The 230,686-nt window shown below is 36.4% G+C and carries 200 protein-coding genes, 4 tRNA genes, 3 rRNA genes, 3 pseudogenes and 1 riboswitch (1 of these 211 only partly in view); of the genes and pseudogenes, 87 read left to right on the forward strand and 123 right to left on the reverse strand.

Features of this window, described 5'->3' with window-relative positions:
* From paaZ to SBO79_RS00520, 14 genes are all read right to left on the reverse strand, one after another.
* Positions 1-100: the beginning of a phenylacetic acid degradation bifunctional protein PaaZ gene (gene paaZ / locus SBO79_RS00455; RefSeq protein ID WP_318641083.1), read on the reverse strand. Its footprint begins 2,396 nt before the window's first position; the window shows 100 of its 2,496 coding nt (coding positions 1-100); the start codon lies at positions 98-100; its stop codon lies beyond the left edge, outside the window.
* 51 nt (positions 101-151) lie between these two features.
* Entirely contained in the window at positions 152-1,360 is a 1,209-nt protein-coding gene (pcaF, locus tag SBO79_RS00460) for a 3-oxoadipyl-CoA thiolase (RefSeq protein WP_318641084.1), read from the reverse strand.
* 50 nt (positions 1,361-1,410) lie between these two features.
* Positions 1,411-1,818, reverse strand: a complete 408-nt coding sequence (locus SBO79_RS00465) for a PaaI family thioesterase (protein ID WP_318641085.1) — start codon at positions 1,816-1,818, stop codon at positions 1,411-1,413.
* Position 1,819: 1 nt separating this feature from the next.
* Entirely contained in the window at positions 1,820-2,974 is a 1,155-nt protein-coding gene (locus SBO79_RS00470; protein WP_318641086.1) for a 3-hydroxyacyl-CoA dehydrogenase NAD-binding domain-containing protein, read from the reverse strand.
* A 26-nt stretch (positions 2,975-3,000) separates the two neighbouring features.
* Positions 3,001-3,780 (reverse strand): enoyl-CoA hydratase-related protein, encoded by a 780-nt coding sequence (locus tag SBO79_RS00475; protein ID WP_318641087.1) that lies wholly within the window; start codon positions 3,778-3,780, stop codon positions 3,001-3,003.
* Between the two features lie 63 nt (positions 3,781-3,843).
* Positions 3,844-4,344, reverse strand: a complete 501-nt coding sequence (gene paaD / locus SBO79_RS00480) for a 1,2-phenylacetyl-CoA epoxidase subunit PaaD (protein ID WP_318641088.1) — start codon at positions 4,342-4,344, stop codon at positions 3,844-3,846.
* 4 nt (positions 4,345-4,348) lie between these two features.
* Positions 4,349-5,104 (reverse strand): 1,2-phenylacetyl-CoA epoxidase subunit PaaC, encoded by a 756-nt coding sequence (gene paaC / locus SBO79_RS00485; RefSeq protein WP_318641089.1) that lies wholly within the window; start codon positions 5,102-5,104, stop codon positions 4,349-4,351.
* The gene (gene paaB, locus SBO79_RS00490; protein WP_318641090.1) at positions 5,105-5,386 is read right to left on the reverse strand and encodes a 1,2-phenylacetyl-CoA epoxidase subunit PaaB; all 282 of its coding nucleotides are present in this window, start codon (positions 5,384-5,386) and stop codon (positions 5,105-5,107) included. It lies immediately after the preceding gene.
* Between the two features lie 53 nt (positions 5,387-5,439).
* A complete protein-coding gene (gene paaA / locus SBO79_RS00495) occupies positions 5,440-6,399 on the reverse strand; it encodes a 1,2-phenylacetyl-CoA epoxidase subunit PaaA (RefSeq protein WP_318641091.1) in 960 nt (319 codons plus the stop codon).
* 22 nt (positions 6,400-6,421) lie between these two features.
* Positions 6,422-7,495 (reverse strand): 1,2-phenylacetyl-CoA epoxidase subunit PaaE, encoded by a 1,074-nt coding sequence (gene paaE, locus SBO79_RS00500; RefSeq protein WP_318641092.1) that lies wholly within the window; start codon positions 7,493-7,495, stop codon positions 6,422-6,424.
* Between the two features lie 86 nt (positions 7,496-7,581).
* On the reverse strand, positions 7,582-8,154 hold the full coding sequence (locus SBO79_RS00505; protein WP_318641093.1) for a TetR/AcrR family transcriptional regulator: 573 nt from the start codon (positions 8,152-8,154) through the stop codon (positions 7,582-7,584).
* Between the two features lie 42 nt (positions 8,155-8,196).
* Positions 8,197-8,811 (reverse strand): DUF4230 domain-containing protein, encoded by a 615-nt coding sequence (locus SBO79_RS00510; RefSeq protein WP_318641094.1) that lies wholly within the window; start codon positions 8,809-8,811, stop codon positions 8,197-8,199.
* A gap of 331 nt (positions 8,812-9,142) precedes the next feature.
* On the reverse strand, positions 9,143-9,394 hold the full coding sequence (locus tag SBO79_RS00515) for a hypothetical protein (RefSeq protein ID WP_318641095.1): 252 nt from the start codon (positions 9,392-9,394) through the stop codon (positions 9,143-9,145).
* Positions 9,395-9,455: 61 nt separating this feature from the next.
* Complete coding sequence (locus SBO79_RS00520; RefSeq protein ID WP_318641096.1) at positions 9,456-9,647, reverse strand: hypothetical protein; 192 nt, start codon at positions 9,645-9,647, stop codon at positions 9,456-9,458.
* A gap of 135 nt (positions 9,648-9,782) precedes the next feature.
* Here SBO79_RS00520 and SBO79_RS00525 point away from each other — a divergent pair, with 135 nt between their 5' ends.
* The 4 genes and pseudogenes from SBO79_RS00525 to SBO79_RS00540 form a co-directional block, all read left to right on the forward strand.
* Positions 9,783-10,673, forward strand: coding sequence for a helix-turn-helix transcriptional regulator (locus SBO79_RS00525; protein ID WP_318641097.1), 891 nt, complete (start codon positions 9,783-9,785; stop codon positions 10,671-10,673).
* A 172-nt stretch (positions 10,674-10,845) separates the two neighbouring features.
* A complete protein-coding gene (locus SBO79_RS00530) occupies positions 10,846-11,019 on the forward strand; it encodes a hypothetical protein (protein ID WP_318641098.1) in 174 nt (57 codons plus the stop codon).
* Positions 10,995-11,606, forward strand: coding sequence for a hypothetical protein (locus tag SBO79_RS00535; RefSeq protein ID WP_318641099.1), 612 nt, complete (start codon positions 10,995-10,997; stop codon positions 11,604-11,606). The genes SBO79_RS00530 and SBO79_RS00535 overlap by 25 nt, the downstream gene beginning before the upstream one ends.
* A 447-nt stretch (positions 11,607-12,053) precedes the next feature.
* A pseudogene (locus SBO79_RS00540) lies at positions 12,054-12,434 on the forward strand (putative polyvalent protein kinase domain-containing protein); the annotation flags it as partial.
* Between the two features lie 6 nt (positions 12,435-12,440).
* Here SBO79_RS00540 and SBO79_RS00545 read toward each other — a convergent pair.
* Entirely contained in the window at positions 12,441-13,391 is a 951-nt protein-coding gene (locus tag SBO79_RS00545; RefSeq protein ID WP_318641100.1) for a GSCFA domain-containing protein, read from the reverse strand.
* Positions 13,392-13,418: 27 nt separating this feature from the next.
* Positions 13,419-16,046, reverse strand: a complete 2,628-nt coding sequence (gene alaS, locus SBO79_RS00550) for an alanine--tRNA ligase (protein WP_318641101.1) — start codon at positions 16,044-16,046, stop codon at positions 13,419-13,421.
* A 339-nt stretch (positions 16,047-16,385) separates the two neighbouring features.
* Here alaS and SBO79_RS00555 point away from each other — a divergent pair, with 339 nt between their 5' ends.
* The 5 genes from SBO79_RS00555 to SBO79_RS00575 are packed head-to-tail and all read left to right on the forward strand — an operon-like array spanning position 16,386 to position 19,588.
* Positions 16,386-17,363, forward strand: coding sequence for a M23 family metallopeptidase (locus SBO79_RS00555; protein WP_318641102.1), 978 nt, complete (start codon positions 16,386-16,388; stop codon positions 17,361-17,363).
* A complete protein-coding gene (locus SBO79_RS00560; RefSeq protein WP_318641103.1) occupies positions 17,363-17,695 on the forward strand; it encodes a MerR family transcriptional regulator in 333 nt (110 codons plus the stop codon). Before SBO79_RS00555 ends, SBO79_RS00560 begins: the two co-directional genes overlap by 1 nt.
* Positions 17,696-17,740: 45 nt before the next feature.
* Positions 17,741-18,328 carry a LemA family protein gene (locus tag SBO79_RS00565; RefSeq protein WP_318641104.1) on the forward strand — a complete coding sequence of 196 codons (588 nt, stop codon included), beginning with the start codon at positions 17,741-17,743 and terminating at the stop codon, positions 18,326-18,328.
* Between the two features lie 12 nt (positions 18,329-18,340).
* The gene (locus tag SBO79_RS00570) at positions 18,341-18,790 is read left to right on the forward strand and encodes a TPM domain-containing protein (RefSeq protein ID WP_318641105.1); all 450 of its coding nucleotides are present in this window, start codon (positions 18,341-18,343) and stop codon (positions 18,788-18,790) included.
* 3 nt (positions 18,791-18,793) lie between these two features.
* Positions 18,794-19,588, forward strand: a complete 795-nt coding sequence (locus tag SBO79_RS00575; RefSeq protein ID WP_318641106.1) for a TPM domain-containing protein — start codon at positions 18,794-18,796, stop codon at positions 19,586-19,588.
* A 369-nt stretch (positions 19,589-19,957) separates the two neighbouring features.
* Here SBO79_RS00575 and der read toward each other — a convergent pair whose 3' ends face one another.
* Both der and era read right to left on the reverse strand, forming a co-directional pair.
* The gene (gene der, locus SBO79_RS00580; protein WP_318643373.1) at positions 19,958-21,268 is read right to left on the reverse strand and encodes a ribosome biogenesis GTPase Der; all 1,311 of its coding nucleotides are present in this window, start codon (positions 21,266-21,268) and stop codon (positions 19,958-19,960) included.
* Between the two features lie 231 nt (positions 21,269-21,499).
* Positions 21,500-22,381: a GTPase Era gene (gene era, locus SBO79_RS00585; protein WP_318641107.1), complete on the reverse strand. Its 882-nt coding sequence runs from the start codon at positions 22,379-22,381 to the stop codon at positions 21,500-21,502.
* A 760-nt stretch (positions 22,382-23,141) separates the two neighbouring features.
* On the opposite strand from era, the gene SBO79_RS00590 reads away from it, so the two are divergent.
* Positions 23,142-23,819, forward strand: coding sequence for a M949_0222 family glutamic-type intramembrane endopeptidase (locus SBO79_RS00590; protein WP_318641108.1), 678 nt, complete (start codon positions 23,142-23,144; stop codon positions 23,817-23,819).
* A gap of 271 nt (positions 23,820-24,090) precedes the next feature.
* Positions 24,091-24,327 carry a hypothetical protein gene (locus tag SBO79_RS00595; protein ID WP_318641109.1) on the forward strand — a complete coding sequence of 79 codons (237 nt, stop codon included), beginning with the start codon at positions 24,091-24,093 and terminating at the stop codon, positions 24,325-24,327.
* 400 nt (positions 24,328-24,727) lie between these two features.
* Here SBO79_RS00595 and SBO79_RS00600 read toward each other — a convergent pair whose 3' ends face one another.
* From SBO79_RS00600 to SBO79_RS00615, 4 genes are all read right to left on the reverse strand, one after another.
* Positions 24,728-25,171, reverse strand: a complete 444-nt coding sequence (locus tag SBO79_RS00600; RefSeq protein ID WP_318641110.1) for a hypothetical protein — start codon at positions 25,169-25,171, stop codon at positions 24,728-24,730.
* 3 nt (positions 25,172-25,174) lie between these two features.
* Positions 25,175-25,705, reverse strand: a complete 531-nt coding sequence (locus tag SBO79_RS00605) for a hypothetical protein (protein WP_318641111.1) — start codon at positions 25,703-25,705, stop codon at positions 25,175-25,177.
* A gap of 202 nt (positions 25,706-25,907) precedes the next feature.
* Positions 25,908-26,504, reverse strand: a complete 597-nt coding sequence (locus SBO79_RS00610) for an STM3941 family protein (RefSeq protein ID WP_318641112.1) — start codon at positions 26,502-26,504, stop codon at positions 25,908-25,910.
* Positions 26,505-26,523: 19 nt separating this feature from the next.
* A complete protein-coding gene (locus tag SBO79_RS00615; protein ID WP_318641113.1) occupies positions 26,524-26,763 on the reverse strand; it encodes a hypothetical protein in 240 nt (79 codons plus the stop codon).
* Between the two features lie 800 nt (positions 26,764-27,563).
* On the opposite strand from SBO79_RS00615, the gene SBO79_RS00620 reads away from it, so the two are divergent.
* From SBO79_RS00620 to SBO79_RS00640, 5 genes are all read left to right on the forward strand, one after another.
* On the forward strand, positions 27,564-28,127 hold the full coding sequence (locus SBO79_RS00620; protein WP_318641114.1) for a TetR/AcrR family transcriptional regulator: 564 nt from the start codon (positions 27,564-27,566) through the stop codon (positions 28,125-28,127).
* A gap of 93 nt (positions 28,128-28,220) precedes the next feature.
* A complete protein-coding gene (locus tag SBO79_RS00625) occupies positions 28,221-28,772 on the forward strand; it encodes a carboxymuconolactone decarboxylase family protein (RefSeq protein ID WP_318641115.1) in 552 nt (183 codons plus the stop codon).
* Between the two features lie 100 nt (positions 28,773-28,872).
* Positions 28,873-29,631 carry a haloacid dehalogenase type II gene (locus SBO79_RS00630; protein WP_318641116.1) on the forward strand — a complete coding sequence of 253 codons (759 nt, stop codon included), beginning with the start codon at positions 28,873-28,875 and terminating at the stop codon, positions 29,629-29,631.
* Between the two features lie 43 nt (positions 29,632-29,674).
* Positions 29,675-30,283, forward strand: a complete 609-nt coding sequence (locus SBO79_RS00635) for a peroxiredoxin-like family protein (RefSeq protein ID WP_318641117.1) — start codon at positions 29,675-29,677, stop codon at positions 30,281-30,283.
* 199 nt (positions 30,284-30,482) lie between these two features.
* Entirely contained in the window at positions 30,483-30,854 is a 372-nt protein-coding gene (locus SBO79_RS00640; protein WP_318641118.1) for an ankyrin repeat domain-containing protein, read from the forward strand.
* A 148-nt stretch (positions 30,855-31,002) separates the two neighbouring features.
* Here SBO79_RS00640 and SBO79_RS00645 read toward each other — a convergent pair whose 3' ends face one another.
* Together SBO79_RS00645 and SBO79_RS00650 are read right to left on the reverse strand one after the other, a co-directional pair.
* Entirely contained in the window at positions 31,003-31,476 is a 474-nt protein-coding gene (locus SBO79_RS00645) for a glutathione peroxidase (RefSeq protein WP_318641119.1), read from the reverse strand.
* Positions 31,477-31,488: 12 nt separating this feature from the next.
* Positions 31,489-31,911, reverse strand: a complete 423-nt coding sequence (locus SBO79_RS00650; RefSeq protein ID WP_318641120.1) for a DoxX family protein — start codon at positions 31,909-31,911, stop codon at positions 31,489-31,491.
* A 629-nt stretch (positions 31,912-32,540) separates the two neighbouring features.
* On the opposite strand from SBO79_RS00650, the gene SBO79_RS00655 reads away from it, so the two are divergent.
* Entirely contained in the window at positions 32,541-33,314 is a 774-nt protein-coding gene (locus tag SBO79_RS00655; protein WP_318641121.1) for a M90 family metallopeptidase, read from the forward strand.
* A 170-nt stretch (positions 33,315-33,484) separates the two neighbouring features.
* Positions 33,485-34,135: a hypothetical protein gene (locus SBO79_RS00660; protein WP_318641122.1), complete on the forward strand. Its 651-nt coding sequence runs from the start codon at positions 33,485-33,487 to the stop codon at positions 34,133-34,135.
* A gap of 11 nt (positions 34,136-34,146) precedes the next feature.
* Here SBO79_RS00660 and SBO79_RS00665 read toward each other — a convergent pair whose 3' ends face one another.
* The 3 genes from SBO79_RS00665 to SBO79_RS00675 all read right to left on the reverse strand — a co-directional run bounded on the left by SBO79_RS00665 (position 34,147) and on the right by SBO79_RS00675 (position 37,857).
* A complete protein-coding gene (locus tag SBO79_RS00665) occupies positions 34,147-35,316 on the reverse strand; it encodes a peptidase associated/transthyretin-like domain-containing protein (protein WP_318641123.1) in 1,170 nt (389 codons plus the stop codon).
* 398 nt (positions 35,317-35,714) lie between these two features.
* A complete protein-coding gene (locus SBO79_RS00670; protein ID WP_318641124.1) occupies positions 35,715-37,142 on the reverse strand; it encodes a bifunctional metallophosphatase/5'-nucleotidase in 1,428 nt (475 codons plus the stop codon).
* An 88-nt stretch (positions 37,143-37,230) separates the two neighbouring features.
* A complete protein-coding gene (locus tag SBO79_RS00675; protein ID WP_318641125.1) occupies positions 37,231-37,857 on the reverse strand; it encodes a TlpA family protein disulfide reductase in 627 nt (208 codons plus the stop codon).
* A 393-nt stretch (positions 37,858-38,250) separates the two neighbouring features.
* On the opposite strand from SBO79_RS00675, the gene SBO79_RS00680 reads away from it, so the two are divergent.
* Positions 38,251-40,539, forward strand: coding sequence for a TonB-dependent receptor domain-containing protein (locus SBO79_RS00680; protein ID WP_318641126.1), 2,289 nt, complete (start codon positions 38,251-38,253; stop codon positions 40,537-40,539).
* Positions 40,540-40,732: 193 nt separating this feature from the next.
* On the opposite strand, the gene SBO79_RS00685 is transcribed toward SBO79_RS00680, so the two are convergent.
* Together SBO79_RS00685 and SBO79_RS00690 are read right to left on the reverse strand one after the other, a co-directional pair.
* Positions 40,733-40,805 (reverse strand) — tRNA-Met (locus tag SBO79_RS00685).
* Between the two features lie 323 nt (positions 40,806-41,128).
* Positions 41,129-42,226 (reverse strand): hypothetical protein, encoded by a 1,098-nt coding sequence (locus tag SBO79_RS00690; protein ID WP_318641127.1) that lies wholly within the window; start codon positions 42,224-42,226, stop codon positions 41,129-41,131.
* Between the two features lie 260 nt (positions 42,227-42,486).
* On the opposite strand from SBO79_RS00690, the gene SBO79_RS00695 reads away from it, so the two are divergent.
* From SBO79_RS00695 to ligD, 5 genes are all read left to right on the forward strand, one after another.
* Positions 42,487-47,568, forward strand: a complete 5,082-nt coding sequence (locus tag SBO79_RS00695; protein WP_318641128.1) for a translocation/assembly module TamB domain-containing protein — start codon at positions 42,487-42,489, stop codon at positions 47,566-47,568.
* Positions 47,558-49,852 (forward strand): translocation and assembly module lipoprotein TamL, encoded by a 2,295-nt coding sequence (gene tamL / locus SBO79_RS00700; protein WP_318641129.1) that lies wholly within the window; start codon positions 47,558-47,560, stop codon positions 49,850-49,852. Before SBO79_RS00695 ends, tamL (SBO79_RS00700) begins: the two co-directional genes overlap by 11 nt.
* Before the next feature lie 199 nt (positions 49,853-50,051).
* Positions 50,052-50,843, forward strand: a complete 792-nt coding sequence (ku, locus tag SBO79_RS00705; RefSeq protein ID WP_318641130.1) for a non-homologous end joining protein Ku — start codon at positions 50,052-50,054, stop codon at positions 50,841-50,843.
* 4 nt (positions 50,844-50,847) lie between these two features.
* Positions 50,848-51,483: a DNA polymerase ligase N-terminal domain-containing protein gene (locus SBO79_RS00710; RefSeq protein WP_318641131.1), complete on the forward strand. Its 636-nt coding sequence runs from the start codon at positions 50,848-50,850 to the stop codon at positions 51,481-51,483.
* Between the two features lie 41 nt (positions 51,484-51,524).
* On the forward strand, positions 51,525-53,396 hold the full coding sequence (gene ligD, locus SBO79_RS00715; protein ID WP_318641132.1) for a DNA ligase D: 1,872 nt from the start codon (positions 51,525-51,527) through the stop codon (positions 53,394-53,396).
* 68 nt (positions 53,397-53,464) lie between these two features.
* On the opposite strand, the gene SBO79_RS00720 is transcribed toward ligD, so the two are convergent.
* Together SBO79_RS00720 and SBO79_RS00725 are read right to left on the reverse strand one after the other, a co-directional pair.
* Entirely contained in the window at positions 53,465-53,782 is a 318-nt protein-coding gene (locus SBO79_RS00720) for a hypothetical protein (protein WP_318641133.1), read from the reverse strand.
* A 22-nt stretch (positions 53,783-53,804) separates the two neighbouring features.
* On the reverse strand, positions 53,805-54,011 hold the full coding sequence (locus SBO79_RS00725; protein ID WP_318641134.1) for a hypothetical protein: 207 nt from the start codon (positions 54,009-54,011) through the stop codon (positions 53,805-53,807).
* 324 nt (positions 54,012-54,335) lie between these two features.
* On the opposite strand from SBO79_RS00725, the gene SBO79_RS00730 reads away from it, so the two are divergent.
* On the forward strand, positions 54,336-55,373 hold the full coding sequence (locus SBO79_RS00730) for a GNAT family N-acetyltransferase (protein WP_318641135.1): 1,038 nt from the start codon (positions 54,336-54,338) through the stop codon (positions 55,371-55,373).
* On the opposite strand, the gene SBO79_RS00735 is transcribed toward SBO79_RS00730, so the two are convergent.
* Entirely contained in the window at positions 55,342-56,232 is an 891-nt protein-coding gene (locus tag SBO79_RS00735; protein ID WP_318641136.1) for a diacylglycerol/lipid kinase family protein, read from the reverse strand. The two genes, SBO79_RS00730 and SBO79_RS00735, sit on opposite strands and share 32 nt — an antisense overlap.
* Positions 56,233-56,290: 58 nt before the next feature.
* Between SBO79_RS00735 and SBO79_RS00740 the strand changes: the two genes are divergently transcribed.
* The gene (locus SBO79_RS00740; protein ID WP_318641137.1) at positions 56,291-57,262 is read left to right on the forward strand and encodes an App1 family protein phosphatidate phosphatase; all 972 of its coding nucleotides are present in this window, start codon (positions 56,291-56,293) and stop codon (positions 57,260-57,262) included.
* On the opposite strand, the gene SBO79_RS00745 is transcribed toward SBO79_RS00740, so the two are convergent.
* Complete coding sequence (locus tag SBO79_RS00745) at positions 57,259-59,172, reverse strand: ABC-F family ATP-binding cassette domain-containing protein (RefSeq protein WP_318641138.1); 1,914 nt, start codon at positions 59,170-59,172, stop codon at positions 57,259-57,261. The genes SBO79_RS00740 and SBO79_RS00745 overlap by 4 nt on opposite strands.
* Before the next feature lie 73 nt (positions 59,173-59,245).
* Here SBO79_RS00745 and SBO79_RS00750 point away from each other — a divergent pair, with 73 nt between their 5' ends.
* Complete coding sequence (locus SBO79_RS00750) at positions 59,246-59,629, forward strand: DUF983 domain-containing protein (RefSeq protein ID WP_318641139.1); 384 nt, start codon at positions 59,246-59,248, stop codon at positions 59,627-59,629.
* Here SBO79_RS00750 and SBO79_RS00755 read toward each other — a convergent pair.
* From SBO79_RS00755 to topA, 7 genes are all read right to left on the reverse strand, one after another.
* Complete coding sequence (locus tag SBO79_RS00755; protein WP_318641140.1) at positions 59,626-60,672, reverse strand: NAD(P)/FAD-dependent oxidoreductase; 1,047 nt, start codon at positions 60,670-60,672, stop codon at positions 59,626-59,628. The two genes, SBO79_RS00750 and SBO79_RS00755, sit on opposite strands and share 4 nt — an antisense overlap.
* 66 nt (positions 60,673-60,738) lie before the next feature.
* The gene (gene porN, locus SBO79_RS00760) at positions 60,739-61,629 is read right to left on the reverse strand and encodes a type IX secretion system ring subunit PorN/GldN (RefSeq protein WP_318641141.1); all 891 of its coding nucleotides are present in this window, start codon (positions 61,627-61,629) and stop codon (positions 60,739-60,741) included.
* 51 nt (positions 61,630-61,680) lie between these two features.
* The gene (gene porM / locus SBO79_RS00765; RefSeq protein WP_318641142.1) at positions 61,681-63,231 is read right to left on the reverse strand and encodes a type IX secretion system motor protein PorM/GldM; all 1,551 of its coding nucleotides are present in this window, start codon (positions 63,229-63,231) and stop codon (positions 61,681-61,683) included.
* 49 nt (positions 63,232-63,280) lie between these two features.
* A complete protein-coding gene (porL, locus tag SBO79_RS00770; protein ID WP_318641143.1) occupies positions 63,281-63,925 on the reverse strand; it encodes a type IX secretion system motor protein PorL/GldL in 645 nt (214 codons plus the stop codon).
* 56 nt (positions 63,926-63,981) lie between these two features.
* Positions 63,982-65,373 carry a T9SS ring complex lipoprotein PorK/GldK gene (porK, locus tag SBO79_RS00775; RefSeq protein WP_318641144.1) on the reverse strand — a complete coding sequence of 464 codons (1,392 nt, stop codon included), beginning with the start codon at positions 65,371-65,373 and terminating at the stop codon, positions 63,982-63,984.
* A gap of 217 nt (positions 65,374-65,590) precedes the next feature.
* Positions 65,591-66,742 (reverse strand): formimidoylglutamase, encoded by a 1,152-nt coding sequence (locus SBO79_RS00780; RefSeq protein WP_318641145.1) that lies wholly within the window; start codon positions 66,740-66,742, stop codon positions 65,591-65,593.
* Positions 66,743-66,748: 6 nt separating this feature from the next.
* On the reverse strand, positions 66,749-69,295 hold the full coding sequence (gene topA, locus SBO79_RS00785) for a type I DNA topoisomerase (protein ID WP_318641146.1): 2,547 nt from the start codon (positions 69,293-69,295) through the stop codon (positions 66,749-66,751).
* Between the two features lie 769 nt (positions 69,296-70,064).
* On the opposite strand from topA, the gene miaB reads away from it, so the two are divergent.
* From miaB to groL, 7 genes are all read left to right on the forward strand, one after another.
* Positions 70,065-71,510: a tRNA (N6-isopentenyl adenosine(37)-C2)-methylthiotransferase MiaB gene (gene miaB, locus SBO79_RS00790; protein WP_318641147.1), complete on the forward strand. Its 1,446-nt coding sequence runs from the start codon at positions 70,065-70,067 to the stop codon at positions 71,508-71,510.
* A gap of 54 nt (positions 71,511-71,564) precedes the next feature.
* Entirely contained in the window at positions 71,565-72,815 is a 1,251-nt protein-coding gene (locus tag SBO79_RS00795; RefSeq protein WP_318641148.1) for a sigma-54 interaction domain-containing protein, read from the forward strand.
* 21 nt (positions 72,816-72,836) lie between these two features.
* A complete protein-coding gene (locus tag SBO79_RS00800; protein ID WP_318641149.1) occupies positions 72,837-73,340 on the forward strand; it encodes an LptE family protein in 504 nt (167 codons plus the stop codon).
* 39 nt (positions 73,341-73,379) lie between these two features.
* Entirely contained in the window at positions 73,380-74,390 is a 1,011-nt protein-coding gene (locus SBO79_RS00805; RefSeq protein WP_318641150.1) for a tetratricopeptide repeat protein, read from the forward strand.
* 6 nt (positions 74,391-74,396) lie between these two features.
* A complete protein-coding gene (gene secG, locus SBO79_RS00810; protein WP_318641151.1) occupies positions 74,397-74,747 on the forward strand; it encodes a preprotein translocase subunit SecG in 351 nt (116 codons plus the stop codon).
* Positions 74,748-74,905: 158 nt separating this feature from the next.
* A complete protein-coding gene (locus SBO79_RS00815; protein ID WP_318641152.1) occupies positions 74,906-75,181 on the forward strand; it encodes a co-chaperone GroES in 276 nt (91 codons plus the stop codon).
* 51 nt (positions 75,182-75,232) lie between these two features.
* Complete coding sequence (gene groL, locus SBO79_RS00820) at positions 75,233-76,858, forward strand: chaperonin GroEL (protein ID WP_318641153.1); 1,626 nt, start codon at positions 75,233-75,235, stop codon at positions 76,856-76,858.
* An 831-nt stretch (positions 76,859-77,689) separates the two neighbouring features.
* Here the strand turns inward: groL and SBO79_RS00825 are convergent.
* From SBO79_RS00825 to xrtF, 6 genes are all read right to left on the reverse strand, one after another.
* Positions 77,690-78,385: a DedA family protein gene (locus SBO79_RS00825; protein ID WP_318641154.1), complete on the reverse strand. Its 696-nt coding sequence runs from the start codon at positions 78,383-78,385 to the stop codon at positions 77,690-77,692.
* Positions 78,386-78,580: 195 nt separating this feature from the next.
* Positions 78,581-78,934 carry a heavy-metal-associated domain-containing protein gene (locus SBO79_RS00830; protein WP_318641155.1) on the reverse strand — a complete coding sequence of 118 codons (354 nt, stop codon included), beginning with the start codon at positions 78,932-78,934 and terminating at the stop codon, positions 78,581-78,583.
* A 24-nt stretch (positions 78,935-78,958) separates the two neighbouring features.
* The gene (locus tag SBO79_RS00835) at positions 78,959-80,980 is read right to left on the reverse strand and encodes a TonB-dependent receptor plug domain-containing protein (protein WP_318641156.1); all 2,022 of its coding nucleotides are present in this window, start codon (positions 80,978-80,980) and stop codon (positions 78,959-78,961) included.
* 82 nt (positions 80,981-81,062) lie between these two features.
* On the reverse strand, positions 81,063-81,473 hold the full coding sequence (locus tag SBO79_RS00840; protein WP_318641157.1) for an HYC_CC_PP family protein: 411 nt from the start codon (positions 81,471-81,473) through the stop codon (positions 81,063-81,065).
* 54 nt (positions 81,474-81,527) lie between these two features.
* Positions 81,528-81,992 (reverse strand): exosortase F system-associated membrane protein, encoded by a 465-nt coding sequence (locus SBO79_RS00845; protein WP_318641158.1) that lies wholly within the window; start codon positions 81,990-81,992, stop codon positions 81,528-81,530.
* On the reverse strand, positions 81,976-82,524 hold the full coding sequence (gene xrtF, locus SBO79_RS00850) for an exosortase family protein XrtF (RefSeq protein ID WP_318641159.1): 549 nt from the start codon (positions 82,522-82,524) through the stop codon (positions 81,976-81,978). Before xrtF ends, SBO79_RS00845 begins: the two co-directional genes overlap by 17 nt.
* Before the next feature lie 71 nt (positions 82,525-82,595).
* Here xrtF and SBO79_RS00855 point away from each other — a divergent pair, with 71 nt between their 5' ends.
* From SBO79_RS00855 to SBO79_RS00870, 4 genes are all read left to right on the forward strand, one after another.
* Positions 82,596-83,060: an XrtF-associated fRMsr-like GAF protein gene (locus SBO79_RS00855; protein ID WP_318641160.1), complete on the forward strand. Its 465-nt coding sequence runs from the start codon at positions 82,596-82,598 to the stop codon at positions 83,058-83,060.
* A 103-nt stretch (positions 83,061-83,163) separates the two neighbouring features.
* Positions 83,164-83,430 carry a 30S ribosomal protein S15 gene (gene rpsO, locus SBO79_RS00860; protein ID WP_318641161.1) on the forward strand — a complete coding sequence of 89 codons (267 nt, stop codon included), beginning with the start codon at positions 83,164-83,166 and terminating at the stop codon, positions 83,428-83,430.
* 142 nt (positions 83,431-83,572) lie between these two features.
* On the forward strand, positions 83,573-85,759 hold the full coding sequence (locus SBO79_RS00865; RefSeq protein ID WP_318641162.1) for a polyribonucleotide nucleotidyltransferase: 2,187 nt from the start codon (positions 83,573-83,575) through the stop codon (positions 85,757-85,759).
* A gap of 214 nt (positions 85,760-85,973) precedes the next feature.
* A complete protein-coding gene (locus tag SBO79_RS00870) occupies positions 85,974-86,600 on the forward strand; it encodes a hypothetical protein (protein ID WP_318641163.1) in 627 nt (208 codons plus the stop codon).
* A gap of 86 nt (positions 86,601-86,686) precedes the next feature.
* On the opposite strand, the gene SBO79_RS00875 is transcribed toward SBO79_RS00870, so the two are convergent.
* Genes SBO79_RS00875 through SBO79_RS00890 form a run of 4 tightly spaced genes read right to left on the reverse strand, consistent with a single transcriptional unit; the run spans position 86,687 to position 89,435 of the window.
* Positions 86,687-87,262, reverse strand: a complete 576-nt coding sequence (locus tag SBO79_RS00875) for a TMEM175 family protein (protein ID WP_318641164.1) — start codon at positions 87,260-87,262, stop codon at positions 86,687-86,689.
* Entirely contained in the window at positions 87,259-88,152 is an 894-nt protein-coding gene (locus tag SBO79_RS00880; RefSeq protein ID WP_318641165.1) for a pirin family protein, read from the reverse strand. The genes SBO79_RS00875 and SBO79_RS00880 overlap by 4 nt, the downstream gene beginning before the upstream one ends.
* A gap of 36 nt (positions 88,153-88,188) precedes the next feature.
* Positions 88,189-88,476 carry a GNAT family N-acetyltransferase gene (locus SBO79_RS00885; RefSeq protein ID WP_318641166.1) on the reverse strand — a complete coding sequence of 96 codons (288 nt, stop codon included), beginning with the start codon at positions 88,474-88,476 and terminating at the stop codon, positions 88,189-88,191.
* A 47-nt stretch (positions 88,477-88,523) separates the two neighbouring features.
* Positions 88,524-89,435 (reverse strand): DUF5996 family protein, encoded by a 912-nt coding sequence (locus SBO79_RS00890; protein WP_318641167.1) that lies wholly within the window; start codon positions 89,433-89,435, stop codon positions 88,524-88,526.
* A gap of 321 nt (positions 89,436-89,756) precedes the next feature.
* Between SBO79_RS00890 and SBO79_RS00895 the strand changes: the two genes are divergently transcribed.
* Positions 89,757-90,977 carry a bifunctional alpha/beta hydrolase/OsmC family protein gene (locus SBO79_RS00895; RefSeq protein ID WP_318641168.1) on the forward strand — a complete coding sequence of 407 codons (1,221 nt, stop codon included), beginning with the start codon at positions 89,757-89,759 and terminating at the stop codon, positions 90,975-90,977.
* A gap of 81 nt (positions 90,978-91,058) precedes the next feature.
* Here the strand turns inward: SBO79_RS00895 and cysK are convergent, their stop codons facing one another.
* Positions 91,059-91,967, reverse strand: coding sequence for a cysteine synthase A (gene cysK, locus SBO79_RS00900; protein ID WP_318641169.1), 909 nt, complete (start codon positions 91,965-91,967; stop codon positions 91,059-91,061).
* Between the two features lie 19 nt (positions 91,968-91,986).
* Positions 91,987-92,811, reverse strand: a complete 825-nt coding sequence (epsC, locus tag SBO79_RS00905) for a serine O-acetyltransferase EpsC (protein WP_318641170.1) — start codon at positions 92,809-92,811, stop codon at positions 91,987-91,989.
* Positions 92,812-93,131: 320 nt separating this feature from the next.
* Between epsC and SBO79_RS00910 the strand changes: the two genes are divergently transcribed.
* From SBO79_RS00910 to SBO79_RS00920, 3 genes are read left to right on the forward strand one after another with little or no spacing between them, the layout of a single operon-like run.
* Positions 93,132-94,400, forward strand: coding sequence for an Lcl C-terminal domain-containing protein (locus SBO79_RS00910; RefSeq protein WP_318641171.1), 1,269 nt, complete (start codon positions 93,132-93,134; stop codon positions 94,398-94,400).
* 38 nt (positions 94,401-94,438) lie between these two features.
* Positions 94,439-94,990, forward strand: coding sequence for an RNA polymerase sigma factor (locus tag SBO79_RS00915; RefSeq protein ID WP_318641172.1), 552 nt, complete (start codon positions 94,439-94,441; stop codon positions 94,988-94,990).
* Positions 94,980-96,635, forward strand: coding sequence for a hypothetical protein (locus SBO79_RS00920; protein WP_318641173.1), 1,656 nt, complete (start codon positions 94,980-94,982; stop codon positions 96,633-96,635). The genes SBO79_RS00915 and SBO79_RS00920 overlap by 11 nt, the downstream gene beginning before the upstream one ends.
* Positions 96,636-96,733: 98 nt before the next feature.
* Here the strand turns inward: SBO79_RS00920 and SBO79_RS00925 are convergent, their stop codons facing one another.
* On the reverse strand, positions 96,734-97,399 hold the full coding sequence (locus SBO79_RS00925) for a hypothetical protein (RefSeq protein WP_318641174.1): 666 nt from the start codon (positions 97,397-97,399) through the stop codon (positions 96,734-96,736).
* Between the two features lie 277 nt (positions 97,400-97,676).
* Here SBO79_RS00925 and SBO79_RS00930 point away from each other — a divergent pair, with 277 nt between their 5' ends.
* Positions 97,677-98,540: a sigma-70 family RNA polymerase sigma factor gene (locus SBO79_RS00930; protein WP_318641175.1), complete on the forward strand. Its 864-nt coding sequence runs from the start codon at positions 97,677-97,679 to the stop codon at positions 98,538-98,540.
* A gap of 265 nt (positions 98,541-98,805) precedes the next feature.
* The gene (gene rpe / locus SBO79_RS00935; RefSeq protein ID WP_318641176.1) at positions 98,806-99,468 is read left to right on the forward strand and encodes a ribulose-phosphate 3-epimerase; all 663 of its coding nucleotides are present in this window, start codon (positions 98,806-98,808) and stop codon (positions 99,466-99,468) included.
* 219 nt (positions 99,469-99,687) lie between these two features.
* Here rpe and SBO79_RS00940 read toward each other — a convergent pair whose 3' ends face one another.
* The 4 genes from SBO79_RS00940 to pafA all read right to left on the reverse strand — a co-directional run bounded on the left by SBO79_RS00940 (position 99,688) and on the right by pafA (position 104,939).
* Positions 99,688-100,764: an FUSC family protein gene (locus SBO79_RS00940; protein ID WP_318641177.1), complete on the reverse strand. Its 1,077-nt coding sequence runs from the start codon at positions 100,762-100,764 to the stop codon at positions 99,688-99,690.
* A 161-nt stretch (positions 100,765-100,925) separates the two neighbouring features.
* Positions 100,926-101,975, reverse strand: a complete 1,050-nt coding sequence (locus tag SBO79_RS00945; protein ID WP_318641178.1) for a T9SS type A sorting domain-containing protein — start codon at positions 101,973-101,975, stop codon at positions 100,926-100,928.
* A 416-nt stretch (positions 101,976-102,391) separates the two neighbouring features.
* The gene (locus tag SBO79_RS00950) at positions 102,392-103,192 is read right to left on the reverse strand and encodes a zinc-dependent peptidase (RefSeq protein ID WP_318641179.1); all 801 of its coding nucleotides are present in this window, start codon (positions 103,190-103,192) and stop codon (positions 102,392-102,394) included.
* A 97-nt stretch (positions 103,193-103,289) separates the two neighbouring features.
* A complete protein-coding gene (pafA, locus tag SBO79_RS00955; RefSeq protein ID WP_318641180.1) occupies positions 103,290-104,939 on the reverse strand; it encodes an alkaline phosphatase PafA in 1,650 nt (549 codons plus the stop codon).
* 329 nt (positions 104,940-105,268) lie between these two features.
* Between pafA and SBO79_RS00960 the strand changes: the two genes are divergently transcribed.
* Both SBO79_RS00960 and SBO79_RS00965 read left to right on the forward strand, forming a co-directional pair.
* Positions 105,269-105,895 carry a hypothetical protein gene (locus SBO79_RS00960; protein WP_318641181.1) on the forward strand — a complete coding sequence of 209 codons (627 nt, stop codon included), beginning with the start codon at positions 105,269-105,271 and terminating at the stop codon, positions 105,893-105,895.
* Between the two features lie 222 nt (positions 105,896-106,117).
* A pseudogene (locus SBO79_RS00965) lies at positions 106,118-106,905 on the forward strand (class I SAM-dependent methyltransferase).
* Positions 106,906-107,225: 320 nt separating this feature from the next.
* Here the strand turns inward: SBO79_RS00965 and SBO79_RS00970 are convergent.
* The gene (locus SBO79_RS00970) at positions 107,226-108,509 is read right to left on the reverse strand and encodes a voltage-gated chloride channel family protein (RefSeq protein ID WP_318641182.1); all 1,284 of its coding nucleotides are present in this window, start codon (positions 108,507-108,509) and stop codon (positions 107,226-107,228) included.
* Positions 108,510-108,548: 39 nt separating this feature from the next.
* Positions 108,549-108,620: riboswitch (Fluoride riboswitch) on the reverse strand.
* A gap of 208 nt (positions 108,621-108,828) precedes the next feature.
* On the opposite strand from SBO79_RS00970, the gene SBO79_RS00975 reads away from it, so the two are divergent.
* Positions 108,829-109,554 (forward strand): BamP family beta-assembly machinery protein, encoded by a 726-nt coding sequence (locus SBO79_RS00975; protein ID WP_318641183.1) that lies wholly within the window; start codon positions 108,829-108,831, stop codon positions 109,552-109,554.
* Between the two features lie 338 nt (positions 109,555-109,892).
* Here SBO79_RS00975 and SBO79_RS00980 read toward each other — a convergent pair.
* From SBO79_RS00980 to mraZ, 16 genes and pseudogenes are all read right to left on the reverse strand, one after another.
* A pseudogene (locus tag SBO79_RS00980) lies at positions 109,893-110,078 on the reverse strand (GIY-YIG nuclease family protein); the annotation flags it as partial.
* A 233-nt stretch (positions 110,079-110,311) separates the two neighbouring features.
* A tRNA-Arg gene (locus SBO79_RS00985) sits at positions 110,312-110,385 on the reverse strand.
* A gap of 18 nt (positions 110,386-110,403) precedes the next feature.
* On the reverse strand, positions 110,404-110,853 hold the full coding sequence (locus SBO79_RS00990; RefSeq protein ID WP_318641184.1) for a GatB/YqeY domain-containing protein: 450 nt from the start codon (positions 110,851-110,853) through the stop codon (positions 110,404-110,406).
* A gap of 95 nt (positions 110,854-110,948) precedes the next feature.
* Positions 110,949-112,880, reverse strand: coding sequence for a cell division protein FtsZ (gene ftsZ / locus SBO79_RS00995; RefSeq protein ID WP_318641185.1), 1,932 nt, complete (start codon positions 112,878-112,880; stop codon positions 110,949-110,951).
* Between the two features lie 51 nt (positions 112,881-112,931).
* On the reverse strand, positions 112,932-114,335 hold the full coding sequence (ftsA, locus tag SBO79_RS01000) for a cell division protein FtsA (protein ID WP_318641186.1): 1,404 nt from the start codon (positions 114,333-114,335) through the stop codon (positions 112,932-112,934).
* Between the two features lie 6 nt (positions 114,336-114,341).
* Positions 114,342-115,064 carry a cell division protein FtsQ/DivIB gene (locus tag SBO79_RS01005; protein WP_318641187.1) on the reverse strand — a complete coding sequence of 241 codons (723 nt, stop codon included), beginning with the start codon at positions 115,062-115,064 and terminating at the stop codon, positions 114,342-114,344.
* Positions 115,061-116,401 carry a UDP-N-acetylmuramate--L-alanine ligase gene (gene murC / locus SBO79_RS01010; protein ID WP_318641188.1) on the reverse strand — a complete coding sequence of 447 codons (1,341 nt, stop codon included), beginning with the start codon at positions 116,399-116,401 and terminating at the stop codon, positions 115,061-115,063. Before murC ends, SBO79_RS01005 begins: the two co-directional genes overlap by 4 nt.
* A 14-nt stretch (positions 116,402-116,415) precedes the next feature.
* Complete coding sequence (gene murG, locus SBO79_RS01015) at positions 116,416-117,510, reverse strand: undecaprenyldiphospho-muramoylpentapeptide beta-N-acetylglucosaminyltransferase (protein ID WP_318641189.1); 1,095 nt, start codon at positions 117,508-117,510, stop codon at positions 116,416-116,418.
* Complete coding sequence (locus SBO79_RS01020) at positions 117,511-118,824, reverse strand: FtsW/RodA/SpoVE family cell cycle protein (protein ID WP_318641190.1); 1,314 nt, start codon at positions 118,822-118,824, stop codon at positions 117,511-117,513. It abuts the gene before it with no gap.
* 38 nt (positions 118,825-118,862) lie between these two features.
* On the reverse strand, positions 118,863-120,197 hold the full coding sequence (gene murD / locus SBO79_RS01025) for a UDP-N-acetylmuramoyl-L-alanine--D-glutamate ligase (protein ID WP_318641191.1): 1,335 nt from the start codon (positions 120,195-120,197) through the stop codon (positions 118,863-118,865).
* A gap of 1 nt (position 120,198) precedes the next feature.
* Entirely contained in the window at positions 120,199-121,428 is a 1,230-nt protein-coding gene (gene mraY / locus SBO79_RS01030) for a phospho-N-acetylmuramoyl-pentapeptide-transferase (protein WP_318641192.1), read from the reverse strand.
* Between the two features lie 6 nt (positions 121,429-121,434).
* Positions 121,435-122,898, reverse strand: a complete 1,464-nt coding sequence (locus SBO79_RS01035; protein ID WP_318641193.1) for a UDP-N-acetylmuramoyl-L-alanyl-D-glutamate--2,6-diaminopimelate ligase — start codon at positions 122,896-122,898, stop codon at positions 121,435-121,437.
* The gene (locus tag SBO79_RS01040) at positions 122,895-124,895 is read right to left on the reverse strand and encodes a PASTA domain-containing penicillin-binding protein (RefSeq protein ID WP_318641194.1); all 2,001 of its coding nucleotides are present in this window, start codon (positions 124,893-124,895) and stop codon (positions 122,895-122,897) included. The genes SBO79_RS01035 and SBO79_RS01040 overlap by 4 nt, the downstream gene beginning before the upstream one ends.
* Positions 124,886-125,233, reverse strand: a complete 348-nt coding sequence (locus SBO79_RS01045; protein ID WP_318641195.1) for an FtsL-like putative cell division protein — start codon at positions 125,231-125,233, stop codon at positions 124,886-124,888. Before SBO79_RS01045 ends, SBO79_RS01040 begins: the two co-directional genes overlap by 10 nt.
* A 3-nt stretch (positions 125,234-125,236) precedes the next feature.
* On the reverse strand, positions 125,237-126,145 hold the full coding sequence (gene rsmH, locus SBO79_RS01050; RefSeq protein WP_318641196.1) for a 16S rRNA (cytosine(1402)-N(4))-methyltransferase RsmH: 909 nt from the start codon (positions 126,143-126,145) through the stop codon (positions 125,237-125,239).
* Entirely contained in the window at positions 126,120-126,593 is a 474-nt protein-coding gene (gene mraZ / locus SBO79_RS01055) for a division/cell wall cluster transcriptional repressor MraZ (RefSeq protein ID WP_318641197.1), read from the reverse strand. The genes rsmH and mraZ overlap by 26 nt, the downstream gene beginning before the upstream one ends.
* Before the next feature lie 328 nt (positions 126,594-126,921).
* Between mraZ and SBO79_RS01060 the strand changes: the two genes are divergently transcribed.
* Positions 126,922-127,692 (forward strand): alpha/beta fold hydrolase, encoded by a 771-nt coding sequence (locus SBO79_RS01060; RefSeq protein ID WP_318641198.1) that lies wholly within the window; start codon positions 126,922-126,924, stop codon positions 127,690-127,692.
* A 24-nt stretch (positions 127,693-127,716) separates the two neighbouring features.
* Positions 127,717-128,337 carry a ribosome biogenesis GTP-binding protein YihA/YsxC gene (gene yihA, locus SBO79_RS01065; RefSeq protein ID WP_318641199.1) on the forward strand — a complete coding sequence of 207 codons (621 nt, stop codon included), beginning with the start codon at positions 127,717-127,719 and terminating at the stop codon, positions 128,335-128,337.
* A gap of 66 nt (positions 128,338-128,403) precedes the next feature.
* On the opposite strand, the gene gldC is transcribed toward yihA, so the two are convergent.
* Positions 128,404-128,742: a gliding motility protein GldC gene (gldC, locus tag SBO79_RS01070; protein WP_318641200.1), complete on the reverse strand. Its 339-nt coding sequence runs from the start codon at positions 128,740-128,742 to the stop codon at positions 128,404-128,406.
* On the reverse strand, positions 128,739-129,698 hold the full coding sequence (gene gldB, locus SBO79_RS01075; protein WP_318641201.1) for a gliding motility lipoprotein GldB: 960 nt from the start codon (positions 129,696-129,698) through the stop codon (positions 128,739-128,741). The genes gldC and gldB overlap by 4 nt, the downstream gene beginning before the upstream one ends.
* 143 nt (positions 129,699-129,841) lie before the next feature.
* On the opposite strand from gldB, the gene nadE reads away from it, so the two are divergent.
* Positions 129,842-130,654 carry an NAD(+) synthase gene (gene nadE, locus SBO79_RS01080; RefSeq protein ID WP_318641202.1) on the forward strand — a complete coding sequence of 271 codons (813 nt, stop codon included), beginning with the start codon at positions 129,842-129,844 and terminating at the stop codon, positions 130,652-130,654.
* Between the two features lie 51 nt (positions 130,655-130,705).
* Positions 130,706-131,335 (forward strand): LuxR C-terminal-related transcriptional regulator, encoded by a 630-nt coding sequence (locus SBO79_RS01085; protein WP_318641203.1) that lies wholly within the window; start codon positions 130,706-130,708, stop codon positions 131,333-131,335.
* Here the strand turns inward: SBO79_RS01085 and dnaG are convergent.
* The 6 genes from dnaG to rlmN form a co-directional block, all read right to left on the reverse strand.
* Positions 131,332-133,308: a DNA primase gene (dnaG, locus tag SBO79_RS01090; protein WP_318641204.1), complete on the reverse strand. Its 1,977-nt coding sequence runs from the start codon at positions 133,306-133,308 to the stop codon at positions 131,332-131,334. The two genes, SBO79_RS01085 and dnaG, sit on opposite strands and share 4 nt — an antisense overlap.
* A 222-nt stretch (positions 133,309-133,530) precedes the next feature.
* A complete protein-coding gene (locus SBO79_RS01095; protein WP_318641205.1) occupies positions 133,531-134,583 on the reverse strand; it encodes a hypothetical protein in 1,053 nt (350 codons plus the stop codon).
* 45 nt (positions 134,584-134,628) lie between these two features.
* Positions 134,629-135,303, reverse strand: coding sequence for a hypothetical protein (locus SBO79_RS01100; protein ID WP_318641206.1), 675 nt, complete (start codon positions 135,301-135,303; stop codon positions 134,629-134,631).
* The gene (locus SBO79_RS01105; protein ID WP_318641207.1) at positions 135,294-135,851 is read right to left on the reverse strand and encodes an RNA polymerase sigma factor; all 558 of its coding nucleotides are present in this window, start codon (positions 135,849-135,851) and stop codon (positions 135,294-135,296) included. Before SBO79_RS01105 ends, SBO79_RS01100 begins: the two co-directional genes overlap by 10 nt.
* Positions 135,852-135,970: 119 nt before the next feature.
* The gene (locus tag SBO79_RS01110) at positions 135,971-136,948 is read right to left on the reverse strand and encodes a polyprenyl synthetase family protein (RefSeq protein ID WP_318641208.1); all 978 of its coding nucleotides are present in this window, start codon (positions 136,946-136,948) and stop codon (positions 135,971-135,973) included.
* 59 nt (positions 136,949-137,007) lie between these two features.
* Positions 137,008-138,048 (reverse strand): dual-specificity RNA methyltransferase RlmN, encoded by a 1,041-nt coding sequence (gene rlmN / locus SBO79_RS01115; protein ID WP_318641209.1) that lies wholly within the window; start codon positions 138,046-138,048, stop codon positions 137,008-137,010.
* Between the two features lie 71 nt (positions 138,049-138,119).
* Here rlmN and SBO79_RS01120 point away from each other — a divergent pair, with 71 nt between their 5' ends.
* The gene (locus SBO79_RS01120; protein WP_318641210.1) at positions 138,120-138,761 is read left to right on the forward strand and encodes an O-methyltransferase; all 642 of its coding nucleotides are present in this window, start codon (positions 138,120-138,122) and stop codon (positions 138,759-138,761) included.
* Between the two features lie 154 nt (positions 138,762-138,915).
* On the opposite strand, the gene SBO79_RS01125 is transcribed toward SBO79_RS01120, so the two are convergent.
* The 5 genes from SBO79_RS01125 to SBO79_RS01145 all read right to left on the reverse strand — a co-directional run bounded on the left by SBO79_RS01125 (position 138,916) and on the right by SBO79_RS01145 (position 143,343).
* Positions 138,916-139,515: a phosphatase PAP2 family protein gene (locus SBO79_RS01125; RefSeq protein WP_318641211.1), complete on the reverse strand. Its 600-nt coding sequence runs from the start codon at positions 139,513-139,515 to the stop codon at positions 138,916-138,918.
* On the reverse strand, positions 139,516-139,914 hold the full coding sequence (locus SBO79_RS01130; protein WP_318641212.1) for a twin-arginine translocase TatA/TatE family subunit: 399 nt from the start codon (positions 139,912-139,914) through the stop codon (positions 139,516-139,518).
* A 68-nt stretch (positions 139,915-139,982) separates the two neighbouring features.
* On the reverse strand, positions 139,983-142,202 hold the full coding sequence (locus SBO79_RS01135; RefSeq protein ID WP_318641213.1) for a M1 family metallopeptidase: 2,220 nt from the start codon (positions 142,200-142,202) through the stop codon (positions 139,983-139,985).
* Positions 142,203-142,244: 42 nt separating this feature from the next.
* Positions 142,245-142,748: a DUF6702 family protein gene (locus SBO79_RS01140; protein ID WP_318641214.1), complete on the reverse strand. Its 504-nt coding sequence runs from the start codon at positions 142,746-142,748 to the stop codon at positions 142,245-142,247.
* A gap of 13 nt (positions 142,749-142,761) precedes the next feature.
* Positions 142,762-143,343, reverse strand: a complete 582-nt coding sequence (locus SBO79_RS01145; RefSeq protein ID WP_318641215.1) for a hypothetical protein — start codon at positions 143,341-143,343, stop codon at positions 142,762-142,764.
* A gap of 294 nt (positions 143,344-143,637) precedes the next feature.
* Here SBO79_RS01145 and pepE point away from each other — a divergent pair, with 294 nt between their 5' ends.
* Positions 143,638-144,342 (forward strand): dipeptidase PepE, encoded by a 705-nt coding sequence (pepE, locus tag SBO79_RS01150; protein WP_318641216.1) that lies wholly within the window; start codon positions 143,638-143,640, stop codon positions 144,340-144,342.
* Between the two features lie 800 nt (positions 144,343-145,142).
* Here the strand turns inward: pepE and rrf are convergent.
* The 6 genes from rrf to SBO79_RS01180 form a co-directional block, all read right to left on the reverse strand.
* Positions 145,143-145,252, reverse strand: a 5S ribosomal RNA gene (rrf, locus tag SBO79_RS01155).
* Positions 145,253-145,405: 153 nt separating this feature from the next.
* Positions 145,406-148,295, reverse strand: a 23S ribosomal RNA gene (locus SBO79_RS01160).
* A 186-nt stretch (positions 148,296-148,481) separates the two neighbouring features.
* Positions 148,482-148,555: transfer RNA gene (locus SBO79_RS01165), tRNA-Ala, on the reverse strand.
* Positions 148,556-148,680: 125 nt separating this feature from the next.
* Positions 148,681-148,754: transfer RNA gene (locus SBO79_RS01170), tRNA-Ile, on the reverse strand.
* Between the two features lie 104 nt (positions 148,755-148,858).
* Positions 148,859-150,376, reverse strand: a 16S ribosomal RNA gene (locus SBO79_RS01175).
* The 16S, 23S and 5S rRNA genes sit together here with 2 tRNA genes alongside, the layout of an rRNA operon.
* Positions 150,377-152,360: 1,984 nt before the next feature.
* Positions 152,361-153,596, reverse strand: coding sequence for an ABC transporter permease (locus SBO79_RS01180; RefSeq protein ID WP_318641217.1), 1,236 nt, complete (start codon positions 153,594-153,596; stop codon positions 152,361-152,363).
* Between the two features lie 88 nt (positions 153,597-153,684).
* On the opposite strand from SBO79_RS01180, the gene SBO79_RS01185 reads away from it, so the two are divergent.
* Both SBO79_RS01185 and SBO79_RS01190 read left to right on the forward strand, forming a co-directional pair.
* Positions 153,685-154,935, forward strand: coding sequence for an exo-beta-N-acetylmuramidase NamZ family protein (locus SBO79_RS01185; protein ID WP_318641218.1), 1,251 nt, complete (start codon positions 153,685-153,687; stop codon positions 154,933-154,935).
* Between the two features lie 63 nt (positions 154,936-154,998).
* Entirely contained in the window at positions 154,999-155,226 is a 228-nt protein-coding gene (locus SBO79_RS01190; RefSeq protein WP_318641219.1) for a hypothetical protein, read from the forward strand.
* A gap of 61 nt (positions 155,227-155,287) precedes the next feature.
* Here SBO79_RS01190 and SBO79_RS01195 read toward each other — a convergent pair whose 3' ends face one another.
* Positions 155,288-155,782 carry a YkgJ family cysteine cluster protein gene (locus SBO79_RS01195; protein ID WP_318641220.1) on the reverse strand — a complete coding sequence of 165 codons (495 nt, stop codon included), beginning with the start codon at positions 155,780-155,782 and terminating at the stop codon, positions 155,288-155,290.
* A 108-nt stretch (positions 155,783-155,890) separates the two neighbouring features.
* Here SBO79_RS01195 and SBO79_RS01200 point away from each other — a divergent pair, with 108 nt between their 5' ends.
* Positions 155,891-156,607, forward strand: a complete 717-nt coding sequence (locus SBO79_RS01200) for a class I SAM-dependent methyltransferase (RefSeq protein WP_318641221.1) — start codon at positions 155,891-155,893, stop codon at positions 156,605-156,607.
* A gap of 274 nt (positions 156,608-156,881) precedes the next feature.
* On the opposite strand, the gene SBO79_RS01205 is transcribed toward SBO79_RS01200, so the two are convergent.
* The 7 genes from SBO79_RS01205 to SBO79_RS01235 form a co-directional block, all read right to left on the reverse strand.
* Positions 156,882-157,514, reverse strand: coding sequence for a 7-carboxy-7-deazaguanine synthase QueE (locus SBO79_RS01205; RefSeq protein ID WP_318641222.1), 633 nt, complete (start codon positions 157,512-157,514; stop codon positions 156,882-156,884).
* 399 nt (positions 157,515-157,913) lie between these two features.
* Complete coding sequence (locus SBO79_RS01210; protein ID WP_318641223.1) at positions 157,914-159,581, reverse strand: tetratricopeptide repeat protein; 1,668 nt, start codon at positions 159,579-159,581, stop codon at positions 157,914-157,916.
* Between the two features lie 8 nt (positions 159,582-159,589).
* Positions 159,590-160,501, reverse strand: coding sequence for a PstS family phosphate ABC transporter substrate-binding protein (locus SBO79_RS01215; protein WP_318641224.1), 912 nt, complete (start codon positions 160,499-160,501; stop codon positions 159,590-159,592).
* Positions 160,502-160,738: 237 nt separating this feature from the next.
* Positions 160,739-161,542 (reverse strand): energy transducer TonB, encoded by an 804-nt coding sequence (locus tag SBO79_RS01220; RefSeq protein ID WP_318641225.1) that lies wholly within the window; start codon positions 161,540-161,542, stop codon positions 160,739-160,741.
* A gap of 33 nt (positions 161,543-161,575) precedes the next feature.
* Positions 161,576-162,124: an ExbD/TolR family protein gene (locus SBO79_RS01225; RefSeq protein ID WP_318641226.1), complete on the reverse strand. Its 549-nt coding sequence runs from the start codon at positions 162,122-162,124 to the stop codon at positions 161,576-161,578.
* A gap of 17 nt (positions 162,125-162,141) precedes the next feature.
* Positions 162,142-162,756 (reverse strand): ExbD/TolR family protein, encoded by a 615-nt coding sequence (locus tag SBO79_RS01230; RefSeq protein WP_318641227.1) that lies wholly within the window; start codon positions 162,754-162,756, stop codon positions 162,142-162,144.
* Between the two features lie 71 nt (positions 162,757-162,827).
* The gene (locus SBO79_RS01235) at positions 162,828-163,649 is read right to left on the reverse strand and encodes a MotA/TolQ/ExbB proton channel family protein (RefSeq protein ID WP_318641228.1); all 822 of its coding nucleotides are present in this window, start codon (positions 163,647-163,649) and stop codon (positions 162,828-162,830) included.
* 301 nt (positions 163,650-163,950) lie between these two features.
* On the opposite strand from SBO79_RS01235, the gene SBO79_RS01240 reads away from it, so the two are divergent.
* The 3 genes from SBO79_RS01240 to SBO79_RS01250 all read left to right on the forward strand — a co-directional run bounded on the left by SBO79_RS01240 (position 163,951) and on the right by SBO79_RS01250 (position 167,298).
* On the forward strand, positions 163,951-165,480 hold the full coding sequence (locus SBO79_RS01240) for a helicase HerA-like domain-containing protein (protein ID WP_406600236.1): 1,530 nt from the start codon (positions 163,951-163,953) through the stop codon (positions 165,478-165,480).
* A 144-nt stretch (positions 165,481-165,624) separates the two neighbouring features.
* Entirely contained in the window at positions 165,625-165,990 is a 366-nt protein-coding gene (locus tag SBO79_RS01245) for a cupin domain-containing protein (protein ID WP_318641229.1), read from the forward strand.
* A gap of 42 nt (positions 165,991-166,032) precedes the next feature.
* Positions 166,033-167,298, forward strand: a complete 1,266-nt coding sequence (locus SBO79_RS01250; protein ID WP_318641230.1) for an NAD(P)/FAD-dependent oxidoreductase — start codon at positions 166,033-166,035, stop codon at positions 167,296-167,298.
* A 4-nt stretch (positions 167,299-167,302) separates the two neighbouring features.
* On the opposite strand, the gene SBO79_RS01255 is transcribed toward SBO79_RS01250, so the two are convergent.
* The 3 genes from SBO79_RS01255 to kynU form a co-directional block, all read right to left on the reverse strand.
* The gene (locus tag SBO79_RS01255; RefSeq protein WP_318643379.1) at positions 167,303-168,643 is read right to left on the reverse strand and encodes an FAD-dependent oxidoreductase; all 1,341 of its coding nucleotides are present in this window, start codon (positions 168,641-168,643) and stop codon (positions 167,303-167,305) included.
* A 117-nt stretch (positions 168,644-168,760) separates the two neighbouring features.
* Positions 168,761-169,846 (reverse strand): agmatinase family protein, encoded by a 1,086-nt coding sequence (locus SBO79_RS01260; protein WP_318641231.1) that lies wholly within the window; start codon positions 169,844-169,846, stop codon positions 168,761-168,763.
* A gap of 29 nt (positions 169,847-169,875) precedes the next feature.
* Positions 169,876-171,150 (reverse strand): kynureninase, encoded by a 1,275-nt coding sequence (kynU, locus tag SBO79_RS01265; protein WP_318641232.1) that lies wholly within the window; start codon positions 171,148-171,150, stop codon positions 169,876-169,878.
* 101 nt (positions 171,151-171,251) lie between these two features.
* On the opposite strand from kynU, the gene SBO79_RS01270 reads away from it, so the two are divergent.
* Positions 171,252-171,983, forward strand: coding sequence for an SIMPL domain-containing protein (locus SBO79_RS01270; protein ID WP_318641233.1), 732 nt, complete (start codon positions 171,252-171,254; stop codon positions 171,981-171,983).
* Between the two features lie 80 nt (positions 171,984-172,063).
* Here the strand turns inward: SBO79_RS01270 and queA are convergent, their stop codons facing one another.
* The 8 genes from queA to SBO79_RS01310 all read right to left on the reverse strand — a co-directional run bounded on the left by queA (position 172,064) and on the right by SBO79_RS01310 (position 181,772).
* Positions 172,064-173,113: a tRNA preQ1(34) S-adenosylmethionine ribosyltransferase-isomerase QueA gene (gene queA, locus SBO79_RS01275; protein WP_318641234.1), complete on the reverse strand. Its 1,050-nt coding sequence runs from the start codon at positions 173,111-173,113 to the stop codon at positions 172,064-172,066.
* Between the two features lie 123 nt (positions 173,114-173,236).
* On the reverse strand, positions 173,237-174,469 hold the full coding sequence (locus SBO79_RS01280) for a 3-phosphoshikimate 1-carboxyvinyltransferase (RefSeq protein WP_318641235.1): 1,233 nt from the start codon (positions 174,467-174,469) through the stop codon (positions 173,237-173,239).
* A gap of 7 nt (positions 174,470-174,476) precedes the next feature.
* On the reverse strand, positions 174,477-174,803 hold the full coding sequence (locus tag SBO79_RS01285; RefSeq protein ID WP_318641236.1) for a nucleotide pyrophosphohydrolase: 327 nt from the start codon (positions 174,801-174,803) through the stop codon (positions 174,477-174,479).
* Between the two features lie 2 nt (positions 174,804-174,805).
* Positions 174,806-176,761, reverse strand: a complete 1,956-nt coding sequence (locus SBO79_RS01290) for a DUF3858 domain-containing protein (RefSeq protein ID WP_318641237.1) — start codon at positions 176,759-176,761, stop codon at positions 174,806-174,808.
* 11 nt (positions 176,762-176,772) lie between these two features.
* Entirely contained in the window at positions 176,773-178,677 is a 1,905-nt protein-coding gene (locus SBO79_RS01295; RefSeq protein WP_318641238.1) for a DUF3858 domain-containing protein, read from the reverse strand.
* 473 nt (positions 178,678-179,150) lie between these two features.
* Entirely contained in the window at positions 179,151-179,600 is a 450-nt protein-coding gene (gene dtd, locus SBO79_RS01300) for a D-aminoacyl-tRNA deacylase (protein ID WP_318641239.1), read from the reverse strand.
* Positions 179,601-179,603: 3 nt separating this feature from the next.
* A complete protein-coding gene (rsgA, locus tag SBO79_RS01305; protein ID WP_318641240.1) occupies positions 179,604-180,584 on the reverse strand; it encodes a ribosome small subunit-dependent GTPase A in 981 nt (326 codons plus the stop codon).
* A 108-nt stretch (positions 180,585-180,692) separates the two neighbouring features.
* The gene (locus SBO79_RS01310) at positions 180,693-181,772 is read right to left on the reverse strand and encodes a chorismate mutase (RefSeq protein WP_406600237.1); all 1,080 of its coding nucleotides are present in this window, start codon (positions 181,770-181,772) and stop codon (positions 180,693-180,695) included.
* A 104-nt stretch (positions 181,773-181,876) separates the two neighbouring features.
* Between SBO79_RS01310 and gldA the strand changes: the two genes are divergently transcribed.
* Complete coding sequence (gene gldA, locus SBO79_RS01315) at positions 181,877-182,770, forward strand: gliding motility-associated ABC transporter ATP-binding subunit GldA (protein ID WP_318641241.1); 894 nt, start codon at positions 181,877-181,879, stop codon at positions 182,768-182,770.
* Between the two features lie 340 nt (positions 182,771-183,110).
* Here the strand turns inward: gldA and SBO79_RS01320 are convergent, their stop codons facing one another.
* The 3 genes from SBO79_RS01320 to SBO79_RS01330 all read right to left on the reverse strand — a co-directional run bounded on the left by SBO79_RS01320 (position 183,111) and on the right by SBO79_RS01330 (position 186,258).
* Positions 183,111-183,848 carry a head GIN domain-containing protein gene (locus SBO79_RS01320; protein WP_318641242.1) on the reverse strand — a complete coding sequence of 246 codons (738 nt, stop codon included), beginning with the start codon at positions 183,846-183,848 and terminating at the stop codon, positions 183,111-183,113.
* Between the two features lie 3 nt (positions 183,849-183,851).
* Positions 183,852-184,946, reverse strand: coding sequence for an acyloxyacyl hydrolase (locus SBO79_RS01325; RefSeq protein ID WP_318641243.1), 1,095 nt, complete (start codon positions 184,944-184,946; stop codon positions 183,852-183,854).
* A 484-nt stretch (positions 184,947-185,430) separates the two neighbouring features.
* Positions 185,431-186,258 (reverse strand): T9SS-dependent choice-of-anchor J family protein, encoded by an 828-nt coding sequence (locus SBO79_RS01330; RefSeq protein WP_318641244.1) that lies wholly within the window; start codon positions 186,256-186,258, stop codon positions 185,431-185,433.
* 309 nt (positions 186,259-186,567) lie between these two features.
* Between SBO79_RS01330 and metK the strand changes: the two genes are divergently transcribed.
* On the forward strand, positions 186,568-187,818 hold the full coding sequence (metK, locus tag SBO79_RS01335) for a methionine adenosyltransferase (RefSeq protein ID WP_318641245.1): 1,251 nt from the start codon (positions 186,568-186,570) through the stop codon (positions 187,816-187,818).
* A gap of 1,732 nt (positions 187,819-189,550) precedes the next feature.
* Positions 189,551-190,792, forward strand: a complete 1,242-nt coding sequence (locus tag SBO79_RS01340) for a T9SS type A sorting domain-containing protein (RefSeq protein WP_318641246.1) — start codon at positions 189,551-189,553, stop codon at positions 190,790-190,792.
* A gap of 200 nt (positions 190,793-190,992) precedes the next feature.
* Here the strand turns inward: SBO79_RS01340 and SBO79_RS01345 are convergent, their stop codons facing one another.
* Complete coding sequence (locus tag SBO79_RS01345) at positions 190,993-191,400, reverse strand: GxxExxY protein (protein WP_318641247.1); 408 nt, start codon at positions 191,398-191,400, stop codon at positions 190,993-190,995.
* Between the two features lie 1,115 nt (positions 191,401-192,515).
* Between SBO79_RS01345 and SBO79_RS01350 the strand changes: the two genes are divergently transcribed.
* The 3 genes from SBO79_RS01350 to SBO79_RS01360 all read left to right on the forward strand — a co-directional run bounded on the left by SBO79_RS01350 (position 192,516) and on the right by SBO79_RS01360 (position 195,130).
* Positions 192,516-193,307, forward strand: a complete 792-nt coding sequence (locus tag SBO79_RS01350) for a hypothetical protein (RefSeq protein WP_318641248.1) — start codon at positions 192,516-192,518, stop codon at positions 193,305-193,307.
* Positions 193,307-193,921 carry a deoxynucleoside kinase gene (locus tag SBO79_RS01355; protein WP_318641249.1) on the forward strand — a complete coding sequence of 205 codons (615 nt, stop codon included), beginning with the start codon at positions 193,307-193,309 and terminating at the stop codon, positions 193,919-193,921. Before SBO79_RS01350 ends, SBO79_RS01355 begins: the two co-directional genes overlap by 1 nt.
* Positions 193,922-194,221: 300 nt before the next feature.
* Positions 194,222-195,130: a T9SS type A sorting domain-containing protein gene (locus SBO79_RS01360; RefSeq protein ID WP_318641250.1), complete on the forward strand. Its 909-nt coding sequence runs from the start codon at positions 194,222-194,224 to the stop codon at positions 195,128-195,130.
* An 81-nt stretch (positions 195,131-195,211) separates the two neighbouring features.
* Here SBO79_RS01360 and SBO79_RS01365 read toward each other — a convergent pair whose 3' ends face one another.
* The 4 genes from SBO79_RS01365 to SBO79_RS01380 form a co-directional block, all read right to left on the reverse strand.
* Complete coding sequence (locus tag SBO79_RS01365) at positions 195,212-197,623, reverse strand: sodium-translocating pyrophosphatase (RefSeq protein WP_318641251.1); 2,412 nt, start codon at positions 197,621-197,623, stop codon at positions 195,212-195,214.
* A 108-nt stretch (positions 197,624-197,731) separates the two neighbouring features.
* On the reverse strand, positions 197,732-198,262 hold the full coding sequence (locus SBO79_RS01370) for an inorganic diphosphatase (RefSeq protein ID WP_318641252.1): 531 nt from the start codon (positions 198,260-198,262) through the stop codon (positions 197,732-197,734).
* 208 nt (positions 198,263-198,470) lie between these two features.
* Complete coding sequence (locus SBO79_RS01375; protein ID WP_318641253.1) at positions 198,471-200,969, reverse strand: DUF5686 and carboxypeptidase-like regulatory domain-containing protein; 2,499 nt, start codon at positions 200,967-200,969, stop codon at positions 198,471-198,473.
* Positions 200,970-201,173: 204 nt separating this feature from the next.
* The gene (locus SBO79_RS01380; protein WP_318641254.1) at positions 201,174-202,154 is read right to left on the reverse strand and encodes a pyruvate dehydrogenase complex E1 component subunit beta; all 981 of its coding nucleotides are present in this window, start codon (positions 202,152-202,154) and stop codon (positions 201,174-201,176) included.
* 290 nt (positions 202,155-202,444) lie between these two features.
* Between SBO79_RS01380 and SBO79_RS01385 the strand changes: the two genes are divergently transcribed.
* The 9 genes from SBO79_RS01385 to porT all read left to right on the forward strand — a co-directional run bounded on the left by SBO79_RS01385 (position 202,445) and on the right by porT (position 210,376).
* The gene (locus SBO79_RS01385) at positions 202,445-203,002 is read left to right on the forward strand and encodes a DUF1697 domain-containing protein (protein ID WP_318641255.1); all 558 of its coding nucleotides are present in this window, start codon (positions 202,445-202,447) and stop codon (positions 203,000-203,002) included.
* Positions 203,003-203,190: 188 nt separating this feature from the next.
* Positions 203,191-204,576: a mercuric reductase gene (locus SBO79_RS01390; protein WP_318641256.1), complete on the forward strand. Its 1,386-nt coding sequence runs from the start codon at positions 203,191-203,193 to the stop codon at positions 204,574-204,576.
* A 331-nt stretch (positions 204,577-204,907) separates the two neighbouring features.
* Positions 204,908-205,654, forward strand: coding sequence for an electron transfer flavoprotein subunit beta/FixA family protein (locus SBO79_RS01395; RefSeq protein ID WP_318641257.1), 747 nt, complete (start codon positions 204,908-204,910; stop codon positions 205,652-205,654).
* Between the two features lie 60 nt (positions 205,655-205,714).
* Entirely contained in the window at positions 205,715-206,683 is a 969-nt protein-coding gene (locus tag SBO79_RS01400; RefSeq protein WP_318641258.1) for an electron transfer flavoprotein subunit alpha/FixB family protein, read from the forward strand.
* A gap of 166 nt (positions 206,684-206,849) precedes the next feature.
* Positions 206,850-207,470: a bifunctional nuclease family protein gene (locus SBO79_RS01405; protein WP_318641259.1), complete on the forward strand. Its 621-nt coding sequence runs from the start codon at positions 206,850-206,852 to the stop codon at positions 207,468-207,470.
* A gap of 35 nt (positions 207,471-207,505) precedes the next feature.
* Positions 207,506-208,330, forward strand: a complete 825-nt coding sequence (locus SBO79_RS01410; protein WP_318641260.1) for a thymidylate synthase — start codon at positions 207,506-207,508, stop codon at positions 208,328-208,330.
* 82 nt (positions 208,331-208,412) lie between these two features.
* Positions 208,413-208,895, forward strand: a complete 483-nt coding sequence (locus tag SBO79_RS01415; RefSeq protein ID WP_318641261.1) for a dihydrofolate reductase — start codon at positions 208,413-208,415, stop codon at positions 208,893-208,895.
* Positions 208,896-208,950: 55 nt separating this feature from the next.
* Positions 208,951-209,682 (forward strand): bifunctional demethylmenaquinone methyltransferase/2-methoxy-6-polyprenyl-1,4-benzoquinol methylase UbiE, encoded by a 732-nt coding sequence (ubiE, locus tag SBO79_RS01420; protein ID WP_318641262.1) that lies wholly within the window; start codon positions 208,951-208,953, stop codon positions 209,680-209,682.
* 1 nt (position 209,683) lies between these two features.
* On the forward strand, positions 209,684-210,376 hold the full coding sequence (porT, locus tag SBO79_RS01425) for a type IX secretion/gliding motility protein PorT/SprT (protein WP_318641263.1): 693 nt from the start codon (positions 209,684-209,686) through the stop codon (positions 210,374-210,376).
* A 1,749-nt stretch (positions 210,377-212,125) separates the two neighbouring features.
* Here porT and SBO79_RS01430 read toward each other — a convergent pair.
* Positions 212,126-212,857, reverse strand: coding sequence for a TrmH family RNA methyltransferase (locus SBO79_RS01430; protein ID WP_318641264.1), 732 nt, complete (start codon positions 212,855-212,857; stop codon positions 212,126-212,128).
* Between the two features lie 38 nt (positions 212,858-212,895).
* Between SBO79_RS01430 and tamL (SBO79_RS01435) the strand changes: the two genes are divergently transcribed.
* The 6 genes from tamL (SBO79_RS01435) (at position 212,896) to SBO79_RS01460 (ending at position 219,541) form a co-directional block, all read left to right on the forward strand.
* Positions 212,896-215,442 (forward strand): translocation and assembly module lipoprotein TamL, encoded by a 2,547-nt coding sequence (gene tamL, locus SBO79_RS01435; protein WP_318641265.1) that lies wholly within the window; start codon positions 212,896-212,898, stop codon positions 215,440-215,442.
* A gap of 47 nt (positions 215,443-215,489) precedes the next feature.
* On the forward strand, positions 215,490-216,557 hold the full coding sequence (fbaA, locus tag SBO79_RS01440; RefSeq protein WP_318641266.1) for a class II fructose-bisphosphate aldolase: 1,068 nt from the start codon (positions 215,490-215,492) through the stop codon (positions 216,555-216,557).
* 68 nt (positions 216,558-216,625) lie between these two features.
* Positions 216,626-217,480, forward strand: a complete 855-nt coding sequence (accD, locus tag SBO79_RS01445) for an acetyl-CoA carboxylase, carboxyltransferase subunit beta (protein ID WP_318641267.1) — start codon at positions 216,626-216,628, stop codon at positions 217,478-217,480.
* 352 nt (positions 217,481-217,832) lie between these two features.
* Positions 217,833-218,114, forward strand: coding sequence for a type II toxin-antitoxin system RelE/ParE family toxin (locus SBO79_RS01450; protein WP_318641268.1), 282 nt, complete (start codon positions 217,833-217,835; stop codon positions 218,112-218,114).
* 12 nt (positions 218,115-218,126) lie between these two features.
* Positions 218,127-218,429, forward strand: coding sequence for a HigA family addiction module antitoxin (locus SBO79_RS01455; RefSeq protein WP_318641269.1), 303 nt, complete (start codon positions 218,127-218,129; stop codon positions 218,427-218,429).
* Positions 218,430-218,707: 278 nt separating this feature from the next.
* Positions 218,708-219,541 carry a DUF5694 domain-containing protein gene (locus tag SBO79_RS01460; RefSeq protein ID WP_318641270.1) on the forward strand — a complete coding sequence of 278 codons (834 nt, stop codon included), beginning with the start codon at positions 218,708-218,710 and terminating at the stop codon, positions 219,539-219,541.
* Positions 219,542-219,775: 234 nt separating this feature from the next.
* On the opposite strand, the gene SBO79_RS01465 is transcribed toward SBO79_RS01460, so the two are convergent.
* The gene (locus SBO79_RS01465; protein WP_318641271.1) at positions 219,776-221,026 is read right to left on the reverse strand and encodes an ABC transporter permease; all 1,251 of its coding nucleotides are present in this window, start codon (positions 221,024-221,026) and stop codon (positions 219,776-219,778) included.
* A gap of 146 nt (positions 221,027-221,172) precedes the next feature.
* On the opposite strand from SBO79_RS01465, the gene purH reads away from it, so the two are divergent.
* From purH to rodA, 6 genes are all read left to right on the forward strand, one after another.
* On the forward strand, positions 221,173-222,699 hold the full coding sequence (gene purH / locus SBO79_RS01470) for a bifunctional phosphoribosylaminoimidazolecarboxamide formyltransferase/IMP cyclohydrolase (protein ID WP_318641272.1): 1,527 nt from the start codon (positions 221,173-221,175) through the stop codon (positions 222,697-222,699).
* Positions 222,700-222,753: 54 nt separating this feature from the next.
* The gene (locus SBO79_RS01475; RefSeq protein WP_318641273.1) at positions 222,754-223,782 is read left to right on the forward strand and encodes a rod shape-determining protein; all 1,029 of its coding nucleotides are present in this window, start codon (positions 222,754-222,756) and stop codon (positions 223,780-223,782) included.
* Between the two features lie 74 nt (positions 223,783-223,856).
* Positions 223,857-224,681, forward strand: coding sequence for a rod shape-determining protein MreC (mreC, locus tag SBO79_RS01480; RefSeq protein WP_318641274.1), 825 nt, complete (start codon positions 223,857-223,859; stop codon positions 224,679-224,681).
* Positions 224,674-225,180, forward strand: a complete 507-nt coding sequence (locus SBO79_RS01485; protein ID WP_318641275.1) for a rod shape-determining protein MreD — start codon at positions 224,674-224,676, stop codon at positions 225,178-225,180. Before mreC ends, SBO79_RS01485 begins: the two co-directional genes overlap by 8 nt.
* Positions 225,177-227,093 carry a penicillin-binding protein 2 gene (gene mrdA, locus SBO79_RS01490; RefSeq protein ID WP_318641276.1) on the forward strand — a complete coding sequence of 639 codons (1,917 nt, stop codon included), beginning with the start codon at positions 225,177-225,179 and terminating at the stop codon, positions 227,091-227,093. Before SBO79_RS01485 ends, mrdA begins: the two co-directional genes overlap by 4 nt.
* Before the next feature lie 20 nt (positions 227,094-227,113).
* Positions 227,114-228,370, forward strand: coding sequence for a rod shape-determining protein RodA (rodA, locus tag SBO79_RS01495; protein WP_318641277.1), 1,257 nt, complete (start codon positions 227,114-227,116; stop codon positions 228,368-228,370).
* A 451-nt stretch (positions 228,371-228,821) separates the two neighbouring features.
* Here rodA and SBO79_RS01500 read toward each other — a convergent pair whose 3' ends face one another.
* Positions 228,822-230,381, reverse strand: coding sequence for a T9SS type A sorting domain-containing protein (locus tag SBO79_RS01500; protein WP_318641278.1), 1,560 nt, complete (start codon positions 230,379-230,381; stop codon positions 228,822-228,824).
* Positions 230,382-230,686 lie beyond the last annotated feature (305 nt).

Here is a 230,686-nt window from a genome sequence, read left to right on the forward strand (position 1 = left end):
TTGTGTGACCTATAATTTCGCCGTTAACAGAATCGTATAATGCTGAACCTTCGCCCAAACCATCCGTCCATTTTCCGCTGATATAATTTCCTATTTTCATCTTGTATTTTTATAAAAATATTATTTTCGCTTTCGCTAAATTACCGCTGTACTATGATTGGTATCTTTCCAAAATAGCTGCATAACCTTGTCCAACTCCGATGCACATTGTTACCAAAGCGTATCTTTTTTTAGTTTTATACAATTCCAAAGCTGCAGAATACGCAGTTCGAGCTCCTGTAACTCCTAGAGGATGTCCAATTGCAATTGCACCTCCATTCGGGTTGATACGAGCGTCATCATCTTTTAATCCCCACTCACGGATGCAGGCAAGACTTTGTGCTGCAAACGCTTCGTTAAGTTCGATAATGTCCATATCTTCCATTTTTAATCCGGCTTTCGCCAAAGCTTTATTTGCCGCCTCAACTGGGCCAATTCCCATAATACTTGGAGATACTCCAACTACTGCCGAACTTACAATTCTAGCAAGTGGGTTTAAATTATACTTTTTTACCGCATCTTCTGAAGCAACAATTACCGCTGCAGCACCATCATTTAAACCCGAAGAATTCCCAGCAGTTACACTTCCTTCTTTTTTGAAAGCAGCTCTTAGTTTTCCTAAACCTTCAAGTGTAGAAGTTGGTTTTAAGAATTCATCTTGAGCAACAACTTTTGCGTCTCCTTTGCGCTGAGGAATTTCAACATTTACAATCTCTTCTGCTAGACGTCCTGATTCCTGAGCTTTTTTAGCTTTCATCTGACTGTTTAAAGCAAATTTATCTTGATCCTCACGAGAGATATTGTATTTTGCTACAAGATTTTCGGCCGTTTCGCCCATACCTTCAACTCCATACATTTCTTTCATCTTTGGATTTACAAAACGCCACCCAAAAGAAGAATCATACATTTTTGAATCTGTTCCGTACCCTTTGCTAGATTTAGAAATAACTAATGGTCCACGAGTCATATTCTCAACTCCACCTGCAATAAAGACATCACCATCACCCGCTTTTATAGCGCGATTTGCGTGAATTATTGCCGATAATCCTGAACTACAAAGTCTGTTTACAGTTTCGCCAGGAACCGTTTCTGGTAATCCCGCCAAAAGTAATGACATACGAGCAACATTTCTATTATCATCTCCAGCTTGATTTGCACAGCCTAAAATAACATCATCATAAGCTGATAATGGAATTTCTGGATTTCTTTCGGCAACAGCCTTAATAACTAGAGCACCCAAATCATCCGCTCTCACCTCTGATAATGCTCCTTGATAACTCCCAATTGGAGTACGTATTCCATCAATTATATATGCTTCCATCTATTCTTTATATTTTGAAATCAGTTTATATCCTGATCATTTGTAACTATTTAATCTTCCCATTCTTGAGATGTTCTAAAAGCAACACCTTTAAAAATCGCAACAACAGTCTCGTCGCGTTTGATTAGAATATTGTAAAATCCCAATTTATTTTTCAAGCTTTCTAAAGATACTTCGGCGTAAATTTCATCTCCTTCATTTAGCGCTTCAATATGATTTATTGACGTTTCTATCGAAACTGCTTTACGTCCGTTGGTGTTTGCAGTAAATCCAAAAGCTGTATCCGCTAATGAATATGCAATTCCTCCGTGCGCTTTTCCCATACTATTTAGCATCTCTTGTCTTACGATCAAACCAACCTTAACTTGCCCAACTTCTGAGGAGATAATCTTGATTCCCAACCATTGCGAAAACGGATCGAGACTCAACATTTTGTGCGGTATATCTTGTCCTTGCATCTTAGTAAAATGTTTTGTTCTCACGCTTCATTTTACGCAAGATTGAACTACATCTGTAGCGGTCTTCGTGGTATTCGTTGTAAAGTTCATCCAATTTATCAACACAATATCCGATGCCTTTTTCGTCTGCCCAAGCTAATAATCCTTTTGGATAATTCACGCCTTTGGTCATTGCATTGTCTATATCTTCGGCGGAAGCCACATTAAATAAAAGTGCATCGGCAGCTTCATTTATCAGCATAATCAGCACTCGGTCAAAAATCATATTTGCCAATTCTGAATCTTCTTTCGGCTCAGGTTTAACTGCATTTTCTGCATAATTATAATAACCTCTTCCAGTTTTTCTTCCAAAAAATCCAGCTTCGCTCAAACGTTTTTGAGTAAAAGAAGGCTTGTATCTTGGATCGAAATAAAAACTTGTAAATACCGATTCGGTAACCGCATAATTCACGTCATTTCCAATAAAATCCATTAGTTCAAACGGACCCATTTTGAAATTCCCAAGAGTTTTCATTGCGGCATCAATAGTTGCGAAATCAGCAATTCCCTCTTCGTTGATTCGCAAAGCCTCGCTGTAGAAAGGTCTAGCCACACGATTTACGATAAATCCAGGAGTATCTTTTGCAACCGCAACGGTTTTTTTCCAAGATGAAATGGTAGCTTTTACTTTATTTAAAACTTCGTCACTTGTCTGAATTGCTGGAATTACCTCAACAAGTTTCATCAAAGGTGCAGGATTAAAAAAGTGAATTCCGATTACTCTTTCCGAATTTTTGCAAGAAGCAGCAATCGATGCAATCGACAGAGAAGACGTATTTGAAGCTAAAATTGCAGTTTCAGATAAAAGTGATTCAAGTTCAGCAAAAAGTTGTTTTTTTATTTCTAAATTTTCGATGATTGCCTCAATCACTAATTCGGAATCAGACAAATTTTGAATTTCATTTACGTAAATAATATTCTGCTGAATTCTATTTTTTTCTTCTTCTGAAATTTTTTCTTTTTCAATTAGTCTGTTCAAAGTTTTCTCCAAAGCAGATTTACTTCTATCCAAAGCTTCTGTGTTTTTATCGAAAATCTTTACGGTACATCCAGCAGTTGCCGCCACTTGTGCGATGCCACTTCCCATAGTACCTGAACCTATTATTGCTACTTTCATCAATTAAAATATATCGTTCTAAATTATTAGTTTCCTCTAAATTCTGGTTTTCTCTTTTCTACGAAAGCGGTAACACCTTCGTTGTAATCGTGAGATTCTGCTGCTTGAATTTGAAGTTTTGATTCCATTGCAAGTTGCTCTTCAAGAGAATTTGTCAATGATTTATTCAATAATCTTTTTGTTAATCCAAGTGCAAGAGTTGGCATATTCGCCATCGTTTCAGCAAGTTTATTTACTTCTTCTTCAAACTGTTCGGCTGGAAAATATTTGTAAATCATTCCTAATTCAACCGCTTCTTTTGAGCCAACTTTATCTCCAAGCATCATTAAGGCAGTTGCTTTTTGCATTCCGATTAATCTTGGCAAAAAGAACGTTCCAGCACTATCTGGCACAAGTCCAATTTTGCTGAAAGCCTGAATAAATGCTGCGTTTTCGTTTGCTACCACAATATCACAAGCAAGTGCGATATTGGCTCCTGCTCCTGCTGCAACTCCATTTACCGCCGCAATAATTGGTTTTTCGATGCTTCGTAGTCTCGAAATTATTGGATTATAATGTTCTTCTAATATCGCTTTGAATCCTGGATTGAGTTCAGCCGAAGTAACTTCTTTTAAATCCTGACCTGCACAGAAAGCTTTTCCAGCACCAGTTAAAACAATCGCGCGAACGCTATCATCTGCTTCACATTCATCTAAAATCGTCTGAAGTGACAAGGCCATTTCGCGATTGAAGCTATTAAAAACGTCCGCTCTGTTTAATGTAACAAAAGCGATATTATTTTTAATATTTAATAAAATTGAACTCATAATTTAAAGTGTATTAAAAGCAAAAACTTCACGTTGCTAGAACTTGAAGTTTTTTATATAGTTTTATTTTAGACATTTGAAATAGTCAAAAGGCTCGCTGCAGTCTTGACATTGAAAAAATGCCTTGCAGGCCGTCGAACCAAATTGACTGACTAACTTGGTATTAAAGGATCCACATTGCGGACATTTGACTAGCTTCTTATCGTGAAGAAGCGCGTCTTTATCAGCATCTGCTTCTAAGGGTGCGGCAATTCCATATTTCTCTAATGCTGTTCTGCCTTTTGGAGTAATCCAATCTGTAGTCCAAGCGGGAGATAATATCAAATGGATTTTTGCCTGATAACCTTCTTTATTGAGCGCTGCGGTAATATCATCTCCAATAACATCCATTGCTGGACAACCGCTGTAAGTTGGAGTAATTTCAACGTGAACAATACCATCAATCATATTCGCAGATCGAACCACTCCCATATCCATAATGGAAAGTACGGGAATTTCTGGATCTGAAACAGAACCAAGAATTTCTAAGAAGCGAGAATCGATATCGTTGAGATTGCTTACCATTTTTTTACCAAGTCATATTTGGAAACGTACGTTGCATATATTGCATATCCGCTAGGATATAGCCCATGTGCTCAGTGTGAATTCCAAGTTTACCACCTTTTTGGAAGTACTCAATTTTAGGAATTTCTAAAGTTGATTCTTCTAGAATTGCCGAAACATTTTTATAATATTCTTCTTTAAGCAAACGAACATCTACTCCTGCCCCAGATTCTGCAATTGCGATATCTGCATCAGTCATATGAAATAATTCGTCTGTATAAACCCAAAGATCATCTATTGCATTTTGCATTTTACCTCTACTTTCAAAAGTTCCATCTCCAAGTCTTCTTACCCAATCAGATGAGAAACGCTTGTGATAGCTAACTTCTTTGATGCTTTTCACCGCAATTGCAGCCAAAGTTTCGTCTGTACTACTTTGTAATTTTTGCAAAAGCAAAATATGAAAATGATCAAATAAAAACTGCTTTGCAATTGAATATGCAAAATCAGTATTTGGCTGCTCTACAAGAAGAACATTTTTATACTGACGTTCTGTTCGTAGAAATGCAAGTGTATCTTCCGTAGCGTCGTTTCCAACAATCTTTGCTGCATATTGATAGTAACTTCTCACTTGACCAAAAAGATCTAGTGAAATATTAGTCATTGCAATATCTGTTTCCAGACTTGGACCGTGACCTGTAAGCTCTCCAATTCTTTGACCCAAGATCAATGAATTATCCGCAATTCCGCAAATGTATTGAACTAAATTATCTTGCATCATTTACATGTGTTTTAGTTCCTCTGGAAGTTCATAAAAAGTTGGGTGGCGGTATGCTTTATCATTTGCAGGATCAAACATTTCTGCGTTATCATCAGGATTTGAAGCTGTAATTTGCGCAGATGGAACTACCCAAATACTCACACCTTCATTGCGACGAGTATATACATCACGTGCATTTTCTACTGCCATTGTTGCATCGCTTGCACGAAGGCTTCCCACGTGGCGGTGTTCTAATCCGTTTTTACTGCGAATGAATATTTCCCAAAGAGGCCAATTTTTCATAAGATTCTATTTTGTTCTAACCGCGGTGCTTCGACCGAAGTGCGGTTGTAAATTTATATTGCTTTTTTTATCTGCTGTTGTTCTTCTTGTTTTTCGGCGTAAGCCATAGCTGCATCACGCACCCATTTACCGTTATTCCAAGCATTCACTCTAGCCGACATTCTTTCTTTGTTGCAAGGTCCGTGACCTTTTACAACTTGCCAAAATTCGTCCCAATCGATTTCACCGAAGTCATATCGTTTAGTTTCTTCATTCCATTTCAGATCTTTATCTGGAATTGTAAGACCGATAAGCTCAGCTTGAGGAACGGTCTGATCGATAAACTGCTGACGTAATTCGTCATTAGTTTTACGTTTCAATTTCCACTTCATCGATTGTTCAGTATGTACAGACTCAGCATCTGTAGGGCCTAACATCATTAATGAAGGCCACCACCATCTGTTTAAAGCATCTTGAGCCATTTCTTTTTGCTCAGGGGTACCTTTTGCAAGAGTCATCATAATCTCAAAACCTTGTCTTTGGTGGAAACTTTCTTCCTTGCAAACACGCACCATCGCACGAGCGTAAGGTCCGTAAGAAGTTGCAGTAAGTGGCACTTGATTGATAATCGCTGCACCATCAACAAGCCATCCAATAGCGCCCATATCTGCCCAAGTTACGGTAGGATAATTGAAGATACTAGAATATTTGGCTGTACCAGAATGCAATTGATCGTATAATTCTTCGCGCGAAATTCCAAGAGTTTCGCAAGCAGAATATAAGTATAATCCGTGACCAGCTTCATCTTGCACTTTGGCCAATAGCGCTACTTTTCTGCGCAATGAAGGAGCACGAGTAATCCAATTTCCTTCTGGCAACATTCCTATAATTTCTGAATGTGCGTGCTGTGAAATCTGACGTATATGTGTCTTTCTATATTTCTCAGGCATCCAGTCTCTAGGCTCAATTTTTTCGTCATTTTCAATTCGTTTATTGAAAATATCTTCTAAATTCTTTATTTCTTTTTCTGACATAGCTATCATTTTTTAAGTTTAATTAAGCTCCAAAGTCCACCACCACTTTCTTCGAAATTGGCACTGCTTGACAGCTTAATATATAATTTTTGGCAACTTCATTTTCATCCAAAGCGTAATTCACTTTCATCTCCACTTCTCCTTCGATCACTTTGCAACGACACGTGCTACAAACTCCACCTTTGCAAGCGAAAGGTAAATCTGCACCTGCGGCTAGTGCACCGTCAAGAATATTATCGAAATCATCATCCATTACAAAATGGAATTCTTTTCCGCCATCAATAATCGTAACCTCTGTACCTTCAACTTTCTTTTCAAGAATTTGCTTGGTTCTTAACTTCTGCTCTTCTGAAAGCCCTGTATTAAATAGTTCGAAACGTACCTTTTCTTTAGACATTCCTGCTTCGAGCATAGCGTCTCTTATTAAGAAAACCATCTCTTCTGGTCCACAAATAAAGCACTCATCAATAGATGGAACGTCAATTATTTTATTTGTAAGAATATCTAATTTTTCTTTTGTAAATCGTCCGTTAAACAACGGAATATTTCTTTTTTCTTTCGTTAAGAAATGGAAAATTTCAAATCTTCCAAAATATCTATTTCTAAGAAGTTCAATTTCCTCTTTAAAGATAATTGACTTCACGCTTCTATTCAAATAAAATAACTGAAATGAACTATTTGGCTCGAGTGCCAGGTGCGTTTTTATAATCGAAAGAATTGGCGTAATTCCACTTCCAGCCGCAAAAGCAATATAATTTTTAGCTTTTTCAGGTTCAATTTCACTAAAAAAGATTCCGTTTGGCGGCATAACCTCCACAATATCACCAACTTTAAGATCGTCATTTACATAAGCAGAAAACAATCCTCCGTTGATTTTTTTGACTCCCACTTGCCACTTATTTTCGGTTGGACTAGAGCAAAGTGAATACGAACGTCTTTGTTCTCCTTCTTCAAAATTCTTTCTGAGAGTAAGGTGTTGACCTTGTTTAAAAGTAAAATCTTGTTTTAATTCTTCTGGAATTTCAAAGGTAACTACAGAACAATCTTTAGTCTCTTTGTAGATATCTGCAACCTTAATGCTATGAAACTTTGCCATTTATATAATCGGTAAATTTTTTAAAATCCAACTAACAACCGTTAGTTAACCATGCAAATTTACGGAAAAGTTGCTAAATATAAAAGTTAAATAATTCCGTTTAGCAAAATTAGAGCAAGATGATCTTGTAAGGTTTTTTTGGTAAAACCATTTTTTCGGCCGTACCACAAATATAAAGTACGCAAAGTAGAAAGCATTGAAAAGATCAAAACTTCGGAATTATGATTTTTTAATTCGCCCGTTTCAATTCCGTTTTTGACAATTATTCGAAATTTCTGCTCGTATTCGTCACGCATTTTCAGGAAATACTTAAGGTCATCTTCCTGCAAATGCATCCAGTCATTATTTAACGAAGCCATCGCATCAGGATTATCGACGGTAATATCGATATGCAGTTGTATAACTTTTTGAAGTTTAAAAACGGTGTTTTCTGAAGAGTCTAAAATTTCAGAGATTGTGTTGGTATAATTTTCAGCAATATTAATAATCATCAGGCGTAAAATCTCCTGTTTACTACTAATATGATTGTACAAACTTGCCGCTTTAATATCAAGTGCTTGCGCGATATCACGAACCGTCACCGCGCTATAGCCTTTCTCCCGAAAAAGCTTGGACGCAATTGCTACAATTTCTGATTTTCGGTCGAGTTTTACTGACATTATTTGTTTCTAAATAGTTTAGAACAGAAAATAAATTTCTTTTTAAAGCTTAATTTTTTCACCAAGATCAATTTCATCCTGAATAGCATTTCCTTCATAGATTAAAGTCCAACCCATTGTTTTGGTCAGGATTAAAATTTTTGAAAGCTCACTTACAAGCCGATTCTTGGCATTTGATTTTAAGGTTGACATTTCCACCTTTTTAGCAAGATTTTTCTTGACAGATTCGTTGATTTTATTATAATCATCTCCGTCAAAAGGATTCAGCCTACTTGTCTGCACATCGTAGAATTTGATATCTGGACTAATTTTTATTTCCGCTTCAGGAATATTTAAAATTGTAATGGTCTTTGCTTCTTCGTCAATTTTATATTCCATTTGACGAAGGTCGAAAGCAACTGTAACATCAGCATTAACAACTACCAAAGCTTTCTTTTCGAAAGTTAAAAGAGTCAACCACTTGCTATCTTTATCTTTATAGGTAAGCACTTCAGAAAAATGTCCTTCGGTAACAATCAGTTTTCCAACACTTACAATCTGCTGCTGAATTAGATTGGTATTATATTCAAGCGAATCGTCGTTATCCTTGAAAGCACAGTATTTAAATGAAAGCAAAACTCCAACGACAACAACTATAATAAGGATTATTCTTTTCATTTGAATTTTTTATAAAAATATAGAAATTATTTTGGATTGTCAAAATTGAAAACGTTTAGAATGGGGGAATTTACTCTAAAACTTCTAGGTGAACGTCGAAACTGCGGTATACACATTTACAAAAATTATCATTCCTGTCAAATTACAACTATATAATCGGAAATAACCCGATTATATAGAGATTTTTTGACATTCTAATTTATCTTCAGAAGATAAACAATCTTTTAATCAACCTCAATTTTAGACAAAAAAAATAGGTAAGCAATGTGTCTAAATTCATCACTTACCTATAACAAAGAACAAAAACAATTAAAAACAACAAGCAAATAAATTACTGTCCAGCGCCTAGTACATTTACTGCGCCGGCTATATAAACTATTGGTTTCCACAAAATGACATAGGCTACAAACGTCAAAATTGAGAAAACTATCCAAAACCAGGCATTGGCGTCATTGACGAAATTTGGAAAAAACTCATATAACAAATAATACAAACCGGCAGGAATTGCTAATAATCCTGCGGCAATCCACAGGGCGACTTTTAGAAAGAATGCAATAATATTTAAAATGATTTCGAATAACATAGGCTTTAGATTTGTGACTTTCGTCAGTTGAGTATATTTTTATTTAGATATTTTAATAGATCTAATCTTGATTAAGGGCCAATATTAAACCAGTGACAAGAAGTGTAAATCCACTTCCTAATATGGCTCCAGTTTTTTTGTCAGTTCCTGTAAATTCTGAAATTGCAACTCCAGCAGCTGCACCAGTGGCTCCGAGTTTTGAAGCGTCTTGCATTGTAACTTCTTTTTTGGTCGAACGTTTTAAGATTTTCATAGTGGCTAGGTTTATAGTTTGAACTGCAATAGTAATCCAGCAAACTGCCAAAAGATGTCAGTGAGAAAATAATTTTTGAATGACACGTTTTGTCAGTTTCAATCTGTAGTTTTGAAAACATCTAAAAAACATAGTATGGCAAATCTTAATATGAATCAATTGCAGCGTATTCATCTATTAATCGAACTTCTGCAACGCAAACCTTATAGTAGTCTAGACGCTATTGTCGATTATTTCGAATCTTACGATTTGCCTTTAAATGAAAGGACCTTTTACAGATTAAATAGAGATTTAAGGACTCGTTTCAAAATTGAAATTACCTTCGATCATTCAAAAGGCGGTTATTTTATTGATGAGGAGAAAAGCATTAATTTAGAATCATTTCTGACGATTGTCAAAACGATGTCGATGTCGGATTATTTATTTTCTAAAGATAATTTGGCCGAAAGTTTGTCTTTTATCTCTTTTGAAAAGAATGAGAATAATGACACCGTTATAAATTTCAAAGAGATTGTAAATGCAATTGAAAAAAAATTCGAAATTCAATTCCAACATTTCAGTTTCTACCATCAAAAAGAATCTCAGTATTCTCTGAAACCTTACGCTTTGAAACAATTCCAAAACCGATGGTATGTAATTGGCGAAACTTCAAAAGGCTATAGAACATTTGGACTTGATCGAATATCAAATATCACACTTGGCACAAAAAAGATCAAGGTTAAAACTGAAGATGCTTTGGAGAAATTCAGCAGCGTGGTAGGTTTAAATTTTTCTGATCACAAGAGAGAGATTGTGCAACTTTCCTTTCCTGCTTCCCAAAAATATTATATTGAATCCTTACCAATTCACCATAGTCAGCGGGTTGTTGCTGATGATGAGCGCTATAATATTGAAATTCTAGTGCATCCCAATTTTGAATTGAAGCAGCAAATATTGAAATATGGTTCCTTAATTAAGGTCATAAAACCAACTTGGCTGGCGGAGGAAATAAAAGCAGAAATAAAAAAGACTTTAGAGCAGTATTGAAAAAAAACAGATAATTTTCAATAATCTATAGTGTACCGAAATCTAAATATCAATTAATGCTGAATCACTAGTATTCAGGAAAGGCAATTTACGATATAAATTTCTGAAAAACAGGAAGTTAATACGAGATACTTTTTTTGTATCTTTGTTAAGCACTTTAAAATTTTATAGTATGAGTAAGTCAGAATATGAAGCTGTAAAAAAACTTCTTCAGCAGAAAAGAAAAGACATCAAAAATAATCAAACAGAAGCTCGTTCTATTTTGGTTAATGCTGGCATATTTACTGAAAAAGGAAACTTGAAAAAAGTTTACAAAGATATATGTACACAACCAAGTCAGGTTTAATCCTGGGATTTCACGGTTGTGATGAGAAGATAGCACACGACCTTGTCTTACAAAATACTATATTTAAACCAAGTGCTAATAAATACGATTGGCTGGGAAAGGGTATGTATTTCTGGGAAAATAATCCGTTAAGAGCCTTGGAATTTATAACTGACCTATGTAACAATCCTCAAAAAGATAAAATAACCATTGTTAAACCGGCGGTAGTTGGAGCAGTTATAGATTTAGGTTATTGTTTAGATTTAACAGATTATTACGGAATTAAAATTTTAAAGGAAGCGTACGAATATTATGAGGACTTAAGTAAAGCTTCAGGTTGGGAAGTTTTACAAAATACCAATCCTAAATCAATATCTGATAATCCCGATAATCTTTGGAGACAATTAGATTGTGCTGTAATTAATCTTCATCATCAATTTAGAGCAGATAATGGGCTACAGCACTTCGATTCTGTTCGCGGAGTTTTCGTAGAAGGAAATGAATTATATCCGTCAGCTGGGTTTAGAGATAAAAACCACATTCAACTTTCAATAATTAATCCTAATTGTATTAAAGGATTTTTCTTACCGAGAGAAAGAGAAGAATAAGAATCCACGCCTAACAACAAATATTTTGTTGATCTTGAAATTCTTTGAAACTTTCCGCGATAATGCAGATCTATAAGCCCGTGGCCATCAACAAAGTGAAAAATGTCCCGCCTAAACCAAAACTTGCAGTTAGCCGTTGCTGACTTTCTCTTCAATTTATCAACATCCTCCTCTGAAACTGATCCAAAAATTTAAAATAAAAAAAATGAGCTACACAATATCCTTTCAGGAACGAGCCAAGTTAGGTTTGGAGGAGCTATCCAAGCAACCGCCTGTTACCTTAACAATGGCGAAGAAGCAAGTGGAACTTTTAAAAAAGAAAAGCATTTCAAAAAATAAGAAGCAGAGAGTTTAGAACATTATATTTCTGATAAAAATCTTTGGGTTGAGAATATCGATTTTTCTCAATACGTTAGTGAAGGTGCAAAACAATAAGTTTTTTTACGAGGCACAGAATCCGTATTAAAATTGAATGACGCAATTTATTACAGCTCTTGGAAAGATTACTTTTACAACTTACTAATCCACCATTTCTTTTTCTCCGACACTGCTTATGAATTAGTAGGGTTTACTAAAGACAACGGTATTTTATATGCAGTTGTTCAACAGAATTACGTTGCGGTTACTTCCATTACCGACTTATCAAAAGTAAAAAAATTTCTAACTCAAAATGGATTTGAAAATAATCGAAATAACGACTATATTAATTCAGAATTGGGAATAATCTTGGAAGACTTGCACGACGAAAATGTGCTTACAAGAAATGAAATTTTATATTTTATTGATACTGTATTTTATTTGACAGATAATTTCTGGATGAGAGATTGAATATCCCTAAAACCTCATCCCAGGCCATTTCCCCCTCAGCACCTCAATCCTCTTCTCCAATCTATCCAAAAACTTTTGATGCGCTTCCGAATCTGCAGAAAAGGAGCGATGCGCCAATCCTTGCTGTATGCGACCAACTTCTTTCATCGTGCTAAGTGTTTCGCTTGAGCAATATCTCTCCAGAAATGACTCCCAAATATATTCTATGGCTAGGTTTGACGGATGCAACATATCATCGGCGTAAAATCTGTAATCTCTGAGTTCGTCCATCATAATTTCGTAGGATGGAAAATATTCAGTCTTTGAAGTTGCGGAATCTAGCAATTGATGCAAGGCTGCAAAAAGATGTGATTTACTGCGTTGGTTTTCAACAATACCATCTTTGATATGACGCACTGGCGAAATCGTGAAAATGATTTGAGCTTCGGGATTATGAGATTGTAATAGTTTTTCAATCGAACTAAGACTCTCAAAAATTTGATCTACAGATAGAATTTCTTTGGTGAAATTTTTCTGTGGAACTTTATGACAATTGGCAACAATTTCGTTGGTCTCGATATTTCTATAAACCCAAGCGGTGCCAAGGGTAATAATTATGTGAGTTGCGGATTTTAAATCTAGCGCCGCTTTTTGAGAATTGGAATTCAGATTCTTTAGCATTTCTTGAAGTCTTGGATTGCTTAAATTTGAATGTGCATCAAAATGATGGTAGCGCTCATTGGCAAAAAACACATCTTCTTCTGAAAAGATTTTTCCTTCTAAGCAGTTCCTCAAAAATTTCTCAATTGCAATTGGATGAAATAAAATTCCGAAAGGATTGCAAGTACTTTGAAATTTGAAATACTCTAGTTTCTGAGCCATATTGACCGCGAAACAAGAGCCTATAGTAAAAATCTTCGACTGATAATCAATCGAAGATTTAGACTTTTCTATATTTATAGTGGTTGAAAACTGCATCTGAAATTAGTTTTCGTATTTTTTAAATTATGCGATGAAATTTGCAACATTGCTGAGCGCTTCTGCAATTCCTGCTGGATTTTTACCTCCCGCTGTTGCGAAAAATGGCTGTCCTCCTCCTCCACCTTGAATGAATTTTCCAAGTTCGCGAACAACTTTGCCGGCGTTAATATCTGACGAGGCAACAAGCTCTTTGGAAACGTAGCAAGTTAGCATCGGTTTTCCTTGGTCTTGAGTAGCAAAAACAATAAAGATATTTGTTCCCAAATTCCCAAGTTCGTACGCTAGATCTTTTGCGGCTGAAGCGTCAAGATCAACTTCTTTAGCAAGATATCTAATTCCATTTTTCTCTTGGAATTCAGCGGCCATTTCTGCTTTTAGACCTTTTACTTTGTCGCGTTGCAATGCTTCTACTTGTTTTTTAAGTTTGGCATTTTCGTCTTGCAACTGCGCCACAGCTTTGATAGTATCTTGTGGATTCTTTAAACTTTCTTTAATCGCCGCCAAAGTGCTTTCTTGATCAGCAAAATAATTCTTCACCGCTTCGCCAGTAATTGCTTCGATACGTCTGATTCCCGCTGCTACTGCTCCTTCACTAATGATTTTGAAATGCCAAATGTCCGAAGTGTTTTTCACGTGGATTCCCCCGCAAAGTTCCATACTGTCGCCAAATTTGATTGCACGAACAGTGTCGCCGTATTTCTCACCAAATAATGCCATCGCTCCTTCTTCTACCGCTTGCGCGAAAGGTACGTTGCGTCTTTCAATTAGCGGAAGTTGCTCTTGAATTTTCAAGTTCACAAAATTCTCTACTTGCTCAATTTCTTCGGTTGAAAGTTTTGCGAAATGCGAAAAGTCAAAACGTAAATAATCTGGACTTACAAGAGATCCTTTCTGCTCAACGTGTGTTCCTAGAAATAGTCTCAATGCTTGGTGCATCAAATGCGTCGCGGTGTGATTTTTTGCTGCTTCGGCACGTAAATTTGTATTGACAAGCGCCATAAATTTTCCTTCTACATTCTCTGGAAGTTCTTTGGCGAAATGCATAATCAAGTTATTCTCTTTCTTAGTGTCAAAGATTTCGATTGCTTGGTTTGGAGTAAATAATGTTCCTTTATCTCCTACTTGCCCTCCACCTTCTGGATAAAAAGGTGTTTTATTTAAAACTATTTGGTATAATGCTCCATCTTTTTTAGAATCGACTTTACGGAATCTTGTAATTTTTACCGCTTGTTGATCAACATCATACCCAACAAATTCTTCAGATTTTGAATCATCTAAAATTGTCCAGTCTGTAGTTGAAATTTCTGAAGCTGAACGAGATCTAGTTTTTTGCTCTTGCATTGCTGCAGCAAATCCTGCTTCGTCAAGATCTAATCCGCGTTCTCTTAAAATAAGTGCAGTTAAATCGATTGGAAATCCGAAAGTATCATATAGTTCGAAAGCCTTGCGACCATCGACCATTTTGTTATCTGATTCTTTAATTACTTTTTCTAATAATTGAAGTCCTTGATCTAATGTTCTAAGGAATGAAGTTTCTTCTTCACGAATTACATTCGCAACCAAATCCTTTTGAGTTCTGATTTCTGGGAAAGAACCACCCATTTGAGTGCTTAGAGTTTCGACTAATTTATAAATAAATGCTTCCTTAGTATTAAGGAATGTAAATCCGTATCTGATGGCACGACGTAAAATACGTCTAATTACATATCCCGCACCACCGTTTCCTGGAAGCTGACCATCTGCAATTGCAAATGCAACCGCACGAACGTGATCTGCAATAACACGAATTGCTATATTAACTTTTTCTTCTTCGTCATCCTTTGCTACGATTGTGTAAGTAGCGCCGGTGATTTTTGTGATTTGATTGATAAGTGGTGTAAAAACATCTGTATCGTAATTTGATTTTACATTTTGCAAAACCATACAAAGACGTTCAAAACCCATTCCTGTATCTACGTGTTGTGCAGGAAGTTTTTCGAGAGAGCCATTTGCTTTTCGGTTGAACTCCATAAATACGTTATTCCAAATTTCCACCACGTGTGGATGATCTGCGTTGACAAGATCTTTTCCTGAAACAATCGCTTTTTCTTCGGCTGAACGAATATCGACGTGGATTTCTGAACACGGACCACAAGGACCTTGCTCACCCATTTCCCAAAAGTTGTCTTTTTTATTTCCTAAAAGGATTCGATCTTCAGAAATTAATTCTTTCCAAATATCCCAAGATTCTTGATCGAAAGGCACATTGTCTTCTTCTGAACCTTCAAAAACGGTTACATAAAGAATGTCTTTGTCAATTTTATAAACTTCGGTAAGAAGTTCCCAAGCCCATTGGATTGCTTCTTTTTTGAAGTAATCTCCAAAAGACCAGTTTCCAAGCATTTCGAACATTGTGTGGTGGTACGTATCGATTCCCACTTCTTCAAGGTCATTGTGCTTTCCTGAAACTCTTAGGCATTTCTGACTATCGGCGATTCTTGCTGCTTTGGGCACGGCATTTCCTAAGAAGTATTCTTTAAACTGCGCCATTCCTGAGTTGTTAAACATCAAGGTTGGATCGTCTTTAAGAACGATAGGTGCAGATGGAACGATAAGGTGTCCTTTGCTTTGAAAGAAATCTAGAAATTGCTTGCGGATATTATCTGAAGTCATTGCGTAAATATGTTTCTGAATAGAATGTTCTAAACTAGTTTTTAATATGTTGTGTGGCGGAGTGCTACTGCCCCGGATGGCAATGGAAAGCTTCGAGGGCCTGAAAGCTATTTTTTTCTGGGCAGGCAGAGCGACCAACGGAAGCTCCTGCCGGCACATTGAAAAAAAAGCTTTCAGGTTGAGAACTTGCAATGGACAGCCGGATCAAGGCACAAAAGCCTATAATAATCTAAAAAAAGACGACTCACGTGAAAACATTTATTAAATTTGTTTTGAACAATTAAAATAAATGGATTTTGAGTCCTATTTTCTGACTGCAAAAATAGGATATTTTAAAATATGAAAAAGGTAAAATATTATTATGATTCGGAAACCTTAGCCTATCAGAAAATTAAGGCTAAAAAGCGAACGAAAATAGGATATGCAGCCTTATTTTTGGTGGCATCTGCATTATTTGGAGGTTTGGGATTTGTATTAGTGCTAAATACGCCATTTTTTGAAACGCCAAAAGATCGATTACTAACGAGGGAGATAGAAAATTTGCGTTTGAATTATGCTGTTTTGAATGAAAATTTGAATCAGATGAGTAATGTGATGGAACATCTCGAAGATCGGGATAATAATGTTTATCGAACTTACTTTAATTCGGCGCCTATTCCAGACGAACAGCGAAAAGCGGGTTTTGGAGGTATAAATAGGTATAAAAAATTGGAAGGCTACAATAACTCGGAGCTTGTAATAAATACTAGCAAGCGCGTGGATGTGCTGCAAAAACAGCTTGCGATTCAATCAAAATCTTTGGATGAGGTTATAAAACTGGCCAAAGAGAAAGCGAAGTTATTAACGGCAATTCCAGCGATTCAGCCGGTGAAGAATGAAAATTTAAAGCGAATTGCTTCGGGTTATGGCTATAGGACTGATCCATTTACGAAGGCTCGAAAATTTCACGAGGGAATGGATTTTTCTGCTAAGACGGGAACCCCTATCTTTGCCACCGGCGATGCTGTTGTGGCAAGAGCGGATAATAATGCGAGTGGATACGGGAATCATATAGTGCTGAAGCACGGTTTTGGATATGAGACGCTGTATGGGCATTTGAGCAAATATAATGTGCGCGCTGGACAAAAGGTAAAACGAGGCGACATCATAGGTTTTGTTGGCAGTACAGGTCGAAGTGAAGGGCCGCACTTGCATTATGAAGTTCATAAAAATGGCCAAGTTGTAAATCCTTTAAACTATTATTACGGAAATATTTCGGCGGAAGAATATATAGCGATTTCCAAAGCGGCAAATCAAGAAAATCAATCTTTAGACTGATGCAAAAAGAGTTACAACCCGGAAAAAGATATTATAGCATAGGCGAAGTTTCGGAGGCATTTGATGTCAACGCATCTCTGATTCGGTTTTGGTGTAAAGAGTTTGATATTCTTAAACCAAAAACGAATGCCAAAGGCAATAGGATGTTTGCCCCGGAGGATATCACCAATTTAAAATTGATTTACCATCTTGTAAAAGAGCGTGGATTTACACTTGAAGGCGCAAGATTACATTTAAAACAAGGGCAGAAGAAAACTTTGGATAAATTTGAAATTATTGCCAAACTTCAGTCGGTGCGCGATCAACTGACGAAAATTAAAAATGAATTATAACAACCAATAAATAAATACCTTAACAAACTTAAAAAAACTAAAACGATGAGAAAATTTTTGCCTTGGATTATAGTAGGAGGAATAATAGTGATTCTATTTTTCTGGATGAAAGGAGTAAACAACACTGCGGTGACATTAAACCAAAACATTGAAGAATCTTGGGGAAATGTGCAAACATCTTACCAACGACGTAATGACCTGATCGGAAATCTTGTAAACACTGTAAAAGGTGCTGCAGATTTTGAAAAATCAACTTTGACGGCGGTAATTGAAGCACGTGCAAAAGCGACTCAAGTAACTGTAGATCCTACAAATATTACGCCTGAGCAATTGGCAGCGTTTAACTCTGCGCAGAGTGGAGTTTCGTCTTCACTATCTAGATTATTGGTAAGCGTTGAGCGTTACCCTGAACTGAAAGCGAATGCGAACTTCCTGAAATTGCAAGACGAATTGGCTAGTACAGAAAACCAGATTCTTACTGCTAGAACACGATTTAATGAGGCTGTGAAACCTTATAACAATCATATCAAGACATTCCCAAACAGCCTGTTTGCAGGGATATTCGGATTCCAAGAAAAAGCATATTTCAATGCTGTTGAAGGAGCTGAAAGACCAGTTGAAGTTCAATTCTAAAAATAAATTTATATGTCCTTAGTCGAAGATTTTTTAACCCAAGATGAGGAGCTTCAAATAGTTGAAGCTATCAAGCAAGCCGAAAAAGCAACCTCTGGCGAGATACGGGTACATATAGAGAAAACAGCTTCTGTGGCGCATAGTACTCGCGCCACAGAAGTTTTTCATTTACTCAAAATGGACACTACCGAATTGCAAAACGGCGTACTTATTTATGTTGCAGTCGAAGATCACGCCTTTGTGATTCTTGGCGATAAAGGCATCAATGATGTTGTGGGTGCGACTTTTTGGAATTCAAGTAAGGACATAATGCGTGCTCATTTTAAGCAAGGTGAATTTAAAGAAGGCCTTATTGCAGGTATTAAAAATGCTGGCGAGCAACTACAAAAGTATTTTCCGTGGCAGGAAGATGACATCGACGAACTACCGAACGAGATTTCGCGTGGAGACCTCAAAAACTAAATAATGACAAGACACTTTTATATAAAAATACTTTTCCTATTGTGCTTTGTGCAGTTGGGGTATTCGCAATTTGATATTCCGAAAAAACCAACAATGCAGACAAGTCTTTACGACTATGCAAATGTACTGAGCGCTCAAGAAAAACAAGCTTTAGAGCAAAAGCTGATTAACTATTCTGATTCGACAAGCACACAGATTGTAGTAATTACGACGCCAACTATTAAAGGAGAAAGTATTGGAATACTGGCTCCAAAATGGGCTCAAGAATGGGGAATTGGTCAAGCCAAGGAAGATAATGGAATTTTAATTTTACTCGCCCTACAAGAGCGTAAAATCTGGATCGCACCAGGATATGGTGTCGAAGATAGGTTGACGGCTGGTGTAAATGGTGAATTAATTCGAAATGTTATTCTTCCAAACTTCAAAAGCAATAACTATTACGCGGGACTTGATCAGGGTGCCGATGCGATTTTTGATGTTCTGAATGGAAAATACAAAGGAACTCGAAAGGCGAATAAAGAAAAGAGTCTTCCTCTCTTGCCGTTTATCATAATTATCGTCATCATCATTTTTATTATTTCCAAAAACAAGAACAATGGTCGTGGCGGCGGGAATTCTGGCAATAGAGGCGGCGGTTTTGATCTTGCTGATATGATTATTCTAGGCAGTCTCGGTCGCGGAATGGGCGGCGGCGGTGGCTTTGGAGGATCTTCTGGCGGCGGTTTCGGCGGCGGCGGATTTGGTGGAGGCTTTGGAGGCGGTGGCTTCTCTGGCGGTGGTGCTGGAGGGAGTTGGTAGGTCTTTAGAGTTAACGGTGGACAGTTTACTGTTAACAGTTTCGCAGCGCTCTAAGCATCGTACTTACTATGCAGTTACTGCTTGAACATATATTATTAGAAAAAACATAAAAGACAACTCTCGAGAAATTTTGGGAGTTGTCTTTTTTTGGCTGTAATTTTCAGAACAGCCTCCCCTCTTGCACTTCTGTGTTTAAGTAGCTAGCTTCCGATAAAAGTCGGAAAAGTTAAAAGCTAAAAGCTGACAACTAACAGCCAAAAAAAAAGACAACTCAAGATTCATCATCCAAAGCTGTCTTTTTTATCTATTCAACAATCAATTTTCCGTCAACCTAAACTGTTAACTGAAAACCGTAAACTGTCACCTATCCTACTTCTCCCTAATATAAACATCAATCGGTACACCAGAAAAATCCCAGTTTTCGCGAATTTTGTTTTCAAGGAAACGTTTGTACGGTTCTTTTACGTACTGCGGTAAATTTGCAAAAAACACAAATTGTGGCGTCGCAGTAGGCAATTGCATACAATATTTAATTTTTACGTACTTTCCTTTCAATGCTGGCGGCGGATTACCTTCGATAATCTTAAGCATATAATCATTGAATTTCGAAGTTGGAATACGTTGTTTTCTAGCTTCAAAAACCTCAACTGTAGCCTCAAGAGCTTTCAGCAAACGTTGTTTTGTAAGAGCCGAAACAAACAAAATTGGCACATCCGTAAATGGCATCAATTCCTCTTTGATTTTGTTCTCGTAATCTCTTGTGCTCATCGTATCTTTTTCAACAAGATCCCATTTGTTCACAAGAATTACCACACCCTTTCTATTTTTCTCAGCAAGCCAGAAAATACTTTGATCTTGACCTTCAAATCCACGAGTAGCGTCGATAATCAAGATACAAACATCTGCGTGCTCAATTGCACGTACAGATCGCATTACAGAGTAAAATTCCAAATCCTCTTTTACCTTGGCTTTTCTACGGATTCCCGCAGTATCCACAAGGTTAAATTCAAATCCAAAACGGTCAAATTTAGTATCAATAGAATCACGAGTGGTACCCGCGATATCAGTTACAATATAACGATCACGACCAATTAACGAATTTATAAAGCTAGATTTTCCTGCATTCGGTCGCCCAACTACAGCAAATCTTGGCAAATCAGAGTCAGTATCTTCTTCGATTGGTTTGTCTGGAAACGCATTTACAACTGCATCTAGCAAGTCGCCCGTTCCAGATCCTGAAATACTTGCAAATGTGAAATAGTCGCCTAATCCAAGGTTGTAAAACTCCAATGCATCTTTCTCACGCATTGCATTATCTACCTTATTCACCGCAAGAATTACTGGTTTAGTCACTTTTCTAAGCAGTCTCGCAACAGTATCATCCATCGGAGTAATACCCTCTTCAACGTCCACCACAAAGATGATCACATCCGCCTCATCAATTGCTAATTCTACTTGTTTTCTGATTTCGCCCTCAAAAACGTCATCCGAGCCACGCACATATCCACCGGTATCAATTACCGAGAATTCCTTACCATTCCACTCACTTTTGCCGTAATTTCTATCGCGAGTTACCCCCGGAGTAGAGTCAACTATGGCGTCTCTACGTTGTATCATACGGTTAAAAAGCGTGGATTTCCCCACGTTTGGCCGTCCTACAATCGCTACAATATTGTTCATCATCTTTTTCTGAAATATTTTGCAAAGGTACATTTTTTCAAGAACCTTTGACATTTAAGTTTTTAAGCTTTTTTTTTGGAGCTTTATCCTGCTGTCCACTGTATCTTTTTCTTTTTTTTAAATGAAAAAGAAAAAGGATGCCGTTCCCATCAGGGCTAGGGATCAAATCTTCGAAAGACATTTAAATGAATTTTCAAATCTTTGAGTTTAAAGAAATTAAAGAAGAAGAATCTAGTTGTTATAACCAAATCTTTTAAGCATATTCGCATTACTTCTCCAGTTTTTGTTGACTTTCACATAAAGTTCGATGTGAATTTGTTTTCCAAAAAACTTTTCAAGATCTGCTCTTGCCTCTACTCCTACTTTCTTTAATGCTGCTCCTTTGTGGCCTATCACAATACCTTTTTGTGTTTCTCTTTCCACCATAATCAAAGAACGAATTCTGATGATATTTTCATCTTCAAAAAACTCTTCGGTTACAATTTCTACAGCATACGGAATTTCTTTACTGTAGTTGAGAAGTATTTTTTCACGAATTGTTTCATTTACAAAGAAACGTTCGGGTTTGTCAGTCAATTGATCTTTTGGATAATATGCTGGCGATTCTGGAAGTAAGTCGATAATACGAGAAAAAACCTCTGGCACATTAAAATTCTTAAGTGCCGATATCGGGAAGATTTCAGCATTCGGAACTTTCTCACTCCAAAAAGCTACTTGTTGTTCCAATTGTTCTTGATTACTATTGTCAATCTTATTCAACAATAGCAAAACGGGAATCTTCGCGTGAATAATTTTATTAAAAAACGCTTCATCTTTCAGATCTTGTTCTCCAATTTCGACCATATAAATCAGAATATCCGCATCTTCAAACGCCGATTTTACAAAATTCATCATAGAAGCTTGCATCTCGTAGGCTGGTTTGATAATTCCAGGCGTATCCGAAAGGATCAATTGGAAATCTTCTCCATTGACGATTCCAAGAATTCTATGTCTTGTGGTTTGGGCCTTAGATGTAATGATAGAAAGCCTTTCACCTACAAAGGCATTCATAAGAGTTGACTTCCCAACGTTTGGGTTTCCGATTATATTGACAAATCCTGCTTTGTGTGTCATAATTTTAAATAAAGTGCAAATATACAATTTTGATTTCACACATAATTCGGAATTCGAATATGATATGACTGTAGATGGAAGATAATGGCTGTTTGGGAAATAATTTTAGATGGAATGTGAAGCATTCTGACCGAAATTCATATAAAAAATTAGGGTAGTGTAATCCCGATATCGTTCTATTATGGGATCTTAGATTTTGCTGATACTCTTTTAAAACAATGGAATGCGAGCGGATACTTATAACAATTAAACGGTGTCAATTTCTTCAGGGGCAGTTCTAATTATTTTATTTGGTTGTGCTAAACGAACTGATAACTACAGTTATAGGGGCGCATTTGCTATAGTTTCTATTTTCTTCCTCATTACAACTAAGAAAGAATTAGGTTTGACCGACACATTTAAAAAAGAGAACAAGGAAAAGGAATAGTATAAATCTATTACCGCAGTAAATACTGAATTTGATACGTAATTAGTATATTTGTGATACTAATAAATAATTTGCGCAAATATATTTTCATCAGATACGGAAGCAATTACATCCTAAAAAGGAGTGTGTGAAGATGATTTATTAAAACTTGTTTGAATTCAATATTCGTAGGTAGGATAGTATGAAGAAGAAAGCTTACTCTTCTTCTGATAATGTAGAAAACATTATCAATACACTTCGTGTGTCTTCTGAGTTAGCAATGAGCGGATTCTCTAACAATTTAGCCGATAGCTTATTGTTAGCAACAATTTTAATAATAACTGCCAATATCGAATGACGAATCTTTTTGAATGTGTAAAAAAAAATGATTTTTTAAAATTCATAAATAATCCTTACAAAAAGAGTATTAGAAATTTTAGAAAAGATTTTATAATTTTCATTTTTCTTACAATTTTAAACTTCTTGGTTTTATTTATTAAATCTTTTTATACTGATGAACCATTTATTGAAGAAAGTGATTTGACATTATATAATATTGAAAAAATTTTTCCATATCTAATTTTAATTCCGTTAATTGAAGAATTTGGTTATAGAGGATTTTTGAGATTTAAGAATAAAAATATTTTTATAATTAGTGTCATTGCTTTAATAATTTTATTAGCAACATTTATCAAAGTCGACATCTATCGAAACTCATCGATAATAGTATTAATTATCTTAACAGGCTTTATTTACTTTCAAAATCAACGCTATGAAAAATTTTTGCTTTATATTAATGATAATTTAAAATATTTAATCTGGATTTCTTCAATTATTTTTGGTCTTATGCACTTATCAAACTTCCATAATTTTGAATATATAAATTTATTAGGTATAACAGAGAAAATAATTGCTGGTTTATTTTTCTGTTATATTACCCGAAAATATAATATTTTTTATTCTTACTTTTTTCACGCATTAAATAATAGTTTGCCATTTTTAATTATTATTGCTTACAAACTAATAATATAAAAAACTGTTGGCTAACACGGTATTTCTATTAGCGGGTCGGAAGTTCCTATCAGCAAGATTTTTGCTAGTTGTTCAATTTGTTATATTTACAAAGACTTGTTATAAAAAGTCCCCGCCAACAGAAATACCCAAACGATATATAAAGGTTAATGTAAAAAATTTAAAGCTGAAAAAAAATGCAGAATTCTGATAAAATGTTAATCAAAATTTTGATTGATGCTTTTGTCATAAAAAGATAATTATACAACTCGCTCTATAAAAAATATTGACTATGGAAGCAACATCTATTGATTTACTGATTAAAAAACTTGAAAAAGCTCCCCAAGGTGTTTTAGAACGTGTTATTGGATATGTTGATGCACTTGTAGAACCAACCATAAAAACTAAACCTTACAACTTGTCTGCAACCCAACAGCAAATTTTATACGGACAGCTGGACTCCGACAAAACTACTTATACTGATGCCGAAACTCTTTATTCTGATTTAAAGAATAAGTATGAATTATAAGATTATAGTTTCGCCTATTGCTTCTAAAAATGTTGAAAATGCAGTTGCATACTACATTGAAAATGCTCAAAAAATGTTCACGATAAAAATATTTCTGCTCTAAAATAGTTACTTATTTAAAACTGTAATAAATTTTATATTTTTAGGCTATTCATAGATGTTTTATATAACACTTATTTTTGTTCTAGGGAAGAATTATTAAAATCAAAAACCGCTTCGAAATGAAGCGGGGTTTCAATTGTAATTTAGTACGCTTCGAGGTCAACCCCGATAGCTATCGGGGATCGAAGAGCGAGAACTAAAATTCGCAAAGCTGGGAGCTACAGCTAAACTTCTCACAACTGGGAAAACGACATTTCGCGCAATTGGCTTATATTTTAATTCTTTATATTTCGTTTTGCTAATCCGCTTTATCTGAAATAATGATGCCATCAAAACTTTTGCCAATACTATTGGAATTTTTTATAATAAAATAAACTCTATTCTCTTTCTGAGTGAGTTTAAATTCAAATGGGTATACTCCATCATCATTTTTAAGCGCTTGAGGATTAACCAATTCATTCGAGTCATCTAAGTTATTGGAAAACAAAACTTCATCAGATTTATTATAAGCCTCAATTACAAAAGTGCCTTCGTACTTAGAGCCTAATTTATTGCTGTTTTTTTCGGAAGGAACAACATTAATTCTAGCTTCGTCAAAAACAAATTTATCTTCTAACGCGTTGGTTATCTTCAACAAACTATCATTTTTTTGCTTTAACGAATCTATTTCTAAATTTAATTTTTCTATATTTTTGTCGCAACTGATAAAAACGATTGACAGTAATAAAACTAATTTTTTCATTGGTTAGTTAGGATTTTTTATAACAAATACTTTTTTAAATGCTCGCTCTTCATTTTCTATTATTCTTACAAGTTCTTCTCCCTCTTTATTCTTCTTATTTTCATCAATAAACACAAAGTCATGAATAATACCGTCAATATAATAATCCCCTGGTTTTGTAAATATAATTTCATCGAGCTCAATTTCTCTATTATTAGTAGCTCCGTACTTTTTGCCTATTTTTTTTACATCAGCGTGGTCGGGATTTATTTTTTCTGCTATAGTAGAATAAAAAATAACGTATCGAAGTTTTTCTTTATCATCGAAACTAGTCGTAATTGTATCTAACAAACTTTTATATCTTATAATGCCCTGATATGATTTATCAGAATATACTGTGTCTGGAAATTCTATTTTATAATCTATTCGTTTGTCAAAATATTGTTCGCTTACCTGATAACTTTCATTTACATCCTTTTTGTTTTCTTGCCAAGAATAAGTTATTAGTTGTAACGTAAATAGTGAGACTACAAGTAAAAATTTATTATTTAGCATATCTTTCCTCTTATTAGTTACCAAATCTGTTATTATATTCTTTGTTCTTAATTTCAGCTTCTTTAGCTTTTCTAACTGAATCCATTATAATCATAAGATCAATACGATAGCTTTCACTTTTTGTAACAGATTTGAATGTTACAATTCCAGGAATAACAGCATAGACCATCAAAGAGCGAAAGCAAATCTTCGCAATGCTTGGCTAATTTTTCATTTGTTTATTTTGATTATAGCTTTCTAAAATTAATCGTTCCAATTCATTAAAGGAACATTTTAAGCCCACTGATGTTAACGTGATTGGCGTGCCATAAGATTTTAAGTTTTGTCTCAATCCTAATTTTTTTAATCCATTTGCTTTTTGAATATATTCTTCAGGGTTTTTAATTTCGATTATTAAAATCTCTATTGAAATTACCTTTTTTTTATAAATTTTAGTGATTTCTGACCAGCTTATTAGTCCCACAGAACTAGAATTAGTATTGTCTATTATTCCTTGTTTATTTATTACCAAGCCCGATTTATTGCCAAATAATTTAATAAACAAAAAAACAGAAGCTACTCCAAAAATAACTACTCCCAAAATCCCTGTTATAAATACAATAATTTCATTCCGTGTACTAAAATTAACAAAGCTAGAAGGATTAACAATAAACCAACAACTAATAAAAACAAATCCTATTCCTGCAGATAAAAAACTATACCACCTGTTCCACCTCCAGTTCCTACTAGTGGAATAAACGAACCTAATGTTACTCCCACTAAAACTCCAGCTTTTGCAAACCCAAGATCTGAAATTCATATTAAAAAACCCTAAATCACTACAATTCCCACGCAAAAGAAGTTTGGAAAATATAATCAGTATCGCTTGCCGTTGTTACAGATCTGTTGTCATAATTGACCGTAATTCCAACTTTGATAAAGAAATCTAAAGGTAAACCGTACTTCACATCAACCTGACCGTCAAAACGGATTCTACCGCTTTCGGTAATTCCAGGGTAGGCAATGGCTTTTGATAGTAAACTCAAATCTCCGATGTTATATAGGATTACTAGCGCCATTAGAAAAATTACTCCGTAATGAAATGCTTTTTTGTTTTCAATCTACAAACGTGATCTTTCGTTGCGGGCACGGATTACAAATCCGCGCTATCGGCTTCTTCTAATATTCTTGTAGCTCCATCATCAGGATCATCTGCATAACTCAAACGTACATTACCTAATTGATCGGTATAATTAAAAAATCCTCCTGTAAGTTTTAAATGTACCTCTGTGTGCTGGAAAAACTCAAGAACATCGTTTGTGTCCTGAATACCATTTAAATAATCTGTGGTAGTAATAACCGTTCCATTGAAGACTATCTTTTTTTGCTTTGCACCAACTGAATTATAAAGGTAATTAATTTTGCGAGTTGTGCCACCAGAGAAAGTAATTTGGTAAGTTTAGATGGTTAAATAGAATGCCTGTAATTCCTTTGTTGTCAACACGTATCATATTGCCGTGACCATCATAGTCATATTCTATAGGATTATTAACGCCATCAGAAAATTTACTCCGTAACGAAGTGGAAATCTTATTATCAATCTATAAACAGCATCTTTAGTTGCAGGCACGGATTACAAATTCGCGCTATCGAGTTTTTTATAACAATAATTGTATGGAGACCAACGTCTCGAAACTTCAGCCAGCGGGAAATTCTGTGCTTGTAAACCTAAATTCTCTACTTTCTTCTAATCGCTGTTGCGTAGTCATTGGCAATTTCGCGAAAGCGGAAACACTATTATAATGTAGAATATTAAACTTATCCCAATTACTTTCTCATAACTAACCGATTGTTTAGTTTTGTACTCAATCTAATAATTATGGCACGTACAAAGGCTTATCGGGAGGATGAAGTGATAGAAAAAGCAATGAATCTTTTCTGGCGCAACGGCTATGAATCTACTTCAATGTCGATGCTGGAAAAAGAAATGGGAATTAATAAATTCTCGATCTATTCGAGTTTTGAAAGCAAAGATGGGCTTTTTTTAGAGTGCATCAAATGCTACAAAGCCAAGTTGGAAGAACTTTCGGTGAATCTTCATAATTCGGCCAATAGTTTGGAAGGGATCAAGCAATACTTTTATGATTTTCTCGAGTTTTCGACTGAAAATGACCTCAGAAAAGGCTGTTTAATCACTAATGTCGCAAATGAAATCAACCAGAATGAATACCCTGAAATTCTCTTAGCCTTGGGTAATTTTACCAAAAATGTGCGAAATTTATTTAAAGATATTTTGAAACGAGATACTTCAATATCTGAAGAGATTCTGGAACAGCAGTCTGATTTCTTGCTGATATCGATGTTCGGATTGTCTTCGGCTAGTAGAGTTTTTAGCCACAAACAACTAACTAATTACATCGAAAATATTTTTAAAAACCTCTAATATTTTTTTACTCTATATCTAACCGATTGTTTAGATATTCTTTTTTATATTTTAAAATTACCAATTATAAATTTATCCGAAAAAACAGAAAAAATGACCATACACACTATCGAAACATCGCCAGAAGGAAGTAAAGAATTGCTTTTGCAATCTAAAAAAGCACACGGATTTATTCCAAATCTACACGGAGTATTAGCTGAGGCGCCTACCGCTTTGGCAGCTTATATAGATTTACACAAGCATTTTATGAAATCTTCTTTTGATAAAGACGAACTAACAGTTGTTTGGCAAACTATTAATGTGGAGCACAATTGCCACTATTGCGTTCCAGGCCATACCGGGATTGCAAAAGCGATGAAAGTGGACGATGCAATTATAGATGCCTTGCGAAATCAAACAGAAATGCCAACAGAAAAACTGCAAGCACTTCACTTGATGACTTTGTCAATGACCCGAAATCGTGGTGTTGTAAGTCAACAAGAGCTTACTGATTTTTATGCTGCTGGATATTCGCAAAGCCACATTTTGGAAATAATTCTAGGTTTGTCACAAAAAGTAATTAGCAATTATACCAATAGCGTTGCCGCGACTCCACTCGATTCATCGTCAGAAAAATATGCATGGACAAAAAAAGTAACTAAGTAAACCCGTCAACGGACAGCTGTACACAATTGTGTAGCTAAAAATCTATAAAGCACATTAAATGAGCAACAATCGAAGGAACTTTATTAAAAATTTGGGAGTGATGAGCGCATCTAGTTTGGTTATGCCAACTGCCGCGATGGCTGCTAGTTTGAATGAGCAAGCGGATACAATTGCTATTGCGACCCGACCAAAAATCTTGTTTTTTGATGTCAATGAAACTTTACTGGATCTGACCGAAATGAAAACAATTGTGGGCCAAGCCCTAAATGGACGATCTGACTTACTGTCGCTGTGGTTTACTACTATGTTGCAATATTCATTAGTAACTACTGCAAGTGGTCAATACGAACATTTTGGAAATATTGGAGCGGCAGCTTTGCAGATGGTCGCCGCCAATAATGGAATTAGCATTTCTGAAGAAGATGCACGAAAAACAATTGTAAACTCTCTTCAGGCATTGCCTCCGCATCCTGATGTAATTCCGGCTTTGCAACGACTAAAAAGCATGGGTTATACCTTAGTTTCATTCACGAACTCATCCAATGCTGGCGTTAAAAAACAATTTGAATTTGCTGGATTAACAGATTTCTTTGACCACAGATTAAGTGTTGAGGACATTGGAAAATTTAAACCTTTTAGAGATACTTACGACTGGGCGGCACGAACTATGAATGCCAAGCCTGAAGAATGTATGCTTATTGCCGCTCACGGATGGGATGTCGCAGGTGCACTCTGGGCGGGATGGCGTGCAGCATTTATTAGCCGACCGGGGCAACAGTTATTTCCACTCGCAGCTACACCCGAAATCATTGAGAGCGACTTGGGCAAAGTAGCTAAGATTCTCACACGATTAAAATAATTACAACCGCAATTTAAAATGCGACTAACACAAAAAAAATATTATGACAAACATTTTCAAAACATTCCTGATTCTTTTTAGCATTTCTGCTACTGTTCCAACTTTTGCTCAAGTTCCCACAAAAGCAGAAGATGTAAGTCCATTGCTGATTGGCGAAATACTTCCCGAAGCATCGCTGCAAAATGCAGATGGCAAAGTGCTAAAATTGAGCACAATCCTGTCTCAAAAACCTACTGTTATGGTCTTTTATCGTGGTGGATGGTGTCCTTACTGCAACAAGCAACTTTCTGGGTTGGTAGATATTGAAAAAGAAATTTTAGAGTTAGGCTACCAAATCATAGCAATTAGTCCAGACGATTACAAAAATTTAAAAAACACCGAAGAAAAAGAAAAGATCAAATACAGCGTTTTGTCTGATCAAGGCGGAAAATTTATAAAAGAAATTGGAATCGCTTTTTCGACGCCAGCATCACTTACTGATTATATTTCATCAAAGTCACAAATTGGAAAAACATCTGACGTTATGCCTGTGCCAACAGTTTTGATAGTTGACAAAGCTGGGAAAATTTTATTCGAATACATTAATCCAAATTATAAAGAAAGATTGAGCGGCGAACTGCTTCTGGCAGTATTAAAAACTTTAAAAATATAATCAAAAGTCCCTGCAATTGACTGGTAGTAGCGATTTGGATCCCTAATTCGAGTCGCTATTATTTTTTTACTTTTTGAAAATAATAAATTCCATTTTTTAAATCAGAAGCCATCATGAAATCCAAAAAATCTACCTTGATCTTTGGGTTCTTAACAAGTTTACCTATATTGGTATTTCGAATGATTTTCAATTTTGTATTATGAAACTAATTTCAAAATATCTGCTCTTTTTAATTATCTCAAGTCTCGGCGTGATTGGTTGCGGCAACTCAAAAGGAAATACTACTATGACACATTCAGCTCAAGAATCAACATTAGAATTACTTTCTGCAGTTCAAAAACAAGATTTAAAATTGGTTTCAGAAATCCTTAAATCGAGACCAAATCTAGAAATGAAGGACAATAAAGGCAGAACCGCTTTGATGCTTGCAACCTATAATGAAGATACAGAAATTGCAAAACTATTAATTTCGGCGGGAGCAAATGTAAATGCTCAAGACGAAATGCTCAATAGTCCATTCCTTTATGCTGGCGCAAGTGGATTTGTTCCAATATACATCTTTAGATATTAAATTCAATCAAAATAAGGATACCACAGTAAAATAAGATGGGATTATAAGAAGATTTTGAAATTTTACAAAATTACTCCTAACCGAATAATTCCCATTTACTGTTTTATTCGATACTAGTTTAAGAACTCATAATAATAGTTTATAACGACTACAGCAAACTCCCTACAAAAGATTCCATATCCTCAGGTTTAGTAGTTGGGCCAAATCGCTTAATTGGCTTTCCGTTTTTGTCGATTACAAATTTGGTGAAGTTCCATTTGATCGAACTCACGAGAAACCCACCTAAATTCGATTTTAGATATTTAAAAATAGGATGTGTGTTGGATCCATTCACGTCAACTTTGTCAAAAATTGGAAAGGTAACTCCGTAATTAATTTCGCAAAACTCCTGAATCTCCTGCGCTTTCCCGGGTTCTTGTTTGCCAAATTGATTGCAAGGAAAACCTAAAATTACCAATCCCTGATCTTTATATTTTTGATATAATTCTTCAAGACCTTTGTACTGCGGAGTAAATCCACATTTGCTCGCGGTATTAACAACCACTATAGTTTTTCCTTTATATTCTGACATTGAGACCGTCTCGCCAGAAATCTTCTTTGCTTCTAAATTGTAAAATTCCATTATTTTTTTTATTTATTTTTTAAACTTATTACTTAAAAATTTAAGACCATCTGTCGACCACAAAGCCCAAAGAATTAACACAGGCTGAAAAAATAATCTGACCAATCTTTTTAAGTCGGTATCCAAGCCAAAAGCATCGATTCCGTTCGTGTATTGAGAAATATTTCCTGGGAAAATTAAAATATAAAAAATTGCCAAAGCGATGCCAACATGTGGCCTATATTTGACCACAAACAGAAGGCTTAATCCAAATAAAATCTCCACCACACCCGAAGATAAAACTACGAAATCTATAAAAGATTCGTTGTCTGTCAGAAAACTAGGAACTTGTGCTTGAAATTCGTCTCGCTGAAAAGTTAAATGTCCAATTCCAGCCGTTGTCATAAATAGCCCTAAAATTATTCTTAATAAATTCTGTCCAAAAGTAGCTTTCATGTAAATTGCTTAAAATTAAATTGCGCGCAATGCAAATATAGAAATTTTATATAATATCGCTTCGTAAATTTTAGATATATTTACTTCAAATCAGTAGTTCAACTATTATTAAAATATGAGTTTTGTATCTTCAAAGTTCTATTGTACTTCAAAATCGAGTTTCGCAGAACATAAGAAAGTCAAAAATGAAACTAAATAAATTTTAAAGCTGGATTAAATGCTATAAACAGCGCAACATTAATATCTGGTTTAATCAAGATCGCTGCTGGAATTTTATTCTATCTAACGGAAATTCTACTCAGACGTCGCCTGCAAAATAATTTCAAACAACATTTAGATTTGTGACACAATAAAATCAAGAGCTTCCTACAAGTCGACAAATTTGGCTATAAAGTTTTGTGCTATATTTTTTCTCAAATAACGCATACTTGAAAATGCTGAGAGAATGCAGAGTAAACCTCATCAAAATTGACCTCTCTATAATTTAGTTACTAAAAGTCGATTTCCAATCTAATTACCACGATTTTGTTAATGAAATATTATAAATCACTCTCTTGCTAAAATTTATTATAGCTTTGAGAAAACTGATTTTTTAACCTAGAATCCTCACTCTTTCAGCTTTATAAATTATGACTTACGTTATTATAATATTTTCGATTTTAATCATCTTAGTAATCTTTTCCCTTTTCAAAAGTTCGCAAAAGCGTAAACTCGCCGAATTTCCTGAACATTGGCATCCAATACTTTTGGAAAATGTGCAGTTTTACGAAAACTTATCTCCTACAGAACAAAAGAGATTTCAATCAAGAATGATGGTTTTCTTAAGCGAAGTTTATATCGATACGGTGAAAGTAAAGTTGACTGAACTGGATAAAATTCTGGTTGCCGCGAGTGCAGTAATTCCAGTTTTTGGCTTTAAAGAATGGCATTATCACAATTTAAGTGGAGTACTGCTTTATCCTGATACTTTTAATGATGATCTGCAATTTGACACTAAACATAAGAAGAGAACTATTCTTGGTTTGGTAGGCACTGGCAGATTTGAAAATCAAATGATTCTGTCACGCAAAGCACTTCACGACGGCTTTAATATCACTTCGGATAAGCACAATACTGCCGTTCACGAATTTGTACATCTAATTGATAAAATGGACGGTGTAACTGATGGTGTCCCTGAGAGACTGATTCAAAAACCTTATATTGATCAGTGGCTTAAACTTATTCACCGTAAGATGGAAGAAATCAACAACAATAAATCTGACATCAGACATTACGGCGGCACAAGCCAAGCGGAATTCCTAGCTGTAGCTTCTGAATATTTTTTTGAACAGCCAGAAAAATTAGAAAAGAAACATCCTGAGCTTTATAAAATGCTTAGCGAATGTTTTCAAACAGGCAATTAAGTAGTTTGAAAGAAATCCGATAAATAATTTATCAAAAATTTAATACTTCAAGATGTTGAGAATTTAGCACTTAAGCCAAAACTTATTTATATTGTTCATCTAATCTTGAGAAAAAAAAACACTGTCATTTCACGAGATTTTCTGTTGCTAAATATCTTAAAAATCTCAAGATGAAAATATTAGTGTCGGTTGTACTTCTCTGTTCATTAAAGTCATTTTCTCAAGAGAAGGAAGCTTTCCAAAATTTAGCGAAAGCGAAAGATTCTATTCGAAATTCTCAATTCCAAAAAAGAGCGACATCCAGAACCGACACATTAACATTTTTGATTCCACAAAATACTATTCAGCTCAACGAGGTCAAAATCAGACCAAATTCTGAAATCAGCGCCTATTCATTGGGAATAATTCCCAAACCTGTAAAGACGCCGACCCAATACGAAAGACAACTTCTAACCGCTGGCGATTTCAAACCAATTCATTTGCTCGGATTACTAGGTGGTAGCCTGCAAGTTGATCCAATTATTAATGCGATTAGCGGCAGGACCAAACGACTTAAGAAATATGTTGCGATAGAAAAACAGCAAAAATATCAGGAATATTTAACCGACAATTTTCAAGAATACTTTACAGAACAATTAAAAATCGACTCCCAAGATATCGGAAGTTTTATCATTCACCTTTGCGAAGACAAAAAAGTTATGAACCTCATCGCAACCAAAAGTTTTGAAGAACTTGAATTTTTGATGGCAAAAAAATGGTTTGATTTCAAGAATAATCACATTGATATTCCCCTTCCTAAGTCAGAAGTTATCAAAGAATAGTAAAATTGAAATTATTTTGGCTGAACAGAATTGATAAATTTCTCGTCGCTTTCACTTAGTGGAAATACATTATATTTTGTCCAAAAATTCTCTGTAAAATCTGTGCCCGCCTCAAAAATCGTTTTTTTATCATAGCCTTTTTCAGGAATTTGCACATCTTTTTTAAATTCATATATAAATAAATCGTTAGAAAAATCGAAGGAATCATCGACTCTTTTACCCATTTTTATATACATTGCTATTTCTTTTTTATTGTAATTTAAGATATATTGATCGTTGATGTTTTTAAATTTCGACCAGATTAAAAATTTATTAAGCTTCACTTTCGCAATTAAGATACTCATCAGCTTAGAATTTTTAAAGTGACTTTCTGAACTATAAAGCTTGTATTCAAGAATACTTTTTGTCGTTGGATCAATTATAACGTAACCCTTTAGCAAGAATTTCTTACTTTGCTCGTTTGGTATTACGGTCACATATTCATACTCGCTGCCGTCCGCTTCCTTTTTTATTCGCCTTTCAAACTCGTAATCTTTGTCCTTCAAAATTTTCTCGATCTCGTCAAAATTGTAAGAACTTTTAACATAGTCTTTTACGTTAAAAGCTGAATTTACATTATTCATATTTCCTTCCTCTTCCTCATCCAATTTCGAATTATGCAATGCTCGATGCTGCCCCATAATCACCGTAGATTTCCCATTATCCTTTTTTACATAATAATCCAAAAGCGCATCCGAATATTTTGTGTACTCATTATTAACCTTTACAATCTCCCGTGCATAAGCTTTTAGAAGAATATTTTTGTCCAATCGTTTCTTCGAAAAATCAATTATTCTCTCTAAATAAGCGCTAGATTTTTCATTAGAAACTACAATTTCATCCAATACATAATTCTTCGGAATCAGAAAGACTTCCTTCAAAGCTTCATTCGTTTCAACTGTATAAGAATCGTAATTGATATGAGAAAAAGTCGTTTTTGATTTACTTTCATCCACCACAAATTCTCCGTTTTCGTTGGAAATCGATCCGGTTGAATTGTTTTTAAGTTCGGCTTCTGTAAAAATATTCACGTAAGATATCGGCAACAAGGTCTCCGCATCTTTGATTACGCCTTCAATTTTGGCAGTCTGCGCCCAGATCGAATTGCTTAAAACGATAAGCATCAAAAAAATATTTCTCATAAAATAAAGGTGTAAACGGTGAAGAATTTTAAGAATTATAGACCTGCGCACCGACTGTAATAATCGTAATTACCCAAAAAGCAACAGCAAAATAATGCTTTGCGGTAATCTTCATATTTAAAAATTTTTCCATTTTCGATTTTATTAAGATGTAGAATTAAAATTTGTACATATAGTTTCGGTACTTGTAAACATAATTAAAATTGTTCATCTAGATTAAAAAAGGCATAAGTATTTTCTGAATAAGACTTTTTTTTTGGGCGTGTCCCTTTGGGCCAGGCCATCCACTATATCCCCGATAGCAATCGGGGGATGCCGCTCCTGTCCTTCACGCAGACTTTTGCTACCATTGCTTTATAAAATCAAAATAGGGAAATCTGCCAAAGAATTCAAAACCTTTACACCAGTCTAAAACTTTGTACTTTGCTCAGAGTAAAAACAGGCCTTTCTTTTAGAAAAGCTTTCATTGCTTCCACTGCATTATGAGTATGCTCTTGCCTATTCTTACCGTATTTCTTTGCAACTCCTTGAGTAGTTACAAAACTAACTTTGTAAATTTTTGAATAGTCAAGATGAGAGCCCCGAAAGTATATCTCTTGAATGCGGTATCCTTTCGGGTTTTCTATTCGCATATTAATTTGCAATCCAAAAACACGTTTTACATAACCGCCCATTTGTCCAAAAGGATTATTACAAAAAGTATGTTCCAAATTTTCTTCGAGCATTTCTCTAATTTCAGTTCCTGTCATTTCGACGGTAGACACTGGAGGGTTCATTGGGGTAATATTATACAATGCATCTTCGGTAATATCGCCAACCGCAATCGGTGCACCATAGCGCCATCCGTTACAAAATGCAATTTCAGTTTTTGTAGAATGCGCAATTGATTCCAAGAGAAAACTATCCATGGATGAATTTAAAGTATTGTAACGATGTAATATCTCAGTTGTGCTACCAATAACTTTAGTTCTCAATTCTTGATACGGTTGTAATGCTTGCCCAACTAAAATGTTAACTTCGGTACTTTTAGGAAGTCTATTGGTGATTTTTATAAGTTCGTAATTGAAGTTTTGAATTTCCTTATTCTCAATATCTAGCGAGATTTTCCCAAGAAAAGCTCCGTGACAACCACACTGAATAACTTTAGTCCCATTAATTTCAACAGCTTCGTAAAGTCGGTTGTGCGTATGTGCGCTCAAACAGATATCGATTCCGTCAACTTTTTCCAATAAGGCAACATCCTGCGGAAAACCATTATGCGAAAGCAGCACAATTAGATTTGCACCTTCATCTTTTAATTTCTTTATGTACCGCGGAACCTCGTCCACTCCAGAAGTGAATTTAAGACCTTCGCCCATTTTTTCAGGCATTACTTTATCTACAATCATAGCACAGATTCCGATGACCCCTATTCTGAAACCATCGATTTCATAAGTTGCAGTTGGCATTAAGAAATTCGAACCATCTTCGTTAAAAACATTACAACCCAAAATTAGAAAGTCTAGCTCTCGGTCAACTTCTATTAGATGTTTAGGACCATAAGCAAAATCCCAATGTCCTACCATACCATCTACCTTCATAGCGTTTAAAATAGGCACGACGGCCCCTCCTTCTGAATCAACAAGAGGCTTTGTGCCGTGCAGTGTATCACCGCCGTCAAACAACAGTGTGTTAGGATTCTCATTGCGTATTTCCTCAACCAATCCAGCTATATATGCATAACCTCCGGCTAGTTCTACTTTTTCTCCTGTCTCGTCGTAAAACAACTCTGGATGTGGCGCAATGTAACCATGAACATCATTTATAAATAAGAGGTTTAGTTTCATGATTTATGTTAGGTGAATTTTCAATTTAAAGAAAGAAAAAAATTAGAATTTTGATTAATTAGTTACCTGAAGTTTATTTAAAGAAACTCTACTTCAAGCTTCTCAAAAACATCTTGAATTTTTCCGAATTATAATCTGCCATTCCATTATGAGTTAATACTAAATTTCCCTTTGCATCTATAATATAAGTAGTGGGAATTGTAGAAGAGTCGTACATAGCGGGCATAGTATTTTCAAGCGCATAAATTGGCAGATTATACCCTTTCTGTTTGTTAAATGCTTTTGCTTTCTCAAAATCGTCATCAAGCGATATTATCACAAATGCAACTTCATCCCCCATTTCCTTATGCAGTTTTTTTATGCTCGGCATTTCGGCAAGGCAAGGTGCACACCAAGTAGCCCACAGATTCATAAATATTACTTTACCTCGCATTTCTTCAAGCGAAATTTCATTCCCATCTTTGTCAATAAGTGTAAAATCCAAATTAGCTTTGTTAGTACTAGACAGCGTTCCATCTGCCGTTTCCTTAGAACGAGATTCTATTATTTTCTCAACATTTGGATTTAAAATTCCCGTCGATAACAAGCCACGTTGCACAAATGCGATCACTTCGGTATGCAGTCCTGTAAAGTAAAGTGCGGCCGCAATTACAGCGATTATGCCATATTGCACTAATGATTTTTTGTTTTCACTGCTGATTTTTCTTTTATCCACGTATAATTTAATTTTATTAAGTTTATTATGTTGAAATTTATTCTAAAATAATTTTTGAAATTAATCAATTTATAAAGTTTTGAGCCATAGATTAACAGCAATTAGTACTAAAAATAACTTTTACAATGCAAACGACAGTAAATCTTTAATCACAAAAGTTCGTAAATGGTCTCTCAAAAAATATTTGCGTTCATTTTTTAGTAAGATGGCTTTCGCCGAAAGAATTCAAGTTCATAAAATGAGTATCTTTCAAATCAGGCTTTCAGATCGGCAGTTGTTGAGCATTTTTCCTCTACCGAAGCATCTCGGATTGCAAGACGTGAATCTTATTAAAGCTAAACACTAGACAAACAGTAATCTTATTTTCTTTTAATCAATTAAATAACCGCTATCGTGAAAAAATATTTTATACTTCTACTATTCATTTCATCTGTTGGACAATTATTCTCTCAGCAAGTTCAGTTCAAAGTTTTAAACAGATTAAGCCAACAGCCTATAGCTGCAGTGAATATTTATAAAGGTGCAGAATGGATAACGGTCTCTAACAAAGAGGGACAATTCATTGTAAATCTGGACTCAATTTCTGAAAACTATATATTGAAAGCTATTGGCTACCAAAATTTGTCGGTTCAGCTATCGTCAACTAGTGGAGAAAGAGTGTTCTATTTATCTACATTGGTAGAGGCATTATCCGAAGTGCAAATTCGAAGTACAAATATTCCTACAGGACTTCAAAATATTTCGTCCTCTATCAGTGTAATTCGTGCAGCAGAATTTAGAAGAACCGATGCAACAAACATTCTAGAGAGTTTAAATAATGTCCCTGGAATTTACATCAATCAAGGCGCTCTAAACACTAATAAAATTAATATTCGTGGGATTGGCGCGAGATCGCAGTATAGCACCAATAGAATTCAGGCGTACTATGATGGCATTCCATTATCCACTGCCGAAGGTGAGTTAACTTTAGACGATTTTGACCAAGAAGCTGTAGAGCGAGTAGAAATTATCAAAGGACCAACATCGAGTGTATATGGAGCAGGTCTTGGAGGCTCAATTAATTTATATTCAAAAACATCTATTAAAGCCGAAACATCAGCAAAATTGGGCAGTCAATTTGGAAGTTATAACACCCAAAAACACGTTTTACAAGCATCAAATTCAACCGAAAACTCCTCAATATTTGCAACTTTCTCAAGTTTAGAAAGCGATGGATACCGCGAAAACGGAAATTATGATCGTAAATCCGCTTTAGTAAATGGAGCTATTTCTACCAGCGATAAAGGTAAATTATCCTATATCGCCAATTTCACTCAACTTAAAGCTTTCATTCCAAGTTCGCTCAACAAAAATGATTATTTAAATAATCCCGAAAGTGCATCCTTCACTTGGAAGCAAGCTCAAGGCTTCGAATCCTATGACCGCGGACTTCTTGGCGGCTCCTACACGCACTCGCTTTCTGATAATTTTACCAATACGACCAGCATTTTTATTAGTTTTAGAGATGCTTACGAACCTCGTCCTTTTGACATTTTAAAAGAAGAATCCGTTTCTGCTGGAATCCGCACCAAATTTAATTTAGCCACTCAACTTTTCAAACTTCCTTCGGAAATCAGCTTTGGTGCGCAGTACTATAATGAGTGGTATGAAACTGGAACTTTTAAAAATCTTTATAAAGATTTTCCAGGCCAAGGAAGTGTTTTAGGTGACAGACTTAGCAACAACGAACAAGATCGAAACTACTCGAACTTCTTTGCACAAATTAATCTGGACCTAACTGAAAAATGGAGTCTTGAAGTAGGTGCAAATTTAAATACCACAAAGTATAGCCTGACAGATTTATTTAGTAGTGATCAGATAAATCAGAGTGGTAACTATAGTTTCGAAACAATTTTTTCTCCTCGAATTGGAAGTAGCTACGAAATTGTAAGAGGAAAAAACATCTATGCATCGATCAGTCAAGGATTCTCTACGCCAACAGTTTCTGAAACTTTAACTCCAGATGGTCAAATAAATACTAGTTTGAAACCAGAAATTGGCACCAACTTCGAAGTCGGTTTTAAAGGAAATTGGCTGGATAATAATTTGTACATAGAGCTATCTGTCTATTCCATTCAGATTGACAATTTACTAGTGGCACAGCGAATTGCTGAAGACCAATATATTGGAATGAATGCAGGAAAAACGAATCACAACGGAATTGAATTTCTGACCAACTATAATTTCCAACTGTCAAAGTCGATTTTAGTTAAACCTTATCTAAACGCTGCTTTCAACTTTTTTGAATTTGATCAATTTATAAATGATGACAAGGATTTTTCTGGCAATAAACTTCCCGGCGTCCCGAAATACACAATGAATGTAGGAGTGGATTTAAAAACCTTCAATGGTTTTGAGTTTTTTGCAAATTTTAGAAATGTAGGCGAATTGCCGTTAAATGATGCAAATTCTGAATTCACAGATTCTTACAATTTACTAAATTTTAAAGCTAGTTATAGTTTCAAAATCTATAAAAGTTTTGAACTAAATCTTTATGGCGGAGTAAATAACGCGCTAGATGAACAATATGCTGCGAGCGTTGTGACCAATGCCGTAGCCTTTGGAAGTCAAGCTCCAAGGTATTATTATCCAGGAAATCCTAGAAATTATTATGGTGGCTTGCAGTTGAGTTATGGGTTTTAGAGGATGTTGTGTTTCGAATAGTTTATGTTTAGAAAATTCACTTTGGATTGGCGGAAATGTTTCGCGCGCCCACCCCGTCCTTCGGACACCCCTCCAGAGGATGGGAAGGTTTGTGAGTAGAAAGTGGAACCTAAAAGGCATCACTTTTAGCCACAAAAAAAGCCATTCATTTCTGAATGGCTTTCTAACTTAGTAGCGGGAACAGGACTCGAACCTGTGACCTTCGGGTTATGAGCCCGACGAGCTGCCTACTGCTCTATCCCGCGTTGTTTCGAGTGCAAATCTACAACCTTTATTGAGTAAATCAATACGTAAATCGAAAAAGTTTTGTTAAAATTTTTTAACCGTTGATTTGCAAATCTTTACATCTTAATAATATGATCGTTTGCGCAAAGGATGGGAACGGCATCCTTTGCTGCCATATATAATTAGCTTTCAGCCAGAAATCGTGTTGGCAGCAAAGATACAGTGCACAGCCTGACCTTCGCTCAGGAGAGTTGTCTTGAAAAACTTGATGCAGTTATTACTATCGAGAATTGCTAGCAAGTACGGCGAAGGTTGCGCCCAAATAAAAAACATCAATTGAAAATTAATTATCTAGCGAGTTAATCCATGCTTCGACCAATGCCAATCCTTCCTGATCTACAATTGTGCGGCCCAAACGTGGCATTTTGATCGCTGGATTATTTGTGCCCATCATATAATACAATGATGATTGTGGTGCATTTTGAGGGGCGACAATTAAGCCGTGAGAAACGCCAGGAACCGGAATTCCCGCACCCTGATTGACCCCGAGGTTTTCAAAATTATTTGAATCTGCAAATGAAAATCTTAAATCGACATAATTGGCGCTGCCATCCTCGTGATGACAATGCGCACAATTGATATCAAAATAGGACCTAGCACGCAAATTAATATCTTTGGAAGTATCAGCATAATCTACAACCGATAAAATTTGTGAAGGAACTGTATTTTGAAGAAATCCCTTCTCAATCCACTTGGTTAACTGGTTTTTTACGCCATCGGCATATAAATATGAATTGTTTAAACTCTGCGGTTTGATACCAATAGGAATTGGCTGCTCAGCACTGTTGTGACAAGTGGCACAATTACTTTCGGAAGGAATTTCGTAATTAATTGCTAAAGTAATCCCATTACGCTGAACATTTACAGCCGTCGTGCTCCCACTCATATCAAGATAAGCTTCGGTCTGAGCGTCATTCCACACATATTCTGCAAAAACCCAACCGGTATCTCTCCTAATCATTACGCGAGTCTCTATAATCCGTGCGTTATTGGACGGCAACACCTGTTCGTAATAGAAAGTTTTGACAAGTGCCGAACCAATCGGCAGATTTAATGACTCATCGTCGGCGGTGTAATTTGCTTTTTTATTTTTAGGAATATAGACAAATCGCTTTTTCTTGGCATAATCTGTAAAAAGTGACGAAATAGGTTCATAAGGCAGCATTTCGTCAGCGGGAATTTGAAGTTTTATATCTCCTTTGAAGAAATTGTAATCGCTTAATTTTGGATAAATGGTATTGCTAATGGAGACAGAAGGTGGCGGAACTTCTGTATAAGTATCATCGTTAGAACTACAAGAGCTCACTGCCAGAGTTATGCAAAGAGTACTAAGCGCAATATATTTTGCGGCAATTATGCGTATTTTTTTAAGTTGCATCATTTTCATTTGTGGTTGTAGTTGATTCAAATATATTGTAAAAATTACTATTTAACTTTATTTTCTATCAGGAAAATAAATATTTGGCATGAAAAATAGCAATCTCCTAATCGCCGAAGGTCTTATTTTGCTGTACAGTACGCTCAAGTCCTACAAAATAAAATTTAAATTATATAAATGAATGATGTGGATTTTTCTCATCTTTGAATCTACTTTATTTTCTATGATTTTAGGCACTTAATCCTAGGACTCATCGCAACAACATGACAAAACAGTTACACCCCTACCTGCGCAAAGGCTTCAAAATAATTCTGTGGATTATTGGAGTATTATTTGCATTGCTAATTTTAATTGCAGTATTGATACAGCTACCTCCGGTGCAAAATTTCGCAAAAGATAAGGCCGTTACGTTTTTGCAAAATAAAATAAAAACTCCCGTTCGATTAGATCATATTTCTATTAGCTTCCCAAAAGAGGTTGTAATTGAAGGTCTATATCTAGAAGACGAAAGTAGAGACACGCTTATTTCGGCGGGACAAATTGCTGTTGATATTAGCCTTTTTAAATTGATAAGTAGTGAGGTCGAAATTAGCAATTTTGAACTTAAAGATGCTGTTGCAAAAATTAAAAAAACCAAAGATTCAGTATTTAATTTTGACTATATCGTTCAGGCTTTTGCTAGTAGTGAGCCGAAGGACCCAAATGCAAAGCCGATGAAAATATCGGTGAGCAAAGTGACATTAGATAATGTGAAATTTAAGTTTGAAGATGCGACAAGTAAAAATGATGTGGCGGTTCGACTAGTTCACTTTGACACTAAATTCAACAAATTTGATCTTGACAATATGAAGTTTGACATTCCGTACATCAATTTGGACGGAGTGAAATTGATGTTGGATCAAGGTGCGGTCGAAAAAGTTGCAGAAACTTCTGTTCAAGTAGCGGATACAGTTTCTAAAAGACCAGACTTTAATTTGAAACTTGGAACAATCAAACTTACCAATATTGATGTTGGCTATGATAATGTAAGTACCAATTTAGACACAGGGATCAAACTGAAGGAACTTTCGATAAAAGTAAATGAGATTGATCTTAATAAACAACTTTTAGATTTTGAAGATTTCCACTTGCACGAATTGAATGGGCAACTTTTGCTAGGGAAATTTGATCAAAAAATTAAAACTCCAGATGCGGATACTACAGCTATCAAGCAAGAAGGTTGGAATGTGAAATTAAAAAATGCAAAGATTACCAAAACCAACTTCAAATTTGATGACGAGAAAAAAGCAAAAACTCTTAGAGGAATTGATTACGCGCACCTAGATTTAAAGGATTTTAATTTTCAAGCAAAAGATATTATTTATAGCAATGAGGAAATAAGTGGTAAAATTGCATCTCTTACCGTGAAGGAAAAAAGCGGACTGAATATAGAGAAATTGACTACTGAGTTTTTCTACGGTCCAAAAAAAGCATTTTTAAAAGATTTATATCTAAAAACGCCGAAGACTTTATTAAAAGATAGAATTGAAGTTTCCTATAATGACATTGCCACTATCGGGGATGAATTGGGTCAGATGGCACTAAATGCATCTTTAAATAACAGTAAAATTGCTTTTTCGGATATCTTAATTTTTGCACCTCAACTTAGCAAAACAAATCCTTTTGCTAGTAATCCAAACGCGGTTTTATTGCTCAACACTGAATTGAAAGGCAGAGTAAATGATTTGTCATTTCCTTATTTCGAAATAAGCGGGATCGGTTCAACCAGAGTAGCCGCGAGTGGAAGAATTACTGGTCTTCCTGATATGGATAATGCTTATTTTGACATTACTATCAATAATTTAAAATCAACTTCACAAGATATCTACGCGTTTTTGCCAAAAGGCACTATCCCCAATTCTATCGAAATTCCGCAGCAATTTTCATTGGAAGGAAAGTTTACTGGAGCGATTACAAATTTCAGCACTGACATTGTTTTAAATTCAAGCTTTGGTAATGCGAAGGCAGAAGGTTTTTTTGACCAACGTCAGAAAGATCGTGAAAAGTATGATATGAAAGTGACGCTGTTAAATTTTGATGTGGGTCGATTGATTAAAAATGATTCTTTAGGAAGAATTTCGGTCAATGCCGATGTTAAAGGAACTGGTCTTGATCCAAAGACTGCTAATGCTACTGTCAAAGCGCTTTTGGCGAAAGCCGAATTTAATGGCTACGCATACAAAGATTTGAAATTGGATGGAAAAATTAGAAGTGGATTATTTGATATCTCAGCAGGAATGAATGACCCGAACTTGGATTTTGACTTAGTTGCAGATGGAAAGTTTGATGGTAAATACCCCGAAGTAAAATTAAAATTGAATCTTGATATTGCCGATTTGCAAAAGCTAAACCTTCACGCGGGTCCCATGAAACTGCGCGGAGAGATCGATGCCGATATTGCGAATGCCGATCCTGATATGCTGAATGGGACAATCGGCCTGAATAAGATTCAGATTGTGCAAGATAAAGACCCGATCATTTTAGATTCGATCAGTATTGTCGCCATCACGACAGCTGATACTACATCTCTACAAGTAAAATCGCAATTTATAAAGGCTGATTTTAAAGGAAAATATAAATTATCGCAACTTCCTATAGCACTTCAAAACACGATTTCGCATTACTACGATACTACAAAACAACCTAAAAAGGAAACTGCTGATCAGCAATTGGCTTTTAATATTTACATTGACAATGATCCCGTAATTAAGCAACTAATTCCGGCTCTCACAGGTTTAGAACCGATTAATATTAGCGGAAGCTATAAAAGTGTAAATGATTCAATAAATATAAATGGTAGCATTCCGCGACTTGTTTATGGAACGAATACAATTTCGGGCGGATCGATTTTGGTAGAAACTAGAGAGAATGCTCTAGTTTATGCGGTAAATATTGATGAAATCATGAATGATCAATATCGACTTCCCTACACAAGTTTGACCGGAGACGTCAAGGACAATACTTTGACTTACGATTTGCGCATGCGTGACAAAAAGAAAGAGGATTTATATGTTATTGGAGGAAATGTAAAGCAAGTTGAGGGTACAACCGAGATAAGACTTGGGGCGGATCAGTTGATTTTAAATTATGATTCATGGGTTGTGAATCCTGATAACGTGATTAAGTTTGGACCTAATGGATTCAACGCAGATCAGTTTGAGATAAGCCACGAGGGAAATATATTAAAATTGCAATCGCAAGGAACTCAGAAAAACGCGCCTCTTGAGGTTGATTTTACAAATTTTGAACTTGCAACAGTTTTCAATATCATCAAGAAGGATCAAGAACTTATGAGCGGAAGGATCAATGGTGATGCAGTAATTAGTAACCTTACTGGCAAACCAACATTTACTTCAGACCTTCAGATAGATGACTTTGCTTTTAAAGAAGAGGCAGTTGGAACCATAAAAGTCCAAGTAGAAAGTAAAGGACCAGAAGTTCTTGCTGCCAATATAGGTATCAGTGGAAATGATAATCAAGTTAATTTAGTAGGAACTTATGGCATTAATTCAGGCGTAATTGATTTAAATTTAGATTTGGATAAATTCCAAATGAAAAGCGCTCAAGGCTTTAGTATGGGCGCTATTACTGATGCTAGCGGAAACCTTTCTGGTGCTTTTAAAATTACTGGAACAGCAGATAAACCATCGGTAAATGGAGATTTGAATTTTAATAATGTTGCTATGAGAGTGACACAATTAAATTCTGTTTTTAAAAATATTGACGAGAAAGTTGTGGTAAGAAATGACGAAATAATCTTTGATAAATTTTCCATTTTCGATGAAAAAGATAATGATCTCGTGCTTGACGGAAGAGTTCTCACCTCCGATTTTAGAGATTACAAATTTGATCTTACCGTAAAATCCGAAAATTTCAGAGCGATAAATTCTGAAGCCAAAGACAATGAATTATTTTATGGGGATTTATTTATCGATATGGACCTACTCGTAAAAGGATCTGTTGAGAGTCCTATTATTAGTGGAAACTTAAAAATAAACGAAGACACAAAGTTCACAGTTGTATTACCACAATCCGACCCTGGAATTGCCGACAGAGAAGGAATTGTAGAATTTGTGGATCAAGATAATGTCATGCTTCAACAAACAGAAGAGATGAAATCGGCTGTAAACAGCAGCGAGCTATTAGGAATGGATGTAGCGGTTAATATCAGTATTGTAAAAGAAGCAGAGCTCTCGCTAATTATCGATAAAGGTAACGGCGACTTTTTAAAGCTTCAGGGAGAAGCAGAATTAAGCGGTGGAATCGATCCTTCTGGAAAAACGAACTTAACCGGGAAATATGAAGTTACCGAAGGTGCTTACGAAATGTCGTTCAATCTAATTCGTAGAAAATTTGATATTAAAGCCGGAAGTTACCTAATCTGGAACGGCGAGCCGACGAGTGCAAATATTGATATTACTGCGATTTACGAAGTTGAAACAGCGCCGATTGATTTATTAGGTGATCAACTTGGAGCAACAAGTGCAGCAGTTCGCAACACCTATAAGCAGAAAATACCTTTTCAAACCTTGCTTAAAATGGAAGGTGAATTATTAAAACCTGAAATTAGCTTTGATATTTTATTGCCATCAGGAAATTACAATGTTGCAAGTGATATCATAACTGCGTCACAAACAAAATTGGAACAACTAAGACAACAGCCTTCTGAATTAAATAAACAGGTATTTGCATTACTACTGCTAAATAGATTTATTGGCGAAAATCCATTTTCTAGTGAAGCTGGTGGGGCAAGTGCCGAATCATTTGCTAGACAATCTGTAAGTAAGATATTATCTCAACAGTTAAATGATTTGGCAGGAGATCTTATCAAAGGTGTACAACTTGATTTTGATTTGGATTCAACAGAAGATTACAGTTCTGGTCAGATGGAGAATAGAACAGATTTGAATGTAAATCTTTCAAAACAATTATTAAATGACAGACTTACGGTTACGGTAGGAAGTTCGTTTGGTCTGGAAGGAGAGCAACGTGAAAATCAGGAAGCAAATAATATTGCAGGAGATTTGTCTGCAGCATACAGCCTAACATCTGATGGACGATATAAAGTGAGAGCTTACCGCAAAAATGAATATCAGATGGCTCTTCAGGGTCAAGTTATCGAGACTGGAGTTGCATTTGTAGTTACTATGGACTATAATAAATTTCGCGAGCTTTTTCATAGATCACAAGAGGAGAAAGATCTTTTGGCTAGAGATAGAAAGCGCAAAGAAGAACAGAAAGAACGCGAGGCAAAAAAAAAGAAAGAAGAATTTGAAGAAGAAAAAGATAAAAATAATGAAGAGTAGTTATATTCCTTACTGTCTACTTTCTATAGCTCTCATAGTAGCTTCTTGTAGCAATACTAAGTACTTAAAAGAAGGGGAGCTACTCTATGTAGGTGGCAAAGTTAAAGTTGAAGATAGTATTATTAAGAAAAGTGAACGCAAAGCTCTGCAAAATGAATTAAAAACTTTGTTGCGACCAAAACCCAATTCCTCCATTTTAGGATTACGTCCAAAGTTGCTAATTTACAATCTTGCCGGCGAGCCTAAAAAAGAGAAGGGAATTCAATATTGGCTACGCAATAAGGTAGGCGAAGCGCCAGTACTCTTTAGCGATGTAAATCTCGAGTACAATTCGGATGTACTGCAAAGCAATGTCGAGAATAGAGGATATTTTAAGGCTAGAACCTCGGCAGACTCTACAAGACGAGGAAAGAGAGCTACTGCTGAGTATACTGTACAACCTCGAAAGCAGTATAAAATACGTGAAATTAACTTTCCGCAAGACTCTACCGAATTGGCTTCGGCAATTAGACGAACTAAAAAAGGATCAATTTTAAAAACTGATCAACCTTATAATTTGGAAAACATCAAAGCCGAACGCGAGCGAATTAATGACAGATTAAAACAGCGAGGTTTTTATTATTTTAATCCTGATTATATATTAGCAAAAGTTGATAGTACTGTTGGTAAGTATCAAGTTGATATTAATTTAACAATCAAAGAAGAAACGCCTAAAAACGCTACCAACATCTACAAGATTAATGACGTAGTTGTATATCCAAATTACACTTTATCAACAGACACAATTAGATTTAGTGCATCTGATGCGATCACTCATAATGACATAACTATTATTGATTCGGCAAAAACATTTGATCCTAGAATTTTTGATCGAACTTTATATTTTAAAAAAGGAGACATTTATAATAGAAGAGACCATAATTTATCGTTAAATCGGTTAGTAAATATGGGAACTTTTAAATTTGTGAAAAACGAATTCAAGCTCGCTGATTCGGAAGAGCACTTACTCGACACTTATTATTATCTAACCCTACTTCCTAAAAAGTCAATCAGAGCCGAAATCCTCGGTAAGACCAACTCTGCCAACTACGCAGGTACAGAATTGAATGTCAATTGGAGCAATCGCAACACTTTTAGAGGTGCTGAGCTACTCACAATTTCGACCTCTGGCGGACTAGAAATGCAAGTTTCTGGTCAAAATAAAGGGTATAATGTTTATAGAATTGGTGGTGAGGCAAACTTAGTTTGGCCACGATTTATTGCACCTTTCAAAATACATTCTGCTAGTGGCTATGTTCCACGTACAAAGGCAACAATAGGCTACGAATATCAAAATAGACAGAAATTATATTCTTTAAATTCATTTAAAGGTTCATTTGGATATCAATGGAAAGAGAATTTACGTAAAGAGCATGAGCTGATTGTAGCAAATGTCAATTATGTAAGTCCAACTAACGTTTCTGAATTGTATTTAAATCAAGCCGATTCTATTCCAGGACTTTTAAAGGTGATTGAAAAGCAATTAATCTTTGGACCAACCTACTCCTACACGTATACCAATACGATGGAAAAAAGAAAGAAGCACACTTTTTATTATAAAGGAGGCATTGAGTTGGCAGGAAATGTTGCTGGACTTATTTCTGGTTCTAATGTAAAGAAAGGCGATACTACTACTGTTTTTGGGGTTCCTTTTAGTCAATTTGTAAAAGTTGATAGCGATTTTCGTCACTATTTAAAATTGAGTAACAATTCGCAATTAGTGAGTAGAGTTATGGTCGGGGCCGGATATGCGTACGGAAATTCAGGCGAACTTCCATTTATTAGACAATTCTTTAATGGTGGTACCAACAGCATTAGAGCATTTAGAGCAAGATCAATTGGTCCAGGTACATTTGATCCAAATAAGGATGATAGTCCCTTCCTGCCAGATCAGTCTGGAGATTTAAAGTTGGAAATGAATATAGAATATCGTGCAAAACTCTTTAGCGTAGTGCATGGCGCAGTTTTCGTAGATGCTGGAAATATTTGGTTGCTAAATAAAGACGAAAATAAACCTGGTGCTGAAATTACTAAAGATTTTATGAATCAACTCGCGGTAGGTACAGGTGTAGGATTGCGTTTTGATTTATCCTTTTTAATCCTGAGAACCGACTTGGCTTTTCCACTAAGAAAGCCCTATTTGGCCGAGGGAGATCGCTGGGTTTTGGATAAAATTAATTTAGGAAATGGTAGCTGGAGAAGAGAGAATCTAGTATTTAATCTAGCCATCGGATACCCATTTTAAAGATATTGATCAAATTATATAACGGATTCTAAAAGAAATATAAATATTTTGCGACACACTTTCATAATTTTACTCTTTATTAGGGACTAGTACATTTGTTTTACACCTGATAAAGTTTTATTAGATGATGAGAAATGTAGGGGTTTCTCATCATCTTTTTTTTTGCAATAATTCAACACTTACCTAAAAAACTTATAAGATGAAAGCACTTTGGAAAGGCGGAATCAGCTTTGGACTAGTAAATATTCCTGTGAGATTGTATAGCGGCGCTGTAACTCACAGAATTGATCTTGACATGATTCGCAAGAAAGATCAATGTGCAATTCAATATGTTAGAGTTTGCAAAGCTGACGGGAAAGAAGTCCCTTGGGACGAAATTGCAAAAGGCTATAAAAAAGAAAATGGTGATTACGTTATTTTAGACAAGGCCGATTTTGAAAAAGCTACTCCCGAAAAAACTCAGACAATCGATATCTTCGAATTTGTTTTAGAGGACGAAATTCCTTCTCAATACCTTGAAAAACCTTATATAGTCGAACCAGCAAAGGAAGCTACTAAAACCTACGCTCTATTGCGTGAAGCATTAAAAAAATCAGGAAAGGTTGGACTGGCAAAATTTGTCCTACGAACTGCTCCTCACTTAGGTATTTTAAAAGTAGAAAATGATGCTATTCTTTTAATTCAAATTAGATTTGATCAAGATTTACGAGACCCATTCGAAGCTAAAATACCCAAATCAGTTAAATTAGAAAAGAAGGAAGTTGAAATGGCTTTATCCATTATAGATCAATTGACAGAAAAATTTGAACCTGAAAAATACAAGGATACTTACAAAGAAGATTTGTTGAAAATTATAAAAGAGAAATCATCCGCTAAACCAGCAAAAAAAGTAGGTAAACGTAAAAAACCTACGGAGTCTGAAGAGGTAGAAGAAGGTGCTGATGAACTATTAGAATTGTTAAAAGCTAGTCTTGATAGCATTAAAAATTAGGATTATGGATTTACAAACATATAATAAGAAACGCGATTTCGATAAAACTAAAGAGCCAAAGGGGCGAACTAAAAAATCTCAAGGTGCACTTCGCTTTGTAGTGCAAAAACATGCAGCGTCGCATTTGCACTACGATTTCCGGTTGGAAATCGATGGTGTTTTAGTAAGTTGGGCAGTACCTAAAGGTCCATCTGCAGATCCTGCTGACAGAAGATTGGCCGTTCATGTTGAAAATCATCCGATGGATTACATCAATTTTGAAGGTACCATCCCAGAAGGAGAATATGGTGGCGGCACAGTGATGGTTTGGGATACTGGAACGTATCATGCGGAAGGTAATGAGGACATCAAAAAGGATAATTCCCTGATGCAAAAACAAATTGAGGATGGTTCAATTAAAATAGTTCTTGAAGGCACCAAATTAAAAGGCACCTGGCATTTAGTAAAAATGAAAGGTGATGACAAGAATTGGCTTTTAATGAAGAACAAATCTGATGCGCTGAGCAAGCAGAAAGAATTTACCTCAAAGTCTATCCTTAGCGATAGAACTATGGATGAAATTTCAGAATCCAACACCGAATGGTCTACAGAAGCTGAACATCAAAAAGAAGATACAGAAAATCTTCAAAAAAAAAATTAATTTCTAAAGAAGAAGAATCTGAAATATTCTCTGCAAAAGATTTGGCAGGAGCAAAAAAACTAAAAGCATTCCCCGCTGATTGGTCTCCACAACTAGCAACACTTATTGACGAACCTTTTGATAGTGAAGATTGGATATTTGAAGCGAAATATGACGGTTATCGAGCACTTGCTCATATTCAAAACGGCGAGCCTCACCTATTCTCGCGGAATGCAAAATCCTTTGATGAGAAATTCAAAGAACTTTTAAAACCACTAGCTAAATTCAAGGACAGCTTAATTCTAGATGGTGAGATTGTAATTCAGGATAATAAAGGTCGTGATCAATTTCAATGGCTGCAAAATCATGATCAAGAACGTTCAAAAGGCGAACTGAAGTACTACATTTTTGATCTTCTGTATTTTAACGGATACGATTTACGTGGATTGCCGCTACTAACTAGAAAAAAAATTCTGAAAGGGATCCTACCGAAATTAAGAAATATACACTATTCTGAACATATTGTGGAACGTGGCAGAGACTACTTCGCGAAAGCGGAAAAAAATAATTTGGAAGGCATTATCGCGAAAAAAGCATCATCAAAATACTATGATGGCAAACGTAGTAAAGACTGGTTAAAGTTAAAATCTACTCTACAACAAGAAATGGTCATTGGCGGATACACCTCACCTCAAGGCAGCCGAACCGGAATTGGGGCGATCATTTGTGGTTATTATCAGGATGGTAAATTAATTTATGCTGGAAAAGTTGGTAGTGGATTTGATGAAGCAACCCTTAAAACTCTAGAGAAAAAACTCAAAAAATTAGATCGTAAAACTAGCCCGTTTAAAACTGAACCCAAACTTAAGGAATCTCATTGGGTTACTCCTTCCCTAGTGGCACAAATTAAATTTATGGAATGGACGGCAGAAGGATCAATGCGTCATCCTGTGTTTGTCGGTTTAAAAATAGATAAAGACGCAAAAAATGTGGTATTGGAAAACAACTATTTTAAACCAGAGTTTATAAATGAAAAATCTAGTAACAGTTCAGCTTTAAAAAGTGATAAAGTTGCTTTTACGAATCTTGACAAACTATTCTGGCCAAAATTACAACTTACGAAAGGAGATGTGGTGAGTTATTATGCTCGCATTGCTAAGCTGATCTTACCATTTATGATTGACAGACCACAGTCTCTCCGCAGGAATCCTGATGGAATTAAGACTGATGGATTTTTTCAGAAAAATGTTGCTGGCCTCACTCCTGATTGGATTTCTACACGGAAAATCAAATCAAAATCTAACGACGAATCGATTGAATATCTACTTTGCCAAGATAAAGATACTTTGCTGTTTTTAGCGAATTGGGGGTGTATCGAAATGAATCCGTGGACTAGTCGTGTGGGAAGTATCAACAAACCCGATTATATGGTTTTTGACCTAGATCCTGTTGATGCTACGATTGAAAAATTAGTTACTACTGCACTGAAAGTAAAAGAATTTATTGATAAAATGCACCTTAAGAGCTACGTTAAAACTTCGGGTGGAAAGGGATTGCATATCTACATTCCAATAAAAGCAGATTATACATACAAACAAACTCAAAACATCTGCCACATTCTGAGTCAGATGGTAAATCGTGCGTTGCCCGAGATTACGAGTCTGGAGCGCAGCCCTTCTAAAAGGAAAGGGAAGATATATTTAGATTATTTGCAAAATGCCAAAGGGAAAACAATGGCTACTGTATATTCGGTTAGGCCGAGAGACCACGCAGGTGTTAGCACTCCCTTAGATTGGGAGGAAGTGAATGATAAACTAGATCTAAATTCTTTTAATCTCAAAACTATAGATCAGCGTCTAGCAGAAAAAGGGGATTTGTGGGCGGACTTTTTCGAAAATAGGAATGATTTGAAAACGGCCATAGATAAATTATAAAAAAATGCCCTTAAATATCTTCAAATATTTAAAGGCATTTTTACTTTCTACAAAAATGCAGGATAATTCTACTGCTTATCCTCATTTGAAATTGACGTATTTTGATCTTCATCTAAATCGATGTTGGTGTTCAAAATAAATTCATCTTGACTAAAGGCATCTGAATTTCTGCTATCATTATTGTTTTCGAATTTTCCTGGCTGAAGCTGTTCGTTTTCATTTTCAAATAAATCTGAATTAGAAACTGGATTTCCTTGATCAGTATAGGTAACTCCCGGTTGCTCTATATCGAGATATTTTTCTGTATTTGGCCCATCTTCTCGTGGCGGATTCTGATTTAATTTCTCCCCTTTTGTTGGTTGATTATTCTCATTGTGTTCTTTCATGATTTTATATTTTTTTATTATTTTAAAACATCATCGAATTACTTACGTCAAAAAACTTCAGTAACGACAAGTTGGTTCTGAGCAAGTTGCTAATTTGTAGATTTAATGGTTCCATTTTTTCAGTAATAGAATCGGCATGGTGCTGAATGGTTCGCTCTAATTGTTCTTTGAGTAGCTTTTCATGATTTCTTCTCTCAACAATTTTTCGTCTTGTGTAAAATGTTGTCATGATTAAAGGAGTTTTGGGTGATTTATAAAGTTACCTAATAATTCTTACAGCTGATTATAAATTAACAATTAAACTTTATATTATTTTACGAAATTGAGATGAATTACATCTTCTACAAATCTTTGGTTCGAAATTTGACTAGAAATTCTCCTGGTCTTATTAGTGCTTTTTATTAATTGTAAAAACCTCATTTTCTAATTGTTAGATTTCACCATTCATTCATCCGTGTCCGAAACCCACGCTAATTGGGAGTCATTTTGTGCCGACACTATATTTTTAAGAAAAGATTTTCTAAAAGGATTAGAACAAAGTATGCCTGCAAATATGCAGAATTTTTATGTTGAATATTTCTCTGATTCCAACTTAGTAGGCATTGCATTACTGCAACTAATTGATTTAAAAAATATTCAGCCATTTCAAGAAGTTGATATTTCTTTAAAATCCAAACTATCATCTTGGGCATTGAATAAGTTTGCTTCCTCAGTACTATTTATCGGAAATAATATGATGAGCGGACAAAATGCATTTCGATTTTCTTCTAAAATAACAGAACAAGAAAAATTTAAATTGCTAAGTGATTCTGCAAATTCCTTGAGGAGCAAATTGAAAGGAAAGGGACAAAGAATTCACATTACCGTGTGGAAGGATTTCAGTAAAATGGAAGGTACCCAAATAGAAAAGTCAATTTCTACCGAATATTACAAATTTGCAATTCAACCTTCGATGGTATTTAATCTTCCTGATACGATACAATGCGAATTGGATTATGTAAATTTATTATCGAAAAAATACCGAGACCAATACAAACGTGCACGCAAAAAGGCGATAGAAATTGAAAAGCGCCAACTATCAATATCAGAAATAGAAACTTATCAGGAGCGATTATTTGAATTGTACTCAACGACAGTGGCCAATGCTTCCTTTAATACATTTTATCTGCCTAAAGACCATTTTGCAGCTTTAAAAAAGAATTTGGGTGCTGATTTTCAGTTGTACGCTTACTTTCTCGACAAAGAACTCATCGGGTTCAATACCATCGTAAAAAATGGCGAAACCCTTGAGCCATACTTTCTTGGATATGATGCAGAAAAGCAAAAGAGTAGCCTTCTTTATCTAAATATGTTGTACGATATTGTTGGTTATGCTTCTGCAAAAAAGTTTAAAACTATTTCCTTTGGCCGAACTGCATTGGAAATTAAAAGTAGTGTAGGCGCGAAACCATTAGAATTATTTGGTTTTATAAAGCACTCGAATCCTGTAATTAATTTCTTTATTGCTATAATTTTTAGATCTGTCGAACCCAAGGCAGATTGGAGGAACAGAAATCCTTTTAAAGCTGAGTATGCGGGACCGCGAGTTTAAAGTTTTTGTCGAGAATTTCTATTTCAAGAGATTTCGTCAGCCCTAGATATTCTCCGTCAATTTGAAAGTGAACGTCAACATCGGTTTCTATAGTTGCTGATCTAGTAGAAATAATAGTTACATCTTCTTCATTATCTAATGGCATATTGCCAAATAATATTTTGGAAAATAGAATTAAATTTAAATTTTTAAGGATAACAATTTCAAATTTACCATCATTAAGCATTCCCAAAGGATTGATAACGACGCCGGTACCATATTTTTGTGAATTTGCCACCACAATCATTTTACTGTTTACTTGGGTAATACCCTCTGGAGTAGTGATTATGGCATTAAAAGGAAGTTCTTCATCAGTGAGAGTATTTATGGATTGCAGTATATAACCCATCTTGCCTCTTACGCCACTATTTTGGTAATTTTTAATTAGTTCTGCATTAAGACCAATATCACTCAGGTGCAGGCTTTTTTGTCCGTTTATGCAAATCATATCTATTTCGATTGGCTCATTTTCGAAAGCTACAAGAATATTATCACTAAGAATTTTGGAAAAATTAAGATCAACGGATAATCCATTTGCTGATCCCGCCGGAATAATTCCAAAAACAACATCTTCGGCTTGTAAGATGTCTGCTACAAATTTGATAGTACCGTCTCCTCCAACAATTATAACTCTTTGAGGTTTAAGTTTCTTATAAAGTCGATTTATTTCATATGCGTCAGATTTGCCCGTGGTATAAAATGTTGTGAGTTGCAGATTTTTAAGTTTACAATAAAGTGATGCTGACTCTACAATCTCTAACTTATCCAAATCGCCTGATATTGGATTTACGATCATTAAAATATTCTTTTCGGACTGCATCTGTATGTTATTAAAGATTTCTTTTTAATTTGTACTCCAAATATAAATGATTTTTTTAATGAAGCCACTTTTAAAATTATATCGAGGTTATGCAAATCAGCAAGAGCTGGTAGTAATGGGACATGTATTTTGTCCAACGACCAAAGAGGAGTATGATTTTCAGAAAAGAAGTTTTAAGAATGCTAAAAGTATTATCAGAATGTTTCGTGTGAAAACAAAAGGAAATGCCGACGTGTTTTTATACCACGATGGCGAAAAAATTCACACAAAAGCGTTAGAAGATGGCTATTTTAAATTTTGTATTCCCTTAAAAAATGACTTAGCATTTGGCTGGAATAATTACCGGGTGAGTATTATGCACAATGGCAAAGAAATCATTGAAAAAGGGAGCTATGTGCGCCCTCACGATGGTGAACTAGGATTTATCTCTGATATTGATGATACATTTCTAGTGTCTCACACCAGAAACATTTTCAAGAAAATGTACATATTACTTTTCAAAAATGTAAATGACCGCAGAATTTTTGAAGATGTTGTCGCCCATTATCAGGCCTTAAGCAATTCTGGTCGAGGGACTGGAGCCGAAGAAAATGCATTTTTTTATGTGAGTAGCAGCGAATGGAATTTGTATCGATTTATCGTAGAATTCACAAAAATCCACCAGTTGCCAAAAGCGGTGATGCTATTAAAAGACATTAAGACTAGCTTACTTGATTTTCTTGTCACTGGCAGAGGTGATCATAATCACAAATTCGAAAAGGTAAAGCATATACTAGAATTTTATCCTCAACTCAATTACACTCTGTTGGGCGATGATAGTCAGGAGGATGCTTTCCTATATGAAGCAATCTGCAAAATATTTCCGGTAAATGTAAAGGCAGTTTATATAAGGCAAACTGGAAGTAAGAAAAAACAAAAAGTAGTGAAGACACTAGAAAACATTAGTTCTCTAGATGTCTCCACTTTGTATTTTAAAAGTAGTACTGAAGCTATTGCTCATTCAAAGAGTATCGGACTAATTATTGATTAGTTAGTAGCCAACTCAATTGCCATTTGTGCATCCTCCCAATCTAGAAGTAATTGATCTAATTCAGCCTTCTTTTTATTATATGCTGAGAAAAAATTGGCATCTTCAATGTGTTTGTCATAGTTTGAGTCTAATAACTTATCATCTCGTTGAATGTTAATTTCTAGTTGCTTAATTTGAGATTCAATTTTATTTAATCTGTTATAAAGTGCTTTATTTTTCTTCTGTTCTTCGTAAGAAGCTTTATTACTGTCTTTAACAACTTCTTTCTTGGCAACATCTTTTTTCTCAACTTCGCGCATATTTTCAAGATTGCGTTGCTCTAAGAAATAATTAATATCACCCAAATATTCATGGATTTTTTGATCCTTAAACTCATAAACGATATTTGACATTCCTTGTAAGAAATCTCTATCGTGAGAAACAAGGAGCAACGTTCCTTCGTATTTTTGAAGTGCGGTTTTCAAAACATTCTTAGATTTTATATCCAAGTGATTTGTTGGCTCATCCATCAGCAATACATTTATCGGTTGAAGCAACAGTTTACATAGCGCCAAACGGTTTCTTTCGCCTCCAGAAAGCACTTTCACCTTTTTCTCTACATCATCTCCTCTAAACAGAAAAGAGCCCAGCATATCGCGCACCTTGGATCTGTTAGTATCGGTGGCAGCGTCCTCCATCGTTTGTAGTAACGTGATTTCGCCATCAAGATATTCGGCTTGATTTTGAGCAAAATAACCCACTTGAACATTATGTCCAAGTTTGATACTTCCCTCATATTCAAATTCATCAACTATTGCTTTAATAAAGGTAGACTTACCTTGACCATTTTGGCCCACAAATGCAATTTTACTCCCTCGTTCTACAAGAAGTGAAATGTTTTTTAAAATTGTTTTGTCACCATAACTCTTAGTGACATTTTCAGCTTCGATAACAACTTTTCCTGGAACTTTTGAAAGCGGAAACGAAATATTCATAACAGAATTATCATCTTCGTCAACTTCTATGCGCTCAACCTTGTCTAATTTCTTGATTAAAGACTGCGCCATCGATGCTTTTGAAGCTTTCGCTCTAAATTTTTCGATCAACTTCTCGGTTTCTTCAATTTTTTTAGCTTGATTCTTTTGAGTTGCTAATTGCTTTTCGCGAATCTCGTGACGAAGTTCTAAGTATTGTGAGTAAGGTTTGTTAAAGTCGTATGCTTTTCCCAAAGAAATTTCGATTGTTCTATTGGTAACATTGTCCAAGAACATTCTGTCGTGCGATACAATCACTACAACTCCAGGATAATTACGCAAGAAACTTTCTAGCCAAATGATACTTTCAATATCCAAGTGATTTGTAGGCTCATCAAGAAGCAACACATCATTTGCCTGCAGAAGCAGTTTGGCAAGTTCAATACGCATTCGCCAACCTCCAGAAAAAGTTTCGGTTAGATTGTCAAACACTTCTCTTTTAAAGCCAAGTCCTAAAAGAATTTTTTCAGTGTCACCCACATAATTATAACCACCTAATAATTCAAATCGGTGTGTGTAATCAGAAAGATCTTCAATTATTTTACTATACTCCTCACTTTCATAATCTGTACGAGTTACCAATTGATGATTTAACTCTTCTAGTTTTTTTTCGGTTTGTTTAATATCAGTAAAAGCTTGGTATGCTTCTTCCAAAACTGTTCGTCCTTGTTCAAAATCAATATCTTGGCGAAGAAAACCTAGCCTAATTTCCTTTTCCGAAGCGATACTCCCGCTATCTGGTAAAAAGTCTCTAGCTAGAATTTTGAGCATCGTAGATTTTCCAGCACCATTCTTACCTACAAGGCCTACACGGTCACCTGCACCTAAACGAAAGGTTACTTCTTCAAACAAATATGTGCCTCCAAAAGACACTGACAAATTATGTATATTTAGCATTATGATAGGGTTTATGTATTTTAACATTCGTACTTTTGTACAAACCAAATACACAATTAAATAATTTTTGCAAATGTTAAAAAAAGGATCCAAATTATATAGCATTTTAACAGGAACTTGTCCCAAATGTCAAAATGAGAGTATGTATTCTGACCCAAATTTGCTACATGTGCATAATTTGCTTAAAATGAACGAAAAATGTTCTCATTGTGGATTCAAATATCAAATTGAACCTGGTTTTTTTTTCGGAGCAATGTATGTGAGTTATGGTCTTAATGTCGCAGTTGGTATTGCGGCATTTATTATAGCTTACTATTTTAGTGAAAGTCTTAAAACATCATTTATTGTGATTATTATCACATTACTAATACTTTTCCCGATAGTCATGAGGCTTTCTCGAACTTTATATATAAATATGTTTGTCAAATACGAACCGGGTTATAAAAAAGTTAATTAGCTTTTTTTCCTAATTCTTTTAATATCATTCTCCACACGAAGTTCCGTACCAAACTCTACATACTCAAATAGCTCTTTGGCTAATGCTGGCCCCTGCATGACACCCCTCGTGCCCAATCCATTAAGGACAAATAAGTTTTTATATTGCCAGTGAACGCCTATAAGGGGCTTTCTGTCTTTGACCGTTGGTCTGATTCCTGCGTGATGCGATATGATCTGATAATCGCAATCGATAATTTCATCGATTCTTGAAATTAATTCAGCTCTTCCAGCTTCCGTCGGGTGGCTGGTTTTGTCTTCCCAATTGTACGTTGCACCTACTTTGTACATATTATTTCCAAGTGGTAAAATAAAGACGCTAGTATTCACTATGACATCTAGACGAAGGTCCTCCGCTTTAATTATAAATAGTTCTCCTTTTGTCCCATCAAGTGGAAGGTAATTAAAGTATGGATTCTTAATAATTCCAAAACCTTCGGCAAATACAATCTTTCTACATTCAATTCCTTTATAACGAATAGATTCTTCATTAATTTCCAAAGCTGAATAATCGAAAGACTCATTTCGAATCAAATTACCCTCTGCTAAAAAAGTGTGATAGTCTTGTACTAGCTTTTTAGTATCTACAAATCCTGTCTGCATTACTTCTCCGTAGCCTAATGGAGAACTTATTCCTGCGTAATTCTTTAAAACCAATTCTGTTGAAAGAAATGGTGCCATTGTAGGTTTATCCGAAGCAGCAAACCAATTATTTTGCTCCTCAATCGAGAAGAATTTACGCAAAACTGGCAAAGCAAAATCGTACTTCCCTTCTAACTGAGTAGGTAAATTTAAATAGAATTTTTTCATTTCATCCAACTGCTCCTGCGCATTTGCTAGACCACTAAACCTCTTAAGGATAACAGGATTGTATAAACCACCCGCAATAAGAGATGAATTTTGAGATGAGTCATTAAAGACTACAAACGATTTTGAGACATTTCGCACTTGTTCTGCAAATGAAATACCTGCTAGACCTCCACCAACAATAATGTAATCAATCATAATATTTAGCATAAAAAAAGCTCTTACCAAAGGTAAGAGCTTTTCTAAATTTATTTTAGCAAAGTGCTAGTAATTCCACATATCAGATTCGAAATCACGAATTTTGTCTTTCACTCTTTCTGATTCTAACAACTGCATTTGCGCATTGTCTTTCATATAGTCTTTAATCTCCCTGTCACCATATACATTTTCTTCTTTGTAAATAGTAGCGTTAAATCTGCGTGAGTTTAACAAGTGATCAAAAGTGATAGGCATTGCAGTATTGCGATCGTTGAAAGCTTTGTTTTCATGCAAAACTTCGCGTGCATCTGGAAAGTAAACCCAAAACAATTCGATGTAATCTGGCTCGTCGTTACCTACAGTGTAAACATCTGGAGTAACTGGGCAAATTCCTAGCAATCTGTATTTTAATTCACTCTGACGTTTGTCAAAATACCAAAAACCTTTAATCTTATAGTCAGATACATCGTAAGAACTAAGATTAGTTGGAACAATATACTGCGGATCAATAGCTTGACCAGCGTTATACTGCTCTCTACCTGGGTCTGTAGTATCAACACGACTCAACGAAGCTTCAATGTCCTTTATAGTTTTCTTTGTATTGAAATAACTATCAGAATAAACTTCAGTAATCTCACCCGATTTCATTGCTTTTGTAAGCACATCGTAAAGAGAACGACGATCACTTCCTACGTTCAAACTATCCACAGGATAGTACAAAGGAAAGTTAATACGTTCATCAAGGTCAATGATCTCCCAAACGGTTTTTCCCATCAATACATCTCTGTCGTGGACATAACCGTAAGGTAAAGGTTTGTCATTGTCAGAAATTAATTGCGCGGCAGTTTTCTTGCCAATTTCATCAGGGGTTTTTGCGTTTAGCAAATTTGATTGAGCGAAAGAAACCGTAGTTCCAGCTATCAAAACCGCCAACATTAAAAAATTTCTACAATTCATATCTTTTATTATTCTAAGTATATTGAGTATAAAAACGTCAGACTTAAATTATTATTGTACTTCAAAGATAACTGGAGAAGTTCTTGGCAACATATAGTTACCAGCTCCAACTAACTTAGTTTTAATTTCTGAGATCGTTACTTGATCTCCTCTTCCAGCTCTAGCAATTACTGCTTTTGCTTGCGCATTCATTTTGTCACCTTGTACTACAACTGTAGGTTGTCCAGTAACTTTGATATTAAATCCAGTTACGTTTAATCCTACTTCGAAATCAAAGTCTACTAGTTTTGCACCCACAGTAGATACTTCTAAACTGCTTTTTGGTCCTTTAACAACTCCCATTTCTCCACGGATAGTTCCAGTAGGGCTAGGAATACCTTTAATTCTAAAAGTTTTCTTGTCAGAAACTGAACTACCATCAGGTAACTTTCCAGTAACGTTAATCGTAACTTCGTTTCCAGCTCCAGGGCTCATTTTATAAGAACCTGCTCCTCCAGCTGAACTAAGTCCAGGTGCGCTTGCAGAAACTTTATCAGCAGAGATACCAGCGAATGATATTGTCATTGGGTTTACAACCCCACGGTATACTACATTCATCTTGTCTGCAGAAATTGTAGCAGATTTTGGTCTTGGAACAACAACGTAAGAACCTTTGATAGGCAAATTAACTGGTTTGTTATTTTCTTCAAAATTAAATGAACCTATCATTTGATGCTCTCCAACATTACCAGCTCCAAAAGAGAAGGTAGCTTGTCCAGCTTCGGCTTTAAGATTTTGACCATTTAATACTACAGATTTCGCCTGCAAAGTTGGGTCAAATTTTCCTAAGATAATTTTTCCAGTTACCGCTTCTCCTTGGAAGAACACAGTTTTGTCTGGCACAACTATTGGCTGATAAGCTGTAAGTGATGCAGCAGCAATCAAATCTGATTGGAACATTCCAGCGATGATATCGCTTTCTGTCGTGTTAACATCTGCCTGAATTTGAGATAGCTTAGTGATTGACGCTATAAGAGGAAATCCTTTATAGTTATATGACAACCATTCTACATTTTTGTTTTCTGTTTTTGAGAAAACCGGTTTTGTTGCGAATCTGTTTTCAATTTTCTTCATTTCGTCAGCAGTGATAGCACTCCCTCCAATTGCTTTTAATTGAGCTACATAATTTGCAATTTGATCCAAAAATGCTTTTCCGTCTTTAGTAGTTGTTTCAGCTTGAAACCATTTTTCGTCAATTTGACTACTTTGATCCATTTGCTCGAAAGGCAAGTTACCATCAGCATCTCTTTCCAGTTTGCTTGTAAATTCAGTTTTAAGATTTTCGATATACTTGTTGAAATCTGCAGATAGTTTTCTGATTTTTTCAACTTTCACTTTTTTCTCACCGTACTGTAATGGTTGCTCAGAAGCTTTCTGAACTAACTGTTGGTAAGAAGCGTCGTTACGAACTTTTGTAATTGTGTTTGATTCTTCTATTTTATTATTTAAGATACCAAAAGCAGATAATACTTCTTTTGACATGTTAAGCGCTAACATTGCGATGAAAACTAGATACATCAAGTTAATCATCTTCTGTCTAGGGGTTAATTTTCCTCCGGCCATTTTTTGTAATTGATTTTTGAGTGGTTATTAAAAAAAAAGTGGGCGAGAATTATTTTGCTCTATTAGAACCCATAGCAGAAAGCATTCCACCATAAACTTGATTCAATGAAGACAAGTTTGAAGTAAGAGATTGCATTTGATCTTTAAGTTTCAAATTGTTTTCAGCAACTTCTTGGTTGATTTGTGCGTTTCTTCCAGCACTTTCTAATTGAATCTTGTAAAGACCGTTAAGCGACTCCATTTGAGCAGCAGCAACTGTAAGCTCTTCACTGTATTTTTTTGTTGAAGCGATTGAATCTACAGTTGGAGCAATTCCTTTTGCAGCAGATTCGAAATTTTTGATGCTATTACCTAGACTTGACATAAGCGCACCATCAATTTTTGCTTCTTTAAGCATATTGTCTAACTTTTGAGAAAGCATACCTTGAGCTTCTTTAGGCTCTTCTGCCTTTAGAGCAGTTTTTGTAGCTACAGCTCCTCCAGCTAATTCAGGAAAAACAATTGACCAATCGATATCTTTATCTACTGGATCAAATGCTGAAAGACCAAAAATAAGTGCCTCAGTTCCAAGTCCTACAATAAGCATGATTCCTGCTCCAGGCCAGTGCATCAATTTGAAAAGTGCTCCGATGATTACCACTGCCGCTCCCATTCCGTAAGCGAAGTTCATTACTTTTTTGCTTAATAATGCCATAATAATTTTTGTGTTTTAGGTTAGTTTAATTTATAGTTGATTTAATATAGTTCAATTTAGCGTGCTGTGTTCCCAGTTGTCTGAGTACCCATATAATCTTGAACAGTTCTAAAGCCGATGTAACTTCTAGCGGTGTCAGCATACTCAAAGTCACGAGTCCCAACTCTTAGCATCATCGCAACATCTTTCCAAGAACCTCCACGTACTACTTTACGTTGGTTTTTTAAGTCTCCAACATTTGGATTCATTGTCGAAACATACTCATATGAACTTGCGTCATAAGAAGAGTCTGTCCATTCTGCAACGTTACCTGCCATGTTGTACAAGTTGTATCCATTTGCATCGTATGATTTTGCCTCTACAGTATATAAAGCGCCATCAGCTGCATAATCACCTCTATTAGGTTTGAAATTTGCTAAGAAACAACCTCTATCGTTCTTAGTGTAAGGACCACCCCAAGGATACATTCCTGACTCTAGACCACCTCTTGCCGCATACTCCCATTCTGCCTCACTTGGTAATCTAAATGAGTTGATAAGATTACGTCCTTTTTTCTTAGATCTAATATAAGCATTTTTCTTAAGTGTTCTCCAAGCGCAAAAAGCTTTTGCTTGAGTCCAAGCCACACCCACTACAGGATATTCGCTATATGCTTGGTGCCAGAAGTAATCATTATGCATTGGCTCGTTGTATGAGTATGCAAAATCCTTAATCCATACAGTTGTATCTGGATAAACCTGAACTTGTTCAGTTTTAATAAAGTCGCTTCTCTTCCCAACTTTTGCTTTAGCAGCAGCTTGAATATCCATCCAAGAATATCTAAATTTTAGTTTTGTCACATCTATGGTACGAAGTCCATTGTATGATTCAGCAACTGGAAGATACATTGTATCCATTACTTCAGTATAGTGCTCATCAGGATATTTTGACGTATCGGTAATCAGCTTTACTTTCTTATTTAACTTTCGACCTGCGAAAGGATCATCATCTGTTCCGATGCTATAGTAATTTTCATACATATATTTATCGTACGGAGTCATTTTTTCTGGATCTGCATCACTAAAAGCGTAACTTCCAATGCTGCTAGCATTTTTACCACCTTCTCCAGTAGTCTGACCTACCTCATCGGCAAGAATAGCTAGACGCGTTCTGATGATTGAATCTTGTACCCAGTTTACAAATTCGCGGTATTCGCTATTTGTAATCTCTGTCTCGTCCATATAAAATGCACGAACCGTAACAGTTTTCGTTGGCGCATCACCTATCGCAGCCACATCTTCACCAGAGTTTCCCATGATGTAAGAGCCTCCAGGAATTAATGCCATTCCATAAGGTTTCTCCGGATGCCACTTTTTTCCTTTTACTCCAACCAATTCACCTTTGTCATTGGAACGACCACAGCTCACTAACAAGGCGACAATTGCTGTAAATGCAAAGAATTTCTTCATATAAATTTGGGTTATTATTGTATTGTAAATTTCAGGTCGTAAACCTATTTATTATTTATTTAAAAAACAAAAATTTGTAACTTTTTTATTTTTAAGGTTCTCAAAAGTAAAACATAAATGTTTCTTAAAAAAACTATTATTCGTTAAAACTACAAAAATTATCGACAAACCCCCGAAAACATTGAGATTTTTACTAAAATTAATGTGTTAATTTTTTTTACACACCAAAATTCTTACGCTGTGCCTTCAGCCACCTCTCCGGAAGTTCTTGATTACAAGCATCTAAGTACTCCTCATAAGAACATGGTAATAACGTGTTAATTTTTAGTTTATTATTAGCATTAACATTATTTGGAATCTCAATCCACCATCTATCGGTTTTATTACTCTTAAAAAATGTAAGAACATCTGCATCAAGAGGCACAGTATACTTGATATAATCTTTCTTTGTACCAAATGGATATTCCATGCTTCTATAGTGAAAACCCTCGATAAAATACCAAATTATCTCTGCAATTAATAGTGATTCTTTATTAGAACTGTTGTGATTAAACAAACCAAACACACTCACTTTGTCGCTAATGCCAGCATATCTCGCCAATGTACAAATCTCCTTACCATTAAAACCATTGGGCATAAATGGATTGTCAATCCCAGATACTGCCGACTGTATGCAATTTAAATCTACCGAGACTAAATCAGCATCCCTGAAAATTGGTTCTGCCAATGTAATATTATTACTCAACTCTCCCAATCTATATGCCTCAAAATATAATTTTTCTATTAAATCAATCTCTTCCTGTGCATTAAAATAGGTTTGGTAGCCAACATTTGAATAATTAAATAGATTGGTAGGTTCATCAATAATTATTTTTGATAAATAAGATGTGCTACTAAGAATCTCTTCGTCACTACCCAAATCAAACTTACTATCCACTGTGACCAGATTCACCGTTTGCTCTAGTTGATCGTAGGATCGATATAGGGCGTAGGTCAAATCCTGAGATCCGCCTATAACAATTGGTGTAATTCCTAGCTTCAGCAATTGCTGAAATACCTCTTTCACAGCATAATTCGTATCGCTAATCGTATCTCCAGGAAGTATGTCTCCCAAATCAATCATATTTAGCGCCCAGTTACCCGGAAATAATGAATAGAGCTGCATCCTCACATTATATAGATCCGACTGAGTATTGCTACCACAACCTCGATTGTCAAGTATTCCAACAATGGCGATCTTAACATCATCTAAAATAGGAGTTTCGGATTCAGTATGAAATGTTACCTTCTGACCTAAGTGTGGTGCACTAAGTTGCCGACAGAAGTCTATAATTGAAGAATCTACTGGCTGTAAAAATTCGAAAATCATATACTGTTATTTTTTAGGCTTAGTAATTTTTGTAGCTGCTTTCTTAACTGCCGGCTTCTTTGCCGCTGCAGTTTTGGTAGTTGTCGCTTTCTTCGCAGGCGTTTTTTTCGCAGGCGTTTTCGCTGCAATCATTTCTTGAGCTTTTTCAAGAGTCAATCCTGCAACGTCAAAATCCTTAGAAAGTTCGATTTTTATCTTTCCTTTTGTAAGATTAGATCGTCCCCATCTTGCTTTTTCTACGAGAATCCCTTCTTCTTCCCAATTATGAACTACTTTATCAATATTCTTTTGAACCTTGTCTTCTATCAGTTCGATAATATCATTTTGACTCAAATTGTCAAAATCATATTTCTTGCTTACATTAATAAAGATTCCGTTCCATTTAAGGAATGGTCCAAATCGCCCTACACCTTTCTGAACGGGTTCTCCTTTAAAGGTTGCTATTGGAGCATCCGCTTTTTCTTTTTCAGTAATTAGTTCAATCGCTCTTTCTGAGGTAACATCAAGTGGATCTTCATCTTTGGGCAATGAGATAAATGCTTTTCCGTGACGTATATACGGTCCAAAACGACCATTATTTACTTCAACTTCTTCTCCTTTATATATACCCAAATCTTTTGGCAGTAAAAACAACTTCAAAGCTTCCTCCAAAGTAATGTTACCAATGTTTTGATCATTAAGCAAACTAGCAAATTGCTTCTCTTCATCTTCCTGACTTCCTATCTGAGCCATCGGTCCAAACTTGCCTAGTCTTACACTAATTGGCTTGCCCGATTTTGGATCTGTACCCAAAATTCTTTCACCCGATTCTCTTTCGGCATTGGCCTCAACATCTTTTACATTAGGGTGAAACTTATCGTAGAAATCTTTCATCATAATAGCCCAGTCTACATTTCCTTCGGCAATCTCATCAAAATCCTGTTCTACCTTTGCGGTAAAATTATAATCTAGAATCGCTGCGAAATTTTTCACAAGGAAATCTGTTACGATTGTTCCAATATCGGTAGGAACCAATTTCCCTTTGTCCGAACCAGTATTTTCTGAAAGCAATTTCTCGTCTATCTTACTATTCGCAAGGACGATTTGAGTGTAATTTCTCTTCTGCCCTTCCAATGTTCCTTTCTCTACATAGTTTCTGCTGATTATAGTCGAAATTGTTGGTGCATATGTAGATGGTCTACCGATACCCAATTCTTCCAATTTCTTAACCAATGCAGCTTCAGAATATCTTGCGGCAGGTTTAGTATATCTTTCAGTAGCAGTAATGCTTTTATTATCTAAATTTTCTTTAACCTTTAACGCGGGCAACAATCCTTCTTGCTCTTCTTCGTCATCATCATTTCCTTCAAGATATACTTTTAGGAAACCTTCAAAAAGTAAAACTTCTCCCGATGCAGCAAAAATCTCTGAGTGCTTGTCTGCTTTTATTTTCACATTTGTACGTTCTAATTGAGCATCGCTCATTTGCGAAGCCAATGTACGTTTCCAAATCAAATCGTATAATCTAGCCTGATCTCTATCAATATCTACAGTATGTCGAGACATATCTGTAGGTCTAATCGCCTCGTGTGCTTCTTGAGCTCCTTTACTTTTGGTGGTAAATTGTCTAGGTTTAGAAAATTCCTTCCCGTAAGATTTGATGATTTCTTGCTTTGCAGCCTCAGTTGCATCCGCCGAAAGATTTACACTATCCGTTCTCATATAAGTAATAAGTCCAGCTTCATATAATCTTTGCGCCAATTGCATTGTAATTCCAACCGGCAAATACAATTTTCTTGCAGCTTCTTGTTGCAAGGTCGAGGTTGTAAAAGGTGCCGCAGGAGATTTCTTTGCAGGTTTTGTTTCTAGGTCGGCAACTTCGAATGATGCGCCAATATTCTTTTTCAGAAAAGCTTCTGCTTCTTCTTTTGTACTAAAGTTTTTTGGAAGTTTTGCTTTTACAGACTTTCCTTCTTTTGTCCAAAACTCTGCCGAAACTGCATAAGATGCAATTGCTTTAAAATTCTGAATTTCGCGTTCACGTTCAACGATTAGTCTTACTGCAACAGATTGCACACGACCCGCAGAAAGTCCACCTTTAATTTTTCTCCATAAAACTGGAGACAATTCATATCCAACAAGACGGTCCAATACTCTACGCGCTTGTTGTGCATTTACAAGATCATAATTTATTGATCGTGGATTATCTATCGCTTTTAGAATAGCATTTTTGGTAATCTCGTGAAAAACGATACGCTTGGTTTTTGCTTTATCAAGTTTAAGCTCTTCGGCCAAATGCCACGAAATTGCCTCACCCTCGCGATCCTCATCACTTGCTAGCCAAACCATATCGGCTTTCTTGGCAAGACCTCGAAGTTTGGTAACCAAAGCTTTTTTGTCTGGTGAAACTTCATATTTTGGTTTGAATCCATTTTCAACATCCACCCCTATTTCCTTGGACGGAAGATCTGCGATATGGCCATAACTGGACTCTACCTGGTAATCACTTCCTAGGAATTTTTCTATTGTTTTTGCTTTTGCAGGGGACTCAACGATCACTAAATTCTTTGCCATAATCAATTTGTTTGTGCCGCAAAAGTATGTGATTTTTTTAAATATCAAATTTTTTAAAGTTTTTATAGTAAATAGAGTCCAAATAGATTCTCAAGTGAACTCATAAACTCACCGTATAATTTCACGTTTAAAAATTAGTCGCCGATTAGAATTACTAAGCTCCTGCTAAAAGATTGTGTGCTGATTCTTCCTAGCAAAACCACCGTTTAAAAAAAATTCCTTCCTATATATAATGAATCAACAATAAACGACATTCATAGCTTTTTAAACCATTTCGACTTTAAGCAACTCCATCAATCGAATCGCACTCTACACCTTGCATAAATAATAAATTTGAATTACGCTTTCGCGGAAAGAAGAGCGGCAATCGTAACTATTGAATTGTTTTCTATCAAAGCTATCGTTGTTAATCGAAGCAATTTCTACCTTTAGCGAAAGCAAAAAAATAGAATTACGCTTTCGCGGAAAGAAGAGCGGCCAACATAATTTTTGAAATTATTTCGACTCAAACGATTAGTATCCTTTGGAACACATTCTAACTTTAGCTAAAGCAGAAAAATTAGAAGTACGCTTTTGCGAAAAGAAGAGCAGTCAACGTATCTTTTGAAATTATTTCGACTCAAACTTTTATTATCCATTGGAACACGTTCTAACTTTAGCGAAAGCGAAAAAATAAAAATTGTTAAAGCGAGTCTGCCATCTTGTCACTTCCACACAATTAATCGTATCTTTGACGCCTATAATAAATGCAGTTTTTTCTGAAACAAAAATGGGGAACACAATAATAGAAAGCGAACAAGGACAAAATTTAGTTCTTGATAGCAAGCCAACAAATACAAAGAAACTTTTTATTGAGAGTTACGGCTGCGCAATGAACTTTGCAGATAGCGAAGTTGTGGCGTCGATACTTTTTAATGATGGTTATAATACGACTCAAATCCTTGAAGAAGCAGATTTAGTTTTAATCAACACCTGCTCTATTCGCGACAAAGCCGAACAAACCGTTCGCAAGCGATTGGAGAAATACAATGCGGTAAAGCGAGACATTAATCCTAATATGAAAGTGGGCGTTTTGGGTTGTATGGCCGAAAGATTGAAAAGTAAATTTCTTGAAGAAGAGAAAATCATTGATCTTGTTGTAGGTCCTGACGCGTACAAAGATTTGCCAAATTTGCTTGCAGAAGTGGAAGATGGAAATGACGCGATCAATGTTTTATTATCCAAAGATGAAACGTACGGTGATATTTCGCCAGTAAGATTGAATACTAATGGAGTTTCGGCATTTGTGTCGATTACTAGAGGTTGCGATAATATGTGTACTTTCTGCGTCGTTCCTTTTACAAGAGGGCGCGAGAGAAGTCGCGATTCGCAAAGCATTTTGATGGAAATCGAAGATCTGTGGCAAAAAGGTTTTAAAGAAATCACACTTCTTGGTCAGAACGTTGATAGCTATTTGTGGTACGGCGGCGGACTCAAGAAAGATTTTGTAAATGCTAGCGAAATTGCAAAAAGCACTGCAATAAATTTCGATCAATTATTAGAAATGGTCGCAAGTCAATATCCGGGAATGAGAATTCGGTTTTCGACTTCAAATCCGCAGGATATGCACGAAAGTGTGCTTCATATCATCGCAAAATATCCAAATATTTGTAAGCATATTCACTTACCTGTTCAATCAGGAAGTAATACGATTCTTGCTGCAATGAATAGGCTTCATACTCGTGAACAATACATGGCGCTGATTGATAAAATTAAAACCATCATTCCCGAAGCGACTATTACTCAAGATATGATTGCTGGTTTTCCGGGCGAGACTGTTCAAGATCACGAAGACACTTTGAGTTTGATGGAGTATGTACAATATAGTTTTGGCTATATGTATTCGTACTCTGAAAGACCAGGAACATTAGCGGGAAGAAAACTCGTTGACGATGTGCCAGAAGATGAAAAGCTGAGAAGATTGCAAGAAATTGTAGCGCTTCAGCGCAAGCATAGCGCAATGCGAACTCAGGAATTTGTTGGACAAACTCTTTCAGTTTTGGTTGAGAAAAACTCGAAAAAATCTACCGATGATTATGCAGGAAGAATTTCACAAAATTTAACCGTGGTTTTTCCAAAAGAAGATTATAAAGTTGGAGATTTTGTAAATGTCCACATCACCGACTGCACCAGCGGAACATTAATAGGAACAGCTGTAAGTTTGGCTACCATATAATATTCTAAAGGAATTATAAAGTCAATTTTAAAAAACACAAGCATTTTAGACAAGATGGATACTATACAATCTATAAAACAGCGTTTTGAAATTATCGGAAACGATCCAAAACTTAACCGAGCAATTGAGAAGGCAATTCAGGTTGCTCCTACAGATATTTCGGTGCTTGTTGCTGGAGAAAGTGGTGTGGGAAAAGAAAATATTCCCAAGATAATTCACTCATTATCTCACCGAAAACATGGCAAATATATTGCTGTAAACTGTGGTGCAATTCCCGAGGGAACTATTGATAGTGAGCTTTTTGGACACGAAAAAGGATCGTTTACTGGAGCTACTTCGGAGAGACAAGGCTATTTTGAAGTCGCTGATGGCGGAACAATATTTCTTGACGAAGTGGGCGAATTGCCGCTTACAACTCAAGTGAGACTATTACGAGTTTTAGAAAACGGTGAATTTATAAAAGTTGGATCTTCGCAAGTTCAAAAAACGAATGTTCGGATTGTTGCTGCAACAAATGTCAATATGTTTAGCGCAATCGAAAAAGGAAAATTTAGAGAAGATCTTTATTATAGACTAAGTACAGTCGATATTACTTTGCCACCATTACGTGACCGTGCGGGAGATATTCATTTGCTTTTTAGAAAATTTGCCTCAGATTTTGCTTATAAATATAAAATGCCAGCAATCAAATTGGACGATAATGCAGTTCAGTTTTTGCAAAAGTACCGTTGGAGCGGAAACATTAGACAATTGCGAAATGTAGCAGAGCAGGTTTCGGTTTTGGAAACAAACCGTGAGATAACTCTGCAAACTCTTCAATCTTATTTACCTGTTGAGGGAAGTAATTTGCCTTCTGTAATCAAGGATCAGAAAAAAGACAGTGACTTTAGCACCGAAAGAGAGATTCTGTACAAAGTGCTATTTGATATGAAAAGTGATCTGAACGATTTGAAAAAATTAACGATGGAGCTTATGCAGAATGGAAATGTTAAAATTCAAGAGCAAACGCAACCTTTGATTAATAAGATTTACGGAAATAACGACAATTCGGAAATTGAGTACGAGGAGCAACCTGAAAACACGATGTTGCAACCATCTACAGAAAGCAGCTATAAAGACGAAGACGAAAGTTATGTCCTTGCTGAGACAGTAGAGGAAGAAGAGGTTTTGCGCCTTGAACAAAAAGAGATTGAAATGATTAAGCGCTCTCTCGAAAAAAACAAAGGCAAACGAAAAGCCGCTGCAGACGAGCTGGGAATTTCTGAGCGTACTTTGTACCGAAAAATAAAACAATTTGACCTTTAATATTACATCAACTATTATTTTATGAAAGCAGTTAAGTCTCTCCTATTATTGTTTGTAGTATTATTAGCTACAAGTTGCTCAGTTTACAACTTTACAGGCACGGGTAAAATCGATGCCAAGACGTTTCAGGTAAATTATTTTCAAAATAATGCAACTCTAATTGAGCCAGGTATAGAGCTTATATTTACTCAAGAACTGCAAAATGTGATAATGAATCAATCAAATTTGAATTTGGTTACTTCTGATGGAGATCTTTTGTATGAGGGAGAAATTGTAGACTTTTATATCAGTCCAATGACAGCTACGGCCGATCAACGTGCTGCGCAAAATCGGCTGACAATTTCTGTTAATGTTAGATACGTTAATAGAAATAAAGAAGAAGATGATTTTGAACGACGTTTTTCAGATTATTACGATTACGGTGGAGATCAGCAATTAACTGGTCCTATATTAGCAGCAGCTTTAGAAAAAATTTACGCTAGAATAACTCAAGATGTCTTTAATGAATCATTAGCAAAATGGTAATTTGCAGTGGCAATTTTTTAGCGTTATTAAAAGTATCTTATGAATCTACAAGAATATAAATTGTTGCTTCAACAGCCAGAAACTGTTACTGCGGATCAGACAGTAGCTTTGCAACTATTGTTAAAGCAATATCCTTATTTGCAAAGTGCTTACGCCATGCGTTTAAAAGGTTTGTACAACGAAAATAGTTATCAGTACAATCATGCATTAAAACTTGCCGCGGCGTACACTACCGATAGAACGGTGTTATTTGATTTTATCACTTCTGAAGATTTTGCAAAAGTTTCAAATTCGGCAATTGTCAGCGACGAAATTGATAGTAACCGACCGCAATTTGAGACCGAAAATACAACACAAGAACCGCTAGCTGAAGTTAAACCACAAAAGCAGTCTATATTAGATTCGATCGAGAGTGCCGAAGTTGCTTCAGAAGAGGTTGAAAATCAAATTTCAGAAGAGCAAGAGACGATTTCATCAGACCAATCTGTCTTAGTAATTAATCCGAACACCCAAGCATCAGCCGAAGATCGATACCTTGAGGAAATTTCAACCGACCAATTTTCTATCAAAGACAATTTAGCGGAAGCGAAAATATTAGAACCGAAAGATTCTGCAACAAAAGAAATTTCGATAGAAGCCGAGTTAGGAACTCCATTAGAATTTACTAGCAACGAGAAACATTCATTTAAAGAATGGTTACAATTATCGAAAGCGCAGCCGATTATTCGTGCAGAACTACCGGAAGAGAAGAAAGAATTAAGTGAGATTGAGCGGGAAAAGATTAAAAAAACAGATCTTATAGATCGATTTATTATTGCAAGTCCAAAGATTCCGCCGGTAAAAAATGACACTAAAGTTCCAGTGATACGGGACAATCCCGCAGATACTTCTGCATTGATGACCGAAACTTTGGCTCGAGTTTACTTAGAACAGAAGAAATATCAAAAAGCGATACAAGCTTATCAGATATTAATTTTGAAATATCCAGAAAAAAGTAGTTTCTTTGCAGACCGAATATCAGATATTAAAAATATACAACAAAATAACTAGTTCCAAATGAGTACATTTACAATCTTTTTAGTTTTAATAACTATTGTTTGCTTTCTATTAATCGTCGTAATAATGGTTCAAAACCCAAAAGGTGGTGGTCTTTCTTCAACAATTGGTGGAAGTCAGCAAATGGGTGGGGTACAGAAAACGACCGATTTCTTGGACAAAAGTACTTGGGCGCTTGCAACTATGTTGATCGTTTTGATTCTGATGTCAAGTTTAAGCTTTACAGGTGCGATGGGAACTAGCGAGTCGAAAATTATTGACCAAACCTCATCTTCTACTCCAGCTACGGCTCCAATTACAACTCCTGCGCCAGCGACTCCGGTTGCGCCAGTTGAGGTTCCTCAAAACTAGATAATAAGTAGCATTTGCTACTCTTCATACTATAATGTCAGCATCCTTGGTGCTGGCATTTTTTTATGCTGTAAATTTGGCAGATTATAGCCTATGGCACAATTTCTGAAAAGCTTAGAATACACTTAATAAATTAATTAAAAAACTAAATAACTATTATGGCACTAACTATTAAACCACTTTCGGATAGAGTATTGATCGAGCCAGCTGCTGCTGAAACTAAGACAGCATCAGGGATTTTTATTCCAGATACTGCAAAAGAAAAGCCACAGCGTGGAACTGTTGTTGCGGTTGGAAAAGGAACAAAAGAATACGAAATGACTGTAAAAGTAGGTGACGCAGTTTTGTACGGTAAGTATGCTGGTACCGAATTAAAACTTGACGGTAAAGATTACCTAATTATGAAGGAAGAAGACATCTTTGCAATCGTTTAAGAAAACATTTAATAGTAAAATTTATTTATAAAAATTTAATCAAAACATAAAATGGCGAAGGATATAAAATTTGATTTAGAAGCACGTGACGGATTAAAACGCGGCGTAGATGCATTAGCAAATGCCGTAAAAGTAACATTAGGACCAAAAGGTCGTAACGTAATCATCGGGAAATCTTTTGGCGCTCCAACCGTAACCAAAGATGGGGTAACAGTGGCAAAGGAAATAGAATTGCAGGATCCATTAGAAAATATGGGTGCTCAGATGGTTAAGGAAGTAGCTTCAAAAACCAATGATTTAGCTGGAGATGGTACAACCACCGCAACTGTTTTGGCACAAGCCATCGTAAAAGAAGGATTAAGAAACGTTGCTGCTGGAGCAAATCCAATGGACCTAAAACGTGGAATTGACAAAGCAGTTGAAGCAATAGTAGCTGATCTTGCTAAACAAACTCAAATTGTAGGAAGCGACAGCGAAAAAATCAAACAAATTGCATCTATCTCTGCAAATAATGACGAAGTAATTGGTGAGCTAATCGCTAATGCTTTTGCAAAAGTTGGAAAAGAAGGTGTAATTACTGTAGAGGAAGCAAAAGGAACAGAAACTTACGTGGATGTTGTAGAAGGAATGCAGTTTGACAGAGGATATTTGTCTCCATACTTCGTAACAAATCCTGATAAAATGGAAACCGAATTAGAGTCTCCTTATATCTTATTGTACGATAAAAAAGTGTCGTCTCTTAAAGAATTATTGCCAGTACTTGAGCCTCTTGCTCAATCTGGAAAACCCCTTTTGATTATCGCAGAAGATGTAGATGGTGAAGCACTTTCTACTCTAGTGGTAAACAAATTGCGTGGAGCACTTAAAATCGCAGCCGTAAAAGCTCCAGGTTTTGGTGACCGTCGTAAAGCTTTGCTAGAAGATATCGCGATCCTTACAGGTGGTACGGTAATTTCTGAAGAGCGTGGTTACACACTTGAAAATACAACTCTTGAAATGTTGGGTACTGCAAAACGCGTAACTATCGATAAGGACAATACTACAATTGTGAGCGGTGCTGGTGAGGCAGATATGATAAAGAATCGTGTTTCTCAAATCAAAACGCAAATTGAAACTACAACGTCAGATTACGACAAAGAAAAGTTGCAAGAACGTCTTGCAAAGCTTGCTGGTGGTGTAGCTGTACTTTATGTAGGTGCTGCTTCTGAGGTTGAAATGAAAGAGAAAAAAGACCGTGTAGATGATGCGCTTCACGCAACTCGTGCAGCTGTAGAGGAAGGTATTGTTGCCGGTGGTGGTGTTGCATTGTTGAGAGCAAAAGCTTCTCTAAGCACTATCGTTGCCTCTCATCCAGATGAGTTAACGGGAATCCAAATCGTGGCTCGCGCTATCGAGTCGCCACTTCGTACGATTGTTGAAAATGCGGGTCTTGAAGGATCAGTAGTTGTTGCAAAAGTTGCCGAAGGTACTGGAAATTTTGGTTATAATGCCAAAACTGATGAGTATGTAGATATGCTTGAAGCAGGAATTATCGACCCTAAGAAAGTAACGAGAGTTGCTCTAGAAAATGCTGCTTCGGTTGCGGGGATGATCCTGACTACAGAGTGTGCATTGGTTGACATTAAAGAAGAAAATAACTCGAACCCAATGGGTGGCGGTATGCCGGGAATGATGTAATTCTCAAATAATTTTTATAGAAAGTGCTCGAAGCTGTATGGTTTCGGGCATTTTTTTTTGGCTTACGCCGAAGGCATTCGTGTGCGATAGAAATAGATTATTTCAGAGGAATTGGCGTTTAACGCACCAAAGAAAGGCATCTTCGGTTGAAGCTATATGGATAACATTCAGTTTAAAACTTTGAGGTACGCTTGCAATTACCAGTTTTGAGCTCATTATTATGGGGCTTTCGCCGAAAGCATTCTTGTGCGATAGAAATAGATTATTTCAGAGGAAATTGCCGTTGAATTCACCATAGGAGGGCACTCATCTTCGGTTGAAACTATAAGGATGACATTCAGTTTAAATCTTTGCAGAACGCTTGCAATTACTGATTTCGAGCTCATTATTATTTGGCTTTCGCCGAAGGCATTCTTGTGGATAGAAATAGATTATTTCCAAACAAAATCTCGCTGAACTCAATAAAAAGGCACTCAACTTCGGTTGAAGGCATAAGGGTTACATTCAGTTATATCTTTGCGGAACGCTTGCAATTACTGGTTTCGAGCTCATTAGTATTGGGCTTTCGCCGAAAGCATTCGTGCTAAATAGAGATAGAATATTTCAAAACAAAATCTCGCTGAACTCAATAAAAAGGCACTCATCTTCGGTTGAAGGCATAAGGGTTACATTCAGTTTAAATATTGAGGTATGCTTGCAATTACTAGTTTAGAGCTCAATTATTAGTCAAAATGCAATTAATAAAGTAGCTAAATCATCTCGAAATTGAAAAGCAAAAAAAAATCTGAAGCTTTCACTTCAGATTATCAATTCTATATTTTTATAAAACAACTACTCCTCTACTTCTTCTTCCGAAGTTGTTTTTGATTTCCTAGCAAACTTCACAATTACTGGAACAGTTGTAAGTAATACAAGTGTTAAGACAATAAGTTCAATGTGTTGTTTTAGATCTATACCGTAAGATTCTAACAAATAACCTGAAAGATAATGTCCCGCAAAAATTAAACTGAAAGACCACAAAAAAGAGCTGATGATATTATAGAACATAAATTTCTTTTTTTCCATCATCACTATCCCCGCAACAATCGGTGCGAAGGTTCTAAAGATTGGTAGGAATCGTGCAAAGATTATTGCTCTTCCCCCGTGGTTGTCAAAAAATTCTTTAGACTGCACTAGGTATTTTTTCTTAAACCAGAATGTATCTTCTTTGTTATATAAATAATAACCACTTTTACTTCCAAACCAATAACCACAGATATTGCCGATTATTCCCGCGACTGCAACCAAACTAGCCAAAATAGTTACATTGGCAAAATCACTTGAAATATTCATAAAAGACCCTACTAACTCATTGCTGTAAATACCAGCCAAAAACAGCAAACTATCTCCAGGAAGGAAAAATCCAGCAAACAAACCAGTCTCCGCAAATACAATAAAAAGAACAATGTAAATACCCATCTTGACATTGTTGACCTCAAAATTGATGTAGAATAAAGGGTCAATTAAATCTTTCCAGTTGAAATCCATTTATTGGTGATATTGGGTTGTTTTGCGCGTGAAAGTAGCAATAAAATAATGTAAAGGCAATATAAAAAGTAACTTTAATCAATAATTAACTCGTTGTAGTTTCTCACTTGTGTGCGAAAATACAGTGTAAAAAAACACCCACAATCCCTATATCTTAGACTTTGTGAGTGCTTTTATTATAACGGTATTTCTAACTTATTCTTGCGCTTTCCTATCATATTTACAACAGTGGTGCAAATTTTCATAAACTTCATCTGATGCAAATACATCGTCAGAATCATGACCAATTCCAGCTACTTTTGCCTTAACCTCAGCTACAGAACCTTTTTGCTCATTTAGAATAAGATGCAAATTATGTGTCTCAATATCCCAAACTGCCGATTTTACCCCCGGAGCGCTATAAGCTGCTTTTTCAATTCTCTTTTTGCAATCGTCGCAATTTCCATTGATTTCGATATCATGTTTTGCATTTTTATTTTTCTTCTCTTGTGCATTTGCCGTGATAGAAACTATTAGAAACATCACAAGCATCATTAGTAAATTCTTCATTTTATACCTTTTATTAATTTTTAATTATTTTATTTTAAAACGTAATCCTGCGTAATACATTTGGCCAAATACTGGCGCGTAGACAATTGAGCTATCAAAATATGTTCCAAAAGGCGCATCGCTTCCCAATATAGGATTTGCTTGCTTGTAATTTCCGATGTTTTCCCCTCCTACATAAATTTCGAAAGTAGAACTAAATGTCCTAGTTATCTGTGCATTTACTAGAGAATAAGACGGAGAGTTTTCAGGCAGTCGATACTCCACCGGATTTGTAGCTGTAAATGGTAATTTCTGTTCACCATTCCAATTGTAGGTTACATCAAATTTCCATTGCTGTCCTTTGTCCAAAATATGGGTTTGAAAACCTAGATTGGCAAAAAAACGATGTTCAGCTTGCAACGGTTGTTGCATTTTGCCACTTGTATAATCTGTGCTAATGTCATAGAATTTGTAGGCGGTACGCAAATCCAAATGTTTAATGATTTCCAAATTGAATTCAGCCTGAAAACTATTCGCGTAAGCGCTACCTTCGAGATCATAAAAAGCTACTTGCTGTGGACTTTGATATAAATCCGTTACCACTTTATTTTGAAAATCTGTTCGATAGAAATCGAAAACTACTTCGGCACTTTTTGTAAATAAATTGAATTTCTGCATAAACGAAATTCCATAATTCCAAGCAATTTCAGGATTCAGCCCGTAGATATCGCCATTGTTGTTTTGAATATCAAAACTTCTTGAACTCGCCAATAACTGCTGATTTTCGGCAAATATATTGGCAGCTCTTTTACCTCTACCTGCAGATACGCGTAAAACCGCTTGATCCCAAGGATTGTATCGTACGTGCAAGCGCGGCGTCAAGAAAAACCCTAATCTGTTGTGACCATCAGCGCGAAGACCAGCAACAAAGCTAAAGTCGTCAGCATTATCATAAGTATATTCAAAAAAAGCACCTAGCGAATTATCAATTCGACTTAAGTCTAAATTTGAAAAGTATTCTGAATATTCGTCGTAAGTGAAATTAACTCCAACAGCAAACTTATTCATTGTATTACTGATAATTGAATTCAGAATCAGATTCGAATAAAAGCTATTTTGCTTGATGTCATAAGTACGCAGTCCGAAATATGATTCTTGATTGTGCGTATTGTAGGCGGTTTGAAATCCTATGCTTTGATACGGCATATCTGGAAAAACATAACCAAGTTTGGCCGAAACATCCAACCTTTCGGTATTGATTTCTGCTCCCCAAAAATTTGTTGTTCCACGGTCGCGATCCTTGTTAAAATCCAACTGCCCCATTTGTTTTTCATCGTCCATATATCGGAGATTTATAAAACTTACCCAACCTTTTTGAGCATCGACGTACTGCCAGCGATTTAAAAAATTGATTTGTTTTGAAAGTGGATTGTCAAGAAATCCATCATCGTTCATATCGTTTTTTGATACTCTCGTATTTCCGTGAAGTAAAAGTGATGTTGCCCATTTCTCGGATAATTTATGAGTGAGATGTGTATTTACTTCAAATCGCGCATCAGATGAGCCGTAAACATTTAAATAAAACGGAATGTCATCCATTGGCTTTAAAAGTTCGGTATTAATCTGTCCCGAAATACTTTCGAAACCGTTGACCACGCTTCCCGCACCTTTGGTAATCTGAATACTTTCGACCCAAGTGCCCGGCGTAAAAGAAAGTCCATAAGCTTGTGATGCTCCGCGAACCGAAGGAACATTTTCTTCAGAAATTAATAGATAAGGACTTGTAAGACCTAGCATTTTTATTTGCTTAGTTCCGGTGATTGCATCGGCATAATTAACATCGATAGCAGGATTGGTTTCAAAACTTTCGGCAAGATTGCAACAAGCGGCTTTTAGTAATTCTTTGGAACTTAGTGTGGCGGAATTTCCTGTAACACTGTAGGATTTTCGGATACTTTTTGCAGATCCTCGAACGATCACCTCGCCCAAAGTATCTTTTGTTACTTGTGCAAAGAAATTGGTAGCAAACAGCAAAAGTGCTGCAACTACTATATGTTTTTTAAACATTATAAAATAAATTTCAAGTTATTAATCAATAATTGTTACCTCACTGCATAACAAGGAGGTTCTGATCAAAAAACTAGAAATTTCAGGCGTAGAGAATATTTTGGCTATATAAGATATAAAATGGTGGCCCGTTGCTACAAATTTGCACTGGCAACTCAGCTCTTATAAGTTGTGTCTGCGATTCAATCTTCGGAAGAAAACTAAAACTTGCAGCTAGAAACGGCGTAAAAAACGAATACGTGAAGGTTTTAACAACAGTATCTGTTGAGGCGTCTTTTAGCGAAAGCGATACATTATGACAACATGATTCTTTGCTAACACAACATTCTTTTTCAGCAGGTACTTCGGGCATTTCGCAAACTACTTCATCAGAAAAAACACTGCTTATGGCTGCGATTTGATCTTTGCAGAAATGAACACTAAATGAAAATCCACTGCTATAAATTAATAACAGTAGCGCTAGGAAGACCGAAGTGGGTTTGAGCGTTTTCATTTAATTACATTCCAATAGTTTCTATTCTTTTGCAAATGTACTGAAAAACAAGGTTTAAATAGCGTCCGAATCTTCTGGCTTTTTATTAACATATTCTTGAAAGAGAAAACCGGGAATAAAGAGTAAGATAAAAATGGGCTGTATTAAAAATCTTCGAACATAGAAAATCAGCATTTTATCTGGATTTTCATATGATAGTGCAAAAAGCAAAATGGAAATTAGAACTATAAAAAACACAAAGTATAAAACTGCCGTAAACTTGATCATCCCCTTGTCCCTAAAAATAGCATACAATAAAGCGAGCGAAAGAACTGTATTTATAATATATCTGAAACTGATGTTAGCAAATAGCATTTGATAGTTCACTTCTGGCAAATTCATTTGCATATAGCTCGACTTAAAGTAAGCTAGTAGCGGATCATAAAAAAGTTCTGATTCAAACAATCTAACCAATGCCAACCCTATGATTAGCGCAAAGGCAACTGCAATTCGACCGACCTTATTACTTTTTGTGAGCATAAACTGAAAATTTGTTAACCCAAATTACCCATAGAATAAAAACGACCCCATAAATAACTAGCGGAAATAATGTACCGTGCAGAAAATCCTGATACTGCGGATAATGGTATAGAGCTTGCGCCAAAAGAGCGATTCGAACAATATTTAAAAGATGTATTATTAAAATTCCTCCAAACAGAAAGAGAAGCGTATGCTTAAGTTTCCCTTTGAACGCTACTACAAATGCTACAAAGAGAATCATAACACTTACAGCATTACAACCTTCAACAATGCGAGCCACAGATTTGCCGTTAATATAAAATCGATGACTTGCTTCAGACTCGTGCGCTGCTGTTGCAGCATCTACTCCAAAAAATTGAAGTAATTCTCTAGTCTGATCTGAGACTATAGTTGTGATACCATCAGGCTCAAAAATCTTTTCGTCAAATTGTTCTAAATAAAATCCATAAATCCAGGATAATAAAATGTAGATCAGAAAAAATTTTGCGACAAAAGTTAGGAATGGCTTGTATTTAATAAAGTAAGTTTTCAAGAGTAACTTTTTTAACAAATCTATGGAAATATTGCATTTAAAAATAAATACTTTTGTAAAAAGACAAAATTATGACCTTTGAAGAGCTAAAACCAAAAGTAAATGACATTATCACCGAAACTGAAAGTTTACGAGAAGAAAAACTGAAGAAAATCTGTCATTTACTTCGTGACAATATTGATTATTATGACTGGGTAGGATTCTACTTCGTCAATGGAGACAAGCCCGAACTAATCTTAGGACCTTTTGCTGGAGAAGACACTGATCATAAAGTAATTCCGTTTGGCAAAGGTATTTGTGGACAAGTTGCAGTAAGCAATGAAACATTTATAGTTGCAGATGTTGCAGCACAAGATAATTACATTTCCTGCAATATGAACGTGAAATCAGAAATTGTGGTTCCATTATTTGTAGATGACAAAAATATCGGTCAAATTGATATCGATTCAAATATCATCGATGCTTTTAATGAAGAAGACGAGGACTTTTTGACCTATGTGAATTTTGAAATTGCCAAATTGTATAAAATTCAATAGGTTAATGGTATTTGGAATAGTTTTATTTTAAAATTAATTCTACCTTTGCCGGGCGTGTATAAAAACTATATACCTACATAATAATCATTTAAAGAATATTTGCATGTACTTGACTAAAGAAGTAAAAGAAGAAATCTTCGCTAAACACGGAGAAGCAAAAAACACAGGAAAATCAGAAGCTCAAATTGCTTTGTTTACTTTCCGTATCAACCACCTTACGGAGCACTTGAAAAAGAACCGTCATGACTACAACACTGAGCGTTCTCTAGTGAAACTGGTAGGTAAAAGAAGATCGTTACTAGATTATCTTAAAAATTCTGAGATCAACAGATACAGAGAGATTATCAAAGTATTGGGTATTAGAAAATAATCCAACAGATAAGAGGTGCCTACGCGCCTCTTTTCATTTTTATAATATTACTAAAAAGTTTGGTTTTTCATTGGGTTTTAGAGCATTAACTACGCAACAACAACACAACTAAAACCCATGTTTAATCAATAAGAGAATTAATATGATTCCACAATTATTTGTAGAAAGCATCGATTTAGGTGATGGCAGAAGCATCACAATCGAGACAGGTCGTTTAGCTAAACAAGCTGACGGATCTGTAGTAGTAAGAATTGGAAAAACTGTCATTTTAGGTACAGTTGTTTCCTCAAGAAAAGCAAGTCCAGGTATCGACTTTTTACCATTGACGGTAGATTACAGAGAAAAATTTGCTGCAGCAGGTCGTTTCCCAGGCGGTTTTTTCAAAAGAGAAGCTCGTCCAAGTGACAACGAAGTATTAACAATGAGATTAGTTGACCGTGTATTACGTCCACTTTTCCCAGATGATTATCACGCTGAAGTTCAGGTTATGATTCAGTTGATGTCTCATGACGATGATGTAATGCCAGATGCATTAGCAGGTTTAGCAGCTTCGGCAGCTCTTGCTTTGTCTGACATTCCTTTTGAAACTTTAATTTCTGAAGCTAGAGTTGGAAGAGTTGATGGAAAGTTCATCATCAATCCATCTCGTGCACAATTAGAAGAATCTGACATCGATATGATGATTGGAGCTTCTATGGATTCTATCGCAATGGTAGAAGGTGAAATGAAAGAAATTTCAGAAGCTGAAATGTTAGAAGCAATTAAATTTGCTCACGAACATATCAAAAATCAAATTTCTGCTCAATTGCGTTTGCAAGCTGCTTTTGGTAAAAAAGAAGTTCGTACGTATGAAGGCGAAAGAGAAGATGAAGCTATTTACGCTAAAGTAAAAGCAGCATCTTATGATAAAATTTACGCCATTGCTAGCAAAGGTTCGGCAAAACACGAACGTTCGGCTGCATTTGACGAAGTAAAAGAAGAAGTAAAAGCCTTATTTACAGAAGAAGAATTGGCTACAGATGGAGATTTAGTTTCTAAATACTTCAAGAAAGTCAATAAAGAAGCTGTTCGTAATGTAACTTTAGATTTAGGAACACGTCTAGACGGAAGAAAGACTACTGAAATTAGAGATATCTGGTGTGAAGTAGATTATTTACCATCTGTTCACGGTTCGGCTTTGTTTACACGTGGAGAAACTCAAGCTTTGGCTACAGCAACTTTAGGAACATCTAGAGAAGCTAACCAAATTGATTCACCTTCACAACAAGGAGAAGAAAAATTCTATTTGCACTATAATTTCCCACCATTTTCTACAGGAGAAGCTCGTCCACTAAGAGGAACTTCAAGAAGAGAAGTTGGTCACGGAAACTTGGCTCAAAGAGCGTTGAAAAATATGATTCCTGCTGATTGTCCTTATACAATTCGTGTTGTTTCAGAAGTATTAGAATCTAACGGTTCGTCTTCAATGGCAACAGTTTGTGCTGGAACATTATCATTAATGGATGCTGGTATTCAATTGATTCGTCCAGTTTCTGGAATCGCGATGGGATTGATATCTGACGGAGATCGTTTTGCTGTTTTATCTGATATTTTAGGTGATGAAGATCATTTAGGAGATATGGATTTCAAAGTAACTGGAACTTCTGAAGGAATTACAGCATGTCAGATGGACATCAAAATTGATGGATTGAAATACGAAATCATGGAGCAAGCATTAGCTCAAGCTCGTGATGGACGTTTGCATATTTTGGAGAAATTAGTGGCAACACTAGCTCAACCAAATGCAGATGTAAAAGCACACTCTCCAAAAATCATTACAAGAAGAATTCCAAATGCATTTATTGGAGCTTTGATTGGACCTGGTGGAAAAGTGATTCAAGAATTACAAAAAGCTACTGGAACTACAATTGTTATTAATGAAGATCCGGTTACCGAAGAAGGAATTATTGAAATTTTAGGAACTGATCCAGCTGGAATCGAAGCAGTATTAGCAAAAATCAAATCAATTACTTTCAAACCTCAAATGGGCGAAGCTTATGACGTAAAAGTTATAAAAATGCTTGATTTTGGTGCAGTAGTTGAGTATCTTGCGGCACCAGGAAACGAAGTTTTACTTCACGTATCTGAATTGGCATGGGAACGTACTGAAAATGTGACTGATGTTGTGAATATGGGAGATTTGTTCCAAGTGAAATACTTAGGACTTGATCCAAAAACTAGAAAGGAAAAAGTATCGAAGAAAGCTTTGATGCAAAGACCTGCTAGAGACGAAAATGCTCCAAGAGAAGAAAGAGCGCCGCGTCCAGAAAGACGTGACGACCGAAAATAAGATTAATACTATAATAGGTTTAATTCAACTAAAACCCCATTTCATTTATTTGAAGTGGGGTTTTTAAGTTTATAACTTTTCCAAAGTAAATTCTTTAAAATCTCAGGATAATTTTTAGCTTTAAATACCACAGTTGAACTAGAATAAATCTCTTCAAAAGATTGCTAAATGAAATCGTCAAGAATTCTTATATTTGAATTCACCTTATTAGAATATGATTTCAAAAGAATTAAAAAAAGCAATACAGGAACTTCCAAGTGCAGAGAAAGACAAATTGATATTTCGTCTATTACGAAAAGACAATGATCTTGCAAAAAGATTGCATTTTGAATTGGTTGATATTGAAACTGTAGATGACAAGAGACTTGCCTTCGAAAATCTAATGATTGAAAAAATAAGGTCTTATTCTCAGCGATTTTATTCCGTGGGTTACTTACTCCAAGACACCAGATATATGAGTGGTGATATTAGTCACCACGTGAAAATTACCAAAGATAAATTTGGAGAAATAAGTCTAAACATCAAGATGCTCATTGAAGTCTTAAAACACAACAACGAAAGAATTCAGAATGAAAAATATTCAAAGTCATATACTTTGTGTATCTACATCATTGCACGTGCCTTTAAAATACTGCTATTGATTAATGCTATTGATGATGATTACTTTATCGAACTTAAGGAAGATTTGAGCTTGCTTGGTCAGCTAATTGGACAAAATCATTCGTTGATGAAAACGGCGATACATCACGGATTAGATGTCAATTGGTTAATCTCGAGGGAAATTCCAAATGACATTAATGCCATTCATAAAGAATTGAAACACAACGGATATTTGAAATAATACAATTATTTTATACTGAAGTGCATCTAAATAATAAAGCCTAGAAATATCACACTCTAGGCTTTAGTTTTAAAAAAGATGAGGAATTAATCCTTCAAGGCCTTTTCGATTCTCGGATCGGGCACTATCCACATCAGTGCTACTCCTAAGTAAATGAGCAAACTGATAATTGGAAAGATAAAGGAAACTGCCATTCCCAAAGTATATAAAAAAAGTGAAAGATTCATTCTTTTATCTGTGCTATAAACTCTTCCAATACTTGATGCCTCACCTTCATTTTGCACGACGCAATAAATTACAATTCGAAAAGCTATAGCAGCCATCAATAAAACCGCGCCATAAAGTGCAGTAGGATTAGCTTCAAAATGATTTTTCCCCATCCAACCGGTGACAAATGGAAAGAATGAGAGCCAAAATAGAAGATTTAGATTCGCCCAAAGGATTTTTCCGTTGACCAACTTTACCGCTTGAAAAAGATGGTGATGGTTGTTCCAATAAATTCCCACATAAACAAAACTTAACAAATACGTCAGAAAAACCGGTAAGACCGGCCTTAATGCCGCAAAACCCGAGCCTTCTGGTGCTTTTAATTCTAATACCATTATAGTAATGATAATCGCCAAAACGCCATCGCTAAAGGCTTCTAGTCGGCCAGTTTTCATAATCTGCGTGGTTTTGGCAGAGGCACATATTCTTGATCATCCCCAACAACTTTAGGAAAAGCCTCTAAGTTTTGATTCTCCCAATTTATTTTTGCTTTTTCTATTACCTCTTTATCTGAATGAACAAAATTCCAATGGATAAAGCGCTCCTCTTCAAACGGAATTCCTCCAAAAATGTAAATTGCACTGTTTTCTTCTATTTCAAAAGAGCAAAGTTTGGTGTCTTTGGCGACCAAAATTTGCTTGTTCCCATAATTATGACCGTCAGCATTGATGCTACCGTCTAAAATATAAAGTGCGCTTTCGCCATAAAGATCTTCTCCAACTGTAATTTGCTGCTTAGTAGTGCTTTTTATTTCGATAAAATACAAGTCACTGTGTACTGGAACTGGTGAAGATTTGCCAAAAGCCTTTCCTGCAATCAATTTAAATGATGCTCCTTGCTCTTGCCATTGCGGAATATCTTTTTCTTCGATATGCGTAAAACTAGGTTCGGAATCTTCCAAATGTTTTGGCAACGCCACCCATATTTGCAGTCCATGCAAGGTTTTGTCGCCATTGCGCAAATATTCAGGTGTTCTTTCTGAATGTACAACTCCCTTGCCCGCAGTCATCCAATTCACCGCTCCTGGCTTAATTTCTAAATCGGAACCAAGGCTGTCTTTGTGCTGAATTGAGCCTTCAAAAAGATAGGTTAAAGTAGATAAACCAATGTGCGGATGAGGCGGCACATCAAGATGTTCATCTTTGGTCATCGCAGCTGGCCCCATGTGATCTATAAATGAAAAAGGACCTACTGAACGTTTCTGCCTAAATGGCAAAAGTCTGCCCACCATAAAGTTTCCAATATCGGCGGCGCGTTCTTCTATTATCAATTCGGTATTTGACATATTTTAGTATTCTTTAAAAATTTTAAAATTCTATAATTACGCTAACACATCTTGCAAACTCGGATCTCTATCGATGGTTTTTTTAGCATACGGACAAAGTGGAATAATTTTGAGATCGTTTTTTCTAGCGAAATCTATTCCTGCCAAGACAAGTTGCTTGGCGTATCCTTTTCCTCCATAAGCTTCGTCAACTCCAGTATGATCGATAATAAATTTTTCTTCGCCAGCCCAAGTAAAGGTCATTTCGCCCGCCTCTTTATCATCTTCATAAATCACAAAACGTCCTTTTTTTCCGTTATCTTCTTTTTCAATTTTTGTGCTCATCGTATTATTATTTATAATTTTTAATTGTTGTAAACTACTTTCAAATGTTATCCTTTTGGAACTTCTAAATCTTTAATATCCCAACCTGCCAATTTAGCTCCAGCTTGATAACTACTTTCTAGGAAATCTAAAATATCTTTTTGAGGATTTTTACCGTCTTTAATATCTTTATAAAGCAGCAATGCCATTGGACTTCCATTAGAATCTACCCACTTTGCACTGCTTGGCTCTAAAGGTTCTTGATCGATATTTTTTGGCGACGGATACGTATACGAATAAAAAGCTGGCTCTTTGATGGTATCGTCACCAAACCAGAATCCGAAACTAATTACCTCGTGCGAGTAAGCTTCTAATTCTACTTGCGAAGTAGTATTCATTTCTGGGCCTCTTTTTCCCGAGAAGCGTGTTACCACTAGATCAAGATGGTGCCAATAAATCTGCACTGGACAAGTTTTGCTAAAAGATCTTCCCTTAAATTCTTTGAGAATCACATCTACTTCTCGTAGAATTTTCCACGCGTTGTGCACGGCAGCTTTGTCGTAGCTGTGATGAATGTGGCATTTATCAAACGGAATTGCATCAGACAAATCATACGGTTCGGATAGGATATCAAAATCAATATTTAATTCTGCGAAAATGTCCTTCAAATTATTATAAAAGTCCGCAACCGAAAGACCATCGACAAGATCAAAGTAAAGACGTTCGCCTCCGCTAGTAGTCACATTTAGTTGATGGTCGATAAAATCAAAATTTACGATAAAAGTAAAATCGCGATTCGGGATAGGTCGCGTAGTGCTTCCAACGGTATCAACGTACAAAGTGATGTGCCACCAATGATTTTGCTTTGGCATCAATGACATTCGCAGTTTTCCAACTATTTGCAAATAACGGTGTAGCGTTTCTTTTGTTTTAATCCATTCGTGCAATGGAAGATCTGGGAATAGAGTCTGATCAGCCATGATGTGTTTTTTTTGTTGAAAATTATTTTGAATTCGAAACATCTTTATAAATTTCCAAAATCGAATTTTATAAAAATAGAATTACGCTCCTAAATATAGGATTAAATGAATTATTTTTACATTAAAACAGTAATTTTTATTATCATAAAGTTACTATATAAGGAAAAAGCCTGCAAGAATATTAAATTTTAAACTGAAGGTATTATATAGTATTTGTTATTTTGATGAGCCATAATTGGAATTATTCATAACTTCATAGCTTTAAAAAATAAATATCTTTTAGTCCTCGTTCAGATAAACACTGACTCAAAAAACAATCAAATGAAACACGAAAAACTTGAAATTATAAATAAGCAAGGAGAAAAATTATTTGCGCAGATGGAACTTCCAGCCAATCAGCGCCCAAATTATTTCGCCATTTTTGCGCATTGTTTTACTTGCAACAGTAATTTTAAATCCATCCGAAATATTACACGGCAACTCACAGGATACGGTTTTGGTGTTTTAAGTTTTGATTTTACTGGCCTTGGAAAAAGTGAAGGTGAATTTGCTGATAGTCATTTCTCTGCCAATATTGAAGATTTAACTGCGGTTAATGATTTTCTTATTCAAAATTACAAAGCACCTTCTCTAATAATTGGACATTCGCTTGGCGGTGCGGCGGCGATCGTTGCAGCGTCACAACTAGATAATATACAGGCCGTGGCAACAATTGGTGCTCCGGCAGATGTAAATCATGTTACCCAACTTTTTTCGCATCAGTTTGATGAAGTAGAAGCAAAAGGCGATGTACAAGTAAATATTGGTGGCGTACCTTTTAATATAAATAAAAATTTTGTAGAAGATTTTGCAAAGATTAATTTATTGCATATTGTAAAAGAGTTACGCAAGCCAATTCTGATTATGCACACTCCCTTTGATAAGACTGTGGGAATCGAAAATGCCGAAAAATTATATAAAAATGCTATGCATCCAAAAAGTTTTATCAGCCTTGATCCTGCCGACCATCTCCTGACTAATGAAGTGGATAGCACTTATGCGGGCCTAATGATTGGCGCATGGGCACAAAGGTATTTTCCTAATAAAGAAAATGTTTTGCTCGACACACAGGATGAGCAGCTTGTAGGCCATTTGGATTTAGTACATGATAATTTCACCACTCAAATTCAAACCAAAAATCACAGCATGATTGCCGACGAACCGCTAAGTTTTAAAGGAGATGATTTTGGTCCTTCTCCTTACGAATATGTGAGCGCGGGTCTTGCAGCTTGCACGGCGATGACCTTAAAAATGTATGCACAACGTAAAGAATGGGATTTGCACGAGGTTTATGTATATATTTCACATTCAAAAAAACATGCGAGAGAGCTAGAGCTGAAGGTGGAGAAAACTGGCTTTCTTGATTTCATAGATATTAAACTAAAATTAATTGGAGATTTGGACGATTCCCAGCGAGAAAAACTCCTTCAAATTTCAGCTAAATGCCCGGTTCATAAAACCCTACAAAGTGAGGTATTTATGAGCACAACGCTTTCAGAATAATCAATTTTAGACTTCAACCTTAAGAGTTATTATTTAAAAAAGACCCCATTTCATTTAGTTGAAATGGGGTTTTTAAATGTATTAAAACAATCCTTCTACCGAGAGATAACGTTCTCCGGTATCGTAATTAAATGTCAAGACTACCGCATCTTGGGGAATACTTTCGAGCTTTTTTGAAACTGCAGCCAATGAAGCTCCAGTAGAAATTCCCGCCAAGATTCCTTCTTTTCGAGCAATTTGACGTGCAAATTCATAAGCATCCTCTTTACTTACAGCGATAACCTCATCAATAGCTTCGGCGTGATAATTTTCTGGGATAAAACCTGCCCCAATTCCTTGAATTTGATGAGGACCAGGATTTCCTCCAGCAAGCACCGGAGATAATTCGGGTTCGACCGCGATTACTTTCAAGTTTGGAAATTTGGACTTCAATCCTTCGGCCACTCCCGTAATATGTCCACCCGTACCTACTCCTGTAATGATATAATCTAAACCATTTGGAAAATCTGCCATAATTTCGGCAGCAGTCGCGGTTTTGTGAATTTCAATATTTGCAGGATTGTCAAACTGCTGTGGCGACCAAGCGTTAGGAATCTCTTTGACCATTTCAGCGGCTTTTTCGATTGCCCCTTTCATTCCCTTTTCTTTTGGGGTCAATTCGAACTTTGCACCGTAGATTTCCATCAATTTTCTTCTTTCGATGCTCATCGATTCTGGCATTACCAAAATCACATTATACCCTTTAACCGCCGCAACCAGCGACAAACCAATTCCAGTATTTCCAGAAGTAGGTTCAATTATTACACTATCAGGATTTAGTAATCCTTTTTTCTCTGCATCTTCGATCATTGCCAAAGCGATTCGATCCTTGATACTATTTCCAGGATTATTTCTCTCCAATTTAATCCAAACATTTCTATTTTCAAAAAGTCTGCTTAATTTAACCACTGGCGTATTTCCGATGGTTTCGAGTATATTGTTTGCTTTCATAGTCTTGATTTTTTTTTATTTATATAACAAAATTTATTGCTTCAGGAAATTTTTCCTTGTTTCTGATAGTTACTTCACTTTTATGATAAACCAAGGATTTAGCCGGAATTGAGTTGGTAATCCAAACGTTTCCACCAATTACTGCGTCTTTTCCAATTACGGTTTTCCCTCCTAAAATAGTTGCATTGGCATAAATAGTCACATTATCTTCTATTGTAGGATGTCTTTTAACTTCGGCCGCGTCTTTCTCTACTGTTAAAGCGCCTAGAGTTACACCTTGATAAACTTTTACGTGCTCGCCAATTATTGCCGTCTCCCCTATTACGATTCCCGTCCCATGGTCTATCAGAAAATGCTCGCCAATGGTTGCGGATGGATGGATATCGATACCAGTTTTACTATGCGCATATTCTGACATCAATCTCGCAACAATTCTAGCTTTTTTATTCCATAATCTGTGAGCGATGCGATGCACGGTAATTGCATAAAATCCAGGGTAGGCAATTAAAACTTCCTGTTTTGATTTTGCCGCTGGATCAAATTCGAATATTGCATCAAGGTCATTCGATAGCACCCGATGCAACTCCACACAGTCAGCAAAGAAAGTTGAAGCAATTGCCGTTGCTTCTTCCTTAGTAAATTGTTCGGCCATTAATAATTGAATTAACAGTGCGTTTAATTCTTCCTCTTTCTGTTGAAAATAATGATAATCTTGATACTTTCTTTGGGTACAGAATAGCCATTCGGACATTTCGTTAAGCCAATATTTGATTTTCTTTCGGTTGAAAAATAATTTTTTCTCAGAAAAATTAGCCTGGTAAATCTGTTTATTATTTGCAGTCATTAAATGTAATTTCTAATGTATTAAAAACAAAAAACTCCCCATAAAATTGGAGAGCTTCACTATGTTGGAAAATTTATCAATACCTACAATAGCCCATAACTCTCTCGCTTAGAGCAAGTGCAGCATAGAATAAAGATAGATTTTGTAAATGACATTTTTGATTTTATAAAGTACAAATTTCAGAAATTTAGAAAGGTTGTGCAAAACATTAATGAACACTTTAACTAAATCAACTAAAAAAAATAAATAGTTCTAGAGACAACGCAACCTTTTCCCTTTTCTAATACTATAGAATATACAACCTCAAATAATATTTTATCATGAAAAACCTATCTCAATTTATATGCGCATTTATGCTCTTAGCTTTAAGCAGCTGCTCGAGCGATTGGAATAATAATGAACCGGTTGGCTTGGATAGAACTCTAATTGCTCAAGGTTCACCGCTGTTTGAACTAATTCAGAAAGTTACTGTAGACGGAAATGATCCAATGGCTGAAATTGTTTGTATTGATTTTATCTATCCTTTTACTTTATTGATATACAATGAAAATTTAGAAGTTACGGGCACACACTCTTTAGGTGGTGATGATGAGTTTAGCGCATTTCTAGGAGCATTAAGTCCGGGGCAAGCAATTAGCATTAGCTATCCTATAAGTACAACTTTGGCGGATGGTACAGAATTTATTGTAAATAATAATGATGAACTTAAAATCGCAATTGATAGCTGTGCTAGAGAAGACTTAATAAGTATTTGTAGCGGATTGTTTGGTGGAGATCCTGCCTGTGTGTGGCAAGTTCCATTTTCTTTAAATGGCGATAATTCGTATTCTAGCGGAGTATTTTCGGCAAATATGGACGGAACAATACAATTCCATTACAATGGTCAAAACTATATCGGAACTTGGACTTTCCTTTTTGTGAATGACGAATTTCAAATGAATATAAATCTTGAAGGAAATTCAGCAGTTGCACAATATTGGAACTTTAGTAGCAGAGTCGAAATGACCGAAACTAAGATTACTATCATTAATGGATCATCAAATATTATTCTGCAAAAGAAATGCGAGCAAACCGAAACCTTTGCAATTGGCGCGCAAGGTTCTGGCGGAGGAATCGTATTTTATGACAAAGGATCTTACAGCAATGGTTGGAGATATATGGAAGCTTCGATTATAGATCTAACAATTTCTGAATGGGGATGCTCTAGCGCAGCAACATCATCAACTAGTTCGGAGATTGGAAAAGGTTTTTACAACTCAGTTCAAGTAGTAAATTACCATAACAGCTTGGCCAATTATTACACAAATCCTGCAGTTTGCAACGCACTAAATGATGGAACAGTAATTTCAAAAACAGCATTACTCTATAATTCTAAAGATTGGTTTTTACCTTCAGAGCAGGAGCTGCTTTTAATTTATCAAAACTTATATTCGCAAAACTTCGGAAATATTAATCCAGCTATATATTGGAGCAGTACAGAAGTTGATGCTTCAACTGTAAAAGGAATTAATTTCGAAAATGAACAGGTGATTATCATTGCCAAGAATCCGCCGACCGATATTAGCGCAAGAGCAGTTCGATATTTTTAATTTTTATAGCTAGATTTAACCCTTACAATATTCTTCTTTTGAATTTAGAAAAAATCATAAAAGGCTGCATTAATCACAAAAGGCAGGCGCAAGAAGAGCTGTACAATTTGTACAAGGACAGTCTTTTTGCGCTAAGCTTAAAATATTGCTGCAACGAAGCGGAGGCTGAAGATAATTTGCACAATGCCTTTATCGAAATATTTACCAATATCGAAAAGTTCAACAGTACTGGTTCATTTGAAGGTTGGATGAAGCGCATTACTATCAACAAAGCAATCAACAGCTATAAAAAGCAATTCAATCTAGTCGCACTAAAAGACGATTATCAAAATACTGAAATTGACGAAAGTGAGATGAATCTGCCGCTAGATCAGATTTTGAAAATGGTGCAAGAATTGCCAAATCAATATCGACTGGTTTTCTCGCTCTACGAACTCGATGATTACTCGCATAGGGAGATTTCGGTAATGCTGGAGATTTCCGAAAGTGCATCAAAATCAAATCTACATCGAGCAAAGTGCATTTTGAAAACCAAAATTATCGCCGCCAATTCGTCTCATACCAAATACAGCATTAGCAATGGAAAATAAAAAAGACCTAGGGAAACTGTTTAAAGCAAAGCTTGATGGTTTGGAAAAATCTCCAAACGAAAATCTTTGGGCGGCGATAAACGAAGAACTTCAAGATAAGAAAAAGAAGCGACGAGTTATTCCTTTCTATTTCTATTATGCCGGTGTTGCATTACTTCTATTATTTATTGGTTTTGCAACAAAGTCGTTTTGGATGCCTGCGTTTCAAAATTTCAATAGTATAGAAAATAGTTCAACTTTAAATGATAGAAATTCGAATGCAGTGGACGGAGATGAGCAAAATGAGATTGTAAATCAAAAATCAATTTCTACTACAAAGGATGGCAGTTCAGCTGATATTGAAAGCGGAATAAATTCTGATAATGCAGACATATCAGGGGAAAGTTCTGAAGTTTCGTCGAATAATGAATCAGAAAATGGTATTCAAAATTCTTCGAGTACTAACAACCAAAAAAGTTCTGGAAAGACTACAAATGCTAATTCTAAAGGAAATGCCGAAAATACTTTAAAATCTAATTCAGAAGCAACAGTAAAAAGTAATTCTAATTATAGTTCTACTGAAAAGAAAAATAAAACGACAACTTCGACTAAAAACGACAATTCCGTTGCGGGTTCTATTACTGGAAACAATAACAATATAGATAAGAAAAAGAATTCAACTAATAAGTCGACCGGAACTAATAATACTGTTTCAGCTAATCAAAACCACTTGCATAATCAAACAATAGCTAAAACTGAAGGTAATGCTAGCAATGATTCATCCATAACCAAATATTCTAAAAATTCCGATGCTTCAGAATCTGACCAAGAAACTATCGCAAATTTCAACCGAACCAAAATCGAAGTTCCCACAGAAATCGATAGCCTCAAAATTGACAGTATCGCAATCAAGCGCAAAGCCAAAAAGGAACTTCGTGTTGCTGCTCAAAAGAAATTAGATTCAATCGAAGCTGCGAAACCAAAGTATTATCTGTTTGTACACGCCGACATTTCAGCTTTTAATCATTTCGGAAAACAATCTTTTATTGATCCACGACTTGATACTTATGAAACAACTACAGAGTTGCAGTACAACTATGGAATTTATTTTGGCTTTATCGCGAGCGAAAAACTGAATATCCGAATTGGTCTTAGTAAATCCGCTTTGAGCTTAACTACCAAAAATGTTCCGCTGATTTCTCAAAATCCAAACAACGCGATTTCTGGGTATTTCTCAAATGTAAATTACAATACAGCTCTAAGCAACGAGCAACTTGCTGAATATTTAGGTGCTTCGGATGTGACATTAGCGCAGAATATCCGCTTTGTCGAAATTCCGCTAGAAGCAAAATATAAGGTTTATGACGGAACAATTGGGATAGAAGCAATCGGCGGAATCAGCACTTTATTTTTAAGTAAAAATGAAGTAAAAGCTGAGGCAAATAATAAGTTTCTCTATTTAGGAAAAGTCAATAACGGCCTACAAGCCAGTGCTTCGCTGAATCTTGGTGCAGGACTTAGTTATAAAATTGGAAAAAATCTACAACTGAATGTCGAACCAATGTTCAAATATTATTTCCGCTCATTCGAAGTGACAAACAAACCATATTCTCTAAATTTTCAAGTGGGGTTGCAAATAAATTTTAGTGAGTTGTTTAAAAAATAAATAGTTTTTTGAGAGTAGTTATTTCTAAATTTATTTACTAAAAAAAGCCTTTACAAAAATTCGTAAAGGCTTTATATTTTTAAAATATCGCTGTAATACTATTCCTCAACTTCCTCTGCAATCAATACTTCTCCTTCATAATCTCCAGTAGGTAAATCATCTCTATTGATCCAATAATCCGAAGTCAGTAACTCGAAATTTTTATTATCTGACGAATTCAACTGCCAAATAATTGATTCCGCATCTGGAAATCTAGTTTCGGTAGTCATCGGCTCTTCAAACAAACGCACAATAATATTGCTTGGTGACAATGCCGAATTCAACGCTTTTAGCATGAATTCTTTTGTAACATTTTCTTGCGCTTCGTCAATCTCAATCAAAATTCTAGTAGCTTTTGTATTGAGGAAAGTTCCATTATACGCGTGAAATAAAAGTTGGTTAATGCTGTATAGCGGGTAATGCAGATGAATTTCCGGGTACTCCTCAGAGATTTTATCTAGCAACATATCATTTGATAGTTGGTCGATCTGTCCTTCGTTTAGATCGTCGGAAAATTTGTAGGTTAAGACAATTTTAGCCGCTTCGTTCGCTTCCTCATCACTTATCGCCATAAACAGCATTTCGCGTAGATTTTCTGGCTTGATAGTTTCGGCATCAGGGAAGTTGAACAGCTTTAGCAATTCAATATAATCCTGATTTGTCCAGTAATTTGGGACCTCTTCTAATGTTTCAATATTGGTAACGCTGAATTTAAATTTGGTCATTTTATTTTTCTTTTAGTGTTTTTCAAAAAAGTTATTGTCGAATTTACAAAATCTCAACGGCGCATACACGACATTTACCATAGAATTAAGGAAATTTCTATGTAACCTAGAATAAATTTAGCGCAAGCGAAAAAACACTATAACTTGATTTTCAACTACTTACAAAATTATTTTAAATAATTCGCACAATTATCAAAAAACTTTTCAATAAATTGTAACTTTTTCAGCCCTTCGCACGTATAACTATTTGTACACTTAAAGAAGTACAGCACCTTTTATGAGACAACTTAAAATTACCAAGCAGGTTACCAATCGTGAAACTGCTTCCCTAGACAAGTATTTACAAGAAATTGGAAAAGTTGACCTTATTACCGCAGATGAAGAGGTAGAATTAGCACAGAAAATTAAAGCCGGAGATCAAAGAGCATTAGAGAAATTGACTAAAGCCAATCTTCGTTTTGTGGTTTCTGTAGCAAAACAGTATCAAAATCAGGGACTGACACTACCCGATCTTATCAACGAAGGTAATTTAGGACTTATCAAAGCGGCGCAACGTTTTGACGAAACAAGAGGATTTAAATTTATTTCCTACGCCGTTTGGTGGATTCGTCAATCAATTTTGCAAGCCCTTGCAGAGCAGTCGCGTATTGTGCGTTTGCCTCTTAATAAAATTGGATCGATCAACAAAATTAATAAAATGTACGCCTTATTGGAGCAGTCAAATGAGCGTCCACCTTCTGCAGAAGAAATTGCAAAAGAGCTGGATATGACTGTGAATGATGTTAAGGAAAGTATGAAAAACTCAGGTCGCCACCTATCAATGGATGCGCCGCTTGTGGAAGGTGAAGATTCAAATCTTTATGACGTTTTACGTTCTGGAGAGTCGCCAAATCCTGACAGAGAGCTTATTCAAGAGTCTTTGCGTACAGAAATTGAGCGTTCTTTAGAAACTTTGACTCCTCGTGAGGCAGATGTTGTAAGACTTTACTTCGGTTTGGGAGATCAACATCCGATGACTTTGGAAGAAATTGGTGAAACATTCGATCTTACAAGAGAGCGTGTTCGTCAGATTAAAGAGAAAGCAATTCGCAGATTGAAACATACTTCAAGAAGTAAAATCTTGAAAACTTATTTAGGATAATCTTCCTATTTGAAATTGAAAACTCCGATTTATTCGGAGTTTTTTTGTTTTAAGACGTTTTAGTTTTTTTTGGGCGTGTCCCTTTGGGCCGGGCTTTCCGTTCCCAATCTTTGTTGTAGCTTTTGCTCCGCAAAGCCACAACAAAGGATTTCCACTACAATCCCTCACGCAGACCTTGGTAGAATTTCAGCACTAATCTTCGATAGAAAATAAACCTAAGAATAAACTATCTTTGCAAAAGCAAAAAAACACAACACAACCTACAATGAAAAACACACTTATAGCACCATCAGTACTTGCCGCCGACTTCGCAAACCTGCAACGCGATATCGAAATGATCAATAATTCAGAAGCAGATTGGTTTCACATCGATATTATGGATGGCGTCTTTGTTCCAAACATTTCCTTCGGAATGCCAGTATTGGAAGCTATTACAAAACATACCAAGAAAACCGTAGATGTACATTTGATGATTGTAGACCCAGATCGTTACATCAAAACTTTTGCTGCATTAGGAGCAAATATTTTGAGCGTTCACTACGAAGCTTGTCCACACCTCCACCGCACCATCCAAGGAATCAAAGCCGAAGGAATGAAAGCGGGAGTTGTACTAAATCCCCACACAAGTGTAGATCTTCTAGAAGATGTCATCAATGATATCGACCTAGTTTGTATTATGAGCGTGAATCCAGGTTTTGGCGGACAGTCTTTCATCGAAAATACTTACGCTAAAGTTGAAAAACTAAAAGCAATGATCCTTCGCAAAAACGCATCAACCATTATCGAAATCGACGGTGGCGTTACCGACAAGAATGCAGCTCAACTTGTTACCGCTGGAGCAGATGTTTTAGTTGCTGGAAACTATGTTTTTAGAGCCGAGAATCCAACGGAGACAATAGCGCATTTGAAGAAAATTTCTAGATTTTAGATTTTAGCTTTTAGCTTTTAGCTTTTAAAAATAACAAAGGAGAATCTAACGATTCTCCTTTGTTATTTTTAAGCATTTCGGTAAAAGTTTTTAATTTCTCTCAGAAAAACTACAGATAATATTTTTCTACTAAACATAATCGACGTTTTTATATCCACAAACCAAGAACGCTAACAGCTAAAGGCTGATTGCTGACAGTTTACAGCTTACAGCTTACAGCTACTTCCTCATCTTCCTCAACTGAACCGTAGAATAAACTCTCACCTTCTGACTATAAATAAAAAATCCGCCCACCACTCCAATTGCACTTCCAATCAAAATATCCAAAAATCGACTTTCGATAAGTTGCTGCGGATCAAGTCGAGAAACGCTGCCAGCCTCGGCAAGGAGAATACTTATTGGTGTAATAAAAACTACTGCAAGCGCATAATGTCTGGCAATCAATAACTCTATTATAACTTGCAAAACAATAATACTTATGGCAATACCAACATTAGAGTTGAAATAGCTAAGTATAAAAAAGCAGAGCATCAACCCTACCGATGTCCCGATAATTCTGTGAATTGCTCTTTTCCCTACAATGTAGCTATTCGCACCTTGCAACACTGCCAAAGCTGAAATAGGAATCCAATAACCGTTATTCATTTCGAAAATATAACTGACCGCTAACGATATTGCCATAAACAATCCCACTAAGGCTGACTCAATTCCGTTATGATAAGGATTTCTATCAATAATTATCGAAAGTTGCGATGTGTTTTCTTTTAAATCGTGTTTAATCAGCAGACTGTAAATAAGTGCTAAGAGAAAAGCGCCCATTGTCCCTAAAGTAAAAATTCCGATTTTTTGCGGTGCTAGGCTCAAGTCATTCGGCATCATAAATGCAATTGCGGCAATCATTATAAAGAAGAAACTTCCGGGTGGTTTCATATTAAAAGTCCGTGCTACATAATGCACAACAATGGCCAAAGTACCAAAAACCAAAACCGCAACAATCGGATTAAAACTAAAAATAAGTCCCACGCTATACGACAGCATCATTCCAAAAGAGCAGACAAACATCACCAACATTCTTTTGAAAATACTGTTGGTAATTGGCATATACAAAATCACCAACCCAGCCAAACTCGCAGTTAATGCTGCTTTACTTTGATCAAAATACAAACCAACCATCAACGGGATTCCAACCGACAAACCCGCTAACACTGGAATATGCCAACTACGCACTGATGATTTTAGAATAAAAAAATTCTTTAATTCTTGGACAAAAAATTCCTTCTGGTGTTTTAGATTCATTTTACTCTTATCTTCTAAATGCAAAACTACAAATCATAGAATTATAAAAATATGATATTTCACCACTTCTGACTATTATACTGCAAGTTCATGAAAGTTTAAAACAAAAAAAATGGCAGTGAACAAAAGCTCACTGCCATCTTTAAATTTATGACTTTAAATTATTTTTTAAGTAATTTTTTAGTTGTAGATGCTCCGTCAGCAGTTTCTACAGTCATCATATAAACTCCAGTAGAAAGATCAGAAATACTGATAGTTGCTTGTGTAGAATTTACATTAACTGATTTTACTGTACGACCATTAATATCTGCAAAAGAAACAGATTTTACGTCTGCTCCAGAAATGTTTACAACATCAGATGCAGGGTTAGGGTACACTGATAGTTTTGAAGCTTCAGTAAGGTAATCAGCAGTTCCTAATAAAGTATCAGTACTTGATGTTCTAATTACTAAGTTGTCATATAATCCTGTAGTAGCAGATGCATTTGGACCAGCAGTATTGGTTCCAGAAGAAGCTACAATATCAAATTCCATTGGATCAACACCCATTGCAGCTCCAGCAATTGTACCGTTTACTGTTCCATCTCCAGTTCTAACGATGATTTCACCTGTATTGTAGTTAAAACTAAATCCAAATGTATACCATGTCGAAGCTTCTAAGACAAGACCACCAGTTTCAAGAGTAAAAAGGTAGTTAGCAAATGTCCCTGCGTTGTTATAGTAAGATAAACCACTCAAAATTTTTGTATCGCTCGCAAAAGAAAGTCCACCTAAAATTTTAGTACCGTCGTCATTGTATAAAGCTCCTCTAAAGTTGTTTTTACTTGTAGTTGGCGCTCCTGTATAAAAACTCCATTCTACTTCTACAATGTTATTTCCTGCTGTACGACCGTCCCAAAAGTCAAAAAGATCACCAGCAAATGCAAAACGCGCTCCTTTATCTCCATTAGGTCCAGTAATTTGCAACACATTGCCGTGAGCAGCATCTCCAGCTACAATCTGAAAGTTGTCATTTCCAGCATTCGTAGATGTTGTCGGTGGAGCACCATTATTAGTTAAAGTGAAAATTCCACCTTGTCCTGGAGTAGCTCCAGTGATATCCGTTCCAACGTTTCCAATAGTAAGTCCGTTGAAATCTAAGCTAATTGGAGCTTGTGCAGAAGCAAGTGTAACAAGGCTAAATGCAGCAAGTGTAAGTAATGTTTTTTTCATGATTTTAAGTTTTTAATTTAAACAAATCTAACAAAATTTATAATATCCACTACACAGCATGATAGAAATGCGCTTTTCACAACTTATTCGAAATAATGGCACGTTTAAATCAAAATAGCACTTAAAATTTGCACCTTTGTTACATATAGCAAAACAAATTAACTCTATTGCTATTAATAAGATGTGCTTTACAGTAAAAGAAAACTAACTTTACAATTATAGGAAGTTAAAAATCTTACCCTAGTTTGCTACAGCTATTTTTGGCAATTATGTTAAATGAAATATTTGCTTAAAAATTTCTAAAAAACTTCTTATTATATGATTCTCGCGGTAATTTTAGTAGGTATTAATCTCCACAACATTTTTATCCCTGCCTTGATCGTAAGTTGCACAGCATAGCGAATGCGCCTCCGCATTTATTGATTAATCATTAATCGAACATCTTTATAAAGATTTGGGAATTCATTTTGAAATTGATCTGGGGTTTCAAAAAAGTGTTCTAAAATAACCGCCACAAATTCATATTGATTCGTAAGAGCATAAATTCTAAAATACTCCGAATTTTTCAACTGCTCAGCATTATCAAATTGTTTGATTTCCTTAATAATCTTGTGATATTGATCGGTAAAAATTGACGAACTCACATCTCTTCTCTTCATAGTACTATAGGTCAAAACGTGCGCAAATTCGTGAATAGCAATATTCAGATTGTCTGAGTCATTCCTAAAACTTTCCTCTAATGCTTTTCTAGAAAAAACTACGGCTTTGTATTTCGGATTAAATTCACCGTTGTGCAACTGACTTTCCTCAGCCGAATAATAGGAATCAGGTTGAATCAAAATTGTTTCAAAAACATTCGTGAGATACCGTCTCATCCCAAAAGTTAGCATAACATAGGCTGAAGCTATTAAAATTCTAAGTTCATCATCAATCAGCGCGCCCTTACTACTGTTAAAGGTGTATTTCCTTAGAAAGCACATTACGCGATGTTCAAAATACAACTGATCTCTGAATCTTAATTTAGAGAAATACTTGCAATGTAATCTTAAATGCATTTTTAAGTCTGCAGGTAATTTGTGGAGCTTGAAATAGAAATGTACATAAAGCGGCTTTTTAAAGATCAAGGCATAGCCTCGCTCTATCATGGCGAATAGTATCCACAATAAAACTACAAAACTAGTTATTGCAACTATGATAGGTAAAATTGAATCCTCCATTGCTTAGAATAAAAAAAGCTGTGAACGTTATGACCACGAAGCACAGCTTTATAAAAAGTAAAAATAGTTTTTTTTAGTTTATAGTTATTATCTTTTATTATTTGACTATTAGATCTGTCATTGGCGTTCCCATCGAAGCATTTGTTGTGCTGATGCGTAAAATATCGCAAACCGTACTGGCAATATCCGTAATATTAAACGGTTGCGCAGTACTTCCAGATTTTATTTTCCAACCCATCCAAACCAAAGGCACATGAGTATCATAGGTATAATTACTCCCATGAGTCGTTCCCGCTTTTGCCGCATACGAACCTCCAAACCAATTTGGCTGAAGCAAAAATGCGATTTGACCTGACCTGATTGGCGACAGCCCATTCAACATTTTTTCGGTAAGTAAATTTGAAGCCTTCCAGTCGGCCGTAGAAGTATTGTAAACTGCTTGCACTCCATCCATATTTCTCAAAAATGGCAAAACCGATTCAATCAGCTCATTCTGATTAATCTTCTTGCTATTAATTAGATCTTGATTCAACCAGAATTGTTGATTGTAATATTTTGAAACCCAATTTCCCTCTCCGTACTTCTCAGCAATCTTATCCGAAAGGTTTTTTGTTATATTATCAGTATCCAAAACTCCTGCTGGAATTCCCATATCCATCATTTGCTGCGGCGTTTGTGCAGCACCGTGGTCTGCTGTTAAGAAAATCAACACATTTTCCATGCCGATTGTTTTATCCAAATAATCAAAAAATCGTTCCAAATCCTTATCAAGACGCGCATAAGTGTCCTGAACTTCAATCGAATTTATTCCGAATTGATGTCCAACATAATCAGGAGACGAAAGACTTAAAGCCATGAAATCTGTGTACTTCCCCTGCCCCATTTTTTCGTTGCGCAACGTTTCTATTGCAAAATCAACCGTTAATGAATTTCCAAAAGGTGTTGACCGAATAAGTCCTAGTCCGTTTTGCTCCTTTAGAGCAGGCAGATCGTGCGGAAACGCATTGATTTTTGCACCCTTAAAAGGCTTGCGATAATCGCCACCGTTAGGCAATCCAACAGTATAGGTATCTATATCGAAAAGAGTTTTCCATGGCTTTGAAAGATAAGCATCCACTTTTTTCGAACTATTAAACTTACCCACCCAACTCGGAAGTTGCTCCATATAATATGTACTTGAAATCCAATTTCCACTATCGCCATCAAACCAATAGGCAGCCGTAGGAATATGACCTGCTGGCAAAATTGACCCTCTATCTTTTATGCAAACTCCAATAACTTTAGACTGTCTATTATTAGACAACATCAGCTCGTCAGTCATTGTGGTTGCTAATAAATTTTTAGGTGACATTTTACCTGCATCCCCAGTCGTACCAACAGATTCCACAGCGTCATCTTGCGTGCAATACATCATTTGCCCCGTTTTGGCATCATACCAATCATTTGCGACAATTCCGTTATAGTAAGGCGTTGTCCCGCTGTAAATCGCTGCGTGGCCAGGGCCTGTGTAGGTTGGAACGTAATTGTAGTTGGTATTGCGGCATTCAAAACCATTTTTCAGCATTCTCTTAAATCCACCCTCGCCATACTTATCCGCGAAGCGGTACAAATAATCGTTGCGCATTTGATCGACTACAATTCCAACCACAAGTTTTGGAGATCCATCTGCTCGGGCATTTTTGTTTTTTTGAGCCGATCCCGCAGTTACAAAAAGTATGGAAACGGCGACAAATAAAAGTTTTCTCATTATAATAAGTTTGTTAAAATAGATGCTATTTTTTTTTGGAGCTTTATCCTGCTGTCCACTGTATCTTTTTCTTTTTTTTGAGAAAAAAAGAAAAAGGATGCCGTTCCCATCAGGGCTAGGCAATCATTTTTAATTTTGACATTATAGAGAATTGTTGATTTTCTCGCCAATAGCAACGGCTAAGATACAAAATTTGAAAGCGGCGGAAAGGTCGAAAGATTACGATATTGTTAAATATCAATTCGATCAATTATAATACTTAGATTATTTATAATCTAATAAATAAGCTATATTTATTTAAACATCAAGACACTAAAAAACAATAATAAATGACTCTATTAGAATTTAAAGCTGAGCTTATTACAAAATTAGAAAAGTTCGATAAACCCCGACCTTTGATTTGTGAAGGAAATCCATTAGAATGCGAAATATTTATTGTTGGAATTAATGCAGCAACAGAAATGGAAGAAGATTTTTGGCAATTTTGGAAAGATGATTATGGATTCAATAAATCCGAATGGTTCGAAAGTTATATTCGTGAACGAGAATTAAAATCACTGAAATCTGGTAAAGCACGGGGGAACAAATTGAGTAATACTAGACAAAGAATTGAATGGATCGTTGACGAGATTAAACCTTTCAAAACTTTAGAAACAAATTTATTTGTAAAAGCTACACCAACAGCGAAAGAATTAAAGTCTGAAGACAGAAAACCTTGTGTTTTTGATTTCTTATTGCAAACAATAAAACCTCAAATTATACTTATTCACGGAAATGAGGTGATTAAAAATTTCAATAAATTTTATAATGTAAATATTAAGAAAGGTGAAATTTTAAATATTGACATCCTCGGTACAAAAACCAATGTCTTAGCCGTAAATCATCTTTCAAGGGGTTGGTCTAAAGAAAAATCTTATGAATTAGGGGAATTTTTAAAGTCTAAATTAATTAAATGATGTTGATACAAAATGACTAAATAATTTTTTAAGATACTTACAATGTGTCCTTTACGGTAAATTTTTTCTGTTGAAGTATCAATATAAATTAAATTTAGCTAACCCGACATTAATAATTTTGAACGGTGAAAATCATAAAAAACATTAGTAATCTCCCTAGGTTCTTAGCATTTATAATATTCTTTTTATGAAGAAACATATTAAAAACAAAAATCTAAAAATATGAGCAAAGAAGCCAATTACATAGAAATCAATCGGCAATCTTGGAATAATAGAACGAACACACATCTACAGTCGGAATTTTACGATCTTGATAATTTTGTAAAGGGAAAAACCTCTTTGAATACAATTGAACTCGATTTACTTGGAGATATTTCTGGTAAAACAATTTTGCATTTGCAGTGTCATTTTGGACAAGATACAATTTCACTAAGCAGACTTGGCGCAGAAACGACCGGAGTAGATCTTTCGGACAAAGCTATTGAAAGTGCTCGACAGCTTGCCATCGAAACAAAAAGCAATGCGACCTTCATCTGTTGCGATATCTACGACTTACCAAATCATTTGGACAAACAATTTGACATTGTATATACTAGTTACGGAACAATCGGTTAGTTGCCAGATTTGGAGAAATGGGCAGATATTATTTCCAAATTTCTAAAACCAAATGGACAATTTGTATTTGTAGAATTTCATCCAGTGGTATGGATGTTTGATGATGATTTTGAAAAAATCAATTTAATTCTGGTGCAATCATAGAATCTGAAAGCGACAAGAATGCCGATATAGTACAAGAATATGTAATGTGGAATCACGGTTTGTCGGAAGTAATTACAAGCATTATTAAAAATGGACTCGAAATAACTTCGTTTTCTGAATACGATTATTCTCCTTACAATTGTTTTAATAAGACCATAGAATTTGAACCTAACAAATTTAGAATTGAACATTTGGGAAATAAAATTCCTATGGTTTATTCTATTGTAGCGAAAAAGAAAGACTATCGATAGAAAAAAATTGGAATGGTCGGGATTCTAATGTAGCGCGGAATTATTCAATTGTTTTACTAAAATCCTTGCGAACTTTGCGTTGTAACTTTGCGAACTTTGCGGTAGAATTTTACGATTGATCTTTAAGCAATTCCTTTGATTAAAGAAATGACTCTCTAAAATAAAATGTAATTCCGATGATAGCAGAGTCCGCGCGAAGGATGGGAGCGGCATCCTTTTCTGGCCTTTTCGGCCAGAAAAGATATAGTGGACAGCCTGACCTGAGCCTCCGAAAAATATCAATTTTACCTAAAACGTTCTGGCGAAAGGGCGCGCCCAAATCATAAATCTGATAATCTTTTACCCTTTAATTTAGCGTAGATAAAATGCTTGCTGCTACCGATGATTTGGGAGCTATAAATGCCGGTATGACCCGAAAAAAGGTAAGACACGAAGCAGGCGACCGCGATGTAAAGCGCACTTTCGGCACCAAATAATTCGATTCCCATAAATGTGCAGGCGATTGGCGTATTGGTAGCGCCCGAAAACACTGCTACGAAACCCATTCCTGCCAAAAGTGCGACTGGCAAGGGCAGAAACATAAAAAGTGCGCTTCCCAAAGTAGCACCGATAAAGAATAACGGAGTCACTTCGCCACCTTTGAAGCCAACGCCTAAAGTGAAGGCGGTAATTAGTAATTTAATTGCAAAATCTGAGGCTGGCAGACTAAATTGAAAAGCTTCGACAATGGTGGGAATTCCCAATCCGATAAATTTTGTCGAGCCCATAAAAAACACAAACAGTGCAATAAAGATTCCCCCAATAAAAGGACGAAGTGGCGCGTAAGAGATTAATTTTGAAGAAAATGAGGATACAAAATGGATGCTTTTGGAAAACCACAATGCGGTTAGTCCAAATAAAATCCCTGCAGATATTGTAATAATTAGATTTTGAAGATTCATCGTCGGGACTTCGGGAATGACGTACGAAGTGTGATGCACGCCCCAAAGTAAACAAACATAATTGGAAGCGACGGCGGCAATGATGCTTGGAAGTAAAGTTTCGTATCTCATTCGGCCAACAACCATCATCTCGAGAGCGAAAATAGCACCTGCAATTGGAGTTCCAAAAACTGCAGCAAAACCACCGCTAATTCCGATGATTAATAGAAGTTTTCTATCTGACGGACTGATTTTCAAAAGCTTGGTGAATTGATCTGCAATTGCGCCACCCATTTGTACTGCGGTGCCTTCCCTTCCTGCTGAGCCTCCGCACAAATGTGTAAGCAACGTTCCGAACAGCACTAGAGGCGCCATTTTGAACGGGATAATTTGTTTGGGAGTATGAAATTCTTCTAGAAGTAGATTATTTCCTTTGACAACCGATGTGCCAAAATAATGATAGGACAGCCCGATAAGCAAACCTGCAATTGGCAATAACCAAATGATCCAGAGATTGGACTCCCGAAATTGAGTTACTGAATCTAAAGATAGCAGAAAAAATGCTACCGAAGAACCGATGAAAATGCTGATGAAACTAGCAATAACTAGCCATTTTAGCAAAAATAAAAAGTAGTTTACTTGGGGAATTTCACTACCGCTGAATGTGAGTTTAGACTTTGTCATTTTCTTGAAATTATGATATTACCATCTGATAGCAAAAAGCTATAAACAGACGTCATCAGCTCCAAGAAAAACTTTCGGCGGTTTGAGGCAGACATCATTGCCTAAATGTGATGCGCAAAGATAAAAAATAAATAGTAATTGTAAATAATACTATACAATTTATACTTTAATGGCAAATCGCAAAAGCAGTAGTTGATTAAATTTACCTGATGTAATGGGTAGAAAGTTCTGAATCAAATAAATACTTGCTAAAAAATTTAGAACTATCTTAACTTTCTTACATATTATTTTGAATAAGTTTGAGAACAAATAGTTGCCGATGCCTAAAATTCTACTTCTTTTTCTCTTTTCTATTCAATGCTGCCTTGCTCAAACTGAAAAAAATATTACGGGAGTTGTAGTTGCCAACGATATATTAATTGCGGGCGTTGATGTGATTAACGACAGAACTCGAACATCTCATACCAGCGATAGCGCTGGACAATTTTCAATTGAAGCTAAGGTTGGTGACACTTTAATATTCCACTCAACTGATTTTACAGCGAAGAAGATTCGCCTTAAAGAATCCGATTTTGCAAATCCAAATTTTAAAGTATTCTTGTACAAGAAAATCGAAGAATTGGAGGAAGTTATTATAAACAATGAGGTGCAGCCAATCCTTAATTCGAAAGACATTATTGGATATAGAGATTATAAAAGCTTTAAGGATGGAGTTAAAAATCCACATATGTATACTGCCGAAATTCAATATGGACCAGATTTAATTAAGATGGTAAGTCTGGTTGCAGGTTTACTTAAAAAGCCAAAGGAGGATGCTGCGCCGGCGAAACCTATAATAGGTTTCAAGCAGTTTGTTGAAGCAACTTATGACAAAGAATATCTCAAAAAAACTTTTAAGCTAGAGGAAGATGAAATTGCACTGTTTCTAGAATTTTGTGAGGCTGATGCGAAAGCTTATTCTGTCAAAGAAAGCGAAGACAAACTGGGATTGTTGGAGTTGTTGATCAGGAAGAACGAGGAGTTTAAGAGGCTGGAGAGGGATTGACATTGCCATTTTCTTTAGGTGGGTTTCGACAAGCTCAGCCACCGGGACTTTGAAAGAAACCTTATCATCAAACAAATAGTAGACGGTAGAATAGTTGTACTAACTCAAGAGAGCTTAAGAATAATTACAACAGAAACGAAAATGGCTGTTTAGGTAAAATGCACTTAATTTATTTACTTTTAATAGTTTTGGATTAAATTATAATTTCTACGATGTCTGAGCTTGTCGAAACCGTACGACTCCTAAAATTGGAAGTGAATCCTCCTAAATTTATAGTTCTGGTGGAAATTGAGTATAATTTCTAGAGAGCAATGGAAGATTATTATACTGAGTATTGATTAAAGCTTCTTTCTACTCCAACCTTGTACCTGCTTTTCTCTTTGAAAAGCTTCATCGATTCTTTCGAATACTTCAAAACACACAAGAATTACTGGCAATCTCCTTTTAGTGTGATTTGCACCTCTACCATCTTGATGCTGTTCTACTCTAACTTCAAGATGTATCGTACTTCCGATATAGTAAGATCCGTCAGCACATTCTTAAATATACATATATCCTCTCATAATCAATTCATTATGTAAAGCATATTAAATATATAGAAGTATTATTAATAAACAAGAATCTAAACGAATTATACTTTAACTGATTTAAATAATTTCATCTAGTAAAAAAACGACCTACGAAATCCATTTAACCTCTCAAATATTCCACAAAAAAAATGGAACAAAAAGACTAATCTTTCTGTTCCATTCTTGTGTGACCTCGGAGGGGTTCGAACCCCCAACCATCAGAACCGAAATCTGATATTCTATCCAGTTGAACTACGAGGCCATTATTATAAAGTAGAAACTACATTAATAGTTTTTTTACTATTGTCGAGATCATTTTTCCATCTGCGCGACCTGCAAGTTCTGCCGAAGCGAGACCCATTACTTTTCCCATCGATGCCATTCCTGAAGCGTCATTATCTGTAATAATCTTCGAAACAATTGCCGATACCTCCTCTTCTGATAATTGAGCTGGTAAAAACTTTTCGATAACGGCTGCTTGCAATAATTCTGGCTCAGCAAGATCTTCTCTGCCCTGCTCAGTGAATATAGCCGCACTGTCCTTACGTTGTTTTACCAATCTCTGTAGTAATTTTATTTCTTCGTCTTGTGATATTTCTTCTTTTGAACCAGTTTCTGTTTGCGCCATCAATAAAGCTGATTTTACAGCTCTTAAAGACTCTAAAGCAACAGTATCTTTTGCTCTCATGGCACTTTTAATCTCGTCCATGATAATTACTTGTAGGCTCATCTTCTATTTTTTTTAAGTGCGACAAAGTTAAAAAATTAACCCGAAAGTTCAATACAAAACTTTCGGGTTAGGGCATATTAAATCTGGTTAGAAATTTAATCTACATTATCGTGCAAAAACGAATTGTTTGATCTTAATTGAGGATCTTGATTACTATCCATTCCTATTGATGTGCGTGACGCACTATTGTATTGATTTTTTGAATTTAAATCTACACCAGAACGTCTATAAGCAGGTTCTTTCTCTAATTCTTCTACTCTTGAACCAACGTTGTTGAATTTATAGTTAAAGTCTTTCAACTTTCTACGACGCTCGTCAGCACGTAGCTTGAGAGTTTCTTCTATACTCATTTCCAAAGGATCCAAAGTCTCATACGCTTCTGTTGTTGGAGCTTGCTTAGAAGGAATTTCCTGAACAGGAACTTTCTTTACAGTAAGATTCATCTCAACTGGTATTTCCTCTTCTTGAACTTCAATTTTAGCTTGAGGTTTAGTTAAATCGCTCTCAATCTTCATATAATCCTCTAGAGAATATTTGATAACTCCAGATTCATTTACTTCTGATCTCGGACTCATCTCCACTGCTTCCTTTACCTCAATTTTTTTTACTTCTTCAGGAAGATCAAATAGCAGCGATTCATTATAGGTCGTCGCTTTAGTAATTGGCATATCAAAAGTAAAAGCTTTGGCCGTTTCTCTGGTCACCACTTCTGGCTCCACAACTTTTATTTCTTTAGTCTCATTAGTAATAAAATAAAACTCCTCTTCTTCTTGTTCTACTTGAGGTGAAACGATTTCGAATGTTACTTCAAGGTTTTTGATGAATTCTGATGTTGGAACAATATCCATTTCAAATTCTTTGTTAGCAACAACAATTGCTTCGTCAAGACTATAAATAACTTTCGGCTCGGCAGTTGGCGTTTCCTTTTCAAAATCAAATGCCGAGATTACATTTTTTGGTGATAAATCGTGCACTAATTTTTGCTCACCATCTAATGAATGAATAATCTTTTTAGGTTCTGTATTTACAATTTCACCTTGCTGCTCAATATTAAAACCAGTCGCGATGATTGTTACAGCGATTGAATCTCCAAGGGTCTCATCTTCACCAACACCCATAATAATATTGGCATTATGACCTGCTTCAATTTGGATATGATCATTGATTTCTCCTATTTCATCAATCGTGATCTCATTAGTTCCAGAAACAATTAAAAGCAACACGTTTTTGGCACCAGTAATCTTATTGTCATTTAATAAAGGAGAATCTAAGGCAGAAACGATTGCTTCCTTTGCACGGTTTTCACCAAGTGCAATGGCAGACCCCATAATTGCAGTACCGCTATTAGAAAGCACTGTTTTCGCATCACGTAAATCAACGTTTTGAGTATAGTGGTGCGTAATTACTTCGGCAATTCCTCTTGAGGCTGTTGCCAAAACTTCATCTGCTTTCGAGAATCCCGCTTTAAAGCCAAGATTTCCATACACTTCACGCAGTTTGTTATTATTGATGACAATAAGAGAATCTACTTGATTTCTTAACTTTTCAACACCTATAAGTGCTTGCTGTTGTCTCACTTTCCCTTCAAACTGAAATGGAATTGTTACGATCCCAACAGTAAGTATATCTCTTTCTTTTGCCAATTGAGCAATTACTGGAGCCGCACCAGTTCCTGTACCACCACCCATTCCGGCAGTGATAAAAACCATTTTGGTATTGCTATCCAACATTTTTTCAATCTCGGCAACACTCTCAATTGCAGACTGCTGACCAACATCTGGGTTTGCACCAGCGCCTAAACCTTCGGTAAGATTTACACCTAATTGAATTTTATTTGGCACTGTACTATTTGCCAAGGCTTGAGAATCAGTATTACAAACTATAAAATCTACGCCTTTTATTCCCTGTTTAAACATGTGATTGATTGCGTTGCTTCCTCCGCCTCCTACACCTATTACTTTGATAACATTTGACTGGTTTTTTGGTAAATCAAATGAAATACTTCCAAATTCTGAGTTGCTTATCATATCTATCGGTATTTAATTATTTCTTTTTCTTTTTTTTTCTAATTTCTTTCTTTACTCCGCTTTGTCGAGGAATTCTTTAATTTTATCCACATATTTATCAAAGAATGAGCGTCGTATTCTCCCTCTCGTTGTCTGGTCTACTTCCTCTTCTTCTTCCTCTTCAATAATTTGCTCTACGACAGGCGCCTCTACTGGTGCTCTGACAATTGGCGCTTCTACAACTTCATCCACAGCTGCACTATTTTTTTGTAAAACAGCTGATTGAGCTCCTGATCTTTTTATAGTTCCAAAAGATTTATTCTCAAGACTGTTAATTACCAAACCTACAGCGGTAGCATACAGCGGACTAGAAATTTCTTCGTCTGAATTTCCCGCCAAATGCTCATTAGGGTAGCCAATTCGCGTATCCATCCCAGTAATATATTCTACTAGTTGCTTTATGTGCTGTAGTTCAGCTCCACCACCAGTTAAAACAATTCCACCGATAAGTTTTTTACGCTGGTCTTCGTAACCATAAATTTTAATTTCGTTGAAAACTTGTTCAATAATTTCCACAACTCGAGCATGAATAATTCTTGATAGGTTTTTAAGCGAGATTTCTTTTGGTTCTCTACCTCTTAATCCTGGAATAGAAACAATTTCGTTGTCCTTGTTTTCTCCAGGCCAAGCCGATCCAAATTTAACTTTTAGGAGTTCTGCTTGTTTCTCTATTATCGCACATCCTTCCTTTATATCTTCGGTAATAACATTTCCTCCAAAAGGAATAACGGCAGTATGTCGTATAATTCCTCCTTTAAAAATTGCCAAATCAGTGGTACCACCACCAATGTCGATTAGCGCTACACCAGCTTCTTTTTCTTCCAAACTCAGCACCGCATCGGCAGAAGCCAAAGGTTCTAATGTTAACCCGGCAAGTTCAATTCCCGCACTTTGGATACATCTTCCAACATTTCTAATAGAAGAAGCCTGCCCAACCACAACGTGAAACTTTGATTCAAGGCGTCCACCAGACATTCCAATTGGCTCATTTGTTTCGGTCTGACCATCAATTTTAAATTCTTGTGGTAAAACGTGAATTATTTCTTCTCCCGGCAGCATTGCCAATTTATTTACTTGATCTATAAGCCTCTGAATATCTTCTCCATCAATCACTTCTTCAGGATTGCTTCGACTAATATAGTCTGGATGCTGAATGCTTCGAATGTGTTGACCAGCAATGCCGACAACAACATCTCTAATTTTATATCCCGAAACAGCTTCGGCTTCTGCCACTGCTTGTTGGATGGATTGAATTGTTTGCGTAATATTATTTACTACACCACGTGACACACCTAGACTTTTAGATTTTCCTATACCTAAAATTTCTAGTTTTCCATATTCATTTTTCTTGCCAATCATGGCAACAATCTTTGTGGTTCCAATGTCTAAACCTACTGCAATGTTTTCATTTTCCATATCCCTTTATTTTGTGCACACTACCTGTTGCGTAAACTTCAGATTAATTTTCTTGTAATAATTTATCGAACTATCAGAAACTGCTTTCTGATAAAAAGCTTTGTAATTATTAAACTTAGCTTCCATATTGATCGTTTTTCCAAACAATATGTCATAATCATAATTTCTTGTCCGCAGAAAAACGTCGCCGTTGTTCTCAATTCTCATTCCGGTGATGTTTTTCTTCAAAAAATCATCAGTATATAAAATCTTTAAAAGCGCGGCAATTTCCTGCTGATTTTCTGACGTTAATCGGCCAGAAACCAGCGGCACTCGCGCTGCATAAATCTTTGAAAGCGGCATCCTATCTCCTTTACTGTCAATATAGAAGGACGTATCGTCGTCTATAAATCTAGCAATTGGAGTGCGCTGAGTTACCACTGCCTTTAGCGTCCCATCTATGCTCACGAATACCTCTGATTTTTCAATCATATCGTGGTTGCTGATAGTTTTCTCCAAAGTATTCAAATCTAATTTATCTTTATCAATGCTTTTACCTTGTTTACTTTTATCTATCAACATTTTATTAACTATTTCGGTTGTCACCAAAAGGTTGTTCTCTCCGACAAATTGCACATCGGTTTTTTCAATTTTACGACTCTCATTTCGCTTTGACGTGAAGGCAAAAAGAAATAGTACTACGCCTATCATGACTACTAACTGAATGTTTTTTCTGTTTAATAATTTCATAATAATGCCTCTTTAATTAATGATATCAATTCGCCAATATCTCCTGCACCAATAGTCACAACTATCTTACAATTTGCCAACTTTATCTGTTCGATTAGATTTTCTTTCGAAACTAATGCTTTATTTTTAATCGAAATTTGATCTAATAACCACTGAGACGTAATTCCGGGTATTGGAACTTCTCGGGCTGGGTAAATATCTAACAACAAAACTTTATCAAAATTTGATAAACTATCGGCAAAATCTGCAGCAAAATCTTTTGTTCGGCTAAATAAATGTGGTTGAAATACTGCCAAAACATCTTCCCCTGGAAATAATTCTCTAACAGCCTGATGCACCGCGTTAATTTCTGTAGGATGATGTGCATAATCATCTATATAGACTAAATCATCTCTCTGTATTTGATATGAGAAACGCCTTTGTATTCCTTTGAAGGACTTTAAAGCTATAGCAATTTGCTTCTCCGAAATTCCATATTTGTAAGCCATTGCCAAAGCCATAGTAGCATTCATCAAATTGTGGTTTCCAGGCAATGCAAATTCCAGTTCCTTTAAAACTTTATTTCCAATCTCAACATCAAAAACATAAATTCCTTTTTCAATTTTTATATTAAAAGCTTTACAATCCGCCTGCTGATTAATCGATACCGTTCTACCTTGTAATGGCAAGCCATCTGCTATAAACAAATTAGATTTATCACTAATCTTATCGGCAAAATCACAAAATGTAGCTTCAATTGCGGCACTATCTCCATATATATCAAGATGATCGGCATCCATCGAGGTAATGCATGCTATATCTGGATGAAGTTGCATAAATGAACGATCAAATTCGTCTGCCTCAACAACTGTAACCGTTTTTCCTAATCCAATTAAATTACTATTATAATTTTCGACTACACCACCCACAAAAGCAGTAACATCAACACCACTTTCGTATAAAATATGTCCCAAAATCGCTGAGGTTGTAGTCTTTCCATGTGTGCCTGCAACTGCAAAACAAAAGGTGTCTTTCGTAATAATTCCCAATACTTCTGCACGTTTTTTTATTGTAAATTGATGCTCAATAAAGTAATTCCACTCTTTGTGGTTTTTTGGAACTGCAGGTGTAATTACTACCAAGGTTGACTCAACATCATACTCTTCAGGAATTTGGTGAACCTCATCATCAAAATGAATTTGAACTCCTAAATCCTCTAATCCTTTGGTGATTGGAGTTGGATGTCGATCATATCCAGCAACATTTTTACCTAAATTTTTGAAATAACGTGCCAGTGCGCTCATGCCAATGCCGCCGATTCCAATGAAGTAAATATTTTGAATTTGCTTGATATCCATTTAATTTTATGACTTTACTTTATAATCAATTTCTCTATTTGATCTACTATTCGTGACGTTGCATCTGGCGTAGCTAATTTTCTAAAATTCTCACTAATCTTTATCTGAAGATTTCGATCTGCGAGTAAATTGGTGAACACTTCAGAAAATTTTGTCTCAAGCTCCACTTCTTTGATTAAAATAGCACCTTCCTTTTCTACAATTGCCATCGCATTCTTCGTTTGATGGTCTTCGGCAACATTGGGCGAAGGAATAAAAATTGTTGGTTTTCCCGCCAGCGCTAATTCAGAAACTGATGAAGCACCTGCTCTGCTAATTATAACATCCGCAGCAGCATACAATAAATCCATTCTATCTACAAAAGCAACAACTTGCATATTTTGGTTGTCATTATATTGTTTATAATCTTCCCAATATAATTTTCCACACTGCCAAATTACTTGCACATCTTGAGCAGCAAAATTTACAGCTTCACTAGCAACTAATTGGTTAATGCGGCGTGCGCCCAAACTACCGCCCAAGATAACTACCGTCTTCTTTGAAGGATCTAAGTTGTAAAACTTTATGGCCTCGTCCCTATTTTCTCGAACTTTTAATAAATCCTGACGTACTGGATTTCCAGTCAGTACTACTTTGTTTTTATTAAAAAATTTATCTAAATTTTCATAAGCAACACAAATGACATTGGCTCTTTTGCCAAGAATCTTATTTGTAATTCCAGGATATGAATTTTGTTCTTGAATCACCGTTGGAATCCCGGCTATTCCAGCAACTTGCAACAATGGCCCACTAGCAAAACCACCTGTACCAATTACTACATCAGGCTTAAAATTTCGAATGATTGTTCTTGCTTTCAGTAAGCTGCTTAATAATTTTACAGGAAATAATAGATTGTCAGCAGTTATTCGCCTCTGCAATCCAGCAATCCAAAGTCCTACTATCTTATATCCTTCTTGTGGAACCTTTTGCATTTCCATCTTTCCCTTTGCTCCCACAAACAGAAATTCGGCTTGAGGAAATCTGCTCTTCAATTCATTTGCAATAGCAATTGCTGGATAGATATGTCCACCAGTACCGCCGCCACTAATTATGAATTTAAAATTTCTCATTTATGCTTTATTTAAAACTGCATTCATTGGATTTGATCCTGTCGCATCCTCAACTGCATAATTTAAATCTTCGGAATCCATTTCTTCATAAGCTGCATTTTCACGCGCTATTTGCTCATCAATCATCCTTTCCATTGTTTCATCGCGACGTTGTTTTGCGCTTAGCTCTTCGGCAATTTCTTCATCCTTTTTAGTAACTCCGATTATAATTCCTATTGCAACACAAGTCATCCAGATAGAGCTTCCTCCACTACTGATAAGCGGCAAAGTTTGTCCTGTTACTGGCAAAAGTTCGACAGCAACACACATATTGACCAGTGCCTGAAAAATTATTGGAAAACCCAGACCCACGACGACTAATTTTCCGAACAAGGTATTCGCCTTATGAGCAGCCACAATAAATCTAAAAAACAGCAGCAGATATAAAACTATTATTGCGGCACCACCAATTAATCCGTATTCTTCAACAATAATTGCGAATATAAAATCGGAGGATGACTGCGGCAAAAAGTTTTTCTGAACACTTTTCCCTGGACCCAAACCATACCAACCACCAGAAGCTATTGCAATTTTTGCTTTTTCTATTTGGTAATCATCTTCGTCGGGCTTGTCCGTTACAAAATTATCGATTCTAGACATCCAAGTATCAACCCGATTTGGGAACGCATCTGGAAAAGCTTTCGCCGTTAGAATGAAGATCGTTAGAAAAGTGATTCCCACCGCCACGATTATTCCAATATATTTCAACGGATATTTACCAACATAAACCAACATCAAAACCATCGCAAACATTAAAGCGGCGGTGGAGAAATTGGCAGGTAAGATCAGTATAATTATGATACCTACAGGAAGCCACAAATGCAATAATGACTTTCCAAAAGATTGCGGACTAACATTATAATTAGATAAGTAACCAGCTACGTATATCATCAGAGCGATAGATGCCGCCGCTGATGTTTGAAATGTGAATCCTACAAATGGAATCTCCAACCATCTGCTTGCATTTGCTCCATCAATTACTTGACCTCGCAAAAGAGTATATAACAGTAGAGCTGCTACTATTGCTAATAATCCAACTGATAATCTTTTGAAATAATTGTACGGGATTCTGTGAACTGCAAAGATCATTAGAAATCCAATAGAAATATGAACCGCGTGTTTCACCAGAAAACTAATAGTATTTCCAGTACCGTGATTCATATATGCCAAATTACTACTAGCACTAAAAACAGGCATAAAAGAAAATAGACCAAGCAGAGCCACGAATGACCAAATGCCTTTATCTCCCTTTAAACCTTGTAGTAACTCCTTCATTTTAATCCTGCTTTAGTACGTTTTTAACTTGGAATATTTTATAAATTCTGAACAGCTTGTTTAAACTGCCTTCCCCTATCTTCATAATTTTCGAATAAATCAAAACTTGCACAAGCTGGAGATAACAACACTGAATCCCCTTTTTCGGCAATACGTTGCGCCATTTTTACCGCGTCATTCATAGTCGAAACTTCAACCATCACATCAACGATATTTCCAAAAGCATCAATAATTTTACGATTATCAAGGCCAAGACAAATAATTGCTTTTACCTTCTCATTTACTAGAGGTAACAATTCAGCATAGTCATTCCCTTTGTCAACACCTCCCACGATCCAAATTGTTGGCGAATTCATACTATCGAGCGCAAAAAATGTTGCATTTACATTAGTTGCTTTCGAATCATTGATGTACTGAATATTTTGAATTTTTAGAACTTTTTCCAACCGATGCTCTACACCTTGAAAGTTTGACAGACTTTCTCTGATTGTAGCTTTTCGTATCTTCATCAGTTTAGCCACAGAAGTTGCTGCCATTGCATTTTTTAGATTATGTTTCCCCTCCAAAGCAATGCATTCTGTATCAAAATTCAATTCTTCGTGGTTTATGTTGATTTCCATTTTATTGTTTTTTATGTATGTTCCTTCTTTTAGCTCTTGCGTTAACGAGAAGGGAATTAATTGTGCTTTTACTTTATTTTGGCTTAACCAGGCTTTTATCTCAACATCATCTGCATCGTAAATAAGATAATCGTCATTGCTTTGATTCATCGTTATTCTAAATTTCGAATTAATATAATTTTGATAAAGATTATCATATCGATCCAAATGATCGGGACTCAGATTGGTAATGATAGCAATATGTGGGTTAAAATTGATCATTCCATCTAGTTGAAAACTACTCAGCTCTAAAACGTAGCAGTCAAACTGATCTTCTGCAACTTGCCATGCGAAACTCTTCCCGATATTTCCACCTATTCCAACATTCAAACCTCCCTTTTTCAACAAATGATATGTCAACATGGTTGTGGTTGTCTTGCCGTTACTACCGGTGATTCCAATTAATATAGCTTCTGTATATTTTGATGCAAATTCGATTTCGGAAATTACCGGTATCTTCTTGTCTCGTATTTTCTTTACTATTGGTGAGTTGTCCGAAATTCCTGGACTTTTCATAACTACATCGGCGTTAAGAATAAGTTCTTCACTATGCTGCTCTTCTTCCCATGTGATACCATTAATTACAAGAACTTCTTTGTAATGATTTTTTATTTTTCCAAAATCAGACACAAAGACATCGTAGCCTTTTTTGATGCCTAATATCGCAGTACCTACACCACTCTCGCCTCCACCTAAAATTACTAATCTTTCCATACTACCTTAATTTTAGAGTTACGATTGACAGAATTGCGAGCATTATTCCAACAATCCAGAAACGTGTCACAATCTTACTTTCGTGATAACCTTTTTTCTGATAATGGTGGTGTAAAGGTGACATTAAAAACACTCTACGGCCTTCGCCAAAGCGTTTTTTGGTATATTTAAAATACCCCACCTGAATTACCACCGATAAATTTTCTACCAAAAATATTCCACACAATAGAGGAATTAATAATTCTTTTCGAACCGAAATTGCCAAAACAGCTATAATTCCTCCGATGGTTAAACTTCCCGTATCTCCCATAAAAACCGAGGCTGGGTATGAATTGTACCACAAAAACCCGATTAATGCTCCCACGAATGCTGCTATAAAGACAGTCATTTCACCCGAGTTGGGTATGTACATTATATTTAAATAAGTCGAAAAAATAATATTACCCGAAACGAAAGTAAATATCCCGAGTGCGAGGACGGAGATTGCCGACGTGCCCGCCGCAAGTCCATCAATTCCATCAGTGAGATTTGCACCGTTTGACACGGCGGTGATGATAAAAATTACAATTGGAATAAAAATCAACCAGGCCATATCGCGATATCCTTCCCCTGTCCAAGCAAGAAGTTCGGCATAGTCAAATTCATTATTTTTCATAAAGGGAATCGTAGTAGCGGTCGATTTCTTCTCAAGAGGAATTGGATGAATCATATTCTCGGTCTGGTTAAAATTAACTACTGCCTTTTGAGTTTCATTTCTCACAGTTACCCCGGGATCAAAATATAAAACAGTTCCCACAATTAGTCCTAATCCTACTTGACCAATAACTTTAAACCCACCTTTTAAACCCTTTTTATCTTTTTTAAATATTTTAATATAATCATCAATAAATCCGATAGTTCCCATCCATAGCGTTGTAACAATAAGCAGCACGATATAAATATTATCCAACTTTGCTAATAATATAACTGGAACCAATGTGGCGACTATTATAATAAGTCCACCCATTGTAGGAGTACCCGCCTTTTGCGTTTGTCCATCTAATCCTAATTCGCGAACTGTTTCACCTACTTGCTGATTGCGCAAAAAGTTGACAATTTTCTTTCCGTAAATGGTAGAAATAAGCAATGAAAAGACAACTGCCAATCCTGAACGGAACGTAATGTATTGAAATACACCTGTTCCAGGAATGTCCATTTCGTTATTGAGATATTCAAATAGATAGTATAACATAATGGTTTATTTATTAAGTTGCTTCAACAATGTTGTTACTATCTTCATATCATCAAAATCCGACTTAACGCCGTGAATCTCTTGATACGTTTCATGACCTTTTCCTGCAATTAGAATGATATCATTTGCATTTGCAAATTGACAAGCCGCTTTAATCGCTTGGAATCTATCGGTTATAGAAAGGGTTTTATTTCTGTTCTGAATTTGCACACCTTTTTCCATATCTTCAATAATCTGTTCAGGCACTTCGGTGCGAGGATTATCAGACGTTAAAATTGCTTTGTCACTTAAAACAGAAGCAATATCTGCCATCAATGGTCGCTTGGTTTTATCTCTATCTCCTCCACACCCAACAACTGTGAGTAATTGCTCATTGCGTGTGCGAATAGAATTGATTGTCTGCAAGACATTTTCTAATGCATCGGGCGTGTGTGCATAATCTACAATTGCTGTGATATTAGTGTCTGAAACTATAAATTGAAAGCGTCCGGAAACACTTTCAAGCAGCGAAAGCAATCTCAAAACCTCAATCTTTTCCATTCCAAGTTCTACAGCAGTTGCATAAATTGCTAAAAGATTATAAGCATTGAATGTTCCAATCAGTCTCGTCCACACTTCATTATCCTCAATTTTTAGCAATAAACCTGAAAGTTGATTTTCTAAAATTTGAGCTCTGTAATCAGCATACGATTTTAGAGCGTAGGTAACTTTTTTTGCCGTTGTATTTTGAAGGATTACCGCGCCATTCTTATCATCAATATTGGAAATTGCAAATGCTGTACGAGGCAAATTATCAAAAAATGATTTCTTGACATCTCTGTATTCTGCAAAACTGGTATGGTAATCTAAATGATCGTGGGACAAATTTGTAAATACACCACCTGCAAAATAGAGTCCTTCGGTGCGCTTCTGATGAATGCCGTGTGAGCTAACTTCCATAAAGCAGAAATCAACTTCATTATCTAACATCAGCTGCAGATATTTATTTATTGTAAGCGAATCTGGCGTTGTGTGAGTAGCTTTATATTCTAACTCATCTACCATAATTTTTACGGTAGAAATTAGCCCAACTTTATAACCCGCATCTTTGTATAACTGATATAATAATGAAGCCACCGTAGTTTTTCCATTTGTTCCTGTTATTCCCACCAATTTTAGTTTGGCCGAAGGATTTTCGTAAAAATTTGCAGCCATAGTTGCTAATGCACTATTGGTGTTTTTTACAATTATAAAAGTTACGTCGTCATCCATCACCGCAGGTGGAGTTTCGCATACAATCGTTGTTGCTCCTTTATCAATCGCGGTCTGAACAAAATTATGTCCATCAGCAATACTTCCTCTGATGGCTATAAAAATATCTGAAGGCTGAATCGCTCTTGAATCAAATTCAATTTTTCGCACAGGAATATCAGTTGAGCCCTTTACAGATTCAATTGCTACTTTGTATAATATTTCTTTTAAATTCTTCACGACAATTCGATTGTTATAGTTTTAAGCTTCTCTAGTACTTCACCTTCTTTGATAGATTGAGATTTCACTCGTCCAGTTCCAATAGCTTTGACTTTAAATCCTTGATTTTCTAATAGTGCCACTGCATCCATTCCATTCATTCCATGAAGATTTGGCATGGTCAGCATTTTTGTATTTGCTGCTGCAAAATAATTTTTGTAACTATTTTCTTGCTGTAAATTCTTTTTATTAAGATTGTCGATCTCATTAAGCGAGGGGCTATCTGTAAAGATTTTTTGTGCTATTCTCTTAAAAACTGGCCCAGAAACATCTCCGCCATAATATCCTTTGGCCACATTGGGCTCATGGACAATGACGATGCAGGAATATTTAGGATTTACTGCGGGGAAGTATCCTGCGAACGACGAAGAATAATATTTCTCACTACCACCACTGTGTCCATAATTCACTTGAGCTGTTCCGGTTTTTCCGGCCATCGAGAAATCTTTTGAATATAATCTTGATGCGGTGCCACGTTTAACTACATTTTCTAAAATTGCTTGAACTTTATCAATAGTTTCTTGCGAGCAGATTTGTGGATTTATTACCTCGGTCTCATATTTCTTAATGGTTTTATTCCATGCCTTTACTTCGGTAATAAACTGAGGTTTTACCATCCTTCCATTATTAGCAATAGCATTATAAAAGGTAAGAGTTTGTAGCGGCGTTAATGACACACCATATCCAAATCCCATCCAAGGAAGCGTAATTTTACTCCAAAGTTTATCACTTAATTGCGGTATATGTGGGTTTCCTTCCCCTTGAAAAGGCAATCCTAATTTCCTATTTAAACCATAACTATTAAAGCGGTCAACAACTTTTTTAGGATTGTTTTCGTAACTTTTCATCATTGCCTGGACTAATATGGTATTTGACGAAAGTTCAAAACCTCTTGCAAGGGATAGTTTTCCGTAACCTCCTTTTTTTGAATCTCTAACACTTCTGCCAGAATACTTAACAATACCATCAAAACTGTCAAAAACAGTACTGGTATCTACCACTTTGTCTTCAAGCATTGCGGTTAAAGCCATTAACTTAAAAGTAGATCCTGGTTCTTGTGTTTCGGCGACAGCATAATTTACAGTTTCATAATAAGATCCATCGTCGGCTCTTCCTAAATTTGAAATTGCTTTTATGTGGCCTGTCTCTGTCTCCATTACGATGACACACCCATGATCAGCTTCGTAATATTCTAATTGCTTCAACAACGCGTGGTGTGCAATATCTTGAATATAGACATCTATCGTCGAAACCACATCGTACCCATCTTTTGGCTCCACTTCATTGTTATTTCTAATAGGTTTCCATTGACCTTGGGCTATTTTCTGTTTGAGAACGCGTCCATCTTTTCCGTTTAGATACTTTCCAAATGCCCCTTCGATGCCAACGCGAATTAAAGCGCCCGATTCTGTGGTACGTTCGTAACCAATTGTACGTTCTGCGATTTTTCCAATAGGATGTTCACGAACAGTTTTTTGCTCGGTGATAATGCCTCCTTTATAAGGACCTAACTCAAAGAGTGGAAAATTTTTAATCCGTATGTATTGTGTATAACTCAAATCGCGTGCTACCAAGAGATACCTGTTATTCTGAGCTCTCGCTCTTCTTAAAAGATTTTGATAATATGAACTTGGTTTTCCTAGCATCACTGACAAAGAATCAGAAAGAGGCTTTACATTTTTCTCAAATGCTGCCGACTTCGCTGCCACTGCATCAAATCTTATTTTATAACTTGGTATAGAAGTAGCAAGTAGGCTACCATCTGCAGAGTAAATATTCCCTTTGTTGGCTGGAATAATAAAATTACGCACAGTACGTTCTTTGGCTAATTTTCGATAGTAATCACCTTCTGTAAACTCAATGTTTGTGAGCTTTACCAAAATAGCAATAGCCACGAGAAACATCATGAATGCTACAAGGTAAATACGATAGGTGATATGTTTATCTTCTACTGCCATAATCTATCTACTAAACTCTTTTTCTTTTCTTGCTTTACTTTAATTTTCTGTGGCGGTACAGACGATGGAAATATCTCTTTAGCTTCCATTCTTTCTGATACTGTCGATTCCATTTTAAGTTTCATTAACTCCGAACGTCTATCTACAAATTCGGATCTTAATTCTTTGACTTCTGACGATAGTGCTACTATTTTAAAAATCTTACGTTCAAAATGATTTGTATTTCCAATCATCAAAATGGCAAGGAAAATCAAAAAGACTATAAATCGCCAGTTTTTTAGCGAATCCTCTTTGATTAAAAATCGAGCTTTTAATATGTTGTAAATATTTTGTTTCATTTTTTAGCACTTTTCTGCTACTCTTAATTTCGCACTTCTAGCGCGGTTATTCAATTTTATCTCTTCTGCCGTTGGAACAATTAATTTTTCAATAGTTTTAAAAGGAACTGTAAAATTTCCGAAGAAATCCTTTTCAGGCTCACCTTCAAACAATCCATTTTTGACAAACCTTTTTACCAATCGATCTTCTAAAGAATGGTAGGAGATTACAGATAATCTACCACCCGGCTCCAAAATCTCTAGTGATTGAAGCAAAAACTCCTTCAGCACATCCATTTCTTTGTTAACTTCAATACGTATTGCTTGATAAATTTGTGCTAATATTTTATTGCTTTTGTGAGCTGGTAAAAAACGAGCAAGGATAAATTTTAAATCTTCGCTGTTTCTAATTGGCTCCTGCTCTCTTGCCTCGATAATTACTCTTGCAATTGCTGGAGCATTTTTAAGTTCGCCATAATTAAGAAAGACATCTTTAAGCTGTTCTTGTTCATATTCATTGACCACCTTAAAAGCATCAAGATCATTTTTTTTACTCATTCGCATGTCCAATTCAGCTTCAAAACGAGTCGAGAAACCACGTTCGGCAACGTCAAACTGGTGTGACGAGACTCCCAGATCACCCAAAATTCCATTAACTGCTTTGACATTGTAAAATCGTAGAAATCTCTTTAAATACTGAAAGTTTTCTGGAATTAATGTAAAGCGTTCATCATCAATTGCATTAGCTTGAGCATCTTCGTCTTGATCAAAAGCAAACAACTTTCCGTTTGGTCCAAGTCGGCTCAATATTTCACGTGAGTGTCCACCGCCACCAAAGGTTACATCTACATAAATCCCGTCTGGCTTGATATTCAAACCGTCAACAGATTCCTTTAGCAATACTGGATTATGATATTCCATCTTCGTCATCATTTAAATTTCCCATTACACTTTCTGCCAAAGCAGCAAAGTCTAAATCTGTAGTTTCTATCGACTTTTCGTATAAATCCTTGTCCCAGATCTCAATTATATTTACTGCTGATGCTAACACAACATCTTTTGATATCTTTGCAAAGGCGCTTAAATCTTTTGCAATAAGCAATCTTCCAAGAGCATCAATTTCTACAATCTTAACTCCAGCCGTGAACTTTCTTATAAAATCGTCATTTTGCTTAACAAACTTATTTAGTTTGTTTATTTTCTTCATCATCACTTCCCACTCCTTCATCGGGTACAATTCTATACATTGCTGAAAAACTGACCGCTTCATCACAAATCCATCTTGTAACGAACTAGCAATCTGCTTCTTCAAAGGAGCGGGCACCATTAGCCTTCCCTTTGCGTCAACTTTGCACTCATATGTTCCGATGATTGTATTCAACTTCTTGCGTTAGTTATTAGTGTATGGACAAAAATATAAAAAAAATTACCACAATATACCACAATATACCACATTGTTGATAAGTTTTACCACTTCCAATGGTCTTAAGCACTGACAATTAAAGTTTACCACGAAAATGAGCAGAGTCTTCACAAACTTTTTGTGCTACAATTCTTATAGCATAATATTATAATCTGATTTTGAGACATTTAAATAAATTTTTAGCTACAATCAGTAGATTATTAAAGAGTTTGATATAGCCAAAGTTTTCTCTTATAATAAATGAGAAAATCATATATTTGCCAATAAGAAAAAGCTTGGCATACCTATGGAAGATACCGTGAATAAAGAAGGAAAATATAAATACTTAGAAATTGGAGAAGGAACTCCCATCATCGTACTGCACGGACTTATGGGTGGATTAAGCAACTTTGAAGGAGTTGCATCTTTTTTTCCAGACAAAGGATATAAAGTAATTATTCCTGAATTGCCGATTTACACGCAAAATATTTTGAAGACCAATGTCAAGGCTTTCGCCAAATATGTAAAGGACTTTATTACTTACAAGAAGCTTGACCGTGTTATCTTATTAGGAAATTCACTTGGAGGTCACATTGGATTATACCACGCGAAAATGTATCCAGAAAAAATGGCTGGACTTATCATCACTGGAAGTTCTGGCTTGTACGAAAGTGCTATGGGCGATAGCTATCCGCGACGCGGCGATTATGAGTATATCAGAAGGAAAGCGGAAGATGTATTTTACGATCCAAAAATTGCTACCAAAGAAATTATTGATGAAGTATATGAAATGGCTAATGACCGAATCAAACTCATCAAAACTCTTACAATTGCCAAAAGTGCCATCCGCCATAATATGGCAAAAGATTTACCAAAAATGCACGTGCCGACCTGTATTATTTGGGGTAAAAATGACAAAGTAACTCCGCCGGAAGTCGCAAAGGAGTTTCATGATAAATTACCCAATTCAAGTTTATATTGGATTGACAACTGTGGACATGCTGCAATGATGGAGCATCCGGATGAATTTAATACAATAATGTACGAGTGGTTGCAGAAAGCAAAACTGAAAACCTAAGTAATTTAGAATAAAGAAAAGACAATGAAGATTAACACCGCCGAATTTATAATTAGCAATTCAGAAGTAGACAAATGTCCTAAAGAATTTTTGCCCGAATATGCCTTTATCGGTCGTTCTAATGTAGGTAAATCTTCGCTGATAAATATGCTGACCAATCATAAAAAGTTAGCAAAAACTTCTGGTCGTCCAGGAAAAACACAACTGATCAACCACTTTAAAATCAATAATAATTGGTTCTTAGTCGATCTGCCAGGATATGGTTATGCAAAAGTTTCAAAACGGACGAAATCTGTTTTCCAACAGTTTATAACTGATTATTTTGAAAAAAGAGAACAGCTCGTTTCAGCTTTTGTTCTAATTGATATTAGACATGAAGCTCAAGACATTGACATAGAATTTATGTCTTATCTAGGAGAAAGTGAAATTCCTTTTTGCATTATTTTTACAAAAGCTGACAAAATTAGCAAAGTGAAAATTGATTCACACGTGGCAGCGTACAAAAAGAAAATGCTAGCTAATAACTGGGAAGAGATGCCGATGCACTTTGTAACTTCTGCTACAGAGGGTACAGGAAAAGATACATTATTAGAATTTATTGACGAAGTAAATCAAGACGTCTTCAAACAGGACAGCGAGTTTTAGTCATAAAAAAAAGTCGGTTTAGATCAAGATCTAAACCGACTTTTTTTAAGTATTTAAACGGAGAAATTACTTTTTTACTAGGTCGAGATTTTCTGCAAAATAGGCACAAAAATCCTTCATCGTTTCGGTCATTTTCTCATCACCCGTTGCACGCAAGAAGGTGTCAGACATTGCCACTAGTGTTTGATGAAAAAATATTTTCATTTCATCCACAGGCATTTCTTTCGTCCAAAGATCTATTCTGAGCATTTCTTTTGCCTTACTATCCCACACAGAAAGCAGAACAGCTTTGGTTTCTTGCATTTCTATTCCACCATCCTTTGCACTCCACGTAAGTTTTTCTGGAACACGATTTTCATCTAATTCCACTTCAAATCTAATTTCTGAGGTATGTTTTGCTGTCATTCTTTTCTAGGTTTGTATTTTGAGTTATCAAATATTTCTTTTGAATCTGTTTGCAATAAAGTTTCTAATGAAACATCATTATTTTTTGCATATGATCGCACAATCTGCCAACCAATCCATCGACCCACACTGCCTGGCGTTTCATTATCTATTTCTAAATAAAACTTAGAAAATGGCGCAGGATTTATAAATCTATTGGCAAGTTTTGATGAGGTATCAAACAACAGTTTGTTTTCGATAAAATAGCGCCACATGTAATTTTCATTCTCTTCTGACCATACTATTTCTTCAGATGTATATCCTATTTTTTGGGCATCTGTAGCAGACGGAATCAGTAAATCTTTGAGATACAAAATCTTCCCGTTATAAATCATTTGCGATAGTAATGTTTTATCACGTGGTGGAGCAATTTTTCTTTCGGCAAAGTCCTGCGCCAGGTCAGATACAATCTGCTCTGATTCAAAGTTTTTCTTGATATAGGCAGGGTAGTCATAATATTTATGGTCTTTCCCTAAATAGAGTTCCAAAGAAACAATTAGTAAACTATCGGTATAAATAGCTTTCATATCATTGTCCATATCTCCTATAACAGTGATAATCTTGGGATTAGCTTTTGTTTCTGGAAAATAGAATTTAATATGTTTCAGTAGTTCAGCAATTGAAGCGCTCTCGCTGTCAAAATTTTTATACTTTTTCTGAACCTCATTGTATAAGTCACGCCACTGAGGATCTGTCATTCTTTCTTTCCAAGCCGCATCGTCATTGCTTGAAAAAAAATACGGGTATTTATTTTTGAGCGATTGGAGGTCTTCAGGTTTGGTTTCAAAAAAAGCCTGATCAAATCGATCTACATCTATACTTATAGGTATATTTTCGATTGCTTTTTCTGTCTTATTTTTCTTGTCACATGAAGTAAGTACAATAAAAAATATAAATAATATAAGATAATTCTTCATATATTGGTTTAATTTCGCTTTAATAGGCACTCGCAAGAAATATGCTTGTTATTAAATTAACTTAATAATGCAGCCTACGGTTTTTAATTAGCTTTTATAGTTTTGCAAATATACAGTTCACATTTCAATATATAGATAAATAGATGGTCAATAATAAAGCGATTAATGCAAGCAAAGCATCAGAATTTATATCGCAATGGCTTTTAGAATATGCCACGAAAGCAAATATTAAAGGTTTTGTTATTGGAATTTCAGGTGGAATTGATTCAGCAGTTGTTTCAACTCTTTGCGCAAAAACGGGTCTTAAAACTTTGTGCGTCCAAATGCCAATTCATCAGTCAAATAGTGAATTGACGAGAGCAAGCGAACAGATTCGGTTTTTGCAACAGCATTTTTCTAATGTAGAAGAAAATTTAATAGATCTGACTACCACATTTGATAATTATTCTGGCCTTTTTGAAAGTATAGATGACCCATTAAACGCTCTGACCTTGGCCAATACAAGAGCGAGGTTACGAATGACTACCTTATATCATCTTGCAGGATTAAATGGACTATTAGTAGCAGGAACAGGAAATAAGATTGAGGATTTCGGCGTAGGCTTTTTTACCAAATATGGTGATGGAGGAGTGGATATAAGTCCCATTGCGGATTTATTGAAATCAGAGGTTTTTGCTTTAGCAGCCCATTTAAAAATACCATCCTCTATCCAGAAAGCTTCTCCTACAGATGGATTGTTTGGAGATTCTCGTACTGATGAACAGCAGTTGGGAGCAACTTATAACGAATTAGAGTGGGCAATGTCACAAGGAGTAGATCAAGGAGAAGGAGAAGAAGGTCTTTCTGAAAGACAGCGAGAAGTGCTGGCCATTTATAGAAAGTTAAACCGAGCAAATCAACATAAAATACAACCAATACCTGTCTGTAAAATTCCAGCAGAATTATATAGTACATAATAAATAAAAAGAAGCTAGAAAAAATTTACCAACACCACTAAAACAAAAGTTATGATTAAAGTATGTTTAGCCGACAACTACCCAGTAGTTCACTTTGGGGTGAAATCATATTTCAAAGACCACAGCGACATCAATATAGTGTCAAATGTTGGTAATTTTGGAATGATCGCCGAAGCCTTAAAAAATAAAGAAATCGATATCCTAGTAATGGATCTCGAACTTGACGGATTTACTAGTATTTACGAAATTCGAGCAATCATTCGTGAATATCCTAATACAAAAGTAATTATATTTAGCAGTCTTCCAGAGCAAATATACGCTCCCAATGCAATCAAATCAGGCTGTTCAGCTTACGTTCATAAAACAGCGAAATTGGAATATTTAGGACAAACAATTGTTAAAGTTAGCAATGGAATTATTGTTATGAGCGAAAATGTCAAAAAAGATTTGGCTCTTATCGCTAAACAAAACAAGAGTGATCGTCTTTATCGAAAATTATCAAATCGAGAAATTGAAGTGCTACGTTACCTAAGCGACGGTAAGAAAAATAATGAAATTTCTAAAATTTTGGATTTAAATGAAAAAACCATTAGTACATATAAATTGCGTTTACTTACCAAACTAAATGTAACCAATTTGGTAGATTTAGTAAATAAAGCAAAAACATTAAATATCGTTTAACGAAATCCAGACATTACACGTCCCAGCTTTGTTGAGAATGCATTAATCAGGCGATAATAATCCATTGCCAACCCTAAAATTTCTGCATTGTCAGCATCGGGATCTGTAGATAAGGATTTTTTAAGCTCGTCAATGATACCGTGAACTAAAAACCAGCGCAGTGTGAGAATAGTTTCTGAAACATATTGCGAAATTGACTCAGCTTTTTCCTTGACAGCGATTTGCTGTACCTCCCATTTGTGAAGATGTTCACGCTCCTCCTCCATTAAAATATTTGTAACTTCTAAACTATATTGAGCAGGAAGACGCATTAAATAATGCTCCATTACAAATTCTTGATGTTGATTAAAATATTCGATTAAATCATTGTAAATATCTCTAAACAGTGGATTTGCAAGTTCAACCTCATCTTCCTGCAAACTCAAGAAAATTTTCTGAAAAACTTTACTCTTTTGAATGTTCGTAATTGTTTGGATATTCCCTTCATCATCAGATTGAAGGTAACTTTCTTCAAAATCTTCTTCGGTATTTCCGTATAAAAGCAGAATTTCGATTATTCTCCGTTCTAACTCATATTTTACATCTACTTTTTCAGAATTTGTCGCAGCATCATTTTTAACAACTTCAAAGGCTTTCTGCGGTTTTTTATCCCCTTTTAGTTCATCTAATTTCTCTTTATTGACAAGTTGCGCCAAAGTACTCGTAAGTACTTGCTCCGAAATGTCCATAATTCGCGAACACTCCTGAATATAAATTTCACGCTGTATACGATCTGGTATTTTTGAAATACTGGTAACCATATCACGAATTAACCCTGCCTTTTTTACAGGGTCATTTTTGGCATCGTCGACTAATAATGAGGCTTTAAACTGAATGAAATCTTTTGAATTTTTGGCAAAATACTCCTGCAACTCTTCGCTAGAATGCTTTTTAGCAAAACTATCGGGATCTTCACCGTCTGGAAAACCACAAACTTTTACGTTCATTCCTTCTTCAAGAATCAAATCGATTCCTCTAAGGGAAGCACGTAATCCGGCAGCATCACCGTCAAAAAGCACAGTAATATTTTTGGTTAATCTATTGATTAATCTAATTTGATCTGGACTAAGTGCTGTTCCAGAAGATGAAACAACATTTTCTATCCCTGCTTGATGCATCTGGATTACATCGGTATATCCTTCGACCAAATAACAAGTATCTAATTTGGCAATTGATTGCTTTGCCTGGAAAAGTCCGTAAAGAACTTTACTTTTATGGTAAACATCACTTTCTGGAGAATTTAAATATTTTGCCGCTTTCTTATCGTTACCAAGAATTCGTCCTCCAAATCCTAAAACCCGGCCTGACATACTAAGTATAGGAAACATTACTCGACCGCGGAAGCGATCTGTAAGTCGGTCTTCCTTATTAATGGTCATTCCGGTTGATTCCAGAAATTCTAATTTATAACCTTGACCGAGTGCTTCTTTGGAGAAAGCATCCCACTGCTCTGGCGAAAAACCAAGTGAAAATTTCTTGATCGTGTCCATCGTAAATCCACGCTCTTTGAAATAGGAAAGTCCAATCGCTTGCCCTTCATCACTGTTGAGCATCTTATCATGGAAATATTTTCTGGCATATTCTAAAACGAGATACATGCTTTCGCGTGCGTCGATCAAAGCTTTTTCTTCTTCGGAAGCAACTGTTTCCTCGATTTCGATATTGTATTTTCTGGCGAGATATCTGATTGCTTCGGGATAAGTAAAATGCTCGTGCTCCATAATAAAAGCAATGGCATTTCCTCCTTTTCCTGAACTAAAATCCTTCCAAATCTGTTTTACTGGCGATACCATAAATGATGGTGAGCGCTCATCAGAAAACGGACTCAAACCTTTGTAATTACTACCAGCACGTTTGAGTTGAACGAAATCTTGTATTACTTCTTCGACTCTTACGGCATCAAAAACGGCATCTATTGTGGACTTGGAAATCAATGTTGTTTGTTTTTATTGAGGAGGTCAAAGTTACAAATAATCGTATTGATTAAATACTTTTGCTCAAATATTACGGAAACTCCTAGCCCCGATAGTAGCGGCATCCTCTTTCTTTTTTTCTTAGAAAAAAGAAAGAGATATAGCGGATAGCGGGATTAGCTCCAAATAAAAAAAACGCCTCTCTCCAGAAGCGTTTTCAACTTTAACTAACTAAAAAAAATATTAATTGAGGTCGATTCGCACCCCTAACGAAACATTATTTTGATCGATTCCATTGTTTTTGAACAGCGGATTTAAATCATATTTTGCATACAAACTCACTGCTTGATAACCAACATAGGCACTGATACCGTAGACAAAATCGTTGACATTAAAATCGCCACGCTCGCGATCACGGTTGTTATTTCCGTCCAAATCATACACTAAAATTTGCTTAGATTTGATGTTAAGTCCAGCATATCCGCCTAAACCTACCCGAAAACCTTGATGCGTTTTGAAACCATCAGAATTCGCAATTCTTTCACTTTTAGAAAAATCAAATTCCAAATGCAACGGCACAACTAGCGAAACATTTCGGAAACGAGAATCTTTTAAATCTATCAAACTTGTCTCTAGCATAGTCTCATCTTCGCTCTCCACAAAAACTCTATTATTTGTTGGACGGAGATTATTGTACATTACAGACATTCCGTATTTTGCGTGTAAGAGATTGTGATCTTTTAAGATTCTGGTATTCCAAGTAAAACCCAACTCGTAAAAATGTGAACCTAAATATCTATAATCTGAGTGCGCAACAGCATTGTTTGTTATAAGATTATTAAGACCGGCAGCGAAAACAAACTGGCTTACAGTTCGGTTTTCTATAAATTTGTCTGCCAAAGTATCCTTTTCTTGCTCAGCGCCAACAATAATACTTGCAGTTATATGTTTAGAAAATTTTGAACGGTAGTCTTTACCAACTGTGCCATTAACTTTTTCCTGAACAAGATCACTTAACTCTTGATGCGCCACGGCAGTTCGCTCTTCTATATTTTTCGCTCTTTTCTCGGCAACGGCAAGTTTTTGACTGTCTGCTTGCTCCTTATTGATGGTCGATTTTGCGTAAAGATCATTGATAGTTTCAACCTCAACTTTGAGCGCATCTTTCTCCTCTTGAGTGATTTTTTCGATCTTCTCGGCAATGGCGTAGGCTCGCGCTTCAAAGGTTTCTTGGGCGTATACCTGGGTTAAAAAAAGGCATAGGAATGCCGCTAACGAAAGTGTAAAATTTTTCATTTTGTTTGTGTTTTGGTGGTTTATAAAATTCTTGAGGGGGTGTTTCTAATACGATTCTAGATTTCGATTGGAAACGGCAACTTTAATTTCTTGGTAATTTTTGGATACTGATCTGATCATTTTCTCTCTAAATGTGAGCTCGATTTCGCCATCAACTTGAGATAAGAGATTTTTCGCACTCACTTTTACGGCTGAATTTGGTTTTTGTAATGACGTAGCATCAGCGAGAAGTTTTTCTAAATTATCATCGTTAACTGAATTTCTGATTATTTTATTAGGAATCGCGGGACTACTTACATTGGCAATTTCTTCTTCAACTGATTTGGTTGACTTAGTAGAAATAGGGCTAACTATTTTTGCAATTGCATTTCGAGATTCTTTTACTTTCTTTGTTTGTTGCCCACCTTGTACTTCTACAACTTCTTCTTGATTACTATTGATTTCCTGCGGAATATCTATGGGAGTAGTTATTGCAGAGTTGTCTTGATTTACGACTTGAATAGCATCGCTGTCACCTCCTAATTGCATCATAAATATATTACCAACAAATAAAAATCCAAGAATTGAAGCGGCGATATAAAGCCAAATCATCGGTTTCTTCTTTTTCTTTGGAGTCTCGCTCAGCATGGTATCAAGCTTATTCCAAGAATCTGCCGAAGGAGTAATCTCCCTATCATTGAGTTTGGTTCGAAAATCTGTATCGTATTTATTTAATTCCATTTTTGGTACTCATTTAATTTATTAATCTGCACTTGCAACATCTTCCTAGCATTTGACAACTGCGATTTTGAAGTTCCTTCGTTTATCCCCAACATTTCGGCAATCTCTTTATGTTTGTAACCTTCGATTGCATAAAGGTTGAAGATCATTTTGTAGCCTTCCGGCAAATTGTCTATCGCTGTTTGAATTTCTTCGATTCCGAGGTTGCAATCGATTTCGCCCACACCGTCTTGAATTTCTAACTCGTCATCAATAAAATGAATCTTCTTATTTGTTCGGATTCTATCTAAACATTCATTTACCATAATCCTTCGCATCCAACCTTCAAAGCTTCCTTTATCCTCAAAATTTTTAATGTTCGAAAAAACTTTCATAAATCCCGTGAGCATTACATCTTCGGCGTGCTGCAAGTCCTTTATATACAATCGGCAAACGCTCAACATCTTTGGTGCAAATCGACCGTAAATTTCTTGTTGCGCTTTTCGATCTTTGGCTATAGCCAAATCAATAAGAGTGTTTAATTGCTGATGTAGTTTAATAACTTTCAAAGTGGTTTATAAAAGTGGTTCTATTAGTATAGACGAGAATAGCCTAGAAAAGGTTGTACGGGATTGTAATTATTTTTTAAAAATAAAAATAATTAACTGATAATAAGCTATTTATAAATTTATTTTTTTCGTTCTATCACATAATTTACCATAAGAACGAGGGCGTCCTTAAATTCGGATTGCGGGTAAACTTCCAAAAGCTGAAGTGCTTGTTGTTGAAATTCAATCATTTTTTCTTCGGCATATTTCAAACCATTTTGCTGCTTGACAAATGCTATAACTTCTTTGACCCGCTTTTTATCTTTATTGTGGTTTTTGACCGAATTGATCAGCCATCTCTTTTGAGATTTATCAGAATGATTGAGAGCATAGATTAATGGAAGAGTCATTTTTTGCTCCTTAATATCAATACCTGTAGGCTTTCCGATAGCATCATCTGTATAATCAAACAAGTCGTCTTTTATTTGAAAAGCCATTCCGATTAATTCGCCAAAAAGTCGCATATTTTCGACCTGAGCATCATCATTTTCAAGAACTGATCTCGCTCCAAGAGCGCAACAAGCGGCGATAAGAGTGGCAGTTTTCTTTCTGATGATGTCATAGTAAATATCTTCGGTAATGTCGAGTCGGCGGGCTTTTTCTATCTGAAGTAATTCACCTTCGCTCATTTCGCGAACGGCAACTGAGATAATTTTTAGAAGATCAAAATCGCCATTGTCTATAGAAAGTAGCAATCCTTTTGACAGTAAATAATCTCCAACGAGAACTGCAATTTTATTTTTCCAAAGTGCATTTATAGAGAAAAATCCCCGTCTTTGATTAGAATCATCCACAACATCATCGTGCACAAGAGTGGCAGTGTGAATAAGTTCGATTACGGCGGCACCCCTATAAGTGCGTTCATTAACTGCTGCATCTAACATTTTGGCGGTTAAGAAAACAAACATTGGACGCATTTGCTTTCCTTTTCGATTAACCACATAGTGGGTAATTCTGTTGAGGAGCGCTACCTGTGAAGTCATAGATTGGTAAAACTTCTTCTCGAAGACAGCCATTTCTACAACAATAGGCGCTTTTATTTGCTCGGTGATTTTCATTCTACAACAGTGATGATGATTTTTATTAAAACTTTAATTTAAGAATATGTTTGCCCTAATCAGGACTTGTTGGCGAGTTGTCCACAGGCAGCATCAATATCTTTTCCACGGCTGCGACGTACTTTGGCCACAATTCCATTTTCGGCTAGAGCTGAAATATAAGCATCTATAGCCTCATCTGAAGCTTGCTGAAATTCGCCTTCTGTCTCTATTGGATTGTACTCAATAAGATTCACCTTGCAAGGAACATATTTGCAAAATTTGACAAGCGCATCTACAGATTCCTTATTGTCATTGATGTTTTTCCATACCACATATTCATAGGTCACCTTACTCTTGGTTTTTGCATACCAATATTGCAGAGATTCTTTGAGATCTACCAAAGGGAAATTTTTGCTAAAAGGCATAATGCTCGCTCTGATTGAATCAATTGCTGAGTGTAGTGACACTGCTAATTGGAATTTTACTTCATCATCTGCTAGTTTCTTAATCATTTTGGGCAAGCCCGAAGTAGAAACTGTAATTCGTTTTGGCGACATACTAAGTCCTTCTGTCGAAGTTATCATATCTATTGCCTTAAGTACATTGTTGTAATTCATCAATGGCTCACCCATACCCATGAAAACAATGTTAGAAAGTGGGCGGTTATGATACAATCTACTTTCTTTATCGATTGCTATTACTTGATCATAGATTTCGTCAGGATTTAGGTTACGCATTCTCTTGAGTTGTGCTGTTGCACAAAAATTGCAATCCAAACTACAACCTACCTGACTAGAAACGCAGGCGGTAGTACGAGTATTTGTAGGAATAAGCACCGATTCTACAACGAGACCATCGTGAAGACGCACGGCATTCTTGACCGTACCGTCACTAGAGCGCTGCATCTGATCGACTTTGATGTGATTAATTACAAAGTTTTCTTCGAGCATCGCACGAGTTGCCTTAGAGAGATTTGTCATATCTTCAAAGCTGTGAGCGCCTTTGCTCCATAGCCATTCATACACTTGATTGCCTCGAAAAGCTTTGTCGTTTATGCTGAAAAATTCTCTTAATTCCTCTTTACTTAATGCTCGTATGTCTTTCTTAGTGATTTCCATGGTTGCAAATTTAATGGTTATTTCTTGAATAGGTCATTTAGGAATTTATAACTTTGTCCAAAACTTTAAAAATGCACTTTATTTCGTCCGAACTTGAAAATTATGTTGAGAAGCATTCTGAAAATGAACCTCAACTACTTGCTGATCTCAACCGCGAAACATACCAAAAAGTATTGTTGCCGAGAATGTTGAGTGGCCATTTTCAAGGTCGTGTTTTGAGTATGCTTTCTAAGTTGATAAGACCTGTCAATATTTTGGAAATTGGTACTTATACAGGTTATTCGGCTTTATGTCTTGCCGAAGGAATGCAGGATTCTGGCACCTTGCATACAATAGACATCAAGGAAGAATTGGTAGATTTGCAGCGCAAATACTTTGATCGATCTCCTTGGGGAAAACAAATTGTGCAGCATTTGGGCCAAGCGACGGATATTATTCCGCTTTTGGACTTGAAATTTGATTTGGTTTTTATTGATGCTGACAAAGAAAATTACCTCAACTATTATGAGATGATTGTACCAATAATGAACAAAGGCGGAATTATCTTATCTGATAATGTGTTGTGGAGCGGAAAAGTTTTGGAAGAATTAAATCCAAAAGATATTAGTACCGCAGTTTTATTGAAATATAATAAATTGCTTCAGGAAGATCCACGTGTAGAAACTGTGTTGTTGCCAATACGTGATGGATTAACGGTTTCGAGGGTTTTGTAAGCTATCGAAATTTGTTGTCGACGGAATTCTTCGGTAGTGGCGAAATCAAAAAAATCTAGATGTGATACTAGTGCATGACCTCAATTTATTGAAATTGATGTTGCGAGCGTTCTTTCGGCGAAAGCCAAATCCTTATTATCGATGAACTAAAAATTTATTCATTTTCCATAGCCGAATTTCTTCTTTCCATTCTTGGAATCAGATACTTTTTATTGATAAAATTAAATAGTAAATAGGCTAGGAATCCCATAATTATACCAAAGAAAAAACCTGATAAAATATCGCTAGGATAATGCAATCCTAAGTAAATACGGCTGTAAGCAAATACTAACGACCATAAAAAGAAGAAGCCAATATATTTTATTTGCTTGCGAGCAATGAGGTAAATAAACATTGCTACCGCCATAGAATTTGCCGCGTGACCTGACCAAAAACTAAAACTATAACGCATTTGCACCTGCCTCATTCCCATATTGATGAGAATATTATTGGTTGGTCTGAGTCGTCCGTAATGACCTTTTACAAAATTTGTAGTTTGATCTGTGAACAAAACTAAAAGTGCAATTACTCCAATAGCGAGCAAAGTTTGCTGCAGACCGAGTTTTTTGTACATGACATACAGTAGAAAAAGGAAAAGAGGTGTCCAATGTTCCTGTCTTGTAATCGCTAACCAAATTGGGTCTCGCCATGAACTGCCAAGGCCGTTTAGATAAACCAAAAGATTTGAATCAAGTCGTAATAATTCTTCAAGCATTTAATTACGTTTTATTGGGCCGTCTTGCGTTGGCTCTTCGATAATTGGTTCGTTTAATTTACTATCAGCGATAGAATCGTCTAAATCTGTACTTTCTTTCTTGAAGGTGTTTCGCAATTGATCTATCTCTGAAGTTACTTTTTCTTGGATTGCAGTTTCCTGGACCATTTTTGTAAATCCTTCTTTGGCCTTATTTATTTCTGTAGAAATTCCGCCGGTTAGTTCGTCCATATTAAGGCCACTTCCGTGAATGTTGTCTTTGATTTCGTTGGTTGCATTTTTAAGCTGTGCCATGCCTTTGGCGAAAGCCCGTGCAAATTCTGGAATCTTATCAGATCCAAAAAGCATTAGTATAATCAAAATTATAAAAATTAATTCTCCTCCTCCTATTCCAAACATAAGACATCTATTTTAAGCAAAGTTACAAAGTTGTGACTTTTAAAATGCGCAATTTATTCATAATAATTTTAATCAAATTTTGACTTAATCAGCTCTCGTGGCCAGACATTATTTGTTACATCTGTATCTGCGGTTTCAAGCTTTGGATCGATCTGGATTTTTAGTAATTCTTTTTCCGTTGCAAATGTACGACTGACCTCTTGATCATTTAATCGCCAAATTTGAGCTGGAAAAGTCTGAATTTCTGATGTTCCATCTATAAAAGTCAATTCGACAATAATTGGCATAACCAAGCCTCCCGGTTTATTGAAAGTTACTTCATAGAAAAACTTAGGATTTTTTAAATTTTTCCTCTCTTCTGCAGTAAAGTTCACTGTAAGATATTCTTCCAAAGTTTTGACGTTTTTAAAATCTAATCCTTTGTTTTTACTAGAAATCTTATCATCAGCAACCATATAGACCAATGGTCCTGCGGCAGTTTTTCTATTTCTACGAGTTACTTCAACTACTTCTACATCCTTTGGAGCTTTATCAGTTATCTGAAATTTGACAACATCTTTAATTCCAATATCATTGTAATCTGTCGTAAAAAACCATCCTCTCCAAAACCAGTCAAGGTCTACCGAAGACGCATCTTCCATAGTACGGAAAAAATCTTCTGGGGTTGGATGTTTAAATTTCCACCGTTTGGAGTATGTACGAAAAGCGTGATCAAATAGTTCAGGACCCATCACAGTATTTCGTAAAATATTTAACGCAGTCGCCGGTTTTCCATAGGCATTATTTCCAAATTGATGAATATTTTCAGAATTAGACATTATAGGTTCCAAGCTCTTTGGATCTCCGCTCATATACGGAACTATGTTCTTGGCAGGACCGCGTCTCGATGGAAAGTTTGTATCAAATGTTTGCTCAGTCAAATATTGCAGAAACGTATTTAGACCCTCGTCCATCCACGTCCATTGTCTCTCGTCTGAATTGACAATCATCGGGAAAAAGTTGTGTCCCACTTCATGTATAATTACTCCAAGCATTCCGTATTTGACGTTATCTGAATAGGTCAAATCTTTCTCCGGACGGCCAAAATTCCAGCAAATCATTGGATATTCCATTCCTTGATCTTGTGCATTTACCGAGATTGCTTTTGGGTACGGATAGTCAAAAGTATAAGAAGAATACGATTTCAAAGTATGTGCAACAGCTCTAGTCGAATATTTTTCCCATAGTGGATTTCCTTCTTTTGGATAAAGAGAAACAGCCATAACAATCTTGTCATTAATCTTTACTGCCATCGCATCGCTGATGAACTTGCGAGAAGTGGAAATTCCGAAATCACGAACATTCTCTGCTCGAAATTTCCAAGTTTTTGTCTTCTTACTGCGACCTTTTTCTATTTCAGTTGCTTCGGCTTGTGTGATAATTACCACAGGATTATCAAATGATTTCTCCGCCTGCTTGTATCTCTTCAGTTGTTCTTTGGTATAAACTTCTTCGCGATTTAGCAAACTTCCTGTTGCATCAAGAAAGTGATCTGCTGGCACGGTAATCGAAACATCATAATTCCCAAAAGGAAGCGCAAATTCACCACCTCCCCAAAATTGCATATTCTGCCAACCTTCAACATCATTGTAAACTGCCATTCGCGGATGAAATTGGGCGATTACATACAAGTTATTTCCATCTTCTTTAAAATGTTCGTAGCCAGAACGACCGCCAACTTCCATATAATTATTGATATTATACCAATATTTTATCGAAAAAGAATATTTTTCGCCGTGCTTCAAAGGCTTGTCGAGATCAATTCGCATCATTGTATGATTTACCGTATACGGAAGATCTTTGCCTTGAACATCCTTTACATAATCGATTTTAAAACCACCGTCAAACTTTTCTTCAAAGTAATTTCTAGAAAATGCCGATGCACTAATTGACGAACTCATTTTATCATTTCGCGCTAATGGTGACTGCGAATCTTGTGCGTTGATATTCTGATCTAGCTGAATCCACAAATAATCCAGCGACTCTTTAGCATTATTGTGATAGGTGACAGTTTCAGTCCCGTAAATTCGAGCCTTATCATCATCTAGGGTTATATCAATTTTGTAATCCGCCTGCTGCTGATAATATTCTGGACCTGGCGCACCTGATGCAGTACGATACATATTTGGCGTGGCCAAGACATCATACATTTGTCTAAACTTATTATTATTAATCCGATTAGGATTATCGGTTTGAGCAAATGTCGTGGCAAAACTCGCAAGAATTAGAAGCGTGATAATTTTATTCATAAATTTCTAAAAAAATTTGAAGCATAAAAATAGTACTATTAATTAAAAAGTCTGTCGTCCCGAAGGTTTTTCTGCCGTTAAAAGCAAACTGGACTTCTCTTTATCAATTGTAAGTTGAATAATATTTTGCTGTGTGGGAAGAATATCAAGCAGAGAAGTGTTTTTTACTTCGATAGATTTTACAGATCCTAGATTTTCAACTTTAAAATAACTAATGAAAACATTGTTTTCTACCTCGCTGCTCAAATATTTATATGTGACAATTTTATTATTAATCTTGATGAGAAGATGGCTTTTCTGATACTTTTCGAAAAGTAAAATATCTTCTGCTGATTGACTTTTCTCGCCAAGAGCTACTTTCTTTTTTGACGAAGCTTCGACCGCTTCTACTAAATCATCGAGAAAAATACGGCTGATAATTTGAAGTTCTTTTTTGGCAGGTTTATAATCAATTTGATAAATACTCACATAAAATCTGTGAGCAGAATAAGCCGAAATAGTAAGTAAAATAAAAATTAGGGATACTCCAAATAAAAGTTTTCTCATTTTTCAAAATTAATCATTTGGTTTCACTCTGCATAATTACATTATAATCCACTGCAAGCCTCGCCATTTGAAATAATACACGATGTTTGTGTTGCGATTTCAATGCTGACAGAAATGTTGCATCCTCAACAAGAAATCGTTCAAAATCCTCGTGGTAATCCGCCTCAACGCCAAAGCTTTTGGTATAATATGATCGAAGATTTAGACGTTGAAGTTTTTCAAGGTTTTCATTTTTTCTTGAATAGGCCAACGCTGTTCTCAAATCTCGAGCTTGACCCGTAAGTTCGTTTACTACCGTAAATATTCCACCGCCAGATGATCGCATAAGTCGCTCACGCTTTGTTGGCATTACAAAACCTGGGGTAACTATCCCCAAAGAAACTGCATTAATATGTGAATAATTATTGACCAGTACCTCTTTCAGCTCTTCAATCTTATAAGTCATTACAACTGTGAAAATCACCGTCAGATCTTCTTTTGAAATAGAATGCCTCATATAATCGAGCCGCTTATCATAAAACACAAGAAGGTGGTCTTCCAACGCATTAATGCTAAATCGTCCATTTATATCCGTCTTTGTACTTTCTTTAGTCACTAAATTTATCACCTCCACCCCTTGAACGGCAGTAGAATCGGCTATAATTCTTCCTATTACAACAGAATTTTGAGATAAAACAGAATGAGTGAACGATATTAAAAAAAGGAGTAAAAAACTTTTAAGCACTTATTGGTAATTAAGATGTTACGATGGTAAAAGTATTAGCAACAGCTTATAATAAATCCCTAACGTACTATTAATTTCATGTTAATAAGGTATTACAAAAAAATATTTCAAAATATACAGTAACTTTGAGATGGATAATAAAATCTTGAAATTTACCGAAGACTAATGAAAAATTTAATTATTGCAAGTACGTCTACCGTACACGACAGCAGTTATTTAGAATATCTTTTACCTGAATTGGAGAACCATTTTAATGGTTGCGAAACCATTCTATTTATCCCCTACGCACGCCCTGGCGGAATTACTTATGATGACTATACTGCAAAAGTGTCGGAAGCTTTCGCTAAAATCAATAAAAAAGTTAAAGGAATCCACCAGTATTTTGATCCAGTTATTGCCATACAGAATGCCGAAGCTATCTTTACGGGTGGCGGAAACACCTTTTTGCTAGTTCACACACTCTATGAACACGAATTGATGCAAAAACTTGCGGATGTCCTTGAGAACGGAATTCCATATTTAGGCACAAGTGCGGGCAGCAATATCGCGGGGGTGAGCATGCAGACCACCAACGATATGCCCATTATTTATCCATCGTCTTTCAAGACCTTGGGTCTATTTCCCTTCAATTTAAATCCTCACTACCTTGATCCAGTGGAAAATTCCACACACATGGGAGAAACCCGTGAAACCCGTATCAAAGAGTATCACAAATTCAATAAAGTCCCAGTTGTAGGTTTGCGCGAAGGCAGTTGGCTTGAAATAAAGGGGGATACCATTACTTTAAGAGGTGAGTACAAAGCCCGATTATTTAGACAAAATCACGAAGCTGTTGAATTACCTACTAACGAACTACTAAGTTTTTTATAGTTTCAGAATCACAAAGAATATAAATTGAATTTGCAGATTTATTTGGGCGAGTCCTTTCGCCAGAACATCCTCGGTAACATTGCAATTTTTATTTGGCTCAGGTCGGGCTATCCGTTCCCAATCTTTCTTGTAGCTTTTGCTCCGCAACGCCACAAGAAAGGATTTGCACTGCTATCCCTCTCGCAAATGACTTCGTTGCAGCAAATTAATATAGTTAATAGTACTATGCTTCCTTCCACTGCAGAAAAATAAATATTTTTTTCGATACAACAGATTGTTATTTAAATGGTATTAATACAGGTCGCTGCATCAGTAGTGGGTAACTAAATTACCCATAAACAGAGAGCTTAGTATGGACAATGTTATATAGGTGAATCTATTGCCACAAAGATTATTGGTTTATAATCAATGTCACAATAATACTCTATTCCAAAAATTACTTGTGAGGTCGATTGTATGCCATACGATCTTTAATTAACGTCGCGTTCCAACTGTTTCGTTTTATATGGTCGTCCTGATGAAACCTCTATTTCTCATATCTCTGTACTCCGCAGTTTAAACTACGGTCCACAATCAAATCGTCTCGAAATGACCAATCAATTATTTCATAACTAAATGAACGGATATAACAATTCATAAACTAAAGATTTCTAAAAGGAGGTGAAATCCTACGGAAAGAATTTTGAAAAGACCCACTGGTACAGACAAGGCATGCCTTGTCTCAACCAACTACCACTATTTTTTTATCAAAATAGATTAAAAACAAAAAACCCCGTTCGTTAGAACGGGGTTTTTAAAAAGAAAGGCGACGACATACTCTCCCACATAACTGCAGTACCATCTGCGCAGGCGGGCTTAACTACTCTGTTCGGGATGGGAAGAGGTGAGCCCCGCCGCAATAACCACCTTAAGTCGTTAGTTGCTTTGGACAACTTGCTTACATATAACAGTCAACTGTGGACTGATAGCTGTAAACTAATATTATTAACACACTGGGATAAAGAAATATACTATTTTGTAGAAGAAAGTCGCCCCTTGCCTATCCGAAGACCGGCAAGGAGGAGTATACAAGCTTACGGGTTATTAGTACTACTCGACTATGACATTACTGCCTTTACATCTATAGCCTATCAACGTGGTCATCTCCCACGACCCTTAAAAGAAATCTCATCTTGTGGTGGGTTTCGCGCTTATATGCTTTCAGCGCTTATCCCTGCCAAACGTAGCTACTCTGCGGTGCCCCTGGCGGGACAACAGATACACCAGCGGTTTGTCCAACTCGGTCCTCTCGTACTAGAGTCAGATCCACTCAAATTTCTTGCGCCCGCAGTAGATAGAGACCGAACTGTCTCACGACGTTCTGAACCCAGCTCGCGTGCCACTTTAATGGGCGAACAGCCCAACCCTTGGGACCTTCTCCAGCCCCAGGATGTGACGAGCCGACATCGAGGTGCCAAACCCCCCCGTCGATATGAGCTCTTGGGGGAGATCAGCCTGTTATCCCCGGCGTACCTTTTATCCTTTGAGCGATGGCCCTTCCATGCGGAACCACCGGATCACTATGCTCTACTTTCGTACCTGATCGACCTGTATGTCTCTCAGTCAAGCTCCCTTATGCCATTGCACTCTACGCACGGTTACCAAGCGTACTGAGGGAACCTTTAGAAGCCTCCGTTACTCTTTTGGAGGCGACCACCCCAGTCAAACTACCCACCAAGCAATGTCCCCCGGATTCCGGGGTTAGATCCTAGATAAGCAAAGGGTGGTATTTCAACAATGACTAACCAACGCCTAGCGACGCTGGATCGAAGTCTCCCACCTATCCTACACATCACTTATCCAAGACCAATACTAAGCTATAGTAAAGGTGCACAGGGTCTTTTCGTCCCACTGCGGGTAAACGGCATCTTCACCGTTACTACAATTTCACCGAGCTCATGGCTGAGACAGTGTCCAGATCGTTACACCATTCGTGCAGGTCGGAACTTACCCGACAAGGAATTTCGCTACCTTAGGACCGTTATAGTTACGGCCGCCGTTTACTGGGGCTTCAATTCAATGCTTCTGAGTTACCCCATGACATCTCCTCTTAACCTTCCAGCACCGGGCAGGTGTCAGGCCCTATACTTCATCTTACGATTTTGCAGAGCCCTGTGTTTTTGATAAACAGTCGCCTGGACCTCTTCACTGCGGCCAGCATTGCTGCTGGCGACCTTTCTCCCGAAGTTACAGGTCTATTTTGCCTAATTCCTTAGCCATGAATCTCTCGAGCACCTTAGGATTCTCTCCTCGACTACCTGTGTCGGTTTACGGTACGGGTACTAATAACCTGAAGTTTAGAGGTTTTTCTTGGAAGCCCTTAGGCGCACTATCTCGTTGTCCGAAGACTCTGAGTACTATCGTATTTCCCCAAGCCGCGTGGATTTGCCTGCGCAGCTTATAGGTAGGTACTTCAACGAACTATTCCGTCAGTTCGCGGCGCTTTCATCACTCCGTCACCCCATCACAGTTATCAGTAGTACGGGAATATTAACCCGTTGGCCATCGACTGTCCCTTTCGGGTTCGCCTTAGGTCCCGACTAACCCACAGCTGATTAGCATAGCTGTGGAAACCTTAGTCTTTCGGTGAGGGGGTTTCTCGCCCCCTTTATCGTTACTTATGCCTACATTTTCTTTTCTAACCGGTCCAGCATGTCTCAAGACACACCTTCAACCCTGTTAGAATGCTCCCCTACCACTTACGAAATAAATCGTAAATCCATAGCTTCGGTAATATACTTATGCCCGATTATTATCCATGCTCGTCCGCTCGACTAGTGAGCTGTTACGCACTCTTTAAATGAATGGCTGCTTCCAAGCCAACATCCTAGCTGTCTGGGCAGACAAACCGCGTTCTTTCAACTTAGTATATATTTGGGGACCTTAGCTGATGGTCTGGGTTCTTTCCCTCTCGGACTTGGACCTTAGCACCCAAGCCCTCACTGTTAGTGAACATTATATAGCATTCGGAGTTTGTCAGGAATTGGTAGGCGGTGAAGCCCCCGCATCCAATCAGTAGCTCTACCTCTATATAACTTTATAACTAACGCTGCACCTAAATGCATTTCGGGGAGTACGAGCTATTTCCGAGTTTGATTGGCCTTTCACCCCTACCCACAGATCATCCCAAGACTTTTCAACGTCAACGGGTTCGGTCCTCCATTTAGTGTTACCTAAACTTCAACCTGTCCATGGGTAGATCACACGGTTTCGCGTCTAACACTACTGACTAAAGCGCCCTATTCAGACTCGCTTTCGCTACGGATCCGTGGCTTAACCACTTATCCTTGCCAGCAACGTTAACTCGTAGGCTCATTATGCAAAAGGCACGCCGTCACCCCACGAAGGGGCTCCGACCGCTTGTAGGCGTATGGTTTCAGGATCTATTTCACTCCGTTATTCACGGTTCTTTTCACCTTTCCCTCACGGTACTGGTTCACTATCGGTCTCTCAGGAGTATTTAGCCTTAGCGGATGGTCCCGCCAAATTCAGACAGGGTTTCACGTGCCCCGCCCTACTCAGGATACCACTATTCATTACATTTATTACCCATACGGGACTATCACCCTCTATGGTGTCACTTTCCAGTAACTTCCGGTTCTGCATGCATAAAATGTCGTGGTCCTACAACCCCAATATTGCCGTAACAACATTGGTTTGGGCTAATCCGCGTTCGCTCGCCACTACTTACGGAATCACTTTTGTTTTCTTCTCCTCCGCCTACTTAGATGTTTCAGTTCAGCGGGTTTGCTCTCCATTCGGAGTGACATGTCTTCAACATGCCGGGTTGCCCCATTCAGGTATTTACGGATCAATCGATGTGTGCTCGTCCCCGTAACTTTTCGCAGCTTATCACGCCTTTCATCGCCTCTGAGAGCCAAGGCATCCCCCATACGCCCTTATTTTGCTTGTATAATGTACATCAAGATAAATCTTGTGTACAAATAACTACAATTAACTTGTAGCTATATTTTTCTTTCTACTTATTTTGTATTTCTTATCCCAATATGTCAATGAACTTTGATCCGTATGAAGATGTCTGTATTAAGCAGCAAGACTTACGTCTTAATACTTGATACTACCATCTTGATACTATCTTGTGGAGAATAACGGAGTCGAACCGTTGACCTCCTGCGTGCAAGGCAGGCGCTCTAGCCAGCTGAGCTAATTCCCCTTTTTAGTATTTTAGTTAACAGTTTACAGTTAACAGTCTCTAAAAACGGTTAGCTTAACCTCTAAAATTTCCTTTTTTTTCTTTAAGCGTAACAGTATCTTCAATCGCGCTTGCTTTTGAAAAAGTAGTCCCGGGCAGACTCGAACTGCCGACCCCAACATTATCAGTGTTGTACTCTAACCAGCTGAGCTACGAGACTCTGTTTTATTTTTGCTTAAAAAATGTAATAATATGAACCAACAGCGAGAGTAAGTGATTAAACACTTCGATATATAAGACTTTGCGTCTTTTTGTATTCTCTAGAAAGGAGGTGTTCCAGCCGCACCTTCCGGTACGGCTACCTTGTTACGACTTAGCCCTAGTTACCAGTTTTACCCTAGGCAGCTCCTTGCGGTCACCGACTTCAGGCACCCCCAGCTTCCATGGCTTGACGGGCGGTGTGTACAAGGCCCGGGAACGTATTCACCGGATCATGGCTGATATCCGATTACTAGCGATTCCAGCTTCACGGAGTCGAGTTGCAGACTCCGATCCGAACTGTGACCGGTTTTGTAGATTCGCTCCTGGTCGCCCAGTGGCTGCTCTCTGTACCGGCCATTGTAGCACGTGTGTAGCCCAAGGCGTAAGGGCCGTGATGATTTGACGTCATCCCCACCTTCCTCACAGTTTGCACTGGCAGTCTTGTTAGAGTTCCCGACATGACTCGCTGGCAACTAACAACAGGGGTTGCGCTCGTTATAGGACTTAACCTGACACCTCACGGCACGAGCTGACGACAACCATGCAGCACCTTGTAAATTGTCTTGCGAAAAGTCTGTTTCCAAACCGGTCAATCTACATTTAAGCCTTGGTAAGGTTCCTCGCGTATCATCGAATTAAACCACATGCTCCACCGCTTGTGCGGGCCCCCGTCAATTCCTTTGAGTTTCAAACTTGCGTTCGTACTCCCCAGGTGGGATACTTATCACTTTCGCTTAGCCACTGAGTCTTGCAACCCAACAGCTAGTATCCATCGTTTACGGCGTGGACTACCAGGGTATCTAATCCTGTTCGCTACCCACGCTTTCGTCCCTCAGCGTCAATATAGTAGTAGTAACCTGCCTTCGCAATTGGTATTCCATGTAATCTCTAAGCATTTCACCGCTACACTACATATTCTAGTTACTTCCTACTAATTCAAGCCCTGCAGTATCAACGGCCATTTCCCGGTTGAGCCGGGAGATTTCACCGCTGACTTACAGGGCCGCCTACGGACCCTTTAAACCCAATGATTCCGGATAACGCTTGGATCCTCCGTATTACCGCGGCTGCTGGCACGGAGTTAGCCGATCCTTATTCTTACGGTACCGTCAGTCTGGCTCACGAGCCAGGGTTTCTTCCCGTATAAAAGCAGTTTACAATCCATAGGACCGTCATCCTGCACGCGGCATGGCTGGTTCAGACTTGCGTCCATTGACCAATATTCCTCACTGCTGCCTCCCGTAGGAGTCTGGTCCGTGTCTCAGTACCAGTGTGGGGGATCTCCCTCTCAGGACCCCTACCCATCGAAGTCTTGGTAAGCCATTACCTTACCAACTAACTAATGGGACGCATGCTCATCTTTTACCGATAAATCTTTAATTAAATCTTGATGCCAAAACTTAATACTATAAGGTATTAATCCAAATTTCTCTGGGCTATCCCTTTGTAAAAGGTAGATTGCATACGCGTTACGCACCCGTGCGCCGGTCTCAAAAAAGCAAGCTTCTTCTACCCCTCGACTTGCATGTGTTAAGCCTGCCGCTAGCGTTCATCCTGAGCCAGGATCAAACTCTTCATCGTATAATTTTAATAACTTGTACAATAAAGACTCAAAGCTCGTTCTTATATTCTAACGTATTCTCTTCTTACTCTCTCTTAAATCATTCTGAAAATTGCTTCTCAAAATGTTGCTGTCAATTCAATATGTCTATGAACGTGTCTTCTTGTTTTTCCGCTTGTCGCTTGCGCGCTTAGCGGGGTGCAAAAGTACAACCTCTTTTCGTCTCTCGCAAGTAATTGGTGAAAATAATTTGAAAATAAATTTTCAATGTTTTCTAAACCTCATAACTCACTCAAAATGTCTCAAAGAACTTGCTCCCTTTCGGCTGGCAAATGTAAATCGAAAATTAGAATCTCACAAATTTTATTCTATCTAAATTACTCTAGATTTAAAACTTATTCCTTCTAAAATTTCAAATAACTTCTGCGCCATTGCGGGTGCAAAACTACTACTTCTTTCTAGATAAACAAGCAGAATTTTGTAATAAAATATAATTATTTTGTAAGACCTTGATTTAAAGATTGAAAGATTGAAAAATTGAAAGATTGAAAGATTGAAAAGAGCTAAAGGAAGCAACATTACGGAATTTAAGACTTGTAAAGTCCTGAAAACTTTACAAAGCGACTTTGGCGAATTTATAAACCTACGGAAATTGGGTCGAAAATGGTTTGAATTGTTGGAATGTGGCAAAACTTGTGGTTTATAAAATCGTCCCGATGGGACTTGGATGGCTTTTCACTTTTTTTAAATCCAAGGTTAAAACCTTTGGGCTACAATAAAGCCGTCCCTATGGGACTGAGGAATAAAAGTGGATGTGGGATTTTAATAATAATTCTAGTCCTTATATATCAGCATTGTTGGAAAAATCACATTAATTGTCGCGATCCTACAAATCCTGTGTGTCATAAAATCGTCCCGATGGGACTTGGATGGCTTTTCATTTTTTTAAAACCCAGGGTTGAAACCCTGGGCTACAATAAAGCCGTCCCTCTGGGACTGAGGAGTGAATGGTGGCTGTTGAATGATGATTTTTTGGATGATTGTAGTCTTTATGTATAGGAGACAAAAATCTTACGAATATTATTTTAAATCTGGCCGTGTGTAACGTTATGGTTTATAACATCGTCCCGATGGGACTTGGATGTCTTTTCATCTATTATTAAACCCAGGGTTGAAACCCTGGGCTACAATAATGCCGTCCCTCTGGGACTGAGGAGTGAATGTGGTTGTGGGATTTTAGAGGCGATAATTCTAGTCCTTATATATAGGAAACAAAAATCATATAAATTGTCGCGATCCTACAAAACCTGTGTGTCATAAATTCGTCCCCATGGTACTTGGATGACTTTTCATTTTTTAAAAACCAGGGTTGAAACCCTGGGCTATATTATGTCGTACCTCTGGGACTGAGGAATGAAAATGGTTATGGGATTTTAATAATAATTCCATCCCTTATATATAAGCATTGTTGGAAAAATCATATTAATTACCGAGATACAACAAAACTTGTGGTTCATAAAATCGTCCCCATGGGACTTGGATGTATTTCATCTATTATTAACCCAGGGTTGAAACCCTGGGCTATGAGATCAGTCGTCTCGATGAGACTGAGGAATGAATATGGCTGTGAAATTTTAATGTGGTAATTCTAGTCCTTATATAGACAACAAAAGTTTTATGAAATTATTCTAAATCTGGCGGCGTGTAACGCTTGTTGTTTACAATATTGTTCATTTGGGACTGGGGAATGAAATAACAACCATATTCGGTTAACGACAGTTTGTGTAATTAAAATAACATTTCGGAAATGTCGAGGTCCCGCAGCCCCGATAGGAACGGACCCGAGCGAAGCGAACTGGCGAAGCAAATCCCGGCTTGGGAATTTGCCTTTTGGTAGCAGCGACGGGAAAGAGCGACCAACGGAAGCTCCTTGCCCGACGACTGCTACGGCAAATGCCCATGCCGGATTGAAGAGTATAGCGGGAATAGCTGCCAAAAAAGAATTTAAGAAAAACGTATGGCTTGAACCGGCGAAATCTTGGTAATAATATAGCTTGGAATTAGCAAAATGATTAAGCAAAAGAACATTGTCCCTATATTGAGGGCAGCGATATACCACCAATTGATAACTACTGGCGCTTGGTCTACGTAGTAATTCTCAGGATTGAGAGTCACTACGCCAGTGTATTGCTGAATTAATAACAATCCTATACCTATTAAATTTCCCCAAAATAGTCCTCGAACTATGAGGTAGAATGCATTGTACAAAAAGATTTTTCGGATAAATGCATTGTTGCCACCAAGCGCTTTTAATATTCCGATCATTCTGGTGCGCTCTAGAATAAGGACCAACAACGCAACCGCCATATTAATTGTGGCGACAAGAATCATTATTCCAATAATAAGAATGATATTGAAATCGAATAGTTTGAGCCATTCGAAAATAAATGCGTATTTGCTGGTAATGCTTTGAGTATCGAGGGTTGATCCGATTTCGCCATATATTTCCTTTGACTTGCCCTCAATATTTGAGAAATCATCAATAAAGACCTCAAACGCCCCAATCTGGTTTGGCTTCCATTTATTGATACGCTGTACGTGGCGAATGTCGCCGACGATATAAGTACCGTCAAATTCCTTGAGTCCGGAGTTGAAAATCCCTACGATTGTAAAAACTCTGAGATTTGGCCGCTGATTATTCTGATCCTTCATAAAGAAGGTGTTGAATTTGTCGCCCAACTTTAATTGCAAGCGATTTGCAAGGTGTTGGGAAATGAGGACTTCGGAATTTAAATCTTCGGATAAATTGGGAATTTTGCCTTGAATGATATATTCGTCAATATTTTTCCATTGAAAGTCCTTGCCTACTCCTTTGAAAACAATTCCTTCGAAAGCGTTCTCCGTGCGAATAATTCCAGCTTTGGATGCGACGGCCTGGATATGGGAGACTCCTTGAATGTTTTTGAACTTTGGATAGAAAGGTTGATTAATATTAATTGGATTAACGGATACTTCGGATTGATTATCATCAAAGTTGGTAATACTCACGTGGCCGTTGAAAGCCGAAACCTTTTCGCGTATCTTTTGCTGCAACCCCATACCCGCAGCAACCGAAACAATCATCATCAGCATTCCGATAGCTACTGCGGCAATTGCAATTTTTATAATTGGTGCAGAAATACTACTTTTATGCTCTTTGGCGTTAATAAGTCTTCTGGCGATAAAGTGTTGTAGATTCAAGAGGGTTGCTTTTATTTTGAACTACAAATATACTGAAAGTTTGGGCACTGCATATTTGGCTATCATTACAATTCTAACACAAATTTTTATGAATTTTATTCCTAACTCGACGCTCGTATTTTTGATGAGTATCGCAACGTTGATTTCTTGTGCAAATAGTAAGAAGAAACACGATAATAATATTGTTGATAAACCACTTACAGCCATTAACGTGGAGGTTACACAAGAGGTGCTAAAAGAGCAAATAATAACAGGCGCTGAAAACTCTACAAAATATCTTCCACTACTTGCCAACAAAAAAGTAGGAATTGTGACAAATCAGTCTGGAACAGTTAGAATCGCTAACGAAAACAAAACAGTTAGTCTTGTAGACTTTCTTATTGAAAACAAAGTTAATGTTCAGAAAATTTACGCTCCAGAGCACGGATTCCGTGGTACTGCAGATGCGGGTGAACATATTGTTGATGGCAAAGACAGCAAAACTGGCCTTCCGATTATTTCGCTCTATGGCGACAATAAGAAGCCAAAACCTGCGCAACTTGCAAATATTGATGTGATGGTATTTGACCTTCAGGATGTAGGCGCGCGTTTCTACACTTATATTTCGACTCTCCATTATATTATGGAGGCTTGTGCAGAAGCAAATATTCCACTAATTGTTTTGGACAGACCCAATCCGAATGGTGGCATTGTTGACGGTCCCGTTTTGGATATGGCTTATACGAGTTTTGTTGGAATGCACCCAATTCCTGTTTTGCATGGAATGACGATGGGCGAATATGCCAAAATGATAAATGTGCAAAAATGGCTTAAAAATAAAGTTGAATGTAGGCTGACGGTAATTCCGTGCGAGAACTATTCGAAAAAAATGAAGTATGATTTACCTGTAAAACCTTCGCCAAATTTACCAAATGCGCAGAGCGTGAATCTCTATGCGAGTCTTTGCTTTTTTGAAGGAACTAATGTGAGCGTAGGTCGCGGAACTGAAAAGCAGTTTCAAATTTATGGTTCACCATTTCTAAATAAAAATGGTTTTAGTTTTACACCACAGCCGAATGAGGGTGCAAAAACGCCTCCGTACAATGGAGTCAAATGTTACGGTGAAGATTTATCTCAAATTGCACTTCTAGATAAGCTGGAATTAAAGTGGCTACTTAAAGCTTATGATGAAACGGCAGATAAGTCCAAATTCTTTAACTCCTTTTTTACCAAACTTGCTGGTAGCAAAAAACTGCAAGAACAAATAGAAGCCGGTATGTCTGAGGAATCTATCAGAAAATCCTGGGAGAAGGACTTGGCAAGTTTTAAAATAATAAGAAAGATTTATGAAATCTATTAAAATTGTTCAAGGAACTTTTCTTATTTTAGTGAAAAATTTAGCTAACACCAAAAAAACCAAACTATGAAAACAGCAGAAATACTTTTGAGCTATATGGATAGCCTTCAAGAGATCATTCATATTGTAGACTCTTATATAGAAAGAGGAATGGAAATAATGAGAAACATTAAAAGGTGGTTGGAAAGAATAATCGACTATGTTGAAAAAGGGATCGATGCACTTGTAGAATCTGTAGGTGGTCGCAGAAAACAAGTTGAGGATCATCTAACCGAAGATTATTTATTCGTATAATTAATTCACTAATAAGGGCCGTCATTACTGACAGCCCTTATTTTTTTGACCATTATTTTCACTAAAGTGGAATTTTCTTTTTCATTGCCTCTACAATATTATAGGCTGCGGGACAGATTGGTATATTTTGCAAGGTGATTGCTGCTATCTGCTGAAACTTATGTCTATCGGTGTGTGGAAATTCGCGACACGCTTTGGGGCGCACCTCATAAATGCTACACTTATTATCATCTCCCAAAAAATGACAGGGCACAGATTGCAGTACATAATCGTTATCTTCATCAACTCTTAGAAACTGGCTGATAAATTGCTGAGATTTCATTCTGAAATGTTTTGAAATCCTCTCAATGTCTGCCGATGTAAACAGTGGACCAGTAGTTTTGCAGCAATTGGCGCAATCAAGACAATCTGTTTTCTTAAATTCGGACGTGTGCAATTCTTGCATTTGATAGTCCAAATCGCGAGGGGGTTTCTTTTTTAATTTATCAAAATACTTTTTGTTTTCGATATGCTTATCTTTGGCGAGCTTTGGAAGTTCGTTTAAAGTAGGTTTCAATTTTTGTTTTCTAAAGTTGATTCTGCAAAAGTAGTGACTCAAAGTTTTAAATATTACAGAAATAACAAATAATGACGATTTCAAATCTTCATTGCTCACAACATTATTATGAAAGACCTCTTTGGTAAAGCGATTTTAGATTTTCAAACCAATAACAATCCTGAAAACATCATCACTGAAACTTCCATTTCTGAAGCTGACGAAATGAGCGTTTCATATTTATTTAGATCATTTGACGAGATGCCGAAGATTGAGCAGAAAGCTTTGGAGTTGGCATCTGGAAAAGTTCTTGATGTTGGTTGTGGAGCAGGCAGTCACAGTTTATATTTGCAAAAGGAGCGTAATCTAGATGTTGTTTCTATTGACATTTCGAATAATGCAGTTTTGGCTTGCGCCGAAAGAGGACTCGAACAATGTTACGTGCAAGATTTGATGACCATGACAGACGAAGACGGCAAGTATGATTCGATTTTGCTATTGATGAACGGCTGCGGACTGGCTGGAACTATGAAAAAGCTGCCAGCATTTTTGCAGAAGCTAAAGTCTTTATTGAATGTAGATGGTCAAATATTAATTGACAGTTCAGATATCATCTATATGTTTGACGAGGATGAAGACGGCGGAAGATGGATTAGCAATGAAGCGGAATATTACGGCGAGGTTACTTTTGATATCAGCTATAAAGGTGAAAAAGAGGACACCTTTGATTGGTTGTATATTGATTACAATACTCTGCAGAATGCCGCTTACGCGAATGGACTAAAAGCCGAAATGATTCTAGAAGGCGAGCATTATGACTACTTGGCAAAATTGACGCATCTTTAAAAGGTAATTTCAAATCCATTGATTTACATTTTAAACTATTATAAAAATGCTTTCGCTAATGGTCTAAAGAGATAAGTAATTCTTGAAGATGAGCATTATGACTACTTACCTAAATTGTTGAAAATTTAAAAGATAATTTCTATTCTCTTATTTTACATTTCAAATTAGTGGAAGAATGCTTTCGCGAAAATACTAAAACTTGAAATGTCTTTTTAAAATGCTTTTTAGACCCTCTAAAACGATTGGCAGAATATGAAAATATCTCACAAAGACTTTAAGGAATATTTAGAAATTTATGTGTTTGTAGCGAAATTCTCCATTTTGGATTATTCATTACGTAGTCAACGATAAGCGGTGTCATCTCGTCTCGCTTGCTCCATTCTGGTTGCAGGAATAGAATCGCATTTGGATTAGTACGAGCTGCTTGCTCTTCGGCAAAGATGAAGTCGTGTTTGTTAAAGATAATTACTTTTAGCTCATCTGCTTTTTCATACACAGATTCGGTTGGAAGTTTATTTTTCTTCGGCGATAGGCAAATCCAGTCCCATACACCTGATAGCTGATAGGCTCCCGAGGTTTCGATATGAACTTTCATTCCTTTTTCTTTTAATTTTTGTGTAAGCGGAGCCATATTCCACATTAGTGGTTCGCCACCTGTAATGACTACTGTATTTGCTTGTGCAGTTGCGGTTGCAACCATGGCGTGAATATGGGTGGGTGGATGAAGATCCGCATTCCAACTTTCTTTGACATCGCACCAATGACAGCCAACATCGCATCCGCCAACGCGAATAAAATAGGCTGCGGTTCCGGTGTGGAAACCTTCTCCTTGTATTGTGTAAAATTCTTCCATCAGTGGAAGCATTGTACCTTGGTCTACTTGGTCTTGGGCGCTTTTTGTCAACATAATTTTTTAATATTTTGCAAAGGTATGCAATTGCGTTGTGAGATTCTTTAACTTTAGCAAATCATTATTTAAGTCTTTTAAATCTAAAAGAAGTATCGCATTCTGAATTTTTTAGAGCAAGTCGTCTAGTTTGACGGTGATTTTGCGAGAGGGATGGCAGCGGACCCGAGCATTTGCGAACTGGCGAAGCAAATCCTTTCTTGAAGCGTTGCGGAGCAAAAGCTTTAAGAAAGATTGGGAGTGGAAAGCCCGACCTGCGCCGCATTGAAGGTCCTTCTTTTACGAAAACGTTCTGGCGCAGGTCTCACCCACAAAAGAATTCCGAAGATTAAAGCGGTTTATTAAAACAACAAAGCCGACAAAAATTGTCGGCCTTGAAAGATTTGTATAAAAACAGTCTTATTTAAGAGACTGAATAGATTGAGTTGCATAATTATTTGCAGGATCTAAGGCAAGTGCTTTATTGAAATATTCAATAGCTTTTGTTTTATCTGAATTTGCATAATGTGCTCCAATATTGTTGTAAGCTTCAACTGCTTTTACTTTATTAGCTTCCATTTCTTCTGGACCTTTTTCTTTTACTACTTTCAAGAAATCTTCATAGTATTGAGCCATCATCTCATCTTTCTCTAATAATTTATTGGTTCTAGCTCTAAAAATGTATGCATCGGCCGTAGTTGGTGAAGCGGTAATTACATTTCCAAAAGCTTTATCCGCCTTTTCTAGAGCTAACTTATCAACTTTTACAACATCTTTTCTTGTATTAGCGTAATAAATTGAGTTTCCTAAATATAAATTATCAATTAAAAAGTTTGGTGATTGAGGATTAGAAGTCGCAATTTCAAAAATCGCAGCTGCTTTATTAAAATCTCTATTTGTATACGCTTCTTGTCCTAATTGATTTAAATCGGCTGTGGTAGTTGGCTCAAGTTCAACTGCTTTTCTGATATCGGCTATACCTTTTTCGTACATTGCTGTATCAGTTTTCCCTTCTACTTCCGAAGATTTTTTAATTTTTGCCAGACCTAGGTACAAGTAATCTCGTCCAATAATCTTGTTTGCTGGATTTGAAATATATTCATTTAAAGATGAAATAGCAAGATCTGTATTTCCATTTTCGTAAGCTGCATATCCTAAATAGCGTTTGATTCGTGGATTAACTTTATCTAATTTCTGCATAGCAATTGCTTCTTGCTCCAGTGCTTTATAGTCGCGGGCAAGAATCAGGAAATCTGCATGACGCATTCTCGAGTCTAACGAATAATCTGTAAGTGACATATATTTGTCATAAAACCCTAAGGCTATCTTGATATTTGCATCAAACTTACTTTTGTCATTTGCTCCCCATTTGTAATAAGTTTCAGCAAGTTCACGGTAAACAGGACCATATGATTTATCTATTGCGATAACTTCATTAAATGATTTAATCGCTTCATTATATGCTTTTGCACCTTTAAGCAAAACACCGAGTTGCATTTTTGCGCGAAGCAATTTGTCATCTAGCCTAAAAGCATTTCTGTAATTAGAGTATGCCTCATTTTGATTACTAAGACCGTAATAGGCATCTCCTAGTGCCAAATAAACCTGAGCATCTTCTGGATTTGCCATCTTTGCTTTGTTCAAAACTTCGATCGCCTTGTTGTAATTTGGTTTATCAGCATTCATATAAGCTCTCGCTACATACACCAACTCCTCAGTATCCTTGCGTCTCATCTTTTGCGTTGCTTGATCAAAATTTGAAACCGCAGCAGCTATATTATTTTTATTGAGCTCAATTTGCCCCAAACCAATATAGTTCATTCTGTTGTCTTTGCCTGCCGCAAGACCTTTGTCAAAATAAATTTTTGCCGAGTCTACTTTTTCTTCACGCAAATATTCGCGACCTAAGAGGTATGCAGCTCTACCATCATTTTCATTTGATTGTATAATTGATTTCAACATTGTTTTGGCAGTATCATATTTCTCAGCATCCACAGCTTTGGCTGCTTGATTAATATCTTGTGCGTTCATTACAAAACCAGTCGCTAGAAGGGTCATTGTAACCATTTTCATTTTTGTATTATTCATAGTAGTATTTATTTCTTTTCTACGTTAATAGTCTTTCTAAGTATCAAATTTCTTCCAGGCATTCTTGTTGGCAGCAAACCTGCTTTCAAAATTATTCTCTGTCCACGTTCACCTGCAACAAATGAGGCAAAACCCATTCCGAGTCCAGCTCTTCCTTGTATATTTACTATAAACAAATCACGTGCCAAAGGGTACGAACGTTCTGCGAGATTGTTTTGCGTTGGCGCAATATACTTGTCAGAGTTAAGACCTTTAACGCTAAGAATGTGGACGTTATCAATGTACTTTTGCATATTTGGAGAAGGTTGCAGAATCCAATTTATTCCAATGACACCAATCATTCCCTTATTCTCTGACACATATTTTACAACTTCTTCATTTGTCTTAAAGGAGAAAACATTTTTAGGAATCTCTTTTCCAATATTTGCCATTTCTAAAATCTGTCTGGCGATACTTGAATTTAAATTGTCAAATACGATTCCATCGACTCCAGCTATATTCTCTCCTTTCAGAAAGCTTACTACATCAGACAAGGCTATAATTGTGTCGTTACTTGATTTATTTGCAATCAAAGCAATTGCATCTATAGCAAATTTAGTAACTTTTGGAGTAACTTTTCTATTTTTAAAAACGCCTATTTCCGTATCACTAAGATCTCTCGCCAATACTGCAATCTGTACAGAATCTTGCATTAATGCGTTAACTACCTCCGATTCGGAACTAGCTTTTAAATTAATGGTGGCTTTATAAGCATCTTGAAAAACTTCTACTTGATCCTGCATTATTGGCAGAATACTTTCATCTACAGCCACGGTTGCCTCACCGGTAAGGACGGTTTCTCTTCCTTCTTCTTTATCCTTACAAGAAATAGCAGCAAGAATAACAATCGAACAAGCTAGTACATTCCAGATATTTTTCATAATTATAATATTAAAATAGTTATTTAAAAAATCTTAAAAATCGTATGAAGGCATAAACAATCAAAAGTATACCGAAAGCCATACGATAGGCTGGCTGTAAATTTAGTGGGAATTCTTTCCAGAAAATCACAATTAATCCCAGCACTAAATATACCAGAAAAAACAAAACACCTATAATGAGAAGAAATCGCTCTTTGGGCGATTTCTTCATTTCATTTCTTTCGGAAAATCGGCTCATTAATAAGCAGATTGTATTGTAATAGGCAATGAGTACTGAACTCTAACCTTTTTACCGTTTTGTTCTCCTGGTGCCCATTTTGGAGATTTCTTAAGTACTCTAATTGCTTCGGCTGCAGTACCAAATCCAATGTCTCTAACAACTTTAATATCTGTTAAAGTTCCATCTTTCTCAACTACAAATGTTACCAAAACTTTCCCTTTTAATCCTTCTTCTTCTGGGGCTTTAAAGTTATTACCAACAAATTTGTAGAAGTTGGCAATACCACCTGGAAATTCAGGTTTTTGCTCAATTCCTGCCGTGCTGTAAATTTTAGTATCTTCTCCTCCTGTAGCGTCGATTGGACCCTTCCCTACTGGTTCGATTGTCAATTTTGCATCAGGATCACCCTTAATAGTTTCGTCTCCAATTTGCTTTTTGACGATGTCTTTAATTTTTGGTGGTTCTTCTACAACTTCTTCTGCTTTTGCAACCACTGGTTTCACAAATTTCACCTGATCAACTCGTGGAGGTGGTGGCGGTGGTGGTGCAAGAGGCACTATTGGTTCTTCAATCTTTTTAGGCGGCAATTTGATTGTCACGATTTTCTTGTCCATATCTTCTTCAACTACCACTTTATCTTTACCCATAAACTTGGATATCATAGGAGTTGCAACAAGAAAGCTAAAAATTAGAACACCCAATAATAGCGCTTTTAAAGTTGTACCTGGGTTTTGAGTACGCAAATCATACGCGCCGTACGTTTTGTTTTTACCCTCAAAAACAAGATCAACCCATTTTTGTTTAAATATGTCTAATTTCATCTGGTTTGTTTTTTAGGTTATTAGGTTAAAAAATTATTTCCCACCTTCTAACACAGTCACTTCTTCTGGCGAGATATCAACAATTGCATATGTAGGAACATCTGCTATTGCCATTTCATCTAATACATCAACCAAGTTTCTGTAATTTGATTTCTTACTCGGCTTGATAATAACTATTAGTCCTTGCTCTGGTTTACCTTTATTCGTAGAATACTGCAAAACCTCCGCCTTTCTTTTAATTAACTCTTTTCTTAAACCATCTCTACCATAAGCAATTTTTGCTGGTGCCATAGGAGTATTCATAATACCCATATAATATTGCAATTGATTATCTGCCCCCAGTAATACGGTCATTGTACGATTCTCATCGACTTTGAATTCGGTATCTACTTTTTCATCTTTGTCTGGCATACCCAAATCCATAGATTGAGGTTTTGATAGAGAGGTAGTTAGCATAAAGAAAGTAATCAATAAGAATGCCAAATCCACCATTGCAGTTAAGTCAACTTTCGAACTTAGTTTTTTACTTCTAACTTTGCCGCCCTTTTTTCCAGAGTCGCCTCCGCTATTTAATTCAGCCATTGTTTATCTTTTTATTTTTAAAAATCTTTTCCTCTCAAGCCCGTTACCAGATTAAAGCTATTCACTTTCTGCTCTTGTAACATATCAATAATTTGTTTAATTTCAGGATACTGCTCTTCTGCATCTCCTTTTATCGCAAATTGTAACTGCTTGTCTGCCAAATCAATGTTAGCTTGACGTGCGCTTCTAATCCAGTCTGCTAATTGATTATTTAGAGAATCTTTAGGAATTGTACTTTGTGATCCTTCTTCCATACGCTCGGTATTAGACATCGCGATCACAGATTTAAGCTGTTCTATTGGGACTCCAAATCCTTCGATAAGAGAAAAACGTTTCTTCTCATTTTCAGAAAAAGTAACTCCGTACTTTTCACCCATTAATTCTAACGTTCGCACTCTAACATCTCCACCTACAACGCCGAAGAACACTTTTCCTTTTCCGATAGTAATTGTTGCTAGATCAGTATCTGGCAACTTTGTCTGTACACTAGATACTGGTGTATCTACTGCCAACGGTTCTGGTTGTTTTGCGGTTGCAGTTAAGATGAAGAAAGTAAGCAGTAAGAAGGCAACGTCGCACATCGCAGTCATATCGACAGCGGTCGCATTATTTCTCGTTTTTACTTTAGCCATTTTAAATATTTAAAATTAGAAAAAAATGAGGCTATAATTTTATAACCTCAATTTTTCAAATTATTTTTTAATTAGTTTTTTAAGCTTCCTCTTGAACGTCTGTACGTGTTTACAATTGTAGAACTCGCTTCGTCAATTGCATAAGTAAGAACGTCAATTTTAGATGTAAAGAAGTTGTAAGAGATAATTGCTAATGCAGAAGCAAAAATACCAGTTGCAGTATTAATAAGTGCCTCAGAAATACCATTTGCAAGCGCAGCTTGATCTGGTGCTCCAGAAGTAGCAAGTGCACCAAACGCTGTAATCATCCCCATTACCGTTCCTAGAAGACCAGCTAATGTTCCTAGAGATACTAAAGATGACAATACAGTCATATTTTTCTCCAACATAGGCATTTCTAGAGAAGTAGCTTCTTCTATTTCTTTTTGAATTGTTTCAGCAGCACTTTCACTATCAAAACCTTCTTTCTTAACTTCTTGGTATTTAATCAGTGCTGAGCGAATTGCATTTGCAACTGAACCTTTTTGTTTATCACATTCAGCAATTGCACCTTCTATATTACCAGCGCTAATTTCTGTTTGTACCTTTGTCATAAATTTATCTAAACTTCCTGTACCTGTAGCTTTAGAAATTACGAAGAAACGCTCAATTGAGAACACAACTACCATAAGTACTAAACCAAGAAGAACTGGTACAATCTTTCCTCCTTTATAAACCATCCCTAAAAGATTACCCGCTAAAGGATGTCCTGTATTGTCACCATTTTCGAAGTTAGCAGGATTACCCATGATATATCTCCAAATCAAAGCTCCCATTCCGATACACGCAACGATTACAATTAAAGAAAATATATTTCCTCCTGTAATACCAACTTCTTTTTTAACTTTTGCCATTTTTGTAAATTTTAATGTTCTTTTGATTAATGTTTAATTATCAGTTTGATTTTTTTGATAGGAGCAAATTTAAATTTTTACTTCATATAAAAAAACTTTTTTTACTTTTATTATGATGTGACAACATTACCGTAACATACGAAACATTGCAATAACAATAGAAATGCAATCCATTTTCAAACTTGACCTCAAACAATAACGGCACTATTATAATTTTATTAGAGCTGCTAAGAGTGCTGAGCAATTTTTGAAGTATCTTGCAGTGTCGAAACTATATTCCTAACTTTAAAAACACGCATATATGGAAATGTCCGCAGAGTTTATTAAGCACATTATTTCAGGCTACACTCACAAAGGCAGAAGTATTACTTTGGGATCTGCAATGTTAGACGGAGAAGTCATATCGGAGGCTTGCGTCAACATTCCTTTAAAAACACTCAACAGACACGGGCTAATTGCGGGCGCCACCGGTACAGGTAAAACCAAGACAATTCAAGTATTGTCTGAACAATTATCCGCACAGGGAGTGCCGGTATTAATGATGGATATAAAAGGTGATTTTAGCGGAATTGCTAAGGAAGGAGAAGAGAAATCTTTTATTACTGAGCGAATGCAAAAATTAAACCTCCCTTTTACGCCTCAACCCTTTCCTACCGAATTACTGACACTCAGTGAACAAAATGGCGTGAGACTTCGCGCGACAGTTTCTGAATTTGGTCCAATTTTATTTTCACGAATTCTAGATTTAAACGACACGCAAAGTGGAGTGGTTTCTGTCCTATTTAAATTTTGTGACGATCATAAAATGCCACTGTTAGACTTAAAAGACATCAAAAAAGTTCTAAATTATATTAATGAAGAGGGTAAGTCTATAATTGAGAAGGATTATGGCAGAATCTCAACGGCTACGACCGGAATAATTTTAAGAAAAATTATTGAATTAGAACAACAAGGTGGTGATATTTTCTTTGGTGAATTATCATTTGATATCCACGATTTAATGAGAATAAATGATAAAGGACAAGGCTATGTTAATGTTCTTCGCCTCACCGACATTCAAGATAAACCCAAACTGTTTTCAACATTTATGCTGAGTTTACTGGCTGAAATTTATGAGCAGATGCCAGAGAAGGGCGATGCCGAACAGCCAGAGCTTGTAATTTTCATTGACGAGGCGCATCTTATTTTCCAAGAAGCAAGTAAAGCGTTGCTAAATCAGATCGAGACAATCGTAAAACTCATACGCTCAAAGGGAGTAGGAATTTTCTTTATAACGCAGAATCCAATGGATGTGCCTTCGGGAATTTTGGCGCAATTGGGATTGAAAATTCAGCATGCTCTGCGGGCTTTTACTGCAATAGACAGGAAAGCCATAAAGATGACCGCAGAAAATTACCCACTTTCAGATTACTATAAAACGGCTGAAGTTCTTACTTCCTTAGGAATTGGTGAAGCACTGGTCACTGTACTGAATGAAAAAGGAATTCCCACTCCACTCGCGGCAGTAATGATGAGAGCTCCAGAGAGCAGAATGGATATTCTTACCACTTCTGAGATTGACGAAATAAACCATAAGTCAAAACTAGTTCGGAAGTACAGTGAAGTAATTGATAGAGAAAGTGCTTACGAAATTTTGAATAAGAAAATTTCTGAAATGGAGGTTGCAGCAGAAGAGAAACAGGCTCAAGAAGAGAAAGCAAAACCTCAAAAATCCACCTCGAGTGAGACAACTATGAGTCCGGCCGCAAAATCTGTAATCAAAGTTGTAACGAGTGCCACTTTTATAAGGGGCTTTTTTGGCGTGATGAGCAAATTAATGAAGGGAAAGTAAAAGCGTAAAACTATCTAATTTAATGAAGTTGAGTTACCACAATCAATTAAAGTTTTGTGAAGCTGCTTTTGAATTGGATATATTATCGCGAATTTTAAATTTTAAGATAAAATCTACATTGGCTACCATCAAAAAATATTACTTATGAAAAACTATTTTATTCAATCTAAGCCTTTTGTTGTTCCAACAACTGACGGCAAACACATAGAGGAACACCACGGTCTTGCGACAACTAATAATAAAGATCTATCAATTGCCTTTATGATTGCTCCTCCTGGATGGTCCGAGCCATTTCAGAAACCAGATTTTGATGAATATACTTTTATTATAAAAGGTAGAAAACAATTTATTGTAGATGGCGATGTGTTAGTATTAGAGAGTGGACAATCTATCAAAATCGGTAGAGGTGCTCAAGTACAATATTCCAACCCGTTTGATGAAGCATGTGAATATTTGTCAATTTGTACACCGGCGTTTTCTATCCATAATGTAAACCGAGATTTGGAATAGATATACTACTAAAATTTAAATACTTGAACAAAATTTCAAATTATGACTTCATCAAAAAGAATAATTATTGTGGGAGCTGGTTTTGCAGGATTGCGATTGGCTCAAGATTTGGAAAAATCTAAATACGAGATTCTACTTATTGACAAAAACAACTACCATCAATTTCAACCTTTAATGTATCAGGTAGCCACAGCGCGTCTGGAACCTGCAAGTATTGCTTTCCCGTTGCGAAAAGTTTTTCAGCATTCGACAAATGTTCGTATAAGGATTGGAGAAGTAGAAAGTGTGGATATTTCTGCGAAAAAACTGTGTACTAGTGCCGGAGATTTCTCTTATGACTATTTGGTAATGGCACAGGGTTGTACAACTAATTACTTTGGAAATAAAGAGATGGAAAGGCACGCTTTCCCGATGAAATCAGTTCCGGAAGCATTACAACTTCGAAACAGAATTTTAGAAACTTTTGAGGAAGCTGTTTCAAAAAGCGGCGATGAACTGCAGGCAATTCTCAATTTTGTAATTGTTGGCGGCGGGCCTACAGGTGTTGAACTTGCTGGAGCTTTAGCCGAAATGAAAACCAACATCTTACCTAAAGATTATCCAGACAAAGATTTCTCAAAACTTACCATTTACGTCATTGAAAGTGCTCCGAATGTTTTGAACGTAATGAGTGAAGACTCCAAGAAAGCTGCCAAAGAATATTTAATCGAAATGGGCGTCACGGTAATGAATAATACGCTAGTAAAAGAATATGATGGAACCACAGTGTTGTTGGGTGATGGATCATCTATTGCCGCAAAAAATGTTATTTGGTCGGCAGGAATTACAGGAAATCAAGTAGCAGGATTTCCTGAAGAAGTTTACACAAGAGGTGGTCGCATGGTCGTAGGTCGCTACAACGACGTAATAGGATTAGACGATATTTATGCCATAGGAGACATATCTTGGATGGCTACTCCAAAATATCCAACAGGACATCCCCAAGTTGCTAGTGTAGCAATAGAACAAGGGAAGGTTTTGTCAAAGAATTTTAAAAAACTTTCTCACGCTACAATTCTAGAAGAATTTGAATACCACGACAAAGGATCAATGGCAACAGTTGGAAAACGTAAAGCTGTAGTTGATCTACCTTCTTTTAGTTTTCAGGGACGACTCGCATGGTTAACGTGGATGTTTGTGCACCTTATGTTAATACTTAGTGTGAAAAATAAATTAATTACTTTTATTAATTGGGCATCAAGCTATTTTAGCAATGATAGCACTCTGAGAGTAATGATAAAACCTGCTACAAGAAAAGCTGATAATTAGGTTATTAAGATTCGAGCAGTTCAATTATTTTCTGCTCGATTTCTTCTGTTTTCCAGATATTTTCGATGTTGTCTATCTTCATAATTTGATCCATAATTTGATCTTGTTTATCTCCAATAGTCAAAGCTTCAGAATAAGGCCGATGACTAAAGGTTACTCGACTGTATAATGGCATCCACTTTTCGGGATATTTTTCTGAGAAATGTTTTTCGATTTCTTTTTGCAGTAGAAACTTCTCGCTTGCAGTATCAGAACTCATCTCCATAAAATTTCGATACGACAACTCTGCAATTGCATCAGCATTTGGTTTACGACTTATTTGATATTCTGAAAATACTCTTAGCCAATCATCACCATATTTCTCAATCATTTCGTTAAGGACACTAATGTCCTCAAATCCGGCGTTCATACCTTGACCATAAAAAGGAACAATTGCATGGCAAGCATCTCCTATCAAAGCAACTTTGTCGTGGTATGTCCAAGGATAGCATTGCATAGTAACTAATGAGCTGGTTGGATTCTTGAAGAAGTCTTCGGTAAGATTTTGAATTGCATTGATGGTATCTGGAAAGTTTTTTAAAAAAAAGTTTTCTACAGATCGCACATCGGTCAATTCTTCAAATGAATTCTGACCTTCAAACGGCATAAATAACGTACATGTGAAACTTCCGTCTAAATTGGGCAACGCAATCAACATATATTCGCCTCTAGGCCAAATATGCAGAGAGTTTTTATTTAGTTTATAAGTTCCATCGGGATTTGCAGGAATATTTAATTCTTTATATCCAGTTGAAAGAAAATTTTGCTGGTAATTAAACATATTTTGACGCTGCATTCTATGACGAACTCTAGAAAAAGCTCCATCGGCACCAAAGACTATATCGTACTTTAACGGAGTCCATTCTCCTTCTTCCTTTTCACCTATATGCAAAGTAGCGGTAGCAAGTGTAACATCCCAAATTCTAGTATTAAAGTAAAATTCGGCACCTGCTTCTTCTGCAAGATCGATCATTCTTCTGTTCAGAACACCTCGGGAGATACTATAAATAGCCTCGCCATCTTTTCCGTAATATTGAAACTTTACATTCTCATCCGTATGTATAGCGCGTTTATCCATCGGAATTGCGATATCACGAATAGCATCGCCAATACCAACATAATCTAACGCCTTCCAACCTCTGTCTGACACAGCAAGGTTTATGGAGCGTCCTGATAAACTTAACTTTCGAATATCTGGGCTCCGGTCAAAAACGTGAACTGTGTGATTGTATTTTCTAAGATAAATTGCCAATAAAGACCCTACTAATCCTGAACCTACAACTGCAATCTTTAATGGTGTCTGCATATATCTAATATGAAATGATAATGACTCAAACGCTAATGTGTCTGAATGTTGTTTTTGAAAAAAATCTACCAATAATTATTATGTTTAGTGGCAGATCTAAATGTATCTATTTGATTGTTAACTTCTTTTGAAATTAATTTTATTACCTACTGCCATTTTATTATTCTTTGCTAAAATTCCGCACATATGAAACAATAATCGAGATCCAACGTTGCCGTCCCAGTCGTCCTCGCCTGGCGAAACTTCTACTAGGTCAAAACCTATAATCTCCTTTCCGCTATCGGCAAGTTTACTCAGCAAATAAGTAGCTTCTTCAAAGGATAATCCTCCTGGAACAGGCGTACCTGTATTTGGACAGTACCAAGCTTGAAGTGCATCAATGTCAAAACTGATAGCTACTTTTTGCGGAAGCGCCGCAATTATGATATCACACTGCTCATCCCACGTTATTCCAGAGAAGCTGTCACTCTTTATATCCATATCTGTGTGCACTACTACTCTATCTGCTAGAGCAACCTCAACTTCTTGCTCACAGAAATCTCTAATTCCAACCTGCACAATTTTTGATATTTGAGAAATCTTTAATGCATTGTACATTATCGATGCGTGCGAATTTTCAAAACCTTCGTATGCTTTTCGCAAATCCATATGAGCATCAAGATGTAATAGCCCAAAATCATCGTGCATCGTTGCTAGAGCTTGATAATATCCTAGAGGTGTGGAGTGATCCCCACCTAAAAGCACCACTTTCTTACCTTGATTTGCCCAATAAAGTACACGATCTTTCACTTCTGAATTAAAGGTACTACAAGCTTTATTGATATCTTCTAAATAAGCCTGCAATTTTGGTTTTTTCGAGATTTCTTCTCCATTTTCTAACGCACTAATTATTGGCTGAGCCAACGCTTTAAATCTCTTACTTTGACTGGCCCACTCCTCTGTCTGTTTGTTTTTATCTAAATAAATTCCGAGTTTCCACAATTCAGGAAATTGTTGATGGTGTAAATCTACCTGAAACGATGATTCTAAAATAGCATCTGGTCCGTCCGAAGCTCCAGCGCCGTAACTAACGGTAACTTCCCAAGGTACTGGAATAATGATAATTTCACATTCTTCTGCAGTAAAAGGCAGTCCAAATATATTCTGATCCGCTAATCCTGGCTGAGAAGGATCAAAATTTTTTATTTTATTTTCTTTGTTCATAGTAAATTTATTAATTTTTAAAAAAAAATTTATTTAGCGAGTCCAGCTTTCAAGATTTGTCCAAAGTTGTACATATCTTCAAAAGAGCAATACAACGGAACAGGGGCAAGTCTAATAACATTTGGTTCACGCCAATCTGTAATAACACCATTTTCCATCAAATAATCAAACAACGCACGACCTTCGCCATGAAGCAAGATTGATAATTGCGAAGCTCTTTCAGTTGGATTACTTGGTGTAATTATTTCGAAGTTTCCTCCCACCTCCTTTTCAACTTCATGTAAGATAAATTCTAAGTACGCAGTAATTTTATCTCTTTTTTCGATTAATGCATCCATTCCAATTTCGTCAAACATTTCGCATGATGCCAAATATGGAGCTAATGATAAAATGGGAAGATTACTAATTTGCCATCCATCTGCTCCATTTACTGGATTAAAATTGGGTTCCATTTTAAAGCGTCTTTCCTTATTGTGTCCCCACCAACCTGCAAATCGATTTAGACTTTTATCGGTATGATGACTTTTATGTACAAAAACTCCCGATGCATTTCCTGGTCCTGAATTCATATATTTATAAGAACACCAAGCCGCAAAATCAACATTCCAATCATGCAATTCAAGCTTGATATTACCCGCCGCATGTGCAAGATCCCAACCTACGTACGCTCCGGTCTTATGTGCAGCTTCGGTTATAGTTTTGATATCAAAAACCTGTCCTGTATAATAATTAACTCCGCCAATCAAAACCAACGCAAGTTCATCTCCAACTTCTTCAATTTTTGCTAGAACATCTTCAAGGCGAATATTATGTTCTCCTTCCCGTCTGTCAATTTCTACTATCGCATCAGATGGTTTATATCCATGGAAGCAAACCTGACTTTGAAACATATATTGATCAGAAGGAAAAGCTTTTGATTCGCAAATTATCTTAAATCTCTTAGGAGTAGGTTTGTAAAACGTAACCATCATCAAATGCAGGTTGACCGTCAAAGTATTCATTACGGTAATTTCTTCTGGTAATGCCCCTACAACCTTACTTAAAGGATTTGCAAATCTTTCGTGATAATCCCACCACGGTTTATTGGCATAAAAGTGCCCTTCTACCGCAAGGTTTGCCCAATCGTCCATCACCTCATCAACATAGGCTTTTGCCCGAGTTGGTTGCAGCCCGAGGGAATTTCCTGTGAAGTAAATCACTTTTTCACCTTTTACTTTTGGAAATATAAACTCACTCTGATATTTCTGTAATTTGTCCTCTTGATCACATTGTTTTGCGAAAGATTTTGTATTTTTAAATTCCATACTATTTTTTTGATGTTTGTAAAAATAAGAAAAAATAAGAATGTACGTTTAGTAAATACAGACAAACAGCATGGACTTTATAAAACTTCAAAAAATACCGAATGAAAAACTACATTAGTGTCGGCATTATTGCATTATCGATCTTGATTGCTTCATTATTATTTACAAACGCTTTTACCAACCGAAATAAAAGCAGCAACACAATCAGTGTTACGGGATCGGGAAATCAGGATTTTACTTCAGATTTGATTGTCTGGAGTGCATCATTTTCACAAAAAAGTATGGAGCTCAAAGATGCTAACGGCGCCATTGATAGAGACAGACAGCAAATAAAATCATATCTATTAGGAAAAGGAGTTCCCGAAGAAGAAATAGTTTTTTCGGCGGTAAACTTCAATAAAGATTACCGTTATACCTATAATCAAAATGGCGGAACTCAAGAGCAAATATTTACAGGTTATAATCTAACTCAAACGGTGACGGTTCAATCGAAAAATGTTGATAAAACCGAAAAAATTTCCAGGGAATCAAGTGACTTAATTAACTCCGGAATTGAATTCTACTCAAATGCTCCAGAATATTACTATACAAAACTCGCTGCGCTTAAAATTCAAATGATTGCCGAAGGAACTAAAGATGCCAAAGCGCGTGCACAAAGTATTGCCGAAAATGCGGGTGCTTCACTAGGCAATTTGAAAAAATCTGATATGGGTGTTTTTCAGATTACAGGTCAAAATTCATCTGAAGATTTTACTTATGGTGGATCATTCAATACAGTTTCAAAAAACAAGACTGCTAATATTACCGTAAGATTAGTTTACGAGGTGGAATAGCATCACCTATTATGTTCCACAAAAAATCCCGATTCACATCAATTGCGAATCGGGATCTTTTTTACAGTCTAAATTTCAAATTAGATGATAAGCATTGCGTCACCATAAGAATAGAAATTATATTTTTCTTCGATTGCAATATCATATGCTTTCTTCATTAAGTCGTGCCCTATAAAAGCTGCAGCCATCATAAGAAGTGTTGACTTTGGAGTATGAAAATTTGTAATCATACAATTGGCAATACTAAAATCGTAAGGAGGGAAAATAAATTTGTTTGTCCATCCATCATAGGTATTCAACGTTCTTTGCGACGAAACCGCGCTTTCTATCGCACGCATAGAGGTAGTTCCTACCGCACAAATTCGTTTCTTTTTAGCCTTAGCATCATTTACGATATCTACAGCTTCTTGATTTATTTTTAATTCCTCAGAATCCATTTTGTGTTTAGACAAATCTTCTACTTCAACTGGATTGAAAGTTCCTAATCCAACGTGAAGCGTTACTTCGGCAAATTTAATTCCCTTAATTTCAAGACGTTTTAACAAATGTTTCGAGAAGTGCAAACCTGCTGTTGGAGCTGCTACCGCACCTTCTTCCTTTGCATAAATTGTTTGATATCTATCAGCATCTTCGGGAGTTACTTCACGATTGATGTATTTTGGAATTGGCGTTTCTCCAAGTTCTGTAAGTTTACTTCTAAATTCCTCGTAAGAGCCATCGTACAAAAATCGCAATGTACGCCCACGAGAGGTTGTATTGTCAATTACCTCAGCAACAAGCGAATCGTCATCACCAAAGTAAAGTTTATTACCAATTCGAATTTTTCTCGCTGGATCTACCAGAACATCCCAAAGTCTTTGCTCAGTATTTAATTCTCTAAGCAGGAAAACTTCAATACGTGCCCCTGTTTTTTCTTTATTACCAAATAAACGCGCAGGAAAAACTTTTGTATTATTAAGCACCATAATATCTCCATCGTCAAAATAGTCGATGACATCTTTAAACATTTTGTGCTCAATAGTTTGTTTTTTGCGATCAATTACCATTAATCTTGCCTCGTCTCTATTCTCTGACGGAAACTCAGCTAATAATTCAGACGGTAAATCAAATTGAAAATGAGATAGTTTCATGTATATTTTTTAAGACTGCAAAGATACTATCGTCAACTAGGCAAAGTCAAGTATTTTGCCATCTATTTAGTAATTATTAAACGAATCTCAGCTATATCTAGAATTTTTTACGCATAAACCTTATTATTCAACTTCTTTGACAATTATTCCTAGCTTAAAAAGGTCACTCCAGAAGTTTGGGTAGGATTTTGTCACAACTTCTGATTCTGAGATGCTTAGATTGGTTCGCAAAACCAGTGGAGCAAATGCCATTGCCATGCGATGATCTTGATATGTTTGTACCAAAACATTATTATTTAATCGGGGTATCGAAGACAATTCGAGAGAATTTTCTGTAATATTTACACTCGCTCCAAATTTTGTTAATTCAGCCTGAAGTGCCACAAGGCGATCGGTTTCTTTAATTTTCAAAGTATGAAGTCCCTTAAGGATACAGTTTCTATTTTGTCCTAAAGCGGTAACCACAATAGTTTGTGCTAGATCTGGTGTATCTGACAAATCAAAAAATAAATCCGAATCAGGATCATCAGTGCTTATTTTTGTAAGTACAATACTTTCATCTTCAAAGCTAGTTTGCACTCCAAAATTTTTGTAAATTTCAATTAAAGAACTGTCTCCTTGACTACTATTCTTTTTAAAAGTGCTTAATTTTAGGCTTTCGCCGAAAGAAGAAAGGGCTACAAAACTATAAAAGTATGAGGCAGACGACCAATCGCTTTCAACCGCGAAAACTGTTTTTGCAATTTGTTCTTTGGCCGAAATTAGAATGCTATCATTTCGCATGACAGCTTCGATTCCCACTGAATTGAGAAGATCAATTGAAAGTTGAAGATATGGTTTTGAAGTTATTTTTCCTTGCAATTGAATCTCAAGACCTCGCGGAAGTTTGGAACCTATTAGCATCAGTGAACTTATGAATTGACTGCTAACCGATGCATCTATCGAAACTTTAGAAGCTGATAACTTTTGTCCAACAATCTTAATTGGTGGAAATCCGTCATTATTCGTAAATTCTATGTCTGCACCCATTTCGCGCAAAGCGTCTACTAATTTCTCAATAGGCCGCTGTTGCATTCTTTCAGATCCTGTTAAGATCACCATGCGACCTTCTAAAATTGCAAAATAGGACGTTAGAAATCGCATCGCCGTTCCTGCGTGATGTATATCAATCACATCAGAATCTGATTGCAAAGCTAAAGTCATAGCTCGAGAATCATCTGAATCTGAACTGTTTTTTAGTTGAATTTCCGGAAACAATGCCTGAAGAATCAGCATTCTATTTGTTTCAGATTTACTTCCGCTAATAGCAATCTCGGCAAACTTTATTTTAGAACAATGCTTTAAAAATAAGTTCATACGAAGCCTATTTTAATTTTTCATTATTCTGATGCCTTTCATGATCTCTATTGGTCTTTATATCCAACTTTTTGTCAAAAGCAGCCTGCAAATCAATTCCTGTCTGATTGGCAAGACAGAGTACAACAAATACCACATCGGCCAATTCCTCTCCTAGATCCTTATTCTTATCACTTTCTTTTTCTGACTGTTCTCCGTACCGTCTAGCAATAATTCTCGCCACCTCACCCACTTCTTCTGTAAGTTGCGCCATGTTTGTAAGCTCATTAAAATAGCGAACACCATGTTCTTTAATCCACGTATCTACTGCCAACTGCGAATTCTGAATGTCCATATCTAGATTTTTCTTAAAACGATTTTCTCGTTCTGTTTATCTACAAAGGTCTGAAAGAAATACTTAATTACATCGTAGTATTTAGGTGAAATAATAGATGTGTTGAGATCTAGATTCATTGCAACTTGAATTTTATTGTTGTTTACACCTATAACATATTTAAAACTTCCCATCCCCTCACCGGTTACAATACTAGCCATTTCTGGAAGTGTTTCTACCGTATAGCCCTCTGGAATATCAATCATAATATTGTACTTTGTTTGATTGGGATACGAAAAATCTATTGGATATGTACGCACTGATTGCTTAAAAGGGTTTTCGCCGAGAGCTAAGAATAACAGTGGACTTACATAAATTTTGTCATTTATAACTTCTAAACTCTTTGAATCTAAAAATTCATATGTTTCTATAATAGGTTGGGTAAGATCGTTTGAATTTTGCCTAGCATATTTATTAATTTCAATATTGCTGTTTCGTCCTTCCAAATTATCTAAATAGCTCTCTTCGTTTAGATTTAAATAATTGTCTCTATAATTAAGAGCTTCGTGATTTGTTAGTTGCGAGCGAATAACACCATTTATTTTTCCAAGCGGATCAATCGAAAATTGCATATTTACCACCTCTTTGGCGGGAATGTTTGGCATTAAATCAACTTCTACAGATGTTCCGTCTCTTCTGATCATTCTTCCTAACCAATTTAAATCACGCATCGGAAGAATATTAGGCAATGAATATTTTTCGGTTGCATCAAGCATAACAAGTCCACTTGATAAATTGACACCTGCAATTACATAGTTAAATGCAGAATGACTCGGAAAAATCGGAATTCCATTTGATCTGGTGCTAATTAAAATTGGATTGGCATCTAATCCGGCATAACGTAGCATAGCTGTAAGCATCAAATTTATTTCGGCCACATTGCCTGATCCATTTTTGTATGCTGCACGAACGCCATCATTAGAAGTATATCCATAATATTCATTCCATTTAACTTTGCTTTTCACAAATGCTAAAATCGCTGCTATTTTATCTTCTGAGGAAATAAGCCCCTTTAAAACTAGATTTAAGTCATCTTCAAAATAACCAGTTTTATTTAATTCCATTCCAAAATCTGAGTGGTCATAAATTGTTTTTACTAGAGCTTCCCAATCCGTAGAAATCAATTTTCGCAATTGGCGAGGATATTGGACGGAGGTCAATTCGTGCGAAACCGAAAGTCTGTAGTTATTAATATTATTTACAAAAGATTCATCTCGCATTGCAGGAAGGTTTTCTACAGTATATTTTGTAATAATATCTGCGTACTGATCTTTGCTCGCCCCATTTACCACCGATGCAGTTGTTTTTTTTACATTTATAGTACCTCTTTGCATAGATTTATAATAAAAATATTCAGGAACAACCGTTTCAAATTCTGAATAATTTACCGGAATACCATATTGAAATTTCCAGTCATCAAAAACTCCGATTCTTGGAGATTCTATTTGATACTCATATTCTAGAATAGAGCCTTCCTTAACATTAGGTAAAGTAATTTTTTTACGACCCCAAAATTTATTTACTTGTTCTGTAAATTCGCCATCAGATTTCATCTTCGTTTTTTCAACTTTCCCGTTAACCAAATTGTAAGTTGCCACATTATGAAATGACAACTTATCACGACTTTGACTAACCGTGTAGAAATCTACCGCATGGTTTGCCCAATCATAGCCTTCTTTTTTATATATTTTTATTTTGGCTTTTACATTTGTTATCATCACAAAGCCATCAATGTCGTCATAGCGGAAAGTAACTAAACCTTTTTTAAATAATATTGCCGCTGCGGCCGTAGTATCGTTTGGATGTTGCTTTTCTTGCAATTCTTCGACTGTAACTTTGCCTAAATTATACCTCTGTGCACTTGCTGAAACAGCCGTCATCATTAGCACAAATAGCAATACATTTTTTATATATTTCATAGAATGGGATTTTACTTAGTTAAAATAATTTTAGCGTTATCGTTGCGAGCAACATCATCAAGAAATTGTCTGTAATTATCAAATTCTTCTTTTGGATAAAGACCTCGGTTTAGAAGTAACGATCTTTTATAGACCAAATTTGTATTATCTGTTTTAATAATTTCAGATTTATAAGTTCCGAATTTACCTTTGATCTCTATAGCGGTAGGCAGAAATTCTATCGTGTAGCCAGATGGAATGCTAATAGCTGTCTCGTCGTAATCAGAAAATCCTCGGTCTATTTCAAAAGGCGTCTTTCGACCTCGAACGCGACGGACATTATCTTGATACATATTAAATGCATTTACATTAAAAATCAATGAATTTCCAGAGAGTTTGCCATATCCTTGACTACTAATCGAAACGTTTTCAGTGCTTCTTATTTTCTTCTTATCATTTTCAAATTTGGTGCTTAACAAATTTAAATTTGGAATTGAGCTCCAATAATCTTTATAATATCTTTCAATTTCTAAAGGAACGTATTTCTCCAATCGCACCTTTCTAGCATATTGAGACCCTTTCGATTCAATTTCAGTTTTACCAGTCATAGAACCATCAGCGAAAAGCTCAAAATTGCTTTTGCTAAACTGTATATTTTCCTTATCAGCATAATTTTGAGTTCGAACTATTTCGCCTCCAGTAGGTTTTACTACCAAAACCTCACGATCATCAGTAAAGATTCCTTGATATCCAAATGGATCATCTTGACTAGTGCATTCGAGCCAGATATAATTATTGTTGTGTGGAATTGCCAAAATCATATGATTTCCTTGCATCGAAACAAAATCTTTTTCTAAATTTCGTTTATCTCTATCACCATACAACAAAGTGTTATAAGATTCTACTCCCACTTCTTTAAGAAGTGCTCTCGTATAATTACTTAGCGCTTTGCAATCGCCATAGCCCAGTCGGTCTACATCTTTTGCAAGCATTGGTTTCCATCCGCCAATTCCCACTTGAATACTCACATATCTCGACTTTTGCTGAACATAATTGTAAACAATTTTAGATTTTTCAACAAGATCTTTCTCCGTGCCTACCAACTTTTTTATTGCTGAAATCGTTTCTGCAGGCAATTCAGTAGTACCTTCAAGCACCTTTTCAGAATACCATTTTCCAAATTCTATCCACGTACTTGCTTCTCCATCCACACCTTCTAAGTGAAATTTATTCAAGCTCATCATTACGCGCGGAAAAATTGACAGTACCGAAGGGCTGTACGATTCTCGTTTTAAAGCAGGCATATTTGTCATCACATATGACAATTGACCATCAATATCTTGCGCCTTTTTTATGGGATAATTTTCAAAATTTAATTCCATTTTCCTAAACCCTAATTCAATAGGATAAACTAGATTTACGGTGCTTTTTTCTACACTGCACATATAATTATCGATTGGAAACCATTGCGGTATAAAAGCAGTAGTAGAAGTTTCCACCTCACTCGTGTAGACAACTGTAAAAGGATAAACGATTGGTGTATAATCCAAATATATATATCTACTATCCGAAAATAGTGTACTTCCTCCCGCGGCCGTTACATCCTTAAAATCCTTTTGTTTGATTTTTTTTATTTCCTTGCCGTTCGCATCAAGAATCACCGCTTCAATATTGCGTAGCGAAGTTGCTTTATTATAATGTTCCTCAGCATTGATAGAATTCTGTCCCAATTCATTTAAGATTGTCACAACTCTCAAAGTTTTAATATTCATCTTGCGTTGCGACAATATAGTAATATCAACTTTTTGATTGCGAATAACAGAGTTAGCATTAGTCTTTAACGAGTCGGAAATCTTAGAAAAGCTGTACTCATCTTTCTGAGCAGATACAAAATGAACAGTAAAGAATAGAAATAAAAATAGGTAGGATCTCATCATTTAGATTTGAATAACAAGAGTACAAAATATTTAGAAAATATTAACAATATTCGAAAACTATTTTAATCAAACTTGGGCACTACATATTATTTGAGTCTTTATGGCAATCCTTACTCTAGAACGACTTCTGCTTCCTAAGAAATTATGTTTTGGGTAAAAGTCAGAGTTTATATTCCCAATTTTTCTGATACCTTTTGCGCCGCAAAGTCATAAAAAAGAATTTGCTTCGCCAGTTTGCAAAAGCTTGTATCCATTTCTATCCTTTTCTTAAAAGAGAAATTGAAATAATGATAACGATTAAAATGACTTATAAAATTAGAATAAGTCAAAATTGCATGATTGAAAGACTTCGGGAATATTTATAATTGAGATAGCGCAGTATACTCAAAGTGATTGCTGATCAGGATAAAGCAGAGCGCTTTGATCTTTCTGTAAGTGGAAAATAAATTAGTTTGAATAAAAGTTGGAGAACTTTATTTGTTCTTACTATCAATCAAAATAGTAACTGGACCATCATTGACAAGTGCTACTGTCATATCAGCACCAAATTGTCCACTTGGAATTTCTTTGCCAAGTTCTTTAGATAATTGCTCTAAGAATGATTCGTAAAGGGGAATTGATAGATCTGCTTTGGCAGCTTTTATGTAGGAAGGTCGGTTGCCTTTTTTGGTGGCAGCGTGCAAAGTAAATTGACTTACCACACAAATTTCGCCATCAACTTCTTTTATAGAAAGGTTCATCACCCCATTCTGATCGTTGAAAATACGTAAGCCAATGATTTTCGATACTAAATAAAGTAAATCTTCTTCGGTGTCTTCGGTTTCAATTCCAACGAGAATTAGAAAACCAGCTCTTATTTGAGCAACTATTTCACCTTCAATTTTGACAGAAGCTTCAGAAACTCTTTGAATAACAACCTTCATACTCTAAGATTTTCTAGTTTCGTCGCTGCGGATTCGGTCTTCATTATGTATGTCAGCGCGGTAATGCTCTTCGTCACCTTCCAGAATTTGTAGATAACTTTTGTAACGTGACCAAGCGATCTCATTATTGTCAAGAGCTTCTTTTACTGCGCAATGTGGTTCGTCTTTATGTAGACAATTATTAAATTTGCATTTATGCTGAAGTTTAAAGAATTCAGGAAAATAGCCACTTATCTCTTCTTTCTCCATATCTACAATTCCAAAGCCGCGAATTCCAGGCGTATCGATTATCGAAGCACCAAACTTTAAATCGTACATTTCTGCAAAAGTAGTAGTGTGCTGTCCTTGCATATGTTGCTCAGAAATAGCTTTTGTTCGCAAATCTAATCCAGGTTCTAGAGCATTAATAAGCGTAGATTTTCCAACTCCTGAATGTCCTGCAAACATCGAAACGTGTCCAGTCATCACTTCTTTAAGACTTTCAAGACCTTTGTCTGTTTCGCTACTAACTCTTAAGGATTTGTATCCAATTTCATTATAAATATGTTGTAAATATAATTGCTCTTCCAGCATTGCATCATCATAAGTATCGATTTTTGCAAAAACCAAAATTGCTTCTACTCCATACGCCTCGGCGGTTACAAGAAAACGGTCGATAAAACTAGTTGTTGTAGGAGGATTATTAATGGTAACAAGCAGAAAAATATAATCTATATTGGAAGCAATGATATGCATTTGCTTTGATAAATTCACAGATTTTCTAACGATATAATTCTTCCTTTCGTGAATCTCCGTTATCGTGCCCGTAATTTTATCCGAAGTTTCTTCCAATTCATACTCTACGTGGTCGCCCACAGCAATAGGATTCGTACTCCTAATTCCTTTCATACGAAACTTCCCTTTGATGCGGCAGTCAATAAAATCACCTTCAGATGTTTTTACGTTATACCAGCTTCCTGTAGATTTATAAACGATTCCTGTCATAGTGCAAATATACGATTTTTGAAGATAGATTTTTTGCTTAAAAGCGTCTGATCTTTCAAGCAAAAATATCTAGATTCTATCCTAAGTCTTAGATTTATTTAATTAAAATTACTTCATCATTTTACCTTGATGGGTAATACTTTCTTGGTGAATTGCCTTGAAAATTCTTTCGACAAAATCTTGTGTTAATCCACGAGCTTCGCCCATTTCCAACATTTTTTTAAAGACTTCATTCCAACGTTGACTTTGAAGGATTGCGATATTCTCTTCTTTTTTGAGTGCGCCCATTTTTTCGGCAATCTGCATTCTGTTACCAAGAAGATCAAATAATTTCCCATCGGTAAAGTCAATATCTCTGCGGAGTTTCTGCATTTCTTCATTATAACCATCGGCATCAGTAGTCAACTTTCTAATTCGCAAATCTTTGAAAATTTCTTTCAACTTCGTTGGTGTCACTTGCTGTGCTGCATCGCTCCACGCATTTTCTGGATCTGTATGAGTTTCTATCATCAATCCGTTATAGTTTAAATCAAGTGCTTGTTGAGACACTTCCAAAATCATTTCGCGATTTCCGGTAATGTGTGACGGGTCACAGAAAATAGGAAGTTTTGGGTAGCGACTTTGTAACTCAATTGCTATTTGCCACTCGGGAATATTGCGGTAAATTGTTTTTTCGTAAGTCGAAAATCCGCGATGAATAGCTCCTAACTTGGTAATACCAGCATTATAAAGTCTTTCAATTGCGCCAATCCATAATCCTAAATCTGGATTTACAGGATTTTTTACTAGTACAATTTTATCGCTTCCCTTTAGAGCATCGGCTATTTCTTGTACCGCAAAAGGGTTTACGGTTGTACGTGCGCCAATCCATAAAATATCAATATCGTGTTCGATGGCGAGTTTTACGTGCGCGGCATTTGCCACTTCTGTCGCTAACAATAGTCCTGTCTCTGCTTTAGCTTTCTGCATCCACTTTAATCCAATTGCGCCAACACCTTCAAAGCCGCCTGGTCTTGTACGAGGTTTCCAAATTCCCGCCCGAAAGACACTTACGTCCGAATCTTTCAGCTGTTGTGCAATCTGAATTACTTGATCTTCTGTCTCTGCGCTGCACGGACCAGCAATCACCATCGGATGTGTGAGCTCAAATGCATCAACCCATCCTTTAAAATTTATTGTATTCTCCAATTTATTTTTTTCTTTATTCAAATTTACTTCTCAAATTTCTAATTTTTCTTAATAAAGTGCTTAAATTTAATTTTCTGCTTACTTTTGTTTTTTAAATCTCCATTATGTCAATTGAAGTTAAATCCATTTCGAAAAGTTACGGTTCACAAAAAGCGCTTGATGCAGTTTCATTTACCATCAGCAAAGGAGAGATCGTCGGCTTTCTTGGTCCAAACGGAGCTGGAAAATCAACTTTGATGAAAATCTTGACTACTTATATCAGCGCCGATAACGGATCAGCAAAAGTCAATGCTTTTGATGTGGAGTTAGATCAGAAATCTGTTCAGAAATCTGTAGGATATTTGCCAGAGCACAATCCATTATATTTGGATCTGTACGTTCGAGAATATTTAGAATTTAATGCTGGGGTTTATTCTGTGTCTAAAAGTAGAATTGAAGAAGTTATCGAATTGACTGGCTTAAGCAATGAAAGTCATAAGAAAATCGGTCAGTTATCCAAAGGATATAGACAGCGTGTTGGTCTTGCCACCGCTTTGCTTCACGATCCAGAAGTCTTGATTCTCGATGAGCCCACCACAGGTTTAGACCCAAATCAATTATTAGAAATTCGCCGCGTGATCAAAAATGCTGGAAAAGACAAAACTGTCTTTTTAAGCACACACATTATGCAAGAAGTGGAAGCTATCTGTGACCGTGTGATAATTATCGACAAAGGGAAAATTGTTGCCGACAGAAAACTAGACAATCTTATTCAAGAAGAAACTCATATTATTATGGTGGAATTCAACTCTCAAGTTGATGAAAACCTACTTTTTGAAATGCCAAATCTACTTTCGGCAGTAAATACTCACGACTTTGTGTGGGATTTGACTTTTGCAACTTCTGAAGATATGCGCGCGACAGTTTTTGATTTTGCTGCGGCAAATAATTTAAAAGCGCTGCAAATCGTGAACAAACAGAAAAATCTAGAAACCATTTTTAGAGAGATTACGAAGTAGGTTATCTTTTTAGTAGATTTATGCGTTACCTTCCTGTCGCCTGATGTAGAATTTCTACGGCTTCGTGTTCTGGTGCAATGCGGGTTCAAACGACCATATTTTTAATTACCCGCGTCACAGACGCTATATGTAGTTTTCAATTGTAGGTAGGCACTCGCCACAGGCAAGCACCAGATTACGTCAGCGTTCGTAACTGGAATTGTGGCCCATTTAGGTATTTTATCTCATAACTTTCTGACGCTAGTTTCATCGACTTCTGGTGCTCGTTTGCAACGAGTACCTACTTTCTTAAATGATATAAAGCGTGTGTAGCGAGACTTATAATAACTTTTAGATTAGTCTATAAGAAAATCAGTTTTCCTATATATGGCTGCTCAACTTCTACAACGGCAGGAAGTCCATAGCAATAAACATTTCCAGTGCTAAGAATTTTGCCTTTTAACGACTCCGAAACCTTTAAATGAAGATGGTTTGAACTCCGTTGAAAAATTTGAGCATTTGTAACTTCAAGATTTTCTGCTCTCAAAATCCCGTTGCCTTCATAGAAATTAGCACTAAGATTCGCGCAAATTCCACTAATATAAAATCCAGAAATATTGTTGGTATTAATCGTAAGATTATTCGAATTTAATTCCAAAATAAAATCTCCAGTCCCAACCTCATCCTGCAAATCTGTAGCAAATAAAGTTAAGTTTGGATAATTTAGAACTCCATTTGAAGTAATATTTTTCTCAGTTTGAGAATGAATTTCTTCCAAATTGGGTGCAGTGATATGAACAGTAGTCAGCCCGTATTTTCTGGTGAAATTGCAAGTCGTATTATCTGAAATTTTTAGAATTCCATCAATAATTTCTACTTTTATATCAGAAATCAGATTTTCGGGCGCGTCAATAGTTAGAGAGTGCTCGTCGCCTTGTGTGATAACTGCCGCAATTCCATGGCTGATCGCAATTTTGTTGAAGGGAGTTACTGCGACATCTTTACTGATTATCTTTCCTGCATTTTGAAAACAATCAGAAGGCTTCTCGCAAGATGCGAAAACGAGCAGTATAATAAATATTTTATAAATTGATTTCATAAATTACAGTCTTACGCCAATTGAAAATTCCATCGCTTCGGCCATAAATCCGTGGGTTTTCACACCAACTCCTGCGAATACCTTTGGACTAAAATAGTATTTAAGTCCTACTCTGTCGTAAATCGAACCATCAGCTTTTAGTTCATCGTAAAGATAATAACCAAGTTGCGTTTCGACCGAAAGCTTATTGATAAATAGCTCATGACCGACAAAAACTCCCACCCTTTTATAATCTAGATCTGGAGAAACTTCAAGTTCTGGATAAGAAACCGACTTGTACTTGATGATTTCCTTTTGCGATAATGTTAGAAAGATATCCGTTCCGAATTGTAAGGCGCTTTTTCTATTCAGTCGTTTGTCCGCGTAAGTTGCAATATGGAAAAATGGTTTTTGCCCGCTATTGATCACATAACTTTCATTCACTCCCGAGCGCAGGATGATATTGTACTTAACCCTTTCTGAAAAATCAACTTTTAGCGAGTCAACCTTAGGAATATATTCATGCGTTTTACCAAATTCATAAGTCACACCGACATCGACATTATAAGTGTTAATTCCGGAATTAGGCGATTTTATTTTACCATTGGAGAAATGCGTAAACAAGAATCCTGCTCGCAATCCAAAACCTTTCCAAATATCCTGCTTGCTGTAAGCGACAGCAAAATTAGTGTTTTCCATGAATCTCGTTCCGAAGGCGCCATTTTTGTAGTTGGTTTCGTTATCATGTTTATGAGTTGTCATGGCAAGACCTTGCGAAACTTTTAGCTGTAAATTCCGTTTCAGAAAATAAAAATTGTACTGCAATCCTACTGCATAATTTTCTCCCAGATATTCATTTTTGAAATCCTGATGCAAGAAATAACCACCGTATTCGGGATAGTTAAAAACTGAATGCCATTCTTGAGAACCTTCGGTTTTTCGCAAAATAGAAAATATCGTTCCAGTTGGATGATCAGTAATTAAATGATGCATATCCGGAGAATGCAACATGATATTTCCCCGAAAAGCATTCAGCTCCGCAACATACGAATGCTCAGAAAACTGAGCCATTGCAGCAGCTGAAAGCATGAAGAATAATAGGAAAGAAGGTATTTTCATAATTCTAAGAAACGCGCAAATATATTGTTTCTAATTATATTTAGCTCGGTTTAATTAAAGCAATCGAAAGATTTCTAGATGTATAATGGCTTATGTAATTTCCAAAACTCAAAAAAAATGCTGCTGCTAAATTATGGAAATGGCATAAATAATAATGTCAAATTATTAATATATATATATATTGTGCAACCGCAAATTTGCGAGAGGGATGGTCGTGGACCCGAGCTTTTGCGAACTGGCGAAGCAAATCCTTTGTTGTGGCTTTGCGGAGCAAAAGCTGCAACAAAGATTGGGAACAAACAGCCCGACCTGAGCCACACGAATATTGAAATTTTGCAGAAGTCGTTCTGGCGAAAGGTCTCGCCCAAAAAAAAATCATCAATCTATATAATAGTGTTGAATCAATTCTAAAAATATTTAGAACAAAAAAAATCCCGCTCAGCAATAGAGCGGGATTTCTTATAATCTAGTAAGAAATACTAAATTATTTTTTAACGATTTTGCTAGTTCCTGTACCAGCATCAGAAGTTACATTTAGGAAATAAACTCCTGCAGTAAGGTCTGAGATATTGATTTGCGCTTCTGAAACTGCGTTCATAGAAACAGTTTTTACAGTACGACCGTTGATATCTGTAATAGATGCAGCGTTGATAGTAGCATTATTACTAGAAGTAATGTTTAACACAGAAGTTGCAGGGTTTGGATATACTGCAAAGTTTGATTTGAAGAAATTCTCTGTAGAAAGTGTTCTAGTAACAGTAACATCATCAATAGACAAGAAATCCTGATCTGTACAATCAAAGTGTCTGAAAGCTACGTAAACTGTCTGACCAGCAAAGCTAGAAAGATCTAAAGTTTTGTTGATAATTGTTCCAGCAGGTCCACCTTCGTGAATTCCTACCCATTTAACAGTTGAAGCTTGAAGATCAGCTGGAGCAGCAGAAGTCGCTACATAAGCAGCATACTTTTCTAAACTCCAGGCTGCAGCAGCAGCTTGTGCTTTCCAAGTTAAGTTAACAGCACCTTCTCCCGCTGGAATAACGATTGCTGGCGAAATAATCCAGTTGTCTGGAGTAAGCGGAGAACCTTGCCATGATCTAGAAATGAGAGAAATTGGAGTTGCAGATATTGGAGGTGTTCCACCATCAGTAACTTCAAAAATGTCTGCCCAATTGTTTCCGTCTCCATCAGCATCAATTAAAGTCCAATCTGATACGTCTTCGTCATTAAAGTTATCAGAAAAGATAACCTGAGCATTTGCGGTTAGTAAAGATCCTAAGAAAAGACCTACACATAGTAATGTTTTTTTCATAATAATAATTTTAGTTTAATACTGAACTCCAAATATATCAATTACAATCGAATATTAAAAGCTCGGCAGATAATTTTTAAGTAATTTATGAAACAGCTACTCCATAAAAAAAACTAAAATAGTAGCTTTTATAAATTATCCTTATCTATCTTTGCAACACACAAATAAGAGGAAAAATTTGAACTGATTGCAACCTCTGATACTCATAATGAGTATCGTAAAAAATGCTAAAGCAGAAATCCCTCCTTTAGCATTCCGGCAATTTAGTATTTTTCTCGATTTTAAATTTATTTAAAAAATACTAGTATTATGGCTTATTTATTCACGTCAGAATCTGTTAGCGAAGGACATCCTGATAAAATTGCAGATCAAATCTCAGACGCATTAATTGATAATTTTTTAGCTTTTGACATAAATTCAAAAGTAGCTTGCGAAACTCTTGTTACTACTGGCCAAGTAATTCTTGCTGGTGAAGTAAAATCCAAAACATATCTTGACGTTCAATCTATCGCCCGCGAAGTAATCAGAAAAATTGGTTACACAAAAAGCGAGTATATGTTTGATGCAAACTCTTGCGGAATTCTTTCGGCAATTCACGAGCAATCACAAGACATCAACCAAGGTGTAGACAGAACGACTCCAGAAGAGCAAGGTGCCGGAGATCAAGGAATGATGTTTGGATATGCTACTGACGAAACTGCGAGTTATATGCCATTGGCACTTGATTTATCTCACAAACTACTTCAGGAATTAGCAGAAATCCGCAGAGAGAATTCTGAAATTACCTATTTGCGTCCAGATGCAAAATCGCAGGTAACTTTAGAATATGAAGACAACAATCACCCTAATTGCATTAAAGCAATCGTGATTTCGACACAACACGATGATTTTGACGAAGAAACAGCGATGTTGGCAAAAATCAAAGAAGATATTGTAGGAATTCTGATTCCTAGAATTCAAAAGAAATATCCAGAGTATAGTCATTTGTTTAATGACGATATTACTTACCACATCAACCCAACTGGAAAGTTTGTAATTGGTGGGCCTCACGGAGATACAGGTCTTACAGGTCGTAAGATTATCGTAGATACCTATGGCGGAAAAGGTGCTCACGGTGGTGGCGCATTTTCTGGAAAAGATCCAAGTAAAGTGGACAGAAGTGCTGCTTATGCAACTAGACATATTGCCAAAAACCTTGTTGCGGCAGGTGTTGCGAGCGAAATTCTAGTTCAGGTTTCGTATGCGATCGGAGTTGCAAAACCAATGGGAATCTTTGTTGAGACTTACGGAAGCGCCAAAGTTGATATGACCGATGGCCAAATTGCGAAAGTAATTGAAGGTCTATTTGATATGCGTCCTTACGCGATTGAGCAACGACTGAAACTTCGCAATCCTATCTACAGCGAGACGGCGGCTTACGGGCATATGGGTCGTACTCCGGAGACTGTAACTAAAGTTTTTACGACTCCCTATGGTGAAGAAAAAACTGTTACGGTTGAGCTGTTTACTTGGGAGAAATTGGATTTTGTTGATCAAGTGAAAACTGCTTTCGGATTGTAATATTCGAAGTTTTTTATAAAGAAAATGCCTCGTTGAAAGTTTTTTAGCGAGGCATTTTTTTTAGATTTTGGTCTGTATCGGATTCGTGACTAAGATGACATTTTTCTAATTTATTTTGATTTTTTAGATCTTTTAGATCTTTTAGATCTTTTAGATCTTTTAGATCTTTTAAATCTTTTAGATCTTTTAGATCTTTTTAGATTTTTTAGGAGCTATTCGCGCCATTCACTTCAAGCTTTTGCAACTAGCCGCTTTTTTCTAAGGCAGCAAAGGAGCTTCCTTTGGTCGCTCTTTCCTACCAAGAAAAAGAGGCTGCTAGTAGGCAAAAGGCTTTCCGCTACTGTCACGGCTATGATGTAGTTGGAAGGAATGAAGCTTTAAGTCGTGTGCGGGCACGGATTGCAAATCCGCGCTATCGGGTTCGAAATTAAGGAAACTTTGAAGCCGACCATTATTATAACATCGTCCCGATGGGACTTTCGAAATCTAAACAATCATAATTGACCCACGGTTAAAACCGTGGGCTACAATAAAGTCGTCCCGATGGGACTTAGCTTTTATGTTTCAGTCCGGTAGGAACGACTTTATTGTAGCCAGTAGCTTCAGCTGCGGGTAGGTAATTGTATGATTGTTCCCCGTGGGGACGGTATTATAAATACGCGATTTTAACCAATAAAATAATAGCAGGTTTCTTTTCTTCTTCCTAGTAATCACTGAAAAAGTCGCTGTTTTAAAAGAAGAAAGGGTCGCTAGTAGGCAAAAGTCTTCTTTGCGGGCACGGATTATAAATCCGCGCTATCTTATTTATAAACTAATAATTCTAAAAAATCCTCACGTGCAACGTCCCACTACTAGTTTACTGACCTTGTCGGGTGATCGGTTTTAAGTTGTTTGCGGCACGGATTGCAAATCCACGCTATCTTATATATAAACTAATAATTCTATAAAATCCTCACGTGCTTCCTCCCACTATTAAATTACTGACCTTTTCAGATGATCGGTTTTAAGTTGTTTGCGGCACGGATTGCAAATCCGCGCTATCGGGTTCTAAATTCAGGAAACTTTGAAGCCGGCCATTATTATAACATCGTCCCAATGGGACTTTGAAAATCTAACTGCCTTAATTGACCCACGGTTAAAACCGTGGGCTACAATAAAGTCGTCCCGATGGGACTTAGCTTTTAATGTATCAGTCCGGTTGGAACGACTTTATTGTAGCCAGTAGTTTCGGTTGCGAATAAACCAATAATGATTTATGAGATAAATTTTCACCTTATCTTTCAAAGACAATCACAAATGTATCAGTCCCGTAGGGACAACTTTATTGTAGCCCGTAGCTTCAGCTGCGGGTAGGTAATTGTATGATTGTTACAAAAATCCCGTAGGGACGGTGTTATAAATACGCGATTTAACCAATAAAATTTTATGGAAATGAAACCACTTTTTTTGCGCATTAATCTAAATGTAAGTACTATAAATATTTAAACTTCACTCCAATCGAAGACTTCACTCACTAGCCCGGATGGAAATGAAAATCCTTTTTTAGGCAGGCGCCTATTTTTTGCTGCTGCAGAAGAGCGACCAACGGAAGCTCCTTATGCGGCTTGCAAAAATGGCGGCTGACAAAAAAGATTGAAAAGTACAGCCGGATTAGCTCCTGAAAAATATTCTCCTACTTGACGCGTAAAAAATCATCATAATTATTTAAGTTTGAACAACTTTAACAATACTTATGAAACACCTTTACATTTTACCTCTAGTATTCTCGACGCTTTTTGGATTTTCGCAAGAATCGAAGTCTGTGCTATTTATTGGAAATTCCTACACAGGGGTTAATAACTTGCCCGAAATGGTTAAGCTGGCGACGGCCTCTGCAGGTGACGAACTAATTTTTGACGCCAATATGCCCGGCGGAACGACTTTGCAGCAGCACAGTACAAATGCGCAAACGCTAGCCAAAATCAATTCGAAACCGTGGGATTATGTGGTTTTGCAAGAGCAAAGTCAGTTGCCATCGTTTCCGGACAGTCAAGTTGAAAATTCGGTTTATCCGTATGCAGCAGCTTTAAACAATCAGATTCTTGCGAATAATGCCTGTACCGAAACCTTGTTTTACATGACTTGGGGTCGTAAAAATGGCGATGCTCAAAACTGCCCAATGTGGCCACCGGTCTGCACTTATGTTGGAATGGACGATTTGCTAGCGCAGCGTTATATGCAAATGGCAACCGATAATAATGCCGAAGTATCGCCCGTGGGAGCGGTTTGGCGCGCAATAATCACTCAAAATCCTAGCTTAGAATTGTACAGCGGTGATGATAGCCACCCTTCACTCTTGGGATCGTACGCTGCGGCACTTTGCTTCTATACTACTATTTTCCGCAAATCTGCAGATGAGGTTTTATACACTGCGAATCTTCCCGCAGATCAAGTTGCGATCGTGAAAGCTGCGGTAAATCAAGTGGTTTTTGCCAACTTTCCGCAGTGGTTTATCGGTAAATACGATGCATCGGCAGATTTCGAAATTACCGGCGACGATACCACTTTGACTTTCACCGCCGAAGTTCAGGAAGGTGCAACTTACAGTTGGGATTTCGGCGATGGAACATCTTCGCAAGAAATTATAGCCACTCACACTTTTACGGTTGGAACGCATACTATTTCTCTTACCGTTACACTCTGTGGAAAGTCTGAAACTACTACTCAAACGGTGACAGTCTCTGCATTATCCAACAATGATTTCAAGAACTCGAATTTTAAAATTTACCCGAATCCAACATCTACAATCTTGAATATCTCTACCAAATCTGGACTTCCGGTTCAAACGGCAGTTTACGATATGTTGGGCAGAAAATGCAATGTGCCTTCAAATGATGGGCAAACTTTCGATGTTTCGGCAATGGAATCAGGTAGTTATTTGATCGTGATCTCGCAGGACTCGAATGTAGAAAAGCGTATTTTTATTAAGAAATAAAGTTTTCTTTTGAAACATTAAATTTTTGAACCATTAAGTGATTAAGGAAGTTCGGCAGAAGAGACCACTACAAAGCTTAATAATCTTATGCCTTAATGGTTTGTTCTTTTTCGGCCCATAATACAGTTGGGGAATTAAAGCAGATCACATAATGAACTTATGGATTTTAATAGTTTTGCTTTTTTAATTCATAAAAGTCATTAATCAGGTAGCTCACTAAAGAATTCATTTACAAAAGGCTGCATCGTTTTGATAATGTTATCAGTAAAGAAGTTAATCAGAAGTCCTTGCGGTTTTTTTAGTAATTTCATATAAGTCAACAATTGCGCTTTGTGCACTGGCAAGATATTTTCAATTGCTTTTAACTCTACAATCACAAGGTCATTCACCAGCAAATCAACCCGAAGTTCGATATTCATTTTCAAATCATCGTAGATAACTGCAACAATTAATTGATGGCGTACATCATATCCATTTTTAAGTAATTCGTATTTTAGACATTCTTCATAGATACTTTCCAAAAGTCCAGGTCCTAAAGCTTTGTGCACTTTTATAGCCAAACCAGTTATTTCGTACGAAAGTTGAGTGACGGATTGTTTTGAATGCATAACGTTCGGAATTAAGTTATGAATTTAGCTATTTATTTGACTAATAAAGTAATATAAATTTAGAAAATTAAGAAATGTCAATTATTTTGTAATTAGAAGGGAGTTCAGTAATTAGAAATTAATAGCTTTTCCACCATTAAGGTATTAAGAAAATGAAGATCAGTCCATTCTAAACGCTATGCTCAATGAATCTTAACTTCTTAATGGTTTAATGCCTTCACCATAATGGCATTAAAAATTCAAGATCAGATCATCCTAAACCCTATGCTCAATGAATCTTAACTTCTTAATGGTTTATTTTTTCAACATTAAGGCATTAAGAAAATGAAGATCAGATCATCCTAAACGCTATGCTTAATGAATATTAACTTCTTAATGGTTTAATGTTTTTACCATTAAGGCATCAAGAAAATGAAGATCAGGCCATTCTAAACCCTATGCTTAATGAATCTTAACTTCTTAATGGTTTAATTATTCGCCATTAAGGCATTAAGAAAATGAAGTTCAGACCATTCTAAACGGTATGGTTAATGCATCTTAACTTCTTAATGGTTTAATTATGCGCCATTAAGGCATTAGGAAAATGAAGATTAGGCCATTCTAAACCCTATGCTTAATGAATCTTAACTTCTTAATGGTTTAATAATTCGCCATTAAGGCATCAAGAAAATGAAGATCAGACCATTCTAAACGGCATGCTTAATGATTCTTAACTTCTGAATGGTTTATTTTTTCAACATTAAGGCATTAAGAAAATGAAGATCAGACCATTCTGAACGCTATGCTTAATGAATCTTAACTTCTTAATGGTTTATTTTTTCAACATTAAGGCATTAAGAAAATGAAGATCAGACCATTCTGAACGCTATGCTTAATGAATCTTAACTTCTTAATGGTTTAATGTTTTTACCATTAAGGCATTAAGAAAATGAAGATCAGGCCATTCTAAACCCTATGCTTAATGAATCTTAACTTCTTAATGGTTTAATTATTCGCCATTAAGGCATTAAGAAAATGAAGTTCAGACCATCATAAACGGTTTGCTTAATGCATCATAACTTCTTAATGGTAAAAACTCCTCCCTTAATATTCAAAATCTCCGTACTTTAGCTCCTATGAAAAAATTATTTTCTCTTTTTCTATTTCTCTCAACTTCTATACTTTTCGCGCAAGCGAAATTCGTAGAAACTACGCAGATCAATCAGACATCAGTAGACGCTGATACAATTCTAGGTTACGATACTTTCAATTCTCTCTATTACATCAACGAAAATACGCTTTACAAAACAATAAATTCAACCAAAGTGGAATACAACAATTTTTCACTTGGGAAAATATCAAAAGTTGATTTCCAAAATCCATTAAAAATTCTAATTTTCTACGAGCGATTTAATACCGCAGTTTTGCTGGACAAGCAATTATCCGAAATTATAAAATTCGACTTTTCGCAGAATGAAACTCCGATAGTTTGTAGCGCGATCGGAATTAGCACGCAAAATAATTTATGGATTTATAATAATCTGACTCAGAAAATCAGTTTATACGATACTTCCAGAAACACTCTAAAAGAACTAAGCACAATTTTAGAATCACCGATAAAATATTATAAAACAGATCAAAATCAGTTTTCGTGGATTGACGAAAATGACAATTGGTTTAGCTGTGATATTTACGGGAAAATTAAAAAGATTGCCACTACTGGCAAATCAGAATTTGTACAATTTGCTGATAGTCGCAGCATCATTTTCAAAAAAGATAATTTGTTCTATTTCAGAAGAGCGGGAATGGAGGAAGCAGTAGTGCTTAAAAACGTTAATAAGTCGGCAACTAGTTTTCAACTTCAAGGCGATATTTTATCTATTTTTACAAATCGTGATATTATAAATTATAAATTCGTACTACCGTAATGCACATAGCAATAGCAGGAAATATTGGAGCAGGAAAAACAACTCTCACCACACTTTTGGCAAAACACTTTCGTTGGGAGCCCCATTTTGAAGAGGTTGTAGACAATCCGTACTTGGATGATTTTTACCATCAGATGGAGCGTTGGTCGTTTAACCTTCAGATATATTTCCTTAACAGTCGTTTTCGTCAGATTTTGCAAATTCGCGAAAGCGGAAAGTCTGTAATTCAGGACCGAACAATATATGAAGATGCACACATCTTTGCACCCAACTTACACGCAATGGGCTTGATGACAAATAGGGATTTTGAGAATTATACTTCATTATTTGAGCTAATGGAATCGCTGGTTTCGCCACCAGATTTGCTAATTTATCTAAGAAGTTCTATTCCAAATCTTGTTGGACAGATTCACAAACGTGGTCGTGAGTACGAAAACTCAATTTCTATCGAATATCTGAGCCGACTTAACGAGCGTTACGAAGCTTGGGTTCACGGTTATACCAAAGGAAAACTTCTGATTATCGACGTTGACACAATTGATTTTGTAAATAATCCTGAAGATTTGGGAACAATTATCAATAGAATTGATGCTGAATTGCATGGACTTTTTTAGCTGTTAGCTGTCAGCCTTTAGCTGTTAGCTTTTTGTAGCAGCGAGAATGTGTACTGCAACTATTTTACTTAGAAAAATTACGCTTTCGCGGAAAGAACTATCATAGCACGAATTTGAAATTGTTAGAAAATATTTCTTCGCGAGACGTCTTGCGGGGATTTTAGTCTTTGGCTGAATTACTTCTGCCCTATTAGTTCTTTGCGAATTGCTGAATTCCTAAGATTAGCGAATCTTTAAGATTTTGAATTTACCAAGCATGATTATAATCAATAATTTTGCAGGCTAAATTAAATCTATATCATGAACAAATTTTACATTTTTGCCGCGGCCTTTATTTCTTCTCTAGGTTTTGCACAACAATCAACTTCTTTCGAAGCTTCTGAAGGTTTCACTTTAGGAACGATTCACAATCAAAATGGTTGGGTTGTTACCGAAGGATCTGATGGTTTTGTGACGAACCAAATTATTACAGACGAGACAGCATCAGTAGGAAATTTCTCTTTTAAAAATGCAAATGAACCAGGTTTTGGAGATCAGTGGTTTCCGATTTTTGGTGCGGTAAAAACGTTTGAAACTCCTGCAAATCATAACAACTTTACGATATCCTACGATGTAAAAGCTACAGAAAAATTAGGCGCTGATTTCGAATTTACTTTATACGCAATCGATGATCAAGAGGAATTTGTTCCAATTGCGGGGATCGGAATTGAGAATAGAGGTTTTATTTATATGATAAAAGACATCGATTATGGTTTTGAATACGCAACTTCAGAATGGGAAATTAACCAATGGATTAACATCAAGATTGAAGTAACTGCCACAGATATTAAATATTATGTTGATAATATCTTACAAGGAACTTTTGCAAATAGCACTTCTTTAGACATTCTAGGTTTTAATATGTTGCACAACAATTACGGTGGAGATGCTTATTATGATAATATCCAAATCACGACAGGACCTTTAAATACAGCTGATTTTACAAAACAATCTTTGGCTCTTTATCCAAATCCAGCGACAAATTCAGTATCTATTAATTCTGAATCCGACATTATAAATGTGGGAATTTTTACTTTAAACGGGCAGAAAGTTTTAGAAACTATTCAATCTTCCAATATAGATATTAGCGGTCTATCACAAGGATTGTACTTATTAACAGCAACAGATATCTCTGGCAATAAGACAACTACCAAATTATTGAAAAGGTAGATAGTTAGAATCAGAACACAACAAAAAAATCCTCTTAGAAGTGTTTCTAAGGGGATTTTTTTTTTAGTAAAAATTGAAATATTATTTTCTAAAATCGTGCAACTGTGCTTTTACTTCAGCTTCCGTTCCTTCTAATATTTTGGTGGAGACTTTATTGTCTTGAGTTGTGGTAATGATTGTTTTCATCATTCCATCGGCATCTTTAGTACTTTCTATTCGAACTTCTTTTGAAACCACCGCGGTTGCCGGAACTACTGCAGTAGTTGCGATTGTAGCTTCCACTTCTGTGAGCGGTTTCACTTCCAAAGTTTCAATTGGCAAATCTGATCCTAAGATTGGCGCAATTACCAATCCGATAAGACAAGTCAGTTTTATTAAAATATTCATCGATGGCCCTGAAGTATCTTTAAGAGGATCTCCAACTGTATCTCCTGTAATGGCAGCTTTGTGTGCGTCTGAACCTTTAAAAGTCATCTCGCCATTGATCATGACTCCTGCTTCAAAAGATTTCTTAGCATTATCCCATGCGCCTCCAGCATTATTTTGGAAAACTGCCCAAAGTACACCAGAAACGGTGACTCCTGCCATATAACCTCCAAGCATTTCGGCAATCAAGAGATTATTAGATCCGTAAACCATTTTACCAAGTAGAACAATTGCAATTGGAAAACCAATGGTTAGAACACCCGGCAGAATCATTTCGCGCAAAGCGGCTTTTGTCGAAATATCCACACACTTTGCATATTCTGGTTTTGCTGTTCCCTCTAGAATTCCCGGAATTTCTCTAAACTGACGACGCACTTCATTTACCATATCCATTGCAGCTTTTCCAACAGAGTTCATTGCGAGAGCAGAGAAAACAACGGGAATCATTCCACCCACAAACAACATCGCTAAAACTGGCGCCTTGAAAATATTGATTCCGTCGATTCCTGTAAAGGTTACATAGGCTGCAAACAATGCCAGAGATGTCAATGCTGCCGAAGCGATTGCAAAGCCTTTTCCTGTCGCTGCCGTTGTATTTCCTACCGCATCAAGAATATCTGTTCTAGTACGAACTTCTTTTGGAAGTTCACTCATTTCGGCAATTCCGCCTGCATTATCGGCAATTGGCCCAAAAGCATCGATGGCAAGTTGCATTGCAGTGGTTGCCATCATCGCCGAAGCGGCAAGTGCCACTCCATAAAACCCTGCAAAAGCGTAGGAAATCCATATCGCTGCTGCAAATAATAGCACGGTTGGAAAAGTAGAAATCATTCCTGTTGCCAATCCTGCAATAACGTTTGTTCCGGCTCCCGTAGAAGATTTCTGAACGATTGCCATAACTGGTTTTGTTCCCAATCCTGTGTAATATTCTGTAACAAACGAAATAACTCCGCCCACAATTAGCCCGACAATGGTTGCGTAAAAGACGTTTATAGATTCTATTTCTTTAATTCCTTCTCCGTAAAACGACATTTTTAGAGTAGGTGGCAGCATATATTTTACTAAAACAAAACACGCACCGGCCGTCAAAGCAATCGAAATCCAATTCCCCACATTTAGAGCCGACTGAACTTGCTTTTCTTTAGCATTATTATCTTTGATACTCACTACCAAAGTTCCAATAATCGAGAACAGAATTCCAAAACCAGCGATTGACATCGGAAGCAAAATAGGTCCGATTCCACCGAAAACATCATCAATTGCGCCACCCATATCCTTAATCACGTAGTTTCCTAATACCATTGCAGCAAGTACAGTTGCAACATACGATCCAAAAAGATCGGCTCCCATTCCTGCTACATCACCTACATTATCACCTACATTATCGGCAATAGTTGCAGGATTACGAGGATCATCTTCTGGAATACCAGCTTCTACTTTTCCAACAAGGTCGGCACCCACATCGGCTGCTTTAGTATAAATTCCCCCACCGACTCTAGCGAACAATGCAATTGATTCGGCACCTAACGAAAATCCTGCTAGTGTCTCGAGAAGAATAGTCATTTGATGTACATTGGTCCAAACGCCATCCATAAAATAATGAAAGAGAATAATAAAGAACCCAGTAAGTCCCAAAACTGCAAGACCTGCAACTCCAAGTCCCATTACTGTACCCCCGCCAAAAGAGACTTTGAGTGCTTGTGGCAAACTAGTACGAGCAGCTTGTGTGGTGCGGACATTGGTTTTTGTGGCAATCTTCATTCCCATATTTCCTGCAAGTGCAGAGAAAAAAGCTCCGAAAACAAAGGCTACGACAATCAGTATATGAGTTGTAGGCACAAAATAAGAAACTATTGCGAGTGCAATACTCGCAGCAACCACAAAGATTGCAAGTAGCCGGTATTCTGCTTTTAGGAAAGCAAGAGCACCTTCATATATATAATCTGAAATCTCTTTCATCTTACCGTCGCCCGGATCTTGTTTAAGAACCCAACTTCGTTTTGCCCACATAAATACCAGTCCTAAAATTGCCATGGCAATAGGAACATAAATCATTAATGAATCCATAGATAAAAGGTTTAAATATTGAAATATTGTTTGCTAATAATTCAAATTTAAACAAAAAAGACAGCCTTTTTACAAAAGCTGTCTTTTTTTATTATGATAAAATTTAGATTATTTTATACTGAATAATCCTTCTTCTCTATTTTCTATTGCTTCAAAACGGTTGATGCACTGAACAATAATTTCTTTTGCTTCGTTTGCATCTCCCCATCCACCAACATCAACTTTCTTGTTTTCAAGATCTTTGTACACTTGAAAAAAGTGCTCAATTTCTTTAAGAAGGTGTGGGTTGATATCGCTAAGATCTTCAAGTCTATTCCAGATTGGATCTGAAACTGGTACACAGATAATCTTTTCGTCTTGACCTTTGTCATCTGCCATGTGGAAAACACCGATTGGCTTTACTTCCATTACACATCCAGGAAAAGTTGGCTCAGTTACCAAAACTAAAACATCTAATGGATCTCCATCAAGCGCTAAAGTTTCTGGAATGAATCCATAATCTGCAGGATACATCATTGACGAAAACAACATTCGGTCGTAACGTATTTTTTTGAATTCGAAATCGTATTCGTATTTGTTTCTGCTTCCTTTTGGTATTTCAATCAATACGTCAAAAGTTAGAATTTTGTCAGCTGTCATTTTTATAATTTTTAATCGGGTGCAAAAATAGCCAAAAATTGGCATTTGGCGAAATTTGTTCTACTTAATAAATAAAAATTAAGTAAATCTTTTAAGAAATGTGGATTTTGGCAAGCATTTTAATTTAGATTTCAGAAAATATAGAGGTGGATTTTGGCAACTTAGTTTATAAAAGTTGAAGATCCCTACAGACAGCCGGAATAAGGTCCTAAAAATGAAACCCAATAGAACCTTTAATCGAAAATTTATTGGCGTCAGGCACATCTAAATAACTGCCTCTCCAACTACACTCTATGCGAAAAACTTTGAATATATTCCCTATTCCTGCATTATATTCCCAATATCCATCGGTTGGTGCACGGTAAATTAAACCTGAAGCATTTATGGCCTTATTGGCATCCGAAATATTCCCGTACACTCCCTTAACACCAATTATTTCGCGCCAGTTGAGCTTGCGAAGTGCCGGAATACGTGCAAAAATCTTTCCATTGAAATTATGAGTCCACTGAAAAGTTGCATATTGATCTGAGACAAACTCATAATAATCAAGGTTGCTAAAAGTGTTTTCGATGGTAAAGTAAGTCTGATTTCCTGGAATGACACTCAATAATCCAAGTGGCACTTCTCCAAAAGTCTTTCCTACCTCAACAATCAAATTTGTTCGTCCCAAAGGTCCAATCGTAATTGGCTGACGGTAATAAAATTGCAGTTTCTGATAATCGAAATCACTATTGAAGAGTTGCTTGTTTCCAGCGCTATAATTTAGAAAAATTCGAGTATAATCTGAAGTGACATCACTGCGCTCGACACCGTACCAAATTGTTTTTCGGTTGGGAGTCCACTCAAGTTGAATGCCCGTTTCGGCCTGCTTCACTTCGCTTTCAATCACGCCGAGAGGGTTGAGTGCGTCAGGAATTTGGGTGTAATAATCGAGGCTAAAAGCGTCAGAAGCCGACCGAAGCGTTCTGTAGGAAATTCCAGTTTGAATGACGAAATCTTTGACCACCTCCATCTCAACAGAGAAATTACTCAAATTTATATTTGTTAATTTTCCGTTAGATCCAGCGCTAAAAATACTGGAAGAAGCAAAACTTCTGCCCATAATATCGTTGGTAGTAGTAAGACTTGCGCCAATTTGTTCAATGTCACGACGGTTTCCGCCCGAAAGTATAATCCGCTTGCGAGGATCTATCATCCATTTTCCACTAATACCATATTTAAATTTGTCATCGCCAAAACCATAAGCGGTGTAGCCTTGCAGTCTCCATAAATCGTTGGGTCCAAAATAAGTACGACCACCAGTGCGCACTCGCACGCCCTCAACTTCGTTGTACCCAATGGTTGAAAATACTGGTCCATAATCAAAATCTCCGAAAGCGACATAACCACTACCTAAGATGGTAACCAGATTAGTAACTTGTTGAAAGCGCTTGACTGACTGCAAAGTGTCCAACATTTTGTAGACACCGCGCTCATCTTTGTTTAGATTCTCGAATCGATTTTCTTCCCAATATTCTTCCGACTTTGCGTAGATAGCATCATCGCTAAAGTTGACACGTTCCCGATAAAAATCGACAGGTTTCTCACGATCAAAAACGTGATCTTGAAATAAGGTGGTTCGCTTCCCGTAAATTCCTTTGGATTTTTCCTTTTTATTTAAAGCAAAATCCGACATCATATGATCGCGACGAAGTAGAAAAACCGAATCATTTAAAACCTCAAATTCCTGCTCGATATAAATGTCTTTTACCCAGTTGATATTGGCACTTTTGGTGACTGCCATATTGATGTTTTTGATTGCAAATGTTGTGTCATTTACCCAGAAATTTCCTTTGAAAGTAAGTTCGTTTTTTCGCCTTGGATAAAACACGATATTATAACACCACTTATTATCAATATACGCACTGTCCTTTAAGACATAATTATAGACGTCAATTCCGGTGCGAGACAATGGACTTGTAAAACTTTTGTCAAAGAAAGTCAGGTAATTATCGTAGATATTATATTCGGCATATAAATCTTTAATAAAAGCCAGAATCTGCTGATTGTTTGAAAATCCAGAATTTTTGTTGGCTTTGAGAATTTCCTTGGTTTTATTTATTTTATTGTCGCCATAGACGTCAGATAATGCCTCATTAATAAATATCGGTAAATATGTTTTTCCAGTTATGCTTGAAGTGTCAACTTGATCAAAGATAAATTCCATCCCTTTGAAAAGTTTACTTTTCATAAAAGTACTGTCAATAGAATTCATATCAAATTCGACCTTCTCGTATTTTGCCATTTGATACTGACTAAACATTTTTAGTCCATTTTTACGCTTTCGTTCCCAAATTTTTCGCAAAATATCTATTGCCGGATTATCTTTCTTAGAGGTCTTGCCAGTGTAGATAACCACTTCACTCAACTCTTGACCTTGACTAAGAATTACTTTCATATTGTAGGTCACAGATTTGGTAAGTATCACCTCTTTATCGGTATAGCCCACATATGAGACTACTATGCCTTGATAATTTTCTTTAGACTCCAAATAAAATAGTCCGTCTTCATTGGTAACTATTGCCTGGTTTGAACCTTTAAATTGAACATTTGCATAAGGCAAAGGAAGATTTGTTTCATCAAGCACAATTCCGCTAACCTTTGTTTGTGCAGATGTAATGAATGCGCTTAAAAGCAATAATAGGGTAAATAAAAATCTTATTTTCATATAAAAAACGAATTGTTTCAGATGGGTTTCTGAACGATTTCAAATATACTTTATTTTGAAGTACTTGAGTGTTATGAATTTTTCAAGTAAGATTGCAAGATTGCAGCTGCAATTTTAATATAAAAAGCAAACGTGAATATCTGTTGTAGAACAAAATATTCACGTTTCTAGTATCTAGATCATACTTTAATTTAAAGCAAACTACTATTTCTTGTACATTACTTTTTTCACCGCTTTTACAACATCAGATGCATTTGGCAACCATTCTTTGAGCAACGTTGGCGCATAAGGCGCAGGAGTATCTGCCGTTGTAATCCGCTGGATTGGTGCATCAAGATAATCAAAAGCGCGTTCTTGAACCATATATGTAATTTCTGAAGCCACGCTCGCAAAAGGCCATGCTTCTTCAAGAACCACCAATCGATTTGTTTTCTTTACTGATTTGATAATCGCATCATAATCCATTGGTCTTACAGTACGAAGGTCAATAATTTCGCAAGAGATATTTTCTTTTTCAAGTTCTTCGGCAGCGGCATATGCTTCTTTGATGATTTTTCCGAAAGATACGATTGTTACATCAGTACCTTCTCGTTTAATATCGGCAACACCAAGTGGAATGGTATATTCACCTTCGGGAACTTCACCTTTGTCACCATACATTTGCTCAGATTCCATAAAAATAACTGGATCATTATCACGAATTGCAGATTTCAATAGACCTTTAGCATCATAGACATTTGACGGAACCACTACCTTAAGACCTGGAGTATTGGCAAACCAACTTTCAAAGGCCTGAGAGTGAGTTGCGCCTAGCTGACCTGCAGAAGCAGTTGGTCCTCGGAAAACCATTGGCATATTAAATTGTCCGCCAGACATTTGACGCATTTTTGCCGCATTATTGATAATCTGATCGATTCCAACTAATGCAAAGTTAAAAGTCATAAATTCAACAATTGGACGACAGCCGTTCATAGCTGATCCTACAGCAATTCCTGAAAAACCAAGCTCTGCAATTGGAGTATCAATTACACGCTTTGCGCCGAATTCGTCCAACATTCCTTTTGATGCTTTATAGGCACCATTATATTCAGCTACTTCCTCGCCCATAAGATATACGGTCTCGTCGCGGCGCATCTCTTCGCTCATCGCCTCACAAATAGCTTCTCTGAATTGTATTGTTTTCATAATAGGTATTATTATCGCATTGAAAATATGGATGCAAAATTAATTATTTTAAACAACTATTTGACTTAAAATTTTGTTTACTTCTGCTTTTGCCAAATGACCACAACTTTCGGCAATTAAATGAATCTGGTGAAGCGGTAGGATTTCTAAAAATACCAACTAATTTCTTTTCGAAATTGCATTTTAAAAAGTGGCGGTGCTCCAATATTCCTTCGCGCACCTTTCTGATTATTTTCTATTTATAAAAAAACCGATTCAAAAAAATTATCTTTGCTTGAAAATATTTGGATATGACTACACACTTGGCACTTCTCCGCGGAATAAATGTTTCTGGACATCATATGATTAAAATGGATGCGCTAACAACCGCCTTGCAGACTGCTGGTTTCCAAAATGTCACTACTTATATTCAAAGCGGAAATGTGTTTGTAGATTCAGAAGATCCAAATCCAGCATCAGTAGGTTTCAAAATCCGACAAGAGATTACGAAAGCTTTTGGCCACGATGTGCCAGTAATAGTAATTGGCATCGAAGATTTGAAAGCCTGTCTAACCAACAATCCATATTTAAAAGACAAAAATGCCGATATCAAGAAATTGTATGTTGCATTTATGTCAAAGTCGTTGCAAACCGGAAGCATCAATGATTTGAAAATTAGTCAGATCAAACCGGACGAAGCTGTAATTGACGAAAGTAGATTGTATATAAAATATGATGTAGGCGCGGGTAAAACTCGCCTTGACGGAAAATATATTGAGAAAAAGCTGAATCTTACCGCCACGATTCGGAATTATAATACCGTGAATGCGTTGTTGAAGATTTATGAAGAAAGAGCTTTTAGCCTTTAGCTGTCAGCTATTAGCTTTTTGGCTGACGGATAATGATACTTAAAGTTAACTGAAATTATTATTCCTTTTTAGCAAAACATCTTTTTATCAGAATTAGTGTATATTCTGAAATCTTTCAATCTTTAAATCATTAAATCTTTCAATCTTATTATCTTTCAATCTTACTTTCTTATCCCTAACTTTCCGAGATGAAAAAAGTAGACGCCATAATAATCGGATCAGGTCAAGCCGGAAATCCTTTAGCGATGTCACTCGCATATTCGGGAATGAAAGTGATTCTTATAGAAAAACACCAACTCCATATCGGTGGCACTTGTCTCAATGATGGTTGCACACCGTCCAAAACTCTTATCGCTTCGGCCAAAGTTGCGCATATTATCAATACTTCAGAAAAGCACGGAATTACTACCGAAAAAATGAATATCGATTTTGCCACTACTCAAAAGCGTAAAGATAAAATCGTTTTAGATTCTCGAAAGGGACTTATCAAACGACTTGAAGAAACCAAAAACCTTGAAGTAATCATTGGCACCGCTTCTTTTTCGGATGCTAAAATCATTACAGTAACCGACAAAAACGGAAAGACTCAAGAATATACCGCCGAAAATATTTTTATAAATGCTGGTTGCCGACCAATGATTCCGGAAATCGAAGGTTTAGAAAATGTCAAGTATTACGATTCGACTTCCTTATTAGAACTCAAAGAGATTCCGAAAGAATTAATCGTTCTCGGCGGAAGTTATATCGGACTCGAACTCGGTCAGGCATTTAGCCGACTGGGAGCAACCACTACAATAGTTGAGCGCTCTGCAAAACTGATGTCTAAAGAAGATAACGATGTTGCCGAATCTATTTTAGAATGTCTCGAAAATGAGGGGATGCAATTTCACTTCAATTCAGAAGCTATAAAAGTCTCAGAGAAAGATGGCGAAATTTCGGTAACCATTAAAAAAGGTGCAAAAGAGACGCAAATTCACGGCAGTCATCTTTTTATTGCGACGGGCAGAATTCCCAATAGCGACTTACTAAATCTCGAAAACGCCAGGATCAAAGCTGACGAAAATGGTCATGTTTTGGTAAATAACAATCTAGAAACTAATGTCAAAGGCGTTTTTGCACTTGGCGATATCAAGGGCGGACCGCAATTTACCCAGATCGCTTACGACGATTTTCGCATTGTCCGAGACAATATTCTCCACAGCAAAAAGCGTTCGTATAAGAACCGACCGATTCCGTATTGCATGTACACCGATCCTCAATTGGGCCGAATTGGCATTAGCGAGCAGGATGCAAAAGAGCAGAAATTAGATGTCGAAATTATCAGTATTCCCGGTCGTCGCATTACTCGAGGCATTGAAAGTGGCACAACTGAAGGTCTCTGGAAAGCAATTATCGACAAGAAAACCAATAAAATTTTAGGCGCGGCGATCATTGGATCAGAAGGCGGCGAGATAGCGACGGTTTTGCAAATGGCTATGCAGGGAAATCATAAAGCGACGGATATTCGCGACGGCATATTCTCGCATCCCTCCTATTCTGAGTCTTTAAATACACTTTTTGATCAGCTCAAGTAGTATTTTCATTTGGAGCTAATACCGCTATTTGCTTCAATTCCTCGCAGCAATGCTTTTTTTACAATGCTAGAAAAGGAGCTTCCGTTGGTCGCTCTTTTCTAGCAGTAAAAAATAGCATTGCTCGCTCCGGGATTTCCACGCCTATCGGGGCTAGAATGACATTTTCAAAAGAAATAACCGCATTCTTTTGAAGAAAATTCTTTGCAACCACTGAAATTGACCGAATTAGATAAGAACTCTTGAAAAAATATTATGCACGCATAGCACAATTTAAAATTATAATTCTTAATTTCGTGACCTGAAATTAGTTTGATAAAAAATATTTAAAATAATGAAAATATTAGTTTGTATTAGTCACGTGCCAGACACGACTTCAAAAATAAATTTTACAAATGGTGACTCAGAATTCGACACAAGTGGAGTTCAGTTTGTTATCAATCCAAATGACGAATTTGGTCTTACAAGAGCAATTTGGTTTCAAGAAAAACAAGGCGCAACTGTAACAGTTGTAAATGTTGGAGGACCAGAAACAGAGCCTACTTTGCGTAAAGCTCTTGCCATTGGTGCAAACGAAGCAATTCGTGTAAACGCTACTCCTACCGATGGAATTTTTGTTGCAAAACAACTTGCCGAAGTAATTAAAAACGGCGGTTACGATCTTGTGATTGCAGGAAAAGAATCATTAGACTATAACGGTCAGATGGTACCTGGAATGATTGCAGGTCTTACAAGTTCAAACTTTGTAAACTCTTGTATCAATATCGAAGTTGACGGAACAAATGTTACTGCAATTCGCGAAATTGACGGTGGTAAAGAAACTGTTTCTACAACATTGCCACTTATAATTGGTGGTCAGAAAGGTCTAGTTGAAGAAAAAGATTTACGTATTCCCAATATGCGTGGTATTATGACTGCAAGAACAAAAGCTCTAACAGTACTTGAGCCAGTAGATGCAAATGCAAATACAAAAGCAGTTAAGTTTGAAAAACCAGCAGCTAAGTCTAGCGTAAAAATGATTAGCCCAGACAATCTTGATGAGCTAATTAATCTTTTGCACACAGAGGCCAAAGTAATCTAATAAAATAATTATTGAGCGCTTCATGAGTGCAACAATTATAAATAATAAATCGCAATTACCATGTCAATATTAATATACGCAGAATCAGCAGAAGGTAAATTTAAGAAAGTAGCTTTTGAGCTTGCTTCTTATGCAAAAAAACTTGCTGAGACATTAAACACTACAGTTACAGCACTTACCATCAACGCAACTGATGTAAGTGAACTTTCAAAATACGGAGTTGATAAAGTTTTAAAAGTAAACAACGATCAACTTAAAAATTTTTCGGCGAAAGCTTATGCTGATGTTTTAAAGCAAGCAGCTCAAAAAGAAGATCAAAAAGTAATCGTACTTTCTTCAACTACAGACAGTTTATACTTAGCACCATTGTTGGCGGTAAGCTTACAAGCAGGATACGCATCAAACGTTGTTGGATTGCCAGTAAGTACAAGTCCGTTTGAAGTTAAACGTAATGCTTTTTCTAACAAAGCGTTTGTGATGACCGATATTACTACAGATGTAAAAGTTTTAGCTCTAGCCAAAAATTCTTACGGAATTGTAGAAAGTGCTTCAAACATGACCGAAGAGGATTTTTCTCCATCAATTGGTGAGAATAATTTTGGTGTTAAAACTGAATCTGTTGACAGAGCAACTGGACAAGTAACTATCGCTGATGCTGATATTGTTGTATCTGCAGGTCGTGGAATGAAAGGACCAGAAAATTGGGGAATGATCGAAGAATTAGCTTCTGTTTTGGGCGCTGCTACTGCTTGTAGTAAACCTGTTTCAGATCTAGGTTGGAGACCTCACAATGAGCACGTAGGTCAGACAGGAAAACCTGTCGCTGCAAATCTGTATATCGCCATTGGAATTTCAGGTGCTATTCAGCATATTGCTGGAATTAGTGCCTCTAAGGTAAAAGTGGTAATTAACCCTGACGCAGATGCACCATTCTTCAAAGTTGCTGACTACGGAATCGTAGGAGATGCTTTTGAAGTAGTTCCAAAATTGACAGAAAAACTAAGAGCGTTTAAAGCGGCAAATTCGTAAACACTTTTCTATTTATAATAAAAGGGCAGCTTTGATTTAATTATTAAAGAGGCCCTTTACTTTTTCCATAAAAAAATAAGTCCGAACTTTGTAGAATATAATTATTTTGAAATCTGACCGTTGTTGGATTGACATTTTTATAAAATCGGACACACTTATCTATAATATGAGCCTCGTAAAACTAACTATAAAAGGAATTTCTTACAGTCAGACACAAAATGGTGCCTATGCTTTAATTTTGAATGAAGCTGATGGTGATCGCAAATTACCAATTGTTATAGGTGCATTTGAAGCACAATCAATTGCAATCGCATTAGAGAAGGAAATTAAGCCTCCTCGTCCACTCACTCACGACTTATTTAAAAATTTTGCCGACCGTTTTGACATTGTGGTTAAACAAGTCATTATTCATAAACTGGTAGACGGCGTGTTTTATTCAAGTATCATTTGCGAACGCGATAAAATTGAAGAAATAATCGATGCACGTACTTCTGATGCTATCGCACTAGCTTTACGTTTTCACGCGCCAATTTTTACTTATAAAAATATCCTTGACAAGGCGGGAATTTACCTTAAAGGAAATAAAGAAACCGACGAAGATGGGCAAGACGTAGACGATGTACTTTCTAATCCTGATACTTTTGGTCAAGAAGAGAGTAATGAGTCTAAAGGTGCGTATGTAAAATTTAGTTTGTCAGAACTGACAGATCTGCTAAATGCAGCCGTTGCGGAGGAAGATTACGAGAAAGCAGCCAAAGTACGAGACGAAATTTCAAAAAGAGAATAGTCCACAACAAACAAAATTTACATTTCCCCAGTATTATGAAGCAATATCTTGATTTAGTACAGCACGTTATGGATCACGGCGTTCAGAAAGGCGATCGCACAGGCACCGGAACAAAAAGTGTTTTTGGCTATCAAATGCGTTTCGACCTAAGTGATGGTTTTCCGATGGTAACAACAAAAAAACTGCATTTAAAGTCTATTGTTCATGAACTTCTATGGTTCCTGAAAGGTGATACAAACATTGCTTATCTAAAAGAAAATGGTGTAAAAATCTGGGATGAATGGGCTGACGAAAACGGAAACCTTGGTCCGATTTATGGCCATCAATGGCGCAATTGGAATAGCGAAGAAATTGACCAAATTAAGGAAGTGATCGAAACTTTGAAGACCAATCCAAACAGCAGACGAATGCTGATTTCTGCTTGGAATCCTTCTGTTTTGCCGGATACTTCCAAATCATTTTCAGAAAATGTTGCTGACGGCAAAGTTGCTTTACCGCCCTGCCACGCGTTTTTTCAGTTTTATGTAGCCGATGGAAAATTGTCTTGTCAATTGTACCAGCGTAGTGCCGATATATTTTTGGGGGTTCCTTTTAATATAGCTTCTTACGCATTGCTTACAATGATGATCGCACAAGTTTGTAATCTGGAAGTAGGAGATTTTATCCACACTTTTGGAGATGCACATATTTACAACAATCACTTTGAACAGCTAGAATTACAACTTTCTAGAGATATGAGGCCATTGCCAAAAATGGAATTAAATCCTGAAATCAAAGATATTTTGGACTTTACAGCTAATGATTTTACTTTGGTAAATTACGATCCACACCCTGGAATTAAAGGTGCGGTAGCAGTTTAGTAGTGCGAAATTAGAAATTAGAAAAAAATCAAAATAGTTAGGAATTGCATTGGCAGTTTGTGAAATTTAAATTATAAAAAGTATGATCATACTTGTTGCAGCGGCCTCCGAAAATAATGTGTTAGGAAAAGACAATGCATTGCCTTGGCGATTGCCTTTAGATTTTAAACATTTTAAAGACATTACTTCAGGACACCATATTATTATGGGCCGCAAGACTTTTGAAAGTCTACCAACTCAACTTACCAATCGTACCCATATAGTAATTACGCGACAAACTGATTACAATTGTGACGGTTGCATTCTTGTTCACGATTTAAAAACGGCGATTGATAAAGTACCAGTTGGCGAAGATGCTTACGTTGTAGGTGGCGGAGACATTTTTGATATGGCAATAAATATTGCTGATAAAATTGAACTTACTAGAGTTCATACCACAATTGAGGGTGATGCTTTTTTTCCAAAAATCGATGCTGAGAAATGGGATCTAGTTTGGGAAGAAAGACACGAAAAAGACGAAAAGCACAATTTTGCTTTTACATTTCAAACCTTTGTTAGGAAATAATTAAAAAACAGGTATATAAAGTTCGCATACTTTATATTTACAGAAATATACAACGATGTCAGAAAAAGTTACTCCTTACAAAGATTCAAATCTGGGCAAAAAAGAGCAGGTCGAGCAGATGTTTGACAATATCTCTGGAAATTATGACGATTTAAACCGCGTAATTTCTTTTGGAATCGATCAGAAGTGGCGTAAGAAAGTTGTCAATTTAGTTAGCGCCACCAACCCAAAAAACGTTCTTGACGTTGCTACTGGAACTGGCGATCTTGCGATTATGCTTTCTAGTACTCCCGCAGAAGAAATTGTTGGAATTGATATTTCGGCAGGAATGCTGGACATCGGTAAGAAGAAGATTGCACAAAAGAATCTTTCTCAAAAAATCGAAATGAGACAAGAAGATTCAGAAGCATTGACTTTTGCAGACAATTCTTTTGATGCTGTAACCGTAGCTTTCGGAATTCGAAATTTTGAAACATTAGAAAAAGGTTTGGCCGAAATACTACGTGTCTTAAAGCCGGGCGGAATATTTGTAATTCTCGAAACATCAGTACCAGAGAAGTTTCCATTTAAGCAAGGCTACCAATTTTACTCAAAAAACATTCTTCCCCTAATTGGAAAAATCTTTTCTAAAGATGATGTCGCTTACGGATATTTATCCGAATCGGCAGCAGCTTTCCCTTATGGTGAGGCTTTAAACAATATTTTATCAAAAATTGGGTTTATAGACGTACGAGCTATGCCACAAACTTTTGGAGTAGCCACTATCTATTCAGCGTCTAAAAAATAGTATGAAAAAAATATTTCTACTCACATTCTTAGTTTTTGCATTGCAGTCTCAAGCACAATTTGGCAAAGATCCCTTAACCAACCTTGAAAATTGGGACAAGCAGCGAGTTCACTGGGGTTACTTTCTTGGTTTCAACTCGTACGATTTTAAGATTGATTACAAGGACGCGGTCGAAGAGGATATCGCGGTAAAAACTAACATAGGATTTAACGTGGGTCTAATTGGTAATTTACGCCTCAACGAATATTTTGATTTGCGATTTGAACCAGGACTTTATTACGCACAACGTGACTTGACTTTTCCCGGCTTCGAAAAAACTTTTGATGCTGAGAGACCCGTGAAATCCACTTTTATTCACTTTCCACTTTTGGTAAAATATTCGGCATTGCGTACCGGAAATATCCGACCGTTTTTATTAGGAGGAGTTTCCACAACACTCAATCTTTCTAGTAATTCTAATACTCAAGAAGATAATGTGGAGCAGCGTTTTCGTGTAAAACAATGGACCAACAACTACGAATTGGGTTTTGGAATTGACTTATATTTTGAATATTTCAAATTCTCACCATCGATAAGAGGTGTTTTCGGACTTAAAGACGAATTAATTCGGGACAATAATCCAAACAGCCCGTGGACTGGAAATATTGAGTCGATGAAAACTAGAGCGATTATGGTGAATTTTACGTTTCAGTAGGAATCCTCACCCCCCCGCCCTCTCCAAAGGAGAGGGAGCTAGAACGACATTTAAGAGGTTGTTTGTTTGTCAAGACATTTTAGGGTTCGAAGACCAATATAATCTTGTATTCCCGTCCTCCCCCCAACCCCCTCCGAAGGAACGGGGAGCTAGAACGTGGTAAAAGAATTATACTATTAAATGTCTTAAATCTTTACATTTCCTCACAATCCCTCCCACAAACTTGTCATCCTGACGAAGGAAGGCCCGAGAGATAGCGAACGGGCGAAGCAATCTCATTAGAAGCTCAATTTCAGCTGATAATCAAGAAATATTTCATACAAAAAGACTCTTCTTAGCAATATCCGTTGGTGATTTCTGGCGCTTGCCTGTGGCGAGTACCTACTTTCTTAAAAAAACTAATCTCAGCGTGTGTGACGCGAATTATTTCGATAGAACATTTGACTCATGGAACCCGCGTCACAGACGCTTTGTTTGAGGAAAAAAAGAAAGTAGGTACTCGTTGTAAACGAGCACCAGATGAGGGTTGTAAACGCGTATCAACCGAAATGTCATTAGATGTTTATCTACAACTTTCACCAATAGCCTAGCTGATAATCAAGAAATATTTCATGCAAAAAGACTCTTCTTAGCAATATCCGCTGGTAAATTCTGGTGCTTGCCTGTGGCGAGTACCTACTTTCTTAAAAGAACTAATCACAGCGTCTGTGACGCGGATTATTTCAATAGAAAATTTAACTCATGTGACCCGCGTCACAGACGCTTTGTTTAAGGAAAATAAGAAAGTAGGTACTCGTTGTAAACGAGCACCAGATGAGGGTTCAACCGAAATGTCATTAGATGATTAACTACAACTTTCACCCAAAGCCTTGCGAAATCATGGAACCCGCGTTGCAGACGCTTTGTTTAAGGAAAATAAGAAAGTAGGTACTTGTTGTAAACGAGCACCAGATGAGGGTTGTAAACGCGTATCAACCGAAATGTCATTAGATGTTTATCTACAACTTTCACCAATAGCCTAGCTGATAATCAAGAAATATTTCATGCAAAAAGACTCTTCTTAGCAATATCCGCTGGTAAATTCTGGTGCTTGCCTGTGGCGAGTACCTACTTTCTTAAAAGAACTAATCACAGCGTCTGTGACGCGAATTATTTCGATAGAACATTTAACTCATGTAAACCGCGTCACAGACGCTTTGTTTGAGGAAAAAAAGGAAGTAGGTACTCGTTGTAAACGAGCACCAGATGAGGGTTGCAAGCGTATCAACCGAAATGTCATTAGATGATCATCTACAACTTTCACCCATAGCCTTGCGAAATCATGGAACCCGCGTCACGGACGCTTTGTTTAAGGAAAACAAGAAAGTAGGTGCTCGTTTACAACGAGCACCAGATGAGGTTGTAAACGCGTATCAGCAGAAATGTCATTAGATATATATCCACAACTTTCACGCACAGCCTTGCGACCTTAACGTTCTAAACTTTACGTACCTTGCGGTAAAATTTACTATTGTTTACAAAAAGATTAATTTGAATGAAAGGCTTTTTTCCTTAAAATACAAGTTCATTTACTATTTACCACAAGTCTGCGTGAGGGATGGGAACGGCATCCTTTTGCTTACCCAATTAGTTGAAATTTACCGAAAATCTTCCAAGCAAAAGATACAGAGGACAGCCCGACCTGAGCCAAAATACTACTGAATGTTTGCACTCAACCTTCTGGCGAAAGGGCACGCCCAAAAGAAAATACTAGTTCTTATTCCGAGAAAATTCACTTAAAATAATCGCGGTTGCCGAAGCGACATTCAGACTTTCGGTGGCTTGAAGATCACCAAAACGCGGAATTGCCAACTTCTGAGTTACCACATTTTCGATCTCGGCAGAAATACCGTTGGCTTCATTTCCTAAAACAATAATAGCATTTTGAGGCAACTGCTGCGTGTAAATATTTTCGCCATCCATAAAAGTTCCAAAAACCGGAATATCCTGATGCTCGAGAAACTTTGGCAAATCGACGTAATTTACCTGCACTCGAGTGAGCGAACCCATCGTGGCCTGCACCACTTTTGGGTTGTAAAGATCCACCGTGCCGTGCGAACACAACAACTGCGTGATGCCAAACCAATCGCATAAACGAATAATCGTACCCATATTTCCAGGGTCGCGAAGATTGTCAAGAGCCACCACAAGGCCAGTCGTATTTATGGGTTGCTCTTGCTGCATCGCAAAAACTGCCAAACAATTATTTTGGGTAGTTAATGCCGAAATTTTTTTGAGCTGATCGTCAGAAATTTGGGTCTTCTGATCTTGAGTAATAGTAGGAAAAATAGCATCGGTAAAGTATAAATGTTGCAATTTGAACTGCGAATGCAGCAGCTCATTTATAACCTTTTGACCTTCGGCGATAAACAATCCCTCGGACTGACGATATTTTTTTTGCTGCAAAGCAGTTATATGCTTTATTTGGTTTTTTGTAACCATAGAAATAATGTACTTTTGAACTAAAATTACCTGAAAACTTGAGAACCTCGTCTGCAAAAATATCATTAATTATCGTAATTGCGGTGATTATATCTGCTTGTAATGCTGTAAAAAGGGTTCCTGAGGGGAAACAGTTGCTTGTAAAAAACAAATTGGTTGTAAATGAGCAAAAATCAAAGGATGATGCGCTTGAAGCACAACTATATCAAAAGCCAAATAGCTCAATATTTGGATATAAATTGCGTTTGAATCTCTATAATCTAGCAAATCCAAATCCAGATTCAACTTATCAGGCTAAATTTATAAATAATCCAAAAAAGTACGAAAGACTTTCTAAAATTCTTTCAAAAAAGCAAGTTGATCGTCTTGGGAAGTCTTTTTGGTATTCGGGCATTCACAATTTCTTAAAAAAAACTGGTGAGGTACCGGTCATTGTAGATACTAAAAGCACCCAAAAATCTCAAAGTCGACTTCGAGCTTATTATTTTAACAAAGGTTTCTTTGATGTAAAAGCCACTTCAACCACAGACACTGTAGCGACGAAAAAAGCTGAAATCACCTATACAATCGAAACTAAAAGTCCTTATTATATTGATTCTTTGAATACCATTATTGCCTCGCCCGTATTGGATTCGTTGTTCAATACAACAAAGGCTTCGGCACTCTTAAAATCTGGTAAAATTTATGAGACCAAAGATTTTGAAGCAGAAAAGGATCGAATTACAACACAGTTTCGTAATACCGGCGTCTTTCAGTTTCAGCAAAATTATGTGCGCTTTGATATTGATACCGTCGGCATCGAAAAAAACAAAGCCAACGTAGATATGATTATTGACGACTTCTCATATCGGGTAGGCGATTCGACAAAAACAACTCCATTTAAAATATTCCACATCAAGGAGGTTAATATTTTTACAACTGATCAGACCAATAAAAAGTTTGAAAAAGTAGATAGCACAACCTACAAGGGTTTTAATTTGTATAGCAATGGCAAGCAGCATTATTCTTCAAAATCACTAACTAACCCTGTCTTTATTACTAAAGATGGAATTTTTGCCGATTATAAGACTACATTAACCTCTCGTTATTTAAGCAATCTGCGGGTATTTAATTATCCCACAATTACCTACGAAATTGACAAATCCGGCGATTCGCTCGTGGCAAATATATTATTAGTATCACGCCCGAAGTACAGCTGGAAAAACGGTTTTGATATTACAACATCCAATATTCAGGAGTTTGGAATTTCAGGAAATAGTGCAATTTCTATTCGAAATGTCTTTAATGGCGCAGAGATTTTAGAACTTTCAGGCAGAGGAAACATAGGGTCATCGAAAGATTTTGCCAATCCCAACGACAATTTCTTCAATGTATCGGAATATGGTGCCGATATAAAATTGACAGTGCCTCGAATTATTTTTCCGGTTAGTTTAGATCGCATTGTTCCGAAAAACATGTTGCCGGCAACAACAATTAGCTTTGGTATAGCCAAGCAAAATAACATTGGGTTAGACAAAGAAAATTTTACTGGAATAATGTCTTACAATTGGACTCCAAAACGTTTCAGCAGTGCGAGATTGGATCTTTTTAATATTCAATATGTAAATAATGTAAATATTGACAACTATTTTAAAGTTTATAAGTCATCCTATAATGTACTAAATAACCTCGCACATCAGTATCCTGCGAATCCCTCATATTTTGAAGGAAATGATCCTGCCAACGATCTTGCTGTTGAATTTACTCCCGATTTTATTGGCGATGTGCTCAATGACCCAGCACAATTACCTGTGACAGATGTGGATAAAAAAACTATCAATAATATCGAAGAGCGCCGATTAAGATTGACTGAAAATAATTTAATTTTTGCCACTAGTTTTAGCTTTTCAAAAACTAGCAAGACAAATTTGAACGACAATGATTTTCATCTATTTAGAACTAAGATCGAGTCGGCAGGAAATCTACTTTCGCTAGTTGCAGGAGCTAGCAATAAGCGAAATGACGCTGGCAAAAAAACCATATTGGACGTTGCTTTTTCACAGTATATAAAAACCGAATTCGAATTTATCAAGCACTGGGAAATTGGTCGGCAGAAAATTATTGCATTAAGAGGATTTGCCGGAATCGCTATTCCGTACGGAAATTCTGAGAGCATTCCGTTTTCACGATCCTATTTTGCCGGAGGTTCAAATGATAATAGAGCATGGAAATCGTACGGATTAGGTCCAGGAAGTGTCGCGTCTATCAATGACTTTAACGAGGCGAATTTCAAATTAGCTTTTAACGCCGAATACCGATTTAATCTTGTGGGCGGATTTAATGCTGCTTTGTTTGTAGATGCTGGAAATATCTGGAATGCGCTTGATAATGTTACTGATGAAAGGGCAAAATTTGATTCTTTTAAATCTTTGGCCGATATTGCGGTGGGATCAGGATTTGGAGTTCGATATGATTTTAGCTTCTTTGTAGTTCGATTGGATTTAGGTTTCAAAACGTATAATCCTGCCGAATTAGATAAGAAATGGTTCAGAGATTACAACTTTGGCAACTCTGTTTTAAATATCGGAATTAATTATCCGTTCTAAGTTTATAATTATTAATTTTGTACCGCAAATAAAAAAACCAAAACGCAATGGCTCATACAATAAAACCCGGAGTTGCAACCGGTGACCAAGTTCAGGAAATTTTCAGATATGCAAAAGAAAAAGGCTTCGCTTTACCTGCTGTAAACGTAACAGGATCAAGTACTGTAAACGCGGTGATGGAAACAGCTGCAAAGCTTAATGCCCCCGTTATCATTCAGTTTTCTAATGGAGGATCTGCTTATAATGCCGGGAAAGGCCTTTCAAACGAAAATGAGAAAGCAGCAATTGCAGGTGCTATTGCAGGAGCAAAACACGTTCATGAATTAGCAGAATTGTACGGTGCAGCGGTAATATTGCATACAGACCACTGTGCAAAGAAATTACTTCCTTGGATTGATGGCTTGCTTGACGCATCCGAAAAACACTTTAAAGAAACAGGAAAACCTCTTTACAGTTCTCACATGATTGATCTGTCTGAAGAGCCGTTGGAAGAAAATATCGAACTTTGCAAAAAGTATCTTACTAGAATGTCAGCAATTGGCATAACATTAGAAATCGAACTTGGAATTACAGGTGGTGAAGAAGATGGCGTGGATAATACAGATGTAGATAGTTCAAAATTATACACACAGCCAGACGAAGTTGCGTATGCTTACGAAGAGTTGATGAAAATCAGCCCTCGTTTTACAATCGCAGCAGCTTTTGGAAATGTACACGGCGTATACAAACCGGGGAATGTAAAATTGACACCGATTATCTTGAAAAACTCACAAGAGTACGTTCAGAAGAAATTTAACACAGCGCACAATCCAGTAGATTTCGTGTTCCACGGAGGATCAGGAAGTACACTAGAAGAAATTCGCGAAGCAATCACTTATGGTGTAATCAAGATGAATATCGATACCGATATGCAGTTTGCATTTACCGAAGGAGTTCGTGATTATGTTGTAAAATACAATGATTATTTAAAAACACAAATTGGAAATCCTGAGGGAGACGACATTCCAAACAAGAAATATTACGATCCTCGCAAATGGATGCGTGAAGGCGAGCTTACTTTTGTAACAAGACTTTCGCAAGCATTTGAGGATTTAAATAACGTACAGACTTTATAGTTTGCTACCGTCTCACATTTTTTAATTGAGACAACAATTGCATTCAAATTCACTTGAACAAATAATATATGGCTTGGTTTAAAAGAACTGCGAAAGGTATTACAACCGCAACCGAAGATAAGAAAGACGTTCCAAAAGGATTATGGTATAAATCTCCAACTGGAACGATTGTAGATGCAGATGAACTTGCGAGAAATCTTTATGTAAGTCCAGAAGACGGTTTTCATGTAAGAATAGGAAGTAAAGAGTACTTTGAAATTTTATTTGACAATAATGAATTTAAAGAACTAGACGCCAAGATGACGTCTAAAGATCCTTTGGATTTCGTTGACACCAAAAAATATTCAGATCGTTTGCGCGAAGCTCAGGACAAAACCAAACTTAAGGATGCGGTGCGCACAGGAGTTGGTAAGTCTAAGGGAAAAGACATCGTCATTTGCTGTATGGATTTTGCCTTTATCGGTGGATCTATGGGTGCAGTTGTGGGCGAGAAAATTTCGCGTGGCGTAGATTATGCCATTAAACACAAACTTCCGTTTATGATGATTTCCAAATCTGGAGGTGCTCGTATGATGGAAGCTGCATATTCGCTTATGCAATTGGCCAAAACATCGGCTAAGTTGAATCAATTAGCTACGGCGGGACTTCCGTATATTTCGCTTTGTACAGACCCTACAACGGGTGGTACAACGGCATCTTACGCGATGTTGGGCGATATCAACATTTCGGAGCCGGGAGCACTTATCGGTTTTGCGGGCCCGAGAGTTGTCAAGGATACAACCGGAAAAGATTTGCCAGAAGGCTTTCAAACATCGGAGTTTTTGCTAGACCACGGTTTCTTGGATTTCATTACCCACAGACGCGAGCTAAAAAACAAGGTCAACTTATATTTAGATTTAGTTCAGAATAATCCAGTAAGGTAGATTTAAAAATTGAAAGATTGAAAGATTGAAAGATTAAAAAATTATAGGAAGAAGCCGTTTCGAAAGAGATGGCTTTTTTCGTTATTGACGTTTTTTTATTTGGGCGTGCCCCTTTGGGTCGGGCTTTCCGCTGTATCTTTTGCTTAGAAATATTTCGCAAAACTAGAATGACTTTGGTAAGCAAAAGGATGCCGCTGCAATCCCTCACGCAGACCTTTTGTAACATTGAAATGAGGTTTTCAATTCCAGAAAAAAATCATCAATCGAAATAAGTGGACAACAAACACAAAGTACCGCTAAACCCAAAATATTATAAATTTTACTTACCTTTGGCGTTAGTAACGCGAAAGAGATGATTACAAGCTTTGGCTCAAAAGAAACCGAACAAATTTGGAATGGAATTCGAGTTAAGAAAATGCCATTTGACATTCAAACCGCTGGACGGCGGAAATTGAGGATGTTGAATAACTCGCAAGACATTACTGATTTAAGAATCCCACCATCCAACCAACTCGAAAAGCTGGGAGGCAAATTAGGCGATTTCTACAGTATAAGAAGTAATAACCAATGGAGAATTATCTTTTTATGGCACAATGGAAACGCAAGTGCAGTAGAAATAATTGATTATCATTAAAAAAGAGAAATTATGGAAAAGTTAGCGAATGTACATCCAGGAGAAATATTGAATTACGAGTTTCTTGAGCCATTGAAAATTTCGGCCTATAGACTTTCGAAAGATTTGAAAATACCTCAAACTCGTATTTCGGAAATCATAAAAGGAAACCGCAGAATTACCGCGGATACAGCTTTAAGACTGAGTAAGTATTTTGGAAATTCGGCAAAATTCTGGCTTGGAATTCAAAATGATTATGACATAGAAGAGGAAAAAGAAAATAAAGCAAAAGAACTAAACGCAATAAAGCAGTACGTTGACAAAAGTGTTGCCTAACAGCAAACACTTCGGTGGTCTTGAAACGCCAACACCCGAGCGATATTGAACTGACGAAGTATTGATGCATTGACTGAGCCTACCTTTGCTTAAAAAAATGACAATGTCAGATTAGTACAAATCTTTTTTGTAAAATTTGAGATAAATGTTGGTCCTTTTTTAAGCAAGAATGTTTTACTGCTTAAATAGGCTATATTTACTTTAGAATTTGACTTGAAGAGGAACAAAATAGGATTTTTCGACGAACTGACGCTAGCTGTAATTTTAAAAAAAACCATATGAAAAAAATAAATTTAATATTTTCATTTAGTATTTCTTTATTGCTAACAAACTGCAGTGTTCAAAAGCTTCCATACGAACAAACTGCTATTTACAAGACGAAATTTGACGATGCAATTCCAGTGTTGAATGTTGCTACATTTCATTTTGGAGAAACACCAGATGCAATTACAACGGAATTTGATGAGAAGAATGAAACAAATCAAACTGAAGTTAAAAAAGTTGCAGAAATGCTTGCTAAATTTAAACCTACAATAATTATAGTTGAATCAGTACCAGAAAATGACAGCCTGCTTCAATATAAATATTACGACTATTTAAAAAATCCAAAAAAAGTTTTTGATCATCCTACTGAAATAGAATTGCTCGCATATGAAGTTGGTCGATTAGGCGGTACAAAAAAAATTTACGGCATTAATTTTAAGGAGGAATATAAGATAGATGGAGAAATTACAAATCAAGTTGATGTGACAACAAATCCAAAATATTGGACTATGCTAGAGCAAAACGAGAAAAATAATCCCGAAGAAGGTATTCCATTTATCGAAATGTTCAAGTTAAATAATCATCCCCAATATCTGGAAAGTTTAATAAATATTAATGCAGATTTGTATACTTATGTTTCGAACAAAGGAAAATCTGAAGGTGCTGACGCAGCTGCAAAATTTTATCACAGAAATTTAGTTATGTTCTCCAACTTAAATCAAATAAAAATGACAAAAGATGATAGAATTTTTATAATAATGGGAGGTGCTCATACTGCGTTTTTTATGGACTTTTTGAAAAGAAGTCCAAAATTTAAGGTTGAAAACTCATTTAATTACATAAAATAACTGCACCTAACTGCCTTTCAATTTCAACTTTCCGCAGTGCTTCAACCGAAGACTAATCAAAACCCTGAGTCATCCACTTCTTGAGCGGCCTGCATATATTTGGCGCAAGCCTAATTCTAATTAAGGAAACTTATAAAATTATCTAGTTTTATGGAATAAGCTTTAGCCTCAACGGAGATCGCATCGTCGCTCGCAATAAGAATACCATAGGTTTATTTAAGGAGATAATCAGGATCACATCCCGGTCCTAATCGCCTCAACTGGATCTAATTTCGATGCTGCAATTGCCGGAAGAATTCCCGAAATTAAACCAATTCCTGCGGCCAAAGATGTTCCTAAAAGTATATTGGAAAAACTTAAAACAAATTCAAAATCCAGCGCATTGGTGAGGACAATTGCAATAACCCACACTAGTATTAATCCTATTATTCCTCCAAATAGTGATAATATCACCGCTTCAAATAAAAATTGGTACAATATAAAATTGTTTTTCGCACCCAATGCTTTCTGAATTCCGATTAAACTTGTGCGCTCTTTGACCGAGACAAACATTATATTGGCTATTCCAAAACCTCCTACAAGCAACGAGAATCCACTGATAATCCAACCCACAACATTCATCTGTCCAACAATATTATCAATCAGATCTGTAAGCCCTGAAAGTACATTAACAAAGAAATTGTCCATCTCCCCAGCCTTTAGACCTCTCTCGGAGCGAATTTTCTGAATCAACTCTGCTTTTAATGCGGGAATATCAGCGCCTTTCTCTGGTTTGATAATTACTACTGGCAACACAAAGTCACTCTTATCGCCAAACATTCTTCGGATAAAGTTGGCGGGGAAAAACGCTGATGAATCATTGTCCTCACCAAACATACCCATGCCCTGCTTCTTGACCACACCAATTACAGTAAACTTTTGACCATACATCCTAACTGTTTTGCCCAATGGTGCGATGTTTTTAAAAAGATTCTGCGCAATTTCGTAGCCTAGCACGACAACTTGTGCACCTGAATTAGATTCTGATTCATTAAAAAAACGGCCTTCTTCAAATTCTAAAAGCTGCACATCTAAAAATTCGTAGGTTACAGGAACTGCGGTAATTTGGTTCACTGTCTCGGTTTCGTATTTAATATTTTCTTTTTGAGTAAAGTATTTGAACGCCACATTATCAGTATTTCCAAGCGATTTTTTTAGAAATTGGTATTCTTCAAAAGTCACGTCTGGAAACTGCTCAGATTTCCAACGAGGAATTTCGGTAGGTCCAAAAGACACATTTGTATAGTAAATAGTATTTTTATCGAGATTGCTTAAAGTTCCCTTCACTTTTTTATCTAACGAATCCACCGCGGCCAATACTGCGATAATCGAAAAGATTCCGATGGTGACTCCAAGCAGCGAAAGAAGGGTGCGCAGTTTGTTATTGCGCAAAGCATTAAGAGCAAAATTGAAACTTTCGCCAACAAGACGGAGATAAATTATCATAACTAATATTATATCAGGTAAAATTCAATAATTAATTACGAAAATCCTAATAGATTACAATTGTAAAATATATATAAAGTGCCAAAAAGAAATTGGCATTATGCGCAAAAAAACTACTTTTGCAGCTACAAACACAATTATTAGAAATGACAACTACTAAAATAATCAAAACAGCTTTAATTTCGGTATTTTCAAAAGAAGGATTAGAGCCAATTGTAAAAAAATTGCACGAACAAAATGTAATATTTTATTCTACCGGTGGAACAGAAGATTTTATCAAAAACCTTGGTATTCCAGTTGTTGCAGTTGAAGATGTTACTTCATATCCATCAATATTAGGTGGCCGTGTAAAAACGTTGCATCCAAAAATTTTTGGTGGAATTTTGAACCGTCAAGATAATGAGAGTGATGTTGCGCAGATGCAGGAATTTGAAATTCCGCAAATTGATTTGGTTATTGTAGACTTATATCCATTTGAAGATACTGTCGCTTCGGGAGCAAATGAAGCAGATATTATTGAAAAAATTGACATTGGTGGTATTTCTCTAATTCGTGCAGCCGCAAAAAACTTTAAAGACACAGTAATTGTATCATCAGTTTCTCAATACTCAGGTTTTCTAGATCTCCTTAACGAAGGAAATGGGGCGACTACAATTGAAGAAAGAAAATTGTATGCAACTCAATCATTTCATATTTCGTCTCACTATGATTCGGCAATTTTTAATTATTTTAATACAGACGAGACATTTTATAAAGAAAGTGTCGCCAACGGAATGACTTTGAGATACGGTGAAAACCCACATCAAAAAGGGTTCTTCTTTGGAGATTTTGACGCGATGTTTAACAAACTTCACGGTAAAGAACTTTCTTACAACAATCTTTTGGATGTAGATGCTGCTGTAAATTTAATCTTAGAATTTAAAGAAGACGAACCCACTTTTGCAATCTTAAAGCACAACAATGCTTGTGGTTTAGCGTCCAAAAGCAGTATGAAAGAAGCTTACTTAGCTGCGCTTGCTGCCGATCCAACTTCTGCTTTTGGAGGAGTTTTGATTAGCAACGGTACAATCGATATTGATACAGCCCACGAAATCAATAAATTATTTTGTGAAGTTGTGATTGCAACAGATTATGATCAGGAAGCAATAGAAATTTTAAGTGAGAAGAAAAATAGAATTATTCTTGTGATGAACGATCAAGAATTACCATCAAAGCAAGTCCGTACTTGTCTGAATGGTCTTTTGGTTCAGGACAAAAATAATATCACAGACAATAAAGCAGACCTAAAGGTCGTTACAACTACTGCCCCAACTTCAGAAGAAATTGAAGATTTACTTTTTGCATCGAAAATATGCAAAAACACAAAATCTAACACAATTGTATTTGTAAAAAACAAGCAACTTATTGCATCAGGCACGGGACAAACTTCTCGCGTTGATGCATTGAAGCAAGCGGTTGACAAAGCAAACAACTTCAATTTTGATTTAGCTGGTGCTGTGATGGCGAGTGATGCTTTTTTTCCTTTTCCAGACTGTGTCGAACTTGCAGATAATGCAGGTGTTACAGCGGTGATTCAACCTGGAGGATCAATTAAGGATCAACTGAGCATCGATTATTGCAACGCAAATAATGTTGCAATGGTATTTACTGGAACACGTCATTTCAAACATTAATTTGTTTAACTTTGTCCGTTCCTTTTTTAATAATATTTAACCCTGAAAAAACGTATGGGATTTTTTGATTTCATGACCGAGGATATTGCGATAGATCTTGGTACAGCCAACACTCTAATCATACATAACGACAAAGTAGTTATTGATAGTCCGTCAATTGTTGCTCGTGACCGTATGTCGGGAAAGATTATAGCCGTGGGAAAAGAGGCAAACTTAATGCAAGGAAAGACCCATGAAAACATAAAAACCGTTCGTCCTTTGAAGGATGGAGTTATTGCCGATTTTGATGCGTCAGAAAAGATGATAAGTATGTTTATTAAAAGTATTCCAGCTCTTAAAAAACGTCTATTTACACCAGCCTTGCGTATGATCGTTTGTATTCCTTCTGGAATTACTGAGGTTGAAATGCGTGCTGTAAAAGAGTCTTGTGAACGTGTAAATGGTAAAGAAGTTTATCTAATCCACGAACCTATGGCCGCAGCAATCGGTATTGGTATTGACATTATGCAACCTAAAGGAAACATGATTGTTGATATAGGTGGTGGAACAACTGAAATTGCAGTAATTGCTCTTGGCGGAATCGTTTGTGACAAATCTGTAAAGATTGCAGGTGATGTTTTTACTAATGATATCGTATATTATATGCGTACACAGCACAACTTATTTGTTGGAGAGAGTACGGCCGAAAAAATAAAAATTGCCATTGGTGCTGCCAACGAAGATCTTGAAACTCCTCCGGATGATATGTCTGTTCAAGGACGTGATCTTCTTACGGGAAAACCAAAACAAGTAGAAGTTTCGTTTCGAGAAATTGCCAAAGCTTTAGACAAGTCTATTCAACGAATTGAAGATGCAATTATGGAAACCTTGTCTCAGACACCTCCAGAGTTAGCAGCTGATATTTACAATACTGGAATCTACCTTGCTGGTGGAGGATCTATGTTACGTGGTCTGGACCGAAGAATTTCGCAAAAAACTGACCTTCCAGTTTATATTGCCGAAGATCCTTTAAGAGCAGTAGTAAGAGGAACAGGAATGGCTTTGAAAAATATTACCAAATTTAAAAGTATCCTTATAAAGTAATGTTCGTTTCTCAGATATTGTCTCGCAGAGCACATTTAAAAACAAAGATTACAATCGCAAATCTGATTTAACAAATGCAACAAATATTCAATTTTATATTAAAAAACAGTACTAGGATACTGTTTTTGTTGCTTTTAATAATCTCGTTCGCACTTACTATACAAGCACATTCTTTTCACAGAAGTAAAATCATCAGTTCGGCAAATTTCCTAACTGGAGGTGTATACGAGCAAGTAAGTTCGGTTAGTGAATATTTCCATCTAAAAGATCAAAATGAACAATTAGCTCGAGAAAATGCTCGTTTAAAGACGTTGTTTTTTAATATGAAAGATTCTACGTCTTTGCAAAATTACGACAGTATTCCAGGTGTTGATAAAACGAATATCATTTTAGGAAAAGTAATTCATAATTCTTACAATGTATTTGAAAATTACCTAACACTAAATGTTGGAGAAAAAGATGATGTAAAAGCTGATATGGGTGTCATTAATGATGCTGGAGTGGTAGGTATTGTGGACAGAACATCCAAAAATTACGCGACAGTTATTAGCATTCTTAATACAAAATCACAAATCAACGCGAAGATTAAAAAATCAAATCACTTTGGCACTTTAGTTTGGAACGGGAAAAGCACCGGTTTTGTACAATTAATAGACGTCCCGAGATTGGCTGCAATAAAAAAGGGAGACACTGTGGTAACAGGAGTTCAATCAGGAATTTTTCCTTCTGATGTCAATATCGGAATTATTGATAAAATTTACATTGACAACGAAACCAACTATTATACGTTGAATGTTAAGTTGTTTAATGATATGACAAATTTAGGTCATGTGTATATTATTAAAAGCAAGCACCGAGACGAAATTATTAATTTAGAAAAAGCTAGTAAAGGTGAATAGTACAATTGTGCTCAATATCGTCCGTTTTATTTTGCTGCTTGCTGCACAAGTAATTATTTTTAATAATATTCACTTGTTTGGCTTTCTTACGCCATTTCCGTATATCTTATTTATTATTCTCTATCCAGTTGATGGAAATAAAGCAGCGCTACTTGTTTCTAGTTTTGTGTTGGGTATTATGCTCGATATGTTTTCTAACTCAGGAGGTGTACACGCCGCAGCGTGCGTGATGCTAGCATACACACGACCTACTATCTTCAAATTCTCTTTTGGAGTCAGTTATGAGTATCAAACCATTAGACTTAATGATGTACTGACCTCCGAAAGATTTTCGTTTCTTCTTATTGCCGTAGTCATTCACCACTTCACATTATTTTTACTGGAAGTTTTTAGACTTAGCAATATTTGGGATATTTTGTTGCGAACTATAGGCAGCACAGTATTTACCATCGTTTTGAGTATTATTTTGATCTACATTTTTAAACCTTCAAGACGATGAGAAAGTTATTGCTCCCATCAATGGTTGTAGTTGCAGCAGTATTATTGTTGATGCGGCTATTTTATTTGCAAGTAGTGGACGAAACTCTCAAATTGAAATCTGATAATAATGCCATTAAAATAAAATATGACTATCCCGAAAGGGGTTATATCTACGACAGGAAAGGCAAACTTCTAGTTGCCAACCAACCTTCATATGATATAATGGTTATTCCACGTGAGCTGAAAAATATCGATACGCTAGAATTTTGTCGCCTTTTAAATATTACAAAGGAAGAATATATTAGTAAAGTAGAAAAGGCCAAAGTATATAGCCCGCGTCTTCGATCTGTATTTTTGCCACAGCTCAATAAGAGTGAATATGCCGCTTTCCAGGAAAAAATTCGAAAATTTCCAGGTTTTGAAATTCAGAAGAGGTCTTTGAGAGATTACCAAGTGACTTTTGGTGCTAATATTTTTGGTTTTATTACGCAAGTAAATGAAGCGATCATCAACAAAAATCCTTATTACATCAGTGGAGATTTAATTGGCCGTCAGGGAGTCGAAGAAAGCTATGAAAACATACTACGCGGAGTAAAAGGAGTCAAATATATTCAGAAGGACAAATTTAATCGCGATATCGGTTCCTACAAAGACGGTAAATACGATACAATTGCTGTTCAAGGTGAAGACATAACACTAACCATCGATTTGGAACTTCAAAAGTACGGTGAAGAACTTATGGTCAATAAACGTGGGGGAATTGTGGCAATTGAACCAGCTACGGGAGAAATCCTTGCTTTGGTAACAGCGCCTTCATATGATCCTTCAATATTAGTGGGTCGAGAACGCTCGAGAAATTACACCAAATTGTACCATGATTCTATTGCCAAACCACTTTATGATCGTGGATTACTTGCCGAATATCCTCCTGGATCACCTTTCAAGATTTTAACGGGACTTATTGCTTTACAAGAAGAAGTAATTGATGAACAGACTTCATTTGTTTGCAACCATGGTTTTAGTTATGCTAGAGGTCGCTTTATGAAGTGCCACGATTCTGGAGTAATTAGATTACACGCCGGAATTTATAATTCTTGTAATACTTATTTTGCTAGCGCTTTTATGAAGACTATAAATAAGTATAAAAAACCTGCCGATGGTGTAAATGTGTGGTCAGACCATTTAAAAAGTTTTGGATTAGGGGAATTTATGGGTTATGATCTTCCAACAGGAAAGAAAGGTAATGCACCAGATTCAAAAACCTACAAAAGAATTTATCCAAATGGAGGCTGGAGAAGCACAACAATTGTATCAAATGCAATTGGCCAAGGTGAAGTTTTGATGACGCCAATACAACTTGCCAATATGATGGCGACGGTTGCAAATAGAGGACATTATTATACCCCTCATATCATTAAGAAAATCGAGCACGAAAATATTGATAAAAAATTTGTAACTAAACATGTTACAACAATCAATAAGAAATATTTTGAGCCTGTGATTGATGGATTGTTTGACGTGTATAATATGGGTACCGCTCGATCTCTACAGGTTGAAGGTATAGAAATTTGCGGAAAAACAGGAACTGCCGAAAACTTTGCCAAAATAAATGGAAAGCGAACCAAACTGCAAGATCACTCAATTTTCGTCGCTTTTGCACCTAAAGATAATCCTAAAATTGCCATCGCTGTATTTGTCGAAAATGGCTACTGGGGCGCTCGTTGGGCAGGTCCAATGGCAAGTTTAATGATCGAAAAATACATTAGAGGCACCATCACTCGCACAGATCTTGAGAAAAGGATGCTTGAAGGAAGTTTGCAAGCAGAATATGCCAAATACGAAGTAAAAGAAGGCAATATGGAAGAGATAAATGCTATGATGAAAAAAGTTTTAAAACCTACAGTCATTGACAGCAGCGAAGTAGAAAATTAAAAAAAAAGCAAATTCCGTAAATGAAAAATCAAAGTGTAAAAAGCAATCTCGACTGGCTTAGTGTAATAATCTACACCGCGCTACTCATTATGGGGTGGCTAAATATTTACTCTTCTTCCTTACCAATTGAAACCACAACAACTTTTGATTTTGGAGAATTTTACGGCAAGCAACTACTATTTATCATTTTTACAATTCCTCTAATAATTGTAATTCTATCGGTTGACGGAAAGTTTTACGAAAAGTACGCAACCATAATCTTTGCCATTTCCCTCGTTCTGCTGGCGGGCTTATTCCTTTTTGGAAAAACCATTGCAGGACAACGATGCTGGTACGCAATTGGATCTTTTACCATTCAGCCGTCAGAATTTGCCAAAACCGCTACTGCTTTGGCATTAGCCAAGTATCTGAGTGATGTACAAGTAAATCTTAAGGATCCAGCGCGACAAGTACAAGCATTACTCATCGTATTCCTACCAATAATGCTGATTTTGCCTCAACCTGACCCTGGAAGTGCACTTATTTACACAATATTTTTAATCGTTTTATATCGAGAAGGCCTTCCGGCTTGGTATATTTGGACTGGTTTTATCGCTATTGTACTCTTTATGATGGCACTTATGTTTGAGCCTTACATCATCATTTTAATTGCTGCGGTAGTTACTACAATCGTTTATTTAAGAAGTCGAATTGCCAATAGAAATATACTCGCAAGTGCAATAGTGATGGTGCTTATCTCCGGATTTGTGTTCTCAGTCGATTATGTTTTTGATAATATTTTTAAACAGCATCACCGCGATCGTTTTAATATTTTGTTGGGCAAAGAAGTCGATTTACGAGGAGTGGGATACAATACCAATCAATCCGAAATTGCCATCGGTTCGGGAGGATGGTTTGGAAAAGGATTTCTGGAAGGCACGCAAACCAAGGGTGGATTTGTACCCGAACAACATACCGATTATATTTTTACAACCGTTGGCGAAGAATGGGGATTCCTGGGATCGCTAGTTGTAATTGGTCTTTTTGTCGCGCTAATTTTACGCGTCATTTACTTATCCGAAAGACAAAAAACAAAGTTTAGCAGAGTCTACGGTTATTGCGTTGCGGGAATTATTTTTATTCACTTTTTCGTTAATATCGCAATGGTAGTCGGCGTCTTCCCCACGATTGGAGTACCTCTTCCCTTATTTTCTTACGGTGGATCTGGACTTTGGGCATTTACAATTTTGCTATTTATTTTTCTAAAAATGGATGCAAATAAAGTAAATGAGTGGTAATAATTATCGCAAAAATTACGCTTCCGCGGAAAGAACTCTAGCCAGAAAATTGTGGTTTTTTGGGGATTTTAAACACTTGTTGTATGGAGCGTCAACTTTTAGACGTTCATCTTTCTACGACGATTTTTCTTACACCATTATCTCAAATTCCAAATACTCCACGCTTTTTAAACAACGACTCGTTTATGTGCGAGCGACTACTGTACTACTAGAAATTTGATAGTGATCTTCAGTAAATAGCTGGGAAAATATATTTTCTAATGTGTCTGTGCAGAGCAAAAGCTACTAGAAATTCCAAATAGTTCGACCTGAGCCATATTGCAGCTATTATTGTTTATAATCTCGAGTACAAAAATTCTCCCCTCTAAAAAAGCACAGCATGGTAGAACTCAAATTCAAAAAAAAACCATCTCAATTATGAGATGGTTTTAATATGAAGATTCGTAGTTGCCTATTTCTTCATTAGTCGTTGAGTGAATGTTCCTGAATCTGTAGTTACTTTTACCATATAAACTCCTGTTGCAAGTCTGCCAACATTTAGAGTGTGATTTGCAGTATTACTATTTACAGTTTCTGATATTACTTGTTGACCCGAAAGTGAATAAACTCCTACCGTTAGAAGGTTCATTTGCTTACCAAGATCAATTGTCACTTGCGAAGTAGTAGGGTTAGGATACATTGCAATTGCATTTTGACTGAAAGACTGAGTTGCCAAGAATGGTACAATATTAATTGTATAATCTTCTGCTTCACCGTAAGGGTTATTAACTGCTGCAGGCCCGCAAACGGCATCTGCACCAAATCCAACTGCGGTTGCTGCTCTTACAATTACTCGCATTCTTGTTGGTCCTTCCATTGCAGTAGCAGGAATTAGTACAGTTTGCGTAAGTACTTCGTCCAACCCTGTACCAATATAAGTAAACTCATTTTCATCAAATACACCATTGTGATTGTAATCAATCCAAACTCCAGCAGATTCAAACATCCAACCATCAGCTGAAGGTCCCACTGTTACCGAAATGTTCTCACTTGAACCTTTCATAATATCAACAGCGTCCACAGTTGCTGAGTAATTGATGTAGCCTGTAGGTCCAGAGCATTCAGAATCATTATTAAGATCTCCAAAAGTAACATTGGTAATTACATCACCTTCTTCACAATTGTAGTCAATTTCGTTAATACAATAACACTCAGTGTAAGCATTTTGTGCAATAGCAACCGGAGCTGACGTAGCAGACAATCCACTTCCTGTGCAAGTCACTATAAGGCGGTAAGATGTGGCAACTTCTTGAGATGCAACTGAGTATCCAACATTTGTTTGCACCGTTCCAAGAGCTGTCCATGTGGCACCAGCATCTTCAGATTTTTCCCATTGATAAGTAAATCCTGCCGTTGGAGTTACCGCTGCAGTAAGAGCAATTTGTTTTCCAGCACACGTACTTGTTGCACTTGCCGTCGCTGCTCCTACCACTGGAGTTCCGGTACAATCTTGTGCGGCACTAACAGTTAGGCTATAATCTTCCGCCTGTCCAAAACCTGCAGAGTTACAAGGAAGACCTGCCGAGAAGAATTTTTTCATAACACGCATACGTACGGTTCCAGCCATTGCTGTAACAGGCACTGCGATATTTGATGTAATTGCCGTTCCAGTTCCATTATTATTAACAAGATCGCCAATTGCATAACTTTCTCCCGGATCGTCAAAATCATTATCTTGATTCCAATCGATATATACAGTAACTACATTGGTATAATTACCTCCAGTATTTCCGTTAATGGTTATGGGGTAGGACGTACCCGCAGCCACAGCTCCAGAAATAGCTGTAAAATTTTCATGTTGAACAGCTCCAGCTAATGCTGCAGCACTGGCATTATCAATTCCTGCAAATTGCACTAAGGAAATAGGTTCGGCTCCAGAAGGGAATGTAACTGGACAATAAGGTGCTGGAAATTGTGCAAAAGAAGTAAACACAAAACCAAGCATTGCTAGTGATGAGTAAATTTTTTTCATGTTAATTCAATTTAAATTAGTTCTTAAAGTTATTCAAAATATTCTTATAAAAACAAAAAAAAATGCCGTCAACTAATACATTTAACAATTCGATAATTATAAACACTGAATTATCTTTAAAAAATCCTTCAAGCTGGCAGATTTATCTTCGGCAGTTGCAGGAAATTTTCTATTAAGTTCCAATCCTTAATTAAGAAAAATTACATTGAGACGAATGAAAAATCGCTGAATGATTTCAACTGTACTTATTTATAGGTGACAAAGGGGTTCAATCAGAAAAAATCTGATTTAAAGACGCCCCGACT

Origin of the sequence: Flavobacterium ardleyense, from assembly GCF_033547075.1 — a bacterium.
Taxonomy (GTDB): domain Bacteria; phylum Bacteroidota; class Bacteroidia; order Flavobacteriales; family Flavobacteriaceae; genus Flavobacterium; species Flavobacterium ardleyense_A.

Coding starts and splice junctions, on each gene's coding strand:
- pcaF (WP_318641084.1), bottom strand. CDS start 1,360: ATGGAAGCATATATAATTGATGGAATACGTACTCCAATTGGGAGTTAT.
- SBO79_RS00465 (WP_318641085.1), bottom strand. CDS start 1,818: ATGCAAGGACAAGATATACCGCACAAAATGTTGAGTCTCGATCCGTTT.
- SBO79_RS00470 (WP_318641086.1), bottom strand. CDS start 2,974: ATGAAAGTAGCAATAATAGGTTCAGGTACTATGGGAAGTGGCATCGCA.
- SBO79_RS00475 (WP_318641087.1), bottom strand. CDS start 3,780: ATGAGTTCAATTTTATTAAATATTAAAAATAATATCGCTTTTGTTACA.
- paaD (WP_318641088.1), bottom strand. CDS start 4,344: ATGGTAAGCAATCTCAACGATATCGATTCTCGCTTCTTAGAAATTCTT.
- paaC (WP_318641089.1), bottom strand. CDS start 5,104: ATGATGCAAGATAATTTAGTTCAATACATTTGCGGAATTGCGGATAAT.
- paaB (WP_318641090.1), bottom strand. CDS start 5,386: ATGAAAAATTGGCCTCTTTGGGAAATATTCATTCGCAGTAAAAACGGA.
- paaA (WP_318641091.1), bottom strand. CDS start 6,399: ATGTCAGAAAAAGAAATAAAGAATTTAGAAGATATTTTCAATAAACGA.
- paaE (WP_318641092.1), bottom strand. CDS start 7,495: ATGGCAAAGTTTCATAGCATTAAGGTTGCAGATATCTACAAAGAGACT.
- SBO79_RS00505 (WP_318641093.1), bottom strand. CDS start 8,154: ATGTCAGTAAAACTCGACCGAAAATCAGAAATTGTAGCAATTGCGTCC.
- SBO79_RS00510 (WP_318641094.1), bottom strand. CDS start 8,811: ATGAAAAGAATAATCCTTATTATAGTTGTTGTCGTTGGAGTTTTGCTT.
- SBO79_RS00515 (WP_318641095.1), bottom strand. CDS start 9,394: ATGTTATTCGAAATCATTTTAAATATTATTGCATTCTTTCTAAAAGTC.
- SBO79_RS00520 (WP_318641096.1), bottom strand. CDS start 9,647: ATGAAAATCTTAAAACGTTCGACCAAAAAAGAAGTTACAATGCAAGAC.
- SBO79_RS00525 (WP_318641097.1), top strand. CDS start 9,783: ATGGCAAATCTTAATATGAATCAATTGCAGCGTATTCATCTATTAATC.
- SBO79_RS00530 (WP_318641098.1), top strand. CDS start 10,846: ATGAGTAAGTCAGAATATGAAGCTGTAAAAAAACTTCTTCAGCAGAAA.
- SBO79_RS00535 (WP_318641099.1), top strand. CDS start 10,995: ATGTACACAACCAAGTCAGGTTTAATCCTGGGATTTCACGGTTGTGAT.
- SBO79_RS00545 (WP_318641100.1), bottom strand. CDS start 13,391: ATGCAGTTTTCAACCACTATAAATATAGAAAAGTCTAAATCTTCGATT.
- alaS (WP_318641101.1), bottom strand. CDS start 16,046: ATGACTTCAGATAATATCCGCAAGCAATTTCTAGATTTCTTTCAAAGC.
- SBO79_RS00555 (WP_318641102.1), top strand. CDS start 16,386: ATGAAAAAGGTAAAATATTATTATGATTCGGAAACCTTAGCCTATCAG.
- SBO79_RS00560 (WP_318641103.1), top strand. CDS start 17,363: ATGCAAAAAGAGTTACAACCCGGAAAAAGATATTATAGCATAGGCGAA.
- SBO79_RS00565 (WP_318641104.1), top strand. CDS start 17,741: ATGAGAAAATTTTTGCCTTGGATTATAGTAGGAGGAATAATAGTGATT.
- SBO79_RS00570 (WP_318641105.1), top strand. CDS start 18,341: ATGTCCTTAGTCGAAGATTTTTTAACCCAAGATGAGGAGCTTCAAATA.
- SBO79_RS00575 (WP_318641106.1), top strand. CDS start 18,794: ATGACAAGACACTTTTATATAAAAATACTTTTCCTATTGTGCTTTGTG.
- der (WP_318643373.1), bottom strand. CDS start 21,268: ATGAACAATATTGTAGCGATTGTAGGACGGCCAAACGTGGGGAAATCC.
- era (WP_318641107.1), bottom strand. CDS start 22,381: ATGACACACAAAGCAGGATTTGTCAATATAATCGGAAACCCAAACGTT.
- SBO79_RS00590 (WP_318641108.1), top strand. CDS start 23,142: ATGACGAATCTTTTTGAATGTGTAAAAAAAAATGATTTTTTAAAATTC.
- SBO79_RS00595 (WP_318641109.1), top strand. CDS start 24,091: ATGGAAGCAACATCTATTGATTTACTGATTAAAAAACTTGAAAAAGCT.
- SBO79_RS00600 (WP_318641110.1), bottom strand. CDS start 25,171: ATGAAAAAATTAGTTTTATTACTGTCAATCGTTTTTATCAGTTGCGAC.
- SBO79_RS00605 (WP_318641111.1), bottom strand. CDS start 25,705: ATGCTAAATAATAAATTTTTACTTGTAGTCTCACTATTTACGTTACAA.
- SBO79_RS00610 (WP_318641112.1), bottom strand. CDS start 26,504: ATGAATTTCAGATCTTGGGTTTGCAAAAGCTGGAGTTTTAGTGGGAGT.
- SBO79_RS00615 (WP_318641113.1), bottom strand. CDS start 26,763: ATGGCGCTAGTAATCCTATATAACATCGGAGATTTGAGTTTACTATCA.
- SBO79_RS00620 (WP_318641114.1), top strand. CDS start 27,564: ATGGCACGTACAAAGGCTTATCGGGAGGATGAAGTGATAGAAAAAGCA.
- SBO79_RS00625 (WP_318641115.1), top strand. CDS start 28,221: ATGACCATACACACTATCGAAACATCGCCAGAAGGAAGTAAAGAATTG.
- SBO79_RS00630 (WP_318641116.1), top strand. CDS start 28,873: ATGAGCGCATCTAGTTTGGTTATGCCAACTGCCGCGATGGCTGCTAGT.
- SBO79_RS00635 (WP_318641117.1), top strand. CDS start 29,675: ATGACAAACATTTTCAAAACATTCCTGATTCTTTTTAGCATTTCTGCT.
- SBO79_RS00640 (WP_318641118.1), top strand. CDS start 30,483: ATGAAACTAATTTCAAAATATCTGCTCTTTTTAATTATCTCAAGTCTC.
- SBO79_RS00645 (WP_318641119.1), bottom strand. CDS start 31,476: ATGGAATTTTACAATTTAGAAGCAAAGAAGATTTCTGGCGAGACGGTC.
- SBO79_RS00650 (WP_318641120.1), bottom strand. CDS start 31,911: ATGAAAGCTACTTTTGGACAGAATTTATTAAGAATAATTTTAGGGCTA.
- SBO79_RS00655 (WP_318641121.1), top strand. CDS start 32,541: ATGACTTACGTTATTATAATATTTTCGATTTTAATCATCTTAGTAATC.
- SBO79_RS00660 (WP_318641122.1), top strand. CDS start 33,485: ATGAAAATATTAGTGTCGGTTGTACTTCTCTGTTCATTAAAGTCATTT.
- SBO79_RS00665 (WP_318641123.1), bottom strand. CDS start 35,316: ATGAGAAATATTTTTTTGATGCTTATCGTTTTAAGCAATTCGATCTGG.
- SBO79_RS00670 (WP_318641124.1), bottom strand. CDS start 37,142: ATGAAACTAAACCTCTTATTTATAAATGATGTTCATGGTTACATTGCG.
- SBO79_RS00690 (WP_318641127.1), bottom strand. CDS start 42,226: ATGATGCAACTTAAAAAAATACGCATAATTGCCGCAAAATATATTGCG.
- SBO79_RS00695 (WP_318641128.1), top strand. CDS start 42,487: ATGACAAAACAGTTACACCCCTACCTGCGCAAAGGCTTCAAAATAATT.
- tamL (WP_318641129.1), top strand. CDS start 47,558: ATGAAGAGTAGTTATATTCCTTACTGTCTACTTTCTATAGCTCTCATA.
- ku (WP_318641130.1), top strand. CDS start 50,052: ATGAAAGCACTTTGGAAAGGCGGAATCAGCTTTGGACTAGTAAATATT.
- SBO79_RS00710 (WP_318641131.1), top strand. CDS start 50,848: ATGGATTTACAAACATATAATAAGAAACGCGATTTCGATAAAACTAAA.
- SBO79_RS00720 (WP_318641133.1), bottom strand. CDS start 53,782: ATGAAAGAACACAATGAGAATAATCAACCAACAAAAGGGGAGAAATTA.
- SBO79_RS00725 (WP_318641134.1), bottom strand. CDS start 54,011: ATGACAACATTTTACACAAGACGAAAAATTGTTGAGAGAAGAAATCAT.
- SBO79_RS00730 (WP_318641135.1), top strand. CDS start 54,336: ATGCAGAATTTTTATGTTGAATATTTCTCTGATTCCAACTTAGTAGGC.
- SBO79_RS00735 (WP_318641136.1), bottom strand. CDS start 56,232: ATGCAGTCCGAAAAGAATATTTTAATGATCGTAAATCCAATATCAGGC.
- SBO79_RS00740 (WP_318641137.1), top strand. CDS start 56,291: ATGAAGCCACTTTTAAAATTATATCGAGGTTATGCAAATCAGCAAGAG.
- SBO79_RS00745 (WP_318641138.1), bottom strand. CDS start 59,172: ATGCTAAATATACATAATTTGTCAGTGTCTTTTGGAGGCACATATTTG.
- SBO79_RS00750 (WP_318641139.1), top strand. CDS start 59,246: ATGTTAAAAAAAGGATCCAAATTATATAGCATTTTAACAGGAACTTGT.
- SBO79_RS00755 (WP_318641140.1), bottom strand. CDS start 60,672: ATGATTGATTACATTATTGTTGGTGGAGGTCTAGCAGGTATTTCATTT.
- porN (WP_318641141.1), bottom strand. CDS start 61,629: ATGAATTGTAGAAATTTTTTAATGTTGGCGGTTTTGATAGCTGGAACT.
- porM (WP_318641142.1), bottom strand. CDS start 63,231: ATGGCCGGAGGAAAATTAACCCCTAGACAGAAGATGATTAACTTGATG.
- porL (WP_318641143.1), bottom strand. CDS start 63,925: ATGGCATTATTAAGCAAAAAAGTAATGAACTTCGCTTACGGAATGGGA.
- porK (WP_318641144.1), bottom strand. CDS start 65,373: ATGAAGAAATTCTTTGCATTTACAGCAATTGTCGCCTTGTTAGTGAGC.
- SBO79_RS00780 (WP_318641145.1), bottom strand. CDS start 66,742: ATGATTTTCGAATTTTTACAGCCAGTAGATTCTTCAATTATAGACTTC.
- topA (WP_318641146.1), bottom strand. CDS start 69,295: ATGGCAAAGAATTTAGTGATCGTTGAGTCCCCTGCAAAAGCAAAAACA.
- miaB (WP_318641147.1), top strand. CDS start 70,065: ATGGGGAACACAATAATAGAAAGCGAACAAGGACAAAATTTAGTTCTT.
- SBO79_RS00795 (WP_318641148.1), top strand. CDS start 71,565: ATGGATACTATACAATCTATAAAACAGCGTTTTGAAATTATCGGAAAC.
- SBO79_RS00800 (WP_318641149.1), top strand. CDS start 72,837: ATGAAAGCAGTTAAGTCTCTCCTATTATTGTTTGTAGTATTATTAGCT.
- SBO79_RS00805 (WP_318641150.1), top strand. CDS start 73,380: ATGAATCTACAAGAATATAAATTGTTGCTTCAACAGCCAGAAACTGTT.
- secG (WP_318641151.1), top strand. CDS start 74,397: ATGAGTACATTTACAATCTTTTTAGTTTTAATAACTATTGTTTGCTTT.
- SBO79_RS00815 (WP_318641152.1), top strand. CDS start 74,906: ATGGCACTAACTATTAAACCACTTTCGGATAGAGTATTGATCGAGCCA.
- groL (WP_318641153.1), top strand. CDS start 75,233: ATGGCGAAGGATATAAAATTTGATTTAGAAGCACGTGACGGATTAAAA.
- SBO79_RS00825 (WP_318641154.1), bottom strand. CDS start 78,385: ATGGATTTCAACTGGAAAGATTTAATTGACCCTTTATTCTACATCAAT.
- SBO79_RS00830 (WP_318641155.1), bottom strand. CDS start 78,934: ATGAAGAATTTACTAATGATGCTTGTGATGTTTCTAATAGTTTCTATC.
- SBO79_RS00835 (WP_318641156.1), bottom strand. CDS start 80,980: ATGTTTAAAAAACATATAGTAGTTGCAGCACTTTTGCTGTTTGCTACC.
- SBO79_RS00840 (WP_318641157.1), bottom strand. CDS start 81,473: ATGAAAACGCTCAAACCCACTTCGGTCTTCCTAGCGCTACTGTTATTA.
- SBO79_RS00845 (WP_318641158.1), bottom strand. CDS start 81,992: ATGCTCACAAAAAGTAATAAGGTCGGTCGAATTGCAGTTGCCTTTGCG.
- SBO79_RS00855 (WP_318641160.1), top strand. CDS start 82,596: ATGACCTTTGAAGAGCTAAAACCAAAAGTAAATGACATTATCACCGAA.
- rpsO (WP_318641161.1), top strand. CDS start 83,164: ATGTACTTGACTAAAGAAGTAAAAGAAGAAATCTTCGCTAAACACGGA.
- SBO79_RS00865 (WP_318641162.1), top strand. CDS start 83,573: ATGATTCCACAATTATTTGTAGAAAGCATCGATTTAGGTGATGGCAGA.
- SBO79_RS00870 (WP_318641163.1), top strand. CDS start 85,974: ATGATTTCAAAAGAATTAAAAAAAGCAATACAGGAACTTCCAAGTGCA.
- SBO79_RS00875 (WP_318641164.1), bottom strand. CDS start 87,262: ATGAAAACTGGCCGACTAGAAGCCTTTAGCGATGGCGTTTTGGCGATT.
- SBO79_RS00880 (WP_318641165.1), bottom strand. CDS start 88,152: ATGTCAAATACCGAATTGATAATAGAAGAACGCGCCGCCGATATTGGA.
- SBO79_RS00885 (WP_318641166.1), bottom strand. CDS start 88,476: ATGAGCACAAAAATTGAAAAAGAAGATAACGGAAAAAAAGGACGTTTT.
- SBO79_RS00890 (WP_318641167.1), bottom strand. CDS start 89,435: ATGGCTGATCAGACTCTATTCCCAGATCTTCCATTGCACGAATGGATT.
- SBO79_RS00895 (WP_318641168.1), top strand. CDS start 89,757: ATGAAACACGAAAAACTTGAAATTATAAATAAGCAAGGAGAAAAATTA.
- cysK (WP_318641169.1), bottom strand. CDS start 91,967: ATGAAAGCAAACAATATACTCGAAACCATCGGAAATACGCCAGTGGTT.
- epsC (WP_318641170.1), bottom strand. CDS start 92,811: ATGACTGCAAATAATAAACAGATTTACCAGGCTAATTTTTCTGAGAAA.
- SBO79_RS00910 (WP_318641171.1), top strand. CDS start 93,132: ATGAAAAACCTATCTCAATTTATATGCGCATTTATGCTCTTAGCTTTA.
- SBO79_RS00920 (WP_318641173.1), top strand. CDS start 94,980: ATGGAAAATAAAAAAGACCTAGGGAAACTGTTTAAAGCAAAGCTTGAT.
- SBO79_RS00925 (WP_318641174.1), bottom strand. CDS start 97,399: ATGACCAAATTTAAATTCAGCGTTACCAATATTGAAACATTAGAAGAG.
- SBO79_RS00930 (WP_318641175.1), top strand. CDS start 97,677: ATGAGACAACTTAAAATTACCAAGCAGGTTACCAATCGTGAAACTGCT.
- rpe (WP_318641176.1), top strand. CDS start 98,806: ATGAAAAACACACTTATAGCACCATCAGTACTTGCCGCCGACTTCGCA.
- SBO79_RS00940 (WP_318641177.1), bottom strand. CDS start 100,764: ATGAATCTAAAACACCAGAAGGAATTTTTTGTCCAAGAATTAAAGAAT.
- SBO79_RS00945 (WP_318641178.1), bottom strand. CDS start 101,975: ATGAAAAAAACATTACTTACACTTGCTGCATTTAGCCTTGTTACACTT.
- SBO79_RS00950 (WP_318641179.1), bottom strand. CDS start 103,192: ATGGAGGATTCAATTTTACCTATCATAGTTGCAATAACTAGTTTTGTA.
- pafA (WP_318641180.1), bottom strand. CDS start 104,939: ATGAGAAAACTTTTATTTGTCGCCGTTTCCATACTTTTTGTAACTGCG.
- SBO79_RS00960 (WP_318641181.1), top strand. CDS start 105,269: ATGACTCTATTAGAATTTAAAGCTGAGCTTATTACAAAATTAGAAAAG.
- SBO79_RS00970 (WP_318641182.1), bottom strand. CDS start 108,509: ATGACAAAGTCTAAACTCACATTCAGCGGTAGTGAAATTCCCCAAGTA.
- SBO79_RS00975 (WP_318641183.1), top strand. CDS start 108,829: ATGCCTAAAATTCTACTTCTTTTTCTCTTTTCTATTCAATGCTGCCTT.
- SBO79_RS00990 (WP_318641184.1), bottom strand. CDS start 110,853: ATGAGCCTACAAGTAATTATCATGGACGAGATTAAAAGTGCCATGAGA.
- ftsZ (WP_318641185.1), bottom strand. CDS start 112,880: ATGATAAGCAACTCAGAATTTGGAAGTATTTCATTTGATTTACCAAAA.
- ftsA (WP_318641186.1), bottom strand. CDS start 114,335: ATGGAAAATGAAAACATTGCAGTAGGTTTAGACATTGGAACCACAAAG.
- SBO79_RS01005 (WP_318641187.1), bottom strand. CDS start 115,064: ATGAAATTATTAAACAGAAAAAACATTCAGTTAGTAGTCATGATAGGC.
- murC (WP_318641188.1), bottom strand. CDS start 116,401: ATGGATATCAAGCAAATTCAAAATATTTACTTCATTGGAATCGGCGGC.
- murG (WP_318641189.1), bottom strand. CDS start 117,510: ATGAGAAATTTTAAATTCATAATTAGTGGCGGCGGTACTGGTGGACAT.
- SBO79_RS01020 (WP_318641190.1), bottom strand. CDS start 118,824: ATGAAGGAGTTACTACAAGGTTTAAAGGGAGATAAAGGCATTTGGTCA.
- murD (WP_318641191.1), bottom strand. CDS start 120,197: ATGGAAAGATTAGTAATTTTAGGTGGAGGCGAGAGTGGTGTAGGTACT.
- mraY (WP_318641192.1), bottom strand. CDS start 121,428: ATGTTATACTATCTATTTGAATATCTCAATAACGAAATGGACATTCCT.
- SBO79_RS01040 (WP_318641194.1), bottom strand. CDS start 124,895: ATGGCAGTAGAAGATAAACATATCACCTATCGTATTTACCTTGTAGCA.
- SBO79_RS01045 (WP_318641195.1), bottom strand. CDS start 125,233: ATGAAACAAAATATTTACAACATATTAAAAGCTCGATTTTTAATCAAA.
- rsmH (WP_318641196.1), bottom strand. CDS start 126,145: ATGATGACGAAGATGGAATATCATAATCCAGTATTGCTAAAGGAATCT.
- SBO79_RS01060 (WP_318641198.1), top strand. CDS start 126,922: ATGGAAGATACCGTGAATAAAGAAGGAAAATATAAATACTTAGAAATT.
- yihA (WP_318641199.1), top strand. CDS start 127,717: ATGAAGATTAACACCGCCGAATTTATAATTAGCAATTCAGAAGTAGAC.
- gldC (WP_318641200.1), bottom strand. CDS start 128,742: ATGACAGCAAAACATACCTCAGAAATTAGATTTGAAGTGGAATTAGAT.
- gldB (WP_318641201.1), bottom strand. CDS start 129,698: ATGAAGAATTATCTTATATTATTTATATTTTTTATTGTACTTACTTCA.
- nadE (WP_318641202.1), top strand. CDS start 129,842: ATGGTCAATAATAAAGCGATTAATGCAAGCAAAGCATCAGAATTTATA.
- SBO79_RS01085 (WP_318641203.1), top strand. CDS start 130,706: ATGATTAAAGTATGTTTAGCCGACAACTACCCAGTAGTTCACTTTGGG.
- SBO79_RS01095 (WP_318641205.1), bottom strand. CDS start 134,583: ATGAAAAATTTTACACTTTCGTTAGCGGCATTCCTATGCCTTTTTTTA.
- SBO79_RS01100 (WP_318641206.1), bottom strand. CDS start 135,303: ATGGAATTAAATAAATACGATACAGATTTTCGAACCAAACTCAATGAT.
- SBO79_RS01110 (WP_318641208.1), bottom strand. CDS start 136,948: ATGAAAATCACCGAGCAAATAAAAGCGCCTATTGTTGTAGAAATGGCT.
- rlmN (WP_318641209.1), bottom strand. CDS start 138,048: ATGGAAATCACTAAGAAAGACATACGAGCATTAAGTAAAGAGGAATTA.
- SBO79_RS01120 (WP_318641210.1), top strand. CDS start 138,120: ATGCACTTTATTTCGTCCGAACTTGAAAATTATGTTGAGAAGCATTCT.
- SBO79_RS01125 (WP_318641211.1), bottom strand. CDS start 139,515: ATGCTTGAAGAATTATTACGACTTGATTCAAATCTTTTGGTTTATCTA.
- SBO79_RS01130 (WP_318641212.1), bottom strand. CDS start 139,914: ATGTTTGGAATAGGAGGAGGAGAATTAATTTTTATAATTTTGATTATA.
- SBO79_RS01135 (WP_318641213.1), bottom strand. CDS start 142,202: ATGAATAAAATTATCACGCTTCTAATTCTTGCGAGTTTTGCCACGACA.
- SBO79_RS01140 (WP_318641214.1), bottom strand. CDS start 142,748: ATGAGAAAACTTTTATTTGGAGTATCCCTAATTTTTATTTTACTTACT.
- pepE (WP_318641216.1), top strand. CDS start 143,638: ATGAAAAATTTAATTATTGCAAGTACGTCTACCGTACACGACAGCAGT.
- SBO79_RS01185 (WP_318641218.1), top strand. CDS start 153,685: ATGAATTTTATTCCTAACTCGACGCTCGTATTTTTGATGAGTATCGCA.
- SBO79_RS01190 (WP_318641219.1), top strand. CDS start 154,999: ATGAAAACAGCAGAAATACTTTTGAGCTATATGGATAGCCTTCAAGAG.
- SBO79_RS01200 (WP_318641221.1), top strand. CDS start 155,891: ATGAAAGACCTCTTTGGTAAAGCGATTTTAGATTTTCAAACCAATAAC.
- SBO79_RS01205 (WP_318641222.1), bottom strand. CDS start 157,514: ATGTTGACAAAAAGCGCCCAAGACCAAGTAGACCAAGGTACAATGCTT.
- SBO79_RS01210 (WP_318641223.1), bottom strand. CDS start 159,581: ATGAATAATACAAAAATGAAAATGGTTACAATGACCCTTCTAGCGACT.
- SBO79_RS01215 (WP_318641224.1), bottom strand. CDS start 160,501: ATGAAAAATATCTGGAATGTACTAGCTTGTTCGATTGTTATTCTTGCT.
- SBO79_RS01220 (WP_318641225.1), bottom strand. CDS start 161,542: ATGAAATTAGACATATTTAAACAAAAATGGGTTGATCTTGTTTTTGAG.
- SBO79_RS01225 (WP_318641226.1), bottom strand. CDS start 162,124: ATGGCTGAATTAAATAGCGGAGGCGACTCTGGAAAAAAGGGCGGCAAA.
- SBO79_RS01230 (WP_318641227.1), bottom strand. CDS start 162,756: ATGGCTAAAGTAAAAACGAGAAATAATGCGACCGCTGTCGATATGACT.
- SBO79_RS01235 (WP_318641228.1), bottom strand. CDS start 163,649: ATGGCAAAAGTTAAAAAAGAAGTTGGTATTACAGGAGGAAATATATTT.
- SBO79_RS01240 (WP_406600236.1), top strand. CDS start 163,951: ATGGAAATGTCCGCAGAGTTTATTAAGCACATTATTTCAGGCTACACT.
- SBO79_RS01245 (WP_318641229.1), top strand. CDS start 165,625: ATGAAAAACTATTTTATTCAATCTAAGCCTTTTGTTGTTCCAACAACT.
- SBO79_RS01250 (WP_318641230.1), top strand. CDS start 166,033: ATGACTTCATCAAAAAGAATAATTATTGTGGGAGCTGGTTTTGCAGGA.
- SBO79_RS01255 (WP_318643379.1), bottom strand. CDS start 168,643: ATGCAGACACCATTAAAGATTGCAGTTGTAGGTTCAGGATTAGTAGGG.
- SBO79_RS01260 (WP_318641231.1), bottom strand. CDS start 169,846: ATGAACAAAGAAAATAAAATAAAAAATTTTGATCCTTCTCAGCCAGGA.
- kynU (WP_318641232.1), bottom strand. CDS start 171,150: ATGGAATTTAAAAATACAAAATCTTTCGCAAAACAATGTGATCAAGAG.
- SBO79_RS01270 (WP_318641233.1), top strand. CDS start 171,252: ATGAAAAACTACATTAGTGTCGGCATTATTGCATTATCGATCTTGATT.
- queA (WP_318641234.1), bottom strand. CDS start 173,113: ATGAAACTATCTCATTTTCAATTTGATTTACCGTCTGAATTATTAGCT.
- SBO79_RS01280 (WP_318641235.1), bottom strand. CDS start 174,469: ATGAACTTATTTTTAAAGCATTGTTCTAAAATAAAGTTTGCCGAGATT.
- SBO79_RS01285 (WP_318641236.1), bottom strand. CDS start 174,803: ATGGACATTCAGAATTCGCAGTTGGCAGTAGATACGTGGATTAAAGAA.
- SBO79_RS01290 (WP_318641237.1), bottom strand. CDS start 176,761: ATGAAATATATAAAAAATGTATTGCTATTTGTGCTAATGATGACGGCT.
- SBO79_RS01295 (WP_318641238.1), bottom strand. CDS start 178,677: ATGATGAGATCCTACCTATTTTTATTTCTATTCTTTACTGTTCATTTT.
- dtd (WP_318641239.1), bottom strand. CDS start 179,600: ATGAAGGTTGTTATTCAAAGAGTTTCTGAAGCTTCTGTCAAAATTGAA.
- rsgA (WP_318641240.1), bottom strand. CDS start 180,584: ATGACAGGAATCGTTTATAAATCTACAGGAAGCTGGTATAACGTAAAA.
- gldA (WP_318641241.1), top strand. CDS start 181,877: ATGTCAATTGAAGTTAAATCCATTTCGAAAAGTTACGGTTCACAAAAA.
- SBO79_RS01320 (WP_318641242.1), bottom strand. CDS start 183,848: ATGAAATCAATTTATAAAATATTTATTATACTGCTCGTTTTCGCATCT.
- SBO79_RS01325 (WP_318641243.1), bottom strand. CDS start 184,946: ATGAAAATACCTTCTTTCCTATTATTCTTCATGCTTTCAGCTGCTGCA.
- SBO79_RS01330 (WP_318641244.1), bottom strand. CDS start 186,258: ATGAAAAAAACATTACTATGTGTAGGTCTTTTCTTAGGATCTTTACTA.
- metK (WP_318641245.1), top strand. CDS start 186,568: ATGGCTTATTTATTCACGTCAGAATCTGTTAGCGAAGGACATCCTGAT.
- SBO79_RS01340 (WP_318641246.1), top strand. CDS start 189,551: ATGAAACACCTTTACATTTTACCTCTAGTATTCTCGACGCTTTTTGGA.
- SBO79_RS01345 (WP_318641247.1), bottom strand. CDS start 191,400: ATGCATTCAAAACAATCCGTCACTCAACTTTCGTACGAAATAACTGGT.
- SBO79_RS01350 (WP_318641248.1), top strand. CDS start 192,516: ATGAAAAAATTATTTTCTCTTTTTCTATTTCTCTCAACTTCTATACTT.
- SBO79_RS01355 (WP_318641249.1), top strand. CDS start 193,307: ATGCACATAGCAATAGCAGGAAATATTGGAGCAGGAAAAACAACTCTC.
- SBO79_RS01360 (WP_318641250.1), top strand. CDS start 194,222: ATGAACAAATTTTACATTTTTGCCGCGGCCTTTATTTCTTCTCTAGGT.
- SBO79_RS01365 (WP_318641251.1), bottom strand. CDS start 197,623: ATGGATTCATTAATGATTTATGTTCCTATTGCCATGGCAATTTTAGGA.
- SBO79_RS01370 (WP_318641252.1), bottom strand. CDS start 198,262: ATGACAGCTGACAAAATTCTAACTTTTGACGTATTGATTGAAATACCA.
- SBO79_RS01375 (WP_318641253.1), bottom strand. CDS start 200,969: ATGAAAATAAGATTTTTATTTACCCTATTATTGCTTTTAAGCGCATTC.
- SBO79_RS01380 (WP_318641254.1), bottom strand. CDS start 202,154: ATGAAAACAATACAATTCAGAGAAGCTATTTGTGAGGCGATGAGCGAA.
- SBO79_RS01385 (WP_318641255.1), top strand. CDS start 202,445: ATGACTACACACTTGGCACTTCTCCGCGGAATAAATGTTTCTGGACAT.
- SBO79_RS01390 (WP_318641256.1), top strand. CDS start 203,191: ATGAAAAAAGTAGACGCCATAATAATCGGATCAGGTCAAGCCGGAAAT.
- SBO79_RS01395 (WP_318641257.1), top strand. CDS start 204,908: ATGAAAATATTAGTTTGTATTAGTCACGTGCCAGACACGACTTCAAAA.
- SBO79_RS01400 (WP_318641258.1), top strand. CDS start 205,715: ATGTCAATATTAATATACGCAGAATCAGCAGAAGGTAAATTTAAGAAA.
- SBO79_RS01405 (WP_318641259.1), top strand. CDS start 206,850: ATGAGCCTCGTAAAACTAACTATAAAAGGAATTTCTTACAGTCAGACA.
- SBO79_RS01410 (WP_318641260.1), top strand. CDS start 207,506: ATGAAGCAATATCTTGATTTAGTACAGCACGTTATGGATCACGGCGTT.
- SBO79_RS01415 (WP_318641261.1), top strand. CDS start 208,413: ATGATCATACTTGTTGCAGCGGCCTCCGAAAATAATGTGTTAGGAAAA.
- ubiE (WP_318641262.1), top strand. CDS start 208,951: ATGTCAGAAAAAGTTACTCCTTACAAAGATTCAAATCTGGGCAAAAAA.
- porT (WP_318641263.1), top strand. CDS start 209,684: ATGAAAAAAATATTTCTACTCACATTCTTAGTTTTTGCATTGCAGTCT.
- SBO79_RS01430 (WP_318641264.1), bottom strand. CDS start 212,857: ATGGTTACAAAAAACCAAATAAAGCATATAACTGCTTTGCAGCAAAAA.
- fbaA (WP_318641266.1), top strand. CDS start 215,490: ATGGCTCATACAATAAAACCCGGAGTTGCAACCGGTGACCAAGTTCAG.
- accD (WP_318641267.1), top strand. CDS start 216,626: ATGGCTTGGTTTAAAAGAACTGCGAAAGGTATTACAACCGCAACCGAA.
- SBO79_RS01450 (WP_318641268.1), top strand. CDS start 217,833: ATGATTACAAGCTTTGGCTCAAAAGAAACCGAACAAATTTGGAATGGA.
- SBO79_RS01455 (WP_318641269.1), top strand. CDS start 218,127: ATGGAAAAGTTAGCGAATGTACATCCAGGAGAAATATTGAATTACGAG.
- SBO79_RS01460 (WP_318641270.1), top strand. CDS start 218,708: ATGAAAAAAATAAATTTAATATTTTCATTTAGTATTTCTTTATTGCTA.
- SBO79_RS01465 (WP_318641271.1), bottom strand. CDS start 221,026: ATGATAATTTATCTCCGTCTTGTTGGCGAAAGTTTCAATTTTGCTCTT.
- purH (WP_318641272.1), top strand. CDS start 221,173: ATGACAACTACTAAAATAATCAAAACAGCTTTAATTTCGGTATTTTCA.
- SBO79_RS01475 (WP_318641273.1), top strand. CDS start 222,754: ATGGGATTTTTTGATTTCATGACCGAGGATATTGCGATAGATCTTGGT.
- mreC (WP_318641274.1), top strand. CDS start 223,857: ATGCAACAAATATTCAATTTTATATTAAAAAACAGTACTAGGATACTG.
- mrdA (WP_318641276.1), top strand. CDS start 225,177: ATGAGAAAGTTATTGCTCCCATCAATGGTTGTAGTTGCAGCAGTATTA.
- rodA (WP_318641277.1), top strand. CDS start 227,114: ATGAAAAATCAAAGTGTAAAAAGCAATCTCGACTGGCTTAGTGTAATA.
- SBO79_RS01500 (WP_318641278.1), bottom strand. CDS start 230,381: ATGAAAAAAATTTACTCATCACTAGCAATGCTTGGTTTTGTGTTTACT.